At 65.1% G+C, this 225731-nt stretch carries 213 protein-coding genes, 4 tRNA genes, 1 other RNA gene and 4 pseudogenes (2 of these 222 only partly in view); 102 read left to right on the top strand and 120 right to left on the bottom strand.

The window, feature by feature from the left end:
• A protein-coding gene (gene rpsB / locus F7D01_RS12135; protein ID WP_215227790.1) for a 30S ribosomal protein S2 crosses the window boundary here: on the bottom strand, nt 1–217 show its beginning. 524 nt of this gene lie to the left of the window's left edge; only the first 217 of its 741 coding nucleotides appear in the window; its start codon is at nt 215–217; the stop codon falls past the left edge of the window.
• A gap of 248 nt (nt 218–465) precedes the next feature.
• On the opposite strand from rpsB, the gene F7D01_RS12130 reads away from it, so the two are divergent.
• The gene (locus F7D01_RS12130; RefSeq protein ID WP_215227789.1) at nt 466–810 is read left to right on the top strand and encodes a hypothetical protein; all 345 of its coding nucleotides are present in this window, start codon (nt 466–468) and stop codon (nt 808–810) included.
• Here F7D01_RS12130 and F7D01_RS12125 read toward each other — a convergent pair.
• The 3 genes from F7D01_RS12125 to F7D01_RS12115 are packed head-to-tail and all read right to left on the bottom strand — an operon-like array spanning nt 743 to nt 3564.
• Nucleotides 743–1597 carry a phosphatidylcholine/phosphatidylserine synthase gene (locus F7D01_RS12125; protein ID WP_215227788.1) on the bottom strand — a complete coding sequence of 285 codons (855 nt, stop codon included), beginning with the start codon at nt 1595–1597 and terminating at the stop codon, nt 743–745. The two genes, F7D01_RS12130 and F7D01_RS12125, sit on opposite strands and share 68 nt — an antisense overlap.
• Complete coding sequence (locus F7D01_RS12120; RefSeq protein ID WP_215227787.1) at nt 1594–2343, bottom strand: phosphatidylserine decarboxylase; 750 nt, start codon at nt 2341–2343, stop codon at nt 1594–1596. Before F7D01_RS12120 ends, F7D01_RS12125 begins: the two co-directional genes overlap by 4 nt.
• Nucleotides 2344–2403: 60 nt before the next feature.
• The gene (locus F7D01_RS12115; RefSeq protein WP_215227786.1) at nt 2404–3564 is read right to left on the bottom strand and encodes a beta-ketoacyl-ACP synthase III; all 1161 of its coding nucleotides are present in this window, start codon (nt 3562–3564) and stop codon (nt 2404–2406) included.
• A 235-nt stretch (nt 3565–3799) separates the two neighbouring features.
• Between F7D01_RS12115 and F7D01_RS12110 the strand changes: the two genes are divergently transcribed.
• From F7D01_RS12110 to F7D01_RS12080, 7 genes are all read left to right on the top strand, one after another.
• The gene (locus F7D01_RS12110) at nt 3800–6631 is read left to right on the top strand and encodes a TonB-dependent receptor (RefSeq protein ID WP_215227785.1); all 2832 of its coding nucleotides are present in this window, start codon (nt 3800–3802) and stop codon (nt 6629–6631) included.
• Between the two features lie 213 nt (nt 6632–6844).
• A complete protein-coding gene (locus F7D01_RS12105; protein ID WP_215227784.1) occupies nt 6845–10321 on the top strand; it encodes a CHASE domain-containing protein in 3477 nt (1158 codons plus the stop codon).
• A gap of 60 nt (nt 10322–10381) precedes the next feature.
• On the top strand, nt 10382–10753 hold the full coding sequence (locus tag F7D01_RS12100) for a response regulator transcription factor (protein WP_215227783.1): 372 nt from the start codon (nt 10382–10384) through the stop codon (nt 10751–10753).
• 112 nt (nt 10754–10865) lie between these two features.
• Nucleotides 10866–12311, top strand: a complete 1446-nt coding sequence (locus F7D01_RS12095) for an efflux transporter outer membrane subunit (RefSeq protein ID WP_371819604.1) — start codon at nt 10866–10868, stop codon at nt 12309–12311.
• Nucleotides 12308–13621 carry an efflux RND transporter periplasmic adaptor subunit gene (locus F7D01_RS12090; RefSeq protein ID WP_251566808.1) on the top strand — a complete coding sequence of 438 codons (1314 nt, stop codon included), beginning with the start codon at nt 12308–12310 and terminating at the stop codon, nt 13619–13621. Before F7D01_RS12095 ends, F7D01_RS12090 begins: the two co-directional genes overlap by 4 nt.
• Entirely contained in the window at nt 13618–14352 is a 735-nt protein-coding gene (locus F7D01_RS12085) for an ABC transporter ATP-binding protein (RefSeq protein WP_215227782.1), read from the top strand. The genes F7D01_RS12090 and F7D01_RS12085 overlap by 4 nt, the downstream gene beginning before the upstream one ends.
• A gap of 8 nt (nt 14353–14360) precedes the next feature.
• On the top strand, nt 14361–15560 hold the full coding sequence (locus tag F7D01_RS12080; protein ID WP_215229799.1) for an ABC transporter permease: 1200 nt from the start codon (nt 14361–14363) through the stop codon (nt 15558–15560).
• A gap of 77 nt (nt 15561–15637) precedes the next feature.
• Here the strand turns inward: F7D01_RS12080 and F7D01_RS12075 are convergent, their stop codons facing one another.
• The 12 genes from F7D01_RS12075 to F7D01_RS12020 all read right to left on the bottom strand — a co-directional run bounded on the left by F7D01_RS12075 (nt 15638) and on the right by F7D01_RS12020 (nt 27440).
• Entirely contained in the window at nt 15638–17077 is a 1440-nt protein-coding gene (locus F7D01_RS12075) for a carboxylesterase/lipase family protein (protein ID WP_215227781.1), read from the bottom strand.
• 105 nt (nt 17078–17182) lie between these two features.
• Nucleotides 17183–18496: an oxygen-independent coproporphyrinogen III oxidase gene (gene hemN, locus F7D01_RS12070; RefSeq protein WP_215229798.1), complete on the bottom strand. Its 1314-nt coding sequence runs from the start codon at nt 18494–18496 to the stop codon at nt 17183–17185.
• 31 nt (nt 18497–18527) lie between these two features.
• A complete protein-coding gene (locus F7D01_RS12065; protein WP_215227780.1) occupies nt 18528–18749 on the bottom strand; it encodes a hypothetical protein in 222 nt (73 codons plus the stop codon).
• The gene (gene ccoS, locus F7D01_RS12060; RefSeq protein ID WP_215227779.1) at nt 18746–18916 is read right to left on the bottom strand and encodes a cbb3-type cytochrome oxidase assembly protein CcoS; all 171 of its coding nucleotides are present in this window, start codon (nt 18914–18916) and stop codon (nt 18746–18748) included. Before ccoS ends, F7D01_RS12065 begins: the two co-directional genes overlap by 4 nt.
• Nucleotides 18913–21060, bottom strand: a complete 2148-nt coding sequence (locus tag F7D01_RS12055; protein ID WP_215227778.1) for a heavy metal translocating P-type ATPase — start codon at nt 21058–21060, stop codon at nt 18913–18915. Before F7D01_RS12055 ends, ccoS begins: the two co-directional genes overlap by 4 nt.
• Nucleotides 21057–21515, bottom strand: coding sequence for a FixH family protein (locus F7D01_RS12050; protein WP_215227777.1), 459 nt, complete (start codon nt 21513–21515; stop codon nt 21057–21059). Before F7D01_RS12050 ends, F7D01_RS12055 begins: the two co-directional genes overlap by 4 nt.
• On the bottom strand, nt 21512–23098 hold the full coding sequence (gene ccoG, locus F7D01_RS12045) for a cytochrome c oxidase accessory protein CcoG (protein WP_215227776.1): 1587 nt from the start codon (nt 23096–23098) through the stop codon (nt 21512–21514). The genes F7D01_RS12050 and ccoG overlap by 4 nt, the downstream gene beginning before the upstream one ends.
• The gene (ccoP, locus tag F7D01_RS12040) at nt 23085–23996 is read right to left on the bottom strand and encodes a cytochrome-c oxidase, cbb3-type subunit III (RefSeq protein WP_215227775.1); all 912 of its coding nucleotides are present in this window, start codon (nt 23994–23996) and stop codon (nt 23085–23087) included. The genes ccoG and ccoP overlap by 14 nt, the downstream gene beginning before the upstream one ends.
• On the bottom strand, nt 23986–24150 hold the full coding sequence (locus tag F7D01_RS12035; protein ID WP_215227774.1) for a cbb3-type cytochrome c oxidase subunit 3: 165 nt from the start codon (nt 24148–24150) through the stop codon (nt 23986–23988). The genes ccoP and F7D01_RS12035 overlap by 11 nt, the downstream gene beginning before the upstream one ends.
• Complete coding sequence (gene ccoO, locus F7D01_RS12030) at nt 24147–24917, bottom strand: cytochrome-c oxidase, cbb3-type subunit II (RefSeq protein WP_215227773.1); 771 nt, start codon at nt 24915–24917, stop codon at nt 24147–24149. The genes F7D01_RS12035 and ccoO overlap by 4 nt, the downstream gene beginning before the upstream one ends.
• Nucleotides 24918–24929: 12 nt before the next feature.
• Nucleotides 24930–26429, bottom strand: coding sequence for a cytochrome-c oxidase, cbb3-type subunit I (gene ccoN, locus F7D01_RS12025; RefSeq protein WP_371819724.1), 1500 nt, complete (start codon nt 26427–26429; stop codon nt 24930–24932).
• A gap of 273 nt (nt 26430–26702) precedes the next feature.
• Nucleotides 26703–27440, bottom strand: a complete 738-nt coding sequence (locus F7D01_RS12020) for a helix-turn-helix domain-containing protein (RefSeq protein WP_215227772.1) — start codon at nt 27438–27440, stop codon at nt 26703–26705.
• A gap of 137 nt (nt 27441–27577) precedes the next feature.
• On the opposite strand from F7D01_RS12020, the gene F7D01_RS12015 reads away from it, so the two are divergent.
• Nucleotides 27578–28252 (top strand): OmpW family protein, encoded by a 675-nt coding sequence (locus F7D01_RS12015; RefSeq protein WP_215227771.1) that lies wholly within the window; start codon nt 27578–27580, stop codon nt 28250–28252.
• A 101-nt stretch (nt 28253–28353) separates the two neighbouring features.
• On the opposite strand, the gene F7D01_RS12010 is transcribed toward F7D01_RS12015, so the two are convergent.
• Together F7D01_RS12010 and F7D01_RS12005 are read right to left on the bottom strand one after the other, a co-directional pair.
• Nucleotides 28354–28971 (bottom strand): CHAP domain-containing protein, encoded by a 618-nt coding sequence (locus F7D01_RS12010; RefSeq protein ID WP_215227770.1) that lies wholly within the window; start codon nt 28969–28971, stop codon nt 28354–28356.
• 201 nt (nt 28972–29172) lie between these two features.
• Nucleotides 29173–31221 (bottom strand): S46 family peptidase, encoded by a 2049-nt coding sequence (locus F7D01_RS12005; protein ID WP_215227769.1) that lies wholly within the window; start codon nt 31219–31221, stop codon nt 29173–29175.
• Nucleotides 31222–31516: 295 nt separating this feature from the next.
• Between F7D01_RS12005 and F7D01_RS12000 the strand changes: the two genes are divergently transcribed.
• Entirely contained in the window at nt 31517–34081 is a 2565-nt protein-coding gene (locus F7D01_RS12000; RefSeq protein ID WP_251566806.1) for an EAL domain-containing protein, read from the top strand.
• Between the two features lie 99 nt (nt 34082–34180).
• Here the strand turns inward: F7D01_RS12000 and F7D01_RS11995 are convergent, their stop codons facing one another.
• The 5 genes from F7D01_RS11995 to F7D01_RS11975 all read right to left on the bottom strand — a co-directional run bounded on the left by F7D01_RS11995 (nt 34181) and on the right by F7D01_RS11975 (nt 42659).
• Nucleotides 34181–35311, bottom strand: a complete 1131-nt coding sequence (locus F7D01_RS11995; RefSeq protein WP_215227767.1) for a hybrid sensor histidine kinase/response regulator — start codon at nt 35309–35311, stop codon at nt 34181–34183.
• Complete coding sequence (locus F7D01_RS11990) at nt 35308–35874, bottom strand: chemotaxis protein CheB (RefSeq protein WP_215227766.1); 567 nt, start codon at nt 35872–35874, stop codon at nt 35308–35310. The genes F7D01_RS11995 and F7D01_RS11990 overlap by 4 nt, the downstream gene beginning before the upstream one ends.
• A complete protein-coding gene (locus tag F7D01_RS11985) occupies nt 35871–36710 on the bottom strand; it encodes a protein-glutamate O-methyltransferase CheR (protein WP_215227765.1) in 840 nt (279 codons plus the stop codon). Before F7D01_RS11985 ends, F7D01_RS11990 begins: the two co-directional genes overlap by 4 nt.
• Nucleotides 36695–40021 (bottom strand): response regulator, encoded by a 3327-nt coding sequence (locus tag F7D01_RS11980; protein ID WP_215229797.1) that lies wholly within the window; start codon nt 40019–40021, stop codon nt 36695–36697. Before F7D01_RS11980 ends, F7D01_RS11985 begins: the two co-directional genes overlap by 16 nt.
• Nucleotides 40022–40451: 430 nt before the next feature.
• The gene (locus F7D01_RS11975; protein ID WP_215227764.1) at nt 40452–42659 is read right to left on the bottom strand and encodes an alpha-galactosidase; all 2208 of its coding nucleotides are present in this window, start codon (nt 42657–42659) and stop codon (nt 40452–40454) included.
• Nucleotides 42660–42845: 186 nt separating this feature from the next.
• Here F7D01_RS11975 and F7D01_RS11970 point away from each other — a divergent pair, with 186 nt between their 5' ends.
• The 4 genes from F7D01_RS11970 (at nt 42846) to F7D01_RS11955 (ending at nt 47637) form a co-directional block, all read left to right on the top strand.
• Nucleotides 42846–45659, top strand: a complete 2814-nt coding sequence (locus F7D01_RS11970) for a TonB-dependent receptor (protein ID WP_215227763.1) — start codon at nt 42846–42848, stop codon at nt 45657–45659.
• 69 nt (nt 45660–45728) lie between these two features.
• Complete coding sequence (locus F7D01_RS15590; protein ID WP_371819603.1) at nt 45729–46058, top strand: hypothetical protein; 330 nt, start codon at nt 45729–45731, stop codon at nt 46056–46058.
• Nucleotides 46059–46087: 29 nt separating this feature from the next.
• Nucleotides 46088–46848, top strand: a protein-coding gene (locus tag F7D01_RS11960; protein WP_215227761.1) for an IS5 family transposase whose coding sequence is annotated in 2 segments (ribosomal slippage) — nt 46088–46421 and nt 46421–46848 — 762 coding nt in all. Because the reading frame shifts where the segments join, the coding sequence is not laid out codon by codon here.
• 15 nt (nt 46849–46863) lie between these two features.
• Entirely contained in the window at nt 46864–47637 is a 774-nt protein-coding gene (locus F7D01_RS11955; protein ID WP_215227760.1) for an aldose epimerase family protein, read from the top strand.
• On the opposite strand, the gene F7D01_RS11950 is transcribed toward F7D01_RS11955, so the two are convergent.
• The 5 genes from F7D01_RS11950 to F7D01_RS11930 are packed head-to-tail and all read right to left on the bottom strand — an operon-like array spanning nt 47613 to nt 52981.
• Nucleotides 47613–48338, bottom strand: coding sequence for an SDR family NAD(P)-dependent oxidoreductase (locus F7D01_RS11950; RefSeq protein ID WP_215227759.1), 726 nt, complete (start codon nt 48336–48338; stop codon nt 47613–47615). The two genes, F7D01_RS11955 and F7D01_RS11950, sit on opposite strands and share 25 nt — an antisense overlap.
• Nucleotides 48332–49477: a galactonate dehydratase gene (dgoD, locus tag F7D01_RS11945; RefSeq protein WP_215229796.1), complete on the bottom strand. Its 1146-nt coding sequence runs from the start codon at nt 49475–49477 to the stop codon at nt 48332–48334. Before dgoD ends, F7D01_RS11950 begins: the two co-directional genes overlap by 7 nt.
• Nucleotides 49477–50466, bottom strand: coding sequence for an L-arabinose ABC transporter permease AraH (araH, locus tag F7D01_RS11940; protein WP_215227758.1), 990 nt, complete (start codon nt 50464–50466; stop codon nt 49477–49479). Before araH ends, dgoD begins: the two co-directional genes overlap by 1 nt.
• Nucleotides 50463–51995, bottom strand: a complete 1533-nt coding sequence (araG, locus tag F7D01_RS11935; protein WP_215227757.1) for an L-arabinose ABC transporter ATP-binding protein AraG — start codon at nt 51993–51995, stop codon at nt 50463–50465. Before araG ends, araH begins: the two co-directional genes overlap by 4 nt.
• A complete protein-coding gene (locus F7D01_RS11930) occupies nt 51992–52981 on the bottom strand; it encodes a substrate-binding domain-containing protein (protein WP_215227756.1) in 990 nt (329 codons plus the stop codon). Before F7D01_RS11930 ends, araG begins: the two co-directional genes overlap by 4 nt.
• Nucleotides 52982–53084: 103 nt before the next feature.
• Between F7D01_RS11930 and F7D01_RS11925 the strand changes: the two genes are divergently transcribed.
• Nucleotides 53085–53945: an SMP-30/gluconolactonase/LRE family protein gene (locus F7D01_RS11925; RefSeq protein WP_215229795.1), complete on the top strand. Its 861-nt coding sequence runs from the start codon at nt 53085–53087 to the stop codon at nt 53943–53945.
• A gap of 52 nt (nt 53946–53997) precedes the next feature.
• Nucleotides 53998–54771, top strand: a complete 774-nt coding sequence (locus F7D01_RS11920; protein ID WP_241554173.1) for a FadR/GntR family transcriptional regulator — start codon at nt 53998–54000, stop codon at nt 54769–54771.
• Nucleotides 54772–54808: 37 nt separating this feature from the next.
• Here F7D01_RS11920 and F7D01_RS11915 read toward each other — a convergent pair whose 3' ends face one another.
• Nucleotides 54809–57070: a penicillin acylase family protein gene (locus F7D01_RS11915; RefSeq protein WP_215229794.1), complete on the bottom strand. Its 2262-nt coding sequence runs from the start codon at nt 57068–57070 to the stop codon at nt 54809–54811.
• A 100-nt stretch (nt 57071–57170) separates the two neighbouring features.
• Here F7D01_RS11915 and F7D01_RS11910 point away from each other — a divergent pair, with 100 nt between their 5' ends.
• A complete protein-coding gene (locus F7D01_RS11910; protein WP_215227754.1) occupies nt 57171–58535 on the top strand; it encodes a hypothetical protein in 1365 nt (454 codons plus the stop codon).
• Nucleotides 58536–58708: 173 nt separating this feature from the next.
• Here F7D01_RS11910 and F7D01_RS11905 read toward each other — a convergent pair whose 3' ends face one another.
• A complete protein-coding gene (locus tag F7D01_RS11905; protein WP_215227753.1) occupies nt 58709–59251 on the bottom strand; it encodes a helix-turn-helix domain-containing protein in 543 nt (180 codons plus the stop codon).
• Complete coding sequence (locus F7D01_RS15585; RefSeq protein ID WP_371819723.1) at nt 59197–59385, bottom strand: AraC family ligand binding domain-containing protein; 189 nt, start codon at nt 59383–59385, stop codon at nt 59197–59199. The genes F7D01_RS11905 and F7D01_RS15585 overlap by 55 nt, the downstream gene beginning before the upstream one ends.
• On the opposite strand from F7D01_RS15585, the gene F7D01_RS11895 reads away from it, so the two are divergent.
• The 3 genes from F7D01_RS11895 to F7D01_RS11885 are packed head-to-tail and all read left to right on the top strand — an operon-like array spanning nt 59368 to nt 61197.
• Nucleotides 59368–59616 carry a hypothetical protein gene (locus F7D01_RS11895; protein WP_215229852.1) on the top strand — a complete coding sequence of 83 codons (249 nt, stop codon included), beginning with the start codon at nt 59368–59370 and terminating at the stop codon, nt 59614–59616. The genes F7D01_RS15585 and F7D01_RS11895 overlap by 18 nt on opposite strands.
• Nucleotides 59617–59645: 29 nt before the next feature.
• A complete protein-coding gene (locus tag F7D01_RS11890) occupies nt 59646–60620 on the top strand; it encodes an alpha/beta hydrolase fold domain-containing protein (RefSeq protein ID WP_215227751.1) in 975 nt (324 codons plus the stop codon).
• Complete coding sequence (locus tag F7D01_RS11885; RefSeq protein ID WP_215227750.1) at nt 60604–61197, top strand: FMN-binding negative transcriptional regulator; 594 nt, start codon at nt 60604–60606, stop codon at nt 61195–61197. The genes F7D01_RS11890 and F7D01_RS11885 overlap by 17 nt, the downstream gene beginning before the upstream one ends.
• Before the next feature lie 48 nt (nt 61198–61245).
• On the opposite strand, the gene F7D01_RS11880 is transcribed toward F7D01_RS11885, so the two are convergent.
• Complete coding sequence (locus F7D01_RS11880) at nt 61246–63480, bottom strand: TonB-dependent receptor (protein WP_215227749.1); 2235 nt, start codon at nt 63478–63480, stop codon at nt 61246–61248.
• A 240-nt stretch (nt 63481–63720) separates the two neighbouring features.
• Here F7D01_RS11880 and F7D01_RS11875 point away from each other — a divergent pair, with 240 nt between their 5' ends.
• Nucleotides 63721–65907 carry a S9 family peptidase gene (locus F7D01_RS11875; protein WP_215227748.1) on the top strand — a complete coding sequence of 729 codons (2187 nt, stop codon included), beginning with the start codon at nt 63721–63723 and terminating at the stop codon, nt 65905–65907.
• A gap of 118 nt (nt 65908–66025) precedes the next feature.
• Here the strand turns inward: F7D01_RS11875 and F7D01_RS11870 are convergent, their stop codons facing one another.
• The 7 genes from F7D01_RS11870 to F7D01_RS11840 all read right to left on the bottom strand — a co-directional run bounded on the left by F7D01_RS11870 (nt 66026) and on the right by F7D01_RS11840 (nt 70210).
• Nucleotides 66026–66226, bottom strand: a complete 201-nt coding sequence (locus F7D01_RS11870; protein ID WP_251566800.1) for a DUF1289 domain-containing protein — start codon at nt 66224–66226, stop codon at nt 66026–66028.
• Complete coding sequence (locus F7D01_RS11865) at nt 66223–67251, bottom strand: FAD:protein FMN transferase (protein ID WP_215227747.1); 1029 nt, start codon at nt 67249–67251, stop codon at nt 66223–66225. Before F7D01_RS11865 ends, F7D01_RS11870 begins: the two co-directional genes overlap by 4 nt.
• A gap of 5 nt (nt 67252–67256) precedes the next feature.
• Nucleotides 67257–68123, bottom strand: a complete 867-nt coding sequence (locus F7D01_RS11860) for a DUF4198 domain-containing protein (protein WP_215227746.1) — start codon at nt 68121–68123, stop codon at nt 67257–67259.
• A gap of 21 nt (nt 68124–68144) precedes the next feature.
• Entirely contained in the window at nt 68145–68666 is a 522-nt protein-coding gene (locus tag F7D01_RS11855) for a DUF2271 domain-containing protein (RefSeq protein ID WP_215227745.1), read from the bottom strand.
• A gap of 18 nt (nt 68667–68684) precedes the next feature.
• Complete coding sequence (locus F7D01_RS11850; protein ID WP_215227744.1) at nt 68685–69350, bottom strand: PepSY-associated TM helix domain-containing protein; 666 nt, start codon at nt 69348–69350, stop codon at nt 68685–68687.
• Nucleotides 69351–69812: 462 nt separating this feature from the next.
• A complete protein-coding gene (locus F7D01_RS11845; protein WP_215227743.1) occupies nt 69813–70007 on the bottom strand; it encodes a helix-turn-helix domain-containing protein in 195 nt (64 codons plus the stop codon).
• Entirely contained in the window at nt 70004–70210 is a 207-nt protein-coding gene (locus F7D01_RS11840) for an AlpA family transcriptional regulator (RefSeq protein WP_067673162.1), read from the bottom strand. The genes F7D01_RS11845 and F7D01_RS11840 overlap by 4 nt, the downstream gene beginning before the upstream one ends.
• Nucleotides 70211–70595: 385 nt before the next feature.
• Between F7D01_RS11840 and F7D01_RS11835 the strand changes: the two genes are divergently transcribed.
• Nucleotides 70596–71843, top strand: a complete 1248-nt coding sequence (locus tag F7D01_RS11835; protein ID WP_215227742.1) for a type II toxin-antitoxin system RelB/DinJ family antitoxin — start codon at nt 70596–70598, stop codon at nt 71841–71843.
• Nucleotides 71840–72676 carry a hypothetical protein gene (locus tag F7D01_RS11830; protein WP_215227741.1) on the top strand — a complete coding sequence of 279 codons (837 nt, stop codon included), beginning with the start codon at nt 71840–71842 and terminating at the stop codon, nt 72674–72676. Before F7D01_RS11835 ends, F7D01_RS11830 begins: the two co-directional genes overlap by 4 nt.
• Here F7D01_RS11830 and F7D01_RS11825 read toward each other — a convergent pair.
• The 3 genes from F7D01_RS11825 to F7D01_RS11815 form a co-directional block, all read right to left on the bottom strand.
• Nucleotides 72673–73917 carry a phospholipase D family protein gene (locus F7D01_RS11825; protein WP_215227740.1) on the bottom strand — a complete coding sequence of 415 codons (1245 nt, stop codon included), beginning with the start codon at nt 73915–73917 and terminating at the stop codon, nt 72673–72675. The genes F7D01_RS11830 and F7D01_RS11825 overlap by 4 nt on opposite strands.
• A gap of 87 nt (nt 73918–74004) precedes the next feature.
• Nucleotides 74005–74229: a conjugal transfer protein TraD gene (locus F7D01_RS11820; protein ID WP_215227739.1), complete on the bottom strand. Its 225-nt coding sequence runs from the start codon at nt 74227–74229 to the stop codon at nt 74005–74007.
• 22 nt (nt 74230–74251) lie between these two features.
• Nucleotides 74252–74557: a conjugal transfer protein TraD gene (locus F7D01_RS11815; RefSeq protein ID WP_215227738.1), complete on the bottom strand. Its 306-nt coding sequence runs from the start codon at nt 74555–74557 to the stop codon at nt 74252–74254.
• A 173-nt stretch (nt 74558–74730) separates the two neighbouring features.
• Between F7D01_RS11815 and traA the strand changes: the two genes are divergently transcribed.
• From traA to F7D01_RS11800, 3 genes are all read left to right on the top strand, one after another.
• The gene (gene traA, locus F7D01_RS11810; RefSeq protein WP_215227737.1) at nt 74731–77616 is read left to right on the top strand and encodes a Ti-type conjugative transfer relaxase TraA; all 2886 of its coding nucleotides are present in this window, start codon (nt 74731–74733) and stop codon (nt 77614–77616) included.
• Nucleotides 77617–77626: 10 nt separating this feature from the next.
• The gene (locus F7D01_RS11805) at nt 77627–78391 is read left to right on the top strand and encodes a DUF6118 family protein (RefSeq protein ID WP_215227736.1); all 765 of its coding nucleotides are present in this window, start codon (nt 77627–77629) and stop codon (nt 78389–78391) included.
• 75 nt (nt 78392–78466) lie between these two features.
• Entirely contained in the window at nt 78467–79693 is a 1227-nt protein-coding gene (locus tag F7D01_RS11800; protein WP_215227735.1) for a hypothetical protein, read from the top strand.
• A gap of 57 nt (nt 79694–79750) precedes the next feature.
• Here F7D01_RS11800 and F7D01_RS11795 read toward each other — a convergent pair whose 3' ends face one another.
• A complete protein-coding gene (locus tag F7D01_RS11795) occupies nt 79751–80938 on the bottom strand; it encodes a site-specific integrase (RefSeq protein ID WP_215227734.1) in 1188 nt (395 codons plus the stop codon).
• Nucleotides 80939–81145: 207 nt separating this feature from the next.
• Nucleotides 81146–81231, bottom strand: a tRNA-Tyr gene (locus F7D01_RS11790).
• A gap of 140 nt (nt 81232–81371) precedes the next feature.
• On the opposite strand from F7D01_RS11790, the gene rlmB reads away from it, so the two are divergent.
• Complete coding sequence (gene rlmB, locus F7D01_RS11785; RefSeq protein ID WP_215229792.1) at nt 81372–82172, top strand: 23S rRNA (guanosine(2251)-2'-O)-methyltransferase RlmB; 801 nt, start codon at nt 81372–81374, stop codon at nt 82170–82172.
• 106 nt (nt 82173–82278) lie between these two features.
• Here the strand turns inward: rlmB and F7D01_RS11780 are convergent, their stop codons facing one another.
• The 9 genes from F7D01_RS11780 to F7D01_RS11740 form a co-directional block, all read right to left on the bottom strand.
• The gene (locus F7D01_RS11780) at nt 82279–82551 is read right to left on the bottom strand and encodes an HU family DNA-binding protein (RefSeq protein WP_215227733.1); all 273 of its coding nucleotides are present in this window, start codon (nt 82549–82551) and stop codon (nt 82279–82281) included.
• 170 nt (nt 82552–82721) lie between these two features.
• Nucleotides 82722–85115 carry an endopeptidase La gene (lon, locus tag F7D01_RS11775; RefSeq protein ID WP_215227732.1) on the bottom strand — a complete coding sequence of 798 codons (2394 nt, stop codon included), beginning with the start codon at nt 85113–85115 and terminating at the stop codon, nt 82722–82724.
• Nucleotides 85116–85220: 105 nt separating this feature from the next.
• A complete protein-coding gene (locus tag F7D01_RS11770) occupies nt 85221–85604 on the bottom strand; it encodes a VOC family protein (RefSeq protein WP_215227731.1) in 384 nt (127 codons plus the stop codon).
• 33 nt (nt 85605–85637) lie between these two features.
• Entirely contained in the window at nt 85638–85979 is a 342-nt protein-coding gene (locus F7D01_RS11765; protein WP_215227730.1) for a YbaB/EbfC family nucleoid-associated protein, read from the bottom strand.
• The gene (locus F7D01_RS11760; protein WP_215227729.1) at nt 85976–87796 is read right to left on the bottom strand and encodes a DNA polymerase III subunit gamma/tau; all 1821 of its coding nucleotides are present in this window, start codon (nt 87794–87796) and stop codon (nt 85976–85978) included. Before F7D01_RS11760 ends, F7D01_RS11765 begins: the two co-directional genes overlap by 4 nt.
• Nucleotides 87797–87894: 98 nt before the next feature.
• Nucleotides 87895–87989, bottom strand: an RNA gene (ffs, locus tag F7D01_RS11755) — signal recognition particle sRNA small type.
• A gap of 94 nt (nt 87990–88083) precedes the next feature.
• The gene (locus F7D01_RS11750) at nt 88084–88362 is read right to left on the bottom strand and encodes an ETC complex I subunit (RefSeq protein WP_215227728.1); all 279 of its coding nucleotides are present in this window, start codon (nt 88360–88362) and stop codon (nt 88084–88086) included.
• A gap of 117 nt (nt 88363–88479) precedes the next feature.
• Nucleotides 88480–90900, bottom strand: a complete 2421-nt coding sequence (gene hrpB, locus F7D01_RS11745; protein ID WP_215227727.1) for an ATP-dependent helicase HrpB — start codon at nt 90898–90900, stop codon at nt 88480–88482.
• 28 nt (nt 90901–90928) lie between these two features.
• Complete coding sequence (locus F7D01_RS11740) at nt 90929–91951, bottom strand: polyprenyl synthetase family protein (protein WP_215227726.1); 1023 nt, start codon at nt 91949–91951, stop codon at nt 90929–90931.
• 67 nt (nt 91952–92018) lie between these two features.
• Between F7D01_RS11740 and F7D01_RS11735 the strand changes: the two genes are divergently transcribed.
• Nucleotides 92019–92354: a chorismate mutase gene (locus tag F7D01_RS11735; protein ID WP_215227725.1), complete on the top strand. Its 336-nt coding sequence runs from the start codon at nt 92019–92021 to the stop codon at nt 92352–92354.
• Nucleotides 92355–92404: 50 nt separating this feature from the next.
• Here the strand turns inward: F7D01_RS11735 and F7D01_RS11730 are convergent, their stop codons facing one another.
• On the bottom strand, nt 92405–92800 hold the full coding sequence (locus F7D01_RS11730) for a hypothetical protein (RefSeq protein WP_251566799.1): 396 nt from the start codon (nt 92798–92800) through the stop codon (nt 92405–92407).
• 158 nt (nt 92801–92958) lie between these two features.
• On the opposite strand from F7D01_RS11730, the gene F7D01_RS11725 reads away from it, so the two are divergent.
• Nucleotides 92959–93327 (top strand): PilZ domain-containing protein, encoded by a 369-nt coding sequence (locus tag F7D01_RS11725; RefSeq protein ID WP_215227724.1) that lies wholly within the window; start codon nt 92959–92961, stop codon nt 93325–93327.
• Nucleotides 93328–93331: 4 nt separating this feature from the next.
• Here the strand turns inward: F7D01_RS11725 and F7D01_RS11720 are convergent, their stop codons facing one another.
• The 4 genes from F7D01_RS11720 to F7D01_RS11705 form a co-directional block, all read right to left on the bottom strand.
• The gene (locus F7D01_RS11720) at nt 93332–94792 is read right to left on the bottom strand and encodes a sensor histidine kinase (RefSeq protein WP_371819602.1); all 1461 of its coding nucleotides are present in this window, start codon (nt 94790–94792) and stop codon (nt 93332–93334) included.
• Nucleotides 94743–95420 carry a response regulator transcription factor gene (locus F7D01_RS11715; RefSeq protein WP_215227722.1) on the bottom strand — a complete coding sequence of 226 codons (678 nt, stop codon included), beginning with the start codon at nt 95418–95420 and terminating at the stop codon, nt 94743–94745. Before F7D01_RS11715 ends, F7D01_RS11720 begins: the two co-directional genes overlap by 50 nt.
• Nucleotides 95421–95495: 75 nt before the next feature.
• On the bottom strand, nt 95496–95840 hold the full coding sequence (locus F7D01_RS11710) for a PepSY domain-containing protein (RefSeq protein ID WP_215227721.1): 345 nt from the start codon (nt 95838–95840) through the stop codon (nt 95496–95498).
• A gap of 82 nt (nt 95841–95922) precedes the next feature.
• Nucleotides 95923–96648 carry an SIMPL domain-containing protein gene (locus tag F7D01_RS11705; protein WP_215227720.1) on the bottom strand — a complete coding sequence of 242 codons (726 nt, stop codon included), beginning with the start codon at nt 96646–96648 and terminating at the stop codon, nt 95923–95925.
• Nucleotides 96649–96757: 109 nt separating this feature from the next.
• Here F7D01_RS11705 and F7D01_RS11700 point away from each other — a divergent pair, with 109 nt between their 5' ends.
• From F7D01_RS11700 to F7D01_RS11690, 3 genes are all read left to right on the top strand, one after another.
• Nucleotides 96758–98569, top strand: a complete 1812-nt coding sequence (locus F7D01_RS11700; RefSeq protein ID WP_215227719.1) for an ABC-F family ATP-binding cassette domain-containing protein — start codon at nt 96758–96760, stop codon at nt 98567–98569.
• The gene (locus tag F7D01_RS11695; RefSeq protein ID WP_251566798.1) at nt 98566–99162 is read left to right on the top strand and encodes a uracil-DNA glycosylase family protein; all 597 of its coding nucleotides are present in this window, start codon (nt 98566–98568) and stop codon (nt 99160–99162) included. Before F7D01_RS11700 ends, F7D01_RS11695 begins: the two co-directional genes overlap by 4 nt.
• Nucleotides 99163–99224: 62 nt before the next feature.
• Nucleotides 99225–99926 carry a CDP-alcohol phosphatidyltransferase family protein gene (locus tag F7D01_RS11690; protein ID WP_215227718.1) on the top strand — a complete coding sequence of 234 codons (702 nt, stop codon included), beginning with the start codon at nt 99225–99227 and terminating at the stop codon, nt 99924–99926.
• On the opposite strand, the gene F7D01_RS11685 is transcribed toward F7D01_RS11690, so the two are convergent.
• Nucleotides 99916–100392, bottom strand: a complete 477-nt coding sequence (locus F7D01_RS11685) for a DUF6456 domain-containing protein (RefSeq protein WP_215227717.1) — start codon at nt 100390–100392, stop codon at nt 99916–99918. The two genes, F7D01_RS11690 and F7D01_RS11685, sit on opposite strands and share 11 nt — an antisense overlap.
• Before the next feature lie 98 nt (nt 100393–100490).
• On the opposite strand from F7D01_RS11685, the gene F7D01_RS11680 reads away from it, so the two are divergent.
• On the top strand, nt 100491–101063 hold the full coding sequence (locus F7D01_RS11680) for a helix-turn-helix domain-containing protein (protein WP_215227716.1): 573 nt from the start codon (nt 100491–100493) through the stop codon (nt 101061–101063).
• A gap of 383 nt (nt 101064–101446) precedes the next feature.
• Here the strand turns inward: F7D01_RS11680 and secF are convergent, their stop codons facing one another.
• The 3 genes from secF to yajC are packed head-to-tail and all read right to left on the bottom strand — an operon-like array spanning nt 101447 to nt 104373.
• Complete coding sequence (secF, locus tag F7D01_RS11675) at nt 101447–102427, bottom strand: protein translocase subunit SecF (RefSeq protein ID WP_215227715.1); 981 nt, start codon at nt 102425–102427, stop codon at nt 101447–101449.
• A 16-nt stretch (nt 102428–102443) separates the two neighbouring features.
• Nucleotides 102444–104042, bottom strand: a complete 1599-nt coding sequence (gene secD, locus F7D01_RS11670) for a protein translocase subunit SecD (protein WP_215227714.1) — start codon at nt 104040–104042, stop codon at nt 102444–102446.
• Between the two features lie 16 nt (nt 104043–104058).
• Nucleotides 104059–104373 carry a preprotein translocase subunit YajC gene (gene yajC, locus F7D01_RS11665; protein WP_215227713.1) on the bottom strand — a complete coding sequence of 105 codons (315 nt, stop codon included), beginning with the start codon at nt 104371–104373 and terminating at the stop codon, nt 104059–104061.
• 242 nt (nt 104374–104615) lie between these two features.
• Between yajC and F7D01_RS11660 the strand changes: the two genes are divergently transcribed.
• From F7D01_RS11660 to F7D01_RS11635, 6 genes are all read left to right on the top strand, one after another.
• A tRNA-Pro gene (locus tag F7D01_RS11660) sits at nt 104616–104692 on the top strand.
• Nucleotides 104693–104855: 163 nt separating this feature from the next.
• Nucleotides 104856–105269, top strand: coding sequence for a holin family protein (locus tag F7D01_RS11655; RefSeq protein ID WP_215227712.1), 414 nt, complete (start codon nt 104856–104858; stop codon nt 105267–105269).
• A 108-nt stretch (nt 105270–105377) separates the two neighbouring features.
• A complete protein-coding gene (locus F7D01_RS11650; RefSeq protein ID WP_215227711.1) occupies nt 105378–105809 on the top strand; it encodes a type II 3-dehydroquinate dehydratase in 432 nt (143 codons plus the stop codon).
• A 65-nt stretch (nt 105810–105874) separates the two neighbouring features.
• Entirely contained in the window at nt 105875–106378 is a 504-nt protein-coding gene (accB, locus tag F7D01_RS11645) for an acetyl-CoA carboxylase biotin carboxyl carrier protein (RefSeq protein ID WP_251566796.1), read from the top strand.
• A gap of 13 nt (nt 106379–106391) precedes the next feature.
• Nucleotides 106392–107735, top strand: a complete 1344-nt coding sequence (gene accC / locus F7D01_RS11640) for an acetyl-CoA carboxylase biotin carboxylase subunit (protein ID WP_215227710.1) — start codon at nt 106392–106394, stop codon at nt 107733–107735.
• A gap of 57 nt (nt 107736–107792) precedes the next feature.
• Entirely contained in the window at nt 107793–108869 is a 1077-nt protein-coding gene (locus F7D01_RS11635; protein WP_215227709.1) for a TonB family protein, read from the top strand.
• A gap of 46 nt (nt 108870–108915) precedes the next feature.
• Here the strand turns inward: F7D01_RS11635 and F7D01_RS11630 are convergent, their stop codons facing one another.
• A complete protein-coding gene (locus tag F7D01_RS11630; protein WP_215227708.1) occupies nt 108916–109377 on the bottom strand; it encodes an Lrp/AsnC family transcriptional regulator in 462 nt (153 codons plus the stop codon).
• 229 nt (nt 109378–109606) lie between these two features.
• Between F7D01_RS11630 and F7D01_RS11625 the strand changes: the two genes are divergently transcribed.
• The 7 genes from F7D01_RS11625 (at nt 109607) to F7D01_RS11595 (ending at nt 118819) form a co-directional block, all read left to right on the top strand.
• Nucleotides 109607–111319, top strand: a complete 1713-nt coding sequence (locus tag F7D01_RS11625) for a HAMP domain-containing sensor histidine kinase (RefSeq protein ID WP_215227707.1) — start codon at nt 109607–109609, stop codon at nt 111317–111319.
• A gap of 241 nt (nt 111320–111560) precedes the next feature.
• Nucleotides 111561–111636: transfer RNA gene (locus tag F7D01_RS11620), tRNA-Ile, on the top strand.
• Nucleotides 111637–112067: 431 nt separating this feature from the next.
• Nucleotides 112068–112144: transfer RNA gene (locus F7D01_RS11615), tRNA-Pro, on the top strand.
• Nucleotides 112145–112292: 148 nt separating this feature from the next.
• Nucleotides 112293–113789 carry a permease gene (locus F7D01_RS11610; protein WP_251567290.1) on the top strand — a complete coding sequence of 499 codons (1497 nt, stop codon included), beginning with the start codon at nt 112293–112295 and terminating at the stop codon, nt 113787–113789.
• A complete protein-coding gene (locus tag F7D01_RS11605) occupies nt 113786–114799 on the top strand; it encodes a serine hydrolase (RefSeq protein ID WP_215227706.1) in 1014 nt (337 codons plus the stop codon). The genes F7D01_RS11610 and F7D01_RS11605 overlap by 4 nt, the downstream gene beginning before the upstream one ends.
• A 109-nt stretch (nt 114800–114908) precedes the next feature.
• Nucleotides 114909–116966, top strand: a complete 2058-nt coding sequence (locus F7D01_RS11600; RefSeq protein ID WP_251566794.1) for a prolyl oligopeptidase family serine peptidase — start codon at nt 114909–114911, stop codon at nt 116964–116966.
• On the top strand, nt 116963–118819 hold the full coding sequence (locus F7D01_RS11595; protein ID WP_215227704.1) for an amidohydrolase family protein: 1857 nt from the start codon (nt 116963–116965) through the stop codon (nt 118817–118819). The genes F7D01_RS11600 and F7D01_RS11595 overlap by 4 nt, the downstream gene beginning before the upstream one ends.
• Nucleotides 118820–118823: 4 nt before the next feature.
• Here the strand turns inward: F7D01_RS11595 and F7D01_RS11590 are convergent, their stop codons facing one another.
• Nucleotides 118824–119705, bottom strand: a complete 882-nt coding sequence (locus F7D01_RS11590) for an N-acetylmuramic acid 6-phosphate etherase (RefSeq protein ID WP_215227703.1) — start codon at nt 119703–119705, stop codon at nt 118824–118826.
• A 92-nt stretch (nt 119706–119797) separates the two neighbouring features.
• Between F7D01_RS11590 and F7D01_RS11585 the strand changes: the two genes are divergently transcribed.
• Nucleotides 119798–120817, top strand: a complete 1020-nt coding sequence (locus tag F7D01_RS11585; RefSeq protein WP_251566792.1) for an SIS domain-containing protein — start codon at nt 119798–119800, stop codon at nt 120815–120817.
• Nucleotides 120814–121962, top strand: coding sequence for an N-acetylglucosamine-6-phosphate deacetylase (nagA, locus tag F7D01_RS11580; RefSeq protein ID WP_215227702.1), 1149 nt, complete (start codon nt 120814–120816; stop codon nt 121960–121962). The genes F7D01_RS11585 and nagA overlap by 4 nt, the downstream gene beginning before the upstream one ends.
• On the opposite strand, the gene F7D01_RS11575 is transcribed toward nagA, so the two are convergent.
• Complete coding sequence (locus tag F7D01_RS11575) at nt 121947–122813, bottom strand: BadF/BadG/BcrA/BcrD ATPase family protein (RefSeq protein WP_215227701.1); 867 nt, start codon at nt 122811–122813, stop codon at nt 121947–121949. The two genes, nagA and F7D01_RS11575, sit on opposite strands and share 16 nt — an antisense overlap.
• A gap of 161 nt (nt 122814–122974) precedes the next feature.
• Between F7D01_RS11575 and F7D01_RS11570 the strand changes: the two genes are divergently transcribed.
• Complete coding sequence (locus tag F7D01_RS11570) at nt 122975–124468, top strand: D-alanyl-D-alanine carboxypeptidase/D-alanyl-D-alanine-endopeptidase (protein WP_215227700.1); 1494 nt, start codon at nt 122975–122977, stop codon at nt 124466–124468.
• Nucleotides 124469–124470: 2 nt separating this feature from the next.
• Here the strand turns inward: F7D01_RS11570 and F7D01_RS15580 are convergent, their stop codons facing one another.
• Together F7D01_RS15580 and F7D01_RS11565 are read right to left on the bottom strand one after the other, a co-directional pair.
• The gene (locus F7D01_RS15580; protein ID WP_371819600.1) at nt 124471–124710 is read right to left on the bottom strand and encodes a penicillin acylase family protein; all 240 of its coding nucleotides are present in this window, start codon (nt 124708–124710) and stop codon (nt 124471–124473) included.
• Nucleotides 124711–124835: 125 nt separating this feature from the next.
• A pseudogene (locus F7D01_RS11565) lies at nt 124836–126857 on the bottom strand (penicillin acylase family protein); the annotation flags it as partial.
• Between the two features lie 555 nt (nt 126858–127412).
• On the opposite strand from F7D01_RS11565, the gene F7D01_RS11560 reads away from it, so the two are divergent.
• On the top strand, nt 127413–130244 hold the full coding sequence (locus tag F7D01_RS11560) for a TonB-dependent siderophore receptor (protein WP_251566790.1): 2832 nt from the start codon (nt 127413–127415) through the stop codon (nt 130242–130244).
• A gap of 63 nt (nt 130245–130307) precedes the next feature.
• Here the strand turns inward: F7D01_RS11560 and F7D01_RS11555 are convergent, their stop codons facing one another.
• Nucleotides 130308–131915 (bottom strand): amidohydrolase family protein, encoded by a 1608-nt coding sequence (locus F7D01_RS11555; protein WP_251566788.1) that lies wholly within the window; start codon nt 131913–131915, stop codon nt 130308–130310.
• A 173-nt stretch (nt 131916–132088) separates the two neighbouring features.
• Between F7D01_RS11555 and F7D01_RS11550 the strand changes: the two genes are divergently transcribed.
• The 4 genes from F7D01_RS11550 to F7D01_RS11535 all read left to right on the top strand — a co-directional run bounded on the left by F7D01_RS11550 (nt 132089) and on the right by F7D01_RS11535 (nt 136343).
• A complete protein-coding gene (locus F7D01_RS11550) occupies nt 132089–132973 on the top strand; it encodes a LysR family transcriptional regulator (RefSeq protein ID WP_215227698.1) in 885 nt (294 codons plus the stop codon).
• A gap of 90 nt (nt 132974–133063) precedes the next feature.
• On the top strand, nt 133064–134086 hold the full coding sequence (gene dgcN / locus F7D01_RS11545) for an N-acetyltransferase DgcN (protein WP_215227697.1): 1023 nt from the start codon (nt 133064–133066) through the stop codon (nt 134084–134086).
• The gene (dgcA, locus tag F7D01_RS11540; protein ID WP_215227696.1) at nt 134086–135090 is read left to right on the top strand and encodes an N-acetyl-D-Glu racemase DgcA; all 1005 of its coding nucleotides are present in this window, start codon (nt 134086–134088) and stop codon (nt 135088–135090) included. The genes dgcN and dgcA overlap by 1 nt, the downstream gene beginning before the upstream one ends.
• An 11-nt stretch (nt 135091–135101) precedes the next feature.
• A complete protein-coding gene (locus F7D01_RS11535; protein ID WP_371819599.1) occupies nt 135102–136343 on the top strand; it encodes a dicarboxylate/amino acid:cation symporter in 1242 nt (413 codons plus the stop codon).
• A 27-nt stretch (nt 136344–136370) separates the two neighbouring features.
• On the opposite strand, the gene F7D01_RS11530 is transcribed toward F7D01_RS11535, so the two are convergent.
• The 3 genes from F7D01_RS11530 to F7D01_RS11520 all read right to left on the bottom strand — a co-directional run bounded on the left by F7D01_RS11530 (nt 136371) and on the right by F7D01_RS11520 (nt 138716).
• Nucleotides 136371–137114, bottom strand: a complete 744-nt coding sequence (locus F7D01_RS11530) for a Crp/Fnr family transcriptional regulator (RefSeq protein WP_215227694.1) — start codon at nt 137112–137114, stop codon at nt 136371–136373.
• 63 nt (nt 137115–137177) lie between these two features.
• Nucleotides 137178–138020, bottom strand: a complete 843-nt coding sequence (locus F7D01_RS11525; RefSeq protein ID WP_215227693.1) for a sulfotransferase — start codon at nt 138018–138020, stop codon at nt 137178–137180.
• 6 nt (nt 138021–138026) lie between these two features.
• Nucleotides 138027–138716 (bottom strand): Crp/Fnr family transcriptional regulator, encoded by a 690-nt coding sequence (locus tag F7D01_RS11520; RefSeq protein WP_251566786.1) that lies wholly within the window; start codon nt 138714–138716, stop codon nt 138027–138029.
• A 191-nt stretch (nt 138717–138907) separates the two neighbouring features.
• Between F7D01_RS11520 and F7D01_RS11515 the strand changes: the two genes are divergently transcribed.
• Nucleotides 138908–140029 carry a glycosyltransferase gene (locus tag F7D01_RS11515; RefSeq protein WP_215227691.1) on the top strand — a complete coding sequence of 374 codons (1122 nt, stop codon included), beginning with the start codon at nt 138908–138910 and terminating at the stop codon, nt 140027–140029.
• Here the strand turns inward: F7D01_RS11515 and F7D01_RS11510 are convergent.
• Genes F7D01_RS11510 through F7D01_RS11500 form a run of 3 tightly spaced genes read right to left on the bottom strand, consistent with a single transcriptional unit; the run spans nt 139936 to nt 144088 of the window.
• Nucleotides 139936–140877 (bottom strand): glycosyltransferase family 2 protein, encoded by a 942-nt coding sequence (locus F7D01_RS11510; RefSeq protein ID WP_251566784.1) that lies wholly within the window; start codon nt 140875–140877, stop codon nt 139936–139938. The genes F7D01_RS11515 and F7D01_RS11510 overlap by 94 nt on opposite strands.
• Nucleotides 140874–142013: a hypothetical protein gene (locus F7D01_RS11505; RefSeq protein WP_215227689.1), complete on the bottom strand. Its 1140-nt coding sequence runs from the start codon at nt 142011–142013 to the stop codon at nt 140874–140876. The genes F7D01_RS11510 and F7D01_RS11505 overlap by 4 nt, the downstream gene beginning before the upstream one ends.
• On the bottom strand, nt 142010–144088 hold the full coding sequence (locus F7D01_RS11500; RefSeq protein ID WP_215227688.1) for an HAD-IIB family hydrolase: 2079 nt from the start codon (nt 144086–144088) through the stop codon (nt 142010–142012). The genes F7D01_RS11505 and F7D01_RS11500 overlap by 4 nt, the downstream gene beginning before the upstream one ends.
• Before the next feature lie 101 nt (nt 144089–144189).
• Here F7D01_RS11500 and F7D01_RS11495 point away from each other — a divergent pair, with 101 nt between their 5' ends.
• Entirely contained in the window at nt 144190–145521 is a 1332-nt protein-coding gene (locus tag F7D01_RS11495) for an MATE family efflux transporter (RefSeq protein ID WP_215227687.1), read from the top strand.
• Here the strand turns inward: F7D01_RS11495 and F7D01_RS11490 are convergent.
• Together F7D01_RS11490 and F7D01_RS11485 are read right to left on the bottom strand one after the other, a co-directional pair.
• Complete coding sequence (locus tag F7D01_RS11490) at nt 145518–146024, bottom strand: DUF421 domain-containing protein (protein ID WP_251566781.1); 507 nt, start codon at nt 146022–146024, stop codon at nt 145518–145520. The two genes, F7D01_RS11495 and F7D01_RS11490, sit on opposite strands and share 4 nt — an antisense overlap.
• Nucleotides 146025–146219: 195 nt before the next feature.
• Nucleotides 146220–146825 carry a DUF4142 domain-containing protein gene (locus F7D01_RS11485; RefSeq protein ID WP_215227686.1) on the bottom strand — a complete coding sequence of 202 codons (606 nt, stop codon included), beginning with the start codon at nt 146823–146825 and terminating at the stop codon, nt 146220–146222.
• A gap of 171 nt (nt 146826–146996) precedes the next feature.
• Between F7D01_RS11485 and ettA the strand changes: the two genes are divergently transcribed.
• From ettA to F7D01_RS11470, 3 genes are all read left to right on the top strand, one after another.
• Nucleotides 146997–148676, top strand: a complete 1680-nt coding sequence (ettA, locus tag F7D01_RS11480) for an energy-dependent translational throttle protein EttA (RefSeq protein WP_215227685.1) — start codon at nt 146997–146999, stop codon at nt 148674–148676.
• Nucleotides 148677–148953: 277 nt separating this feature from the next.
• Entirely contained in the window at nt 148954–149421 is a 468-nt protein-coding gene (locus F7D01_RS11475) for a hypothetical protein (protein WP_251566779.1), read from the top strand.
• The gene (locus tag F7D01_RS11470) at nt 149418–149684 is read left to right on the top strand and encodes an acylphosphatase (protein WP_215227683.1); all 267 of its coding nucleotides are present in this window, start codon (nt 149418–149420) and stop codon (nt 149682–149684) included. Before F7D01_RS11475 ends, F7D01_RS11470 begins: the two co-directional genes overlap by 4 nt.
• A 196-nt stretch (nt 149685–149880) precedes the next feature.
• Here F7D01_RS11470 and F7D01_RS11465 read toward each other — a convergent pair whose 3' ends face one another.
• Nucleotides 149881–151194, bottom strand: coding sequence for a chloride channel protein (locus F7D01_RS11465; RefSeq protein ID WP_215227682.1), 1314 nt, complete (start codon nt 151192–151194; stop codon nt 149881–149883).
• Between the two features lie 257 nt (nt 151195–151451).
• Between F7D01_RS11465 and F7D01_RS11460 the strand changes: the two genes are divergently transcribed.
• Nucleotides 151452–152468, top strand: a complete 1017-nt coding sequence (locus tag F7D01_RS11460) for an RcnB family protein (protein ID WP_251566775.1) — start codon at nt 151452–151454, stop codon at nt 152466–152468.
• Between the two features lie 63 nt (nt 152469–152531).
• Here F7D01_RS11460 and F7D01_RS11455 read toward each other — a convergent pair whose 3' ends face one another.
• A complete protein-coding gene (locus F7D01_RS11455; RefSeq protein ID WP_215227681.1) occupies nt 152532–153083 on the bottom strand; it encodes a cytochrome b in 552 nt (183 codons plus the stop codon).
• Nucleotides 153084–153154: 71 nt separating this feature from the next.
• Here F7D01_RS11455 and F7D01_RS11450 point away from each other — a divergent pair, with 71 nt between their 5' ends.
• Nucleotides 153155–153826 (top strand): 2OG-Fe(II) oxygenase, encoded by a 672-nt coding sequence (locus tag F7D01_RS11450; protein ID WP_215227680.1) that lies wholly within the window; start codon nt 153155–153157, stop codon nt 153824–153826.
• Here the strand turns inward: F7D01_RS11450 and F7D01_RS11445 are convergent, their stop codons facing one another.
• From F7D01_RS11445 to ubiA, 5 genes and pseudogenes are all read right to left on the bottom strand, one after another.
• Nucleotides 153827–154372, bottom strand: a complete 546-nt coding sequence (locus F7D01_RS11445; RefSeq protein WP_215227679.1) for a DUF1003 domain-containing protein — start codon at nt 154370–154372, stop codon at nt 153827–153829.
• Nucleotides 154369–155994, bottom strand: a complete 1626-nt coding sequence (locus F7D01_RS11440) for a lysine--tRNA ligase (protein WP_215227678.1) — start codon at nt 155992–155994, stop codon at nt 154369–154371. Before F7D01_RS11440 ends, F7D01_RS11445 begins: the two co-directional genes overlap by 4 nt.
• Nucleotides 155995–156240: 246 nt before the next feature.
• A complete protein-coding gene (locus F7D01_RS11435; RefSeq protein WP_215227677.1) occupies nt 156241–156768 on the bottom strand; it encodes a histidine phosphatase family protein in 528 nt (175 codons plus the stop codon).
• A pseudogene (locus F7D01_RS11430) lies at nt 156765–159523 on the bottom strand (ATP-dependent DNA helicase). The gene F7D01_RS11435 and the pseudogene F7D01_RS11430 overlap by 4 nt, the downstream one beginning before the upstream one ends.
• A 51-nt stretch (nt 159524–159574) precedes the next feature.
• A complete protein-coding gene (gene ubiA, locus F7D01_RS11425; RefSeq protein ID WP_215227676.1) occupies nt 159575–160510 on the bottom strand; it encodes a 4-hydroxybenzoate octaprenyltransferase in 936 nt (311 codons plus the stop codon).
• A 40-nt stretch (nt 160511–160550) separates the two neighbouring features.
• Between ubiA and F7D01_RS11420 the strand changes: the two genes are divergently transcribed.
• Together F7D01_RS11420 and F7D01_RS11415 are read left to right on the top strand one after the other, a co-directional pair.
• Entirely contained in the window at nt 160551–161300 is a 750-nt protein-coding gene (locus F7D01_RS11420; protein ID WP_215227675.1) for a 16S rRNA (uracil(1498)-N(3))-methyltransferase, read from the top strand.
• A gap of 39 nt (nt 161301–161339) precedes the next feature.
• On the top strand, nt 161340–162710 hold the full coding sequence (locus F7D01_RS11415) for a glutamate--cysteine ligase (RefSeq protein WP_215227674.1): 1371 nt from the start codon (nt 161340–161342) through the stop codon (nt 162708–162710).
• 130 nt (nt 162711–162840) lie between these two features.
• Here the strand turns inward: F7D01_RS11415 and F7D01_RS11410 are convergent, their stop codons facing one another.
• The 4 genes from F7D01_RS11410 to F7D01_RS11395 all read right to left on the bottom strand — a co-directional run bounded on the left by F7D01_RS11410 (nt 162841) and on the right by F7D01_RS11395 (nt 167106).
• On the bottom strand, nt 162841–164178 hold the full coding sequence (locus tag F7D01_RS11410) for a PQQ-binding-like beta-propeller repeat protein (protein WP_251566773.1): 1338 nt from the start codon (nt 164176–164178) through the stop codon (nt 162841–162843).
• Between the two features lie 11 nt (nt 164179–164189).
• The gene (locus F7D01_RS11405; RefSeq protein ID WP_215227672.1) at nt 164190–164993 is read right to left on the bottom strand and encodes a tetratricopeptide repeat protein; all 804 of its coding nucleotides are present in this window, start codon (nt 164991–164993) and stop codon (nt 164190–164192) included.
• Between the two features lie 101 nt (nt 164994–165094).
• Nucleotides 165095–166243 carry a glycosyltransferase family 4 protein gene (locus tag F7D01_RS11400; RefSeq protein ID WP_215227671.1) on the bottom strand — a complete coding sequence of 383 codons (1149 nt, stop codon included), beginning with the start codon at nt 166241–166243 and terminating at the stop codon, nt 165095–165097.
• Nucleotides 166240–167106: an alpha/beta fold hydrolase gene (locus tag F7D01_RS11395; RefSeq protein ID WP_215227670.1), complete on the bottom strand. Its 867-nt coding sequence runs from the start codon at nt 167104–167106 to the stop codon at nt 166240–166242. The genes F7D01_RS11400 and F7D01_RS11395 overlap by 4 nt, the downstream gene beginning before the upstream one ends.
• A 71-nt stretch (nt 167107–167177) precedes the next feature.
• On the opposite strand from F7D01_RS11395, the gene F7D01_RS11390 reads away from it, so the two are divergent.
• Nucleotides 167178–168590 (top strand): protein adenylyltransferase SelO family protein, encoded by a 1413-nt coding sequence (locus F7D01_RS11390; protein WP_215227669.1) that lies wholly within the window; start codon nt 167178–167180, stop codon nt 168588–168590.
• 110 nt (nt 168591–168700) lie between these two features.
• Nucleotides 168701–170116 (top strand): succinylglutamate-semialdehyde dehydrogenase, encoded by a 1416-nt coding sequence (astD, locus tag F7D01_RS11385; RefSeq protein WP_215227668.1) that lies wholly within the window; start codon nt 168701–168703, stop codon nt 170114–170116.
• Here astD and F7D01_RS11380 read toward each other — a convergent pair.
• A complete protein-coding gene (locus F7D01_RS11380) occupies nt 170113–170274 on the bottom strand; it encodes a hypothetical protein (protein ID WP_215227667.1) in 162 nt (53 codons plus the stop codon). The two genes, astD and F7D01_RS11380, sit on opposite strands and share 4 nt — an antisense overlap.
• A 280-nt stretch (nt 170275–170554) precedes the next feature.
• On the opposite strand from F7D01_RS11380, the gene rarD reads away from it, so the two are divergent.
• On the top strand, nt 170555–171469 hold the full coding sequence (gene rarD, locus F7D01_RS11375; RefSeq protein ID WP_215227666.1) for an EamA family transporter RarD: 915 nt from the start codon (nt 170555–170557) through the stop codon (nt 171467–171469).
• Here the strand turns inward: rarD and pyrC are convergent.
• Nucleotides 171444–172484: a dihydroorotase gene (pyrC, locus tag F7D01_RS11370; protein ID WP_215227665.1), complete on the bottom strand. Its 1041-nt coding sequence runs from the start codon at nt 172482–172484 to the stop codon at nt 171444–171446. The two genes, rarD and pyrC, sit on opposite strands and share 26 nt — an antisense overlap.
• Nucleotides 172485–172695: 211 nt before the next feature.
• On the opposite strand from pyrC, the gene F7D01_RS11365 reads away from it, so the two are divergent.
• On the top strand, nt 172696–173433 hold the full coding sequence (locus F7D01_RS11365; RefSeq protein ID WP_215227664.1) for a folate-binding protein YgfZ: 738 nt from the start codon (nt 172696–172698) through the stop codon (nt 173431–173433).
• Here the strand turns inward: F7D01_RS11365 and F7D01_RS11360 are convergent.
• The gene (locus F7D01_RS11360) at nt 173430–174032 is read right to left on the bottom strand and encodes a TetR/AcrR family transcriptional regulator (protein ID WP_215227663.1); all 603 of its coding nucleotides are present in this window, start codon (nt 174030–174032) and stop codon (nt 173430–173432) included. The two genes, F7D01_RS11365 and F7D01_RS11360, sit on opposite strands and share 4 nt — an antisense overlap.
• A gap of 126 nt (nt 174033–174158) precedes the next feature.
• On the opposite strand from F7D01_RS11360, the gene F7D01_RS11355 reads away from it, so the two are divergent.
• Nucleotides 174159–175010, top strand: coding sequence for a metal-dependent hydrolase (locus F7D01_RS11355; RefSeq protein WP_215227662.1), 852 nt, complete (start codon nt 174159–174161; stop codon nt 175008–175010).
• A 19-nt stretch (nt 175011–175029) separates the two neighbouring features.
• Here the strand turns inward: F7D01_RS11355 and F7D01_RS11350 are convergent, their stop codons facing one another.
• The 3 genes from F7D01_RS11350 to rplU all read right to left on the bottom strand — a co-directional run bounded on the left by F7D01_RS11350 (nt 175030) and on the right by rplU (nt 176591).
• Entirely contained in the window at nt 175030–175590 is a 561-nt protein-coding gene (locus F7D01_RS11350; protein WP_215227661.1) for a GNAT family N-acetyltransferase, read from the bottom strand.
• A 200-nt stretch (nt 175591–175790) separates the two neighbouring features.
• Nucleotides 175791–176060, bottom strand: coding sequence for a 50S ribosomal protein L27 (gene rpmA / locus F7D01_RS11345; RefSeq protein WP_215227660.1), 270 nt, complete (start codon nt 176058–176060; stop codon nt 175791–175793).
• A 12-nt stretch (nt 176061–176072) separates the two neighbouring features.
• Nucleotides 176073–176591, bottom strand: coding sequence for a 50S ribosomal protein L21 (gene rplU / locus F7D01_RS11340; RefSeq protein WP_215227659.1), 519 nt, complete (start codon nt 176589–176591; stop codon nt 176073–176075).
• A 216-nt stretch (nt 176592–176807) separates the two neighbouring features.
• Between rplU and F7D01_RS11335 the strand changes: the two genes are divergently transcribed.
• Both F7D01_RS11335 and F7D01_RS11330 read left to right on the top strand, forming a co-directional pair.
• A complete protein-coding gene (locus tag F7D01_RS11335; RefSeq protein WP_215227658.1) occupies nt 176808–177311 on the top strand; it encodes a hypothetical protein in 504 nt (167 codons plus the stop codon).
• Nucleotides 177311–177997, top strand: coding sequence for a Crp/Fnr family transcriptional regulator (locus F7D01_RS11330; protein ID WP_215227657.1), 687 nt, complete (start codon nt 177311–177313; stop codon nt 177995–177997). Before F7D01_RS11335 ends, F7D01_RS11330 begins: the two co-directional genes overlap by 1 nt.
• On the opposite strand, the gene F7D01_RS11325 is transcribed toward F7D01_RS11330, so the two are convergent.
• The 16 genes from F7D01_RS11325 to coxB all read right to left on the bottom strand — a co-directional run bounded on the left by F7D01_RS11325 (nt 177994) and on the right by coxB (nt 189950).
• A complete protein-coding gene (locus tag F7D01_RS11325) occupies nt 177994–178419 on the bottom strand; it encodes a hypothetical protein (RefSeq protein WP_215227656.1) in 426 nt (141 codons plus the stop codon). The genes F7D01_RS11330 and F7D01_RS11325 overlap by 4 nt on opposite strands.
• 74 nt (nt 178420–178493) lie before the next feature.
• Nucleotides 178494–178979: a molybdenum cofactor biosynthesis protein MoaE gene (locus tag F7D01_RS11320; RefSeq protein WP_215227655.1), complete on the bottom strand. Its 486-nt coding sequence runs from the start codon at nt 178977–178979 to the stop codon at nt 178494–178496.
• Complete coding sequence (locus F7D01_RS11315) at nt 178972–179214, bottom strand: MoaD/ThiS family protein (RefSeq protein WP_215227654.1); 243 nt, start codon at nt 179212–179214, stop codon at nt 178972–178974. Before F7D01_RS11315 ends, F7D01_RS11320 begins: the two co-directional genes overlap by 8 nt.
• 1 nt (nt 179215) lies before the next feature.
• The gene (gene moaA / locus F7D01_RS11310; protein WP_215227653.1) at nt 179216–180217 is read right to left on the bottom strand and encodes a GTP 3',8-cyclase MoaA; all 1002 of its coding nucleotides are present in this window, start codon (nt 180215–180217) and stop codon (nt 179216–179218) included.
• Nucleotides 180210–180563, bottom strand: coding sequence for a Rossmann fold domain-containing protein (locus F7D01_RS11305; RefSeq protein WP_215227652.1), 354 nt, complete (start codon nt 180561–180563; stop codon nt 180210–180212). The genes moaA and F7D01_RS11305 overlap by 8 nt, the downstream gene beginning before the upstream one ends.
• Before the next feature lies 1 nt (nt 180564).
• On the bottom strand, nt 180565–180936 hold the full coding sequence (locus F7D01_RS11300) for a dihydroneopterin aldolase (protein ID WP_215227651.1): 372 nt from the start codon (nt 180934–180936) through the stop codon (nt 180565–180567).
• 9 nt (nt 180937–180945) lie between these two features.
• Nucleotides 180946–181836, bottom strand: a complete 891-nt coding sequence (locus F7D01_RS11295) for a class I SAM-dependent methyltransferase (RefSeq protein WP_215227650.1) — start codon at nt 181834–181836, stop codon at nt 180946–180948.
• Nucleotides 181836–183236, bottom strand: a complete 1401-nt coding sequence (gene thrC, locus F7D01_RS11290; RefSeq protein ID WP_215227649.1) for a threonine synthase — start codon at nt 183234–183236, stop codon at nt 181836–181838. The genes F7D01_RS11295 and thrC overlap by 1 nt, the downstream gene beginning before the upstream one ends.
• A gap of 43 nt (nt 183237–183279) precedes the next feature.
• The gene (locus tag F7D01_RS11285) at nt 183280–183891 is read right to left on the bottom strand and encodes an SURF1 family protein (protein ID WP_215227648.1); all 612 of its coding nucleotides are present in this window, start codon (nt 183889–183891) and stop codon (nt 183280–183282) included.
• An 8-nt stretch (nt 183892–183899) separates the two neighbouring features.
• The gene (locus tag F7D01_RS11280) at nt 183900–184247 is read right to left on the bottom strand and encodes a DUF983 domain-containing protein (RefSeq protein WP_251566771.1); all 348 of its coding nucleotides are present in this window, start codon (nt 184245–184247) and stop codon (nt 183900–183902) included.
• A 53-nt stretch (nt 184248–184300) separates the two neighbouring features.
• Nucleotides 184301–185134, bottom strand: a complete 834-nt coding sequence (locus F7D01_RS11275; protein ID WP_215227646.1) for a cytochrome c oxidase subunit 3 — start codon at nt 185132–185134, stop codon at nt 184301–184303.
• 108 nt (nt 185135–185242) lie between these two features.
• Entirely contained in the window at nt 185243–185818 is a 576-nt protein-coding gene (locus tag F7D01_RS11270) for a cytochrome c oxidase assembly protein (protein WP_215227645.1), read from the bottom strand.
• A 2-nt stretch (nt 185819–185820) separates the two neighbouring features.
• On the bottom strand, nt 185821–185946 hold the full coding sequence (locus F7D01_RS15395; protein ID WP_255750256.1) for a hypothetical protein: 126 nt from the start codon (nt 185944–185946) through the stop codon (nt 185821–185823).
• A gap of 7 nt (nt 185947–185953) precedes the next feature.
• On the bottom strand, nt 185954–186868 hold the full coding sequence (locus tag F7D01_RS11265; protein WP_215227644.1) for a heme o synthase: 915 nt from the start codon (nt 186866–186868) through the stop codon (nt 185954–185956).
• Nucleotides 186869–186987: 119 nt separating this feature from the next.
• Nucleotides 186988–188697, bottom strand: coding sequence for a cytochrome c oxidase subunit I (gene ctaD, locus F7D01_RS11260; RefSeq protein ID WP_215227643.1), 1710 nt, complete (start codon nt 188695–188697; stop codon nt 186988–186990).
• Between the two features lie 47 nt (nt 188698–188744).
• Entirely contained in the window at nt 188745–189950 is a 1206-nt protein-coding gene (gene coxB / locus F7D01_RS11255; protein ID WP_215227642.1) for a cytochrome c oxidase subunit II, read from the bottom strand.
• Between the two features lie 191 nt (nt 189951–190141).
• Here coxB and pyrE point away from each other — a divergent pair.
• The 9 genes and pseudogenes from pyrE to F7D01_RS11210 all read left to right on the top strand — a co-directional run bounded on the left by pyrE (nt 190142) and on the right by F7D01_RS11210 (nt 196681).
• Nucleotides 190142–190719, top strand: a pseudogene (pyrE, locus tag F7D01_RS11250) (orotate phosphoribosyltransferase).
• Nucleotides 190719–191474, top strand: a complete 756-nt coding sequence (locus F7D01_RS11245) for a pyridoxine 5'-phosphate synthase (RefSeq protein ID WP_215227641.1) — start codon at nt 190719–190721, stop codon at nt 191472–191474. Before pyrE ends, F7D01_RS11245 begins: the two are co-directional and overlap by 1 nt.
• 121 nt (nt 191475–191595) lie before the next feature.
• On the top strand, nt 191596–191997 hold the full coding sequence (acpS, locus tag F7D01_RS11240; RefSeq protein WP_215227640.1) for a holo-ACP synthase: 402 nt from the start codon (nt 191596–191598) through the stop codon (nt 191995–191997).
• Nucleotides 191994–192878 (top strand): signal peptidase I, encoded by an 885-nt coding sequence (lepB, locus tag F7D01_RS11235; RefSeq protein WP_215227639.1) that lies wholly within the window; start codon nt 191994–191996, stop codon nt 192876–192878. Before acpS ends, lepB begins: the two co-directional genes overlap by 4 nt.
• The gene (locus F7D01_RS11230) at nt 192875–194017 is read left to right on the top strand and encodes an AI-2E family transporter (protein WP_215227638.1); all 1143 of its coding nucleotides are present in this window, start codon (nt 192875–192877) and stop codon (nt 194015–194017) included. Before lepB ends, F7D01_RS11230 begins: the two co-directional genes overlap by 4 nt.
• Nucleotides 194007–195263, top strand: coding sequence for a DUF3089 domain-containing protein (locus tag F7D01_RS11225; protein ID WP_215227637.1), 1257 nt, complete (start codon nt 194007–194009; stop codon nt 195261–195263). Before F7D01_RS11230 ends, F7D01_RS11225 begins: the two co-directional genes overlap by 11 nt.
• Nucleotides 195239–195733 (top strand): Holliday junction resolvase RuvX, encoded by a 495-nt coding sequence (gene ruvX, locus F7D01_RS11220; protein WP_215227636.1) that lies wholly within the window; start codon nt 195239–195241, stop codon nt 195731–195733. Before F7D01_RS11225 ends, ruvX begins: the two co-directional genes overlap by 25 nt.
• An 80-nt stretch (nt 195734–195813) precedes the next feature.
• Entirely contained in the window at nt 195814–196278 is a 465-nt protein-coding gene (locus F7D01_RS11215; RefSeq protein ID WP_215227635.1) for a PaaI family thioesterase, read from the top strand.
• Nucleotides 196271–196681, top strand: coding sequence for a PaaI family thioesterase (locus F7D01_RS11210; protein WP_215227634.1), 411 nt, complete (start codon nt 196271–196273; stop codon nt 196679–196681). The genes F7D01_RS11215 and F7D01_RS11210 overlap by 8 nt, the downstream gene beginning before the upstream one ends.
• Here F7D01_RS11210 and F7D01_RS11205 read toward each other — a convergent pair.
• Together F7D01_RS11205 and cobS are read right to left on the bottom strand one after the other, a co-directional pair.
• Complete coding sequence (locus F7D01_RS11205; protein WP_215227633.1) at nt 196678–198939, bottom strand: transglycosylase domain-containing protein; 2262 nt, start codon at nt 198937–198939, stop codon at nt 196678–196680. The genes F7D01_RS11210 and F7D01_RS11205 overlap by 4 nt on opposite strands.
• Before the next feature lie 53 nt (nt 198940–198992).
• Nucleotides 198993–199988, bottom strand: a complete 996-nt coding sequence (gene cobS / locus F7D01_RS11200; protein WP_215227632.1) for a cobaltochelatase subunit CobS — start codon at nt 199986–199988, stop codon at nt 198993–198995.
• Between the two features lie 91 nt (nt 199989–200079).
• Between cobS and F7D01_RS11195 the strand changes: the two genes are divergently transcribed.
• Entirely contained in the window at nt 200080–200928 is an 849-nt protein-coding gene (locus F7D01_RS11195) for an oxygenase MpaB family protein (RefSeq protein WP_215227631.1), read from the top strand.
• Here F7D01_RS11195 and F7D01_RS11190 read toward each other — a convergent pair.
• Nucleotides 200925–201620, bottom strand: coding sequence for a helix-turn-helix domain-containing protein (locus F7D01_RS11190; RefSeq protein WP_251566769.1), 696 nt, complete (start codon nt 201618–201620; stop codon nt 200925–200927). The two genes, F7D01_RS11195 and F7D01_RS11190, sit on opposite strands and share 4 nt — an antisense overlap.
• A 60-nt stretch (nt 201621–201680) precedes the next feature.
• Between F7D01_RS11190 and F7D01_RS11185 the strand changes: the two genes are divergently transcribed.
• From F7D01_RS11185 to F7D01_RS11155, 7 genes are all read left to right on the top strand, one after another.
• The gene (locus tag F7D01_RS11185; protein WP_215227630.1) at nt 201681–202034 is read left to right on the top strand and encodes a DUF1428 domain-containing protein; all 354 of its coding nucleotides are present in this window, start codon (nt 201681–201683) and stop codon (nt 202032–202034) included.
• A 3-nt stretch (nt 202035–202037) separates the two neighbouring features.
• On the top strand, nt 202038–202841 hold the full coding sequence (locus F7D01_RS11180) for a VOC family protein (protein WP_215227629.1): 804 nt from the start codon (nt 202038–202040) through the stop codon (nt 202839–202841).
• A 2-nt stretch (nt 202842–202843) separates the two neighbouring features.
• Nucleotides 202844–203467, top strand: coding sequence for a glutathione S-transferase family protein (locus F7D01_RS11175; protein ID WP_215227628.1), 624 nt, complete (start codon nt 202844–202846; stop codon nt 203465–203467).
• Nucleotides 203464–203946, top strand: coding sequence for a VOC family protein (locus F7D01_RS11170; RefSeq protein WP_215227627.1), 483 nt, complete (start codon nt 203464–203466; stop codon nt 203944–203946). The genes F7D01_RS11175 and F7D01_RS11170 overlap by 4 nt, the downstream gene beginning before the upstream one ends.
• A gap of 4 nt (nt 203947–203950) precedes the next feature.
• Nucleotides 203951–204625, top strand: a complete 675-nt coding sequence (locus tag F7D01_RS11165) for a dihydrofolate reductase family protein (protein WP_215227626.1) — start codon at nt 203951–203953, stop codon at nt 204623–204625.
• Nucleotides 204626–204929: 304 nt separating this feature from the next.
• On the top strand, nt 204930–205457 hold the full coding sequence (locus F7D01_RS11160; protein WP_215227625.1) for an AAA family ATPase: 528 nt from the start codon (nt 204930–204932) through the stop codon (nt 205455–205457).
• 240 nt (nt 205458–205697) lie between these two features.
• Nucleotides 205698–206174, top strand: coding sequence for a GNAT family N-acetyltransferase (locus F7D01_RS11155; RefSeq protein ID WP_251566767.1), 477 nt, complete (start codon nt 205698–205700; stop codon nt 206172–206174).
• Between the two features lie 113 nt (nt 206175–206287).
• Here F7D01_RS11155 and F7D01_RS11150 read toward each other — a convergent pair whose 3' ends face one another.
• Nucleotides 206288–206881, bottom strand: coding sequence for a DnaJ domain-containing protein (locus F7D01_RS11150; protein WP_215227624.1), 594 nt, complete (start codon nt 206879–206881; stop codon nt 206288–206290).
• A gap of 50 nt (nt 206882–206931) precedes the next feature.
• Between F7D01_RS11150 and F7D01_RS11145 the strand changes: the two genes are divergently transcribed.
• The 5 genes and pseudogenes from F7D01_RS11145 to F7D01_RS11125 all read left to right on the top strand — a co-directional run bounded on the left by F7D01_RS11145 (nt 206932) and on the right by F7D01_RS11125 (nt 210560).
• Nucleotides 206932–207204 (top strand): BolA family transcriptional regulator, encoded by a 273-nt coding sequence (locus F7D01_RS11145; protein WP_215227623.1) that lies wholly within the window; start codon nt 206932–206934, stop codon nt 207202–207204.
• Nucleotides 207201–207938, top strand: coding sequence for a glutathione S-transferase (locus F7D01_RS11140; protein ID WP_215227622.1), 738 nt, complete (start codon nt 207201–207203; stop codon nt 207936–207938). Before F7D01_RS11145 ends, F7D01_RS11140 begins: the two co-directional genes overlap by 4 nt.
• Nucleotides 207935–208820 (top strand): annotated as a pseudogene (locus F7D01_RS11135) (pirin family protein). The gene F7D01_RS11140 and the pseudogene F7D01_RS11135 overlap by 4 nt, the downstream one beginning before the upstream one ends.
• Before the next feature lie 22 nt (nt 208821–208842).
• Nucleotides 208843–209658: an SDR family NAD(P)-dependent oxidoreductase gene (locus F7D01_RS11130; RefSeq protein WP_215227621.1), complete on the top strand. Its 816-nt coding sequence runs from the start codon at nt 208843–208845 to the stop codon at nt 209656–209658.
• Between the two features lie 2 nt (nt 209659–209660).
• Complete coding sequence (locus tag F7D01_RS11125; RefSeq protein WP_215227620.1) at nt 209661–210560, top strand: alpha/beta fold hydrolase; 900 nt, start codon at nt 209661–209663, stop codon at nt 210558–210560.
• On the opposite strand, the gene F7D01_RS11120 is transcribed toward F7D01_RS11125, so the two are convergent.
• Nucleotides 210557–211024: a hypothetical protein gene (locus F7D01_RS11120; RefSeq protein WP_215227619.1), complete on the bottom strand. Its 468-nt coding sequence runs from the start codon at nt 211022–211024 to the stop codon at nt 210557–210559. The genes F7D01_RS11125 and F7D01_RS11120 overlap by 4 nt on opposite strands.
• The gene (locus F7D01_RS11115; protein WP_215227618.1) at nt 211021–212088 is read right to left on the bottom strand and encodes a DUF2332 domain-containing protein; all 1068 of its coding nucleotides are present in this window, start codon (nt 212086–212088) and stop codon (nt 211021–211023) included. The genes F7D01_RS11120 and F7D01_RS11115 overlap by 4 nt, the downstream gene beginning before the upstream one ends.
• 43 nt (nt 212089–212131) lie before the next feature.
• Here F7D01_RS11115 and hisG point away from each other — a divergent pair, with 43 nt between their 5' ends.
• The 4 genes from hisG to thiL are packed head-to-tail and all read left to right on the top strand — an operon-like array spanning nt 212132 to nt 215425.
• A complete protein-coding gene (gene hisG / locus F7D01_RS11110; protein ID WP_215227617.1) occupies nt 212132–212788 on the top strand; it encodes an ATP phosphoribosyltransferase in 657 nt (218 codons plus the stop codon).
• On the top strand, nt 212788–214077 hold the full coding sequence (gene hisD / locus F7D01_RS11105; RefSeq protein ID WP_215227616.1) for a histidinol dehydrogenase: 1290 nt from the start codon (nt 212788–212790) through the stop codon (nt 214075–214077). Before hisG ends, hisD begins: the two co-directional genes overlap by 1 nt.
• On the top strand, nt 214074–214532 hold the full coding sequence (gene nusB / locus F7D01_RS11100; RefSeq protein ID WP_215227615.1) for a transcription antitermination factor NusB: 459 nt from the start codon (nt 214074–214076) through the stop codon (nt 214530–214532). Before hisD ends, nusB begins: the two co-directional genes overlap by 4 nt.
• Entirely contained in the window at nt 214529–215425 is an 897-nt protein-coding gene (thiL, locus tag F7D01_RS11095) for a thiamine-phosphate kinase (RefSeq protein ID WP_215229781.1), read from the top strand. Before nusB ends, thiL begins: the two co-directional genes overlap by 4 nt.
• Here thiL and F7D01_RS11090 read toward each other — a convergent pair.
• Together F7D01_RS11090 and F7D01_RS11085 are read right to left on the bottom strand one after the other, a co-directional pair.
• Entirely contained in the window at nt 215422–216399 is a 978-nt protein-coding gene (locus F7D01_RS11090; RefSeq protein ID WP_215227614.1) for a fatty acid desaturase, read from the bottom strand. The two genes, thiL and F7D01_RS11090, sit on opposite strands and share 4 nt — an antisense overlap.
• Nucleotides 216396–216590, bottom strand: coding sequence for a hypothetical protein (locus F7D01_RS11085; protein ID WP_215227613.1), 195 nt, complete (start codon nt 216588–216590; stop codon nt 216396–216398). The genes F7D01_RS11090 and F7D01_RS11085 overlap by 4 nt, the downstream gene beginning before the upstream one ends.
• 217 nt (nt 216591–216807) lie before the next feature.
• Here F7D01_RS11085 and F7D01_RS11080 point away from each other — a divergent pair, with 217 nt between their 5' ends.
• The 4 genes from F7D01_RS11080 to F7D01_RS11065 all read left to right on the top strand — a co-directional run bounded on the left by F7D01_RS11080 (nt 216808) and on the right by F7D01_RS11065 (nt 221962).
• The gene (locus F7D01_RS11080; protein ID WP_215227612.1) at nt 216808–218997 is read left to right on the top strand and encodes a sodium-translocating pyrophosphatase; all 2190 of its coding nucleotides are present in this window, start codon (nt 216808–216810) and stop codon (nt 218995–218997) included.
• A gap of 196 nt (nt 218998–219193) precedes the next feature.
• Entirely contained in the window at nt 219194–219340 is a 147-nt protein-coding gene (locus F7D01_RS11075) for a hypothetical protein (RefSeq protein WP_215227611.1), read from the top strand.
• Between the two features lie 33 nt (nt 219341–219373).
• The gene (locus F7D01_RS11070; protein ID WP_215227610.1) at nt 219374–220279 is read left to right on the top strand and encodes an acyl-CoA thioesterase II; all 906 of its coding nucleotides are present in this window, start codon (nt 219374–219376) and stop codon (nt 220277–220279) included.
• Between the two features lie 63 nt (nt 220280–220342).
• Complete coding sequence (locus tag F7D01_RS11065; protein WP_215227609.1) at nt 220343–221962, top strand: serine hydrolase; 1620 nt, start codon at nt 220343–220345, stop codon at nt 221960–221962.
• 6 nt (nt 221963–221968) lie between these two features.
• Here F7D01_RS11065 and F7D01_RS11060 read toward each other — a convergent pair whose 3' ends face one another.
• Both F7D01_RS11060 and F7D01_RS11055 read right to left on the bottom strand, forming a co-directional pair.
• Nucleotides 221969–222970, bottom strand: a complete 1002-nt coding sequence (locus F7D01_RS11060) for a sensor domain-containing diguanylate cyclase (RefSeq protein ID WP_215227608.1) — start codon at nt 222968–222970, stop codon at nt 221969–221971.
• Nucleotides 222971–222983: 13 nt separating this feature from the next.
• A complete protein-coding gene (locus tag F7D01_RS11055) occupies nt 222984–223202 on the bottom strand; it encodes a hypothetical protein (protein ID WP_215227607.1) in 219 nt (72 codons plus the stop codon).
• A 609-nt stretch (nt 223203–223811) separates the two neighbouring features.
• Between F7D01_RS11055 and F7D01_RS11050 the strand changes: the two genes are divergently transcribed.
• Together F7D01_RS11050 and F7D01_RS11045 are read left to right on the top strand one after the other, a co-directional pair.
• Nucleotides 223812–224111: a GIY-YIG nuclease family protein gene (locus F7D01_RS11050; protein ID WP_215227606.1), complete on the top strand. Its 300-nt coding sequence runs from the start codon at nt 223812–223814 to the stop codon at nt 224109–224111.
• A gap of 192 nt (nt 224112–224303) precedes the next feature.
• Nucleotides 224304–224807: a hypothetical protein gene (locus F7D01_RS11045; protein WP_215227605.1), complete on the top strand. Its 504-nt coding sequence runs from the start codon at nt 224304–224306 to the stop codon at nt 224805–224807.
• A 40-nt stretch (nt 224808–224847) separates the two neighbouring features.
• Here the strand turns inward: F7D01_RS11045 and uvrC are convergent, their stop codons facing one another.
• Nucleotides 224848–225731, bottom strand: partial view of an excinuclease ABC subunit UvrC gene (gene uvrC, locus F7D01_RS11040; protein ID WP_215227604.1) — the 3' portion only. The gene runs 1153 nt beyond the window's last position; only the last 884 of its 2037 coding nucleotides appear in the window; its start codon lies beyond the right edge, outside the window; its stop codon occupies nt 224848–224850.

Genomic DNA, 225731 nt, shown 5'->3' with positions numbered 1-225731 from the left:
CGACGAACAGCACCTTGCCGCCCGCCCGCGCGGTCGCATCCACGAAATCGAGCGCACGCGCCATCAGGGGCACGGTCTGCGACAGGTCGATGATGTGAACGCCGTTGCGGTTGCCGAAGATGTAAGGCTTCATCCGCGGGTTCCAGCGGTGGGTCTGGTGGCCGAAATGCGCGCCGGCCTCGATCAATTGCTGCATGGTGACGGTAGGAGCCGCCATAATCATATTCCTTTCCGGTTTGACCTCTGGAAGGCAGGAACCGCGTTGCGGATCGCCCGCGCGCGGCACCGGTATGTCAGCGCCTTCCATGTGGATTTTGCCGTGCGATACCCGACCGGTGTGGCCGAATCCCGCGCGACGCGAGGGCAATTAGCGACGATCGCCGGAGAAATCCAGCCCCCATTCGCCGCACCCGTATATCGGCCCGGCGCTAAAAGCACTTGACCTGTGAGAACAAATGGAGAACATTGCCTATCGATCCGGAACAGGAGTGCTCCATCGAGGTTGTCCACCTGTTCTCCACAACTTGTCAACAGACGGACATTTGCGGGTCAAGAACGGAAGGTGGTCTCATGGTTGGTTTTGCCCTTTTCACCCTGTTTGCCGTTGTCGCGGTAATATCGCTCGCAACTATTGCCGACGCGGCGGTGCGTGCCCGCGGGGCCTTTCTGGCCCTGCGCGCCGAACTCGAGCAGGAAAAGAAAAAGATTCGCTATCCGCAGCCTTTGCCACGGTCGCGGCGTATTATTGCAGCGGATCGTCGGCTTCGAGCGGGCGAGCCGCTTGCCGTGCTTCCGCGCGCTGCCGCCTGATACGTGCATACCGGACGATTCCCAGCGGCATCAACACCAGGTAGCCGCCGGCAATGGCCGCCAACGACCACCAGGGCTCGATCAATAGCGCGGCGAAGATGAGACCGGCGAAGAAAATGAGCTCCAGCCTGACGTTTCGACGGGGTCTGATCGAGGTCCAGCTGAGCGTGGCGATGTTCGAAATCATTAGGAACGCAATCAGCGCCATCCACGGCCCGACGAGCCACGCGTTGCGGAATTCTTCCCACCCCGTCGCAAGCCAGAGATAGACCGGCAGAAACGCCAGCCCCGCGCCCACCGGGGCGGGAACGCCGGTAAGAAAGCCCGCACTCTTGTGCGGCTGTTCGTCCATGTCGATCTGCGCGTTGAAACGCGCCAGGCGCAGCGCGCAGGCGATCGCGAATGCCAGCGCCGCGATCCATCCCAGCCGGGGCAGCGCCTGCAACGACCACAGATAGAGCACGATGGCCGGCGCCATGCCGAACGATAGCGAGTCGGCGAGACTATCGAGTTCGGCCCCGAACCGGCTCTGCGCCTTCAGCAGGCGTGCGATGCGCCCGTCGATCCCGTCGAGCAGCCCCGCGAGGATGATCGCGAGCACGCTTTCGCGCCAGTCGCCCGAGATCGCGAAGCGGATTCCGGTCAGGCCGGAGCACATCGCCGCCGCGGTGATGGCGTTGGGCAGAACGGCGCGAAGCGAGAGGCCCTGCCCTGATCCGCGCACCACCTCGGGCGACGTTTCGTCTTCAGCGGCCTTGGGTCCAAGCCGCGACCCCCGCACCTTCACTGCAACAGCCCCTCTATTTCGGGAGCGTGACCGATTTCGGCGAGAACCGTCTCCCCGGCGATGACCTTCTGACCCAGGATCACCTTCGGCGCGGTACCGGCCGGAAGGTACACGTCCACGCGGCTGCCGAAGCGGATCAGGCCGACCCGTTGCCCCGCCGCGACCATATCGCCCGTCTGCACGAAGGGCACGATCCGGCGCGCCACTAGCCCGGCAATCTGGGTGAAGCCGATCTGCACCCCATCCGGGCGCGTGACCAAGATATGCTGGCGCTCGTTCTCCTCGCTCGCCTTGTCCAGATCGGCGTTGAGGAACTTGCCGGGAATGTAGGCGAGGCGGCTGATCGTGCCGCCCACCGGCGCGCGATTGATGTGGACATCGAACACGCTCATGAAAATCGACACGCGGATGACCTCGCCGGGGGGCAAGCCCTCCTGCCCGTTCTGGTCAGCCCCTTGCAACTGCGCCGGGGGAACCACAGTGCTAATCAGCGAAACCAAGCCATCGGCCGGCGCGACGATGCATTTATCGCCCTGCGGCACCACCCGCTCCGGATCGCGGAAGAAGGCCAGCACGCCGAGGGACAGGAAGCCGAGCGGCCAAGCGATGGTTTCCCACGCGAACAGCGCGGCGACCAGCGCGAGACCCGCGACGATCAATCCGAACTTACGCCCTTCGGGATGTATCGCGGGCCAGTTCCAGCCCGCTTCGCCCCGTCCCCGATTGTCCAACAATTCTCCTGCCATGGGTTCAACCTAGGGGCTGGTCCCCGCCCTCACAAGCAAAACCGGCGAGTGGCACCGCAGTCAGGCGCCGACCTTGCGCAGAAACACCGCGCCTACCGAATAGCCCGCGCCGAAGCTGCAGACGAGGCCGGTATCCCCGTGGGCGAGATCGGCGCGATGCCGGTGGAAGGCGATGATCGAGCCCGCACTGGAGGTATTACCGTAGCTGTCGAGCACGGTTGGGCTCTCGTCCTCGCTCGCCTCGTGCCCCAGCACGCGCTGCGCGATCAGCCGGTTCATGCCGGCATTGGCCTGATGCAACCACAACCGCCGCAAACCGGCGGCGTTGATATCCAGTCGCTCCGCTTCCGACAGGATCATCTCGGCGACCATCGGCACGACTTCCTTGAAGACCTTGCGCCCTTCCTGGACGAACAGCTTGTCCGCCGCGCCCACCGTTTCGGGATGGGCGCGATTGAGGAAGCCGAAATTGTTGCGGATATTGTTTGAAAACACGGTCTTCAGCCTGGTGCCGAGAATGTCCCAATGCTCCGCCGGGGCCATTTCCGCGCGTTCGACCAGCACGGCGGTCGCGACATCGCCGAAGATGAAATGGCTGTCCCGGTCGCGCCAGTTGAGATGTCCGCTGGTAATTTCGGGACTGACCACCAGCACGCTGCGTGCATGGCCCGCGCGGACATAATCCGCCGCGGTCTGGATACCGAAGGTGGCCGAAGAGCAGGCGACGTTCATGTCGAAGGCGAACCCGTCGATACCCAGCGCCTGCTGGATCTCGATCGCCATCGCGGGATAGGGCCGCTGCATGTTGGAGGCGGCGCACAGCACCGCATCGACATCCTCGGGATCGCGACCGGCCATCGCCAGCGCTTCGCGGCAGGCCGCCACGCCGATCTCCGCCATCAGCGACAATTCGTCATTGCCGCGCTCGCGGTAACGCGGGGCCATGGTCGCGGGATCGAGGATCGCTTCCTTGTCCAGCACATGCCGCGCCTTGATACCGCTCGCCTTCTCGATGAAGCCGACCGAGCTCGGTTGCAGCGCCTCCGTTTCGCCAGCTTCGATCGCGCCCGCGTTCGCAGCGTTTTCACGCTCTACGAACGCGTTGAAGCTTTCGACGAGCTCCTCGTTGGTGATGACATCGGTCGGAGTGTACAGGCCGGTGGCGGAAATGACCGGGCGAATGTGCGTGTCCGCATTCGCGGACGAAGATTGGCTGACCATGATCGCCGTTGCCTAGGCGCAACAGGTGGGATCGACAAGCGCAGACGAAACCCGCCATGCCGTACCGTCAACCACTTTACCCGAACGTCAAGCCTGCCACAGGAACGCCGGAAAACCGCGCATTCGAACCGTTATGAGCTTGACAAAACGCTATATTTCGATGCCTTTATGCCGCAGCGAATGCCGCCGTTCGGCGTACAAATTTGCAACAAGAATACACATGGGAGAGATATTCATGCGCACTGTGTGCCAATCGTCGTCGCGTCGCAGAGCGACCCTGTCCCTCGGTGCCTCGCTGGTCGCCCTGGCAATTCCCGGTATCGCCCACGCGCAAACCGCCCCTGCCCAGCAGACCGAGACCGAGCGCGCGAGCGTGGAGGACGATACGGCCGTTGATGAGGGCAATACCGTCATCATCGTGACCGCGCAGGGCCGCCAGCAATCCCTGGCCGATGTGCCGGTCGCCGTCTCCGCCGTCTCCGGCGAACTGCTCGAGAAAACGGGTGCCAGCGATATCCGCGAACTGAACGCGGTGGCACCTTCCCTGCTCGTCAGTTCGACGGGCAACGAAGCGAACGGTTCTGCCCGCATTCGCGGCATCGGCACGGTCGGCGACAATCCCGGCCTGGAAAGCTCCGTCGCAGTGTTCGTGGACGGCGTCTATCGCTCGCGGTCCGGCAATGCGTTGAGCGAACTCGGCCCCATCGACCGGATCGAAATTCTGCGCGGACCGCAGGGTACGCTGGGCGGACGCAATTCCTCCGCCGGCCTCATCAGCATCTACACCGCACCGCCCGAGTTCAATTTCTCGGGCTATGGCAACTTCACCTACGGCAATTACGACACCTATCGTATCGAGGGCGGCGTCAACGCGCCCCTGAGCCAGACGCTCGCCGCGCGCGTGGACGGCGTCTATATGAAGCGCGACGGTTTCTACCACGACGTGCTGAACGATACCGACGTGAACAATCGCGACCGCTACCTCGTGCGCGGCCAGTTGCTGTTCGAGCCCAACTCCGACCTCTCGGTCCGGATCGTCGGGGATTACTCGAAGAAGAACGAAGCGTGCTGCGCCGCGACCTTCGTACAGCCCGATTTCGCGCCACTTGCGCGCACCAGCCCCGGCTTCGATCAGTTCAATCGGCCGACCGCCGCCGGGACCGCCCTGACCGGCAGAGGGAACCCGATCATCCCCGTCATCCTCGCGCTGGGCCAGGACCCGCGCGCGCTGACGCAGGACACGTTCGATCGGGATATCTATGTCACTCCGGGTCGCAGCTTCGAAGGCGAAACGAAGGATTACGGCGTTTCGGCAGAGATCAATTACGACCTCGGCAGCGTCTCGCTGACTTCGATCACGGCTTATCGTGAGTATTCGAACTTCCAGGGGTCGGATACCGACTATACCTCGCTCGATCTGCTGTATCGTGCATCCGGACCCGACGCTCTTGCGCGGGAATTCAAGACTTTCAGCCAGGAACTGCGCTTGCAAGGCTCGCTGTTCGAGGACCGGCTGGACTGGCTCGTCGGCGGATACTTCGCCAACGAAGACCTGACGGTGCGCGACAATCTGCGGTTCGGCGATGATTATGGCCGCTTTGCCACCTGCCGCGTGGTCGGCACCTCGCTCGCGCCGCTGGTTGCCGGCACGCCGCTGGCGAACATTTTCTCGCCGGGTTCGACCGGGTGTATCAATCCGGCGCTGGCGCCGATCCTTCAGGCACCCGCCTTCTCGCCCTTCAACGACCCCACCGTTCCCGCCCGGAACGAAGGCGCGCTGATCGTGGCCGGGTTCAACCGCCTCGACACGGTCAACGACGTGGGCGGGGTGCAGGACGTCTACAACCAGAACAGCAAGAATTTCGCGATCTTCACGCACAACATCTTCCATGTGACCGATACCGTCGATCTGACTCTTGGCGCGCGCTATACGCACGAGAAGAAGCAGTTCGACGCGAGGTTCCAGAACGACAACACGATCTGCCCGACGCAGCGCGCCGAGCTTCTGCCCCTCACTCAGAGCGCGAACCGCCTTACGAGAGAACTCGCAGCGGGCCTCATCACGCTGGCGTGCCAGGGCAATTCCACAGCGGAGTTGAACGGTCTAAACCCCAACGACACCCGCAAGGAGAACGAGGTCACCGGTACCGCCATCCTCAGCTGGAAGCCGACCGACGACCTGCTGGTCTACGGCAGCTATTCCCGCGGCTACAAGGCAGGGGGCTTCAACCTCGACCGTTCGGCGCTAACCGGCACTTCCGCCACCGGCATCGTGCTAGGCCCGCTCCTTGCCGGCAGTGTCGACAATCTCCAGTTCGACCAGGAGACGGTCGACGCGTTCGAAGTGGGCATGAAGTACGCGACCAGAAGCTTCAGCCTCAGCCTCGCGGGCTTCTATCAGGAGTTCTCCAACTTCCAGCTCAACACCTTCAACGGTTCGGTCTTCCTGGTCCAGAACATCAACGGGTGCGACGCCGATCTGGGCGCGGCCGACAGCGATGCTGACGCGGCCACAGGCACCTGCTCGACCGACGATGTCGCACCGGGCGTGGTCGCCAAGGGTTTCGAACTGGAAGCGTCGCTGAACCCGATCCGGGACGTCGGTCTGAACATGGGTCTGACCTATTCCGACACCCGCTATAAGGACGATCTGATCGGCAGCGATACCGGAGTCCCGCTCGACCCGGCGCTTCGCCTGCTGCCGGGCGACCAGCTTTCCAACGCTCCCCTGATCACCGCCACGTCCTCGTTCAGCTGGACTCCGCCGATCGGAACCAGCGGGATGCGTGGCCTGGTCTTCGTGAATGCCCGCATGGTCGGCGACTACAACACCGGTTCAGACCTTCTCTACGGCAAGGAGCAGGACGGTTACGCCGTGGTGAACGCGCGCGTCGGCCTGACCGACATCGCCGATCGGTTCTCAGTCGAGCTGTGGGCCCAGAACCTGTTCGATACGGACTACACGCAGGTGGCCTTCAACACGCCGTTCATCGCGCCGCAGCAGACCTACCCCGCCTATCTGGCGGAGCCGCGGACCTACGGTGTGACTCTCCGCGGGAAATTCTGACGCGGGGACGCGCACGCTTGCAGTGCTCGAAAGGGGTCGTCGTCCACGCGGACGGCGGCCCCTTTCCTTTGGACGACGTTTGGTGCCGTCTGGTCTGCGCGCCGAGACCGGTTTTAACCCTCGTTAACCGAGTTCGCGTACCCCTGCTCACGGAGAACGAGGACCCGGGGCCGAGGCATGCGCAATCCCGACAGGGCACAATTCGACGCGGCGATGAAGGCGCCCCAGGTTCGAGCGACCTCGGCGCTTCTCTGGCTGCGCGATGTCACGGCGCTGGCCGCCTGCTATTTCTTCGCGGGGTATGTCGGACTGCAACTGGCTGTGCCCCCGGGATACGCGACCATCATATGGCCCGCGTCCGGTGTCGCTCTGAGCGCATTGATGCTTCGAAACAGGGCCATCTGGCCTGGAATCTGGCTCGGCTCCGCATCGATCAACCTCATGAACGGGCTGGAAGGCAGCGCCGATCCGGACCAGCTCTGGGGGGCAGTCGGCATTGCCGCAGTCATCGCCACGGGCGCAGTAATGCAGGCACTGGCGGGTCTGCTCACAACCCGATGGTTCCAGACCGGCATTGATGTAACCCGTCCGCGCGAACTGCCGTGTTTCGCGCTGATGGTAGTAGTGCTTCCCTGCTTCATCGCACCGACAATCGGGGTGGGAACCTTGCTCTTCACGGGGGCCGCCCAGCCCGAAATGGTACTGGAAAACTGGCTGACCTGGGCCGGGGGCGATGTACTGGGCGTCGCCTTCGTGCTGCCGATCCTCCTTTTGTCGCGATTTTCGCCGATCCCCGTTCTGTGGCGCGGCAAGGTGGTGCGCGGCACCAGTTCCACCATCGCGATCTGCCTGTCGCTGACGTTGCTTCTGACCTTCTATGCCTGGCGCTACGCCGCCGAGCGGGAATATGAGCAGTCGACCGCCAGTTTCCTGGCCCTGGCCACCGATACGGAGCAGGCGCTGCAATATCGCCTTCAGACATACAATCGCGCGCTCGATGGCGGGGCCGCCTTTGCGGCCATCGAAGGCGGAATCTCCCCCGCCAGGTGGAAGGGCTATGTCGATCGGCTAGACCTCGATCGCGCTTATCCGGGCATGCGCGGGCTGGGCATCTTCCGGGAAGTAAGCGGCGCGGAATTGCCCGCCTATCGCCGCGAATTCTATCGCGAATACGGGGACCGCTTCGCAGTCCATCCCGACGTGCCGGGGAACAAGCATTTCATCATCGACCGGATCGAACCTCTCCAGGACAATCTCGTGGCGCTCGGCCTCGATCTCGCATTCGAGGAGGGCCGCCGGGAGGCGGTCGAGCGCTCCGCGCGCACGGGTCGCATCGCGATGACCCAACCACTCTCGCTGGTGCAAAACGGTGGTGGCGGTTTCCTCCTCATGGAACCCATAGTGGAAACAGTCGATACGGGCGCGCGCCGGTGGATCTACGCTCCGCTAGTCGCGGCGGAATTCTTGGCCAGGCTGACCCCGCGACAGGGCCAGGACTTTTCACTGGAGGTCTATAGCGGGCGCGACATCGACCCCGATCGCCTGATGTTCGCGAACTCGGCTTCTCCATCGCGCGAGGCACACTTCGAGCTTACCAGGACCATCCAACTGGCCGGCCAGCCGATGACCTTGCGCTGGCGGAGCCTGCCCCCGTTCGATCGCCGGGTCGCGTCGGAAGAGCCGCTGCTGGTCCTGCTCAGCGGGCTCATCGTCACCGTCATGCTCGGAATCCTGCTCATCGCGTTTTCCCGCCGCGAGGCGCTGGTCGTGAGAAAGGTGGACGAAGCGACCGCTGAACTGGAAGAGCGCAACCGCATGCTGAACCTGTCGGAGGCGACCGCCCATGTCGGCCACTGGCATCTCGATCTGGCGGAGCAGGAGATACAGTGGTCCGACGAGGTCTTCCGGCTGCATGGTCTTTCGCCGGGCCAACCCCCACCGCTCGAGGAAGCGATCGACTTCTATCACCCCGAGGACCGGCAGATCGTGACCGGCTCCCTGGACGAGGCGATCGCGACGGGCGAATCCTATCGCTTCACCGCGCGCCTGGTTCATCGCGACGGCCAGCTGCGCCATGTCGAGGTCATCGGGCATGTCGACCGAAATGAAGACGAGGTGGCGACGGCCGTGTTCGGCGTGATCATCGATCGCACCGAGGATGTGACGATGCGCGAATATCTCACCCAAGCCCGCGACGAAGCGCGCGCCGCGGACAAGGCAAAGAGCAGTTTCCTGGCCAATATGAGCCACGAAATCCGCACGCCGATGAACGGGGTGATCGGCTTCACCGATCTCGCCCTCAGCGAAGAGGACGATCCCGATCAGCGACGCCGGCTGCAGATGATCGCTGAATCGAGTAACGCCATGTTGCGCCTCCTCAACGATCTGCTCGACTTCGCGAAGATCGAGGCCAGCCAGATGACGGTTTCGAACGAGCCGACCGATTTGCGACACACGCTGCGCAGCTGCGTGCGGCTGATGGAGCCGGTGGCGCAGCGCAATGGCGTGGCGTTGAAGCTGGAGATCGACGAAACGCTGCCGCCGCGCGTATCGGTCGACAAGATGCGGTTGCGCCAGATCGTGCTCAACCTGCTCGGCAATGCGCTCAAATTCACCGAGAAAGGTAGCGTCGGGCTGCAGCTGACGATCGATCGAGGCAAGTCCGATGCGGCCCCGCGCATGGCGATCGCGGTGAAGGATACCGGCATCGGGATACCCGAGGATCGGCTCGGCCAGATATTCGAGAAGTTCACCCAGGCCGACGAAACGACCGCCCGCAAGTTCGGCGGCACGGGCCTTGGCCTGCCGATCAGCGCGCAGCTGGCCGAACTGATGGGCGGCAAGTTGCGAGTGGAAAGCGAAGAGGGCGTAGGCTCCTGCTTCACCCTCACCCTGCCACTGCGAGAATGCGCGGCCCCAACCACCGATGCCGAGGCGGAGGAGCCCGTCGAACGCAACGAGGGCACACCCGCATCCGGTCTGCGCATCCTGGTGGCGGAGGACAATCCGGTGAACCAGGAGCTCACACAGGGTATGGTGGCGCAGGCCGGCCATCAATGCGACCTCGCACGCGACGGGCGCCAGGCCGTGGACATGGCGGTAGCGGCCGCTCGAGACGGCACGCCCTACGACATGGTTCTGATGGACGTGCAGATGCCGGTGCTGGATGGCCTGGGCGCGTCGATCGCCATTCGCGAGGCGGGTCTCAGCGCAGCAACCCTGCCGATCATCGCGGTAACGGCAAACGCCTATGCCGACGACATCCGGCAATGCCGCGCGGCGGGGATGCAGGCGCATCTGGCGAAGCCGCTGCGGGTGAAGGATTTGCGCCAGACCATTTGCCGCTGGTCGCCCCGCTCGCCCGACCGCCCTGCCCCTGCGGAACCGGCTATCGAGGAAGAGACCAACCCACGCCTGCAGCGCATGTTCGCCGATCGAAAAGCAGCGACGATCGCGGCAATCGAGGCCGCTTTGAAAAGCGGCGAGGTCGAAGACGAAGCGAAAACCGAAATCGCCGGGCTGCTCCACCAGATCGCAGGCGTCGCGGGATATTTCGGCCAGAGCGATCTGGGCGAGCGATGCCGCACGTTCGAGCGTGAGCTTCTGGCGAGTTCGGACCCCTCGGCAACGCGCGAACTGCTTGCCGCGATCGGCGAACAACTGGGCCGGGAACCGGTCGAACCATCCTGATCGTCTTCAACAGATATTAAACCTATTCGCCCAATTCTAAAGCCAAATTTGGAGCGAACAATGGCTAGAATCCTCATTGCCGACGACGACCCCATCCTGGTCGAGTTGGTGCGGTTCCGCCTCGAAGGGGGCGGACACAAGGTCATCGTCGCCGAGAACGGCGAAGAGGCGCTGGAGAAGATCACAGCGGAAATGCCGGACCTGGTGGTGCTGGATTCGATGATGCCGATCGTCTCCGGACCGGAAGTGCTGAGCACGATGAAGGCCGATCCCGAAACGCGTGGCATCCCCGTCCTGATGCTCACCGCCCGACGGGGGGAAAGCGATATCGTTGCCGCGATCAAGTCGGGTGCCGCCGAATATCTGACCAAGCCGTTCATCCCGCAGGAACTGCTTGTTCGCGTCGAAATGATTCTCGGCCCTAACGCCTAACGTCCGCCAGCCAGCGAACTCTCCCTATCGCGGGAATTGACAGGGAAACCTTGGCCCCGCCTTCGGATGGTAAATATCTTCTTGCAAAGTCGCGCACCTTGGTCAGTATCGCGTGACGGCAGAGGTGGGGGTCGGGTTGTTTCATTTTAAAGGGTTAGGGACAGGCGCCCTGGCGCTTGCGCTCGCGGCGTGCAGCACGTCCGGCCAGCTTGCCACCCCGGACGCCGGTATCGCTGTGCCCGAACGGTGGAGCGATCCTGCGCCTTCGGTCGCTCTCGACCCGGTATCCTACTGGACGGCGCTGGACGATCCGCTGCTCGACCGCTTCGTCGCCCTGGCGCTGGAGAACAATCGCGACCTTGCGCAGGCCGCGTCGCGCGTCGCGATCGCGCGCGCCGGAGTGCGGGCGAGCCGCGCCAGCTACTTGCCCCAGATCAGCGGCACGGCAGGAGTGCAGCGAAATTTCGGCTCTTTCGTCGATACCGATCCCCGGTTCTCGGTCGGCGCCGACGCCCAATGGGAGATCGACCTGTTCGGGCGCATTTCCAACGACGTGGCCGCCTCGCGGGCGGAACTGGCCGCGGCGGGATACGGATTGGCCGACCTGCAACGCCTGATCGTGGGCCAGGTCGCGCAGACCACGATATCGGCACGCACGCTGGCGACGCAATTGGCGATCGCGCGCGAGACTTTGGCGATTCAGGACGACAACCTGCAGATCGCGCAATGGCGGCTTCAGGCGGGGCTGGTTTCCAGTCTCGATGTCGAACAGGCGCGCGCGCAACGGGCACAGACGGCGGCGTCAATCCCGGCGCTGGAACGCGATCTCGCCCAGGCCGCGAACACGATCTCGACGCTGCTCGGCGAAGCGCCTGGCCCGGTGCGGGCAGAGCTCGAGGAAGCCACCCCTACCATACCGCAACCGCCGGGCTCGGTCGGCCTGGCCCTACCCGCCGAAGTCTTGCGCCAGCGCCCGGACGTGCGGCAAGCGGAGGCGTTCCTGCTTGCCGACACCGCGCGCATCGACATCGCGCGCGCGCAATTGCTCCCCCTCGTTCGCCTGAGCGGGAATGTGGGTTCCGGTTCCTTCGGCCTTTCCGCCCTGTTCGATACCATCACCGGCAGCCTGTTTGCGGGTGTAAGCCAGCTGATTTTCGACGGCGGCCGGACCAGGGCGCAGATCGACAGTGCGCGCGCCGTCGCGGCGGGATCGCTCGCCGCTTGGCAGCAAACCATCCTGCAGGCCCTGACCGATGTCGAGAACGCCAATATCGCGCTCTCCAAGGCGCGCCAGCGGGTCGCTGAGCTTGCCATCGCGCGCGACGCGGCGAGCAATGCCGCCCTCCTGGCGCGTAGCCAGTACCAGGCCGGGCTGATCGACTTCCAGACCTTGCTGACGGCGGAAAGCCAGCTGTTGAGCGCGCGCAATGCGCTCGCCGCCGCCGAGGCGGAGCGGGCCAATGCGTTCGTCGCGCTCGAACAGGCAGCGGGCGGCGGCTGGGACCCGACGCGACCGATCGGACAGACTACTTCTATAGGCGAGGACACACAGCCGTGAGCGAGGCCACCACCGACCGCAGCGCCGGTTCGATCGACGATTTCCTGGGCACCAAGCCGCGGCCACGCTGGCGGCGCTGGATGAAATTCTGGCTGCCGGGCGTGATCGTGCTGGCGCTCGTCCTCGCCGTCGCGACCTGCTCGCGCGGGAGCGACACGCCGAACTACATTACCGAACCGGTGGTCGACCGATCGCTCGACCTGACGGTGACCGCGACGGGCAATTTGCGTCCAACCAACCAGGTGGAAGTAGGATCGGAAGTGTCGGGTCGGATCGACCGGATCTTCGTTGACGTCAATGATCGGGTCGCACGCGGCCAGGTGCTGGCGCAGATCAACACCGACGTGATCGACGATCAGATCGCGCAGGCCCGTGCCAACCTCAACGCCGCGACCGCGCAAGTGACGCAGGCCCGGGCGACGCTGAATGTCGACACCGCCCAACTTGCGCGGTTGCAGAACGTCTACAAGATTTCGGGTGGCAAGGTTCCGTCGAAGGTCGAGCTCGAGCAGGCGGAAGCGTCGGTCGCGCGCGATCGCGCCGCCGTTGCCGCGGCGACGGCCAATGTGCAGGCGACGCAGGCGCAGCTCTCTACCGCTCAGACCAACCGCGGCCGGGCGGTCATTCGCTCCCCCGTCTCCGGCGTCGTCCTGGCGCGACAGGTCGAGCCGGGACAGACCGTCGCGGCCAGTTTCAGCACGCCGACGCTTTTCATCATCGCCGAGGACCTTTCCGCCATGCAGCTGCGCGTCAATATCGACGAGGCCGATGTCGGGCAGGTGCGCGAAGGGCAGAAAGCCACGTTCACCGTCGACGCCTATCCCGGCCGACGCTTTCCCGCCCGTGTGGAGCGCGTGGATCAGGCCTCGACCAATACCGCAGCCACCGCCAGCCAGCAGGCGAGTGCCGCGGGTGCGACGTCCTCGGTGGTCGATTACGAGGCGCGCTTGTCGGTCGACAACCCGAACGGGCTGCTGCGCCCCGGCATGACCGCGACCGCCACCATCGCCACCCAGAGCACCGGCAAGCGGATGCTCGTGCCCAACGCGGCCCTGCGGTTCCAGCCGGATGCTCAGGAGAAGCAGGGCGGCGGCGTTCTCAACCCGGAAATCGGCCTGACCGAGGCAGATCAGCAGGCCTCGATCGGGATCGGAAGCCGCCAGCGCGTCTACGTGGCGCAAGCGGACGGTACGTTAAAGCCGATCGAAGTCGTTACCGGCCAGAGCGATGGCAGACTGACAGTGGTGACTTCGAAGGAACTGAAGCCCGGAATGAAGGTCGTGACGGGGAAGAAGGCCGAAGGTCAGTGAGCGACAGCCCTACCCCGGAAGACCAGGCGCTGATCGAGCTGCAAGGCATTACGAAGACCTTCGGAACCGGTGAAGCCGCATTCCAGGCGTTGAAGGGCATCGACCTGTCGATCGACCGCGGCGACTTCGTCGCGGTCATGGGCCCCTCGGGGTCGGGCAAGTCCACGACCATGAACATCCTCGGTTGCCTCGACATACCGACCAGCGGCGTTTTCCGCTTCCGCGGGGTCGAGGTCCAGGCGCTCACCCGCGACCAGCGCAGCCTGCTGCGGCGGCGCTATCTCGGTTTCGTCTTCCAGGGGTTCAACCTTCTGGCCCGGACTACGGCGATCGAAAATGTGGAGCTTCCGCTGCTCTATCGCGGGGAAAAGCGTGCGGTTCGCCGGGAAGCTGCGCTGCATGCCCTGGATCAGGTCGGCCTCGTTCCATGGGCGGACCACACTCCGGCCGAGCTTTCGGGCGGACAGCAACAGCGGGTGGCGATCGCCCGGGCGCTGGTGACCGAACCCGATGTGCTGCTTGCGGACGAGCCGACCGGAAACCTCGATACCGAGCGTTCGATCGAAATCATGGAACTGCTCACCCGCCTCAACGCCGCGGGGATCACCATCCTGTTGGTCACGCACGAACCCGAAATGGCGGAATATGCGCGGACCATCGTCCATTTCCGCGATGGCCTGGTCGAGCGGATCGACCGCAATCACCGCCCGCAACCCATGGAGCACGCCTGATGCTCGGCATGTTCGGCGCCACTCTGCTCCTCGCCTTCCGCGAGATCCGCCGCCATCTTCTGCGCTCGTTTTTGACGACGCTTGGGATCATCATCGGCGTGGCGGCGGTCATCACCATGGTCACCCTGGGCAAGGGAGTAACGGCATCGGTCCAGGACCAGATTTCCTCGCTCGGCTCCAACGTATTCATCGTATTTCCCACGAAGGGCGACCGGGATGCGCCACGGCCTTTCAAGCAGCAGGATGTCGACGCGGTCGCCCGCCAGATCGGCGGCGTTCGCGAGGCGGCGGGCAGCGTGTCGACCAATGCCACCGCTATCCACAACGGGCAGGACTGGGCCACCACCGTGCAGGGCGTGGACAATGATTTCCTGCGGGCGCAATCCATCGACGTCACCGAGGGGCGCATGTTCACGAACGAGGAGATGGCGTCCGGCAAGGACGTGTGCCTCATCGGCGCGAAGGTTCTCGGCGCGATCTTCGTCGCGGGCACCAGCCCTCTGGGGGAGGAGATGCGGGTCAACCAGATCTCGTGCACGGTCGTCGGTGTGCTCAAGGAACGCGGTGAAGGCGGCGGTCCCAACCAGGATCAGGACAATACGGTCATGATGCCGCTGAAAACGGTGCAGCGACGCTTCACCGGTAGCAACGACCTGCACTATTTCGTCGTGAAGTACGACGCGGCCTATTCCAGTTTCTCGATCCAGGATTCGCTGATCGCGCTGTTGCGGGAACGCCGCCTGCTGCAGGAAGGCGCGAACAACGATTTCAACATTATCGACACCGCTCAGGTCAATGAAGCTGTCGGCAGCGCCACCGGCGCGCTGACCGCGATGGTGGCCGTGATCGCTGGGATCAGCCTGCTGGTGGGCGGGATCGGCATCATGAACATCATGCTGGTGTCGGTGACCGAGCGGACCCGCGAGATCGGCATCCGGCTCGCCATCGGCGCTCTCTCGCGCGAGGTGCGGATGCAGTTTCTGACCGAGGCGGTGGTGCTCTGCTGTTTCGGCGGGCTCGTCGGGATCGGCCTAGCACTTCTGCTATCGTGGAGTCTTTCCGGCGTGATCGACGTACCGTTCGTCTTCGATCCGGTTATCAATGTCGCAAGCTTTCTCTTCTCGGCCTTCATGGGGATCGCATTCGGATACTACCCCGCCGCGCGAGCATCCAAACTCGATCCGATCGATGCCCTGCGGCATGAGTGACGCATCACGTAACCCTAGCTGACGGCAGAAGCGGCTCAGAACCTCCGCCGGCCCACGCCGAACCGCCAGGACGTACGTTAGCTACCGTGGGTGGCGTCGAGCTGGTCCCCGAGCGGATCGACCTGCGGTTCGGCCTTGCCCGCCTCCGAGAAGTCCATGATCATGTCCGACCCGCTGTCATAGCGGGGCCATTGCGGCAGGTCGTAGCCGTTCGGGTTGCCGGTCTTGGCGAAATCCACGACATAGCTGCTCATCACGTCGGCAATCGCCAGATCGCGATCAATGGTCTGTGCGCCGTACTTGATCCCCGCCGTGTCGAAGAAGTACGGGATATCGCTCGCGTGCTGCGCGCCCTCGGAGCCGACCGATTGCGCGACATAGGAGAAGCGATACTGCCATACCGGCACATCCTGGGCTGCTAGCTCGCCCGCGATGCGATGCGCGCCCGCGACCATGGTGCCGGTGGGGCCGCCTATGTCCGCACTGGTCGCCCCGATCATCACCGGGACATGCGCGAAGTTTCCGCTGCGATAGGCGGCGGCGGGATCGACCGCCAACTTGCCATCGACGAAGGGGCTGGCGAATGTGCGCGCGTTGCCCGACCGCGCCTCGAACATGGTGGCGAGGTTCAGCCCGTCGGTGACCTGCTCCGCCGAAAGCCCCCGCAGCTTCGCCAGCGCATCGGGATCTTCGGGTGCAATCCCCTTCCCCTGAGCGAAGCGCAATCCGATCGCTTCGGTGGTCGCGAGGTCGCTTTCGCCCATCCCGTGCCCGTCGCCACCCGACATGACGATTGCCTTGTCGAACAGACCCTGCGCCATCGGGGAGGTCACGAGAGTATGAACCGACATGCCACCCGCCGATTCGCCCATGATCGTGACGTTTTCGGGATCGCCCCCGAACGCAGCGATATTGCGCCGGACCCAGCGCAAGGCGGCAAGCTGGTCCATATAACCGTAATTGCCCAGCAGACCGTCGTCCGCATCGGCCATGGTCAGCGCAGGATGTGCGAAGGTGCCGAACCGGCCGACGCGGTAATTGAAGCTGACCACCACCGCGCCTTTCGCCGCGAGCGGCGCGCCGGAATAGGTGGGCGGCGAAGATCCGCCATTCACGAAACCGCCACCATAGATCCACACGATCACCGGCAGTTTCACAGGCGCGGCCGTCGGGCGCCATATGTTGGCGTAGAGGCAATCCTCGGCCGGCTGCGTTCCCAGCGGAGCCGCATCGCTCGAAAACGGCTTCTGCATGCAGTCGCTGGCGTAGCGCGTGGCATCGCGCACATCGTCCCACGGATCGGTGGGCTGCGGGGCGCGCCACCGCAGCGGCCCGACCGGAGGCGCGGCGAAGGGGATGCCTTTCCAGCTGACGATACCGTCCTCGACCATGCCCCGAACCGCGCCCGTATCGGTGCGCACCACAGCGACATCGTCCCCATCCTCCGGGGGCGCAGCGGTAGCGGACGTTGCCGAAAATGCGATGGCCAGAGCGGACAGGCTCGTGAGTATGCGCATGGTCGATCTCCGTTTCGCCGCAGCAATGCCGGTCGACCATTGCAGGATTACGCCCTTCGCACCATCCTTACCGCACCCGTTTCGGCCGTATCGAGCATCTGGCCCTCAGACAGCCGAGCTGAAACGACGCTGCGAATCCTGTCGATAGGGATCGAACAACGCGGCGATAGTACGGGCATAGGGCAGGCCGTCCGGCAGGATGGTGAGCCATCCCTCGTCCACACTGGCGAGGCCGCGTTCGATGAAGGGGGCGAGGCGCGGATGAACCTCCGCCAGCAAGCACGCGCCGATCCGGGCGTGACCGTGGCACAGCAGCCGTTCGATGACTGCGCCGCGATAGCGATCCTGAGCGGTGCGCCTGACCCCGTTCGCGGTCGCCAGAGCCCCCTGCGAAGCACGCATGCGGTAGCGCCCGGCGTTCTTCTCGTTCTGCACATGAAGATCGGGAAAGGAACTGATCGCTGACGCGCCCAGCCCGATCAGGTTGGGTGCATCGTCGTCGGTGAAACCTTGGAAATTGCGGTGCAGCCCGCCCCCGAGCGCTGCATGGGCCAGCGGGTCCCCTCCGGGCTTCGCGAAATGGTCGAAGCCGACCGGCGTGTAGCCATGCGTACACAGGTAGGCATAGCCTAGCGAGGCCATCGCGAACCGCTCTTCCTGATCGGGCAGGCGTTCGCCGTCGATCACCTTCTGGCGCGGGACTAGGTGTGGAACATGCGCATAGCCGAACAGCGACACCCGATCGGCCCCCAACACCCGCGTGCGGTGCAGCGTGTCGGTCAGGTCGTCGCGCGTCTGATCGGGCAGGCCGTACATGAGGTCGAAATTGAGCGAGGTAACGCCCGCATCGCGCAGCTGGTCGACCGTGCGCAGGATCAGATCCTCTCCCTGCACCCGGCCGATCGCCTGCTGGCAATGCGCGGCGAAGGTCTGCACGCCGAGGCTGGCCCGCTCAATCCCGACGGCCTGGATCACCGCGGCCCATTCGTCCGACATGCTGCGCGGATCGAGTTCGATGGAGAAGATGGGATTGGTAAGGGCAAACCGGGCGGTCAGCTTATCGACGAGGCGGGTGAATTCTGCCGGTGCCAGCGCATTCGGGCTGCCACCTCCGAAAGACAGGCGTCTGACCTTGGTGCCGGACGGCAGCAAGCCCGCCACGGTCTCTATCTCACGATGCAGCGCATCGAGATAGGACTGGAGCCGCGCCTGGCGACCGGCTGCACCTGTGTTGCACCCGCAGTAGAAACAGATCTTCTCGCAGAAGGGGATATGGACGTAGAGCGAGACATCGCCCGACACGGCCTCGATCGCCTTGCGATGATCGGCGGGCTGAAGCGCGCCGAACTCGGCGGCGGTAGGAAAGCTGGTGTACCGCGGAACGGGTGCCGCCAGCAGGTCTGGATGATAATGCCACATGCGGACGCTTTCGGCCGATCCGACCGCGCCGTCATTGCGTTGGATCAAATTCCTTGCGGTTGCAGCCAGCGTGGCACGCCTTGGCCGCACAATGGCCGGGTATTGTCGGCGGCTTACCCGGGATCGGGACTTCGAGGGTCCGGCTCTCGGTTCCCGAACAGATGGTCACGGACATCGTGTCTCCACTGGCGGGGCTGGTGCCGAGCGCGAGGGGCAGCAAGGCTGTCAGCGCGAGAAGCAAATTGCCGTTCATTCGTCTCGCTCCTGCCGGTCATCATCGTCGTCGTCGTCGATCAGGATGCGGTTGGCCGCGCCGTCCAGATCCTCGAACTGGCCATCGCGCATCGCCCAGAAGAACGTGGCGAGGCCGCCCCCGCCCATCAGCAGCGCGATAGGGATGAGATAGGCCAGCACACTCATACGATGGGCTTCCGCGCAGCGCGGGCCAGCCGCAGCGAGTTTCCGACCACCACCAGCGAGCTTGCCGACATGGCGACTGCCGCGATCAGCGGAGTCACGAGCCCAGCGAGCGCGAGCGGGATGGCGAGCGTGTTGTAACCGATCGCGAACCCGAAGTTCTGCCTCACGATCCGCATCGTCGCCCGCGCGACACGCACCGCGAGCGCGACCGGCATCAGATTCTCGCCCACGAACACCGCATCCGCCGCCTGCTGGCTCGCATCGCTCGCGGTGCCCGGCGCGATGGATGCATGTGCGGCGGCCAGCGCGGGACCGTCATTCAGTCCGTCGCCCACCATCAGCGGATTACGTCCGGCGCGCTTCAGTGCCTCCAGTGCGGCGAGCTTGCCCGCCGGATCGACCCCGCCCTTCCCCGCAATGCCAAGTTGCGCGCTTGCGCGCGCTACTGCCGCCGGTCCGTCCCCTGACAGGACCGACGCTTCCAGCCCGAGCGTCGCAAACGCGGCGACAGTCACTTTCGCGTCGGGCCGCAGCCGGTCTGCGAAGGCGATCAGGCGGCTGCGATCGCCGATCCGCAAGGAGACACTGGGCGTTTCACCGTTTGCGCGATCCGTTTCGGATGGCCGTTCGAGAGCGACCGGCAGGCCCTCGCAATGGCCGGTGATGCCCACGCCCCCGGCCTCCGCGACGTCGTCGATCCGGGCAGGGACGACCCCATGCGCAGCAAGCGACCTCGCCAATCCTACGCTGAGGGGATGTCGACTCTCCTGCGCCAGGCCCAGCGCGACGGCGCGTTCGCGCGGATCGAGATTGGCGATATCGGCGCGCAATTCGCCCAGGGTCAGCGTGCCGGTCTTGTCGAAAATGACGGTGTCGACCTCGGCCAGCCGTTCCAGCGCGCTGCCGTCTTTCACCAGCAGCCCTTTGCGGATCAAAGCGCCGGAGGCGACCACCTGGGCCGCGGGGACTGCCAGCCCCATCGCGCACGGACAGGTGATGATGAGGACGGCGATCGCAATGACTAGTGACTGGTGCCAGCCCGCTCCCGCGATCGTCCAGCCGACGAAGGCAAGCGCCGCCAGCGAATGGACGGCGGGCGCATAGAGACGCGCGGCGCGATCTGCGATACGGACATAGCGGCTGCGAGACTGGCCCGCTTCGTCCATCAGCCGGGCGATTTCCGCAATGGCCGTGTCGCTTCCGGTCGCCGAGATGCGCACCCGGATCGGATCGAGCAGATTGATGGCACCGGCATGGACCAGATCGCCGCGCCCGATCCGTTCGGGATTGCTTTCGCCGGTGAGCATGGAGTTGTCGATCGAGCCCCTGCCGTCTTCCAGCACGCCGTCCGCCGCCAGCGCCTCCCCCGCCGCGACGACCATCAGCATCCCGGGCGCAAGCTGGTCCGCAGCGACGCGCACGATTGATCCGTCGGCCTGTACCACCCCGGCTTCGCGCCCCATCCGCCCCAGCAGCGCCCCTATCCCGGCGCGCGTGCGGTTGCGCATCGTGGCGTCGAGCGCGCGGCCCGCCAGCAGGAAGAACAGCAGCATTACTGCGCTGTCGAAATAGGCGTGTTGCCCACCGGACAATGTCTCGTACAGGCTCAGACCTGTCGCCAGCAGGACGCCGATGGAGATCGGAACGTCCATATTGGTCCGCCGATGGCGTAGCGCCATCGCCGCCGATGCGAAGAACGGTCGGCCCGCATACGCGATGACCGGAAGGGCGATCAGCGCCGAGAGCCAGTGGAACAGTTCGCGCGTCGCCCCGCCCGCGCCGGACCAGACGCTGACCGACAGCAGCATGATGTTCATCATGCCGAAACCGGCGACGGCCAGCGCTCGCAGGAGCGCCCTGCCCTCGGCATCGTCCTGCGCCAGCGGGTTGGCCTCCACCGGCTGCGCGTCGAAGCCCAGGCGGCGCAGTTCGCCAACGAGCGCGCCCCGCGTCACGGATGGCACATGGTGCACCGCCACGCGCTTGGCAGAGAAGTTGACTCGCGCGGCTTCCACCCCCTCGAACGCGGACAGGCCACGCTCGATCTTGCCGATGCATCCGGCACACTTGATGCCCGGTACAGTCAGGCGCGTGTCGAGCATGCGCTCGCCCAAGGCGGGTTCAATGGCGACCGCCGCGTTCATTCGACGTGTTGCTCGCCGACCCAGCGATTGCTGCCCGAAACGATCGTGACGCGGGCGATCCAGCGTCCCGCCGGCATAGGCTGGTCGGAGCGGTAGCGGTCCTTCCCGCTAGCCTGGAAGGTCAGATCGACCTCGTCCTTCTGCCCCAACGGATGCCGCAGATGGGCAGACACATCGGCGGCTTGCGGCGCGCCAACGGTTTCGATCATCAGTCTCCCGTCTTTGGCTCGGTGTATATCGACCGACCAGCCAAGCTGCTCCTGCGCGCGTTCGGCGTCCAACCAGCCGTTGAAGTTCTGGCTCGCAACGTAGGAGTTCTCGACCACCACGCCGCCGAAGCCGCGCGTGGCAAGGGCGGCCATGGTGAAATTAACCGCGAAGACCACGGCGAAGCCGCCAACAAGGATCATCGCCATGTCGCGCCCGCTGAATTTGCGTCTGGTACGGCGGGTCATGGGGCGTCCTCTGGTGCGGACAGGCGGGTTTTCACGCTGTCGCTTTCGCCCTCCTCGTCCTGCGCGGTGATGCGGAAGGTGAAATCCTGCGCCGGCGTGCCCGGCGGCACGGCAATATAGGCGCGCACGCTGCGCGTCTGGTCGGCGGGGACCGTCACGACCTGCGTGGGCGCGGCATCGGCGCGACCGACCGTGCTAGACCACATCGTGGCATCCCGCAGACCTTCCACCGCGATCTCCATCTGGCGCGGGCGGCTCTGCATGTTGCGCAGGTTGAGCGTGAACGCATTGCGCACCGACCCGTCGCTCATCAGCATGTAGGGCGGGTTGCGATCGGGCGAGACCGTCAGTTCGGTGCGGCTGCGCGTGCCTAGCGCGAACAGCAGCGCGACCCCGATCCCACCCCAGACGAGGAAATAGACGATCGTTCGCGGGCGAAAGAGGGTGCGCCAGGGCGACCGGGGCGTTTCGCCCTTCGCTTCGCGTTCGCAATCCTCCAGCGTGGCATAATCGATCAGGCCGCGGGGACGGCCGACCTCGGCCATTACCTTGTCGCAGGCATCGATGCACAGCGCGCAGGTGATGCAGCCGATCTGCGGCCCCTCGCGAATGTCGATCCCGGTGGGGCAGACCTGCACGCATTGCATGCAGTCGATACAGTCGCCGAAATGCTCCGGATCGCGGCGCGCCTTCTTCACGCTGCCGCGCGGTTCGCCGCGCCAGTCCTTGTAGGTGACCATCAACGATTTCTCGTCGAGCATCGCGCTCTGGATACGCGGCCACGGGCACATGTAGATGCACACCTGCTCACGCATGAAGCCGCCCAGCGTCACCGTTGTCAGGGTCAGGATCGCGACGGTGATATAGGCGACCGGGGCCGCCTCCCCGGCGAAGAACTCCCGAAACAGCGTCGGCGCATCGGCGAAATAGAGGATCCATGCACCGCCCGTGACGAATCCGATCGCGGCGTAGATCGTCCATTTGAAGGCGCGCCGGAGCACCTTGCTCCAGCGCCAGGGCGCGGCGTCCAGGCGCGCGCGAGCATTGCGGTCGCCATCGATAAACCGGTCGATGTGCTGGAACAGGTCGGTCCATACCGTCTGCGGACAGGCATAACCGCACCAGGCCCGGCCGACCGCGCTGGTGACCAGGAACAGCCCCACCCCGGCCATGATCAACAGACCGGCGACGAAGTAGAATTCGTGCGGCCATATCTCGATCGAGAACATGTAGAAGCGGCGGTGGGCGACATCGACCAGCACCGCCTGGTCGGGTGCGTACGGCCCGCGGTCCCAGCGCAGCCAGGGAGTGACGTAGTAGATGCCGAGCGTCACCAGCATGACGAACCACTTGAAGCGCCTGAACGGCCCGTCGATCCTCTTGTTGTGGACCTGCTTGCGCGGTTCGTAGAGCTTTTCGCGCAGGTGGGCGCGATCGGGCTCGCCCGGTTCGTGCCGCTTCGTGGCCGCGCCCGGCGCCGCGACGGCGCTGCTTACCGGCCGGTTTGTTTTCGCCACGCCCCGCTCGATGACCGCCGATCGCGCTCGGCCATCATGTGGATGCGGTTCTTCAGGGTTGCTCATCGACCTCTACCTCGGGGTCCTTGGCGACCTCTACGAAGTCTTCGCCTCCCCCGAGCGAGTGGACATAGGCTGCCAGCATCTTGATCGTCACCGGATCGAGCCGATCGCCCCAGGCGGGCATCGCACCCATGCGCGGCTGAAGGACCTGCCTGCGAATGTCCTCCGGGGTGCCCCCACGCAGCCAGATCGCATCGTTGAGGCGCGGCGCACCGACTTCCCGATTGCCCTGGCCTTGGTTGCCGTGACACGCCGCGCAATTGTCGGCGAAGGTCTGCGCACCCAGGTTGGTCGAGCGCCCCTTGCCGCTGAGCGAGAGCACGTGGGACACGAGCGCTTCCAGCTGCTGCGGTTCGAAGGCACCCTCGAACGCGGGCATGACGCTGCTTCTCGTATCGGGATGGCCAGGCTGCCTGATACCGTTGAAGATCGTGTATTCGATTGCCTTCAGGTCGCCACCCCACAGCCAGTCGTCGTCGTTCAGATTGGGATAGCCGAGCCGTTGGCTGCCTGCCGCGCCTGAGCCGTGGCATTGGCTGCAGTTGACGGCGAAGGCAGCGCGTCCCCCGGCCACGGCCTGCGCCATCAGCGCGCTGTCATCCGGCAAGCGTTCGATCGGGGTGCGGGCCAGTGTGTCGCGCATGCCCTGCTGTGCCACTTGGGCGAGGTCGACCTGCTCGGCCAGCTGCCCCCGGCTCGACCAGCCGAGCAGGCCGGAAGTCGCCCGGTCCAGCATCGGCCACGCGGGAAAGGCGATGACGTAGCCGATCGCGAAGATGATGGTGAGATAGAACGTCCACAGCCACCAGCGCGGCAGCGGGGTATCGAGCTCTTCGATACCGTCCCACTCATGCCCGACGGTCGGAGTGCCGGTCGGCTCGTCAATGCGCTTATTCGCCATCGTTCTCATCCTCGAAAATGGATTTCGCGGCCGCGCGGTTGTGCTTGCCGGCGCCGGGGCGGAACGGCCAGGCACACAGGATCAGGAACACCACCACGATCGCGACGAGAGCGTGGCTGTCGGCCAGATGCCGCAGCTGGTCGTACAAGCTCACCGGCCCTTCTCCTGCGCCAGTTCCTCATGCGCCGCTGCGCTCTCGAAATCGACGAGCGTGCCTAGCATCTGCAGATAGGCGACCAGCGCATCCATCTCCGTCAGGCGCGTTGGATCACCATCGAAATCGCGCGCCTGCGCCTTGGGATAGCGGGCGAGAAAATCGGCCATGTCGCCTTCCGCCTCGGGATCGGCTTGCAACATCATGTCGGCCAACGCCTGGCCGATATCGCGATCGGAATAAGGCACGCCGACGCGCCGCAGCGCGGTCAGCATCGCGGCCGGATCGGCGACGTGCAGGTCGGTCTCCGCGAGGAAGCCGTATTGCGGCATCACGCTTTCGGGCACCACGCTTTGCGGCTCGCGCAGGTGCTGGACATGCCATTCGTCGGAATAGCGCCCGCCCACGCGCGCCAGGTCAGGCCCGGTGCGTTTGGAGCCCCACTGGAACGGGTGATCGTACATGCTTTCCGCGGCGAGGCTGTAATGCCCGTAGCGTTCCACCTCGTCGCGGAACGGACGGATCATCTGGCTGTGGCAGCTGTAGCAGCCTTCGCGGATATAGATGTCCCGACCCGCCTGCTCGAGCGGGGTATAGGGCCGCACGCCCTCCACCTTCTCGATCGTGTTGTCGATCCAGAACAGCGGGGCGATTTCCACGATACCGCCGATGGCGACGGTGAAGAACGTGGCGATAGCCAGCAGCGTGATATTGCGTTCCAGGCGCTTGTGGCCCTTCACGGTTTCCTTGACGGCGAGATCGGTCATGCCTGGATGATCCTATTCGGCGGGAACGGCGGCACCGGACGCCGGGCGCGCGGAAAGTGACGGGACGATCGGGCGATCGGCCTGCGGATCGTATGATGCATCGGTCAGGGGCGCTTCGTCGCGCAGGCGACCGGCCAGCGTCATCCAGATGTTGAATGCCATCACCACCGCGCCGGTCAGGTACATCGCCCCGCCGAAAGCGCGCATCACGTACATCGGATGCACCGCCGCGACGGTGTCGGCGAAGCTGTTCACCAGATAGCCGTCGGGCCCGTATTCGCGCCACATCAGCCCCTGGGTGATGCCTGCCACCCACATGCTGGCGGCGTAGAAGACGATCCCCAGCGTCGCGAGCCAGAAGTGCCAGTTGACCATGCGCAGGCTGTACAGCCGCTCCCGTCCCCACAGACGCGGAACCATGAAATAGACGCAGGCGAAGGTGATGAGCCCGTTCCACCCCAGCGCGCCCGAATGCACGTGGCCAATGGTCCAGTCGGTATAGTGCGACAGGCTGTTGACGCTCTTGATAGAGAGCATCGGACCCTCGAACGTGCTCATGCCGTAGAACGCGAGCGCCATCACCATCATCCGGATGATCGGATCGGTGCGGACCTTGTCCCACGCGCCGTTGAGCGTCATCAGCCCGTTGATCATCCCGCCCCAGCTGGGCATCCACAGCATGATCGAAAACACCATGCCCAGGGTCTGCGCCCAGTCGGGCAGCGCGGTGTAATGCAGGTGATGCGGGCCCGCCCAGATGTAGAGGAAGATCAGCGACCAGAAGTGGATGATCGAGAGGCGGTAGCTGTAGACCGGCCGTTCCGCCTGCTTCGGCACGAAGTAGTACATCATGCCCAGGAAGCCTGCAGTCAGGAAGAAACCGACCGCGTTATGGCCGTACCACCATTGGGTCAGCGCGTCCTGCACGCCCGAGAACGCGCTGTAGCTGCGTGATCCCAGGAAGCTGACCGGCACGGCCAGATTGTTGACCACATGGAGCATCGCCACGGTCACGATGAAGGCGAGGTAGAACCAGTTGGCGACGTAGATATGCGGTTCGCTGCGCTTCAGCAGCGTGCCCACGAATACCGCGAGATAGGCCAGCCAGACGACGGTGAGCCACAGGTCGACATACCATTCCGGCTCGGCATATTCTTTGGACTGGGTAACGCCCATCAGATAGCCCGTCGCCGCGAGCACGATGAACATCTGGTAGCCCCAGAAGACGAAGCGGGCGAGCGCGGGAAAGGCCAGCTGCGTGCGGCAGGTGCGCTGAACCACGTAGAAGCTGGTCGCGAGGAGCGCGTTGCCGCCGAAGGCGAAGATCACCGCGCTGGTATGCAGCGGACGCACGCGACCGAAATTGAGATAGGGTTGGAAATTGAGCTGGGGGAAGGAGAGCTGGAGCGCGATGAAGACGCCTACCAGCAGCCCGACGAGGCCCCAGAACATGGTCGCCAGCGTCGCCCAGCGGACCGGATCGTCGTCATAGCGGGAAGGACCCACGGGCATCTTGAAGAAGCCCTGCGCCCGGCCCAGCGGATCGAAGCGCGCCGCGTTATCCACATCAGCACGAAAGCGACGAGCCCGACGATCGTCGCGTGGACGGCGAAACCGCCGTCCGCCGCCGTCGCCGCGACGACCAGCGACAGCAGCATGATCCCGAACCACAGGCCTGCCCGGCCCAGCGCAGCTTCCGCTTGCATTAGAGTCTCCGTCCGTTTCGCGGGGCGTTAGGGTGCGTGTCGGCAAGCTTCATTGATCCAGCTCAAATTACGGAAAAATTCAGGCGGCCGCGGGCAGATGCCCGGCGCGTTCGTCGAGCCCCGGCAGATCGAGCAGGCGCACGATCGAGCGCCCGGACGTCTCGATCAGACCGACATCGCGCAATTCGCCGAGCTGGCGGCTGATGGTCTCGATCGTCAGGCCCAGACTGTCGGCGATATCGCGGCGCGACATGGGAAGGTCGAGAATGCAGGCGCTGTCGTGCGGCGATCCGCCCCTCTTGCCTGTCCGTTCGGCCATCACGACCAGGAAGCTCGCGACCCGCTCCTGCGCAGTCTTTCGTCCGAGCGTGATCGCCTTCTCGCGGGAACGGGCCAGAGCTGTCATTGCCCGGCCCAGCACAGCGTCCATCACAGCCGCTTCCCCGCGTGCGAGGCTCAGGAATGCGTCGAGCGGGAAGGTCACGAATTCGGACGGCACCAGAGCACACAGCATGTAGGCGTGGGCGGCCCGCGCAGGGACGGACACGAGGTCGCCCGAGAAATGAAACGCGACCACCTGCTCCCGCCCCTGGGAAGCATGCGCCACGAGCTTCGTCGCTCCGGAAGCGAGGAACACCATCTGGGCCACATCGTCGTCGGCAATGGCCGCCTCCCCGGCCGCAGCCGTCGTGTAGCGCGCTAAGGCCTGGAACCGGCGACGCAGCGCGTCCGGCAGGTTCGGCGGCAGAATGGCGGTCGCGAAGCGATCAAACGGATCGACCTCAGAAAAGGCTTCGCATTGGAGAAGGCGTTGCATGGCCCGCTGATGCCCCGTTCGCGCGAGCCCATCATTGATCTGCGTCAATGCACGTCGGAGCAGCCTTCCCCATCGGGATGCGAGCGATGCAATAGCCTGGGCCGCACGAGGTGGCCGCTGCATCGCGGAGAAGTAAGATGAAACTGTCAGTCCTGATGGGCGCGATCGCGCTCGGAACCCTCGTCGTACCGGCAACCGCGATGGCGCAGGAACGCGCCGGGTCGGTCCAGATCAAGGGTTTCGTGACCGCGGTTCTGCCCGACGGCAAAATCACCGACGTCGAAACCGATATCGTGGGCCTGCCCGCGAACACGCAGACGAAGGCGAACGACAATGTCGTTCCGACCATCGCCATCGAATATTTCGTGTCCGACAACGTCTCGATCGAGACGATCTGCTGCCTGACCCAGCATGATGTCGACGGCACAGCCGGGCTGCCGGGGGCCGAGTTCGTGTCCGACGCGAAGCTGATCCCGGCGACCGTCACCGCGAAGTATCATTTCGATCTGGGTGGGGCGAAACCCTATGTCGGGGCGGGTCCCGCCTATTTCATCTTCATCGACGAGAAGCCCGGATCGGCGACGATCCCGCTGGGGGTGACGGATTTCGACCTGTCGAACGAATTCGGACTGGCGCTTCAGGTTGGCGTCGACATCCCGCTGAACGATCGCGGACTGGGGCTGAGCGTCGACGCCAAGCGCTATTTCATCGATACGACGGCCCGCTGGTTCGCGGGCGATACGCTGGCGATACAGACGGAGCACAAGCTCGATCCGTGGGTGATCGGTGCCGGCCTCTCCTACCGCTTCTAGAGGGAGTGGTTACGCCGCGAACTGGCTCGTAATGGCAATCTCAACGACTCTGAACCGATCTGCGACCCGGTGTGGATAGGCTGCCGATCATGGCATTCGTTTCACCCACCTGTCGCTGGATTTCCCGCCTCGGTTGAATCGATCCCGATCCGCGGCAGGTAAAGAGCCAGCTCTTCTCCCCCGCCTGATGCCGACAATTGTACGAAAACGGGATCCGGCTCTGGCGCCGCCTTGTAGATGAAGCCGAAGGTCGGATTGCTGCGCGAGCCGAGCGCGTCGATCGGATCGTACCACACGCGCACCGAGCTCCAATCGCCTTCCTCCGACACGTCGACCGCGAGCACCCCGCTGTCGATCACGCTCGGGCCGGACCAGTTCGCATGGTCGAGCAGGATGCGCCGATCATCGAGGATGGCGGAGACGACCGCCACATGGCCCAGCGGCATCGCGCCGGTCGGACGAAATGCGAGGACCGCGCCGACCTGCGGGTCGCCGCCGCGCGGGAAGTGTCCCTCCGCCTGCCCCCACCACGTGAGGGCATTGCCGTGGATCTGGATGCCGGAGACCTGGCGCGCATAGGGCACGCACTGCAGATGGCTGGCCTGGGCCGCGACCGGGCCGATGGTCAGTGCGATGATACAGGAAGCGGCAAAAATCGCTCGCGTTTTACGATAGATACGCTCCGCACGGCAGCGGAAGCGCGATAACGCGCCCGTCATCGAGACCCTCCAGATTTTCCGTCCGAGGGCGATGTTACAAGGTCTCGGGAAAGGTGCCAGATGGCACCCGGTCCACTGGCCGCGTTCGGATAACGACTGGTCGCTAAGTCCGAATGGCGCAGCGGGCGCCAGCGTCAGGACGCGCCCTCTGGGCCTCCGACCGCAGCATGCGCGGCCGAAGGCTTCGGGTAACTTGCGCCGTCAGCGCGCTTTCAATTCCTTCACCAGCGCGGGTGCCGGGTAGATCGTCTCGAGCGCTTCCTGCACTGCGGCGGTCGACACCACGACCGTGCGATTGAGCGTCGGATCGTAGCCGTAATTTCCGCCCAGCGAATGGATGTTCCCGTCGAACGCCGCGCCGATCACGGTGCCCGCCTTGTCGATGACCGGCGAACCCGAATTGCCCCCGATGATGTCGTTGGTGGTCACGAAATCGTAGGTCGTGTCCATGTCGATCTTCGCCTTGTTGGCGGCGAAGGCGGGTGCGACGTCGAAGGGCGGGCTGCCCGTAGCCCGCTCGAAGGTCCCGCCCAGCGTGGTCGCGATCGGCACCTCGTTGCCGCGCTCGACCCAGCCCTTCACCTGGCCGTAGCTGATGCGTAGCGTGAAGGTGGCGTCAGGGTAGAGCGTGTCGCCATAGGCGGCGAAACGCGCATCGGCGAGCTTACCACCCGCGACCGTCAGCGGGCCGACATAGGCCTCGTCCACCTGCTGCTTCAGCTCGCGCTGGCGCGGGTTGAGCCGTAGCGCATACTGGATCATCGGATCATCCGAAGCTTCAATCGCGGCCATGCCGCCGTCCCACAGTTGCTGGCGATAGGCTGGGTCAGCCAGCTTGCTGCCCTCGACCAACCGCGTGGCGAGCGCTTCGGGGCTTTCCTTGCCCAGCAGCAGCTTGGAATCGGGATCGTCGACGCCGAGATATTCGCGCGCCTTCGACAGGCTCCATTCCAGCGACAGCTGGTCGAGCCAGTTGTAGACGGGCTTCTCGTCGAGGATCTGTTTGCGGGTCAGCGGCAGCGCGCTGTCGGTAAAGCCGGGCAGACGCTCGGCGTTGGGCTTCGTCCGCTCCTGCGCCGCCATGACCAGCGCCTGAGCATAGCTGTATAGATCGCTCGACGGCGAAATGAACCGATAGGGGAGGTATAGCGAGCGATAGGCGGTCACCGCGTCATCGACGTCCGCCCACGGATCGCCGATCTCGGCATTACCCGCGCTCTTCGCCTTGAGCTGGTCCTCCTTCGCCGCGAGCGTCGCGGTGAATGCCGGGTCGTTCAGCGCCTTCTGCCGGCCGATATAAACCTTCAGGCTGTTCTCGATGCCGTTGAGCATGTCGAGGCCTTCACGCGCATGATCGGGGCTCTCTTCCATCCCGCGGATCAGGCGGCCGCGCAGTTCGGACATCGTGGTGACCGTGATCGGCAGACGCACTTCGCGCTCGAAAGCGAGCTGGCTTTGCGTGTAGAGACGACTGGTCGAACCAGGATTGCCGACGACGAAGGTCAGTTCGCCTTCCTCCGGCGCGGTCGGATTCCACTGCAGGTGCTGCGGCGTGCTGACCGGCTTGCCGTTCTCGTAGGCGCGCAGGAAGCTCGCATCGAGAGAATAGCGCGGAAAATTGAAGTTGTCGGGATCGCCGCCGAATGTCGCGGCGCGATCCTCGGGCGACCAGACCAGCCGGACGTCGGAATATTTGCGATAGGTGTAGAGCTTGTACTGCCCGCCGCCGCACAGCGTCACGACCTGGCAACGAGTCGTATCGGTATCGGGGCACCCCGCCTTCTCGATCGCGGCGATCTTCGCATCGCGCGCCTTGGTCAGCGCCTCGCCAGTCAGCGATCCGATCGCGCCGGTGATGTCGCCGGTGACGTCGGTGATCTTCGTAACCACTTCCGCCTGCTGGCCCGGACATTTGAGTTCGAGATCGCGTCGGTCGGCGATGTAGCCATCGTTGAGATAGTCACTGCCCTGCTTCGAATTGTCGAACAGGCAACTCGCCACGCAGTGGTGGTTGGTCAGAATCAGGCCCGAACCTGAAACGAAGCTGGCCGAGCAGCCCCCGGTGAGGCGCACCGCCGCGGCTTGCACCTTGTCGAGCCACTGTTGGTTCGGCGCCCAGCCGTAGGCTCCCCTGACTTGCTCGGTCGGGAAATTGTCGAAGGTCCACATCCCCTCGTCGGCCTGCACCGGTTGGGCAGCGAGCGCGAAGGTGGAGGCGGCGACGAGAAACGTCGTGTTGGTAAGCTTCATCGGGGACATCCTTTCCAATATAGGCGTCGATCGCACAGGACGCGTCGGTCGTCATGCCATCCGCAAGGTTCTCTCGCTCACGCTTATGGCGAAGAGAGGGTTGCGCAAGGGTGCGCGAGCATCTTTCTCTCATGAGATAGTATCTCCTGTATTGCAACTCATGAGTGCGTTTTCGCGGGCTCGCTCTCTCAACGGATCGCTTGAACGAGCGGGCAGCAAGGCAGGCTCGCGCGGCCGGGCACCGGGAAAATCTTCGGTAAATCGATTCATAAGACTTGCTCGTTATTCGCGGCGCGTGGACGCATCTGCACATCCTACCGCGCTGGAGGAAAGCGCTCGACTGGCGGCTCTGGCTGATCTTGCGATCCTCGATACCGAGTCCGAGCGTGAATTCGATGCGGTCACCAGGGTCGCGGCGTCGGTCCTCGGCGTGTCCAGTGCAGCGGTCAGCCTGATCGACCGGGACCGGCAGTGGTTCAAGTCCCGCCATGGGATCGATTTCACCCAAACGCCCCGTGACATCGCCTTTTGCGATCAGGTCGTCGCGCGCCGTGATCCGCTGGTGGTTCCCGACGCCCTCGAAGACGAGGCATTTTGTAACAATCCGCTCGTCGTTGCGGAGCCTCGGATCCGCTTTTACGCCGGTGTCCCGCTTTTCCTGAAATCCGGCCATTGTATCGGCAGCCTTTGCGTCCTCGACGATCGGCCCCATCACAATTTCGGCGATGCCGAACTCCAGTTTCTCTGGGAACTCGGATCGATCGTCGAGGAACTGATCGAGGCGCGCAAGGCACGCTCGCGGGCCGACATCGCGGCGGAGGTGGTCGCATCTACACCCGACGCTGTTGTTGCCACCAATCGCGCGGCCCAAATCGTCTTCTGGAATGAAGCTGCCGAACGCATGTTCGGCTGGCCTTTGGATCAGGCGCTGGGCCAGGACATCACTCTGATCATTCCGGATTGGTTTCGGGACGACCTTAGCGACAGGGTCGAAGCCGCCGTCGCCAATGGTCCTACCCATTGGGCGAGCAAGTTCGTGGAACTCGAGGCGTGGACGAAGGGCGGCACGAACTTTCCGATCGAGCTTTCGCCTGCAGCCTGGGGCGACGACGACCACGGCGGATATGCAGCGGTGGTGCGGGATATCACCAAGAGGAGAGCCCTTCAGGCCGATCGTGACGCCAGCAAGAAGTTCCTGGACGCGGTAGTGACGAACCTCCCCTCGATGCTCTTCGTCAAGGATTCGCAGACACATCGATACCTTCTGCTAAACAAGAAGGCGGAAGAACTCGTCGGACGATCGGCGGAAAGCATGATCGGCCGGCACGACGCCGAGCTCTTCCCTTCCCGCGGTGCAGCCTTCAAGCAGAACGATGCCAGGGCCGTTGCCAGCGGCAAGCCGGAGCAGGCGGAGTCCACGTTCGAGCGGGACGATGGCTCCATGGTCGACATCAGGACCACGCGCGTCCTAGTCGACGGTCCGGATCGGCCGGGCCAATATCTTCTCGGACTGTCGGAGGATGTAACCGAAATCCGGCTGTCCGAATCGGAACGCCTAAAGCTTGCACGGTACGATACGCTGACGGGTTTGTTGAACCGGGCCAGCTTCCTCGAACAGGTCGACAAGCTGATTGCGGACGGAGTTCGCTTCGCCATCCTCAATGTCGATCTCGACCGGTTCAAATCGGTCAACGACCAGTTCGGCCACGTCGTTGGCGACGAGGTATTGAAACTCGTGGGCCAGCGGATCGGCATGCTCGCGGACGAAGAGACGCATGTTTCACGGATAGGGGGCGACGAGTTCGTATGCGTCCTCACCGGACAGGCCTTGCGGAAACGTGCCCGTTGCATCTCCGAAAGCTTGATGGCCGGGGTCAGTGCGCCAATCACCGTCGGCGGGATCACCGCCCATATCGGAGCATCGATCGGGGTCGTCGTCTATCCGGATGACGGCGACTCTCTCGAAACGCTCCGCCAGCATGCAGATCTCGCAATGTATCGGTCGAAGCAGGATGGCAGAGGCGAACCATGCTTTTTCGACGATGCGATGGATGCGGCGGAGCGGGATCGGCGCAAGCTCGAAACCAATCTGCGCACGGCCATAGAGGAAGATACCATCGATGTCGCTTTCCAGCCGATCGTCGATGCCTCTACCGGTGAGGTGATCGGGTGCGAAGCGCTCGCGCGCTGGACCGAAGCCGATCGGGGCCCGGTGCCGCCGGACGTGTTCATATCGCTGGCGGAAAACTGCGGCCTTATCGAGATGCTGGGAGAACAGGTATTGCGGCGCGCCTGTCGCGAAGCGCAAAGCTGGCCCGAACATATCAAGATCGCGGTGAATCTTTCCCCGCGCCAGTTCTTCTCGGGACGCTTGGTCGATACCGTCCTTGCCGTGCTGGCGGACACGGGCCTGGCGGCTGATCGACTGCAGCTGGAAGTGACCGAGAACCTCGTCATTCAGAACGCCGAGGAGGCCTTCTCGCAGCTCGCACTACTTAAGCAGAACGGTATTCAAATTTCGATCGACGATTTCGGGATCGGCTATTCTTCGCTAAGTTATTTTCAGACGTTTCCCTTCGACAAGGTCAAGATCGATAAGTCGTTTATCGGGGAAGTCGAGGATTCACGCGCTGCCAAGGCGATCGTCACCGCCGTGGTCGGCCTGGGCGAGCAGCTTTCGATGAACGTTGTCGCCGAAGGTGTGGAGACTATTGCTCAGCAGAAGTTGCTGCGCAAGCTGGGCGTCACCCATCTCCAAGGCTATCTCTATAGCGAACCGTTAACCAGCGAACAGGTTACGAGCTACCTATCGCAACAAGTCGCGTCGCCGGTCGCCCGAGGCCTATTCGAACTCGTATAAGCGGTGACAATACGAACGTTGATGAGTGGGCCGAACTAGAACCCACCGCTTCGTTTGCGTTTGAAAATCTCTCTCCCCAAGAGTAGATTTCCCGGTGTATCAGCGCGCAATGGGCAGGCGTATTTCGAAGGTACTTCCCGCACCCGGGGCACTTCTCAGCAGTTGGATCGTGCCATCATGCAGTTCGACGAGCTGCTTGACCAGGGCCAGCCCGATCCCAAGTCCGTCGCCCCCGATGCCCATTCCTGCATCCGATTGCTCGAACATGTCGAAGATCCGCGACTGCTGATCGGCCGGGATGCCAACCCCATTGTCGGATATGGCTATGCTCACGCTAGTCGCGTTACCGGTGACCGTGACCTCGATCCGCCCGCCTTTCGGTGTGTACCTCGCCGCGTTGCCGACGACGTTCCCGACGATCTGGATGAACCGAGCTGGATCGACGTCCAGCTCGATCGGGTCCGTGGGTAGCACCACGTCGAGCGCGTGATGTCCCGCCTCGATCGCCGGCCCCGCAACCTCCAGCGCCGCCGGCATGATTTCGCTCACCAGCACCTTTTCCCGCCGCAACGAAATTTTGCCGCGTTCGATACGATTGATATCGAGAAGGTCGTCGACGAGCCGGATCATGTGACTGAGGTTCTGCCGCATCGATTTCCGCACGGTATCCGTAGCAGCGCCGTCGGACTTCCGTTCGAGGATGTTGAGCCCGGCCGTGAGGACCGCCAAGGGGTTGCGCAGTTCGTGGGCGAGCACCGCCAGGAAGCGGTTCTTTTGGTGATCGGCCGCCTGCAGTGCTGCGGTAAGCCCCTCCAGTTCGTCGCGCTGGGCCGTGATTTGCCGCCGCTGGACGAACAGGTCGTAGAACACCCTCGATTTCGAACGCAGGATGTCGGCTTCGATCGGCTTTTGGATGAAATCGACCGCTCCCGCCTCGTACCCGCGGAAGCGACGCGTGGCATCCCCGCTACCCGCCGTCAGGAAGATGATCGGGATATGCCGGGACCTTTCGTTCGCGCGCATGAATTCCGCCAGCTCGAACCCGTCCATGCCCGGCATCTGCACGTCGAGCAGCGCCAGCGCATATTCGTTCGCCAGCATCAGTTCGAGCGCATCTTCACCGCTGCGGGCCTTGTGCAGTTCGAGCCCGTCGCGCGCGAGCAAGGCGTCGAGCGCGAGGAGGTTTTCCTCCAGATCGTCGACAAGCAGGAATTTGACAGGATCGGTCATCGCGCGATCATCGCCTCCAGAACAGGTCCCATGTCCTCAAGGAGCATCGTTCGCGAGCCTGGGCACGCGGCACGGGCAGCCATCGGCATAGTCGCAACTTCCGCCGTTTCCGGGTCCTGAACGATGCCGAGACCGGCTGCCGCGCATACCGCCCGCAGACCTTGGGCGCCATCGCTGTTCGCTCCTGTCATGACTATCCCGGCCAGCCCCGCCCCGAAGGCATCGGCCGCGCTTTCGAACAGCACGTCGATCGCCGGGCGCGAATGGTTGACCGGTTCATCGGACGAAAGGGCGATGGTCCCGTCGGTTTCGACGAGCAGGTGATAATCCGGCGGCGCGAAATAGATCGTGCCGGGCGCGAGCGGCTCCTTGTCCTCCGCTTCCTTTACCCGGAGCCGGCACTTTCCTGCAAACAGATCGACCAGTGCATTTTCACGCCGTGGCGGAATATGGACGACGACGAGAACGGGGGCGGGAAAGTCCTTCGGCAATGCAGGCAGCACTTGCGACAACGCCTGAACGCCCCCTGCGGACGCGCCGATGACCACGGCCTCCAGGCTCATCGCGCGTTCCTCCGGTATATTTTCTCCGTCCGCACGAATTCGGAAAACATATCGGAATGGGTGGAAAAGCGCAGGCTCTCCTTCGATCCGAGACCCAGAAAGCCACCGCGAGCGAGCGATTCACCGAAAAGGCCGACGACCCGGTCCTGCAGTTCGCGGTCGAAATAGATGAGAACATTGCGGCAGGAAATCAGGTGCATCTCGCCGAACGCCGCGTCCGTTACCAGGCTATGGTCGGAAAACACCGCCCTCTCCCGCAACGACTTGTCGAAGACGGCCCTGTCGTAGTCAGCGGTGTAATGGTCGGAGAGGGAGGAGTGCCCACCCGCCAGGCGATGGTTCTCCGTAAACAGGCGGATTCGGTCGAGCGGATAGACCCCGGCCTGCGCAGCACGCAGTGCCACCGGATTTATGTCGGTGGCGTAGAAGATGGTGCGATCCGCCAATCCCTCTTCCGCGAACAGGATCGCCAGCGAATAAAGCTCCTCGCCGTGGCTGCACCCGGCGATCCATACCTTCAGCGAAGGATAGGTGCGCAGATGCGGCACCACCTTTTCGCGCAGCGCCCTGAAATAGGAGGGATCGCGGAACATCTCGCTGACCTGCACGGTAAGGAAATTCAGCAGCTTCGGCAGAATGGTCTCATCGTGCAGGACCGCCGACTGGATGTCGGAGATGCTGTCGTAGCCCCACTGGCTACGCGCCTGTAGCAGCCGCCGCTTGATCGATGCCCGGGCGTAGTGCCGGAAGTCGTAGTGGTAGTGGCGATAGACCGCATCGAGCAGCAGCTGGATCTCGATGTCCTCGATGCTCTCGCCTGTCACCGCGGCATCCATACTCTGACCAGCGACAGCAGCCTGTCGACGTTGATCGGCTTCGCCATGTAATCGTTCGCACCTGCATCGATGCACTTGCGCTGATCGTCCGGCATCGCCTTGGCCGTCAGCATGACGATCGGCAGTTTCTTCCAGCGACTGTCGGCGCGGATCGCGCGCGCGGCGGTCAATCCGTCCATCACGGGCATCATCACATCCATCAGGACGAGGTCGATCGCCTTGTCGGGATCGCCGGCCGCCTCTTCCAGCGCATCGAGCGCCTCCTGCCCGTTGCGCGCGATCCGTGTCAGCGCCCCGCGCGGCTCCAGCACGCTGGTGAGAGAATAGACGTTGCGCACATCGTCTTCCACGATCAGGATCCGACGCCCCTCCAGGGCCGCATCGCGGTGGCGCGCCTTCTCGATCATCTGCCGCTGCTCCGGCGGCAGATCGGATACGACCTGGTGCAGGAACAGGGAAACCTCGTCCAGCAGCCGCTCGGGCGATTTGGCACCCTTGATGATGATGGAGCTGGAATAGCGGCGCAGGCGCTGCTCTTCGTCGGCCGACAGGTCCCGACCGGTATAGACGATGACCGGCGGAAGCGGTCCCTCGCCCTCCTCGCTCAGCGTCTCCAGCAGAGAAAAGCCGGAGGCATCGGGTAGCGCGAGGTCGAGCACCATGCAGTCGTACTGCCCGTCGCGCAGTTCCTCCAGGCACTCGGTAGCGGTTCCGACGCCGACGGTTTCGACGTCCTGCGTTCCCAGCAGTCGGCCCACCGCCTCGCGCTGGACCTCGTCGTCCTCCACGATCAATACGCGCCGCACGCGTGTCGCCAGCTTGTTCTGCAGCGATGCGAGCACTTCGGCCAGCTGTTCGCGCGGCGCGGGCTTTTCCAGGAAACCGATCGCGCCGAGCGCCAGTGCGGTCTGCGCCTGGTCCGATCCGGAAATGACATGGATGGGGATATGCCGCGTGCCGTCTTCGTGCTTCAGCCGGTCGAGCACGGTCAGGCCGGACTGGTCCGGCAGGCCGATGTCGAGCACGATCGCGCTCGGCCGGTATTCGCGGGCCAGATCGATCGCCTCCTGCGCCGTGCCCGCGACGATGCACTGGAACCCCATCTCGCGCGAAAGATCGCACACTATGCCCGCGAACGTCCGGTCGTCTTCGATGACGAGCAGCAGGCGCTTGCCTTCGGACAGGGCCTCCCGGTCGTCGTCGATCGGCGCGGAACTCCCCGAAGCGGGGGCCGGTGGTGCAGAAGTGGACGATGGCGATGCGGTTGGCGCGGGCGACGGAACATTGTTTTCCGAGACAGCCACCGGAACCTGGCGCGGTGCGACCGTGGCGGGGTCGTACACCGCCGGCAGCGTTACGACGAAGGTGCTCCCCTTCCCTTCCTCGCTCTCCAGCCGGATGCTGCCGCCCAGCAGACGCACCAGCTCGCGCGAGATCGAGAGGCCGAGCCCGGTGCCGCCGAACTTGCGGCTGATGGTGCCGTCGGCCTGGCGAAACGCATCGAAGATGGCCTCGCGCTGTGCCGGGGCGATGCCGATGCCGGTGTCCACCACCGCGAAATCGACCGTTCCCGCTTTCCCTGCGGAGATGGACAGTGTCACGCTGCCCTGCTCCGTGAACTTGATCGCATTCGCCAACAGGTTCTTCAGCACCTGTTCCAGCCGCATGCGGTCGGTTTCGATCGATCGCGGCGCATCGGGTTGGAGCGCGATCTCGAACTGCAGGCCGCGCTGCTGCGCCAGCGGCTCGAATACCTTGCGCAGGTCCGCGGCCAGCCGCTCGGTCGCCATCGGGGCGGCCTCGATCTCGACGTGACCCGCTTCGATCTTCGACAGGTCGAGGATGTCGTTGATGAGGGTCAGCAGGTCGTTGCCCGAGGACTCGATGGTCCGCGCGAACTTGACCTGATCGGCGGTCAGGTTCCCATCGGCATTGTCGCCCAGCAGCTTGGACAGGATCAGCAGCGAATTGAGCGGCGTGCGCAATTCGTGGCTCATATTGGCGAGGAAGTCCGACTTGTACTGGCTGGCCTGTTCCAGTTCGCGCGCCTTCAGCTGCAGCGACGCCGCCGCGCGAGCCAGTTCGTCGCGTTGCCCTTCCAGCGTCTGCGCCTGCTCCTCCAACTGGGTGTTGGTCTGTTCCAGCTCCACCTGCTGAAGTTCCAGCCGGGCCTGCGATTCTTTGAGCGCGTTGCCCTGTTCCTCCAGTTCCTCGTTCGAGACCCGGAGTTCCTCGCTCTGGGCTTGGAGTTCCCCGGCCTGCCGCTGTGTTTCTTCAAGCGCATCCTGCAGCCGCTCGCGGAAACGCGCCGAGCGCAGCGCAACGCCGACCGATCCGGCCACCGCATCGAGCAGTTCGCGCACGCGATCGTCCACATCGTCGAAATAGCCGAGTTCGACCACGGCATTCACCGATCCTTCGTTGAAGGCCGGTGCCACCACGAGATGGCGCGGCGTGGCGCTGCCCAGCGCGGAGCCGATCTTGAGATATCCGTCCGGAATGTCCGACACGACGGTCGCCTGCGAGTCCGCCGCGACCTTGCCAAGCAGCCCTTCGTTGAGCGCGAACGCCTCCGGCACCGCAGCGCTGTCGGGAACGCCGAGCATCGCGACGCGGTTGAAGTGGCCGCCCTCGCCCTTGAACAGCGCACCGGCCTGCGCGCCGGTTCGTTCGGCGAGGAAAGACAGCACTGCCTCGCCCAATTGCGATACGGTTTTCTCGCCCCGCATCGCCTCGCTCAGATCGACCCGCGCGGTCTGGAGCCAGCCCTGCCGCTCGCGAGTGCGGTTGTTTCGCAAAACGAGGATGAAGATCGCGATTACCAACCCGATCCCGATCAGGCTGGTAATGACGGCGCTGAGAATCGCGGCGCGCGAGGCAGCGGCGAGTTCAGCAATCCGTTGTTCTCGTTCGCCCGTTTCCTCGCGGGTCATCTGCGCCATTTGCTGACGGATGGCATCCATGGCGATTTTGCCACGGTCGCTGTCGGTCAGCGCGATCGCCGCCTCGATACCGCCTTCGCGACGCGTCCGGATGGCAAGTTCGGAAAAGCGGAACTTGGTGGCGACGGTGTTTCGAAGCCTGTCGAGATTATCGCGTTGGACGGCGCTGTTTCGTGTGAGAGCCGCGAGTGCGGACAACTCCTCCCGCGCAGCGGCAACCCCTGCGTGGTAGGGTTCGAGGTACTGATCGTGCCCGGTCAGAACATAACCGCGCTGGCCGGTTTCTATGTCGAGCATGGCGATCATGAGGTCGTCTAGCGTCGTCAGAACCTCGTGCGTGTTGCGGATCCGCGTCTCGTTATCCCGCATGTCGAGCACGTTGGAATACGAGGCGATCGCGCTGATGACGAAGAAGCCGATTCCTAACAGGAGGCCGACGACGGACCATCCGGTCGATGCATCGCGGATTTCCCGCTTCAAGAAAGTTTCTGGCAAGGGTCTCGAACCTTAAGGGCGGGGTCCCGCCATACGAAAGCGGCGCAAGGGCAGGCAACCCTTTTCGGTCAGGATCAATCGATCGCGGCGCCTCACCGAGGCAAAGCCAGGAGTATGCTTCGGCCTTTTGGGTGACCGCCGGTCCGGATGCAGCATGTCGGCGGCGTAGGTATACGATTTGCCCCTTCCCATGCAGCGTTCGCCCCGCATTGGATGAGAACCCCGAAACATCGGAAACGGTAACCCAATGCGCGCCTGCGACTTTGCTCCTCAGTCGTCGACGATTAGAAAAATCCGGTTCCGATTATTGACGGGTAAAGATCAAGCCGACTCCCTGAAAATCCCCGCGGAGCGGGACATCGATTCCGTGATGCATCCAGTAGGCACCGCTCGCCTCCGTTGGTGTCGCAGATGCCATAGGTTCGCCATCCATGCGCTCCACTGTATATCGGGCATCTTCATCCAGGCCTTGAAGATAGATGGAGCGGCGCGGATCAAGCCGGTGAGTTCCCTGGACGAGGGCGAAGAGTGCGGCCTGACTTCGATCTGGCGCCACATAAAGTGTGGTCGACCTTACGTCGCCTTCTTCAGGCCGGTCGATCCGGTAGAGATCTCCTCGCTGCACCGTCGCGCGGATCCGCTTATAAGCGGCGACGTAGCGCTTCGCCGTAGCGAAGTCTTCCTGCTTCCATTCGGTCAGATCGTTCCCGATTCCAAGTCCGCCCTGCATGGCGGATAGAAAGCGAAAGGATAGCGGGGTCGACCGCCGGTTGACCCAATTCGGACTGTCGGTGACCCACGCCATCATCACCCCCGGGTCGTAGGCCTGAGTGTATCCGTCCTGGATCAGAAGCCGGTCGACTGGGTCGGTGTTATCCGACGTCCAGACCTGGTCGGTTCGCTGCATGATGCCAAGATCGATCCGGCCGCCGCCTCCCGAACAGCTTTCGATCTCCACCCCCGGATGGCGTCGCCGCAACTCGTCGAGAATATAATAGAGATTGCGCACATAGCGTACGTAAATCTCCTGCTGCTCATCCACGGGCACACTCGGCCAACCGGGTTCCGACCAGTTGCGGTTATAATCCCACTTGAGGAAGCGGATGTCGTTCTTCGACAAAAGGTCGTCGAGTACTCCGAGAAGATGATCACGTACATCCTGCCTCGCGAGGTTTAGAACGAGCTGATTACGTCCTTCGGTGCGCGGCCTGCCTTCGAAGTTGATCACCCAGTCAGGATGGGCGCGATAGAGCTCACTGTCCGGATTGACCATTTCTGGTTCGACCCACAATCCGAATTCCATTCCCCGCGCCTGAACATGATCGATCAGGGGCTTGAGTCCATTTGGAAATTTCTCCGGATTGACCTGCCAATCGCCCAGCCCGGCATGATCGCTATTGCGTTCACCGAACCATCCATCGTCCATCACGAAGCGCTCTACGCCGATTTGCGCCGCCAGGTCGGCCAAGCGCATTTGACCGGCCTCGTCGACCGCAAATTCGGTGGCTTCCCAGCTGTTGTAGAGGACCGGGCGGAGCGGTAAGCGACCTTCATGCCGAGGCAGGATCGACTGGCGTTGGAAGCGATGAAATACGCGCGAGGCTGCGCCCATCCCCCCATCGGAGTAACCCGCGTAGAAAACCGGGGTCTCTAGGGTTTCCCTCGGCGCAAGCGAGTAGGCGAAATCGAACGGATTGAAGCCACCTGTAATCCGCGTACGCCCAGCGACGTCTCGCGCCACGCCAATCCGCCAGGACCCGCTCCAGGCGAGCGCTCCGATCCAGGCAGGGCCCGACTGCTCCGTTGTTTCGCCATCGACCGTTATCATGAACCACGGGTTGTTCTCGCTACCGGTCGATCCGCGGCGGCTCTCGAGCACGGTCCCGGCGGCCGAAACCGGCGCGTCGCCCCGTTGCCATTCGGCAGCCCATCGTCCGGTCGTATAATGAAGCCGATAGCGTTCATCGACTGGAAGCGTATATCCGGCAGCGGCGGCGCGATCGATCCGAACGCTCATGTCCCCATCGTTGCGGATTGATGCCGAGCGACCGATCACTCCGGTATCGGGATCGATCGTATAATGAAGGATCACCGTAAGCGGGCGCTGAATATCCTGCAGTTCGACCGTGACTGCATCGCGCTCGATCTTATGCGAGCGATAATGCAGCACCAGATCGCGATTGCCGTCCGGCCATGCCACTTTGAGCGCGGGATCGGCGAAGAGTCCCCCACCCCACCCGGCATATTCCTGCGGAACGACGTTGGCAGTAACATCGAAACCCGACAGCCCGCCAATTTCGGGGCCGTCGATCGGATCTTCCGCCTCGAGCCGTTCGCCCCAATAAACGCTCTGCAACAGATCGTCCCGACTCACTTTGAAGGCGTATGTTACGTCACCTCCGTCGAGACGAAATACACGCCGTTCGGCGTCGTAGCTCGCCTCGGCCTGGGCCCCTTCCACGGGCAGCGTGAGAATCATTGCGAACCCGATTGCGGACAGCGCGAAACGCATTCTTCCCTCCCTCAAATCATACAATTGCGGCGTGCGGTCCGTCTGTGGGTGGCGACGGGCATACGGATTATATATCCACCAGCGGTTGTGGACCGAAGAAAAGCCCTCGACAAGCCCTTCATTATATCATATTTAATTTGGTGTCGAACCACATGGGGGAGGATAACAATGCACGCTAGAAAACTTTTGCTGGCCAGCCTGCTATCAGGCGTGGCGCTGAACATCGTGGCTCCGGCATCCGCTGCCGCGATGTCACCCGATGATCAGCCGCCGGCAGGAACCACTACCACCGATGATGCCGAAGAAACCGGAAGCACGACGCAGCCGACCGGAGAGCAAATTCCCGCTGGCGAGGCGGATGATAACGTCATTGTTGTAACAGGCATCCGGGCGTCTCTCGGCAATGCGCTTGATCTGAAGCGCGAGACCATCGGCGTCGTCGACGCGATCTCGGCAGAAGACATCGGCAACTTTCCCGACGCCAACATCGCGGAGTCGCTCCAGCGTATAACCGGGGTCGCGGTCGACCGGGTAAACGGCGAAGGCAGCGGCGTAACGGTTCGCGGATTGGGACCGGAATTCAACACCGTGCTGCTCAACAACCGTCTGCTCTCGACAACTGGCGGCGGCAGGTCGTTCTCGTTCAATATCCTTCCCTCCGAACTCATCTCAGGCGCAGAGGTCTACAAATCGTCCGAAGCACGCCTCCAGGAAGGCGGAATCGGATCTACGATCATCCTTCGAACCGCTCGTCCTACGGATCGTGCAGGATTTCACTTTGCTGGAAGCATTGCTGGCCAGCATGACAGCACGGCAGACAAGATAACCCCGTTCGCCTCTGGATTCATCAGCCAGTCCAACGACGACCAGACGTTCGGCATCCTTGCCAGCTTTGTCTACGACAAACGCATCTCGACCCTATCCAACATCTCCACCGATGGCTGGATCATCAATCAGAACATCGACAGCGATGGAGACGGGGTGAACGATACCGCCTCGGGCCCGGGGACCGGGGTCGCCTTGCCGCGAACGCTCAACTTCACCTCTACCCATAACGACCGCGAACGCATCGGCGGGACGTTTGCGCTCGACTACGCGCCTTCGGACACACTGCGGCTGGAACTCGACGCCCTTTACACCCAGCAAAAGACGTCCAGCGTGACCAATCAGCTCGGCTACTATGTCGATCCGGGACGTATCACGAGCGCGACGATCAATCAGAACAACACCGCGACGCAGTTTACGGTGCTGCCCGCAACCCCAACCGCGGGCCTCGCGTCTGACAATATCCTGGCAACCAATCCGGAGGATGCGCGCACCTATCAGATTGCGGCCAACGCGCAGTGGAATCCGGCCGACGATCTCGAAATCGTATTCGATGCGGCGCATTCAAACACCCGAAGCGGGGCGGACCAGCTTTTCTATGTGGTGGGGACGCGCCAAATCGGCGTTACGCCAACCTTCGTCCTAGATGGGCCGGATGGGTTGCCCACGATGACCAACGTGCTTGCCCCGAACGACAAATCGGCGCCCCGACTCCACTGCTGCTCGGAACGCGGCGGGCGAAATTCGGACACCATCAATCAAGGGACTATTGATGCCACCTGGGATCTCAGCGGCTTTCTCGACCGGATCCAGGGCGGGCTTTTGTTCACAAATCGCAAGAAAACCACGATCTCGCGTGAATCTCCCGAACCTCTCGGTTGCTTCTACTGCGGGTACCAGGCAGTTGCGCCTTCCAACCTGTTCAGCGATTTCAGTGCCAATGTGCTGGGACGTGATCTGACGTGGCTGACCTACGATCGCGACGCGCTCGTACAGTTTTACGGCTCCGCCGCGGCGGTGAATCAAGTAGGCGGCAACTCCCCCGAGGCGATTGCGGCCCGCGAGCGTTTTCTCGCAGTCTACCAGGGCAATAATAACAGCCTCGACCCGATCGACCGCGACCGCGGGTCGGGTACCGTGCGCGAAAACACCTTCGCGGCTTATCTCCAGGGTTCCGCGGAAGGCAATTTGGGCCAAATGCCCTACACCCTTCTCGCGGGCGGCCGCTTGGTTCATACCGATGTCCATGTGACCGGCTATTCTGTTACATTGCTCGATGTGATCCAGAACCCGGCCGATCCGACGGCGGCGGTTCCCGTCTATAGCCCGACGATCCCGGTCGATGCCGACAACAAGTATACCTACCTGCTTCCGTCGCTCAATTTTCGCCTGAACCTGACCGACGACCTGGTATTCCGTCTCGCCGGTTCACGCACGCTCACGCGTCCTACGCTCAGCCGGCTTGGACTGTCGCAGAGCTTCGTTTTCCGTCCGCCGAACTCCAATACCGTCAGCGGCGGGAACCCCAACCTTAAGCCGTTCCTCGCTTGGAACGCCGATGCGGCAATCGATTATTATCTCAGCCGCACGAGCTATGTGAGCCTGACCGGTTTCTACAAGAAACTGCAGAATTTCATCATCTCTGGACAGCAGTTCGAGAACTATTTCGGCCTGACCTTTACGGCGAACCGGCCCTACAACGCACAGGACGGCGAGGTGTACGGTCTGGAAGCAGCAGTTCAGACGACCTTCGATTTCCTGCCGGCGCCGTTCAACAATATGGGCGTAACCGCCAACTACACGAAGGTCGAAAGCTCCATCCGGTTCGATCCATCGCTCAGCAACCAGACTTTCAATGTCGAAGGGCTGTCCGATACCGCCAACCTGATCCTGTTCTACGAGGATGATACCTTCCAGATCAGGGGCGCATACAACTGGCGCGCGCCGTTTCTTCGTCAGACGTTCGGACCGCAGAGCCAGCCGGAGAATATCTTCGGTTACGACCAGATCGACCTAAGCGGCTCGATCAAGTTCAACGATCGTGTGTCGCTGTTCGCAGAGGTCTTGAACCTGACGAACGAGGATTTCCGCAGCTATTCCCGGTACGAGGAGCGACTGATCACGGTTTCCGACCAGGGCCGTCGCATAACCGTCGGCCTGCGCGCAAATTTCTGACACTGACAGGGCTGCGGTCTCCGAATAGGGATCGCAGCCCGTTCTTCACCAAAACAAGCCCCGAGGCCATTGGACAACAGTACACTTCACCATCTTCCGGATGGCCGTATCGCGCGGAAATTCGTTCTCGCCGCCGGCAGTTTCCGCGTGATCATATCCGATCTCGGCGCGACCATCTTGGGGATCGAAACACCTGATCGCGACGGCATTATCGCCAATGTCTTGCTCGGTTATCCCGATCCTGCACATTACCCGTCTGCGGGGGCACCTGGGTCCGATCACTATCTCGGCGCGACCTGCGGCCGTTTCGCCAATCGCGTAGGCCACGCGCAATATCGCAGGGACGGTGTCCTAGGCCGTAAACTCATAAACCGCCTTGAGGTTTGGCGGCTTGCGTGATTCAGGCTCTCCATTGCGATGGAGGCTCGATGGCGCGGCGTCGATACGAACTGACGGATGAGGAATGGTCGATCATCGAGCCGCTGCTGCCGAACAAGCCGCGCGGCGTTCCTCGCGTTGACGATCGGCGGGTGCTGAACGGCATCCTCTGGCGGTTCCGCACTGGCTCACCGTGGGCGGAGATGCCTGAGCGCTACGGCCCCTCTACGACCTGCTACAACCGGTTCGTCCGCTGGCGCAAAGCCGGGGTGTGGGACCGGCTGCTTGCTGCGGTTTCCGCCGCTTTCGAAGGCGAGATTGTGATGATCGACTCCACCTGCGTCCGCGTCCACCAGCACGGTGCGACGGGTAAAAAGGGGGATCCAATGATCGCGGCATGGGACGTTCCCGAGGCGGCCTCACGAGCAAGATCCATGCCCTCGTTGACGCTGATGGCCGTCCCGTCGCGCTGCGCCTAACTGGTGGTCAGGTCCACGACAGCCAGGAAGCCGAAGCTCTGCTCGATGCCATGCCCGAGGGCGCTACGCTGCTGGCCGACAAGGGCTACGACAGTAACGCCATCCGCGAAGCCGCTGCCAGCAAGAATGTCTGGGCCAACATACCGTCGCGCTCCAACCGCAAGCAGCGCTTTGCCTTCTCGGGTTGGCTCTACCGGCAGCGTAACCTCGTCGAGCGCTTCTTCAACCGAATCAAGCACTTCCGAGGCATCGCCACCCGCTACGATAAGTGCCCCGAAAACTACCTCGCCGCCGTCAAACTCATCTGCGCCCGCCTTTGGTGCCACGCGTAATGAGTCTACGCCCTAGTGCGGTTAGAAGCAAACGAAGGCCCTCACCAGCTGCATGGGGGGCCGGTGGGCTTCAGCCATCGGATCTGGAAGGCCAAAGCCGCTTCCTCGACGTACCTCCGCCTCGAGCTCATTAGCCCCACTGGCGAAGGCGGTTGGCCGGGCACCCTGCGAGCTCGCGCGGAGTTCGAAGTCGCGAAGTCCGGTTCGCTGTCGATAGATTACAGCGCCGTTACCGATGCTCCGACAGCCGTCAATCTCGTTGCGCATCCTTACTTCAACCTATCGGGCACCAGCGCGCAGACAATCGACGACCACGTGCTGAAGATTGCTGCCGATACGTTTCTTCCGATCGATGGCGACCAGCTTCCTCAAGGCGAAATACGTGGCGTTGCACAAGGACCCTTCGACTTTCGCGAGGAACGACGCATCGGCGAGGCGATCGCCATGCCGGACAGCCAGCTACGAGCGGGCGACGGCTATAATCATGCTTTCATACTGCGGCGCGAAAGGGTCGGCCCAGCCGCAGTGCTCTTCCACCCGAACTCTGGTCGGCGGCTCGCAATCGAGACCGATCAGCCTGCCCTGCAATTCTATTCAGGAAACGGCCTGTCCGGACACTTTGGCAGGCGGCAGGGCCTTTGCCTCGAAACCCAGCAGTTTCCGGACAGCGTCAACCATGCCCATTTCCCACCCTCATGGCTGCTGCCCGGTGAAACCTATCGGTCCCATACGCGGCTCGGCTTCAGCGCGATCCCAAGCCCGGATCAGAGCCGTCCCATCCGACCGTGATCTGCGACAATGTCCTCGCCGGTGATAAAACAGGCACGGGGAGAAGCCAAATATAAGGCCAGCTGCGCAATATCATCGGGCTGGCCAATGTCCGCGGGATCGAGGCTCTCCTCACCGGAACGGATGGCTGGGCTCTGTTGCAGCAGGGGTGTGTCGATCGCCCCGGGAAGGATGGCATTGCAGCGAATACCGCGTTCACGCCCTTCGATCGCCGTGCTTCTGGTGAGGCTGACCAGCGCAGCCTTCGACGCGGCGTAGGATGCCACGAGGGGAGATGTGCGCCGGGCATGCACGGAAGCAATGTTGATAATCGAACTGCCGGGCGCCCCATGCCGAAGTACCAAGCCGCTGAGAAGCGCGGGCGCGATCAGATTGATCGCCAGAAGCTGGTGCCAGTCTTGCTCGGACTGTTCCTCCAGCGGCTTGAATATCATGATGCCGGCTATGTTCACCAGGATGTCGACCCGGCCGAAGCGATCGAGAGTTCTCTCGAACGCCATGCTTACCGCTTTCCCATCACTCAGATCACAGCCGATACGCTCGACCGTTCCCTGCTCTGCGTTCCTTTCGGAGCCGAGCGCCTTATCGACGAGCGCGAGATGGGCACCGGCACGCGCGAAGACGGCCGCGGTTGCCAGACCGATCCCGCCGGACGCGCCCGTAACCAGTGCGACCTTTCCTTCCAGTTCGGCGCTTACCATTCCCGCAGCGATCCGTCAGGTCCACGCCAAACCGGGTTACGCCAGCGATGAGGTTGGCGCGCAGCGTGGCGAACGCGTTCCTCGTCGATCTCTACTCCTAGCCCTGCACCCTCGAGCACCGCGACGGATCCGTCGCTCACGTCGAGTACTTCGGGGTTTTGGAGGTAGGTAAGAAGGTCTGCGTCAGCCTGGTTGTAATGAATTCCCAGCGACATCTCCTGGATCACGAAGTTGGGACACGTTGCAGCGAGTTGCAGGCAAGACGCCAAAGCCAAGGGTCCAAGGGGACAATGAGGTGCCAGCGCCACGTCGTAGGTTTCCGCCATTGCGGCAATTCGGCGTCCTTCCGAAATGCCACCTGCATGACTGAGATCGGGTTGGGCAATATCGATCGCAGCTGACTGGAAGAACGGCTTGAAATCCCAGCGGCTGAAGAGGCGCTCTCCCAACGCCAGTGGAACCGCAGTTTGGGCAACGACTTGCGCGATCGCCTCGGGATTTTCGCTCAGCAGCACCTCTTCGATGAAGAGCGGTCCGAGCGGCTCTAGCGCGCGAACCACTTGCCGCGCCATCGGACGATGGACGCGCCCATGCAGATCGACCCCGACGTCCAGTCCGGTCTCGCGAACCTGAGCCAACCGTTCGACCGCATCGTTGACCGCTGACGGGCCAGCTAGCCAGGCCATTTCCTCCGTCCCGTTCATCTTTACTGCGTCGAAGCCCTGTTCCCGCCGCATAGCCGCAGCTTCGGCAACGTCACCTGGTCGGTCTCCCCCGATCCAAGCATAAACCCTGATCCGGTCGCGCACGCGCCCGCCTAACAGATCGGATACTGGAGCATTCAGCACCCGGCCCCTGCGGTCCCATAGCGCCTGATCGATACCTGACAGAGCAGACATCAGAACAGGCCCGCCGCGATAGAACCCCAACCGATAGATCATCTGCCAGGCGTCTTCGATCCGATCAGCATCGTGGCCGATCAAGCGATCACGTGCTGCGTCGAGCGCGCCGGCTACAGCCTCCCCATGCCCTTCCAAACTGGCCTCACCCCACCCGACGGCTCCATCGTCTGTTTCGATACGCACGAAGAGCCAGCGTGGCGGAACAAGAAAATGCTCCATTGAGACGATTTTAGACATCATCGGGTCCGATCGAGAGCGGTGCGAGCGGCCAATGGCCACAGGCGAAGTTCGGAGAGACGCCCGCTCTGACGCAGACGATCGGCTATTACGGCCAGCAGTAGGATGCCGCCGCGCACGACATATTGGTAAAAGGTCGGGACATTGAGCAGGTTGAGGGCATTCTGCGCTGTCCCCATGATGAGTACGCCGATGATCACTCCGGCCATCGTGCCAACTCCGCCGGAGAGCGATACACCGCCCAGGACGCAGGCAGAGATCACAGCCAATTCCAGGCCTGCACTGGTATTGGGCTGCCCGCTGGTAATGCGCGCGGCCAGGATAATCCCGGCCAGTCCGGCAATGAGCCCCTGCAGGGCGAAGACGGTAATACGAATGCGAGTAATCGGCACCCCGGCCAATCGCGCGGCCTCAGGGTTTCCGCCGATCGCCAATACGTTGCGTCCAAATACGGTGCGCCTGAGCAGTAGCCCGAAAATTGCGAAGCTCGCGATCATCGCCCAGATCGGCCAATTGATACCCAGGAAGCCCCCGGATCCCAGCGCGTAGAAGGACTGCACCGGTATCGCGACGCTTTCGCCTCCCGACACGAGGAACGCGAGCCCGCGAACGACTTCCATCGTGGCTAGAGTAACAATGAGCGAATTGACTTTCAGGCCGGCGACCACCGCGCCATTGAACAGACCAACCGCTGCGCCTCCAGCCAGACCCGACAGGACGCCCAGCAGCACGCTGCCTGTGGCGTTGATCGCGACGGCGGTAAGAACCCCGGAAAACGCTACGATAGAGCCAACGGAAAGGTCGACCTCGCGCATCGCGAGGACCAGCATCATGGTAGCAGCGATCGTCCCGACGAGGGTCACGGAAAGCAAAAGTCCGCGCAGGTTACGAATGCCGAGGAAGTCGGGCACTGCCAGCGAGAGCACTGCAAGCAGGACCAGCAGGACGATCACGGGCCACGCTTGGCGCATCAGATGTAGACGGGTCATGCGGGCACAGTTTCCTTCTCGCCATTGTCGGCCATGGGTGGGCTTGCTTCGGGCAGAGCGAGGCGCAGCAACCGGTCTGATGTCGCGTCGGCACGTGCGACCACACCCGACACGCTTCCTTCGCGCATCACCACGATGCGGTCGGCGACCCCTAAAACCTCCGGCATGTCGGACGAGGCAAACAATACCGTCCCACCTCCTTCCGCGAACTTGTAGATGAGGTCGTAGATCTCGCTGCGCGCCCCGACGTCGATGCCGCGCGTGGGTTCGTCGAGAAGCAGGATTCGCGCATCGGCCATCAGCCAGCGCGCTATGACAGCCTTTTGCTGATTACCGCCCGACAGCGTTTCAATCGCCGTCTCCGCGCTCGCGGTCTTGATTCGCAGCGCGTCGATTTGCTCGTCCGCCAATGCCGCTTCGCGTGAGGGCCGCAGCAAGGGTGTTGCGGTGCGCAAATTTCGCCAAGCCAAAGCCAGGTTCTCCCGGACAGGCGCTAGCGGAACGATACCTTCGCGTTTCCGATCTTCCGGGCAAAATGCCAGACCAGCCGCAATAGCGGCGCGCGGATTTTCGGGAGGTAGATCGCGTCCCTCTATCGCGACCGTACCTGCCGTGCGTCGCTCGGCTCCGAAGATCAGGCGGAAGAGCTCCGAACGTCCGGCACCGACCAGGCCGAAAAGACCGACGATCTCGCCCCGCGAGGCGGACAGGTCGACCGGCTGGCGCAAACCGCGACCTTCCACGCCACGCAGAGCAATGGATTGACCGCCCAGAGGACGCGCGCGGAAGCCATAGATATCTTCAATCTTGCGCCCCGCCATCGCCCCGACGAGGCGGTCGGCATCGGCAGGGCCGACAGGCGCGGCATTCAGAACATGGGCGCCGTCGCGAAGGACAGTCGCAGTGTCCGCTAGTCGGTAGACCTCCTCCATTCGATGGCTGACGTAGAGGATTGCCTTCCCCTCCCCACGCAGATCGCCGATGATCTCCATCAGGCGTTCGACCTCGCGCGTGCTGAGCGAACTGGTCGGCTCGTCGAAGGCTATGATCCGCGCATCGCGCAAAAGCGCACGCCCGATCTCGACCATCTGGCGTCGGCCGATCGACAAATCCCCCAGCCTGGTATCGGGATCGATTTGCTCGCCCAGGCGAAGGAGTACCTCGGTCGCGCGGGCCCGCAGTTCGTGGCGATCGACGAACCCACCCCGCGCCGGGAACGCGCCGAGCATCAGGTTTTCCGCCACCGATAGTTCCGGCGCAAGCTGCAATTCCTGATGGATGATCGCGATACCTGCATCCTGGCTCTCGCGCGGCGACGTGAAATGGCGCGGCTGCCCGTCGACCAGCAAATCTCCGCTATCGGGCTGATACTGACCTGACAGGATTTTCAGGAGGGTGGATTTTCCCGCGCCGTTCTCCCCGATAAGTGCGCGCACCTCGCCGCTCTCGACCGCGAAGCTGACCCCGTCGAGCGCTACCACTCCCGGGAATACCTTGCCGATGCCGCGATATTCCAGAAGCGCGCTCATGCGATCGCCTCGCGCGCCAGGATCTGCCTGAAGTTGCCCCGGTTCATGAGAGTGCCGCTGGTCAGGGTAACCGCCGGTGGACGAACACCATCCTTTATCCACCGGTACATCGCCGCGGCGGTGTCGTATCCATGACGGCGGGCGCTCAGAAGGACCGTTGCGAAGAAGCCGGTCGGGGTAGGCTTTGCCAGTTCCGACACAGCAGCCTCGGATCCGCCGATACCGACGCCGATGATATCGCCCGAGGTCATCGACAGCCCCTCGGCCGCGCGTACCCCCCCGATCACGCTCTCATCGTTCAGTCCGACAATGATCCACTGGTCTATTGCCGGGTTTGCAGTGATCACCGGGGCCGCTGCGGTAAAAGCTCCCTCCGTGTCACTGGTGCGTTGCGGAGCATCGAACACCTGTGAGAAACCCTCGCTGGCAAGCGCGTCGATCGCGCCAGAAGTGCGTTCTTGCGCAGTCTCCAGACTGTCGAAGGCCAGCCGCAGAACTCCGGTAGACGCCAGGGCCCAGTGGCGCCGTCGCGCTTCCGTTGCTGCCGCTTCCCCGGCCAGCTTTCCGATCGCGGTAGCTGAGATACCGACATAGGGCATGTGCGCGATGGGTGTGCCGTCGGGAGCGCTTAGCCGGTCGTCCACGGCGAGAGCTTTCATTCCCGTCCGTTCGGCATATTCCGCAATCGCCGGACCGAGCCGGGGGTCGGGCGCACAGATTATGAAGCCTTGGGCATATCGCGCGTACAGCGTCCACAAGGCCGACAGGACCCGGTCGCCATCCTCGGCGCCGATTTCTATAAGAGTGAACCCGAAATCACGGGCCGCTGCCTTCGCGAAACGCCATTCGTCCTGGAACCACTGTTCCTGGGGCATTTTGACAACGAACCCGATGCGAATATCCGCGGGGGCACGCGTACAGCCCGAAAGCAGAGCGGCACTGCCCACCAAGCCAGTGCCAACCACGCTTCGCCGCGATAGCGCCATCGTTTCTGCCCCTCCCTGTTCCGCCGCGTTCGCTGATCAAACGCGCTGGATGAATCGTTGCGGGTGCTATATATCATATTTATATTCAAGGAAAGGCCTGTTGATGGACGATTATAGCGTAGTACCAAGAGCGCGGGTTGATCAGCTCGGCGAGGGACCGATGTGGTCGGCCCGCGACGGGTTGCTCTACTGGGTCGATATCCTGGGCGCGCATCTACATGCGCTCGAGCCGGACACGAACGTGGTGCGGAGCCACGCGATGCCCGACATGGTGTGCTGGGCGGTCGAACGGCGCGATCATGCCGATCTCCTTGTCGGCCTGCGCAAAAGCATCGCGCGCTTCGATCCACAAACAAGCCGGACCGAGCTGGTCTGTCCGGTCGAACCGGATCGCCCGCACAACCGCCTGAACGATGCGAAAGTCGACGCCGAAGGCAATCTATGGTTCGGCTCCAAGGACGATCGCGATCTGGAGGCGAGCGGTGCGCTATACCGCATGACGGAAGACGGGTCGGTCGCGATGGTCGACGATGGATATAAGGTCACCAATGGTCCGGCATTCAGCCCTGACGGTCGCTGGCTCTACCATAACGACAGCGGTCGCGGCGTTGTATACCGCTTCGAGCGCTTGGAAGACGAAGGCATAGGCGAGCGCGAGGAATGGATCCGCTTCGCGACTGAGGACGGATACCCCGACGGGATGACGGTGGACTGCGAAGGTGGGCTGTGGATCGCGCACTGGGCAGGTGGCCGGGTCAGCCGTTTCGATCCAGCTGGCAAACTCATGCGCAGCGTGCAGCTCCCCGCCAGCAATATCACCAGCTGTGCCTTCGCCGGCCCGAACCTCGATCGGATGTTCGTGACGTCGGCGGAATTTGGCTCCCCAGGGTCACCCGACGATGGCGCATTGTTCGAAATCGAGCCAGGAGTGCGCGGGCTTCCTACCCCTGCCTATGCCGGCTAAGCTGCTGCCTGGCTTGGCGAATGGCAGTCGAGGGGATAATAGACATCCTATCGTGACAATCGAAAACGCTGCACCACTCCGCAAACCGGCTCCCAGTTCTGCCACGTCGCGCGGAGCAGAGGACGGACGCAACCTGACCGAGAGCATCGTTGACGATCTGGGGCTCGCAATCGTTACCGAGCACTACAGTTCGACCCGCAGCTTTCCGACCGAAGCGGAACTCTCGCAACGCTATGGCGCCAGTCGGCCGGTGCTTCGCGAGGCCGTGAAAATGTTGACCGCCAAAGGTCTCCTGCTGCCACGCAAGCGCGCAGGTACCGTGGTCCAGCCCGAGAGTAGCTGGAATCTCCTCGATCCCGATGTTCTGCGATGGATGCTCGAACGCAAATTCTCGATCGATCTGCTCATCGACTTCACCGAGATCCGGATGTCGATCGAACCCCGCGCGGCGAGCCTCGCGGCCCATACCGCGACCGGTCCTCAGCGCCGCGCGATCATGGATGCGATCGATCGAATGCTCGCAGCCGACGGCGGCGAGGGTGATGCGCTGGAAGCCGACATCGCTTTTCACATTGCAGTTCTGGAGGCGAGCAACAATCGTTTCATGCGCCAGTTCACCGGCCTGACCGAAACCACGTTGCGGTTCTCCATCCGGCGGACAAACGAGTATAAAGGTGTGCCCAGAGCCAGCGCCAAGGATCACAAGCGCGTCGCCGACGCGCTTATAAAGGGTGATGCTTTGCAAGCCTCCGAGCGCATGAGCGAGCTCATTCGGGGCGCACTCGACCTTTTGCTGACTGCCGGAAACCACCCTGGCCGCCCGTAGCGGTTCGGATACGCGCTCCCTGTCGCTTTGCCCCTTGTTATCCCGCCGGATTCAGTTGCCCGCAAGGACTGCTACCGGGGACCGGCTGCGGCGACTTGACCTCGGCGTGTACCTCGCCTGGATGATACCGCGGACCTGTCAGCGCTTGCAAATCCGCGTCAGCGAAGGGGACCGGTCGCAGGGCGCCTGTAGCGTAGCGAACAATCTGGTCATTGAAATGCGGCGATTGCGGATCGCCACTCTCTCCACCCGCCGATACCGCCCAGGCGTGTGGGCCCTCCGGTGAGAACTCGACCACAGCGACAAAACTGTTGCCGCTGGTGCCATATAAGCATCGGTCGCCTGATTGCCGGACCACACCGAACGCAGCCAGCGAGCCGAAATTGCCCGAAGTGAAGCCAACGGGGAAACTCGGCGCTTTGTCCTGGAAGTCCTGTTCGATTGCGCCATCGATGCGCTGGAACCGATTGATGCGACCCCAGGCGATACGCCAGTCCCCCTGCTCGCGAACCATCTTGTCGACCGCAGTGTCGAGCGCGGATAGGCGATCCGCGTCGGTCGTCTGCGTTCGGAAATAGGTGAAAAGGGGCACATTTGCAGCGTAGGCTTTCGGACCCTCAGCAGACCATAAGGCTTCACCCCAATAAACAGCGAGCGCCGTGGGCACGGACGTGACACTCCAGCGCCGATCCCACCCGTCCAGCATCGCGACGGGCGCGGTGAGCTTCTCCTTTCTCGGATCGCCATCCGGCAGCGCAAGCAAACCCCTTTTCAACCCGGGTATCTGATCGTCAAACAGGGGCAGAAAGCTATCGAAGGCGGCGCTCGTCAGGTCTTTTGCGTCGAACATGTGCTGACCCGACAGCAGGGCGACAGCGTGGCGGCCGCGAGGGTTTTCACCGAACTGGTCCATGTAACGCGGAAAATCCACTTGCTCGGGGCTGTCGTCACCCGCCGCGCTCCAGGGGTGATTGTTGGTATTGACGGCCCAACCGCCTTTTGGCCGGATGACCTGGGGAAGCTGATCGAGATCGTGGAGGCCTTGCCAATCGGTTGCTGGATCGCTTCCATCGACTGGTCGGGTATAGTCGAAGCGATCGTTACGGCGAGGAACGAACTGAGGATGAAGATAGGCGATCGTGCCGTCGTCGGCAGCAAAGATCGTGTTGTTGGAACTGTTCGCCATCCTGCTAGACGCCTCGAGATATCCGTCCAGTGAATGCGCTTTGGTCCGGAGGTAGCTTTGCTCGAGCGCCGCGCGCGGGTTGTTCAGCATGGCCACCGCGATCCAGCGGCCGTTCTCTTCCCGGATGACCGGCCCGTGGTGGGTCGAAAGCAGGGTGAAGCGACGAAGCTTGCTGGTGCCATCCGACTGGCGAACTTTGAGCGATACGGTTCGGCTGCGAAAGGGGCGCCAGTCAGTCCCGTAGCGATATTGCAGGCGACCGCCCTTACGCCTGACTTCTACCGCGAATTCGTCGATGTTGTCGACGCCGCTCGAGGTATGCATCCAGCCGATATGCCGGTTGAAGCCCTGATAGATGAAAAACTGGCCCCACGTGGCTGCGCCATAGGCATCGAGGCCCGCATCGCTCGACACTTGCTGTTCCGCGCGAAAGAAAAAGCTCGTGTGGGGGTTGATCCATAGAAGTGGACTGCCGCTTTTGCTGCGTGACGGCCCGATCGCAATACCGTTCGACCCCTTGGGCTCCACCATCTCGCCAGCTTCGCTGGTCAACAGAGCGACAAGGTCGGGGCGCGCCTGGCGATCGGGCCCGTCGTAGAATGCCTGCAAGGCGCGAAGATCAACGCCGCGCTCGATGTCGCCGCCGATACTGCTCTCGGAAAAGGCGAGCGCCATCCAAGGTTCGAACCGGGTCAGAACTTTGGGATGGGTGTCGGGATGGGTGGCAAGATAGTAGTTCAGGCCCGACGCCCACGCATCCATCAGATCGCGCAGCCAGTCGGGAGAGGTCCGGTAGTCCGCCTTCAGTTTATCAAGGTCGAGAAACAGGCGCTGGCGCACGTCGGACCACACCGCACTTTCACCTTCCGCTTCGGCGAGCCGTCCAAGCGCGGTTAGATAATTGCGCTCTATTCTTGGAAAGTCGTCTTCCGCCTGAGCATAGATCATGCCGAAAACGGCATCCGCGTCGCTACGACCATGAATATGCGCAATGCCGTAACCGTCGCGCACGATGGTGACCCGCTCCGACCGCGGTGCGTCCTTCGCACTCGAAGGAGAAAGGCCGAGCGCAAAGACGCTCACCGCTAAACCTGCAAACCACTTTCCCCCCATCGTCACTTCCCTCCGCACCAAGCTCTTGCTCTCACTATAAATCATATATAATTGAGCAAGCCAAGTCCCGTCGGCGGGATTTGAATTACAGGAGATCACCTTGTCCATTTCGCTGCGCCATGTCGCCATCCCGGATTTTGGCCCGATCGGTGCGCCTGCGCCCATCTCTGCGGAGCGTTACGCCGAACGCTGCGACACCGCGCTACAGACGGCAGGCACCGACTGGCTCTACGTCTATGCCGACCGGGAGCACTTCGCCAATGTGATGTACCTTTCGGGTTTCGAGCCGAGGTTCGAAGAAGCCCTGCTCCTGCTGGGTTCCGGAGGAAGGCGGATCATCGTTACCGGGAACGAGTGCGTATCGTACACCTCGGTTTCTCCTCTACCCGGCCTCGAAGTCTTTCTTTCGCAGACGATGAGCCTACCCGGTCAGGATCGAACGACTGCCCCCCGGCTCGATCACGTCTTGAGCGAAATCGGGTTGAAGAGAGGCGACAGCGTGGGAGTGATCGGCTGGAAGTACCTCGAAGCTGCTGAATGGCCCGAAGAACCTCGCCCCCCATTCCTCCCCGCTCCTTACCTAGCCGCGCTCCAGCGGACGGTCGGCGCAGACAGCGTAGTCGATCGCACCGAGGTCCTGCTACATCCGCAGGACGGGCAGCGATCTATCATCAGCGCTGATCAGATCGCTGTGTTCGAGGGGGCTGCGGCGCGAACCTCGCAAATGGTCTGGAACGTCATCGGCAGGATACGGCCCGGCGACACGGAGCGTGATGCCGCCTTGCGCATGAACTATCGCGGCGAGCCCGTAACAGCCCACCCGATGCTGGCTTCGGGCAACGCTGCGGGTGGACCGGTGATCGGCCTGAAAAGCCCAGGCTGGCGACGGATCAACAAGGGAGACGGCGTTTCCACCGCGGTGGGTCTCTGGGGCGGTCTGACAGCCCGGGGCGGATTGGTCGAAGACCACGACGATGCATTCGTAGAGGTCGCCGCCGCTTACTTCGCTGGACTGGTACGTTGGTACGCCACGGCCGATATCGATGTGGAAGGGGGCCTCATTCATGACGAGGTTACGGGCGTTCTATCGGACGGTGGGCTTCGTTCGCTTCTCAACCCCGGGCATCTGACCGGGCATGAGGAATGGTCGCACACACCCATCCGTCCTGGGTCCTCCGATCGTATCCGCTCAGGCATGCATATGCAGGTGGACATCATTCCCGCGCCTATGCGCGACGGCTGGGCTCTCAATTGCGAAGACAGCGTAGTATTCGCGGATCGCAGTTTGCGGGACGATCTGGCGCAACAATATCCCGATGTCTGGAAACGCATTTCGGCGCGACGGAAGTTCATGACCGACACATTGGGTGCAGCGATAGCAGATTCCGTGCTGCCCCTGTCGGATACTCCGCTCTGCCTTCCGCCCCTATGGCTGCGATCCGACCATATCCTCGTTATGGACTAGCATGCGGATTGTCTTCTAAAGAATGCGCTTTGCGGCCGCTGCTACTGTATCATTTGATCGAGCCTCTTCCTGCTGGACCGGAGCATTGCTTTGTTACCACTGCGGCAGTCCCGTAAGCGCATCCTCTTTGCAAGCGCCCTAAGAATAGAGTTACCCATCAGCCGCTCGATGCCTCACCAGTCACGGTGGCTCGGCGCGTAGCCGAAGGCTCGGCGGAACATCGCCGTGAATCCGCTGGGACTGTCGTAGCCGATTTCATAAGCTGCGCGCGTGATCGACATGCCGGTGGCCATCAGGGCGATCGCTTCCATCAGCCGCACCTGCTGACGCCAGACCGCCAGCCCCATGCCGGTCTCGGCCTTGAAATTGCGAGTCAGGGTGCGTCGACCCATGCCGGCAAGCCGGGCCCAATCGTCCAGATCGCGTGGATCGGAAGGGTCGGCGAGCAGCGCCTCGCACACGCGCAGCAGTCGGGGGTCGGACGGCATCGAGACGCGATAGGGGGTTTCCGGCATCCGCCCGATCTCCTCCAGCAGCAGGGCGATGATCCGGCCCTCACGGCCTTCCTGATCGTACTCGGGATCCAGACGCGACGTTTCCAGGATCAGTGCACGCAGGAATTCAGACACCTCGAACACCCGGCATTCGCCGGTCTCGCGCGTCAGCGCATCCTTGGACGTAAGATACAGCGTGCGCAGCGAACATCGCCGCGGCACGAAACCTCGTGTTCCACATCCGCGGGGATCCACACCGCCCGTTGTGGCGGCACGACGAAGCTGGAACCGCGCGTGCGCACGCTCATCACCCCGGCCGATGCGTAAAGAACCTGCACGTGATTGTGGCGATGCATCGGATCGACGAACCCGGCTGGATATTCGTCGACGAGCGCGACCACCGGCCGGTCAAGTGCCAAGACGTCGTGACTATGCTTCAACCCCACTCTCCCACATGGTGGACGAGCCCCTCCGGATCAGGTGGCGCTATCAAATATTTCGTGTCGATGACAGTGCGCGGCCTGATCATGGGGGTGATTGGCCTCTTCTTCGTGGAGGCGGATCGGACAAGACACTACATCGCTTGAACGACTTAGCGGCGGAAGGAGAGCGGCCGATGGAAACGATTGACACCCGGCGGGCCGCGCCGCTCGATCCCGATATCGCACGGTTCTTGGAGCAGATGGCGCAAGACAACGCGGCCCGGGGGGCGAGCGATACCCTGCCCATGGTGGAACGCCGCGCCATTGCGGAGGATGTGCGCGAACGCTGGCGGCTGGGCGGTCCGCAGATGGCCCAAACGCGCGAGCTCGACGCCGACGGGGTGCGACTGCGACTGTACCGCCCCGTCGACAAGCCGGGCCTGCCGGTGCTGTTCTATATCCACGGCGGCGGATGGCAGCTGTTCAGCATCGAAACGCACGACCGGCTAATGCGCGAATACGCGGCGCGCGCGCAGATTGCGGTGGTCGGCGTCGATTACTCCCTGGCGCCTGAGCACCGGTTTCCCGTGGCACTGGAGGAGATCGCGACCGCGCTTGCCTGGCTGGAGCGGGAGGGTGAGGCATTGGGCCTCGATACTGGCCGCATCGCAATCGGCGGCGACAGCGCGGGCGCGAACCTTTCGGTATCATCCTGCCTTCTGCGTCGCGCGAAGGGTAACGCGCCCCTGGCCGCAATGCTGCTGAATTACGGGGCCTACGATCCACAACCGACGGGAAGCTACGCGCGCTATGGCGAGCCGCCCTATCCGCTGGAGATTGCGGAAATGGATGCCTATTGGCGCGGCTATGTGGCCGATGCGGATGATCTGACCAATCCGCTGGTCGCGCCCGCTCTGGCCGATCTTCGCGATCTGCCCCCTGCCTTCTTCGCCATCGCCGAATGCGACATCCTGGCGGACAGCAATTACGCGTTGGCCGCGCGCATGGCGGCGGCCGGAGGCGAGGTTACCGAGCGAACCTATCGCGGCGCGACCCATAGCTTCCTGGAAGCGATGTCGATCGCCGCGATCGCGAACACTGCGCTGGACGAGGCCTCGGCCTGGTTGCGTGAACGGTTGGATCGGGCCAACGTTGGCCGCGACGCCTGAGGCCTTCCACTGGCAGGCCGCGAGCCGGCTGATCGACGAATATCCGCTGGCCTGGGTGATTTCGCGCGCGTTCAGCGCCAGCCCGCTGCCCTTGCTGGCGGAGCGCGACGAAGACGGCATGGTGGTATCCCTCCTCGGCCATTGCAGCCGCCGCAATTCACTCGTGAAGGATTTCGCGTCCGATCCCGCCGGGCTGATCCTGTTCAATGGGCCGGACGGCTTCGTTTCGAACGATCTGGTGTCGGAGCGCAACTGGGGTGCCACCTGGAACTACGCCGCCGCCCGGTTCGAAGTCGAAATCGAACTGGTCGAGGACGAGACGGAAGAAGCTATCAACCGTCTGCTGGAACACATGCAGGGGCTGGGCGAAGACCGATGGACCACCGCCGAGCTCGCGGAGCGCTATCAAGGAATGCTGCGCGCAATCGTGGCGTTTCGCGCGCATATCCGCCGCTTCGTACCCGCGTTCAAACTGGGCCAGGGCGAACAGGCGGATGCGTTCGAGGAGATCGTGAACGGCCATCCCAACCGCGATCTGGCGCAGTGGATGCGCGCCTTCCACGAAGCAGGCGGCTAAGCCGTAACGCGCGGAGCGGACCTACGCCGCCCCGCGCACGGCGACCGGTCAGTTCAGGTCGAACCGCAAAGTGGCACCGATCGTACGGGGCCGAGTGACCGAACCGGCAAAGGAGAACGGGGCGTTCAGAATAGCGTATTCGTCGAACAGGTTCTTCACGAACACGCCCAGCTCCAACCCGTCGGCCACCTCGATCGAGGCATTGAGATCGACGATGTGGTAATCGCCCTTCTGCAGGGCGGCACCGAACGCCACGGGCGCATCGGAGAGATAGCGATGCGCGATGCCCAGCCGCGGATTGCGTGGAGAATCGGGCAGGCTGAATTCGAGCTGGTTGGCGATGGTCCATTCCGCTGCACCCGGCAGGCGCGATCCGGCCGCATAGCCGCCCCCGGGGGCGAAGCTGTCGGGCAGAAGCTCGGACAGACGTGCGTCGTTGTAGCTGACGCTGCTCGTCAGCGACATGAACCGCGCGGGTTGGAAAGCGAGCTGGAACTCGACGCCGTCTATATGCGCCCCACCGCCATTGGTGGTGTAGGCGTTGAAATCGGGTGGAGCGAACAGGCGGACCTGAATGTCGTCCCAGTCGATGTGATATGCGGTGATGTCGAACGACATGCCCTCCACGGGTCGGAAACGGGTGCCGATCTCGAAATTCCTGGTCGAATCACTGTCGAAATTGAGCGGCGCACCGGAGGCGACCGAATAAACGTTGATTCCGCCGAGCCGGAAACCCTCCGAGTAGAGGCCGTATACCATGAACCGGTCGCTCGGTTTCCAGCGCAATGACGCCTTCGGGATGAAGCCGCTCTCCTTCTGTTCGCCGGGCTGGTAATCGAATGCCGGGATTAGGTTCGCATTGGGCAGGAACTGCAAGCGCGGATCGGACCGGTACTCGAACGCCCTGCCCCCCAACGTCAGCGTCAGCGTGTCGAGAAAGGTGTAGGACGCCTCGCCGAACAGCGCGATCTCGCGCACGTCGCTGGTCGACTGCGTGCGCTGGACGAAATCACCGGGCGCGATTGTGCTCGCGGGTTGGTTGTCGAACTCCCCCGGATTGGCGTCGATATAGTCTCCGATCCCCTCGATGAACACGCGGTCGGTCGAGTCGGCGTTCAGCTTGGTATAGTTGGCCCCGATGAGCCAGGTGAAAGGCCCGGTGCCGGAAGAAGCCAGGCGCAGTTCCCCGTAATAAGTTTCCGATTTGCCGACGGAGGCCGAAAGCTGGGGGGTGCCGGTGCGCGCATCAATGCCGACGAAAATCGAATCGTCGAAGGCGAGATCGTTTTCCTTGCGGATATAGCTGCCGATCGCGGTCAGGTCGGCGAAACCGCCCAGTTCCTGTTCCAGGCGCAGGCTGTGCAGCTGGAACTGCGTGTCCTGGTATTCGGGCACGTTGGTGTTGCGCGTGTAAGTCGGCTCATTGGGATCGGCACCGAACTCGACATATGTCTGGTCGTCCAGATTGTATTCCTGAAACATGCTGAGTTCGGTGATTTTGGTGGTTTCGGTCGGCGTGAACACGATTGAACCCCGCACGCCGCGCACGCGCAGATCGTTGCTGCCGTCGACCCCGGTGCCGGTGTTGTCGAGATACCCGGCATCGAAGCGCTGGAGGGCAACCAGGCGCACGGCCAGCTTGTCCTTTACGACGGGTATGTTGACCATGCCCTTCACCGCGTAATTCGCCTCGCCCGCGCGACGGGTCGAACCGATCAACCCTTCGAAGCCGGCGTCGATCGCATCGGCCTTCGCCTCGTTGGTCACGTAGTTGACCGCGCCGCCGAGCGAGGACGAGCCGAACAACGTACCCTGTGGGCCACGCAGCACCTCGACCTGTGACAGATCGAAGGTGTCGACATCGGGGATCGCAATCGGAAAGCCGGGCTCGACCAGCGGAATCTGGTTGAGATAGTACCCGGTCGTCGCCTGGTTCGCCTCGTGATAGGTGGTCGAGGCGATCCCGCGGATGACGACTTCTGACACGCCGGGCTGATAGTCGTTGAAGACCACCCCAGGAATGCGCGTGATATAGTCCGACAGGCTTTGCGCGTTGAGGTCCTGCAATTCCTCGCTGGTCACAGCGCTGACGGAGGCGGGGATATCGGCGAGCGGCTCGGTCCGCTTGGTGGCGGTGACGACGATCACGTTCGTCGCCTGCTCGTTGCTATCGGGACCCGCCCCGGCCTGCGCCAGCACCGGCGCTGCACCGACGATGCCGCAAAGTGACGCGCCCAGGGCGGTGGTACGGGCCAGCGTGGCGACTGTGTGACGGATACTCATGAGCGATCTCCTCCGGGATATGCGTTCAAGCCTGAGCTATCAGCGCGTGACCGGCACGAAGAAACGGCGCGGGTCATTATCTTGCTAGAATGGGCCACGATGCGCATGATCCGCGTAGTGTTGCGTCCAAGCCGCAATCCGATCGCGTCTTCCGGCCCGATCGCATGGATGCCCGGCCCTAATCAGACGGACCGAGCGGGAAGCGTTGCATAGTCTCCGGTCCGAAGCGAGGAACCGATCATGAGCATCACTACCACTATGGCGACGCGGCGCACCGTGCTGATGGGTACTACCGCCATCGGGCTGAGCGCGGTTGCGAGCGGCGCGCGTACCGCCTTGGCGCAGGCGTCCGCCACCGGCGGGCAATGCTGGCCGGACATCACCGCACCCGCGCCGCCGCGCATCGAGCATCGCATCGAACAGCTCGGTCGGGTTCGCGACGATCCGTATTCGTGGATGAAGTTTGTGCCCGAAACCGGCACTCGCACGCTCGAAACCGTGCCCCCGATCGTGCGCGACAATCTGAAGGCGGAGCTGGCCTATGCCGACGCTGTGCTCGCCCCACTGGCGGACCGGCGCGAACATTTCTTTGCCGCGATGATGGCTCGCCGCGCGCAAGGATCGCCGCCACCGCTGCCACACCGCGAATGGCGCTACGAAAGCGAAGTGCCCGACGGAAAGCAACGCCCGGTGCATTACCGCATCACGCCCGCGAGCAAGCGCGAGATGCTGGTGGACGAAAACGCGCGCGCCGACGGCCACGCCTACTACCGCGCGACCGCATTCCAGCCGAGCCCCGACAATCGCTATTATGCCTGGGCGGAAGATATCGTGGGCAACGACCGGCACCAGATCGCGATCCTTGACACCCGGACCGGTCGGACCCGGATCGTGGTGCCGGACGATGCCTATGGGTACGGCGGCCTCGTCTTCGGCGCGCAATCACGCAACCTGTTCTGGATCAAGCGCGACGCACGCAACCGCCCGACACAGCTGCTCCGCGTGCCTGCTGCGGGCGGGACCAGCGAGCTGGTATACGAGGAACACGATCCCGCTATCTTCATGCAGGTCTCGCGCACGGCAGACGACCGCTTCGTCGTGCTCGATCTCTCCGGACCCGATACCAGCGAAGTCCGGCTGATCGCAGCGGGGGCAGAAACCGAACCGCCCCGGATAGTGGCGCCACGTCAGGAGGGGCTGCGCTACACCGTCCACGGGTGGGACGGTGGGCTGGTCGCGCTGACCAATGCGGACGGAGCGACGGACAACAAGCTGGTCGCTCTCGATCTCGAGACTCTCGAACCCGATCGCACGCTGGTGCCGCATGTGCCCGGTCGCCTGATCGAAACGCTCCTGCCCTTTGCAGGCGGGCTGGTGATGATGGAGCGCGCGGACGGCCTTCAGCATGTCTCGATCCTGCACGCGGACGGCGCGCGGATCGCGGTGCCGTTCGACGCCCCCGCCTATGCGCTCACCATCGCCGAGGGTCAGGATTACGAGTCTCAGAGCGTGCGCATCGTGTACGAGACCCCCGCCCAACCGCCGCTGTTCTTCGATGTCGCCCTGGCCGACGGTGCGCGCACCCTAGCGGGTGAAACGCGCTACACGGGCTATGACCCCGACGATTATCTCGTGGAGCGGCTGGAGGCCCGCGCATCCGACGGGGCGATGGTCCCGCTCACCGTCCTGTCGCGCCGCGATGCGCCGCGCGATGGGTCGGCCCCTCTGTTGCTATATGGCTACGGAGCCTACGGCGTATCGAGCGACCCGGTCTTTTCCGTTCCCGCTACCGCCTGGGTCGATGCCGGGGGGCGTTACGCCATCGCTCACGTGCGTGGCGGGTCGGAAAAGGGGCGAGGCTGGTTCCTGGACGGGCGCCGGTTCCACAAGCGCAATTCCATGACCGATTTCATCGCGTGCGCACTCCATTTGGTTCGGGGGCGCTACGCCGCGGCTGGCCGCATCGCCGCCTTCGGGCTGTCCGCAGGCGGGCTGCTGGTGGCCGGGGCGATGAACCTCATGCCCGATCTGTGGGGCGCGGTGGTGGCGAAGGTGCCGTTCGTGGACATGCTCAACACGATGAGCGATGCCGACCACCCGCTGGTGCCGCTGTTCCGCCCCGATTGGGGCGATCCGCTGGCCGATCCCGAGGCCTACGACTACATCGCCTCGATCTCTCCTTACGAAAACGTCGCCCAAGCCGCCTATCCGCCGCTGCTGACGACTGCGGGATTGAAGGACGATCGCGTATCGTACTGGGAGCCGTGGAAGCTGGTCGCCGAGGTGCGCCGGCAAACCACCAGCGGCGCGCCAGCCGTTCTCTCGCTCGATCTGGAGGCGGGCCATCAAACCAGTGCCGACCTAGGTGCCGAATACGAACAAATGGCGCTGTTCTGGGCCTTTGCGGAACGGGGCATTTCCTGCTGACACGCTGTTTCGGTGCTAAAGGCCCGGGTACGAGGGGGATATTTCAATGCATCCGCCAGCCAGCCAGCATGACGTTCAGCAGTCTCGTTTAGTTGGGCGATGGCAGCGCTCGCAGCACTTATCCGGCTTCGAGCCGCGCAAGACGGCGGGCCGCCGCATCGTTCACCAGCCGACGTTCGTTCGGCGACAAGGACGACCATTGCGCGATCTCCTGCAACGTTCGACCGCATCCGATGCAGATCCGCCGGTCTTCGGACATCTGACAGACCTTGCGGCACGGCGACGCAGTTTCGTCGTTATCGTCCTTTGTCATCATCATCCTGACCGTGGTTCCTCCCCCCGCCATACCCTCCACGCCGCGCTTTCGATAACCCTATCGGACGTAACGAGGCGGGCGGGCACCCGGTGCCGGTCGGCGAATACCACCCCCGCCTCCTCGCCCAGCACGATTATCGCCGTTGCCAGCGCATCCGCTTGCATGCAGCCGGGATGAAGCACGGTCGCCGACAAGATCATGTCCGTGACCGGAGCCGCGGTTCGCGGATCGATCGAGTGCGACCACGACGATCCCCCCGCCGAACGCCGGCGATGCCAATGGCCGGACGTGGCAACTGCCCAATCGACCAAGCCTATACGTGTCTTGGGCGCTTTGCTCCCCGGCGGCACCTCCAGATCGACCCACCATGGCAGTGCGCCACGCTGGAGACCGATCCCTCGGAGCTCTCCGCCGATTTCGAGCAGAGCCTGCGCGATGCCCATGCGCCGCAGAGCCGCGATGCCCAGATCCACCGCGAATCCCTTCGCAATGCCGCTGAAATCGAGTTCGATTACGCCCGGCTGGATCAGCGGCTCGCCATCCTCCGGTAACCGAAGCGCGCTACTATCCCCAGGCTCGCCGTTCCCAGGCCTTACCCCGGAAAAGGTCTCGGCGCCGAAACCCCAGTGTCGCGCCGCCGTGCCGATCGCGGGGTCGAACGCGCCCTCGCTTGCATCGCGAATCGCCAGCGCGGCCGCCAGCACCTGCCGGAACTGCGCGCCGATCCGGTGGGCGCTCCCCGCAGCTCCCGTGTTGAACCGGCTGAGCTGGGAGTCGCTTCGCCATTGGCTCATCTGCGAAATGACCAGTTCGAACGCGCCCTCCAGCGTTGCTCGGACATGCGATGGCTCGATACTGGTCGGGGCGAACAGCTCGACCGACCAGACCGTCCCCATGGTTTCTCCCGACAGTTTCAGCTGCCGCGCGTCGCTGGCCGGGCCGCTCGGACGCGCCGTTCCGAGAGGAAGCGCCGGCGGCAGGAGGAGATCGCCCTCCTCCGCGCGCGCGGTGCCCATCCCGTCCTTCATATCGGTCAGAGCGGCAGGAACTCCAGCACCGCGGTGTAGGACATCCGCCGATTGCCGGCTTCGCCCGCGCGCGGCTCGTTCCCTTCGGCGGGAGCAGCCCCCTCGCCGCCTGGGCCGCCCTGCCCCTGGGTCAAGTCGGCTTCGAGATAATACATCCCGGGTTCGTCGGCATGCAGCGTCACCATACCGTTCGCGTCGGTAGTCAGCTTCCGGATACCGGGATCGTCGCGATAGCGCGTCCCGCCCTCGACGAATTCGAGCTCCAGACCGACGGCAGGTTTGCCATCAGCCAGGAACTGCATCTGCGCAGGCTCCCCGGCATATAGATCGTTGGGATGGGTGACCGGTATCATCTCCAGCCCGACGCCGGTGGTTGCCAGGGCCGTTTCGTTGGGAGCACCCAGCGTCACGAAGGTTTCGGTCCGTCCCGAGTTCTCGCTCACCCGGACATCGGTTGCTTTGGCAGGGATGCCGGTGGCCATCTCGGCCTTGGTCCCCCGCCAGCGGTGCCTTTCCCCGTCGAGCTGGTAGAACCCCATCATACCGTCGAAGACGACCGCGATCCGGTAGGTGCCCTGCTGCTTCAGCGGCACATCGAACACGCTGCGATACGCGCCGGTGCCGATGATCGCGGGATCGACCGGCTGGCCGTCCGGACCGACGATCGTCAAATCGTCCAGTCCCATCGGGCGATGCTCGAAAACGAATAGACCGTTGGATGCGGCGGCATCCACGCTGACGGTTTCCTCGTCGCCCGCCAGCACGGTGGCGGAGGGCAGCAGCCAGCGGCGATGCGCCTCCGCGGGGGTCGCCGCGACAGCGGACAGACCGACCGCGCAGGCCGCGGCAAACAAACATTTTCTGGCAAACATCGGTCTTCCTCCGGTCATCGATCAGGGCTTGATGGTGAAGCGCAGCGTGCCCAGTTCCTGGGAGCCGGTCGCGGTGCCGGAACGCACGTTGCGCGGTGGCCACTGAAACGGAATGCTCAGCATCTCTCGCCCCCCGACCTCGCGCGCCGCCTCGACCCGCAGTGTGTAGGACCCAGCGGCCAGACGCGGTAACGGGCGCGTGCCTTCGTTGAAGCGCAGATTGTAGCGGCCAGGTGCCTGCGTCGGTCCGCTGATACCGTTGGCCGGCATCGTCATGCTGCGGCCTGCGCGGCGCCACCAGGTGCGCATGTCGGAAAGCCACTTGCGACCGTCCTCACCCTTCTGATCCGTATCGTACCAGACATCGAGCGTGGCGACCGCCTTGCCCGCGTCGTTCTCGATCCAGATCGCCACGTAGGGCTTGTGATATTCCGCTACCCGCAGGCGCGGTATTTCGAGCGAGATTTCCATCTCCCCCGCCAGTGCGGGGCTGGCGGAAAGCAGCGGAACGGTAGGGAGAGCGAAGAGCACAATTTTGCGCATCGGCCGGTTCTCTTTCTTTCAGTGCATCAGGAAGACGAGCAGCAGAATCGGGATCACGACCCCCGCCGCGACGATCGGCCAGGTCGAGGGGCGCCGCCGGGCATGAAGCTGCAACAACAAAAATCCGGTCGCGCAGAACACAATGCAGGCGACCGCGAAGATATCGATGAACCAGGCCCAGGCAGGCCCGGTATCCCGTCCCTTGTGCAGATCGTTCAGCCACGCGATCGTGCCGCGGTCGGTATCCTCGTGGATGACGAGCCCGGTTTCCAGATCGACCGATACCCAGCCGTCGCCGCCCGGTCGCGGCAGGGCGATGTAGAGCTCGTCCGCGCTCCACTCAGGGGCGCGGCCCGCCAGGTCCACATCGAATTCGTCGTCGAGCCACTGCATCGCGGCCGGCGGGACGCTCTCATTCGAACGCTGCCGCAAGGTCTTGAGCACAGAAGCCGGCATGGTCGCTTCGCGCGATGCGACCTGCGGAGAGGCTTCGATATCGCCGGCATGGTTGAGCGTAATGCCCGTGATCGCAAACAGCAGCATCACGACCAGGCAGATAGCGCTGCTCATCCAGTGCCAGGTGTGGAATTGCCGGGTCCAGAAGGCGGAGAAGCCGCGTCGCTTACGCCCAGCGGTCGCGCTTCCCCCGCCCGCGAAGGCCGCCCTGTCCGGTTCCGATCCCATATTGCCGCTGTTGCCGATGCTGCGAATGAATGTCAATAGCACGACTTGGGAGGTGCGCCATAGCCGGTTCGCCAACTTCTACGAGTGGATAGCAGCAGGCATGCGAAGCCGATTATGGCGCGCAATAAGACCGCGAAAAAGCTCGCTGCTCATTGCGTGACCCACCAGCGGATCACGCTAATCCACGATTTCGGGGGCTTAAGTAGAAAGAGATATACAGCTGCGGAAAGCCGGTGGTGGCAGGGCTTGAATCGAACCGTTAAAGTAACGCTTTGATATCAATTCTGTTCTTGGAACAAGGACAGACATTTCCCCACACTCTCCCCCACACTTTCGTTCATTTAACGGTGGTTCGGTTCAGCGTTTTAGTCGAAAAGCTGAATAAACGGGCGGTTCGAGGAGCGACTAGTGGCAACATAATGGCACGTTCTGACACTGTCCAATTGCGAGTTAGCGGCCCGGTCAATCCGACGCCCGACACTGCTCAACCAGCTTATGCAAACTGGCTGTCGTAATGCGCGTTGCCTTGCCGATCTTGACCGTTTCGAGTTCGCCGCTGGAGATCAATTCATAGAGCTTTGTACGCCCGACACCGATCATGCGAGCAGCGTCATTGACCCGGACGCAGATGGGCTCGACGGATTGTTGGCCGCTCATTCCGCCGGTTCCTCTTCACGGTAGTGAGCGGGATCGGCGATCCAGCGGTTGATGGCTGATTCATGCCATCCTGCGCCATGTACGCTGATCTTTACCTGTGACGGGAATGTGCCCTCGGCGATCTTGCGGTAGATGGTGGAGCGGGAAAGACCGGTGCGGTCGAGCACGGTCTTCAGACGGATAATGCGTTCGGTATTGGACATTGGGCGTTCTCACTTTGACATTGACAGGCCCTCTACGGAACATAATGAGAACTTTTTGAGCTTAACTCAAGGGCAAGCGTGGGGTATTGGCGGGCGAAACCATCACCGATTTGCGCCATTTGACGCGTCTATGGACTACTTGAGACCAACGTGGACAATTTTGCAGACCCGCTTTCATTTCTGAAAGTTTTTTCGTTCCGCTCGATTTGCAGAGGGCGCGCTCGAATTTGCGCCTCCAAGAGCCGGAATACGCGCCAGATGTGCCAAAATTTGAGCACGATTCGAGCGCGATTGCGGGAAAATTTGATCGGAAGCGCCCCGTATCAATGTGCTACATTGTATTTCACATTGGCCTGGGCTACATCAATCCACGATAGGGGAGCTCATGTCGACTAAACCAACCACGACGATACGCATTGACCAAGAAGTAAAGAGGCGCGCGAACGAGGTCTTTGACGAGATCGGCATCAGTATGTCAGCCGGAATCAACACCTTCCTGAAAGCCGTGGTTCGTGAGGGCACCATGCCGTTCGAGATAAGAACCGAACGTTCAACACCACAAAAAAAATGCCGGAATGCGACACTCAATCACGCGTTCATTGTCAAAAAAGACGAATTCTACACGCAGTACGAAGATGTTGCCAAAGAAATCGTCAAGCACGGTGATAAGCTAAGGGGCAAGACCGTGCTCTGTAACTGCGATGACCCATTTGAGTCCGCATTCTTCCGGTATTTCGCGCTTCATTTCAACAAGATTGGATTGGCCAAGCTTATATCAACCTCTTACGCAGGCTCGCCATTGGCCGGTAAAGAATATCCGCTGGAGGAAGACACTAGCGCCTATGAGGCGGTTGTGACCGAGGTGCCTGACGAACCCCTCGTACGGCCAGACAGTTCACTAGACTTGGAAGCTCTGTTCGCCTTGCCAGGCAACTCTCTAGTGCACCTTGATGGTGATGGAGATTTCCGCTCACGGGAATGCGTGGCATTGCTTGAGCAAGCTGACGTGGTAGCCACAAACCCACCCTTCAGTCTCTTCCGCGAGTATATTGGGCAACTGGTGCAGCACGAGAAAGATTTCATAATCTTAGGAAACATGAACGCGGCGACGTGCAGAGAGGTATTCCCCCTCTTTAGTGAGAACAGGGTCTGGTACGGAGAATCCATTCGCTCTGGCGACCGGAAATTTTATGTGCCCGACAGCTACCCGCTAAATGCCGCCAACTGCGGTGTTGACGAAAAGGGCAGACGCTTCATCAGGGTCAAGGGCGTCCGTTGGTTCACGAACTTGGATAACAATCGCCGGCACGAGCCGATAGAGCTTACTCGCCACTACGATCCAAGTGAGTATCCGCGATACGAAAACTATGATGCCATCGAAGTTGCGCGCACTCAGAACATACCTCTGGATTATGAGGGCTTGATGGGTGTGCCAATCACATTCCTCGACAAATACAGTCCGGACCAATTCGAAATTGTCATGCTGGCAAACGGCAATGCGCGCACCAATGTGCCGTCGGCGACTCTTGAAGCGGTGGGCTATCAGCCGCACCCTGAAGACCGAGGGGGCGTCGGCATCATTAATGGCAAGAGGGTCTATGCGCGAATCCTGATCCGCAAAAGATCATCATGATTGGCCAGTTGCGGGTACCCTGCGCATATCAGGGTGGCAAACAGCGCGTCGCAGCTCAGATCGTGGACCTTCTTCTTGAAGCCAATCCCGGTCCGAACACACGCTTCTACGATCTATGTTGTGGGTCGGCTGCGGTTTCAATCGAACTTGTTAAGAGGGGTATTGAGTCCTCTCGAATTTGTATGCTCGATATCAGTTCTTGGGGTGTCTTCTGGACTGCCATTTGCTCGGGCACATTCGACATGGACGTGTTCGATCAGTTTCTGTCCGAATTGCCGGGCGATAAGCGCGAACTCAAGGCTCACATGTTGGAGCTGGCCGCACTTCCAATAGGCGAGCATGAAGCTGAACTGTATCCGGTGCTTCAGGCATGCTCATTTGGCGGCAAGCAAATTTGGCGAAACGGTAACCGCTGGGCAAATGCTTGCTTTAGGGATTTCTGGCAGCCGACAGCAACTAGTATACGCCGAAGTCCTGCCAATCCGATGCAGCCCTCTTCAATTGAATTGCGCCGACGGGTTGGCATCCTAGCACAGCACATGAGGGGCGCCGCGTGCCTTAACATGGATATTATGGCGATACTCAGCAATCCAATTCCGAATGACTCAGTCGTGTATGTAGATCCGCCATACCAGGACACGACTGGCTATGCCTTTGGCTTCGATGTTAACGCATTCATACGGAAGTTCCGCGAGGTCAGTGAGGCTCCCTTATTTGTTTCGGAGGGGGCACCATTGAACAGCGATGCAGTTTTGCTCAATTTCGGCGGAGCGAAAGGAGGCATCAGCGGAATTCGGAAAGGCAAGCATCAGGAATGGATCAACCGATTCTAGATGATACCTAGCTGCCTTGCATTTGTTGTCGCTCCATTTCGTGCCAAAATTTGCGACGCGGCCTCGAAATTCGGAAGGTCAGCCTCCGGGAACACCGACATGAAAAAATAGCCCGGATCAATCTCGGTAAAGGTGATAATCTTTTTGACCAAGTAGAAGTCTTCACCCTTCGCTCTGAAGGCGTCAGTGATCTTAACTTGCGATGGACTGACCCCCTTTATCTGAAGTCGCCAAGTGCCATTCGCGTTGTTACCTGTCGGAAAAAGGATCGTATTCCCAACATAATCAACGCCATCGAAATTGAGCGTAATATCTTTTGTCTGATTGGTATTCGCTGGATTAAGACCAAAAAACTCGACACCGCCGCGCATAAATGTCGGATCACCCAGATCGAATGAAGTGCCGCTAGGGTCCCCGCGCGTCACAAGCGACTTCATCGACAAATCTAAAATATTCCTTGAGCCGCCGGTCATGCTTCTTGTTTCGAACCAGATGGTTCTACCTATGGCTTCATCAGGAACCAAAGCCGATGTCGTAGGGGTCGGGGTAAGGGTAGGGGCCGGAGAAGGTGTTGTGGCCCCCTGGCCTATCGGCTTAGGCAAATGAGGAAGTTTGGCGTTAACCCCATAGCCAAATAGCCTCTTTTGGACTCCAGCTTTCTTTGCTGCTTTTGACTGCCGGACTTGTTCGGCAACTTCCTTGATCACGTAGCCATTTTGGAGAAGGCTTTCGACATCCTTTTGCGCTCCAATGGGCATGATGGACTCGCCAAGCGAGTTCAGTCGAGCGAAGAAATCATCCATCGAGCCTTGAAGTTGCGCAACGCTGGCATTCGATCCTTCCAAAGGGATCAATGTCGAGCTTTCGAAATTCGTCCATAAACCACCGCCTGTCAGATTGTGCGAACCTACAACTAGCAGCCCCTTCGAATTTCCCAAAAAATGATAAATTTTCGGATGAAAGGTTTGGCCTTTTTCTGAATGCACGACATTCAAAGTGTCTGTATACAGAAGCAAAGCTGTTAGAGCTTCGTAGGACGTTCCGCCAAGGTCCACTCCTACGTAGACATTTACCACTCCCCCGCTCTTCCTGAAATTTTCGAGCGCATTCTTCACCCTAAGCACACCGCTATTTTTGGCGAAGGCGACGGCGATATTCAGTGTGTGAAACTCGCCCGATTCCAAGAATTCGATCAGACGGTCGCCAAGCTGACCCGAGAATGGCTGGTTCATCAATTCCATCTAATCCCCCTGAATGCCCTGCAAATTGGTGCGGCCACGTAATTTCTAACTCTCGCATATCGCCGGTGAAATCTACGAAAACAATAATCAGTCTGCTTCCGCCTCGAACGCCCGCTTGCCCTTGCGCCGGAACAGCACCAGCGCCTGCGCCCCATCAGGCCCGCGCAGCTTGGCGGCGACGGTGAGGAATGCGCCGTAGAGCGCGGCGCGATCATCGTCGGTCAACTCGACCAGATCGGCCTTGGCGACTAAGCCGCCGAGCTCGATCAGTTGCCGCGTTCGTTCCCGGCGTTTCACTTGCCATTCGCGCATGTCGGTTCGTGCCTTCGCTGCCTCAAGCCGATGCCGCGCCGCCGTCGAGCGGGAGAGTGCCTTCCGGCTGCGGGCGAGGTCCGCTCGAAGTGTCGCGTGAATTGCCTTGAAAGAAGGCCGCACCGCGTTTGCGCCAGCCCTCCCCGATGGCCTTGTCGGTGTTGGCCGCTGCATCGAGCAGCGCGCCTGCGAGGGTCTCGGCATCGAGCGCATCGGCTCCTGTTGCCGTGACCAGCGCACCGAGGTCGCGCACGCGGCGCTCCTTTAATTGCTTTGCCTTGTCAGCGAGTGCCTTGAGTTCCGAATCGAAATCGCGAGGTTTGCGCATTTGTCGTCTCCATCGTTGGTGTGATGGAGCCATGATAATCGTGCTTGTAATCCAATGCAGTAAGGTAGCCGGGACAGTGTGATACCGCCTAGTCCCGATCAGGATTTTATCATGAGAGGGCGCGCTTATACGTCGTGCCGACGTTGCGTTTGGAGTGTAACTGGATTGCCGTCATGGCAATCTTTCACTTCAGCGCAAAGGTCATCGGAAGGTCGAGCGGACGAAGTGCCGTGGCGGCGGCAGCCTATCGTGCGGGCGAGCGACTGCACGACGGACGCATCGACAGAACCCACGATTTCACCAACAAGGCAGGCGTTCTTCATTCCGAAGTGATGCTGCCCAAGGGCGCGCCCGAAGCCTTCGCCGACCGCGCCACCCTGTGGAACGCGGTCGAGGCCGCCGAGAAGCGCCAGGACGCCCAGCTCGCCCGCGAGGTCGAGTTCGCTTTGCCCCGCGAGCTATCGAAGAAAGACAACGTCAAGCTGGCACGCGAGTTCGTGAAAGCGGAGTTCGTCGAGAAGGGCATGATCGCCGATCTCAATGTCCATTGGGATATTGGCGAGGACGGCAAGGCCAAGCCGCACGCGCATGTCATGCTGACCATGCGTGAGGTCACGAAAGACGGTTTTGGTGCAAAGGTTCGTGACTGGAACAAGACTGCGCTGATCGAACAATGGCGCGAGCGCTGGGCCAACCACGTCAATCGCGCGCTAGCGGAACGCGACATTGACGCGCGGATCGATCATCGCAGCCTAGAAGCGCAAGGCATTGCGCTGGAACCGCAGGACAAGATCGGTCCCGCAGCTTCGCGCATTGGCGGTCGCGGGCTTGAAGCAGAGCGGATCGAGGAACACCGCGCGATCGCACAGCGCAATGGCGAACGGATCATCGCCGATCCCGCGTTGGCCTTGGATGCCGTCACGCACCAGCAAGCGACATTTACCAGGCGCGACATTGCGGCCTTCGTTCATCGGCACAGCGACGGCAAGGATCAGTTCGACGCGGCCTACAAGGCGGTGCGCGCATCACCCGACTTGATCGTCTTGGGTAAGGACGGACGCGGGCAGGATCGGTTCACGTCGCGCGCAATGATCGAGACCGAACAGCGCCTACATCGCGCCGCAGTTTCGATGGCCGCGCGCACTAAGCATGGCGTCAGTGACGTGCAGCGCAACGCTGCGTTCGTCAGTGCGGCGAAGCGCGGTCTGGTGCTCTCGGGCGAGCAGAAATCCGCGTTCGAGCATGTGACGAAGAAAGGCGGTCTTGCCGTGGTCGTTGGCTATGCCGGAACCGGCAAAAGCGCCATGCTGGGCGTGGCGCGTGAGGCATGGGAAAGCGCAGGCTACACTGTGCGCGGCGCAGCCCTTTCCGGCATTGCCGCCGAGGGTCTGGAGAACGGCTCCGGCATTGCATCGCGCACCATCGCCAGCCTTGAGCATCAATGGGGCAAGGGGCGCGAGCAGCTCACTGCCAAGGATGTCTTCGTCATCGACGAAGCGGGCATGGTCGGCACGCGCCAGATGGAGCGCGTGCTTTCCCATGCCGCCAAGGCCGGTGCGAAAGTTGTCCTGGTTGGCGACCAGCAGCAGCTTCAGGCCATTGAAGCAGGCGCAGCCTTCCGGGCGATCCACGAACGCCACGGCGGGGTCGAAATCAGCGAGGTCCGCCGTCAGCTTTCCGCGTGGCAGCAGGATACCACCAGGCAGCTTGCTACGGGTCGCACCGGCGAAGCAATCCGCACTTACGAAGAACGCGGCATGGTCCATGCCGCCGACACGCGCGAGGGCGCGCGGACAGAGCTAATCGAACGCTGGGATCAGGGACGGCAGGACAGCCCCGGCGACAGCCGGATCATCCTTACCCACACCAATGACGAGGTCCGCGAGCTGAATACAATGGCGCGCGAGAAGATGCGCGAGGCTGGCGCACTGGGAGCCGACGCAACGATCAAGGCAGCGCGCGGCGTGCGCCAGTTTGCGTCACGCGACCGCATCATCTTCTTGCGCAACGAGCGTGGGCTTGGGGTCAAGAACGGCACGCTGGGCACAGCCGCAATGGCCAGCGCTCAACGCATGGCGGTGCGCACCGACGATGGCCGCGAAGTCGCGTTCGAGACCAAGGATTATGCCCACATCGATCATGGCTACGCGGCCACGATACACAAGGCGCAGGGCATGACGGTGGACCGCACCCATGTGCTCGCCACTCCGGGCATGGACAGCCATTCGGCCTATGTCGCTATGTCGCGCCATCGCGACGGTCTGGCTCTACACTATGGACGCGATGACTTTGCCGACCAGTCCAAGCTTGTCCGCGCTCTCGGCCGTGAGCGCGGGAAGGATATGGCGAGCGACTACGAGCCCGAGCAGGCCTTCGCCGAACTGCGCGGCATCAGCTTCCGCGAGCGGATTGTGGAGCTGGTTCGGCTGGTGCCGGAGAAGGCGAAATCCATCTTCGGGAACTTTCGTCCGCAGGCCCACCAGCTTGAACCGCTTCCAACACAGGCAAACACGCAGAACGACCAGCGCCGTACGGTCGAACGCTATGCCCGTGCGCTTGGCGATATCGGCACGATGCAGGCCCGGGGCTTGCCCGTGCTCCCGCACCAGAGGGACGCGCTTGAGAAGGCAGGTAGAGCACTCGAAGCGATCCGGCCCCATGCCGCCACCGATCTTGCCAAGGCGCTGGATCGAAGCCCTGAGCTGATTGCAGAGGCTGCTGGTGGGCGCAGCCAGGATGCCATGCGCGCCATGAGCAAAGAGGCCGCAGTGCGCACCGATCCGGCGCTGCGATCCGAGCGCTTTGTCAGCGATTGGCAAGGACTGAGCGCCGCACGCAAGCAGCTTGAGCAGCAAGGCGATCTGGCAGGCGCAGCCCGCGTGTCGGCAAAACTGACCGAGCTGGCGAAGGCGCTTGAACGCGATCCGCAGGTCGAAGGCCTGCTGCGTGGCAAAACCCGCGAACTCGGCATCGATCCGAAGCCCGAACGCAACATCGCAAACGAACTCACCGCAACTCTGACCCGCGAGCGCACCCGTGCTTTCGACATGGGCATTTAGGAGAAACGACATGGAAGACAACCACATCGAAGAAGTGCAACTGGACCTCGAAGTCGAGGAACCGCCCGCACCGCAGCCGAAACCGGAACTGGACGCAGCGGAAGAGCCCGATCCCGCGACGGAAGCCTTCTCTCGCCTTGAAGGCGAGCTGGCGATGGTGCGCCATACGGTTCAGAACATGGCCAGAGAGCGAGCCGACATCGTGATCCCGGACTACACGGCTACGCTCGGCCAAATGGCCGAGCAGCTGGCGCAGGTCTCCAAGACGTTGACCGCAATCGGAAGCAAACCTGCCATCGAACTGACCCCGGAAGACATTGCAGTTCAGATCAAGCGCGCCTCTCACGACATGCAGCGTGATACCAGCGACCTGTTCCGGCAGGGCCGCAGGGACTTTGACAGCGCCGCCACGCAGCTCAGCGCTATGGTCGGGCGTGTCCGCGCCGAGCACGAACAGAAGCGCCAAACATGGCGCTTTGCAGCAATGGGGTTGGCTGCCGGTATGTTGCTATGGTCGATCCTGCCCGGCACCATCGCGCGCGCCATGCCTGAAAGCTGGCGTTGGCCCGAACGAATGGCTCGCAAAGCGGTTGGCGAACCGAGCATTGTGGAAGCAGGCATCCGATTGATCCGGTCGCAGAATCCCGAAGGATGGGAGGAGTTGGCGAAAGCGCAGCGTATCCTTACTGAGAATCGCGAGGCCTTGGACCGTTGCAGTGAGCAGGCGCGGAAATCAGAAGAGCCAGTCAGCTGTTCAATTCGAGTTGCTCCTTGATTCATCCCCGAAGCTTTATCGAGAAATAGCCTCGGGATTTCTTGCACAGCACCTCTGGGACCCTATCAATAAGCCATGACCCGATTCCCTCTTGAGAGCACTGTAGACCGGATTCTTCGCGAACAACGTGAGCGTGATCGGCTATTCAAAGATGCGCTCGGGCCAAGTGACAGGTTGTCCAAATTGGCTGCGGGCCGCGACTCAGTCGCCAACCTCATTTCTGCCGCTGGTGGTGTGGAGTCCATAATTGAGCGTGGCAACGTCGCTCGATCGCTTGTCGAACAAGCGGGCGGAGCCTCAGCTATCATGCAAAGGGCAGAGGAAGCCATTTCGGCCAGGATGGCTCTCGAAAAAGCGTGGGAGCCAATCGGACAAGACTATGCTCACTCGCTCCGCGCAATCTCCGAACATGGCGAGCGAATGCAGCGCGGTTTGTCGGAGCCACTATCCGCAATAGCGGCCTATCAGCGAGCCGAAGTAGACAAGATTTCGAAAGCGATGAACGAGGCATTCGGCTCCCTTCATCAACAGGCAACTTCGATCTCAGCTGCTATCAGTCGCATACAATCTCCGCTCATACGGATTGAAGCCGAGTCCGCATCAGCCTCCGCTCTTGCCAGACTGGCTGAGATCGGGACTGCACTTAACAAGATCAGTCCATTTGACGAGAGCCTAGCGTCTTCGCTTAGGGCTTCATTTGGGGATTGGCGCGATCTCACACTGCCTGATGAGCAACTACTCGCTGATCCAATCGTCCGTCAGACCTTTTACCGCGATACGGGATACGACGCCGCGCTAGTCGACTTTCCCGCGGAGGGCTTCGAGGAAGTCCTTGAGGTCACCGATATCTGCCCGGTGGACGAGAGCGAAGAATCAGAGGAGATTGCTGTCGAGATCTTCCGCGCCCTTCGCCGGATCGAGCGTGAACTTCGCAATTTGATCGTTGATGTGCTCGTAGCCCTTGAGGGTGAAAATTGGGAGCGGACTGCGCTTCCCAACAACATGCGCGACGAGTGGGTCGCAAAAAGAGAGAAGGCACTTGCGAATGGAGAGTCGGACGCGCCGCTAATCCACTTCGCTGACTTCACGGATTATGTAAGGATCATCCGAAAAAAGAATCTCTGGAAACAGGGCTTCCAAACGATTTTCTCTCGGGAAAGCGACATCCAAGAGTCATTGTTGCGGCTTGGAGCGATAAGAATCCCTGATGCACATGCTCGCATTGTCACCCAAGACGACCTTCTCCTTGTCCGCGTCGAGGGTAAACGAATTCTGCGCGCAACACGACGGAGTTCGCAGTAAGCCAACACATCGGGTACCGCTTGCAGACCTCCCGGTACGTGAATGCTCCGTAGATAGCTATTGAGTGGTATTGCCCGCGCAATAGTTTCCCCAAGCCTCCATGAGTTTCACACGCGCGCCGGGATTGTCCGATGTGCCGAGATAGGTCGTGCGGCGATAGGCGGCCTGCACCGCGTCTGGTGTCTTGTGCGCCAGCGCGGCCTCGACAACCGCATTGGGGAAGCCTTCGTTCGCCGCCCAGTCGGTAAAGCTGGAGCGGAAACCGTGGACGTGGAAGGGCTCCTGCATATCCCGCATAACCTTGAGTAGCGTCATGTTGGACATCGCCTTTCCCGTCATGCCGGGGAATACCACTTCGGCTCCCTCAAGCCGCATTGCGTCCGCCTTCACAAGAACCGCCATCGCCGCTTCTGAAAGCGGCACGATGTGCGCCCTGCTGCGTTTCATGTGCTCTGCGGGTATCGTCCACAGTCGCTGGTCCAGATCGAATTCGTTCCATTTCGCGAGCCGCACTTCCTGCGAGCGCACGCCAGTCAGAATGAGGAGGTCGAGCGCGAGACGCGAATAGGATGGCTTGCGCCGTAGTGCGGTCAGGAATGAAGGAACCGCCACGTATGGCATAGCCTTACGGTTTGCCGGTTTCTTGACCTGCCGGGGCAGCCCTCGCCCCGCTTTCAGGCTGCTGTTGCCCGATGGAGCTTCCGTAGAGCGCCAACCCTTGGCGTGGGAGTAGTCGAGGACGGCGCAAATCCGGTTGCGGACCTGGCGGGCTGTTTCCGGGATTTCCTGCCAGATCGGCGTGAGCACCCCGATGATGTCGGCAGCGGTGATCCCACCGGTCGTCATATCGCCCAGTTTCGGGAACGCGTAGTTTTCCAGACTGGCCAGCCACTGGCGACCATAGACATCACTTTTCCAGCCTGCCTCGTTCTCGGAATGATACTGGGTGGCAGCTTCACGGAAGGTAACCTTGGCAGCTTCCTCGTCCTTGCGCTCGGTCAGCACGTCGCGTTTCTCGACCTTCACCGCCTTGCGGAGTTCGGCGGCCTTCGCGCGCGCTTCAGCCAATGTCACCAGCTTCGCACTACCCAGACCAATGTCTTGTCGCTTGCCATCTCGCTGGAGTCGCAAAAGCCAGGAAGCCGCGCCAGTTTTTCCGACTTTCAGAAAAAGACCCTCGCCGTCCTGATAGGTGCCCGGATTCGCCAAGGCAGCCTTGACCGCCACTGCTGTAAGTTTACCCATTCTTGTTCCCCACATTTCTGGAGGCCAATTGAGAGAGCCATAGTGTGGGGAAGCCCACCTCCTTCCCCACACCTTCCCCACACCTTCCCGACACTCACTGCCGGTTGCAGGCAAATAGCAGCGAACAGGGGCGGCCACCGGAAAGCAGAATACCCTTGGTTTTCTGCGATTTCTAGGGCTTTTCGGGGATGTTCTGAGAAAGGCCGGTGGTGGACAGGGCTGGATTCGAACCAGCGTACGCTTGCGCGGGCAGATTTACAGTCTGCTGCCTTTAACCACTCGGCCACCTGTCCACTGCACGGTTTCCGCGGGAATTGCGGCATGCCCGGGGGCGGCCGCTTGCCGAGAGGCGCCCCTTTGGCGAAGGCTCGCTTGCCTGTCAATGGTTGCGCTGGCAGGGCGTGCCGCATGATACGACATGGTGGACACGAACATGGCCAAAGGTGAGCGCAAGCGGGCGCTGCGCGGACGCGCGGGGCGCAATCAGAACGGGCGCGGCAGCGGGCGGGCTGGCGGCGGCAATGTCCGGCTATGGGGCCGACACGCGGTCGAGGCGGCGCTGAAGAATCCGGACCGGGTCCATCGCAAGCTGTGGGCCACCCGCGAAGGAATCGAATCGCTCGATGGCGAACTGCCGCCCGATTTCCCGGTCGAACATGCCGACGTCCAGGATCTGGCACGTCTGGTTGCCCGCGACGCGCCGCATCAGGGTCTGGTGCTGGAATGCGAGCCCTTGCCCGACCTCCACCTCTCGGACGCCCTCGAAGAGCGCGAAGGACCGGTGGTGGTGCTCGACCAGGTCACCGACCCGCACAATGTCGGCGCGATCCTGCGCTCGGCGGCGGCGTTCGGCGCAGCGGCGCTGGTAACGCAGGACCGGCACGCGCCACCGGAATCCGGCGTGGTCGGAAAGTCGGCGTCGGGCGCTCTGGAGCTGGTCCCCTGGGTGCGCGTGGTCAATCTTGCACGCGCGCTCGACGAACTGGCGGACGCAGGATACTGGCGCGTGGGACTGGCCGGCGAGGCGGAAATGACGCTGGCGGAGGCGCTTCCCACCGGTAACCGTGTGGCATTGGTGCTGGGTGCCGAGGGCGAAGGCATGCGGCACAATATCGGCGAACATTGCGACGCGCTCGCCCGGCTGCCGATCGCCGAAGCGATGGAAAGCCTGAACGTGTCCAACGCGGCGGCAGTCGCTCTTTACGCCATAAGCGCGCGCCAACCGACCGAATAGCGCAGAAAAAGAAAAGGCCCCGCCCGCAAATCTGCGGACGAGGCCGAAATTCCTTTTCGCATCCGGCCGGTCCCACCTGCCGGCATGCGGATACGAACGCGCTGTCTTAGTTGACCGCGTCCTTCAGACCCTTGCCGGCCTTGAACTTCGGCTGGTTGGAAGCCTTGATCGTCATCGGCTCGCCAGTGCGCGGGTTGCGTCCGGTGGAAGCCTTGCGCTTCGCCACGGAGAACGTACCGAAGCCGACCAGGCGAACTTCGTCACCCTTCGACAGGGCACCCTGGATCGTGTCGAACACGCTCTCGACAGCGCTGGATGCGTCGTTCTTGGACAGACCGCTGGAGTCGGCGACGGCGCCGATGAGTTCATTCTTGTTCATTCGGAAAACCCCCTCTTTCGTATGGTGTGCATCTTTTGAATCACGGGAATCGCTTGCGCGAAGACCGCGGATTGGAGACCCTTTGCCCTACGCTGTCAAAGCAAAACCCGCTGGAACGGCCAAAAAGTGCGGCGGACGCCCGAACGGATGCAGCATCGGGCGTCGCACCATCAATGCGCGGTCGGAGAGAGTTCGCCCACGCCGCCGCCCGCCGCGGGCTGACTCGCCAGATCGTCCGCCTCGGTCCATTCGATCGGCACCGGTTGCGCGGTCAGCGCCAGCTCCAGCACCTGGTCCACATGCGAAACCGGTCGGATTTCGAGACCTTCCTTCACGTTCTCGGGTATCTCGGCGAGATCCTTCACGTTCTCCTCCGGGATCAGCACCAGCTTGATCCCGCCGCGTAGCGCCGCGAGCAGTTTCTCCTTGAGCCCCCCGATAGCGAGCACACGGCCGCGCAGGGTTACCTCGCCCGTCATCGCGACATCGGGGCGCACCGCTATTCCGGTGAGAGTCGATACGATCGAGGTGACCATGCCCACGCCCGCGCTCGGCCCGTCCTTCGGCACCGCGCCTTCGGGCAGGTGGATATGGATGTTCTTGCGTTGGAAGATGCTCGGCTTGATCCCGTAATGGGGGGCCCGGGCCTTCACGAAGCTGAAGGCGGCGGCGACGCTTTCGTTCATCACCTCGCCCAGCTTGCCGGTGGTCTTGATCTCGCCCTTGCCCGGCGTCGTGACGCTCTCGATGGTGAGCAACTCGCCGCCGACTTCGGTCCAGGCGAGGCCGGTCACGGCGCCGATCTGCGCTTCCTCCTCGCCCATGCCGTGCTTGAACTTGCGCACCCCTGCGAACTCGGAGAGGTTGTCGGGCGTGATCGTGACGCTGGTCGCGTCGCTTTCGAGGATACGGCGCAGGGACTTGCGGCACAGGCGCGCGATCTCGCGCTCCAGCGTACGGACGCCCGCCTCGCGGGTATAATAGCGGATGAGATCCCGCAGACCGGCTTCGGTCAGCTCGAACTCCTCGGGCTTCAACCCGTGGTCCTCCACCTGCTTCGCCAGCAGGTGACGCTGCGCGATCTCGACCTTCTCGTCTTCCGTATATCCTTCCAGCCGGATGATTTCCATCCGGTCGAGCAGCGGCTGGGGCAGGTTGAGGCTGTTGGCGGTGCACACGAACATGACGTTCGACAGATCGATGTCGAGCTCCAGATAATGATCCTGGAACTTCGCGTTCTGTTCCGGATCGAGCACTTCCAGCAGCGCGCTGGCCGGGTCGCCGCGGAAATCCTGGCCCAGCTTGTCGATCTCGTCGAGCAGGAACAGGGGGTTCGACTTACCCGCCTTGGTGAGGTTCTTGACGATCTTGCCCGGCAGGCTGCCGATATAGGTGCGCCGGTGGCCGCGGATCTCCGCCTCATCGCGCACGCCGCCTAGCGACTGGCGCACGAACTCGCGGCCTGTCGCGCGGGCGATCGACTTGCCCAGGCTGGTCTTGCCCACGCCGGGAGGGCCGACGAGGCACAGGATCGGCCCCTTCAACTTGTTGGTCCGCGCCTGGACCGCAAGATATTCGACGATCCGGTCCTTCACCTTGTCGAGCGCGTAGTGATCCTCATCAAGGACCTTCTGCGCGGTCGCGATGTCCTTCTTCAGCTTGCTCTTCTTGCCCCACGGCAGGCCGAGCAGGACGTCGAGATAGTTGCGGATGACGGTCGCCTCGGCGCTCATCGGCTGCATAGCCTTCAACTTCTTGAGCTCGGCGTTGGCCTTCTCGCGCGCTTCCTTGGACAGTTTGGTCTGTTCGATCTTCTCGGTCAGCTCGGCCAGTTCGTCGCCCTCGCCGTCGCCGCCGCCCAGCTCGTTCTGGATCGCCTTCATCTGCTCGTTGAGGTAATACTCGCGCTGCGTCTTCTCCATCTGCCGCTTCACGCGGCCGCGGATCTTGCGCTCCACCTGCAGCACGGACAGCTCGCCCTCCATGAAGGAGAGGACCATTTCCAGCCGCTTGCGCGGATCGGGCTCGGTCAGCAGCGCCTGCTTGTCGGCAACCTTGCCGTTGACCGCCGCGGACACCGCATCGGCAAGCTGGCCCGCATCGTCGATCTCCGCCAGTTCCTCGCTCGCCTCGTCGCCCAGCTTCTTGTTGAGCTTCGCGTAATCGGCGAACTGCTCGGTCACCGTGCGCATCAGCGCGGTCACTTCGCTTCCCGAAACGGTTTCGCTGTCGACCGTGGCGACGTCGGCGACGACCATGTCGCCTTCGATATGGAAAGCTTCAATACGCGCGCGCTCGCGCCCTTCGACGAGGACGCGCACGGTGCCGTCGGGCAGCTTCAGCAATTGCAGGACATGCGCGATCACGCCCATGTCGTACAGGTCGTCGCGGGCGGGATCGTCGCAGCCCGGATCGAGCTGCGAGAGCAGGAAAATGTCCTTGTCGCCTTCCATCGCCGCCTCGAGCGCGGCCACCGATTTGTCGCGGCCCACGAAGAGCGGCACGACCATGCCGGGAAACACCACGATGTCGCGCAGGGGAAGGAGGGGGAAAAGCTGGTTCATGTTCGTCATATCCGTCCATGGCTGCCGCTCTCCGGCGGCGCCTTTCACAGGATATGGGGAGAGCCGCCGCAGCCCGCAACAGCTACCCGGCGCATAGCTGTGGAGCTAGCTTGCCGGCGGCTGCCACAGTTCGATCGGGTTGCCTTCGGGATCGTGGATGCGGGCGAAGCGCCCGGTTTCCAGCTGATCCCATTCGGCGCGCGTCTCAACCGCGATGCCAGCATCCTGGAGGCTCGCGATCATTCCGGCGATGTCGTCGACACGAAAATTGAGCATCACCTGCTTGTCCGCCGCGAAGTAATCCGTGTCGGCCGCGAACGGAGCGAAGACCACCGGGCCGCCCTGCGCCTGCCACATCCACTCGTCCGCCGCGGCCTCCGCGTCAGCCGAGCACCCCGGCCCTACTCCAAGGTGTTTGCGATACCATTCCGACAGCGCCTCCGGATTATGCGCCCGGAAAAACACCCCGCCGATTCCCAGAACAGCCATCGAAACTCTCCTCCGACGAACGGTAAGCGAAGATTACCCCATGCCAGGAAGATTGAATCCCGGCGGCAGACCGATACCGCTCTGGATCTTCTGCATTTCCTCGTTCGAGACCCGGTCCGCCTTGCCCCGTGCGTCGTTGAAGGCGGCGGTGACCAAATCTTCCAGCATCTGTTTTTCTTCGGGCTTCATCAGGCTGTCGTCGATGTTCACCCCAAGGATACGGCCCTTCGCGGTGCAGCGGATCTTTACGAGGCCGCCACCTGCGGTGCCTTCCACCTCGATCGCGTCGAGCTTGGCCTGCGCTTCGCCCATCTGGCTCTGGATCGTTTCCGCCGCCTGCTGCGCAGCCTGGATCATTTCTTCCATCGATTTCATGCGTTTGCACTCCATTGCGCGCGCCCGTTCGAGGGTGCGTCATCCTGTTCCGTAATGAGTTCCGCGCCGGGGAAAGCGGATTTGACCGCCTGCACCAGGGTATTGCGCTCGATCTCGTCCTTGAGAGAACGAGCCTCGGCTTCCTCGCGTTCCACCATGCTCGGTGGAGCGTCCACCCCTCTGCGCTCCTCGACCTGCCACCGCTGCCCGGTCGCGGCATAGAGCGCGGCCCGCAATTGCGGGGCGATATCGTCGGTGAAATGTTCCGCGCGCGAAAAGACCAACTGGCCGGGCACGCATTCGATCACCCGCAACTGCAGGCGCATGAAACTGGCGACCAGCTGATCGCCCGCGTCCTCGACCTGGCGAACGAGCTGCGGGAAGTCGATCGCGGCGGGCGCGATCGGGACGGCCTCCGCCGAAGCACTTCCTTCCCCACCCGAAGCGGGATTTGCCCGAGCCTGAGCCGCGCCGCTAGCGATCGTCTCCAACCGGCGCGCCAGCTCGCCCGGATCAGGTATCTCCTGCGCATGAAGCAGGCGCAACAGCGCCATCTGCGCGCTGACGAGAGGATCGGGCGCGAGGCGTACCTCTTCGTATCCCTTCAGCAGCATCTGCCACATCCGGTGGAGCTGACCGGCGGAAAGACGCCCCGCCCAAGCGACCAGATCGGCCCGCTCCTCCTCGCTGGTGGCATCGGGCAAATCCTCGCCCAGTTGAGCGACGGTGATGCGATGCACCACCTCCATCAGCGCGCGCATCAGCGCGAGTGGCTCCACCCCCAGCGCATACTGGTCGGCCACCGCCGCCAACAGCGCGCGCGGCTCGCCGTTCAGGATCGTACCCAGCAGCCGCCGCTGCGCTCCCTTGTCGGCCAGGCCCAGCATGTCGCGCACCCGTGCCGCCGTCACCTTGCCATCGGCGTCGAGATCGGCATGGGCGATCGCTTGATCGAGGATGGATAGCCCATCGCGCACCGAACCTTCCGCCGCGGCGGCAACCATGGCCAGCGCCTCGTCCTCTGCCTCGACCCCTTCCTGCTCGCAGATCCAGCCGAAATGCTCCTGCAACGTTGACGTAGGGATACGGCGCAGGTCGAAACGCTGGGTCCGGCTGAGGACCGTCACGGGCAGCTTCTCGACCTCGGTCGTCGCGAACAGGAACTTCACGTGCGGCGGCGGTTCCTCCAGCGTCTTCAGCAGCCCGTTGAAGGCCGCCTTCGACAGCATGTGAACCTCGTCGATGATGTAAATCTTGTAGCGGGCGGAGACGGCGGCATAGCGCACCGCCTCGATAATTTCGCGCACGTCGTCGATGCCGGTATGGCTCGCGGCGTCCATCTCCTGCACGTCGATATGGCGCCCCTCCGCGATGGCGACGCAGGGCTCGCACACGCCGCACGGGTCGATCGTCGGGCCGCCGTTCCCGTCCGGTCCGATGCAATTGAGCGCCTTCGCGATCAGCCGTGCGGTCGAGGTCTTGCCCACCCCGCGCACGCCGGTCATCAGGAAGGCATGGGCCAGCCGATCCCGCTCGATCGCGTTGGCGAGCGTGCGGACCATTGCATCCTGACCGATCAGCTGGCTGAAGGTCTGCGGGCGATATTTGCGCGCCAGCACGCGATAGGGCTGCGCGGGCGTTCCCGCCGGCGCCTCCGGCTTCGGATCGACCGGTGGCGGCGGCACATCGTCGGCCGGTGCATCGCCGAACATGGCGGACTGCCCCGCAGCCTCCAGCTCCTCGGCACTCGGACCCTCGTCCTGCGCTTCGTCCGCCTCCCACGGCGGCGCGCCCGTATCGTCCGGTGAATCACCCATGCATCAAGAGTTAGGCGCTCCCCGCCCGCTTGTCATGCATGGGCGCACGGTTCGCCACGGAATTCGATTCCGCGCTGCATGTCATCCGATACTGCCATGAAAAAGGAGCCGAGCGACCCGCCGCAATCCACCTGGGCTGCTTCCTTCCGGACCTGACCCGGTGAGTGAACGCAAACGTCCACCCGACTCCCGGGCGGGCATATGGCGGAGCGCGAGAGGCTTTTCAAGCCGGGATGGTGCCCCTCTACCGCTCCTTCGCTTAGGGCAGCGAGGGCGAGCTCTGGACCCTACCTGAAATTATCGGCGTAAGCCTGCAGCTTCAGTCGCTTGGGAGGGGTCGCCATCACGCGCGCGGGGATGCCGTATTGCGCGGCGTAGGCCTGCGCCTCCTCCTTGCTCGGAAAGGTCAGTTGCACCTGCGCCTGCGTGTCGCCGCTGCCGGTCCAGCCCATCAGGGGGTCGGGGCGCCGCGCCTCCGACTGCTCGAATTCGAGCACCCATTCGCTGATCCGGGCCTTGCCCGACTGCATCGCGCTTTTCGGTCGCTGGAAGATACGTGCTGACATTCGTCTAATGACCCTCAATCGCCGGGCGCGGGCCATCCGGCCCACTGGCTGCGCAGCAGTGGCCGCGCCGCGCGGTCGCGCTGGCGGGTCCCCTGCGGTGACCCGTCTTCCGGTAAGTCATTCGCTGGTTTTTGAAAAGGCGTTCTTCGTTTTCAAGCTCGGCTTCTCGGCCCAGGGTTCGTCCGGCCAGCGATGTTTGGGATAGCGCCCCTTCATGTCCTTGCGCACATCGGCCCAGCTTCCCCGCCAGAAGCCGGGCAGGTCGCGGGTCGCCTGAATCGGTCGGCCTGCCGGACTGGTCAGCTTGAGCAATAGCGGCGTGTCGCCGATCTTGGGATGTCGCTCCAGCCCGAACAACGCCTGTACCCGAACCTCCACCGAAGGCGCGTCTTCGCCGGTATAATCGATGCTGTGGCTGGTCCCGGCGGGGGACGAAAACGCGCGCGGCGCCAGCCGATCGAGCCTTTGGCGCTTATCCCAGTCGAGCAGACCGAGCGCGGCCTCGGCGTATCGCCCCGCACCCACCTTCAACTCCCGCCGACCATGCAGCAGCGGAGCGAGCCAGAGATCCGCGTGTTCTGCGAGAGCCTGATCGGACAAGGCGTCCACACCGGCAAACTTCGCGCGGGCGAGCAGATCGGGAGGCAACAGCGTCCCCAGCCGTTCCACTGCCTTTTCCACAAGCATATCCACCATGGCCTGCGGATCGGGCGCCTCGTCGGGACCGCTTGCGATCACGATGGCGCCCAACCGCCTCTCGACCCTTGCTTCGATCCGCCCTTCCTTTTCATTCCAGCGCAGGATGCGGCGAGTTTCGATCCGATCGGCCAGTCCCTGCTCGACATCGACGGGTTCCAGCGCGAGCGCTGCGGTAATCCGCGCCCCCTTCGCCTGACCTTGCGCGTCGCATACCACGAGCCATTCGGCGCGCGCTAGCGGCGATGCAGGGTCGAGCACGTAGCCGCGCCCGCCCGCGCTCAGCCAATGTTCGCCGGATGGATCTCGCCGCTTCGCGACCCTGTCCGCCAGTCCATGGGCCAAGGCCAGCGCCGGGGTTCCAGCCTGCGACGGTTCGACCAGCCGCTTCGCCAGCGCCGCCCAGCGCGCCGCCAGCTTGCGGCTCGCCTCCGCCCGCCCGGCTGGCTCGCCGTTCCAGCGAGCCAGCCGGGCGCCCAGGTCCTCGCCGCGTCCGCCCAGCCCGCGTTCCTGAGCCAGCAGAGCGAGCCGCGCGACAGCCTCGGCGCAACCCATCTCGGCACCATACAACACCGCTGCGGCCATCGGCGGGTCGAGCGGCAATTGCGCGATGCGTTCGCCCAGCGGCGTGATCCGCCCCACGGCGTCGAGCGCGCCCAGCCCCGCCAGCTGCTTGCGCGCGGCTTCCAGCGCGGCGGGAGGCGGCGGATCGAGCCATTGCAGCGCCGCCGCATCCGCCGAGCCCCAGCGCGCCAGATCGAGCAGCATCGGCGCCAGGTCGGAGATCTCGATTTCCGGCGCGTCGAAGCGTGGGCGCCCCGCATGTCCGGCCTCTTCCCACAGACGGTAGGCGATGCCGGGGCCCTGACGCGCCGCCCGCCCAGCCCGCTGCGCCGCCGCGGCCTGGCTTGCGCGCACCGTTTCCAGATGCGTCGTTCCCGCCGCGCGATCAAACATCGCCCGGCGCGCGAGACCACTGTCGACCACGACCGAGACACCATCGAGCGTGAGCGAAGTCTCGGCAATGGCGGTTGCGAGCACGATCCGCCGCCGTCCGTCGGGATCGCGCCGAATCGCCGCCCGCTGCGCCGCAGGCTCCACCTGCCCGTGCAGGGGCAGGACAAGGGCATCCTTCAGCCGCATCTCCACTCGCTCGCGCACCCGTTCGATTTCGCGAACGCCTGGAAGAAATGCGAGAATGTCGCCCTCCTCCGCGCGCCAGGCTAGCGCAATCGCACCCCCCATTGCGTCCTCGATCCGCTGCGAAGGACCCGAGCCAAGCCATTCGATCCGCAGGGGAAAGCTACGCCCCTCGCTCTCGATCACCGGTGCATCGCCGAGCAGGCTTGCAAAGCGTGCGCCGTCGATGGTGGCGGACATCACCAGCAGGCGCAGGTCGGGCCGCAGCACGGCCTGGCTTTCGAGCGCAAGGGCAAGACCAAGATCGCTGTCGAGATGTCGTTCGTGCGCCTCGTCGAACAGAACGGCCGAGACGTCCGGCAGTTCGGGGTCGTCGACGATCCGGTTCACGAAGATCGCTTCTGTCATCACGGTCACGCGCGTTTTCGCGGACCGCTTCGTGTCGAGCCGGGTCGCGTAGCCGATCGTCTCGCCCGCTCGCTCGCCGAGCAGTTCGGCCATCCGCTCCGCCGCCGCGCGCGCCGCGACCCGGCGGGGACTCAGGAGCAGGATTTCGCCATCGCACCACGGCTCCCCTAGCAGCGCGGGTGCCACCGCGGTGGTCTTGCCCGCCCCCGGTGGCGCGACCAGCACGGCGTTCGGACCATCGCGCAAGGCAGCGAGCAGTTCGGGCAGTACGGTGTGGATCGGGAGTTCGCTCATACGCGAATCGCCGGCGTGGGAGGCGGCCTCAATAGCCCCGCGAGAACGCGAACTGGACCGCCTCGATCATCGCGCGACGGGCCTGCCCGTCGGGGAAAATCGCCAGCGCATCGGCCGCCCTCTGCGCGAAATGCCGGGCCCGCTCGCGCGTGTCGATCAGGCAATCGTGCTTCGCGATCAAGGACACGGCATGGTCGAGATCGCTATCCGAGCTGCGATGACCCAGAATCGCGCCGCGCCAGAATTCGCGCTCTTCCTCGTTGCCGCGCGAATAGGCCAGAATGACCGGCAGGGTCATCTTGCCCTCCCTGAAATCGTCTCCGCGATCCTTGCCCATTTTCGCCGCGTCGGAATCGTAGTCGATCGCGTCGTCGACCAGCTGGAACGCAATGCCCAGATTGCGCCCGTAATCGTCCAGCGCCCGCTCCTCCGCATCGTCGCATTCCGCGACTACGGCAGCGATCCGGCTGGCGGCGGCGAACAGCGCAGCCGTCTTCGCGCCGATAATGTGAAGGTAGCGCTCCTCGCTCGTCTCGATCCGGCGCTGGGCGGACAGCTGCGCCACCTCGCCCTCGGCGATGACCGCACTTGCACCGGAAAGGATTTTGAGAACCTTCAAGCTGCCATCTTCCGTCATCAGCTCGAAGCTACGGCTGAAGAGAAAGTCGCCGACCAGAACGGTGGCGGGATTGCCGAAGATGATGTTGGCTGCCGCCTTGCCCCGGCGCATCTCGCTGCCGTCGACCACATCGTCGTGCAGCAGGGTCGCCGTGTGAATGAACTCGACCGCGGCGGCCAGCTTGTGATGCCGGTTCCCCTGATAACCGACCAGTTCGGCGGCAGCGAGCGTCAGCATCGGGCGCAACCGTTTGCCTCCACCCGCGATCAGATGTCCCGCAAGCCGCGGAATCAGCGGAATTTCGCTCTGCATCCGATCGAGAATGACGGCGTTGACGGCGTTCATGCCGCTCGCGGTCAGCGCCAGCATCGGATCGAGTGTCGGCGCGCTCTCGCCATCGGGCTGGCGCAGGGGAATTATCTCGGCACTCATTGCAGCGCGGCAATGGGCTGCGCGTGGCCGCTTGGCAAGGTGCGATTGCTGCTAGCAAGGGGGCGACATGGCCAGAAACCCGACCGACACCGCTGCGCTGCAAGCGCCCGCCGCCGAGCCCGATCCGGTCCTGGCGGGGTATCGCCGGTCGATCGACAATATCGACGCAGCGCTGATCCACATGCTCGCCGAACGTTTCCGGATCACGCAGGCGGTCGGGGAGTACAAGGCAGGCGCCGCATTGCCGCCAGCCGATCCAGGCCGCGAACGGGATCAGATCGCCCGCTTGCGTCGATTGGCCGAAGAGTCTCATCTCGATCCGGAATTTTCGGAAAAATTTCTGCGTTTCATCATCGAGGAAGTCATCCGCCACCACGAACGGGCACGCGACCGGAACGTCTGAAGCGCGGCTTTCGCACCCCCCTGCGACCGTTGGTATCGCTGCCGGGAAACTCAGTCGCTATATGTACGGTTGCGGTGATCGTACCGGCGATCACGGTCGGACCGCTGCCCGCGATAGTCGCTCCAGTTCTCCCGATATCGGTAGTCTCCACGAGGGCGGCGGGACATCCAGTAATCCCGCTGGCGATCGTTCCACCGGTATCGGCGTCCGCGATTGTCGTACACGTGATCTCCGGCGCCGGGATAGTAATAGCCGCTGTAGTATCCGTAATACGGGGTCTTAGCATAACGATCGTCATAGCCCCGACGGTCGTCATATCCGTCCCGGCCATAATAGCCGTCAGAGTAGTATCCGCCCTGATAGCCATAGCGATCGTATGTCGAACAGGCGCCCAGCGATAGTGCAGCGGCGGCGGCCAGCGTAGCCGTGATGATCGGACGGGTCATAGGTTTCTTCTCGCTTCCGGGCCGCTTGCACGACTTCAATGAGATTTTAACAAATAACACCTTACAAAGTTGAGCGTTCCCTAACGGCCACCCCCGACATCCCCCGGAGGTGGAGTGGCACAATTCGAAAGCGGCTTATTCCCCACAGCAGAGCTGTCATGACCTCTTCCTCAGAAACGCTCCTATCCGTCGAGGCGCGCCGATCGGTCCGGGTATCGCTGGACTATGCCGCGCAGTTGGTGACCCGCACCGGAACGGTCCTGTGCCGTATCGACAACATGTCGGCCAAAGGGGCCCTGCTTACCCCACAGAAAGAGCTCGAACTGGGCGAATACGCGCTGTTGCAATGCGATATTCTGGACATGCTGGTCGAGGTGATCCGCCACGAGGAGGATGCCGTTGCCGTGCGCTTCCTGGAGGACCTGGACGGCCGAGACCTGGGTGACGATCCGGCAGCGCAGGCGCGCGCCAGTACCAACCGCCGCTTCTTCCGGCTGACCGTAGCCAGCGCAAAACATAAGGGCTGAGCGTTCAGGCCCGCGGCAAGCTGAGACGGACCAGCAGCCCGCCTAGATCTTCGCTTTCCCCAAGCGCCACGGAACCGCCGTAGATTTCGGCCACGTCGCGCACGATGGCAAGCCCGAGGCCGGTGCCCGGCTTCCCAGTATCGAGCCGCGCGCCGCGATCGAAGATGCCCTCGCGCCCGGCTTCCGGGATGCCCGTTCCATCGTCCTCGACCCATACCACGCAGGGACCGCCCGGCCCTTCCGCATCGAGAGTAACGAACACGCTGCCGCCACCATACTTGGCCGCGTTCTCGACCAGATTGCCGATGATCTCGTCCAGATCCTGCCGCTCGATCGCCACGCGCGCGGTCTTGTTCCCGGCCAGATCGAAACGGACATCGGGGTATAGCCGTTCGACCGCGCGACACACCGCCTGGGCGCTTTCGCAAACCGGGGTCTGCGCATGCCCCACCGCCCGCCGACCGACGGCGCGCGCGCGAGCGAGATGATGGTCGACATGGCGGCGCATCGTGCGCGATTCGCGCACGACGGTCTGCGCCAGATCGGGTGCCTGCGCGGTCGCGGCGTTGTTGATCACGGTCAGTGGCGTCTTCAGCGCATGGGCGAGATTGCCCGCATGGGTGCGTGCCTCTTCCGCCTGCCGCTCCGAATGGGCGAGCAACGCGTTCAGCTCGTCGACCAGGGGCTGCACCTCCAGCGGCAGCGGTTCGGTGACACGGTTGCTGCCGGTGGACCGTATCTTGGCGATCGCGGCGCGAACCCGGCGCAGCGGCCTCAATCCGTAATAGCTCTGCAGCACGGCCATGACGAACAGGCCGAGGCCGAGTACCGCGAAGCTCCACACCAGGATCGAACGGATGCGGCGAATCTGCGCGTCCAGATCGTTGCGCGCCGAAGCGACCGCGAAGGTCCACACCGTATCGCTGTCGGGCAGCACCACCTGACGTTCCACCACGCGCAGCGGTTCGTTGGGAAACTGATCGCTGTTGTAGAAGACCGGATCGTCGCCCGGCTGCCCGCCGCGAACCTCCAGATTGCGATCCCACAGGCTGCGGCTGGGGTAGCTTTCCTTGCCAGGCCCGGAAATCTGCCAGTACCGCCCGCTATCGGGCTCCAGGAACGTCTGGTCGCCCAACGTGCGGTAGAACCGGACATCGCCGTATGGATCGATTTCCGCCGAGGCGATCAGCGCGGTCTGAACATATTCCAACTGCTCGTCGAAATTGGATTGGACCTGGCTGGTCAGCGTGCGCTCCAGCGCGATACCGCCGCCGAGCAGCAGGACCACGATCCACGCAGCGGAGATCAGCATCATGCGCCGGGCAAGGCTGCCCGTATTAGCCGCGTCTCGCGGCCCCGACGATGTTATCGTCCCGTTATCGCCTCCTGCAGCCAAAGCGCGGGACCACCCTCGGTCAGGCGCGCGGACTGTCTTGGGGATCGTCGAGGCTGTAACCCAGCCCACGGATGGTCGTGATCACCTCCGCACCCAGCTTCTTGCGGATGCGCGTCACGAACACCTCGATCGTATTGGAATCGCGATCGAAATCCTGGTCGTAGATATGCTCGATCAGCTCGGTGCGGCTGACGACCTTGCCCTTGTGATGCATCAGGTAGCTGAGCAGCTTGTATTCCTGCGCCGTCAGCTTCACCGGTTCGCCCTTCAGCGTGACCCGGCCCGACCGCGTGTCGAGACGCACGTCGCCTGCGATCAGTTCGCTGGAGGTGTTGCCGGAGGCGCGGCGGATCAGCGCCCGAAGTCGCGCGATCAGCTCCTCGGTCTGGAACGGCTTGGCGAGGTAATCGTCCGCCCCGGCGTCCAGCCCGGCGACCTTGTCGGACCAGCTGTCGCGCGCGGTCAGCACCAGCACCGGGAAGGTTCGCCCTTCCTTGCGCCACATGCCCAGCACGGTAAGCCCGTCGATCTCCGGCAGGCCGAGATCGAGGATCACGGCATCGTAATCCTCGGTCGAGCCGAGGAAATGCCCATCCTCGCCATCGGTGGACAGGTCCACCGCGTAGCCGGTCTGCTCCAGCGTGCTCTTGAGCTGCTGACCCAGCGTCGGTTCGTCTTCGACGATCAGAATGCGCATATGCGGATAGGTCCCCCGTTACGATGACGCGCCCTTTGGCGCTTTTTCGGACAACGCGTCAATCGCGGGCCGGTTTCAGCGCGATCGGCGCAATACCCGGCCTGTGCGCGCGTCGACATCCACGAAGATGACATGACCGTCCTGAATGAATTTGAAGCGATAGGCCATGGCGCTGGAATCGTAATCGCCCGCCAGATACTCCACGCAATTGTCGGCCTTGCTCTCGTCCCGCCGCCGGCAGATCGGTTTGCCGATGGCGGCGAAGGCGGCGTTTTCGAGCGTGCGGCGTGGCAGGATATTGCCCGCGCGCATTTCCTTGCGCGCCTCGTCCTGCGCACTCGGCGGCTCGGCACCGAACGACGGGGCCACGGACGTGAGGGCGAGCGCGGCCACCAGCGAGAGGGGGAGGACAATCTTCATCGTTCTGCCGCGCTAGCTTACACGCATTGAATACGTTGTGAATGGGCGCAAGTGGTAGCGTTCACACTTGCGCCCGATCCACTCACTTCACCATTTCGTAGGTCAGGCTGACATTCACCCCCGTACCGACGACGCCGGGCTGAACAGGAGCTTTTTCCGCGCTCGCCATCCGGGCCTGCGCCATTACCGGACGCGGCGGCTGCGGTCCGTTGCCGGTAATGGATTCGCTCACCTGCAGCAGGCGGACGTTGGAATAGCCGGCGAAGCGGGCGTATTCGAGCGCCTGGCGCTGCGCCCGTTCGAGCGCGCTTTTCCGCGCCGCGGCCTTCGCCGCCGTGTCGTCATCAACCGAGAAATCGGGTCCGGAAAGGTCGGTCGCCCCTGCCGCGACCAGCGCGTCCAGCACTTCGCCCGCGCGCTGGATTTGGCGCAGCTTCACACTGACGCGGTTCGACGCCTGATAGCCGCGAAACACCTGCCGCTGGTTCTGCTGATCGTAATCGTATTGCGCATTCAGATTGATGCCGGTCGTCTGGATGTCGCGCTGGGCCACGCCCAGTCCCTTGATCCGGTCGATGACCTTCTTCATGTCCGCCGAATTCTGTCGCAGGGCGGCGACCGCCGTCGGAGCCATCGTGGAGACTCCAGCACCGATGGTGACGATATCGGGCTCGACCTCGACCTGCTCGTATACCGACAGCTCTATCACCGGGTTCGTCGTCTGGATGGTGACGTCCGCGGCGGCGGCGGGTTGAGCGACGGCGGCAACCGTCATCGCGGCGGCGGCGAGGGGCAGAACATAGCGCATATCGGGTCGTCTCCTTGGAAAACTGATGCGACCAGAAGAGCCGCGCGGCGATTACGCGCGGCTGAACCGGCTTGTTCCGCGAAGGCAGCGCGCCTACCTCGCGCCACCTATGGCACAGCCTCCCATTCTCTCGCTCGAAGAAATCGGCCTGCAGCAGGGCGGTCGCTGGCTGTTCGGCGGGCCGAGCCAGGAGCAGTTGTCGCTCCATGTCGGTCCGCGCGACCGGCTCGCGCTGATCGGGCGCAACGGAGCGGGGAAGACCACGCTGTTCCGCCTGATCAACGACCGGATCGAGCCCGATCGGGGGATCCGCAAGGTGAAGCCAGGTACGCGCATCGTGCTGCTGGAGCAGGACCCGGACGTCGCCCGTTTCGACACCCTGATGGATTTCGCGCTGGATGGCGAACATGCCCCGGCCGAGCACGAGGTGGAGGCAATCGCCGGCCAGCTCGGCATCGACATGAGCCGCAAGGCAGCCGGTGCAAGCGGCGGGGAGCGGCGGCGCGCGGCGATCGCGAAGGCACTGGCGCAGGAGCCCGACCTGCTGTTGATGGACGAGCCGACGAACCATCTCGACCTCGCGGCGATCGACTGGCTGGAAAGCTGGCTGGACCGCTACAAGGGCGCGTTCGTCGTCATCAGCCACGACCGCACGTTCCTGAAGCGCCTGACCCGCGCTACGCTGTGGATGGACCGCGGCACCATGCGGCGCAAGGAGGTCGGTTTCGGCGGCTACGAGGCATGGGAGGAGCAGGTCTATGCCGAGGAAGCGCGCGCGGCTGAGAAGCTCGACGCGAAGCTGAAGATCGAGGCGCACTGGCTCGAACGCGGGGTCACCGCGCGGCGCAAGCGCAACCAGGGCCGGCTGGAGGCGCTGCACAAGATGCGCGCGGCACGGGCCGCGATGATCTCCGATGCAGGGGCGGCGAAGCTCAAGCTGGCGGTGGAGGAGGACTTCAAGTCGAAATCCGTCATCGTCGCGGAGAATATCACCAAGTCGTATGGCGATCGCACGATCATCAAACCGTTCAACCTGCGCATCCAGCGCGGCGACCGGATCGGTGTCGTCGGATCGAACGGCGCGGGCAAGACCACACTGCTCAAACTGTTGACCGGCGAACTCGCGCCCGACGGCGGAACGGTCGAAATCTCCAATAAACTCAGCGGGGTGATGATCGACCAACAGCGCAGCGTGATGGAGCCCGACCGCACCGTGCGCCAGGTTCTGGCCGAGGGCAGCGACTGGATAGATGTGCGAGGAAATCGCAAACATGTCCAAGGATATCTCAAGGAATTCCTGTTCGACCCCGGCATCGTCGATACCAAGGTCGGCATCCTGTCGGGCGGGGAGAAGAGCCGCCTGCTGCTGGCCCGCGAATTCGCCCGGAAATCCAATCTGCTGGTGCTGGACGAGCCGACCAACGATCTCGATCTCGAGACGCTCGACCTGCTGCAGGAGGTGATTGCAGATTACGAGGGCACGGTGCTGATCGTCAGCCACGACCGCGACTTCCTCGACCGGACGGTCACGCTGACGCTGGGCCTCGACGGCAGCGGCAAGGTCGATGTCGTCGCGGGCGGCTACGAGGACTGGGAGCGCAAGCGACAGGAGCGCGTTACCGCCAACAGGAAAACGGCACCGTCGACCTCCGGGAACAGCGCCCCGCCCCCACCACCGGCTCCGGTCACCAACAAGCTCTCCTACAAGGACCAGCGCGACTACGAAATCCTGCCCGCGCGGATCGAGGAGCTGGAAGCTGCGATCGCCAAGGGTGAGACGATCCTGTCCGACCCCGATCTCTACACCAGCGATCCGCAGCGCTTCGCCAATATTTCCAAGGGCGTGGAGAACGCCCGGCAGGAGAAGGACGCGGCCGAGGAACGCTGGCTGATGCTGGCGGAGCAGGTCGAGAAGGCGTGAGCGGGGACACGGCCGAACAGCTGAAGGGCGAAATCCGCGCCTGCACCCTGTGCGCCCCGCATTTGCCGCTGGGGCCAAAGCCGATCGTGCAGTTTTCCGCCACCAGCCGGATCGCGGTGATCGGGCAGGCCCCGGGGCGGATCACGCACGAAACGGGCCTCGCCTTCGACGACAAGTCCGGCGTTCGGCTCGCCGAATGGCTCGGCGTCTCGTTCGAGACGCTGCACGATCCGGAGCTGTTCGCGATCGTATCGATGGGTTTCTGCTACCCCGGCAAGGCCAGCGGCGGGGACAAGCCGCCCCGCCCGGAATGCGCGCCGACCTGGCATGAGCGCGTGTGGCGTACCCTCGAAAACATCGAACTGACCGTGCTTGCCGGCGCCCACGCGCAGGCGGCGTATCTCCCCGAAACGAGGCGCTGGCGCATGGCGGACCGGGTGGAGCGGTTCCGCGAATTCCTGCCCCGCTACATTCCCCTGCCCCACCCCGCATGGCGCAGCACACTGTTCATGCGCCAGCATCCCTGGTTCGAGGGCGAAGTGCTCCCCGCACTACGGAAACGGGTCGCCGAGTGTCTCCAAACGGCCACCTGACCGCCCCGCTTTCGTCACAAACCCCTTGCCCCCACCGCCCGCAGCGCCGATGTAGCGACCGCATGAAACGGCATACAACCGAAAGCGGGGGTGTCACGCGCATCCAGCAATCCGTCCTGACCCGGTCGGAACGCGCGGTGCTGAACTGGCTCTGCCCCCGCCTGCCGCAATGGGTAACGCCTGACGTGCTGACCTGGCTAGCGCTCTTTTCCGCGCTGGTGATCGGCGTGTCCTATGCGCTTAGCACCTTCGACCCGGCCTGGCTGTGGGTCGCGGTCGGCGGGTATTTCGTCCACTGGTTCGGCGATTCCCTGGATGGGAGCGTCGCGCGATGGCGCGGGATCGAACGGCCCCGCTACGGCTATTTCATCGACCACAGTTGCGATTGCCTGGGCTCGCTGCTGATGGTCGGCGGGCTGGGCCTGAGCCCCTACATAACGATGAACTACGCACTGCTGGGGGTGATCGGTTACCTGCTGCTCGCCGCCTACACCTTCCTGTTGGCGAAGGCGGGGGGCGAGTTCGAGCTTACGCATGGCGGGGTCGGGCCGACGGAGATCCGCGTGTTCCTGGTCGCGCTGACGATCAGCATGTATTTCGCCGGACCGATGGCCAACGTCCTGGGGCCCCTCAGCCTGTTCGACCTTGTCGCCATCGGCGTGGCGGGATTGATGATGGCGGTGTTCCTCGTCCAGCTCGCGGTGACCGCGCGCAAGCTTGCGCGCCGCGATCACCGCGAGCGCGTGGGCGCTATTACCCGCTGATCCGGTAGAAGTCCGCGACGCGTTCCAGCGCGAGCCGCAGAACCAGTTTCCCGCTGCGCGCCGGCCATGTGAGCGCCCGTTCGGCATCGGGCAGGCTCTCGCAGGCGCATACCACCCGCCACAGGATATCCTCCAAACCGCTGCCCGCTCGCGCGATCGCACCGTCGAACCGCATCTTTGCCGCCAGCTGGCGCTCGCTCGGCGAGAGGCCCGCGTTGGAGCCCCCCCGGATGCGGACCGGGCCCCAGCGCATCGTTACCGAGGGCGAAAGCTGGGCGCGCTCGTAATCGGCGCGCAGCCGCTCGCCCGCTTCGAACAGCCGATCGTCGAGGTGACCGCGCGCGTGCAGCCAGGCGAGCGGCGATTCCGCCGCGTTGACCGCGACGCTGCGCCGACCGGCGCGGGCCGCTCCGCCGCGTCGCGGCCCCTCTGGCGTGAGTTCTCGTTCGACGATGTGGCGTTTCATGGCGCAGCGTTCTCCTGTGGGGTCTAGCCGGCGCGCCCTTGCCAAACCCATCCTCGTGTAGGAAAGCGATTTTACCAAAACGGTTAGGAGACAGCGCTATGATCAACCGTATTCGCGCCATTCGCAAGGACAAGGGCTGGACGCTCGCCGAACTGGCGGCGGCGTGCAACCCGCCGACGACGGCGCAGACGATCGGTCGGCTGGAGACCGGCACCAGGAACATTTCCCTCGTCTGGATGGAACGGATCGCGCGGGCGCTGGGAGTCGATCCCGAAACCCTCGTCCGGTCGGAGGGAAGCGTCGCGCCGATGATCGTGGCCGAGCTCGGCCCGCGCGGGCCAGAGGCGCTGGCCCAGCCGAGGGAGGCCGTGCAGGCGGGAACGCTCGGTGGCGAGGGCCCGCTCACCGTCCTGGCGGTCCACGCGGCAGTCGGACCCTATCTGCCCGGCGACCAGATCTGGCTGCGCCAGCTGGCGCCGGAGGACGCGAGCCGCGCGATCAACCGCGACGTGCTGGTCCCGCGCAAGGGCGGCCGCTTCGCTTTCGGGCGGCTGATCGACCGGCAGGGCGGACTGGTCGGCCTGCTGCCCCCGGGGGCGGGGGAGAAGCAGGAAGTCGTCAACGATCCGCCGTGGATCGCCGTGGCGGAGACGCTGGTTCGCAAACTGTGAAGCGGGTCCTGTCGCTCTGCGCGCTCGATCCCAGAAGTTCGCGACCGCGCTTCGCCCCCTTCGTCGCCCGCTCGCTCTAAGCGCTGACGGCGCGCGGCGACTGGGAGGTCCCGGTGGTCAGACCGCTGGCGGCGCCATCGGTGCTGTTCGGCAAGGTTCGCGGGCTGGCACGCGGCGCGACCGATGGCGTACAGCGCGGTGTGGAATCCATCGCCCCAGTTTCGCACCCTGCCCGGCATCGGCGGGCGCTGGAACCCGGTGCTGATGGCCCTCGCGGTCCTCTGCCGCTCGTCCGTCGCATCGCTGCGCCGGCCCTTCCACACGCCGCCTATTACGAACGGATCATCAGGGGATAGCTATCCCCCGCAACCCACTATCGAAGATCAGGCGCCGCGTTCGCGGGCAAGCCGCTCCTGCTTGTCCGCCGTCCCCTCCTGCGGAACGAAACTGTTGCTGTTCACGCCCAGCCAGATGAGGATCGGCGCGGCCATGTAGATCGAGCTGTAGGTACCCACGAAGATACCCAGCGTGATCGCGGCGGTCAGGCCGAACAGGCTGGCGGGGCCGAAGATCAGCAGCGGGATCAGTGCGACCAGCAGCGTCAGCGAGGTCATCACCGTGCGGGCCAGCGTCTCGTTGACCGACAGGTCGAGCAGCTCGGGCAGCGGCATCTTGCGGTATTTCTTCAGGTTCTCGCGGATACGGTCGTAGACGACGATCGTGTCGTTCAGCGAATAGCCGATGATGGCCAGGATCGCGGCGATGATCTGCAGGCTGAATTCCAGCTGGAACAGCGCGAACATGCCCAGCGTCAGCGACACGTCGTGCGCCAGCGCGAACAGGCCGCCCACGCCGAACTGCCATTCGAACCGCACCCAGATGTAGAGCGCGATCGCCAGCATCGCGGCAAGCAGCGCATAGACCGCCTTCTCGCGAAACTCGCCCGCGACCTTGCCCGACACGGTGTCGTTGCCGTCGCGGCGCACACCGGGATAGGTCTTGCCGATCGCAGCAATCACCTGCTCACCCACCGCGTTCGCGCCGCCCGGGGTGTTTTCCACCGATTCGGGCAGGCGGATGCGGATCGACACCTGGTTAGGTTCGCCGAAGCGCTGGATCACCGGATCGCCGTAGCCGAGCCCGCCGACCAGATCGCGCAGCTCGCCGATCGGGGCCTGCTGGCGCTGCTCGAAGGTCAGCGTCACTTCCTGACCGCCCGCGAAGTCGACGCCGTAATTGAGGCCCTTGGTCAGCACCAGCGCCCAGCTAGCCGCCATCAGGATCAGGCTGATGACGTAGAACGGCACGCGCCATTTCAGGAAATGGATGTTGGTGTTGTCGGGGACGAGTTTCAGCAGTTTCATCGGTTCTCTCCCGCCCTCAGACGTACAGCTCGGTCGGGCGACGCTTGCGGATGTAGCCGGCGACCCACATGCGCGTCATCGTGACGGCGGTGAAGACGCTGGTGAACAGGCCGATGATCAGCACCACGGCGAAACCACGCACCGGACCGGAGCCGAAGATGAACAGCAGCACGCCGGCGATGAAGTTGGTGATGTTCGCATCGTAGATCGCGCGGCTCGCTTCCTTGTAGCCGTTCTCGACCGCGGCGACGACGCGCCGCCCCCGCTTTCGCTCTTCCCGGATGCGTTCGTTGATCAGCACGTTGGCGTCCACCGCCGCGCCGATGGTCAGCACGAAACCGGCGATGCCGGGCAGGGTCAGCGTGGTGTTGAGCACCGCCATGATGCCCAGGATCATCACGACGTTCAGGACCAGCGCCGCCGTCGCATAGACGCCGAAGCGGCCATAGGTCACGATCATCAGCGCGACGACCAGGAACGAGCCGATGCCCATCGCGACCAGCCCTTGGCGGATCGAGTCCGCGCCCAGATCGGGGCCGACCGTGCGCTCTTCCACCACTGTCAGGTCGACCGGCAGCGCGCCGGACCGCAGCGAAATGGCCAGCGCCGCCGCGCTTTCGACCGAGAAGCTGCCGGAAATGCGCGCCGAACCGCCGAGGATCGGTTCGTTGATGTTCGGCGCGGACAGAACCTGCCCGTCGAGGATGATGGCGAAGGGCTTGCCCACATTCTGCTGCGTCAGCTGGGCGAAGCGCGCCCCGCCCTGCTGGTCGAACTGGATGTTGACGACCGGTTCGTTGGTCTGCGGGTCGAAGGTCTGCTGCGCGTTGATCAGGTTGTCGCCGCGAATGCCGCCCAGGCGCCGCACCGCGAGCGATTGCCCCTCCTGCGCGCTACCGGCGGCGAAGGGCACGATCTGGCTGCCTGCCGGGGCGATGCCCTGCTGGATGTCGGACGGTTTCGCGTTCTGGTCGACCAGCTTGAATTCGAGCCGCGCGGTCTGGCCGAGCAGCGCCTTGAGCTGCGCCGGGTCCTGCAGGCCCGGCACCTGCACCACGATGCGGGTATCGCCCTGCCGGATGATCGTCGGCTCGCGCGTGCCCAGTTCGTCGATACGCTTACGCACCACCTCGGTCGCGCTGTCCATCGCCTGGCTGACCGCGTTGTCGAGGCCCGATTCCGTGGGGGTCAGGACGACGCGGCTGGTGTCGACCACGCTCAGGTCCCATTCGCGGGTCATGCCCTGCCCGTTCATCAGCGGGGTCAGGACTTCGCGCGCGCGATCAATATCGGCGCTGTTCTCCAGCATGAAGCTGAGCCGGCCGCCCTGGGTCGAGACGTCGCCGATGCCGATCGCGGGCTCCGCATCGCGCATCGCGGTGCGCACCGCCTCTTCCATGTTCTGGAGCCGCTGGCGGGCGACCTGCTTCGCATCCGCTTCCAGCAGGATGTGGCTACCGCCCGCGAGGTCGAGGCCCAGATTGACGGTCGGGTCGGGCAGCGAGGCGGGCCAGCGCGTGCCGGTGAGCGACGCGAGCGAGGGCACCGCGGCGAGCATCACCAGGATGGTGATCGCCCATAGCCAGATCTTCTTCCAGCGCGGAAATTCGAGCATTGGCGTGGTCCGTCCGTCAGTCGTTCGCGGGCTTGCCGCCCGGCTGGATCACATCGCCGATGGTCGCGCGCACGGCCTTGACCCGCACGCCCTGCGCCAGTTCGACTTCGACATAGTCGTCGTCGACTTTCACGATCCGGCCCAGCAGCCCGCCCGCGGTCACGACCTGGTCCCCCTTCTTCAGCCCCTGAACCTTCGCCTGATGCTCCTTCTGCCGCTTCATCTGCGGACGGATGATCAGGAACCAGAAGATGAGGCCCATCGCGACGAGGGGGAGAAACTGCATCCACCCCGGCGGGGCGCCTGCTGCGGCAGTGAGAAGAAAGGACATTCGCGTGTTCAGCCTGTGACGATATGCAAAACGGCGCGAGCCCCGCACGCCGTTATCTCGGATGCGGGCCCCGCGCTGGCCCTCGCGTGATACGAAAGCCGTTCGACGCCGCGCGCCTAGCAACATTGCCGCACGGTAGCAATCTGTCCGTGCGTGGGGGGCGTGAAGGGGGGACCGCGCGCCAATGCGAGGCAGCGCTTGCCATGCTGCGAACCCGCCCCTATAGGCGCGCCTCCACTGCTCGGGACGTAGCGCAGCCTGGTAGCGCATCACACTGGGGGTGTGGGGGTCGCTGGTTCGAATCCAGTCGTCCCGACCAGTGGATTTCCCCTTACGATACCACGAGAGCCACCCACCGCACGGCGGGATGGCCGAACTTCGTGCGCGCGGCGAACCTGCCCGTCGTTTCCCACCCCGTTTTCCTACACCAACCTATTTGGTTATTCCGGTGACCCCTTGGAAACCAGAGAAAGGTTGAAACAATGCCGATCATCGAATCGCTCATCGGTCCGGTCGCCTCGATCATCGATCGCATCATCCCCGACAAGGACGCGCGCGAACGCGCCAAGCTTGAACTCCTCCAGCTGCAGGGCACGCAGGAGTTGCGCGTGTTCGAGGCGCAGCTGTCGGCAATCGTCGCGGAAGCCAACTCGCGCGATCCGTGGACCAGCCGGGCGCGGCCGAGTTTCCTCTATGTCATGTACGCGCTCCTGCTCTTCGCCATGCCGATGGGGATACTCGCGGCGTTTACGCCCGGCACCGCGCGGGCCATTGCGGATGGCATGAACGCCTATCTCAACGGCCTGCCGGAACCGCTCTACGCCCTCTTCGGCACCGGCTATCTCGGCTACACCGCCATGCGCCAGTGGGGTAAGGTGAAGGGGGTCGAGAAATAGCCCCAGAACACTGTTCCATGTGTTCCATCGTGTAGGATTCGCTGCCAATCTGCGGTGGCCTCCCGGTCCGGCGCTTGCACCCCGCGCCGGACCGGGTAAGCCCCCACCATGGACACCGTCTTCATCCTCAACGGCCCCAATCTCAACCTGCTCGGCACGCGCGAGCCCGATATCTACGGGCATGAGACGCTCACCGATCTGGAGGCGCGGTGTCACGAGGCAGGCGAGCGGCTCGGCCTCGCCGTGGACTTTCGCCAGACCAATCACGAAGGCGTGCTGGTCGACTGGCTGCACGAGGCGCGCGCGGCGAAGGCACGGGCCGTAATCCTCAACGCCGCAGCCTATACCCACACCTCGATCGCCCTCCTCGATGCAATCAAGGCCATCGGCGTCCCGGTGATCGAGGTTCACCTTTCCGACCCCCGCCAGCGCGAGGAATTCCGCCATCTGTCCTATGTGGGCATGGGGGCCGTGCAAACCATTCAGGGGCGCGGGGGCGATGGCTATATCGAGGCGCTGGAACATGCCGCAACGCTCTGACCCCCCTTGCAAGCGAGAGCGGTGCCGCGCATACGCGGGCGCTTCCAAGTAATCGAAGGACGTACATGGCTGATACCAAGCGCTCTTCCGGCCGCAAGCCCGGCATGGATGTGGATGTTGACCTGGTGCGCGAACTGGCCGAGCTGCTCGCCGAAACCGGGCTGAGCGAGATCGAGGTCGAGGACGGCGATCGCAAACTGCGGGTCGCGCGCGGCGGCAGCGTACAGAGCTACGCGCCTCCTGCGCCGATGGCACCCGCGCCGCAGGCCGCTCCGGCGGCTTCCGCGCCTCCTCAGGCTGCCGAAAGTGGAGCCGACGCTGCGGCGGCGGACATCGCCGGCGCGGTCAAGTCGCCCATGGTCGGGACCGTCTATCTCGCCGCCGAACCGGGTGCGGCCGACTTCATCTCGGTCGGTCAGTCGGTGAAGGAAGGGGACACGCTCGTCATCGTCGAGGCGATGAAGGTGATGAACCCGATCACCGCCGACCGCTCCGGCACGGTGAAGCAGATCCTCGTCGCGAACGCCCAGCCGGTCGAATTCGACCAGCCGCTGGTCGTGATCGGCTGACGCGGGAAGACCCATGGCCATTTCCCGCATCCTGATTGCCAATCGCGGCGAGATCGCGCTGCGCATCCATCGCGCGGCGAAGGAGATGGGCATCGAGACGGTGGCGGTGCATTCCACCGCCGATGCCGACGCGATGCATGTCCGGCTGGCCGACCATGCCGTGTGCATCGGCCCGCCGCCCGCGACCGACAGCTATCTCAACATCGCCAATATCATCTCGGCCGCCGAGATCGCGCATGCCGACGCGATCCACCCCGGCTACGGCTTCCTGTCGGAAAACGCGAAGTTCGCGGAGATCGTGGAGGCGCACGACATCACCTGGATCGGGCCGAAGCCCGAGCATATCCGGACCATGGGCGACAAGGTCGAGGCGAAGCGCACCGCCGGCAAGCTGGGCCTGCCGCTGGTGCCCGGCAGCGACGGCGCCGTGTCCGAGGTCGAGGAAGCGCGCGCCATCGCGGCCGAGATCGGCTATCCCGTCATCATCAAGGCGGCGAGCGGCGGCGGCGGTCGCGGAATGAAGGTGTGCGAGAGCGAGGACACGCTCGAAACCCTGATGAAACAGGCGGGCAGCGAAGCGAAGGCCGCCTTCGGCGATGCGACCGTCTATATCGAAAAATATCTCGGCAATCCGCGCCACATCGAATTCCAGGTGTTCGGCGACGGACGCGGCGGCGCGGTGCATCTGGGGGAGCGCGACTGCTCGCTCCAGCGCCGCCACCAGAAGGTGCTGGAGGAGGCGCCCTCGCCCGTCATCTCCGCCGAGGAACGGGCGCGCATGGGCGAGGTCTGCGCCAGCGCGATGCGCGACATGGGCTATCGCGGTGCGGGCACGATCGAGTTCCTGTGGGAAAACGGCGAGTTCTACTTCATCGAAATGAACACGCGCCTGCAGGTCGAACATCCGGTGACCGAGATGATCACCGGCATGGACCTGGTGCGCGAACAGATCCGCATCGCCGATGGCAAGGAGCTGTCCTGCAAGCAGGAAGACATCCGCTTCGAGGGCCACGCCATCGAATGCCGGATCAACGCCGAGGACCCGTTCACCTTCGCGCCGAGCCCGGGGAAGGTCAGCGCCTATCACGCCGCGGGCGGCATGCATGTGCGCGTCGATAGCGGGCTTTATGCCGGCTATTCGATCCCGCCCTATTACGACAGCATGATCGCCAAGCTGATCGTCTATGGCCGCACCCGCGAACGCTGCATCATGCGGCTGAAGCGCGCGCTGGAGGAAATGGTGGTCGAGGGGGTGAAGACCAGCATCCCCCTGCACGAGGAACTGCTGCGCCAGCCTGACGTGCTCGACGGAGCGTACTCGATCAAATGGCTGGAGGAATGGCTGAAGGAGCGCTAATCTTCTTGACCGGCGCGCCGGTCACCTGACCCGCGCCGGCACGACAGGAGGATTGCCATGCTGCTTCCCCTATTTGCGGCCCTGCTGGGATCCGTTCCGCCTCCGCCCCCGGTGGCTGTCGCCCGCGAAGGGGTCGATACCCGCGGACTGATCAATTTCGAATTCGAAGGCTACACTTGCGCTGGCACTGCGGTGAACCCGGTTCGGCAGGCCGCGATCCTGCCGCTCGCGATGAGTGCGGAAGCTTGGCTAGAGAGGGACAGCCAGGTCCAGACCGTCGGCTTCGCCATCGATGCGCAGGGTCGCACGATTTCGATCCGTCTGCCGGATGGCACCTATGGCGACGACATCGCTCCCGCCCTTGCCGCCACTCGGTTCGCTGCCGGGACGTCCCGACAGGCGTGCACGGCCCGGATCGTTGCCCGGTACTATCCCCACGATCAGATTCCGCGCGCGCTCGCCGCTCGGTACTGGGCGATACCGACCCGCGATCGCCCTCGCCTCGAAACGCATGCTCTGATCGCGAACCCGGGCGGCAATTGCGAGGCAGGACCGCCGAGATGGCTGGTTCGCGCACAACCCGATTTCGATCGGGTGCCGGTAGAGCCGGGTGCGCTGGACTTTGTCGCCATGACCTATTGGGTCGATTCAGCTGGGCGCCCACGCAATATCGAAGCGCCCTTCACCAGCGGCAATGCGGCTTTCACGCAAGTGGGCAAGCGCGTCATGGCGCAATGGCGCTTCCAACCGGGGGAGGCGCGCACGGGATGTGCCTATGGCTACTGGAGCGCGCCGCGGAACCCCCTCCCGCCCCCACCGCTCGATCCTGACTCACCGAAAAACGATTGCCCGGACGTGCGTTTCGCCTACATGCCGGAACTCAAGCCGTATTTTCCCCGCACGTTCTCCCAGCGCTCGATCGAAGGCATCGTGCGACTGCGCTTCTCGGCCGCGCCGTGGGGCGAGATCGGCGATATCGAAGTCGTGGAGAGCCAGCCCGCCGAAGCGTTCGGCGAAGCGGCCATGCGCTTCCTGCCGCGAGCACGGCTCGACCGGTCCGACGCGCCGCGCGTCGGCTGCACGGTCGATGTCAAGTTCGCGCTACCGGAGCGTTCTCGCGACACGAAAAGGTGACGTCGGCTGGGCCGTACCGCGCTGCCGACCGCCGCCCCTGCCCGGCCTAGAGCGGAACGCCGGGTTCGTGCTTGCTGGTCCGGATGGTGAGCGAGGTCTTCACGCTGCCCACATTCGGCGCTGGGGTGAGCTTGCTGGTGAGGAATTCCTGGAAGCTTTGCAGGTCGCGGCTGACGATCTTGAGGATGAAATCGATCTCGCCGTTGAGCATGTGGCACTCGCGCACCTCTGGCAATTCGCGCATATGCTCCTCGAATTCCCGCAGCGCGCTTTCGGCCTGACTCTTCAGGCTGACCATAGCGAACACCGTGATCGCGAAACCCAGCTTGGACGGCTCCAGTTCGGCATGATAGCCGCGGATGACCCCCTGCTCCTCCAGGGCCCGCACCCGCCGCAGGCACGGCGGTGCGGTCAGCCCGACGCGCTGTGCGAGTTCCACATTCGTGATGCGCCCTTCCGACTGGAGCTCGTCCAGCAAACGGCGATCGATATCGTCGAGCGTTGCCATGCCCAGCGCCCCTCCCCTGTTGATATCTTGCTTTCCACACTGGGAAATGATCCCAATCGATCTCAACATCCCAGCATAATATAATTATACATGCAAGCAATTGTCCCGCTTTGCAACGCGGCGAGTTTACGCGCTGCCATAGCGGAACGTTGGTTGGTAAAGAGAGCTTCAATCTTGACCGGACGAGGCCAGCGCGCTTCGCCATCGCCGCAGGACCCGCGCCCCCGTTATGCAATTCGACGACCGTCTCGCCACCGTACTGCGCCAGAGCGCAGGGGCCGGGGCAGTCGCGCGCACCCAGTTTCGCCAGCTTGTCGACCTGCTGTCGCGCCCGCACGCCGCGCCGGAACCGTCGCAGCTGGACGCGGCCTGGGTCCGGCTCGACCAGCTGGCCGAATCGATCCCTGCCGAGGAGCGCGCCGCGATTCTGCGCGAGCCGGGGACCCGGCTGGCCCATCCCCGCATCGTTTGCCACATGGCGGGGCACGAGCCGGCGGTCGCATCCGCCGCGCTAGAGGCAGCGGCGCTCGATTCGTCCGGGTGGGAGGCTTTGATCCCCCGCCTGCCGGTGCGCGCGCGTGGATTCCTGCGTCTGCGGCGCGGCTTGCCGGAACGGGCGATGATCCTGCTCGATCGGCTCGGCATCCACGACCGCGCGCTGCCCCAGCCCCCGCTTCCCGAACCTGCGGCGGCCAGCGCGGAACCCGACCTTCGCGAACCGGCTGCGGGATTGGGGATTAAGCCGATCGCCGCCAACGACGCCGATCCGCCGCTGCGCGATGCGAGCGAGATAGGTGCCCTGCGGCAACGGATCGAAACGTTCCGCCAATCGCGCGCCGCGCGCAATGTCGCAGGCGATAACGAAAGAGCGGACACTCCTCGGCTTCCTCTGGGCGAAAACAACGAGGGGCGCGAGACCGCTGCGCTGCCCGGCTTCGCCTTTACCACCGATGCGCAGTTGGCGATCGACTGGGCCGAGGATCGCGCCGCGCCGATGATTCAGTACGCCACTCTCGATCGCCTGCTACCCATAGCGGCCCGGGATCTGGCGCGCCGGCGGCGAGCCTTGGAAACGATCGAACTGGAGCTGCCGGGAGCTCCGGCCTTGGCCGGAAAATGGATTCTGGACGCCCGACCGCGCTTCTCCCCGGACGACGGCAGCTTCGAAGGATATGCGGGGCGTTTCCGTCGCCCCATTCACAGCGTGTCGCCAGTGACGGAGAGCGACAGCAGGAGCGATCGACTGCGTCAGCTGCTTCACGAACTTCGCACGCCCGTAAACGCGATTCAAGGCTTTGCCGAGATACTCCAGCAGCAGATGTTCGGCACGGTCCCGCACGAATACCGCGCGCATGCGGCGAGCATCGCCGGGGATGGCGCGCGCATTCTGGCCGGGTTCGACGAACTCGACCGACTGGCGAAGCTCGAGGGCGGAGAGCAGGCCCTGGAAAGCGGTGAAGCCGACCTTTCGTCCATCGTGGAGGGGCAGGGCCGCCAGCTGGACACGATCCTGGCGCGGCGCGATGCGGGGCTCGATATCACCATAGCCCCCGACATCTCCGTCGCCATCGGGCGCGAGGAAGCCGAGGCGATGGTGTGGAGGATTCTGGCGACCCTGGCGGGATCGCTGGCACCGGGGCAACGCGCGCGGGTTTCGCTACAGCGCAAGAAGCATATGGCCCGACTGAAATGCTCGCTTCCCGGACGGAAGAATGCGGCGGAAACGATATTCGAGGCCAAGGCGAAAACCGCCGGCGGCCCTGTCAGCGCGGGCATTTTTGGGGCTGGTTTCACGCTGCGGCTGGCACGCGCGGAAGCCGAGGCGGCGAGCGGCGCATTGCGCGCGGCCGGGTCCAAGCTGGTGCTCGAACTGCCGCTATCGACCCGGTCCCAGGGCGAACCTGGGGTGGACCCGATGCGAGAGGGCGTCGCGAGAGCGTGACCTTCCGCCGGGGCGAAAGGGGGGCGCGGCACCAAAATGCGATCGATGCGCGAACCGCCGCCAGGCGAAGCCTGCGTCCGCTCTCCTGCCGGTTCGAAGCCGCGCGCCCTTCTGACGGTCGATACCGAAGAGGAATCTTGACGGTCGCGGAACTCGCCGCGAAAATGGACCGATAATTCCGCCACGCTTGCCCTTCCCTACCCGGCAAGCTACCTGCGCGCGGCACGCGCGTGCCGGGCATGGGCCTGTAGCTCAGCGGTTAGAGCTGGCCGCTCATAACGGCTAGGTCGCGGGTTCGAATCCTGCCGGGCCCACCACGGCGCTGCGCGTGCATTCCCCTTCGATCGCAAACGGTGCCGCCCGCCGCAAAGCTGCAGAACGGCAGGGGTTCAGGCTACCACTGCTCGTCGGCGCGGCAATTCGAGCATGGGTCTTCCATGCTGCAAGAAGGTTCGAAATCCGGGCACCGATGGCCCGCGCTCGCACGCCCCCGCTGGGCAAGACCGCCGGCAGAGGCAGCAGCCTTGGTGAGAAATCTCTCGATACGGCCGATCGCCGTCGATCCCGACAGGAGTTCCATGGGGCGTGCATGCCTTCACCATCCCCTGTCGTCTTTACGGGATTCCCCGCAGATCCTGTTGAGAAACAACTCCCTGTCGTGCGGCCCGTTCGCTGGACAAATGCGGTCCGCAGCCGACAGGTTCGGCCTTGCCTCCAACCCTACGAGAACCTAAGGCGAGCGCCCGGTCGGGGAGTAGCGCAGCCCGGTAGCGCGCCTGCTTTGGGAGCAGGATGTCGCAGGTTCGAATCCTGTCTCCCCGACCAATTCAGCGTTACGCCAACGATCGAGCCTGCAAGGCTCCTATAACTTCGGTCTATCGCTCCCCCCTCCCCATCGATCGCCGCAATCGATAAGCGTGTGCCGGGTAAGGGCCAGCAGCGATATCGAGCCTGGGGAGCAAATCGTTTGGACGTGACCACCGATTACGATGGCGGGCGGAAGCTTCGCACCCGCATCCTGCCGCTCTATCTCCTGCTCGGTTTTTCGGCCGGCCTGCCCTTCTTCATGTTCAATGCGGTGCTGCTGCTGAGGCTGGCGCGGCACGACATCGACATCGTGACCATCGGCTATTTCGCGTGGGTGGCGCTGCTGCCGACCTTCAAGTTCCTCTGGTCGCCGCTGCTCGACCGGTTCTCGGTGCCCGGGTTCTCGCGGTTCTGGGGCAAGCGGCGCGGATGGATCATGCTATCACAGCTCGGCATCTTCGCCGCGATGGTGGGCATGGCCTTCACCAGCGACGACACCGATCTCGCCCTGGTCGCGCTGTTCGCAATCCTGCTCGCCTTCTGGACCACCACGCTGGAGGTCGCGGCGGACGGCTGGCGTATCGAACTGGCCCCGACCCAGGAGGCGCAGGCCCCGATCGTGGCGGCCAATCTCTGGGGCTATCGCAGCGCGATGGTCGCGGCGGGCAGCGGCGCGGTGCTGATCGCGGCGCGCGCGGACTGGACGATCGCCTATCTCGCGATCGCGCTGGCCGCGTTTGCTCCCTTTCCGGTGCTGGCGCTGACCGGTCGCGAGCCCGGCACCGACGGTGCGCGCTGGCATGCGCTCGGGACGGGCGTGGCGATCGGGGCGGTGATCCTCGCCGCGTCCTGCGCGATCGTCGCCGTGGTCGGCTGGCTCGCCTTGCGCATGCTGGCGGGCGCGGGGATCGATCCGGAGACCAATCTGACCCCTGCCGTGATCGCGATCGCTCTCGCGCCCTTCGCGCTGCTCGCGGCGGCCCTGCCGCGGATCAAGCGCCTGCCGAGCGATGCGCCGCTGCTAAGCTCGACGACCCTTGGGCCCTTCGTCGACATCTTCTGGCGCTACGGCTTCGCCACGCTGGTCGTGCTAGGATTCGTTTCGCTCTACCGCGTCGGCGACGTGCTGGCGCTGACGCTATCGCATCCGATGTGGGACGCGCGCGGCTATTCGCTGGACCAGATCGGCATCGCCGATGGCGCAATCGCTTTGCCGGCGAGCATGATCGGTGTCGCTCTGGGCAGTTGGATGGCCGCGAGATGGCGCTTGTCCTGGGCTCTCGCGGCAGGCGCGCTGGTCGCGGCGCTGGGCAATTGGGTCTATGTCTGGTTGTGGTGGCAACCGCCCGAAGGTTGGGTGCTGTACGCCAGCGTCGCCGTCGACCAGCTCGGCAACGGGCTCGCGGGGGCGGTTTTCGTGGTCTATCTCTCGATGCTGGTGAACCCGCGCTTCCCGGCGGCGCAATACGCCTTCCTGTCGGGCTTCGCCTTCCTGCTCGCGCGGCTGCTGGCAGGAACTTCGGGCGAAATGCAGCAGGTGATCGGCTATGACGGGTTCTTCGCTCTGACGGGCGCGGCGAGTATTGCCGCTATCGTCTTCCTTCCCTTCCTCGCGCGAATTCGCTCGCGCGGGCCGAGCGCCGGGCCGGTGGAGGCCGCATGATGGATATAGAACACGCTTTCGCCCCCGCCCGCCGCATGGTCGAGGAAGGGCGGATGCCCTGCGCCGCATTGGGGGTCATCGGTGCGGACGGCACGAGCGCGGTCGCGTTCGCCGGTAATGCCGCGACTACGCCCGAACCCGAGCCCCTCACGCGTGGCCACTGGTTCGATCTGGCCTCGGTTTCCAAGACCATCGCCACCACCACGATGGTGTTGACCCTAGCCGAACAAGGCCGCCTCGATCTCGACGCGCCGCTGACGAGCGCAATCCCCGACCTGCGGCAATACGATGTCGAACATGCGCCGGAACGGCGGATCACCTTTCGCCAATGTCTCGCGCATCAGACCTTCCTGCCCGCCGTTTTCCCGATCTACACCTATGGCGACGACCCCTTGCGCATGCGCGCCTTCGTCCTGCAACGCGCGTGGGAGCATGGCTCGCCGGTCTATTCCGACATCAATTTCATCCTGCTCGGGATCGCGGTGGAACGGATCACGGGCGCACCGCTGTCGGACTGGCCGCTCGGCGACGGGTTGTCCTACGGGCCGCCTCCGGGGCCGGCAGTCGCGACGGAATTCTGCACCTGGCGCAACCGCATCCTGAAGGGCGAGGTGCATGACGAGAACGCGGCGGCCCTGGGCGGCGCGCCCGGCCATGCGGGACTGTTCGGTACGGTGGACGGCGTCCTGGAATTCGCGCGCGCGCTGATGGCGGGCGAGGTGCTGTCGCCTGAATCGCTACGCCTCATCCGCACCTCGCAATTCCACCACCGCACGCATGGATGGGAATTGCCCTATGGCGGCTGGTCGGGCGGGGAAGCGTGCTCGCGCACGACGATCGGGCATACCGGCTTCACCGGCACCGGCCTGTGGATCGATTTCGAGCGGGAGATGACCTGGACGCTGCTGACCAATCGCGTTCATCCCACCCGCCATCGCGACCGAGCCATCCACGAATTGCGACCGGCGGTAGGGCGCGCGGTGGTGGAAGCATGGGATGGCCGGAAATAACCGGGCTTCGGGCGTTCCATGCGCCCTTTGCCCCCGCCTATAACCCGTTGGCATGCGGCGGGATCGCTGCGCTTGTCACGAACCTATGGAGCGCCCTAGGCAAGCCGTCATGCGATCGCTTTTCCTTGTCCTGACGGCGCTACTCCTGTCGCCCGGCCCTGCACTGGCGCAGGTCGATGTGCCGGATCGAGCAGCGAACGCCCAGAGCGCCGATCTGCTGGCGGAACGACTTGCCATACCCTTCGCCTCGGGGCTCGTCGGCGCGGAGCTGGCACCGGTCTTCGCGTGGGTGGAAAATACGCGCGGCGTGCGCAACGTGATGGTCGCGCGCGCAGGGGAAGCGCCGCGCCAGGTGACCGATTATCGCGAAGACGACGGGATCGAGATTTACGGCCTGGCATTGTCGCCGGACGGAACGCGGCTCGCTTTCGTGCGCGGCGGCGATGCATCCTTTCCCGACGACGGCCTGCCCAACACCGCCCAACGCGTCGAGGCACCGAACCAGACCGTGTTCTTCGCGGACCTCTCTTCCGTTTCACCGCCGAGCCCGATGGGGCAGGGTCACGATCCGGTATTTTCCCCCGATGGGCGCAAGTTGCTGTTCACCCGCGCCGGGTCGATCATGGTCCGGGCGGGCGAGGAAGACGCGCGGCGGATCGCCGATCTGCGCGGCAACGCAGGCGATTTCAGCTGGTCGCCCGACGGATCGAAGGTCCTGTTCCTCGAATCGCGCTCCGGCCACAGCGTCGTCGGCGTGATCGACGTGGCGCAAAGCAACCTGCGCTATCTGGGCGCGACGCTCGGCTATTCGAGCGACCCGGTATTTTCGCCCGACGGTGGTTCGGTCGCCTTCATCCAGTTCCGCGATCCGCCCGCCCGCTTCGCCGACAGCCGCAAATCCTTCTGGTCGGTGCGCGTCGCCGACATCGCGACCGGAGCGGTTCGCATTGCATGGTCCGCGCCCGAAGGCGACGGCGGTCAATATTACGGCACACGCGGGCGCAACCTGTTCTGGACCGCGTCCGGCCATCTCCTGTTTCCGTACGAAGGCAGCGGCTGGCTCCATGTCTTGGCGGTGCCCGCGGCGGGCGGCCCAGCGCGCGACCTGACGCCGGATGCAAACGAGGTCGAGAATTTCGTGCCCACCCCGGATGGGCACGGCGTGATCTATTCCGCGAACCCCGGCAATCTCGACAGCCGCACCCTGTGGCAAGCCGATATCGCGAGCGGACAGACAAAGCGCCTTACCGGCGACGGGCAGTACGCCTTCTTCCCCACCTATGGTGGCGAGCGGCTGGCCGCGACGGTGACCGACGCCCGGTCCCCTGCGCACATGGTTCTCGTCGAGGGAATGGAGCCGCTCGGCCGCAAGCCGACGATCGCGGGCTATCCCGCACCGGAAAACGTCACCTTCACGGCGGAGGACGGTACGGTTGTGCATGGCCAATATTTCCGGGGCGTGGGTAACGGAGCGCGACCGGCCCTGATCTTCGCCCACGGGGGCCCGCGGCGGCAAATGGTCGCCGCCTTCCACCCGTATTTCTATTACCACAATACCTATATCCGGAATCAGGAATTCGCAGCGGCGGGCTACGATGTCCTGTCGGTCAATTACCGCAGTGGCACCAATTACGGACGCGCCTTCCGCGAAGCGCCCGGCACCGGGCGCGATGGAGCGTCGGAATATCGCGACATCGTGGCAGGCGCGCGGTGGCTCGCGGCGCGGCCCGGCGTCGATCCAGCGCGGATCGGCATCTGGGGCGGAAGCTGGGGCGGCTATCTCACCGCCCTCGCCCTCGCGCGCGACAGCGACCTGTTCGCCGCGGGCGTCGACCTGCACGGGGTGCATGCCATGGTGCGCTCGGTCCCCGACTCCTATGCGCCGGACGAGGTGCTCGCCATTCAACGCCTGCAATGGGACAGCTCGCCGATGGGCGCGATCGATGAATGGCGTTCCCCCGTCCTGATCGTCCATGGAGACGACGATCGCAATGTCGACTATCGCCAGTCGCTGCTGCTGGCGCGCGAACTCACCGCGCGCGGCGTCCCTTTCGAGGAACTGGCGCTGCCGAACGAACGCCACGATTTCTTCCGTTACGCCAGCTGGCTGACCGCGCTCGAAGCGTCGGGCGATTTCTTCGAGCGCAAGCTAGAACCGTCCCGATGATCCGCGCCCTGTTCGCCCTGATCGCGGCGCTGGTAATCGGCGTCACCGTGTTGCCCGCCGACGCGCGGCAGGACGACGTGACGCTGATCCGCGACGCGCGTATCTTCGATGCCACGGGCACACCCGCGTTTCGCGGCGACGTCCTGATCCGCGGCGGCACGATCGCGCAGGTCGCCCCGCACATTCGGCGTCCGCGCGGCGCGCGTGTGGTCGATGCGAAGGGCCGGACGCTGATACCCGGCCTGCACGATCTCCACACCCATCTACGCTCGCCCGCCTATTCCGCGCCGGAGGACATGGCGAAGGCCTGGGCGGCCTACCTCGTCAACGGCGTCACCACGGTGAACGATTATTCGCTGTCCGCCGAAATGCTCGAGCCGATCCGCGCGATGACGAGCGGACCGGACGCGATCTGGGCACCGCATCTCAACCTTGCGGTCCGCGCGGGCGTGCCGGGCGGACACGGCACCGAATACGGCTGGGGCGACTTCTTCACGATGAAGGCTGCAAGCCCACGCGCCGCGCATTTGATCATGGATCGCGCCCTGCCCTATCGGCCCGACGTGGTGAAGGTTTTCGCCGATGGCTGGCGCTACAATCGCGGGCCCGACCTCAATTCCATGAACACCGAAACCCTCGCCGCGATCGTTTCCGATGCCCATGCGCGCGGCACGCCGGTGGTGACGCATACGGTGACGCTGGAGGGCGCGAAGGTTGCCGCTGCGGCGGGCGTCGACGCGGTCGTGCACGGGATCGGGGATAGGCCGGCCGACCGGGAAGTGATCGACCTGATGCGCAAACAGGGCACGGCCTATGTTTCGACGCTGGTCGTCTACGAGCCAAGCGATGTCCGCACCATTTCGGACGCGGAAGAAGCGGTGCTCTCCTCTCCGGAACGCGCGCGCGAAGCGGCGCGGGCCGCGCGCGGCAATCGCGTCGTCGATGCCGAAGTGTCCAGCCGATGGGGCGTTCTGAAAGCCAATCTGCGGACGATGCACGACGCCGGCATTCCGATAGGCGTCGGAACCGATGCGGGGATCAGCGGCGTCTATCACGGCAGTTCCACGATCCGTGAGATCGGCTGGCTGGTCCAGCTCGGCTTCACCCCCGCCGAGGCGCTGATCGCGGCCACCCGCACCAGCGCGCAGATCATGGGACAGGGTGACGATCACGGCACAATCGAGGTCGGCAAGCGCGCCGATCTCGTGCTGGTCGACGGGCGACCGGACGAGGACATCACCGACCTCTGGAAAGTGGCGCGGGTGTGGAAAGCGGGCCGCGAAGTGCCGTTGGTGCAGCTGCGCGCCCGGCGCGACGATCCGGCGATGACGCCGCTGCCGACGGTCCGCATGCCCGGCCCGATCCTCACCGGCGCGCGCGCGGACGGGCGAACCGATCTCGACACCCTGCCGGTCGATTCGACCGATGCGGGCAACGACCACAGCGATATCGCGTTCGTCCATCGCCACGGCCCCACGGGCGACCATCCGATCTTCAGCCTGGCGACGTTCGGTGCCAGCGCGAAGCCTTTTGCACAGCTCGTTCTGCCTCTGACGAAGGGCGCGGTTCTGCCCGCCGATGCCAGCCGGTTCACGGGCATAGAGTTCACCGCGCGGGGTGCCGGGACCTACCGCCTGCGCCTCGAAAGCTATGGCCTGAACGGGCGGGACTGGTTCCGGACCGATTTCACTGCGGGGGCCGAGGAGCAGACAATCCACCTGCCCTTCGCTGCGTTCGCCACGAGCGGCGAGGCGCAACTCGATCTCGAACGCCTGCGGGCGCTCCGCTTCGAATTGACCGGCGAGCCTGGCGGGCGTGCCTGGCTGGAGCTGAGCGATGTGCGGTTCTACTGAGCGGCTAGCCGCGCAGCCGCTCGACCATGGCGTCGAACGGTTCGCCCGTTTCCAGCGAGCGCCGGGCCGCTTCGCGATCGTGTCCGAGCGCCACCAGCACGGCGACGCGAATATCGCCCTCGGCGATCGCCAGGGCATGCTTCGCGCGATCCGCATCGACGCCCGCGACCCGTTCGATCATCGCGATCGCCCGGCCTTCCAGCTTGGCGTTGCTGATGCGCATGTTCACCATCAGTCCGCGATACACCAGGCCGAGCTTCAGCATGATCGCGGTAGAGAGCGCGTTCAGCGCCGCTTTCTGAGCGGTGCCCGCACCCAACCGGGTCGATCCCGCGACCGCTTCCGCTCCGGTATCGAGCAGGATCGCGTGCTCGCCTGCCTGCAGCAGGGCGCTGCCGGGATTGTTTGCGACGGCGATGGTCAGCGCTCCGCGCTCGCGCGCTTCCCGCACGGCACCGATCGTGAAGGGAGTGCGTCCGCTCGCCGCCAGGCCGATCAGGACGTCCGCCACGCCCAATCCGGCCTCACTTACCGCGGTACGTCCCGCACCCTCGTCGTCTTCAGCCCCTTCCACCGCGCGCATCATCGCATCGGGTCCACCGGCGAGGAAGAAGGCGAGCCGATCCTCCGGCCAGCCGAATGTGGGCCTCAGCTCCACCCCGTCCTGCACGCCGATCCGGCCCGATGTGCCCGCGCCCGCATAGGCGATCCGGCCGCTCGCCCCCAGTCTCGCCGCCGCAGCCGATGCAGCATCTGCGATCGCCCCGTCCACCCGCGCGACGGCGGCCACGGCCCTGCCCTGCCCGGCAAGGATCGCGGCAACCGCGCGCTCCAGCGGCCAGCGGTCGATTTCCTGCAGTTCGGGATCGATGCTCTCTGTGCTCATCCCGGCGGCGTATCGCGTACCGTTGCGCATTGCCAAGCTGTATCGACACCGCTGCCCTATAGGACGCGGCTATGACCCTGAGGGATTTTTCAATGTCGCAAATGCTTATCGAAGCGGCGGAAGCGCCCGAACGGATCGCGCTCCAGCGAGACAAAAACCGGGACGTACGGCGGGCGGCGGCACAGCGCATTCGCACGCTCGATCCGCCATTCGCAATCACGATCGCACGGGGATCCTCGGACCATGCCGCCAGCTTCGCCAAATATCTGTTCGAAACGCGTCTGCGCATACCGGTGCTCAGCCAGGCCCCTTCGCTCGCAACGCTTTTCGAGGCGACTTCGCCAAAACTGAACGGCACGCTAGCGATCGCGATCTCGCAATCCGGACGGAGCCCCGATCTGATCGAGACCGCTGCCGCCGCCAGCGCAGCAGGCGCTCTCGTGGTCGCGCTCGTAAACGACGAGACTTCGCCTCTGGCACAGCAGGCCGATATCCTCCTGCCCCTGCATGCGGGCGAGGAGAAGAGCGTTGCGGCGACGAAGAGCTACATCGCCTCGCTGGTCGCGATCGCCGACCTCGTCGCCGAATTGCAGTCCGACGATCGGCTTGAGCGGGCGCTCGACGAGCTTGCTCCGGTCCTGCAACGCGCCTGGGACGCGGATTGGAGCGCCGCGCTGGAACCGCTGGCCCGGATCGAGCGCCTGCTGGTCCTCGGGCGCGGGTCGACCCTGCCGATCGCGGCCGAGGCGGCGCTCAAATTCAAGGAGGTCGCGCAAATCCAGGGCGAGGCATTCAGCAGTGCGGAAGTCGCCCACGGGCCGATGGCGCTGGTACGCGACGGCGACCCCGTTTTCGCCTTCGCGCCGAGCGATGCGGCTCGGGAAGGCTTTGCCGATCGGCTTGCCGCTCTGAAGGATCGAGGCGCGACCATCCTGTGCACCGGGAGCGAGGAGAGCGCGGTGCCCCTGCCGGTCGCCCGGTCTGGCGATCCGGCGGTGGATGCGATCGCGATGATCCAGAGCTTCTATCGTTTCGTGGAAGCGCTTGCCCGCACGCGCGGGCTCGATCCAGACAACCCCCCGCATCTTTCCAAAGTGACCCGCACGCGATGAGCGGAACCCGCCTTTCCGGTGCCCGAATCGTCGCGTCGGACCGCGTGCACGAAAACGCGGTCCTGACGATCGACGGTGGCTTCATCCACGAAATCTCTACCGATGGCGCGGGCTCCTTGGGCTCGCTGGATCTCGAAGGCGGCTATCTCTTGCCCGGCTTCATCGACACGCAGGTCAACGGCGGCGGTGGCGTGCTGTTCAACGACGCACCCACTGTCGAAACCATCGCCGCCATCGCCGATGCGCATCGCCGTTTCGGGACCACCGGCCTGCTGCCGACATTGATCAGCGACGATCTGGCGAAGATGCAGTGCGCGATCGGAGCGGTGGATGCGGCGATCGCAGCGGGTGTGCCGGGCATTCTGGGCATCCATATCGAAGGGCCGTTCATCCATTCCGAACGCCGCGGCATCCACGCCGAACGCTTCGTGCGTGCGCCAACCGACGACGAGCTCGAACTTCTAACGCGAAAGTCGAACGCCGTCCGGCTCGTCACGCTGGCCCCGGAAATGGTGCCCGCAAGAACCATCGCGCGGCTGCACGAGGCCGGGCTGCTGGTCGCGGCGGGCCACTCGACCGCCGATTACGCCGCGACGCGCCGTGCGCTGGAAGAAGGGCTCGACGGGTTCACGCATCTGTTCAACGCTATGACCCCGTTCGGATCGCGCGAGCCGGGCATGGTCGGGGCGGCGCTGGAAGACCGGACGAGCCGGTTCGGGATCATCGTGGACGGGCATCACGTCCATCCCGCCAGCCTGCGCGTCGCGCTCGCCGCGCGCGGCCTGGAAGGGGCCATGCTGGTAACAGACGCGATGCCGCCTGCGGGAACCGACATGTCGCGGTTCGATCTTCAGGGGCGTGCGATCGCGGTCGACAAAGGTAGCTTGCGCGGTGCCGACGGGACGCTAGCGGGCAGCGCGCTGACCATGGATGTGGCGTTTCGAAACGCCATCGACATGCTCGGCCTGTCGCTGTCCGACGCATCCCGCCTCGCCAGCGCCAATCCCGCAGGCTTCCTGCGGATGGACGCCCTGCGCGGTACGATAGCGCCCGGCATGGCCGCCGACCTCGTCCATCTCGACGACACGCTACGGGTTCGCCGCGTCTGGATCGGCGGGCGGCTGTTCGACTACAGCCGGCGATAGCCCGCCAGATACAGGGCGCCGTCGACCGGATCGCCTTCGGCCGGAACCAGCCGCGCCACGGTTCGCGCCTTCAGCCACGGCTGGATGCGCGGCGCGAGGCCGCCCGCCAGCGAGCAGCGCGGCGCACCGCGTTCGAAAATCGTTTCGATGAAGCGTTCGATATGCTGCGCGGCATCTTCGACGATCGAGCAGGCGATCTCGTCCCCTGCCTCCGCAAAGTCCATCACCAAGGGCGCGAAGCTGGCGTAGTCCGCGGGCTGCGCCGCATCCATCCAGGCGATGGCGCGGGGCGTCTCGTGCCCGAAGCGCTTCGTCACCGCGCTGCTGAGCGGCGTGGGCTTGGTCCGCCCGTCGAGCGCGCGCAGGGCATGCCGCATCGCGCTGAGGCCCAGCGCGGCGCCGCTGCCTTCGTCGGATATCGGAAACCCGTACCCGCCGATCGTGAAGCTCTTGCCGTCATGGAGGAGATGGGCCGAACTGCCGGTGCCGATGATCAGGATCGCCCCATCGGCTCCACCATGCGCGCCGAGATTGGCGATCACCCCGTCGGAGGCGAACGCGGTGGTCGCGTAGGGAAATTCCATCGCCTCGAGCGCGGCGCGCGCACCGGTGCGCGAAAACCCGGCGATTCCTGCGCCCATCGCCACATGGCCGATCTCGTCCGCGTCGAGCCCGGCCGTGGCGATTGCTTCCTGTCCCGCTTCGTCGAGCACGCCGCGAACGCTGTCGAGACCCATCCGCGTATTGCCCGGCCCGGCGGCACCCGAGCCGAGCACCGTTCCATCCGTGTCGATCAAGCGGGCGCGGGTGCGGCTGCCGCCGACATCGAAGCCGAGATAATATCGCACCATCGCCTGCCCTCCAGTTCGCATCGCAGTTACCCTCCCCTAGCCGCATGACCATGACGATGCGCGGAATGACGATAGGGCGGCCATTACCACAGGTTATGGACTAGCGCGCAAGGCCGCAGGAAGATGCTGTTGCGGCGGCGTTCACGCGCTAAGCATCGCTGATGCGTTTCATCCTCGCCTGCACGCTCGCCCTGTCCCTGCCCATGCCGGCCATGGCGCAGCAGACCTCGCCCTCGCCCCCAGCCACTGCGTCGACTGCGGTACCCGACTCGCTTGCGGGTTCGATACAGGCGATCCTGTCCGAAGCGCCCGCGGGGACACGCTATGGCCTGGTTGTCCAACGGCCCGATGGAACCGAGATCCTGGCCATCGCGCCGGATGCGCGGTTCATGCCCGCGTCCAATACCAAGATCTACACCACTCTCGCCGCCTACCGGAACCTGCTTGCCCTGCAACAAGCGGCGGAGGGAACCGGCGTGCGTCTCGAACCCGCGAAGCGCGGAAGCTTCGATATCGTACTGGAAGGGCGCGGCGAGGCGACCCTGTCGAGCGCACCCGATTGCCAGGTCCAGTGCCTCGCCACGCTCGCCGACGCGGTGGCAGCGCGCACGCGGCGGGTCCACGACGTCATCGGCGATGCGACCTGGTATCCCGACGAGCGCTGGAGCGCGGGGATGAGCTGGAACAACATTCCGTTTCGCTATGGCACCGCCACCGCCGCGCTGCTGGTGGACGATAACGAATTCGCTCTCTCGGTAATGCCCGGCAGTGTCGGCGCTCCGGCCAGGATCGAGAGCGATGGCTATTACCGCATCGACAACCGGACGCGGACGGTCGCGGGGTCGGATAACGCGCTCGATATCCGCCGCCTGCCCGGCAGCGACACGCTGGTGGTGGACGGAACGCTCGGCCAGGATGCAGAACCCGAACAGTACCGCCTCGGCGTGGACGATCCCGCGCGCCGCGCCGCCTGGCGGTTCGCTCGCCTGCTGGAAGCACGCGGCGTCGTTGTTTCGGGAGAAATCGCCGGGCGCTATCGCCCGCTATCGCCGGACGACGATCCCGAAAACCGCGGGGGAATGCCCGCTACCCACGCACCGCCCGAAACGATGTTCTCGCAATTGCCGCCCGAGGCGCTGGCTGCGGACATGGTCACGATCAACAAGCAGAGTCAGAACCTGCATGCCGAATTGATGCTGCGCCGGGTCGCGAAGCTGCAGGGCAGCGGGTCGATCGCGGACGCCCAGCTGGCGCTGGCGGATATGATGACCGCCGCGGGCCAGCCTCGCGATGGCTTCGTGCTGGCCGACGGGTCGGGCATGTCCAGCTACAACCGGGTCAGCCCGCGCGTCACCGCACGCCTGCTCGCCTGGGCGGCTGGCGAGGATTGGGGGAAGAACTGGCGCGCGACGCTTCCTGTCGGCGGCGTGGACGGGACTCTTGCACGGCGCTTCGCCGGAACCCCGCTCGACGGGCGCATCTTCGCCAAGACCGGCTCGCTCAACGCATCGCGCGCGCTTTCGGGATATATGGTGGCGGCAAGCGGCGAATTACTGGTCTTCTCCGCCTTTGCCAACGACATCCCGCCCGGCGGCGAAGGCGCGGCCATAGGCGCCATGGATGCCGCGCTTCTGGCGGTCGCCGCCGCGAACTGATCTCAGTGCGGTGAAAGCGTGAAGCGCTTCACCGCCGCCTCGTCCACCGCGGCGCGGCTGAAGGACCATTCGACCATCTCGCCCGCGAGCCAGGGCGCATAGAAATCGCGGTAATGGGGCGAGGCGGGATCGGCCGATTGGCCGGGCAGCAGCAGGAAGCGCGTCCGGTCCCAATTCCCGACATCGGCGGCGAAGAGGAAGCTGGCGCCGTGCCGCACGGAATAGCCCCCGCCCGCACGCATCCCGCGCGCCATGACCGTGGTGCCGTCTCCGCCCGAACGACCACTTCGATCGGCGGGAAGTCCGAAGCGATGGCGGCGATGTCCGACAAGGGATGCGCGATGTTCACACGATGCAGATCACCCCAGCACCATTGCGAGGGATCGGGCCCGACCAGTTCGACCGCCTTTGCCCACCCATCGACCAGCGCGCCCTCGATCAGCGTTCTTCTCGTTTCGGCCGGATCGCTGCCCAGTCGCGGATCGAGCGTGGTGAGTGCGGTCAGCATCGCGTCCAGATTGACGCGCGAGATCAGATCCTGCGCCTCGGGAGGAATGATCGCTGCGTGGAACCGCTCCGACAGCGCCGCGATCACCATTTCGTAAAGCAGGGCCGCCCCGCTGTCCGCGCCGAGATGGCCGTCCCACCCCGAGAGCATCGCCGCCGCTTCGCGTGCTTCCGGCGAAGGATTTTCCGGCAGGAGGGCGATCAGCTCGGTGGCGGGAATGGCGAGCGTGTCGTGGAGCAGCGCCTCGCTGTCGTCGAGCGAATGGATGTCCTGTTCGCCCAGCACCTGATAGATCCGGTCCTGCCGGAACGGGTCGGACCAGGTGAAGCTCAAGATCCGTTCGGCGAAAGGATAATCCGCCGGCAGGTTCATGGCATTGGCGGATGCGATCAGGCCGGATGCCGGATTGAACAGGCTGGGCATGTCGTCCACGCTCAGTATCCCGGTCCAGTCGAAGGATCCGTCGCCGGGCGCGGGAAACAGACCGTCATGGCGCTGCCGCACCGGCGCGAACCCGATCGCGTGCCAGCCGGTATTTCCCTCGATATCGGCGTAATGCAGATTGGTGGGGGATACGTGCAGGCGGAACGCCTCGCGCAGACCGTCCCACCCCTTCGCCAGATTGATTGCCACGATGGCGAAGCGCATATTGGCGCCGGGCAGCATGCTCGTCGTGGCGAAGGCGATCGCGCGGTTCCGCTCCCGGTCCTGCGCGATCACGGGGCGACCATCGGCATAACGCAGAGTGACCTGCTCTGCCGCCTGGCCCTCGACCTCGACCGTGTTCTCGACCACGTCGAAGGGCGTCCATTCGCCGTTATGGCGATAAAGGTCCGGATCGTCGGGATGGGTTTCCAGCACGAACAGGTCGGTCTGGTCGATGTGGAAGTTCGTGCGCCCGAAGGCGAACCGGTCGGTATGGCCCTGCATGATGCCGGGCAGGCCCGGATAGCCCGCGCCGATGATGTCGAGGCCCGGCGCGGTCAGGTGGACGATATGGCGGGGACTGAAGCCGCCGATCGCCAGATGGGGATCGTTGGCCAGGATCGGGCGTCCGGTGGGCGTGTGCGATCCCGAGACGGTCCACGCATTGCTGCCCTGCGCGGCGAGGTCGATCCGCCGCCCTTCGCGATCGAGCGCGCTGTCGATCCGGGCGACAAGCGCCGGTTCGATGGCGGGCGGGCGATCGTGATCGCCCAGGATGCCCAGATCGTCGCGGCTCACCGCCGCGCAGTCGAGGCCTTCGGGAACGGTAAAATCCCAGTCGAAGCGCAGCGGTTCGCGCCAGTGTTCCAAATCGATCAGTCCGCGCGCGGCCAGCATGGCGCGGCGAATTTCCTCGTCGGCATCGTCGCTGCCCGCACCGCGGCGCAGCACGCAGTCGGCTAGCGACCAGCGCAGCGGCGCGATGCCGAGGATCGCGTATTCGCGCGGCGCCAGTTCGGGCCGCGCCGCGATCTCGTCGATCCGCGCATTGATCCCGGCGCAATACCCGCGCACGCAATCCACCACATCAGGCGGGATGGAGGCCAGTTCGGCATCGAGGTCGCCGCGAAAATGGAAGAGGCGCGCGGCGCGATCGGCGGGCACGAAGGATGGGCCAAACGCCTCCGCCATCCGCCCCATGTCCCGCCGCAGGTCGAGATCGAGCTGGAACAGGCGATCGCGTGCCACCAGATAGCCCTGCGCCCAATAGGCATCGTGGATCGAATTCGCGCGGACGTGCGGGATGCCGAAGCGATCTTCGAGAATCTCGATCCCGTCCCGCAGCCCCTTGCCCGGACGCCGGGAACCCGGTTTGAACTTCGCTGCAACCGCACCCGGCAGGTTCGTGAAAATGCCGAGGGCCGCAGAGGCGAGGAGGATCGCCCGCCGCGTCACTCGGGAAGACGCAAGTGAATTGTCAATCGAGCTGCTCCGCCTGCAAAAGGACTAGGCCCGATCCTAGAAGGGGAGCGGGACGACATGCATATCGTTGTGCCCGCCTGCCATAACCTGGGGCTATCTCGCACCGGGTGGCTCGCCCTGGCTCCTTCCAGCCTATACCCTGCGTTTATACACTACTACACAGGTCAATCACGTCATCATATTGACGCGAACGCGGCTGCCGGTAGTTTCGATCCTGCGGGGAAAGGCACAAACCAAAAATAATTAGCCGTTTTCACGCAAGAGGCGCGCAAGTTCATAACACGGACGGAGATCGATCCGCCGATTATGAACGATCGTGAAACCAGGTCCGGGCGAACCGGCCTTGGCATTCGAGGGAAGAGGGCCGGTCCTGCTTCGTAGCGTCGCAACCCTAACGGTTGGTCCACGCGGCAGCATCGATCGGCCCGATGAATTATGAGGGCTTTACCGATGAACTCTTCTTTGCGGACTCGTACGCTTTCCGCCTTTTCGCGCTCCTGTTTCGCGCGGCGCAACGCGCTCGCCAGTGTGGCGGCGATCGGCCTTCTGGCATCTCCGGCTGCGGCACAGACCGTCGCTACCGATGACGACGAGGACCCGGTCACGCGTACCGTCGATTCGGTCGAGCGGCCTTCGACAGAGATCATCGTCACCGGGTCGCGCGTCGCGCGCCTCGGCTTCGACAGCCCGACGCCGCTGACGGTCATCAGCACCGAACAGATCCAGTCGGAAGCGCCGACCAACAATCTGTTCGACCTCGTGAACCAGCTTCCCTCGGTCGCGGGCAGTTCGCAGCTGTCGAACTCGCGCTTGAACATCAGCTCGGGCATTTCGGGCATCAACACGATCAACCTGCGCAACTTGGGGCTGGAGCGTACGCTCGTCCTGCTCGACGGGCGGCGCACGGTGCCCTCGACCGTACAGGGGTACGTCGACGTCAACACCTTCCCCCAGCAGCTGATAAGCCGGGTCGAGGTCGTGACCGGCGGTGCCTCGGCCGCCTACGGCTCCGATGCGGATGCGGGCGTGGTCAACTTCATCCTCGACAAGCGCTACCAGGGCCTGAAACTGAGCGCCAACACCGGCATCACCGACGAGGGCGACGGCTTCACCTGGCAGGTCAGCGCTGCGGGCGGCACCTCCTTCGCCGAAGGACGCGGACACCTGCTCCTCAGCGGACAGCTGTCGCACCAGGACGGCATCTTCTCGGTCGACCGCGACTGGAACTTCGGCGTGCCGCAGATCATCGGCAACCCCGATTACACCGCGACGAACGGCCAGCCGCAGTTCCTCGTGGTCGGCCCCGGCAACCGCAACAATTCGGCACCGGGCGGCATCATCAACGCCTCGCGCGGCGGCACGCCCAACAGCCTGAGAGGGATCTATTTCGGTCCGGGCGGGTCGATCAATCGCTACGACTACGGCACCTATCCCAACGCCGGCACCATCACGATCGGCGGCGATTACCTGGTGGACGACACCAACCGCCGCATCGGCCTGGGCGCGGAGGAAGACCGCCGCAACGTCTTCGGTCGCCTCAGCTTCGATGTGACGCCATGGGCGACCGCTTTCGTAGAGGCGTCGTACAACTGGCAGGAAACCCTCTTCAACGCGGGTCCGCAGTTTTTCACGAGCACGTCGTCGGGGCCGCTGGCGAACATTCCGCGGGACAACGCGTATCTGCAGCAGGCGCTCGGCTCGCTTCTGCCTGCCGACGTGACCTCGGTCGCCATCGGCACAACGCTGTCCGACGTACCCTTCCGCAAGCTCAACAACACGCGCGACGTGCAGCGCTATGTCGGCGGGTTCGAGGGTTCGTTCGACATCGCCGGCAAGCCCGCGATCTGGGACGCCTACGTTCAGTACGGCGAGACGAACTCGCACGAACAGCTGCGCGACATCATCAAGAATACCGAGTTCGCCAATGCGGTGGATGCGGTGTTCGCGCCCGCCGGTAACGCGGCGGGCGTGGCCGCGGGTACGATCGTCTGCCGCAGCACGCTGACCAACCCCGGCAACGGATGCATTCCGCTCAACGTGTTCGGCCAGGGCGTCGCGAACCCCGCTTCGTTCGACTACTTCCTCGGCGATCCCTATCGCGACCAGAAGCTCCAGCAGACGGTGGCGGGCGTGAACCTATCGTTCACCCCGTTCACCCTGTGGGCGGGCGACGTCAGCCTCGCGGTCGGCGGCGAGTACCGCAAGGAGGAAGTGTCCGGCTCCGTCCCCGAAGAATTCCAGGGCGGGTTCCAGGTCGGCAACTATGTGCCCACCTTCGGCGACTACAACGTCAAGGAAGCCTATCTCGAAACGGTCGTACCGCTGGGTCTCGGCATTACCTTCAACGGTGCCGTACGCGCGACCGATTACTCGACGTCCGGCTATGTCACGACCTACAAGGTCGGCGCGACGTGGCAGCCGATCGACGACATCAGGCTGCGCGGCACCTATTCGCGCGACATCCGTGCGCCCAACCTCAACGAGCTGTTCCAGGCGGGCAGCTCCAACACCAGCACGTTGGAGAACGGCCAAAGCTACCGCGCTGTGCTGTCGGGCAACCTCGATCTGGAGCCGGAAATCAGCAAGTCGCTGACCGGCGGCGTGGTGCTCACCCCGCGGTTCATCCCCGGGCTGATGGCGTCGATCGACTATTACAAGGTCAAGATCGACGGCGCGATCGGGGCCTACGGCGCGCAGGCGGTCTTCGACCGCTGTCAGGAAGGGGTGCAGCAGTTCTGCAACGCCTACGGCCCGGATCCCGATGGGGTGCGCGACCTGTTCTTCCGCGCCAGCTTCTTCAACTTCAACGTCGTGAAGAACGAAGGCATCGATTTCGACGTGTCGTACCGCGTGCCGCTGTACGATCTGCTGAGCATGCCGGACAGCTCGCTGTCGTTCCGCGCGGTCGCGACGCACTATCTCGAAAGCATCACCGACGACGGGATCAGCGAACCGATCAGCTCGCTCGGCACCCTGTCGGGCAGCGGGCCGCCCGACTGGCTCTACCGTGGCTCGATCTCGCTGCAGACACCGGATTTCGGCCTGACCGCGGTCGGTCGGGGCGTGAGCAGCGGGCGCTATTCGGCCACCCGCTTCGGATGCACCGCTTCGTGCCCGGCAACGACCCCGACGGCGCGCACCACCAGCGACAACAGCATCGACGGGGTGTTCTACGTGGACCTCAACGCCACGGCCAAGATCGCGGAAACGATGGGCGGGGATGCGGAGGTGTTCATCCACATCACCAACCTGTTCGATGCCGATCCGATCATCCTGCCCGAAACCGGGCTGGCTGCGAACAGCACGTATAGCGACCTGCTGGGCCGCTCGTTCCGTGTCGGCGTCCGGCTCGAATTCTAAGGTCGGCGTAAAGGGTGAAGAAAAGGCTCGCTCGCGGTTCGCGCCGCGGGCGAGCCTTTTGCTTTAGGGGCAGTTTTCCGGTTGGGGCCGCAGCAGCACCCGTCCCGCCGCCTCGCCGGTAATTTGGCTGTGCTCTACCGCCGACCGGCCGTTCACGAACAGCGCCTCGACCCCGACGCTCAGCTCGCGCGGATCGAGATAGGTCGCACGCGGCGCGAACTTCGCGGGATCGAACACCAGGACATCGGCGAAATACCCCTGCTTCAGATAGCCCCGCTCCGCGATGCGGTAGATATCCGCGACCTGGCCGGTCGACTGGCGGATGAACCGCGCGAGGTCGATCGTCCCCCGCTCGCGCACATAGGTCCGGTATTTCTCCGGATAGGTGGCGAACATGCGCGGGTGGCCGAGCGACCCGTCGGACGATGTGACGACCCAGGGTTGCTGCATCAGCAGCTCGACATCCTCCGGTGCCATGTTGAACGATGCGACCTCGGTCCCACTGCCCCCCTCGCGCACGACCTGCGCGATGATCGCCAGCGCGGTGTCGACCGGGTCGGAGCCCTGCACCGCCGCGTATTGGGCCAGGGTGCGACCGGTCCAGGGGCGCGCGGGCGCGGTCAGCAACAGGGATTTCGCCCCGCCCCTGCGCCGCAGGTTCTCCTCCATTTCGTTGCGGATCCGTGCCGCCGTCTCCGGCTCGGCGAGTCGCGCCAGAAGCGCGCTGCCGCCGCCATCGACCGCCCAGCGCGGCAGGAGCGACGCATCGAGACTCGATCCCGAAGCGAGCCAGGGATACTGGTCGGCGGTCACGTCGACGCCGCGCGCGCGCGCGGCGTCGATCAGCGCGATCAGCTCCGGCGCCTTGCCCTGCACATCCACGCCCAGCGCCTTGATATGCGCGAAATGGACCGGCGCGCCTGCTTCCTCGCCGATCCGGATCGCCTCGCGGCTCGAGTCCATCAATCCGATCGTGTACGAGGATTCGTCGCGCTGGTGCGTGTCGTAGAGCCCGCCGCGGCTCCCCGCCTCGCGCGCAAGGGCAATCACCTCTTCCGTGCTCGCGAAACTTTGCGGGGCGTAGAACAGGCCGGTCGAGAATCCCGTCGCGCCCGCGCACATCGCGCCTACCACCATGTCCTTCATCCGGGCGAGTTCGGCCTCGTCCGGCGCGCGCGCGGCATCGCCCAATACGCGGCTGCGCACGGCACCGAACCCGACGAAGGGCACGACGTTGGTGCCTATCCCCGAGGCGGCGAGCTTGCGCGCGTCCTCGGCGACATCGGGCGTGCCGCCGCCATCGACGCCGATCACGACCGTGCTCGCCCCCTGGGCCAGCCACGCCGCGTTCACGCGCTCGGCCGGATCGTCGGAGCGCAGAAAGATGTCCGCATGGGTGTGGGGATCGATGAAGCCGGGCGCGACGATCATGCCGCCCGCTTCGATCACCCGTGTCGCCGCGAAGGACCTAGGCGGCCCCACATAGGCAATCCGATCGCCCGCGATCGCGACGTCGCCGGTGAAGGGCGCATCCTCGCTACCGTCGTAAACCGTGCCGCCCTTGATCACGACATCGACCGGTGGAGGAGCGGTGGTGGCACAGGCCCCCAGCGCCAGCGAACATGCGAGCGCCATGAGCGAAGTCAGGCTCCGGTTGTTGGGTGGGGACATGGGCAAAGCTCCTCCTCGCGCGCGGCATGCGGCCCGCATCGGAATGATACGGGGTATCCGCGCACGACAGGCATTTACGATCGCCGCCGATCCGTCCACCCCTTTGCCATCCCGCGCCTGCCGGGCGTATAACCCCGGCGAATGCGTGTCCGCCCAAGGAGGTCGTCCAGCCGATGAATCTGCGCCAGATCGAAGTCTTCCACGCCGTGTTTCTTCACGGCACGGTCAGCGCCGCGGCGCGCGCGCTCAACGTCTCGCAGCCCAGCGTAACCAAGGTGCTGCGGCACGCGGAAAAGTCGCTCGGGCTGGACCTGTTCGAGCGCACCAAGGGCCGGTTGATCCCCACCGAGGATGCCCGCACCCTGTTCGGCGAGGTATCGGATATCCAGGACCGCGTGCGCTCGCTGCGCCAGGCCTGCCAGAACCTGCGCCAGGGCGAAGGCAGCCTGCTGCGCATTTCCGCCCTACCCTCGCTCGGCCTCGGCGCGCTGCCCGAAGCGGTAGCGCAGTTCACGGCGAAGCGCGGCGAAATCCGCTTCGACCTCCAGACGCTCCATCACGACGAGATCGTGCGCAAACTCTACGAGCGCGAGACCGATATCGCGATCAGTTTCGAGGTTCCCCCGGCCGCCCCGGTCGCCCACCAGGTGATTGGGGAGGGCGAGCTGGTGGTGCTGTTCCGGCCCGAGGACCTGCCCGATGCCCCATCGCGCCTGCACCTCGCCGATCTGGTGGGCCGGGATTTCATCAGCCCGATCCAGAACGGCCCGATCGGGGAATCGCTACGCAGCGAGCTCGAACGGCTCGACGTGACCCTGACCGAGAGTGCCTCCTCCCGGACCTATTACATCGCGGCGGCGCTGGTGCGGGCGGGCCTCGGCATGGCGATCGTGGACAATTTCACGGCTGAATCGTCGCTCGCAGCGGGGCTTGCCAGCCGCCCCCTGCAACCCGCGCTCACCTTCAACATCAATGCGGTCTATCTGCAAACCCGACCTCCGTCGCGCGCGGGCGCGGACTTCCTCGATCTGCTCGCGGACGTGATCGACGCGGTATAGCCGGACGCTATGCCTGCGGTGTCATGCACAAGCTGGGTAAGCCGCCTCCGGACGGTTAGGATCACGTTCCCTTAGGCTTTCGAGCAACTTATGATCGCGACACCCTATCTTCTGTATCTCGGCAATGCGACCGATCCCTACGCCATCAAGACCGCGCGCGGCCTGGCGATCTTCCGACCGGAAAGCTGCGTCGGCGAATTCCGTACCGATCGCTGCACGTTGACGCTCGACCTGCCGCGCATGGGCTTCGCAGAAGCCGCAGCGGCCGGTGCGCGGACCATGGTGCTTGGCATGGTCAATGCGGGGGGCACGCTCGACCGGGATATAGTCGAGGATGCGATCGCGGCGATGGAGGCCGGCCTCGACATCGCATCCGGCCTGCACCGGCGATTGAAGGACGAGCCGCGACTGGTGGAGGCGGCGGAGCGCACCGGACGCCAGCTCCACGACGTGCGCCACCCGCCTGCGGACCTCGTGGTGGGATCGGGCGAGCCGAGGGTGGGCAACCGGCTGCTGACGGTCGGCACCGATTGCTCGTCCGGCAAGATGTACACGACCCTGGCGCTGCAACGCGGGATGGAGGCGCGCGGCGTCGCCTGCGATTTTCGTGCGACCGGGCAGACGGGTATACTGGTGGCGGGCGCGGGCGTCCCGCTGGACGCCGTGGTGGCGGACTTCATCTCGGGCGCGATCGAACAACTTGCACCTGCCCGGCACGACGATGGCTGGGATCTGATCGAGGGCCAGGGATCGCTGTTCCATCCTTCCTTCGCAGGGGTTTCGACGGGGTTGCTGCACGGTGCCCAACCGGCCGCATTGGTGATGTGCCACGATCCCACGCGGCGGGTGATGCGCGGGCTGACCCGCCGCGCCCCGCCCGCTCTCGGCGAATGTATCGCGGCCAACCTGGCGACCGCGCGGCTGACCAGCCCCGACGTGCGAATGATCGGCATCGCGCTCAACACCTCCAGCCTCGATGCCAACGAAGCGCTGGCGCTGTGCCTGCGCTTGCAGGACGAACACGACCTGCCGTGCATCGATCCGCATCGCATGGGCGTGGAGCCGATCCTCGACGCGCTGCTCGGGCCGATGGAAGGGGCCGAGCGGGCCTGATGGCGACACCGCCGCGCACCCTTTCCGCTCGCCACGAGAGCCTCCCGCTCGCCCGGCCATTCCGCATCTCGCGCGGGGTCAAAACCGCGGCGGACGTGGTGACGGTCGCCATCGCGCAGGACGGTGCCGTGGGGCGCGGCGAGGGCGTGCCCTATCCGCGTTACGGCGAAAGCGTGGCGAGCGCGCTCGCGGCGATCGAAGCGCAGCGTTCTGCGATCGAGGCCGGGGTCGGTCGGGAGGAGCTGCTGGACCTCATGCCCGCCGGCGCCGCGCGCAATTCGGTGGACTGCGCGCTCTGGGATCTCGAAGCGCAGTTGGCGGGAAAGAGCGTTTTCGCGGAGCTCGGCCTCGCCGAACCGCTCCCACCGATCCCCACCGCCCTCACGGTCGGCCTCGACACGCCCGACGCGATGGGCGCGGCAGCGCGCGATCTGGCCGATGCGGTGCTGATAAAGGTCAAGGTCGATGCCAGCGATCCCGCCGCACAATTGCGCGCCGTGCGCGAAGCGGCCCCGCATCCGCGCCTGATCGTCGATCCCAACGAAAGCTGGTCGATGCGGGAGATGGAGAAATTGCAGGACCTGATGGTCGAATTGCGTGTCGACCTGCTCGAACAACCGCTTCCTGCGGGAGAGGACAGGGGTCTCGATGGTTTCCGCTCGCGCATTCCGATCGCCGCCGACGAATCAATCCACACCGCTGCCGATCTCGACGGTTTGCCGAGCGGGTACGCCGTCGCCAATGTGAAGCTCGACAAGTCGGGCGGGCTCACCGCGGCGCTGGAGCTGGCGCACGGAGCGCGCGAACGCGGGCTCGGCCTCATGACCGGGTGCATGGTCAGCTCGTCGCTCTCGATCGCCCCTGCCCTGGCGCTGGCTGCGGATAGCGCGTTCGTCGATCTGGACGGCCCGCTCTGGCTGGCCGAAGATCGCCCGGACGGTGTCTCGCTGGCAGACGGCATGCTGCGTGCGCCTCGTGCCGGATTCTGGGGCGCGTCAGGGTAGGAGGGATGAGCATGGGGGGATGGTTGCGGCGATGGCAGGCGATGGCGCTGTGGCGCCGCGTGCTGGTCGGCCTGATCGCCGGGATCGCCTTCGGCCTGCTCGCTCCCTCGGCGACCGCCTATACCGCCTTTCTCGGCGATCTGTTCGTGCGGCTGATCCGCATGCTGGTGGTGCCGATCGTCTTCATCAGCATCGCGTCGGGCGTCACCGCGCTCGCCGATCCGCGCAGACTGGGCGCGGTCGGCGGCCGCACGGTCGCCCTGTTCGCCTTCACCACCGCCTGCGCGGTCATGATCGGGATGGCCATGGGCCTGCTGATCGAGCCGGGCGCGGGCGCAGCGATCGGTAATGGCGAGGCATACCAATTGGGCGAACCCGTGCCGGTTTACGACCAGCTGATGGGGATCGTGCCGGTCAACGTGGTCGAGGCGCTGGTCTCTGGCGACATGCTCGCGATCATCTTCTTCTCCATCGCCTTCGGTTTCGCCACCGTGCTGGCGGGCGAGGAAGGACGGCCGGTCGCCGTGCTGCTGCAATCGGCCGCACGAATCCTGTTCCGCCTCGTCGCGCTGGTGATGGAATTCACGCCGTACGGGGTCTTCTCCCTGATCGCGGTGGCGGTGGCGCAGAACGGCGTGGCGGTGTTTGCCAATATCGGCTGGCTGGCCCTGTGCGTGGTCATCGGCGTGATCGCGCAGATGGCGCTCGTTCACATGCCCTTGCTCGCCTTGGTCGCCAGGCGGCATATGGGCCGGTTCTACCGCGCCGCGGTGGACGCGCTCGCCGTGGCCTTCGCCACCGCATCCTCAGCGGCGACCTTGCCCGTCGCCCTGCGGATCGCGATCGACAAGATGCACATCGATCGCGGCGTCGCTTCGACCGTGCTTCCGATCGGTGCGAGCATCGGCAAGGACGGGACGGCGATGTATGTCGGGCTGCTCAGCGTCTTCAGCCTTCAGGCGCTGGGCGTGACACCCGATCTCCCCATGCTGGGCATCGTGCTGCTGACCGGATCGCTCGCCGCTTTCGGGACGGCCCCGATACCCTCGGCCTCGCTTTTCATGCTGGCGGCGGTGCTTGCCTCGGTCGGCGTCTCGACCGCACAGACCGCGCTCGTGATCGGCTTCGTCCTGCCGTTCGACCGCCTGCTCGACATGACGCGCACGGTAGCCAGCGCAAGCGCCAACCTGACCGTGACGGCGTCGGTCGCAAGATGGGACAGGGGCGGAACGCCAAAGACCGAAGAGGGTTAGCGCAGCGGCCGCAGCCTGCCGCCTGCGTCAGCTCCAGTCCTCTTTCACCTTCAGCGGACCTTCGCCGTACAGGTAATCGGGATCGAACTTGGCATAGGCCTTCAGCCGGTCCCAGTCGTCGGTATAGAGATCGCCGCGCCGGATTTCCCCGATGCCCAGTTCCCGCAATTTGCCCACCGCGCGATTGGCATGGATCGCGCTGACCCCGCACATGTCGGCCATGTCGAATTGCGTGAACGGGGTCCTCAGCGCGCGCGTCACCGGGCGGCCGATCAGCGCGAGGCGCGCCTGAAGCTCCGCATAGAGATGCGCGATCCGCTGCGGCGCGTCGAGCTGTTCCAGCACCTGGATCCATTTACGATGGATCGCCGCGTCGAGCAGCGTCGCGAACCACATGGCGCGCGCCACACCGGGCCGGTCCCGCATGACGGTGCGCAAACTGTCGTGGCTGACGCAGCCTACCCTTACCGGGCCGGCTGTCACCACGTTGTGATCCAGTCGCTTTAGCGCGAAGCCATGCAGATCGACGAAATCGCCCGGGACATGCAGCCCGACGATGAAGCGACCGTCCTCGCTGTCGATCGATCGGAAGATATAGCCGTCGATCAGGATGGTGCTGCGTTCGGTCGGCGCACCGCGTTCCAGGATACGGGCCCCGTCCCCATGCTGTTCGACCGTCTCGACCAAATCCTCGATATAGCGAAGGTCGTCGAGGCTAAGATTGTCGCGAAGACGCCCCTTGAGAAAATCGCCCGTTCGCGGAAATTCCATATCTGGCCTGTTACCGCTCACTAACTCCATGCGGGCGCGATAAGCGGGAGGAGCAATTTCGGTCTATAGACGGATGTTAGCTTTCTGTTCTTTTCCGGTTTCCGCCGGATTGTCGTCCCTCGCTTCGTCCGGCTTCTCCAGAACGGCGAAGACCTCCTCGCGCACCTGCCGCAGCGGATGGGCGATGTGGGGGAGGAAGTTCTCGACCCCTCCTCCGGCGCGGTAACCCCAGCGGCGCATCCTGTGGTCGAGGTCCGCATCGAGCGCGACCGGCACCGCGTAATCGCGGTTGCCGTCCCTGACATCCAGCCGATCCGATTTGCCCGGCAGCGACAGAAAGGCGAGGAAAGCGCGCATCCACCGGTCGGGGCTACGAACGAAATCCTCGTACCGCAGGACGAGCGCGGAATGGAGGAAGGGCAGATCGTCGTACAGCCGTTCGTATGCCTCCACCCCGTAGCGCACGAGTTCATCGGTCGGCGTATCGGTCCATTTGGCCAGCGCCGCCGCCATGACCTGCGGATGACGCAGGACGATCACGAACTGGCAGGTGGGAAAGAGCTGCTGATACAGCCGCATCCGGGTGAGGTTGACCGGCGATTTTTCCAGCCACCACGGCTTCGCCGGATCGAACCACGGCGCCCAGTCCGCGAGCAGGCGCTCACGCGTCTCGAGCCGGTCGTAGCGCGAGCCCTCCACGTGCCGCTCCCGGGGATCGGTGGCGAAGCGACCGGGAATGCCATCCAAGGCCGTGTGCGGGATCGCACCCTGCAGATAGCAGCCTTCGTTTTCTGGAGCGGGCGAACCCTCTATCGCACTGACCTGCGGATGGGATGCGATCGCCCGCGCGATCAGGCTCGTTCCCGTGCGATGAAGCCCGGCGACGAAGACGAAGCGCGAGCGCACCCGGTCCTACATCCCGTCCCTGAGAGACAGCTCGCCTTCGCCGTAGAGGTAGTCTGGCGTGAAGCGCGCATATTCCTCCAGCCGCGCGCGATCCGGAATACGCACCTCGCCCCGCTGGAAATTCGCCAGCTCGTGCTTGCGCAATTCCGAAATCGCGCGATTGGTATGGATCGGCGTGGCGCCGCACATGTCGGCGAGGTCCGTCTGGCGCAGGGGCGTGCTGAAGCCGTCCGCCAGCCCCAACCCCACCATCTCCAGCCTGCGCCAGACCTCCGCAAAGACATGCGCGATCCGTTTGGGCGCGGTGAGCTGTTCCAGCTTCATGATCCATTCGCGATGCATCGCCGCATCGAGAAGGGTGGAAAACCAGAATAGCCGCGCCAGATGCGCGTTTTCCTGCATCACCTGCGTAATCTTCTCATGCGGCACCCGCCCGATCTTGGCCGGCCCGATGCAGTCGATGTTATGATCGAGCCGCTTCAGCGCGAAGCAATGCAAATCCACGAAATCGCCGGGCACATGGAAGCTGACCGCATAGCGACGCCCCTCGGTTTCGAGCGTGCGCAGCATGAAGCCTTCTATCAGGATCGTAGAGTGTTCGCACTGGCCGCCGCGCGCGATGATCCGTTCGCCATCTTCCGCCTGCCGCGTATCGCCGACGAGGCTTTCCAGCTGCTGCTTTTCCTCCTCGGACATATCGTGGCGCAATCGGCCGGCAAGAAACCGCCCGGTATTGGGGTATCGCGCCAATTCCCCCTGCAAATCCATCTCGCGCTTCTCCTGCAAACCCGCGCCCATGCCTATCGCGGAACATGAATGTTAGCTTGGTCGCCGGCCAGCGTCACCGCCCGTTCCATACATATGCAGTTCGATAACCATGGCTACCCGTGAAGATCGCCGTCCTAGCTCATATTCGTAATGCCATCGCCGAGCCGTTCAATGGGGGGATGGAGGCGCATTGTCACCTGCTGTGTCGCGGCCTGCGCGATGCAGGCCACGAGGTTGTGCTGTTCGGCGCGCGCGGATCGCAGGACGAGGGGCTGTTCGAGATCTGCGCCGCTCCCTACGACCGGGTCCTCCCCTGGGCACGCTATCGCGGAACGAGCGAGCTGGCCGCGTATCAGCGCACCGCGTTCGAGCGTGCGCTGCTCGCCATCATGGCGGGCGAGTTCGACGTGGTGCACAACAACTCGCTGTTTCCCGACATCATGACCTGGTGCACCAATGCCGGGATCGCCTGCGTCACGTCGCAGCATGTCCCCCCCTTCGGCGCGATGTTCGATACCGTGCAGAAAGTGGTGCGCTACCCCAATACCCGGATCACCGTAACGTCCGATCACCAGCGCGCCCTGTGGGAATCGCGCGGGTGTGCGGGCCTGCACGTCGTCTCGAACGGGGTGGACGTCGACCACTGGCAGCCCGGCCCGGCGCGCGAGGATCACTTTATCTGGGTGGGACGCATCGTGCCCAACAAGGGGCTTGCGGAAGCGGTGGCGGCGGCGCGGATCGCCGGGGCGAAGCTGCGCATCTTCGGCCCGATCGAGGATGCCGGTTATTTCGCCGACCGGGTCCAGCCGTTCCTGTCCGACGGAATCGAATATCACGGACACGGTTCGATGCAGGACCTGCGAGCCGAGGTCGGTCGCGCGCAGGGGGCGCTCGTCACCCCGCTCTGGGATGAACCGTTCGGCCTGGTCGCGGCGGAGGCGCTGGCATGCGGCACACCGGTCGCCGGGTTCGACCGGGGTGCGCTGGGCGAGGTAGTGGGGGATTGCGGCGTGCTGGTTGCCAGTGGCGACACAGCAGCATTGGCCCATGCCATGACGCAACTGCAGTCGATCGACCGCGACGCGTGTCGGCAACGGGTGCTCGAGCGATTTTCCATCGCCGCGATGATCGCCGGCTACGAAGAGTGTTACACCGCCGCCATCGAGGGGGCGCGGCGCGTATCGCTGCCCCGGCTGGCCTGGTCCTCCAACTGGCCGAGGACCAACGCGCTGCTCGCATAGGGTTGATCCTCCTGCTGCCGGGTGAGCGCCAGATGATGCGCGCTCGGCTCGCGCAGCTTGACCCAGCCGCCCCGCCCATCCGGCTCGATCAGGCCCATCAAGCGAAATGCGCGCAGCCAGTGCTGCATCGTCGGTTCGCCCCATTTGTCCGCAAAGACCGCCGCATTGGCGAGCACGCTGTCGAGATGGTGAACCGGCGGCATGTGATGGGGGTGATACTGGTGATAGGCCTTGGCCCCGCGCGCCCACCATATCGGTATCCCGCGCGACGATAGCGTGCGCCCGAAATCGGTGTCCTCCCCCCCGTACCCGACATAGCGCGGATCGAACCCTCCCTCTTGCGCAAACGTAGCGGCGCACAGCGCGAAATTAAGCGACCAGAAACAGCGGTAATCCCGGCATTCGCCCAGCTGAGCGATCGGCGGGCCGGCCCTTTCGGAATGCTTCACCGCCACCCGCTGGAACCGCTCGAAGTCGATCCCGCCGTCGGTGGCACCCTTGGGCAGATAGCCGACTTCCCCCATCAGCACGCCCTCGCGCAGTTCCGCCGCCGCGGCATAGTCCGCCACCAGTTCGGGATCGGGGATGCAATCCACATCGAGGAAGACGAGCAATTCGCCCCGTGCCTCTCGCGCCGCCGCATTGCGCGCTTCGGCCAGGCAGATGCCGCCTTCGCCCAGCATGATCTGCCGCACCGGAAAATCGGTCGGCGGGAGGTCGTAGGCTTGGCCCTGCATGACCGCGACGACCAGTTCGCACGGCGCGCGCCGCGACCGCGAAAGCCCCTGCACGAGATTGCGCAGATGCGCCGCCCGTCCATGGGCCAGGGTACAAACCGATATCGTCACGCCACCACCTCCAGCGGCGGATGCGGTGGCGCGCCGCGCCACAGGCGCTGCGCCGTCTCGTCGAGCCATGCGGCTGCGTCGGCCGCCGGATCGTCGGCGATGACCGCGCGCTGGCGCTCGGGATCGATCAGGCGGGCCGCCGCCCACAGTTTCTCCCACCCCGCCGCGTGCGCGGGCCAATGGCGCGCGACCGCCGCCAAGCCTTCTCGGTCGAGCACTTCAGCCTTGCAGACCTGTTCGTCGAAATAGCGCCATTCGGGCACGGCGATCCAGGGCTTGCCTGCGGCCAGGATCATGTGAACGGTGGTATTGCCGCAGGACGAAACCACACGGTCGGCAGCGGCGATCCAGTCGCGCGGATTGTCGACCCAGCCGCGATGGTCGAGATTGCCCGGCGGCGTCTCGTGCCATTCGCTCCGCACCTGGCCGATCGTCACCCACAGCGTATCGGGTTCGGCCCGTGCACCCAGCGTCAACGGCGCGGTCGGCGTGCCTTCCCCACCACCGCCGGCGACGACCAGAACCAACTCCCGGTCCGGGTCGATACCCAGCCGCTGGCGCGCGTCCTCACGGGTCGGGAAGGGTCGGCAATCGACCCCCACACCGGACGCATAATGGCTCTTGTCGCGCAGCCGCTGGGGGCGATCCCGCTGCTCCAGGCTGGCGGCATAGGGGGCCAGCAGACCGACCGCGCTTTCATATGCCGCCATGTGGCCCGGATCGCCACGCTCGCCATGCTGCAGCACCGCGACATGGGGCACGGAGCACAGCCGGGCGAAGTGCCCCAGCTCGGCGGACACGTCCGTCACGAACAGGGCAGGCCGTTCTTCTGCAAACCACCGGGCGATATGCGCGAAGGCTTGCGTGATGTTCGGCCAACCGACCGGCGCGCAATGCACCGTTTCGGGCATCGGTAGCGAGGCCATCGCGGGCGCTTCGCGGCCCGATGGTTCGAACAGCGAAGGAATGCGCTCTATCCGGATACCGCTCTTCAATTCGGGGAAGATGTCGTCGCGGGCACAGAACAGGGTGACGGGACGCAGGTCGATAAGCCGGTTGGCGATCGCCGCCGCCCGCTCCGCATGGCCGCGCCCTTGGTGGTGGACGAAATAGCCAACCGGCCGTGCACCCTTCATGCCACTTCCCTCGCGCTTTCGCGTTCGCGCTCGCCACGCCTTCTCGCGCGATATTGCATCAGCACGCCTTCCAGTGCGCCACCACCATGCCGACGGCGTGCGAGATAGACATTGGCCCGGTCCGCCAGCTCGGCGATTTCGGGGGCGTAATTGCCGACCAGGATCGCGTTCGCGCAAGCCGTCAGCATGTCGGCGTCGTTGCCGCTATCCCCGGCTGCGAAGACCTGCAGCGGGTCGATGGAAAGGCGATTGGCGACATGGTGCATCGCCGCCGCCTTTCCAGCGCGCGCGGGCAATATATCCAGCAGCCGCTCGTGGCTGAAGACCACACGGGCCGATAGGCCGACCTCGTCGAGCCGGGCGCGAACCTTCTGCACCAGGTCCGCACCCGCGGCGTAATAGCTGCGCTTGAAATCGCGTTGTTCGTGCATGGCCTGGGGGGCAAGACCCTCGATATCCCGCAGCGCGGAGCTGATCGCCGCCGGTTCCCAGCCCGCCTCTATCTCGCGCGAGAAGCTTTCGTCGCGCACGAGATCGCCGTCGGCTCGCTCGAAATATATCTCGGTCCCGACCGAGGTAATCCACGCGTCCGGGCGGGGAAGCGCCCAGTCCCGCACCAGTCGCCGCGCTTCGACGATCGACCGCCCGGTCGCGACGACGAAACCGAAATCGCTGCGCCGATGGAGAAAGCGTGAGAAGCGCCCCGCCCCCTCGCCGCAGCCCGTCAGCGTATTGTCGAGATCGCTCACCACCAGCCGTGTCCGCACCCGCGATCTGCGCGGTTCACCCCGGCGCAGGACGTCACGGGCGAGGTCCACGAACCGCGCGGCATAAGCATCCCAGTTCATCGCCAGCGAATTGGTGCGACCGTTGTGCGAATAACGCGCCCACAGCGCGTGGTCCGAAACCAGTCGCTCGATCGCGGCACCGATGTCCTCCGTCGAGCGCGGATCGACCAGAATGCCGTGATCGAGTTCGGCGAGTATGTCCTGCGGTCCGCCGTTCCGCGTCGCCACCACAGGCAGGCCGTGCGACGCCGCCTCGACCAGCGTCAGGCCGTAAGGCTCGGTCAGGGCAGGATTGACGAACACGCCCCCGGTCCGGGCGGCGAGCCGGTACAATTGCTCCACCTGCTGGCGGGTATGCGTTTTCGGGTAGGCTACGCTGCCGTAAAGGTCGTGCGCGTCGACCGCGTTGACGATGTCGCCCAGCACGCCTGCCTGTTCCGGTTCGCCACAGCGCAAGTGCGACCTGAGCCCGGCCAGGATCACGAGGTTGCAATTCTCGCGCAGATACGGCGACCGCCCGAAAGCCTCCACCAGCCGGACCAGGTTCTTCTTGCGCACCGGCCGGGCGATCGCCAGCACCATCGGTTTGGCCAAATCGCGCAATTGCCGGGATACGAGATCGAGCGCGGCGGATACCTCATCGCTCGGGCTCGGTCGATCGATGCCGGGGATCAGCCGGTGAATCCGGCCCACGCGCGCACCGGGATAGACCGTCAGCTGCCGCTCGCATTCGTCGCACGACGATCCGATGACCGCCCTCGCCGCCGCGATCGCGCGGTCCTCCTCCACGATCCGGCCCTGCAGGGCGGACGACGGCTCACCGGTGGCCTTGAGCTTGTCCATGCCGAGCGAGTGCGCCGTATAGACGAAGGGGATGCCCAGTTCCTTCTCCACCTGTATCGCGACATCGGCGGCGTCGGCGAAATGGGCGTGGATCAGATCGGGCAGCCGCTCGCGCCCGCGCAGGTCGGCTATGAAAGCGCGGGTAAAGGCGGCCCGATCCGCGCCCAGCGCTTCCTTCGCGAGATAGCGCGGGTTGCCGCTGTCGATCCGCCGGACGACCAGATTGGGCCCCAGCCATTCCTCGCCGCTCGCATGTATGCCGCCGAGTTCGGGTGCATCGAACCTTCGCGTGACGATCTCGGCCAAATCCACGTCCGCGCGGCGGGCAAGAGCCGACATCTCGCCCAGAATATAGGTGATATGGCCCCCGGTATCTTCGGTAATTCCGTAACGAACCGGCTCCCCTTTGAGGCAACCGCCCAATGCCAGCGATACGATGTGCAAACGGTGTCCCCCGGTAAAATGCCGGTTAGAAACGGGTGGCCCCGGCGATCTCTCCCGAACAAATATTTGTTTAGCCTCGCGGATGATCATATTGGCCGGCGATGACCGGCGCATCCTCCCCCTCGTTTCGAGCCGGCACCATCTGGGCGATCACGCTGCCCGCGATGGTCACCAATGTGGCCACCGCGCTGATCGGCGTGGGCGACATGTGGATCGTCGGGCGGTTGGGCGATGCACCGACGCAAGGGGCGGTCGACATCGGCGCGCGGCTGTTCGCGATGCTGTTCACGGTGATGAATTTCCTGAAGACCGGGACCACCGGTCTGGTCGCGCAGGCCGGAACGCGGGTCGGCGAGCGCGAGCAGGCCGCCGTCCTGTTGCGCGGGCTGACCATCGGCCTCATCATCGCGTTGCTGCTGCTGCTGGCGAAACCGATGCTGCTGCCCGCACTACTCGACGTGCTCGGCGCTCGGGGAGAGGTGCTTGTCGCGGCGCGCAGCTATTCGTCGATCCGATACTGGGCGGCACCCGGCGTCATGCTGAACCTCGCGCTGGTCGGCTTTCTCGTCGGTCGGCGGCGGATGACCGCAGTCCTGCTGTTCGAAGTCGGCTACAATCTCGTCAACGTGGCGCTGGGCCTGTGGTTCGTGCTCTCGCTCGGCTGGGGGATCGAAGGGATCGCTTGGTCCAGCCTGATTGCCGAATATGTAAAGCTGGTGGCGGTCGGCGGGTTCGTCTTCGCGCGGATGGGCGGCCCGGTACTGGTGGCGCAGGCGCGCGACAGGTCGGTCTTGCAATGGGACGCGATGCGCCGGTTCCTCTCGGTCAATCGCGATCTGTTCCTGCGCACGGTGGTGTTGATGGTGGCGCTTGCCGCCCTCACCCGGCTGTCCGCGGAGCGCGGCGTGGTGACGCTCGCCGCGAACGGCATCATGTACCAGCTCTTCGTGGTGACCGCGCTGCTGCTCGACGGGTTCGAGAACGCGGCGCAGGTGCTGAACGGAGAGCGGGCGGGCGACGACGACCGGGATGGGTTCGCCGCCGCGCTGCGGGCGATCCTGATCCGCGGTTTCGGCACGGCGGCACTGGTCGCGCTCGGCTTTGTTATTCTCGCCGACCCGATCCTGGCCAGCTTCGCCGCCACAGATGAGGTCACCGTAGCCGCGCAGGCCCTCGCACCGTGGCTGATCGTCATCCCCTTCGCCGGGGTCGCCAGCTTCGTATTCGACGGGGCGTTCGTCGGCGCGAGCTGGACCCGCGCGTTGCTCCTGTCGATGGTCGGTGCCACTGCCGGATACGCGCTGGCGCTATGGCTGAGCTGGCCGCTGGGTAATAACGGACTGTGGCTGAGCTTCTGCCTGTTCCTGGCGCTGCGGGCGGCGCTGCAGGCAGCGCTGCTTCCCCGACTGCTGCGCCGGGGGTTCGCGCGCTAGCCGCGATCGACGCGGGTCACGTTCTCGATCAGCGTCTCGTCCAGCGTATCGCCGTGCAGGACCGACACATCGCCGGTCGTTTCCAGCACGACCGCACGCACCTTGCCGAAATCGAGCACATTCGCCTCGCGCAATTTCGCAATCAGATCGCTTTCCGCCATGCGAGTCTTCGCCAGTGCGTCGTGGAGAATCTTGCCGTCCCGCATCACAAGCGTGGGGGCGTTCTGCATCAGGCTTTCGACCTTCTCGTGCGACCGCCGCAGATATGCCGCGGTGGCCTGCGTTATGAACAGCCCGACCATCGCCAGGCATGCCTGGGCGAAGCCCTTCCACTCGGTCGCCTGCGCCGCGCCCGCCAGCAGCGAGCCGAGGGCGACCGTCATCACGAAATCGAAATTCGTCATCTTCGACAGCGAACGCAGCCCGTTCAGCCGGACCAGCACCACGACCCAGACCAGCGCGACGGATGCAAGCACCAGAGAGCGCAGGATCAGGTCCCACATTGTATCGGATACGAAGATATTGTTTCTCCCTGTCTTTCCCGGGGATCAATCCGCATCGTCGGGAATGGGTCCCAGCCAGACGGCGAGAATGCAGATCACCTGCGGCCACACCGCCACGTTCGGCAGGCCAGCGGCGGGCGGGAGGGTATCGGCAAGCGCGCGGTGCGGTAATCCACCGCGCGCCTTGCCAAGTTCCTAGCTGCTCTTCTGCAGCTTCTCAGCCGTATCGAGGTGCTTCTGCAGCGTCGGCACCGTCTGCTCGGCCAGGCCGGTCACCGGGGCGGGATCGCTGCTCTTCGCCTCTTCCTGATAGGCGGCAATGTCCTTTTTGTGATCCTTCACCATGGCATCGACGAACGCCTTGTCGAACTCCGCGCCGGACAGGCCCTGCAGGCGCTTGTACACCTCGTCTGCCTCGGCCTTCGTTTCCTGCGTCACGGGCACGTTCATCGATTTCGCCAGCGTCGCCACCTTGTCCATGTGCGCGCCGTGATCGTTGACCAGCATCGTGCCGAAATCCTTCACGCCCTGCGTCGCGCCCTTTTCGGCGGCCAGCTTGCCGACGCGGACTTCCGAATTGTCGCCTTTCATCGCGTCGGTCAGGAACTGGGTCGTGTGCGCATCGGCCGTCATGCCGGCGGTTTCGGCAGTGGTGGCGGGCGCGGCCGCATTATCCATCATCGCACCGGTGGTCGCCGTCGTATCCGCAACGGGCGTATCCGTGGCCGCGTTATCGCCGCAGGCGGCAAGGGAAAGCGCCGCAGCGCCGGTCATCAGATAGAGTGCAAGTGACTGTTTCATCGCGAGGTCTCCGGTTCCTCCGCCCCGGAATCCGCAATGAGCATCATCGCGCTTCGTTCCGCACCGTCGCATTCTCCCTGGCAGTGCACGCATGCTTGCCCCCGCGCCTCTCGCCCCCTATCTGGCGCGGCAAACCTCTCCAGCGACAAACCAATCCGAAGGACCCCTGCGATGGCCGCGCAATACGCCTATGTCATGAAGGACATGACCAAGACCTTCCCCGGTGCCCCCAAGCCGGTGCTGGCGAACATCAACCTGCAATTCTACCAGGGCGCGAAGATCGGCATCGTCGGGCCCAACGGCGCGGGTAAATCGACGCTGATGAAGATCATGGCCGGGATCGACACCGATTTCGCGGGTGAGGCATGGCCGGGCGAAAACATCACCGTCGGCTATCTGCCGCAGGAGCCAGAGCTCGACGAGAGCAAGACCGTGCTCGAAAACGTGAAGGACGGCGCGCGCGACGTCGCCGACATGGTCGACCGCTTCAACGCGATCAGCGCGGAGATGGGCGACCCGCAGGACGACACCGATTTCGATGCCCTGATGGAAGAGATGGGCACGCTGCAGGAGAAGATCGACGCGGTCGACGGCTGGACGCTCGACAACCAGCTCGAAATCGCCATGGAGGCGCTGCGCTGCCCGCCCGGCGACTGGCCGGTGAACGACCTGTCGGGCGGTGAGAAGCGCCGCGTGGCCCTGACCCGCCTGCTGATCCAGAAGCCGTCGATCCTGTTGCTGGACGAACCGACCAACCACCTCGACGCCGAAAGCGTCCAGTGGCTCGAAACGCACCTCGCCGAATATGCCGGCGCCGTGCTGATGATCACCCACGATCGCTACTTCCTGGACAATGTCGTGGGCTGGATTCTGGAGCTCGATCGCGGCTCTTACTATCCCTATGAAGGCAATTATTCGACCTATCTGGAGAAGAAAGCGAAGCGGCTGGAGCAGGAAAGCCGCGAGGAAAGCGGGCGGCAGAAGTCGCTCGCGCGCGAGCTGGAATGGATCCGGCAGACGCCCAGCGCCCGCCAGACGAAGTCCAAGGCGCGTATCCGGAAGTTCGAACAGTTGCAGGACAGTGCCAACGATCGCAAGCCGGGCAAGGCGCAGATCGTGATCCAGGTGCCCGAACGGCTTGGCGGCAAGGTGATCGAGGCGAAGAACATCACCAAGGCCTATGGCGACAAGCTATTGTTCGAGGACCTGTCCTTCATGCTGCCGCCGGGCGGCATCGTGGGCGTGATCGGTCCCAACGGCGCGGGCAAGTCCACCCTGTTCCGCATCATCACCGGGCAGGAGGAGCCGGACAGCGGCAAGCTGGAAATCGGCGACACCGTGCATCTGGGCTATGTCGACCAGAGCCGCGACGATCTGACCGCGTCGAACAACGTGTGGGAGGAGGTCTCCGACGGTCTCGACTACATGAAGGTCAACGGCCACGACGTGTCGACCAGGGCCTATGTCGGTGCGTTCAACTTCAAGGGGCAGGACCAGCAGAAGAACGTCGGCAAGCTGTCGGGCGGCGAGCGCAACCGCGTGCACATGGCCAAGATGCTGAAGAACGGCGGCAACGTCCTGCTGCTGGACGAGCCGACCAACGACCTCGACGTGGAAACGCTGGGCGCGCTGGAGGAAGCGATCGAAAACTTCGCCGGCTGCGCCGTGGTCATAAGCCACGACCGCTTCTTCCTCGACCGCCTCGCCACCCACATCCTCGCCTTCGAAGGCGACAGCCATGTCGAGTGGTTCGAGGGCAATTTCGAAGCCTACGAAGAAGACAAGCGCCGCCGCCTGGGCGACGCGGCGGATCGCCCGACGCGGTTGCAGTACAAGAAGCTGACGCGGTAAGGCTCGACGGGCGCGTGCCCGGCGCGCGCCCCATTACTGTCGAGAGAAATCCGGGTTAACTTGTTTCCCTCCCGTCACCCCGGACTTGATCCGGGTCCAGCTTCTTCCTCCCGATGCCGGAAGCGAACCTCATCCCGGCTCGTTGGCCGGGATCACGAAGGGGAGAGGTTGTCCCTCCAGCTCGACCCAACGGAAGTTAGCCTCGGAACCATCCCCCTCTCCGCCGCCTCTCTCGGGCATGGGGCATTTCTTCTCAAAGTATCGCATCTGGCCGATCGTGGCCTTTCTGTTCATCTGCGGCCTTGGCTTCGGGGCGCGCCAGGCTATCGGCACCGTCTATGGCGGAGCCGACGCGGCGCAGCTGTTGGAGGCGCTGTCGCGTGCCGGGCTCTATCTCGGCTCAGCGGTGGCGACGGCTTCTGCCACCACGCTGGCGCTGATGCTGACGCTGGTCGGGATGATCCGGCGGGCGGAGACCGAGTTCGATACCGAGGCCTACACCCGCGTCATCCTGATCGCGCGCATGTCCACGATCACGCTGATGAGCAGCTTGATCATGCTGCTCGCCTTCGTCTTCCCCGTTGGCGAGTTCGATGCCCTCCCCACCGACTGGTACGGCCTTCTGTACGAGGGGCTGTTCGCCGCCACCGTGCTGACCGTGGCGCTGCTCGCGGCGACCGTGCTGGTGGTCTACATGACGCTTGAGCACGTGATCCGCGGCGTAACACCGGGTGACAATCTGTGACCGCGCGGCGCGTGATTCTGCATGGCAGGGTGCAAGGGGTGTTCTACCGCGACTGGACGGTGGAGACGGCGCGCGGGCTGGACCTCGTGGGTTGGGTCCGCAACCGCTCAGACGGGACGGTCGAGGCGCATCTGGAGGGCGAGCGCGACGCGATCCGTCGGATGATCGAGGCGATGCATGCCGGCCCGCCCCGCGCGAACGTCGACCGGATAGAGGAGAGCGCGGCAGACGAGGAGGGGCTGGCGACGTTCGAACGACGCTAAGCCCGATCTCCGCACGTTTTCCTACTACGCCGCCACGGGCTAGTCTCACCGGATGGCCCCGTTACCCTTCAGCCTAGCGGAATTTTCGAGCGCGTCCCGAACCCTATTGGAAGGCGCGCATCCGAGGGCTGTTTTCCCGCCCCAGGACACTGTTCCAAGTGTTCCATCCTGTAGGGTTTGGCGGGATGGCGAGCGCTTATCGCGCGGGCGCGGAAACCGGCGCGAATCCCTTCGCCAGCGCGTGGTACAGGCGTTCGCGGCAGACCATGCCGCCCGCCCAGTCGCCGATCAGGGCGGTGGCGAACAGCGGCAGGATGGCGGAGCTGGTCCCCGTCGCCTCGCTGAGAATGATGACCGCGGTCAGTGGCGCGCGCACGACGCCGGTGAAGTACCCGCCCATGCCGATCAGCACGATGATCCCGGCCTTGTCGGCCGGGAACAACGGCGTCAGCAGCTCTCCGAAGCCCGCCCCCACCGCCAACGAGGGGGCGAAGATGCCGCCCGGAATGCCGCTGGCGCTGGTCGCGAGTGCCGCGATGAACTTCGCCGGACCGAACCAGTATTCGCCCGCGCCGCCTTCCAGCAGCATGCGCGTCGGTTCGTACCCCGTGCCCGACGTGACGCCGTCGGTAACGAAACCCAGCACGCCCACGATCACGCCGCAGACCAGTGCGGTGGTCAGCGGCTTCTTGCCGAACCGCGCGGTGAAGCGCCCGCCCGGCCCGCGCAGGGCAAGCAGCGAACGCGAGAACGCCCCGCCCAGCATCCCGCCGATCACCCCGGCCACCGGCGCCGCTATCAGCACCGATGTGAGCGGCAGCCCGCCGGTGATCTGCCCGAAATATACGTAATTGCCCGCCAGCCCCTGGCTCGTCAGGCCCGAGATCATGACCGCACCCATGACCAGGATCGCCACGCGTTGCTCGTAAGCCACCGCCAGTTCCTCGATCGCGAAGGCGATTCCCGCCAGCGGCGTGTTGAACGCGGCGGCGACGCCCGCCGCGCCGCCCGCGATATAGACGCCGGAGGTGGAAGGAACGCGGAAGAAGCGATGCACCTGCACCATGATCGCCGCCCCCAGCTGCACCGTGGGGCCTTCGCGCCCGACCGAGCCGCCAGCCAGCAGCGCGCCCAAAGTCAGCACCACCTTGGCCAGTGCGGTGCGCAGGGAGACCAGCCGGCGGGAGGTGCGGCGCAGCGGCTTGCGACTGGCGGCGATCACCTGCGGGATGCCCGATCCCCGCGCCTGCGGGGCGTAGCGGAAGGTCAGCGCCGCGATCCCCACGAACATCGCCGGGGTCAGCACCAGATGGACCCAGCGCGAATGGTTTGTAACCTCGGTGAACAGGCGATTGGCCCAGTCGCCCGCCCATGCGAAGCCCATCGCGACCAGTGCGATCAGCACCGCGCTGACGAGCGTGGCGGCCCTACGGCTCCAGTCTTCGGGCCGGATCAGCTCGCTCGGCACCTTCGCGTTGAATTCGGTATCGAAGGGCCGGGGGAGTTTCATGCGCGCCCCCCTTATGCCCCGGCAGGGCGGTCGTCCACCCGTGAGAACCGTTCCATATCGCCCGCGATCGAATGGACGGTACGGTCGGTTCGGAAACATCAAGCAAACGGGGACGAAACTGCACAAGCGTTCATCTTTTGCCATCTAAACCTGAACGATGCCCTTTGAGACGGTTCAGTTTCGGGTCACTTGGTTATCCATAGTTTGATAACCATCGAAGACGGCGCAGGGTGGGCTGGCAGAGCGAAGGGATACGTATGATGAGCCTGAAATTCCTGACCAATACCGTGGGCGCATCGGCCCTCGCCCTTGCCGTGTCCCTGACCGGGCTGGCCTCGACGGCCCATGCCGCGGACCGGCCCGATCGCCCGAGCGAACGCCTGGAACAGAGAGTGGAGCGCCGGGCTGCGCCGGACCGGCCGCAGGCCCGTCCGGATCGTTCGGCACGGTCGAGCTCACGGGCTTCGCAGGCGCCCGAGCGCCCCACCTTCCGCACCCCTTCGCGCTCGACCGTCGATCGCGTGGACGTACGGCGCAGCAGTGCGGCCGATCGCGGTCGCCCCGTGGGTGTCGACCCCCGCCGCAACGGCTCCGTAGATTACAACCCGGTCCGGCAGGTCCAGGCTCGCCGTGACGCTTACGACGCCCGCCGCGATCGGGAAGAAGCGGCGCGCCAGCGCCAGGTCACGCCCGCCGAGCAGCGTTTCCGCGAGCAGCGCACCGCCCGATACGGCAATCGCGAGGACCGGCGCGACAACCGGTACGATCGACGTAACGACCGCCGGGACGACCGGGCGGACCGCCGCGACAATCGCCGGGACGGACGCTATGACCGTCGTGACGATCGCCGGGATGGCCGCTACGACCGGCGCGACGATCGGCGGGACTGGCGTAACGACCGGCGCGACAATCGCCATGACTGGCGCAACGATCGGCGCGACGGACGTTACGATCGCGACCATCGCAGCTGGAACCGGGGCTGGCGCTCCGACCGGCGGTACAATTGGCAGTATTATCGCAACGCCCATCGCAACCAGTATCGGCTCGGCCGGTATTACGCGCCCTATCGCGGCTATTCCTATCGCCGGTTGAACATCGGGTTCCGGCTCGGCAGCCTGTTTTTCGGCAGCCGCTACTGGATCAACGATCCGGCCTATTACCGCCTGCCGCCCGTTTACGGCCCCTATCGCTGGGTGCGGTATTACGACGACGCCCTGCTGGTAAACACCTACACCGGCCAGGTGGTGGACGTGATCTACTCGTTCTTCTGGTAGGACGCAGCCGACAAGGCACCCGAGACCCCGCCGGTTCGCGCCGGCGGGGTTCTTCGTCTCCGCTCAGACCCGGCCGAAGGGCAGCATGCGGAAAATCCCGCCGTCCCGGTCGAAGAAGGTGTGCTTCAGCGCGCCCAGCACATGCAGGATCACCAGGATCATCAGGAAACTGCCGCCGGTGGCGTGAAGCTCGAAGATCTGGCCGCCCAGTTCCTTGTTCGCTCCCACGGGAAGCGCGGGAATGGTGAACAGGCCGAACATGTCGATCGCCTTGCCGCCCAGAGAATTCGCGATCCACGCGCCCAGCGGCAACGCGATCAGGAGGATGTAGAAGACCACATGGGTGGTTCGGGCGAGGATGCGCTCCCAGCTCGCATAGTTCTGCGGCAGGCGCGGAAGCGGCGTGGTTAGCCGCAGCGCGAGGCGGGCGAGCGTGAGCGCCAGGATCGAGATGCCGATCGCCTTGTGATATCCGAACAGCTCGCCCGCCGCCGCCCCGCCGACATCGTGCGCGCGTTCGGCGAGATACCAGTTCGCGATCACCAGCGCGGCGATCAGCCAGTGGAAAAACATCGCCCCTGCCGAATAACGCTTCTTCACGCTCGATACTTCCATGTGCGTGATCCTCTCCTGTTGTCGTCCGCTGGGGTCTAGCAGCGTGTGGACACCGCTGCTACCGTCGCGCCATGTCTGACACGAAGACCATGGTTCCGGACAAGGATGCACTCGCCCGCGTGGGTCGGGAGGTGCGCAAGCGGCTGAAGGCGGATCGGCGGGTGCACAAGATCCCGACCGACGATGCGGAGATATTCGCGCTGGGCGAATTTGCGACGCCGAACGAATGCCAGCGCCTGATGCACATGATTGACGTCGTGGCGGTGCCAAGCACGCTGTACGCGGGCACGGAGCAGGAAGGGTTCCGCACCTCCTATTCCGGCAATTTCGATTCGCGCGACCCGTTCGTCGCGGCGATCTCGCGGCGGATGGACGATACGCTCGGTCTCAAATCGGCGCTGGGCGAGACCATCCAGGGGCAGCGCTACCTGCCCGGCCAGCAGTTCAAGCCGCACCACGATTTCTTCTTCCCCGGCCAGTCCTACTGGGAAGACGAGCGGCGCCGCGGCGGGCAGCGCAGCTGGACGGCTATGCTGTTCCTGAACGATGTGCCGGCGGGCGGCGAAACCGAATTTCCCAAGCTCGAGCTCGCCATCACGCCTAAGGAAGGCGTGCTGCTGATGTGGAACAATGCGGGGCCGGACGGGGTGCCGAACCTCAGCACGCTGCACGCCGGGACGCCGGTGATCGACGGCGCGAAATACGTCATCACCAAGTGGTACCGCACCCGCAAATGGGGGTGATCAGCGCGTAGGGTTCTCCGCCCCGCCGACCGTCCGCTCGATCGCCTCCAGCCGGTCGAGGAGCGCATGGCCCATCCGGTCGACCCGGCGCGACAGGCGCAGAATCTCCAGCTGGGTGCGCAGATTGACCTCGTAGTCGTGTTGCGCGGCGACGCGATCCTTCGACGCCTGCCGGTTCTGGCTCATCATGATGACCGGCGCCTGGATCGCCGCCAGCATCGACAGCATCAGGTTGAGGAAGATGTACGGATAGGCGTCGAACGGCTTGATGCCGAGATCGACCAGCACCTCGCTGTTGATCAGCATCCAGCCGAACAGGACGATGCCGAAGAAGATGATGAAGCCCCAGCTGCCGCCGACCGCCGCGACCCGGTCGGCCAGCCGGTCGCCGAAGGTCATGCGCATCTGCGCCGCCTCGTCGGCATCCGGCCCGATATAGGTCCCGCCCGCGACGCGGCCCAGCACCGCCTGCTCTTCGGGTCCCAGCTCGGTCAGCTTGCGGCCGAGCAGCTCCTGCGCCAGCTCCTCCGCCGTGCGCGCGTTCATCGCGCCAGCGCCTCCGCGATCAGCTGACGGGTGTTGGCGATCCCGTAGAGCGCGATGAAGCTGCCCATGCGCGGCCCCTGCTCGCTGCCGAGCAGCGTTTCGTAGAGCGCGCGGAACCAGTCGCGCAGCGAAGCGAAACCGTACTCCTCGCGCTTCCCGATCTCGTACACCTGCGTCTGCAGATCTTCCGCCGACATGTCCGCCGGGGCATCCGCCAGCACGCCATCGAGCTCGCGCAGCGCCGCGGCCTCGGTCTCGGTCGGCGCCCGCTTGGCGAGATGCGGGGCCACGAAATCGCGATTGTAGGCGACCGCGGTGCCGATCAGTTCGCGCAACTTGGGGTCCGTCACCGGCTCCCCGGTATAGCTTGCCAGATAGTCGGCGACCGATTCCGGCGTCGCTTCCGCGCCCAGCACGCTCGTGAGGTTGAGCAGCAGGCTGTAGGGCACCGCCAGGCTCTCCCCCGCGCCCGGCGCCTCCGCCCCTTCGAAGCCGCCATTGGCGCGCGCGAGGTGCCACACCGGATTGCCCAGCTGCTTGTCGAGGTCCTGCTCGGCCAGCCGCTCGCGGAACTGCCAGTAATCGTCGACCGCGCGCGGGATCACCCCGGCATGGAGCTGCTTGGCGCTCTTCGGATTGGGGAAGATGTAGAAGCCCAGGCTCTCTTCGCTGCCATAGGTCAGCCATTCCTCGATCGTCAGGCCGTTGCCCTTCGACTTGGAAATCTTCTCGCCATTGGCGTCGAGGAACAGCTCGTAGATCAGCCCTTCCGGCTTCCTGCCGCCCAGCACCTTCACGATGCGGCCCGACTGGACGCCGCTGTCGGTCAGATCCTTGCCGTACATCTCGTAATCGACGCCCAGCGCGTACCAGCGCATGGCCCAGTCGACCTTCCATTGCAGCTTGGCCATGCCGCCCAGCGCGGACTGTTCGATCGTCGAGCCATCCTCGTCCGTGAAGCGCACAGTGCCCGCATCGGCATCGACCACCTCGACCGGCACCTGCAGCACGCGCCCGCTGCTGGGCGAAACCGGCAGGATCGGCGAATAGGTCTGCCGCCGCTCCTCGCGCAGCGTGGGCAGCATGATGTCGAGGATGTCCTGGTTCTTGCGCAGCACCTGCCGCAGCGCGTCGTCGAACGCGCCGGCATTGTAGCGATCGCTGGCCGCGACGAATTCGTAGTCGAAGCCGAACCGGTCGAGGAAGGCGCGCAGCTTCGCATTGTTGTGTGCGGCGAAACTCTCGTACCCCGCCTCGAACGGATCCGGGATGCGGCTGAGCGGCTTGCCCAGATGCTGCGCCACCAGATCGCGATTGGGGATGTTGTCGGGCACCTTGCGCAGGCCATCCATGTCGTCGCTGAAGGCGACCAGCCGCGTCCTGCCGTCCTCCGGCTTCGCACCGATCAGCGCCTCGAACGCGCGGCGGACCAGCGTGGTGCGCAGCACCTCCTGGAACGTGCCGATATGCGGCAGGCCGCTAGGGCCGTAGCCGGTTTCGAACAGCAGCGGCGAGCCGTCCGGTTTCGCCCCGTCGGGATAGCGCTTGAGCAGGCGCTGCGCCTCCTGAAACGGCCAGGCCTTCGATGTGCGCGCGGCGGCGATCAGTTCGTCCATGCTCATGGCGCTCGCCTTCGCGCGAAGACGCCGATGTTGCAAGAGCGCAAGGCGCTTCGGGACGGCGTAGAAATCCTACAGGATGGAACACATGGAACAGTGTCCTGGCGCGGGAAAAAGGCCCCGTACGCGGGCGTATTCGACCGTGGTTGCGACAGGCTGGCGGCAGGAAACATGCGCGTTGGAATAGCCCCGGCGGGCCGCGCAGGACAGCGGCTCTACACTCAGCGCTGCAACACCTCTTCGACTGGACTAGTCCACCGGGCCCAGTTCCGGATCGAGATCGCGCGGGCGGCGGAAGTCCGCGATCGCGCCGTCCTGCCCGCCGAGCGCGCCCCAGTCGTCGATCGGCAGATCGAGCAACGCGAACGAGGCGGTCGGATATTTCACCACCGCCTCGTCGAAATGCGCATTCTCGCGATCCGGCGCGACGAGCGAAAGCAGCACGTCCTGCAAACCCGGATTGTGGGCGGCGACCAGCACCGCGTCCGCATCGCCCGCCTTTTCCGATACGACATCGACTATCGTCTCGGCGCTGGCGAGGTAGAGCCGCTGGTCGAATACCGGCTCCAGCCCCAGCTGCGCGGCGGCCAGCGTCGCCTTCACCCGTTCCGCCGGGCTGGCGAGAAGCAAGTCGAACTCCGGCCCGTTTTCGCGGATATAGCGGCCCATCAGCCGCCCGCCGCGCCGCCCCCTGTCGTTGAGGCCGCGATCGAAGTCGCGCTTGTCCGAATCGTCCCAGTCGGACTTCGCGTGGCGCAGCAGGCCAAGTTTCTTCATGGCGGGGATAGGTGTCCGTTGAGGGTGCCGGTTTCCGTAGCGTCTTGCACGCCCGGCGGCCCGGCTGCAACCCGCGCCAGCGCCTCGTCCAGCGTTACCCGCGTAATCGGCGTGCCGGGCGGGAAAGCGGTCAGCAAGCGGCTGGGGAAAGCGGCGGAAAGGACGACGAAATGGCCCGCGTCCTCGCGCGTGCGGATGAGCCGTCCGAACGCCTGCGCGATGCGCGCACGGATCAGCCGGTCGTCATAGGCACCGCCGCCATTCGCGGCGCGGCGCGCGCGGTGGAGGATGGTCGGGCGCGGCCACGGTACCGATTCCATGACGACGCAGCGCAGGCTTTCCCCCGGCACGTCGACCCCGTCGCGCAGCGCGTCGGTGCCGAGCAGGCTGGCCGAGCGGTCGTCGCGGAAGATATCGGTCAGCGTTCCGGTGTCGATCGGGTCGACATGCTGGGCGTAGAGCGGCAGCCCGGCCCGCGCCAGCCGATCGGCGATGCGCCCATAGACCGCGCGCAGGCGGCGGATCGCGGTGAACAGGCCCAGCGTGCCCCCGCCCGCCGCCTCTATCAACCGGGCATAGGCACCCGCCAGCGCGGGCAGATCGCCGCGCTTTATATCGGTCACGATAAGCACCTCGGCCCGTGCGGCATAGTCGAACGGGCTCGCATGGCTGCCGGTCTTGGGCTGGAGCGCGATATGCGGCGCGCCGCTGGCCGCGATGGCCCCTTCCCAATCCTCGCCCGCTTGCCGCGATCGGTCAGCGTGGCACTGGTCAGCATGACACCGTGCGCGGGTTCCAGCACCACCTTGGCGAAAGGCTGCATCGGGTCGAGCCAGCGGCGGTGCACGCCGATGTCGAATTCGCGCGAATCGTTGCGGTCGACCGCGAACCAGTCGACGAAATCGGGATCGGTCGGCCCGCCCAGTCGGCCCAGCAGCGCTTCCCATGCGGCGACCAGATCGACGCGCCAGGCGAGCGAGTGGCGCGCGCCCTCGATCCGGGCCCGGCCCTGCCCGTCGAGCCAGTCGGGCGGGTCTTCCAAGATGGCGGAAAGGCGCACGCCGAGCGTGAGCAGCGGCTTGCGGATCGCGGCCAGTGCCTGCTGCGCGCTCTGCGCCGCTTCGATCAACGGACCGGGAAGCTGCGCGATCTCGGTCTCTATGCCGTAGCCTGCCTCCTGCCCGCCGCTTTCGTCGCGGGCATAGGTGAGCGCGCGGACCTGGCCGAGCAGCTCCTCGACCGGCCCCTGCGGCATCCCCTCGGCCAGCCGCCCGAGCCAGCCTTCGGACGGCAACACCCCCGCCGCATCGACCGCAGCCTCCACCGCCTCGCCGCCCGCCTCGTCGTAGGAAGCAACGTCGGCGAGCCGCGCGGCGAGCCCGCGCCTGCGCCCGCGCGTATTGCGTTCCGGCCCGACGATCCAGCGGCGCAGCTCGATCGCCTCCTGCCCGGTCAGCGCGGCGGCAAAGGTGGTGTCGGCGGCGTCGAAGACGTGGTGCCCTTCGTCGAACACGATCCGGGTCGGCGCGGGGCCGTGGTGGCGCCCGCGCGCGGCGTTGATCATCACCAGCGCGTGGTTGGCGATCACCAGATCGGCCTGCGCGCTGGCCCGCGCGGCGCGTTCGATGAAGCACTTCCGGTAATGCGGGCACCCGGCATAGATGCACTCGCCGCGCTGGTCGGTCAGGGCCGCGATGCCGCGCTTGCGGAACAGGGTGCCGAGCCAGCCGGGCAGGTCGCCGCCGATCATGTCGCCATCGCGGCTGTAGGCGGCCCAGCGCGCGACCAGTTGCGCCAGGATCGCGGGGCGGCCCGCGAACCCGCCCTGCAACGCATCCTCCAGATTGAGGAGGCAGAGGTAGTTTTCGCGCCCCTTCCTCACCACCACCGGCGGGGTGCCGTCGGCGCGCCGTTCGGGCCAGGCGCGCGCGCTTTCGCGGCGCAGTTGGCGTTGCAGGTTCTTGGTATAGGTGGAGACCCAGACGGTGCCGTGCGCCTTTTGCGCCCACAGCGCGGCGGGGGCGAGATAGCCCAGCGTCTTGCCGATCCCGGTGCCCGCCTGCGCCAGCAGCAGATGGGGGCGGCCACGGTTTTCGCGTGGGGCGAACACGCCACTGGCGCTGCGGGTATAGGCGCGCTGCCCCTCGCGCCGCTCCGCCCCCTCGCCCGTCAGGCGGGCGAGATGCGCCTCGGCCTCGTTCTCCTCGATCAGGACCTGCGCGGGCTGCGGGCGCTCGGGCGCGTCCTCCCATTCCGGCAGGCGCGAGAAGAGCCATTTCTCCGGCCTCTCGGGCTTGCGCACATGCGGGCTGAGCACCTGGGCCCAGGGCCAACGCAGCCGCATGAGCGATTGCAGCGTGCTCCACGCGCCCTCCCGCTCGGCCCAGGCGTCGCTCTCGCAATGCGCGATCAGCGCGCCCGCCGCCGCTTGCAGGAAAGCGGGAATCGCCGCATCGCCATCGGGCTCGGCCAGGTCGAGCGCATGGGCGAGCCCGCGCGCGGTCGGCACGCAGAAGCGCGCCGGGTGGACGAAGGCGAACAGCTCCAGCAGGTCGAGGCCGGAAAGATCGGGGTAGCCCAGCCGGGTCGCGACCAGCGGGGCGTTGATCATCAGCACCGGCGTGTCGGCGGCGGCGTTGATCGCCTCCCCCTTGGAGCAGCCGCGCGTGTCGCGCCCGTCCGTATCGCTATTGGGCTCCGCCAGCCAGCAGCCCGCGTGGCTGGCATGGAGGGCCGGAAGGGGGATCGCCGCCATGACGCTCAGCGATGATGAATGCGGAACGAAAAGTAAACAGGCGCCGCGGCGCTAGACCCCGGCATTGCCCACCACGAAGCATGCCGCGGCCATCAGAAACCCCGCCATGCGGTTCGACCGGAAGCGGTGGAGCGGGTTGCCAGGGTCCGCGCCATCGACGGTCAGCACCTGCCAGGCGAGATGCAGCGCGACCGGCACCAGCGCGACGATCGCCACCCAGTCTTCGCGCAGCAGCCAGAAGGCGAGCGCCCACAGCGCCACCGCCCCGGCGTAGAACAGCGCGACGCCCGCCCGGACATGTTCGCCCATGCGCAGCGCGCTGGAGCGGATGCCGACCAGTGCGTCGTCCTCCCGGTCCTGCAGCGCGTAGATCGTGTCGTAGCCGATGCACCAGCAGATCGCCCCGGCATAGAGCGCGGCGAGCACGTCCAGCCGATCTCCCCGCAACGCGACCCAGCCGACCAGCAAGCCCCAGGTAAAGACGAGGCCGAGCCACGCCTGCGGCCACCACGTGATCCGCTTCATGAAGGGATAGGCCGCGACCAGCACCAGGCTGCCCAGCGCGACCAGCTGTGCCTGCCACCTGAGTTGCAGCAGGACCACGAGCCCGACCGCGGCGAGCACCGCCAGCCACGCCCACGCGGCCCTTTTCGACACGCGCCCGCTTGCGACCGGGCGGCTGGCGGTGCGCGCCACCTTCCGGTCGAGATCGGCGTCGACGATGTCGTTATAGACGCACCCCGCCCCGCGCATCGCGATGGCGCCCAGCAGCATCCATGCGAGCAGACCGATCTGCCACCCCGCGCCCGCCAGCCACACGCCCCAGGCGCAGGGCCAGAACAGCAACCACCAGCCGATCGGCCGGTCGAACCGCGCCAGCTGCGCGAGGTCGCGCGGAAATTGCGGCAGGCGCGCGACGATCCCGCCCGAAAGGCTCCTGCGCTCGCTATCGGGGACGACGGTGTCGGAAACTGAGGTATCGCTCATCGCCTTGCGCCCTACCGCGCGCCGTGCCACCTGCCTACCCATGCCCGCTACCCCCGCCTGGCCCCCGAAGAGCGCGCCGCGCCTGTTCGTGCCCGACGAAATCCGCGCGTTCGAGCCGGTCGCCATCGGCGAGACGGGCGCGCATTATCTCTCGCGCGTGATGCGGGTGAAGCCGGGCGACGTCGTGATATTGTGCGACGACATCAGCGGCGAATGGGCGACCAGCGTCGTCGTGGCGGAGAAGCGCAGCGTCACGCTGGAGCCGGTATCGAAGCTGCGCGGGCGCGAGGCGGTGCCGGACTTCTGGCTGTGCCCGGCGCTGCTCAAGAAGGACCGGTTCGATCTGGTGCTGGAAAAGGCGACCGAGCTCGGCGTCGCGGCGATCCGACCGGTCGTGACCCGGCGTTGCGTGGCGGACAAGCTGAACCTCGATCGCGCCCGCACGGTCACCACCGAAGCGGCGGAGCAGTGCGCTCGCACCGCGCTGCCGGCGCTGGAGGAGCCGGCGAAGCTCGAAGCGCTGCTGGCGGACTGGCCCGCCGATCGCACGCTGTTCTTTGCGGACGAGGAAGGCGGCAAGCCCGCCGCCCGGGCCTTCGCCGCCTCGTCCGGCCCCGCGGCCCTGCTCACCGGGCCCGAAGGTGGCTTCGACGCTGCGGAGCGTGAGGCGGTCCGGGCGCTGGCGCAGGCGGTGCCGATCTCGCTCGGCCCGCGAATCCTGCGGGGCGAAACCGCCACGCTCGCCGCGACGGCGCTCTGGATGGCGGTCGCGGGCGACTGGCGCGATTAATCCTTTTCAGCAACCCACCGGCGGCGTAACGCGCGGCGAATGAGCACGCGCGAGGACAGCAAAGCCGACGATCCCGTGATCGAATCCCGCGACCAGTTGGTCGCGCCGATGGCCAATGGCGAAAAGCCGCGCGAGCGATGGCGCATCGGCACCGAGCACGAAAAGCTGGTCTACAAGCGCGACGACTTCCACGCACCGAGCTACGACGAACCCGGCGGTATCCGCGATATCCTGTTGTCTATGCAGGATTTCGGCTGGCAGCCGGTCGAGGAAGGCGGGAAGATCATCGCACTGAAGGGCGAGGACGGGGCGATCAGCCTGGAGCCTGCGGGCCAGCTCGAACTCTCCGGCGCACCGCTCGAAAACCTGCACCAGACCTGCAACGAGACGGGTCGCCATCTGGCGCAGGTGAAGGAAATCGGCGAGCGCTGCGGAGTCGGCTTCCTCGGCTTGGGCATGTGGCCCGACAAGACCCGGGCCGAGCTGCCAATGATGCCCAAGGGGCGCTACGACATCATGGCCCGGCACATGCCGCGCGTCGGCGATCTCGGCCTCGACATGATGCTGCGCACCTGCACCATCCAGGTCAATCTCGACTATGCGAGCGAGGCCGACATGGTGAAGAAGTTCCGCGTCGGGCTGGCGCTGCAACCGCTCGCCACCGCGCTGTTCGCGAACTCTCCCTTCACCGAGGGCAAGCCGAACGGCTACCTGTCCTATCGCAGCCATATCTGGTCGGACACCGATCCCCACCGCACCGGGATGCTGCCCTTCGTGTTCGAGGACGGCTTCGGGTACGAACGGTGGGTCGACTACATGCTCGACGTGCCGATGTATTTCGTCTTCCGCGACGGGAAATATATCGACGCGGCGGGCCTGAGCTTCCGAGATTTCCTCGACGGCAAGCTATCCGTCCTGCCCGGCGAGAAGCCACGCGAGAGCGACTGGTGGGATCACCTCTCCACCGCCTTCCCCGAGGTGCGGTTGAAGAGCTTCCTGGAAATGCGCGGCGCCGATGGTGGTCCGTGGAGCCGTATCTGCGCCCTTCCCGCCTTGTGGGTCGGCCTCCTCTACGACCAGACTGCGCTCGATGCGGCGTGGGACCTGGTCAAGGATTGGTCGATGGAAGAGCGCGAGGCACTGCGCGACGCGGTGCCGAAGCTGGCTCTGGATGCGAAGATTCCCGGGGGCGGCCGGTTGCAGGATCTGGCGAAGGACGCGCTCAAGATCGCGCGGTCGGGTCTGTCTGCGCGCGCGCGCCTCGGCGAAGGCGGCGACAACGAGACCGGGTTCCTCTCCACGCTCGACGAGATCGTCGAAAGCGGGAAGGTTCCGGCGCAGCGCCTGCTCGACAAGTTCCACGGCGAGTGGAACGGCGACATCGAGCGGGTCTACAAATACAGCTTCTGAGCTTTTCCGGTGGCTGGCCGATCGCCGGGCCGGGCCGTTTCCATAGACCACCACCGAGCCCGGAAGGGTTAAGCGAGCGGTAGCGCGTGCGCGCCGCGCTCTTGCCGCCCCCTTACCGGCCCGTTTCCCTTTACCGGAACGCGGTGATGCGGCCGTTGTCGTCGAGGATGTAAAGCGTGCGGTTGGCTACGACCGGGGGCAGGCTGACCCGCGCTTTCAGGTTGGTCACCATCTGCGCCGCGCCTTCACCGGCGCTGGCGCGCCACAACTCGCCCTCGGAACTGACGACATAGAGCGCGTTGTTGGCGAGCACCGGACCCATCCAGAAGATCGGATCCTTCTTCTTTTCCTCGTTGCGATAGCGCGCCAGCTGCGTGATCCAGCGGATCCGGCCGGTCGAACGCTGGATCGCCAGCAGACGCGCGTCGCTGGTCAGGGTGAAGATCCATTCGCCCGCGATCGCCGGCGTGGAAATGCCCGCGAGGTTGAGTTCCCACACGCGCTGACCGGTCACCAACTCGTAAGCCGCCATGCGCCCGCCCTGGCCCAGCGCATAGACGCGGCCATCGTCGATGATGGGATCGGCGTCGATATCGGTCAGCGATCCCACCTCGGTAGAGATCGAGGTGCGCGCCAAAGCATCGGACCACAGGACGCGCCCGTTCTCGTAACGATACGCGATCAGTTCACCCGAGCTGTAGCCGGCGATGACGGTGCCCTGCCCGGCGGCCGGGCTGGCGACGCCGAAGACGCCCGCCTGGGTGGTGGCGCCCGATTCCTGCCACGTTACCTCGCCGGTGTTCGCGTCCAGCGCGAAGATCTGGTTGTCCTGCGTCATCACGAAGACGAGGTTGAAGGCGACCGTCGGGGAATCGCGCAGCGGCCCCGCCGGCTTCGCGCGCCACAATTGCTCGCCCGTGTCCGCGTTCAGCGCCACGACCTCGCCCACGCCGCTGGTGGCGTACACCTTCCCGTTGGAGAAACTGACACCGCCGCCGAACGCGGATTTGCGCTGATCGGAGGGGACGTCCATCCGGTGCGACCAGACCTGCCCGCCGCTGTGCGTGTCGAAGGCAGTAACCGTGCCGGTCGTATCGACCACGAACAGCTTGCCGTTGCCAATTACCGGTGCCGCGCCCAGGCGCGCCTTGTTGCTGCTGCCCGCGACCGATGCGGTCCAGGCCACCGATGGCGCGTCGGCCAGTTCGAGGTGGCCCTCGTTCTTGTCCGCGCTGCCGCCCGCCTGGCTCCAGTCGGGGTTCAGATGCGGCGGCGGCAGGACGACCGAGACGCCTTGCAGCGCGGGATCTACCTTCGCCCCCGCTTCGATCCGCGACAGCACCGGCACACGCTCGCCCAGAGTCGGCGTGCCCGCCTTGTCCCCTCCCTTAAACAGGGAACATCCGGCGAGCACCGCGCCAAGGGCGATGGGGAGCGCCAGCCGCGCGACGGGCCTGATCGATTTCATGCGATTCATCCTTACTGTTGCGGTGCCGCCGCGCCGGGGCCGCCCGGGCCGCGGGGGGCCATGACGCCGGATTGCGCGATCGCCTCGTCCACGTCCTCGATCGCGTCGACGCCCAGCACGCCGGCCATCTGGCGGGAGCGCGAGCGTAGCGAATCGGGCACCTCCTTGTCCTTCGAAATGCGCGCGAACAGCTTGCCCGCCTCGGCGCGGTTGCCCTGTTGGAGATAGGCCATCGCGAGCATCTCGCCCGCGCTGCCGAAGAAGGCGTTGCCGGGCACCGCCAGCGGCTTCAGCCGCGCGATCACGGTTCCGGGTTGCAGCGTGTCGAACTGCACCGCGACGCTGCGGATAGTTGCGAGATCGCGCATCGCCTGCGGCGCGTCGGCATTGTCGGCGATATGGTCGAACAGCTTCGCCGCCTTCGCCGGATCGTTCTGCTCCGCCGCGATGCCTGCCTGCAACATCCGCCCGACCGATGCCGGGCCTGCCCACTCATCGGTGACGAGCGGGTCGAGATTCTTCGCGGCGGTATCAAGATTGCCCGCCTGCAACTGGTCCAGCGCCAGCGTCATCTGTTCGGAATTGTGTTCCCGGTCCACCGATTGCCGGTGCTGCCAGAACAGATAGCCCCCGAAGGCGACCAGGCCGATGACGATCGCCGCGATCAGCGGTATGCCATACCGCTTACCGAAATTGGCATACTGGTCCTGCCGCACGGCGTCGTCGACCTCGCGCATCAGCGCGTCGCCCTGCGCCGCCTGCGCTTGCGCCCGCTTGTCGGCGTCGGTCTTGTTGCGATCGGGTCTGAGAGCCACTCGCTGTCCGTCTTTCTTCGGTTTGGGGGAATGCGCGGCGTCTTTAAAGCATGGTGGCGGCAATTCAATAGACCGCGCGGTGAACGCCGGGTGAAGGAAGGTTAGAGCTCCACCCCCATCGCGCTGCCGTAAAGGCGGCGATAGGCGTCGATCATCATCTTCTCGTCGAATTGCTTCTGAGCGCGCTCGCGATTGGCGGCACCGATCGACTTGCGCAGCGCAGGGTCCCGCGCCAGCGCCGACAGGGCGGAGACCAGCGCGGGCTCGTCCCCGGCAGGTGCGATGTAGGGTGCATTCGCATCGGCCACCATCACGGGAATATCCCCCACCGCCGGGGCCGCGACCGGCACGCCCGCCGCCATCGCCTCGACCACGGACAGCGGAAACTGCTCGGTGTCCGATGACAGCGCGAAGATGTCGAACAGGCCGACATACTTCTCCGCCTCCGGGACGAAGCCGGGCATGTGCAGGCGATGGCCGATGTCGAGCCGCTCCGCCTCGGCGCGGATCGCGTTCTTTTCCGGCCCGTCCCCGACGATCACCAACTGCCAGGTGTCGGGCAGCGCGGCGAAGGCCCGCACCAGCAGCGGCAGATTTTTGACCGGGTGCAGCCCCGCCATGGTGCCGACCCAGAATTCGCCATCGCGTTTGATCACGCCGGGCAAGGCATCGGCGCGCGGGCGCTTCGCGAAGGCACGGGCCGGCACGCCATTGGGGATATGCTTCACCCGCCCCATCGGCTGGTCCCACCGCTCCAGCGCGATCCCTTCTAGCACTTCGGACGCAACCACCAGTCCGCTGGTCTTCCCCAGAGCCAGCTTGCGATAAATGTTGCGCCGCGTTTTCAGGCGCTTGCGCTCGTCTTCGTCGAAACCGTCTTCATGATGGATCAGCGGGGGCAGATCCAGCCGGTCGTGAAACAGCGTGTGGGCCATCGGCCCGTCCATCGCGCCCCAGTTGTAGGTCAGCACGAGGTCGAAGGATTTCATCTCCTCCGCAATCGCCCACAGTCGCCCGGGCATTGGCGCGCCTTGCAACGAAGGGAAATCGTCCGGAAAATCGACCTTGATCTCGCGCGCGATATGCCCGGCAGCGCCCAGTTCGCCAGGCACCCCGGATACGATGGTGTGCCGCAGCTTCGGGCCGAAGGCGTTGATCAGGCGGACGCTGCGCAGCTCCTTCCCCCCGGCAGCGAAGGAGGAATGAAGATGCAACACGCGCGGCAGGCTGGGCACGGAGGGCGGCCTCATTTAACCTGCGCAACCCACCGGTCGATTGCGCCGCGCGCCTCCGCCTCGTCGAGCAGCGGCGCATGCCCCACATCGGGCACCGTCACTACGTCCAGCCGGGGGTTGCGCCGGGCCATCGCCGCCGCGGTATCGGCGGAAAGCAGGTTCGAGAGCCCGCCGCGCACCAACAAAAGCGGGATATCGCCCAGTGCGTCGAACACCGGCCACAGGTCAGGCTGGTCACCCTCTGCCTCGTTCGTATCGCGAAACGGCTCGGCGATCGCCATGTCGTAATCGTAGCTGATGCGGCCGTTCTGCAGCAGGACCATGGTACGCTTGGCCATCGCCAGCCAGTCCTCGGTCTCGAACGTCGGATGCGATCCGCCGTGCAGCTCGCGCAGCGCACGCGCCGCGTGCATCCAGGTGGGAAAGCTGCGCCCCTGCCCGACATAGCCCCGGATCGCGTCCAGCCCCGCAGGCTCCAGCTCGGGCCCGATATCGTTCAGCAGCGCGCCCGCCACCAGGCCCGGATTACGCTGGGCCAGGAACATGGTGACGAGACCGCCGAGTGACGTGCCGATAGCGGCGACGCGGTCGATTCCCTGCGCTTCCAGCAATTGCTCCACATCCTTCGTGTAGCGCAGCGGCTGGTAGCTCCCCGCATCTTCGGCATAGGCGCTGGTCCCGCGCCCCCGGAAATCCGGCACGATGACCCGGCGTCCCCCGGCCAGATGGTCGGCCAGCCCAGCGAAATCGCGCGCGTTGCGGGTGAGCCCATGCAGGCACAGGACGGGAACCTTGCCTTCGTCCCCCGGATAATCGCGATAATGCAGCTTCAGCCCGTCGTCGCTCGTCCAGAAGCGATCGGCATAGGGGTGGTCCATCGAGTTGTCGTGCCCTTCGCTTGCGCGGATCGTCGCTTGCGCCGATGGGCGCCCGTCCCCACTATCGCGCGATGCGCTTCGATCCGCAACCCGCGAGCTATCGGCCCGATCCTGCCATCCTTCCCTTGGCCCCGTGGCTGGCCGATCCGGTTGAGGCTGCGACCTTCCCGCGTCACGATCTGCGGTTTCGCAACGATCGCTGGGCAACGGCGGTCGGGCTGGCGGAGCTGTCCGACGCGGCATGGGTAACCCATTTCGGGCGGTTCGCGCCGCTGTCCGACAACCTCCCCCAGCCGCTGGCCCTGCGCTATCACGGCCATCAGTTCCGCGTGTACAACCCGGAAATCGGGGATGGCCGCGGCTTCCTGTTCGCGCAGCTGCGCGACGGAGACGACCGCCTGCTCGACCTGGGCACCAAAGGTTCGGGCCGCACGCCGTGGAGCCGCACCGCCGACGGTAGGTTGACGTTGAAAGGCGCGGTCCGCGAAATCCTGGCGACCGAAATGCTGGAGGCGCTGGGCGTATATACCTCCAAGACGTTCAGCGTGGTCGAGACGGGCGAGGAACTGGTGCGCGGCGACGAACCGTCGCCCACCCGCTCCGCCGTAATGACCCGCCTCAGCCATGGCCATATCCGCATCGGCACCTTCCAGCGCCTGCTGGTGCTGGAAGAACGCGATCACACCCAGCGGCTGGTGGATTACTGCCTCGAGCATTTTCCCGGCCCTCCCCCGCCCCAAGACGCGCCCGATCGCGACAATCCCGCCGTGCGGCTGCTGCACCAAGTGGTGGAGCGGCTCGCCGATCTGGCCGCCTCGTGGATGGTCGCCGGCTTCGTCCACGGTGTGCTCAACACCGACAACATGAATGTCTCAGGCGAGAGTTTCGACTACGGGCCGTGGCGCTTCCTCCCGAAATGGGAGCCTGGCTTCACCGCCGCCTATTTCGACCATCAGGGGCTGTACGCCTTCGCCCGCCAGCCGGAGGCGGTGCAGTGGAACCTCGGCCAGCTCGCCATCGCGCTGCGCCCGCTTTGCGAAGCGAAGCCGTTGGTCGCGGCGCTGGATCGATTCGGTCCGCTCTACACCGCCGCCTTGGCGAAGCGGTGGTGCTGGCGACTGGGCGTGGCACCGCGCGGCGAGGATTTGGACGCGCGTCTCGTTTCCGCGTGCGAGCGCGCCATGCGCGAGGATGGATCGCAGCCCGACGCCTTCTTCCATCGCCATCGCGGCGGGCGCAACGCCAACGATGAACTGGCGGAAGCTTTGCAAGGCTACGCCGCAGTCGAGGACGAGGCCGAATACTGGTCCGACGACCGGCCAGAGACGATGGTGATCGATGAAGTCGAACGGATCTGGGCAGCCATCGACCGCGACGACGACTGGACCGCGCTGACCCGCAAGATCGCCGCGATCCGGCGGATGGGCGCGGGACATGGCGAGCCGCCGGTGCCAGCCGGTCACTTCAGGCGGGATCGCACATGACCACTCTGCCGTTGGGCTATTTTGACGCGGGTGAAGTTCCCGCTAGAAGCACCATCTCGGTCGGTCGGACCGGGCAAATCGGCAGGATGTGAGAGAAGGGCGGACCGCGAGTGTCGGACAACACGATCGTTTCCTTTAACCCGGCGACCGGAGAGGAATTGTGGCGAAGCGCCCCTGGGGACGTCGAAGGCGCGGTGGCGAGCGCGCGCGCGGCATGGCCCGGCTGGGCGTCCAAGCCGCTGGCCAACCGGATCGAGTTCATGCGCCGCTTCGTCAACGAAGTCCGCGCCGCGGGCGACGATTTCGCGAAGCTGATCGCCCGCGAGACGGGCAAGCCGTTGTGGGAAGCGCGTACGGAGGTGGACGCGGTGATGGGCAAGGTCGAAGTGTCGATCTCGGCCTATGCCGATCGCACTTCGCAGCGCAAATTCGACTCCGCGCTCAACGGAACCGCCGCCGTGCGGCACAAACCGCATGGCGTGATGGCGGTGCTGGGCCCTTACAACTTCCCTGCGCACCTGCCCAACGGCCATATCGTGCCCGCACTGATCGCGGGCAATTGCGTGATCTTCAAGCCGAGCGAGAAGACCCCGGCGGTCGGCGAGATGCTGGTCCAGCTGATGCACCGCGCGGGCGTACCGGAAGACGTCGTGCAGGTGTTGCATGGCGGCCCGGCAGAGGGGCAGGCGCTGGTCGCGCATGACGATGTGGACGGCATCCTGTTCACCGGCAGCGCGCAGGCGGGCATCGCGATCAATCGCAAGCTGGCGACCAATCCGGGCAAGATCGTCGCCTTGGAGATGGGCGGCAACAATCCCATCGTCGTCACCGACACCCCGCTGGTGCCGGATGCGGTGGCGCTGATAATCAAGTCCGCCTTCACCACCGCCGGGCAGCGCTGCACCGCGGCACGGCGGCTGATCGTCGTCGACAGCATGTACGACAAGCTGATCGAGGCGTTGCAGGCGGCGACCGACCGGCTGATCGTGAGCGAACCCTTCGCCGAACCGCAGCCGTTCATGGGCTGCGTGATCGACAACCGGGTGGCGGACCAGCTGGTCGAGAGCTTCCTTTTCCTTCTCTCCAATGGCGGTCGGGCGATCCGGCACATGGTCCGGCCCGACGATTCGCTGCCGTTTCTGAAGCCGGCGATCATCGACACCACGGCGGTGGAGAACCGCCCCGATGTGGAGCTGTTCGGCCCGCTGCTGCAAGTCATCCGCGTGCCCGATCTCGATGCGGCAATCGCGGAAGCCAACAACACTCGCTTCGGGCTCTCGGCCTCCCTGGTGGGCGGCAGTCCGGAGGATTACAACCGCTTCTGGGCCAGTATCCGCGCCGGCATCGTCAACTGGAACCAGCCGACCAACGGCGCGTCATCCAAGGCACCGTTCGGCGGTATCGGCCTGTCCGGCAATCACCGCCCGGCGGCCTATTACGCGGCGGATTACTGCGCCTATCCGGTCGCGAGCAGCGAGATGGAGCAGCCGCGCGCCTCGCTCGGCGTGGGTTTTCGCGACAGCTAGTCGCGGAGCGGTGCCGGGGCGCTATCGAACCTGCCGACGATCAGCTCGCCGCGGATAATGCCCCCCGAATCGGTCCACGCGAACAGGGCAGCGATGCGATTCGCTTTCCGGCCGAGCAGGACCATTAATGCTGCGAACAGGAGCGGGGCGAAGCGCATCGGCCCGCCAGTACCCGCCGAGAGGGAAGATTTCGATGCCACCCAAAGGTTTGGAGGTGCCCCCGTTCCCGAAGGATACGAGGACACCTCCCGCGGCTTGGTGGGGTACCGCGCCACGTCCCCGCCGAGACGGGACCGCAGATCGGGGACAGGCGAATCGCACAAGCGACCGCCCGCCGTTGGTGTTCATGTATATGGGCGCCTTCCTTAACGAAGTTCGATTAACCCGTTCATATTTCATTCGCTTGCGCGGACAATTGCGCTTGCCTAGGGCGCGGCGATGAACGGCGAGGAAAACACCCCCACTCCCTCCGGCCTTCCGGCCGCCTTGGGGGCCTATATCATATGGGGTTTCCTGCCGCTCTACCTGATCCTGGTGAAGAGCGTCCCGCCGTTCGAATTCGTCGCCTGGCGGATCGTGTGGACCCTCCCGATCTGCCTCGCCATCGTCGCGTTCCGTCGCCAGGGTCCGGACGTGCGCGCCGCGATGGGCGACGGCCGGGTCATCCGCATGTTGCTCGCAAGCGCGACGCTGATCGCGATCAACTGGGGCACCTATGTCTGGGCGATCCAGATCGGGCATGTCTATGCCGCCAGCCTTGGCTATTACATCAATCCGCTGGTCAACGTCCTGCTGGGCACGCTGCTGCTGAAGGAACGGCTCAGTCGCCTGCAATGGATCGCGGTCGCCATCGCCGGATGCGGCGTCGCCATCCTCGCGGCGGGGGCGATCACCACGCTGTGGGTCAGCCTGACGCTCGCCTTCAGCTTCGGCACCTACGGCCTGATCCGCAAGCGGGTGGAGGTCGGCTCCCTGCCCGGCCTGACCATAGAGAGCGCGCTGCTGCTGATCCCCGCCATCGGCGTGACGCTGTTCTACGGCCTCGGGCCGGAAGGATCGAGCTTCCTGCGCACGCCCGCGCTCAGCCTGTCGATCATTCTCGGCGGGTTCCTGACCGCGATCCCGCTGCTGATGTTCGCGATCGCGGCGCGGCGGATGAGCTATTCGACGCTCGGCTTCATCCAGTTCCTGGCCCCGACAATCGTCTTCATCCTGGGCCTCACCGTCTTTCACGAGGAGCTGCACCCGGCGCAGGCCGCCAGCTTCGGCCTGATCTGGGTCGCGCTGGCCCTGTTCGTGTGGGACATGTGGGCGCGCGGACGCCGGGCTAGGCCAGCCGCCACCCGAGCGTAGCGCCCGCGTGGAAGGGGACGAGAGCCTCCCCGCCCGCCTCGATCGTGTCGGGTACGGTGGTTGCCACCCGCTCCAGCGTGACCGTGCCTTCGTTCAGCGGAAGGCCGTAGAAGCGCGGGCCGTGCTCGCTGGCGAAGCCTTCCAGCCGGTCAAGCGCGCCCTCCTCCTCGAACACGGTGGCGTAGCTTTCGAGCGCGAAGGGCGCGTTGAAGATGCCCGCACAGCCGCAGGCGCTTTCCTTCGCATGGCGGGCATGCGGCGCGCTGTCGGTGCCGAGGAACATCTTCGGAGAGCCCGAGATCGCCGCCTTGCGCAGCGCCAGCCGATGCGTCTCCCGCTTCGCTACCGGCAGGCAGTAATTGTGCGGCTGGATGCCGCCTACCAGCATCGCGTTACGATTGATGTGGAGATGCTGCGGCGTGATCGTTGCCGCGACGGCTTCCCCCGCGCCCATCACGAAATCGACCGCGTCCGACGTGGTTATGTGTTCGAACACGATCTTCAATTCGGGCAGCCGCGCGTGGAGCGGCGCGAGGACCCGCTCGATGAACACCGCCTCTCGGTCGAACACATCGATCTCGCCATCGGTCACCTCGCCGTGAACGCACAACACCATGCCGATCGCAGCCATCCGCTCGAACACCGGTTCCAGATTCGCGACATCGGTCACCCCGTGGGCGGAGTTTGTCGTAGCGTTGGCGGGATAGAGCTTCGCCGCGGTGAAGACGCCATCGGCATGGCCCGCTGCCAGTTCACCCGCATCGGTCGCGTCGGTGAGGTAGCACGTCATCAGCGGCGTGAAGTCGCTGTCGGGGGGCAGGACGGCCATGATCCGGTCGCGATAGGCGGCTGCCTGCGCCGCAGTGGTGATCGGCGGGGCGAGATTGGGCATCACGATCGCCCGGGCGAACTGGCGCGCGGTGTATTCGGCCACGCCGCGCAGCATGTCGCCGTCGCGCAAATGGACGTGCCAGTCGTCGGGGCGGCGGATCGTCAGGCTGTTCGAATCGGACATGCTAATCCTACACGATGGAACACATGGAACAGTGTCCTGGGGCGAGAAAACAGGGCACGCGCGCGCCGGTCCGATCGCACGGAAACGGTGTCGTCTGCTGAGCTGGACCGGCGCGAAACATGGCCGCCCCCATGGCACAAACGGCGCGGGTAGGACAGGCGGCGCGCGGTCCGGGCTTGATTTGCGACGCGGATACGCCAGCTTGATCATCATGCCTGCCAGCCATCTGTCGCATCGCACCGTGGTCCGCCTTTCCCCGCAGGAGGATGGCGAGGACGTCGTCGGCTTCCTCCAGGGCCTGCTGACCAACGATCTGTCAGGCGCGTTGCCCGTATATGCCGGGCTACTGAGCGCGCAGGGCAAGACGATGTTCGACATGATCGTGTGGCCGGGAAAGCCGGGCGAACTGCTGCTCGATTGCGAGGCGGACCAGGCGGACGAGCTGGTCAAACGCCTGTCGCTCTATCGCCTGCGCCGCAAGATCGCGATCGCGCGCGACGACGGCGTGGGGGTCCACTGGCAGAAGCAGCTCGGCGATGGCGGCGCGCCCGACCCGCGACTGGGCGATCTGGGCGAACGCTGGCTGTCCCCCATCACCGGCGAGGAGCAGGCGGCGGACGAGGAATGGCGCGCGCATCGCCTGTCGCTGGGCGTGCCGGAGGGGCAAGCCGAACTCGGCGACATCCTGTGGCTGGAGACGAATGCGGTCGAACTGCACGGCGTCAGTTTCGCGAAGGGCTGCTATATCGGGCAGGAAAATACCGCGCGCATGAACTGGCGGCAGAAGGTCAATCGGCGGCTGGTCGTGGTGCCGTCGGGCTCGGTCGAGGAGAAGCGGATCAAGGCCGACTATCCGGACCTGCAGCTGGCCGTCGCCCATCTGCGCGTGGACGACATCCCGCGCGAGCACGTACCCCCCTGGATGACGCTCGAAGCGCCCGAAAGTTAGCCGCCGGTTTCCAGCTTCGCCTGCTCCAGCGAGGCGGTGACGAAGCTCTCGGCCAGATCGCGCGCGGTACCCTCTGGCAGCTTGAGCGAGCGGGCAAGCGGTTCGCCCAGCAGCGAATGGCCCAGCGACAGCAGCACCACCGCAAGCGTCGCGGAATGGGCGGCCTGCCACCCCTCGTGCCCACTCTCGGTCGGCTCCAACCGGTCGACCAGCGCGTGGATCGTCTCGACGAAGGGCTCGATCGCATCCTCGTGCCCGGTCGCGAGCATCCAGCTGACCAGCGCGCCGCCACCCTCCCGATCGAAAGCGTCGAAAGCTAGGTCGACGATTTCGCGCGGGGAGCCGATGCCCGCCCGGCTGGCATGTACCGCCTCTGCGATACTCTCGCACACGGTCGCGGCGAGATGTTGCGCCAGCGCCCGCTGCAGACCCGCCGCCGAGCCGAAATGGTGCAGCAGGTTCGCATGCGTGCGCCCGACCCGCGCGCCCACCGCCTTCAATGTGACAGCTTGCGGCCCCGCCTCGATCAATAGGCTGCGCGCCGCCTCCAGCGCGGTCGCGCGCGATTCCTCGGGCGTCAGGCGTTTGCGGTTTCTCATGGGGCGCGGTGGTAGTGCGACGAACGAACGCTCGCAAGCGGCGCGCCGTGCAGATGCCGCTGCACCCTATTGACATTAATGTAAGTAAGGGTTAGCTACATGGAAACGGAAAAGGGTTTTCGAACCATGAACGCACAGACACACGATTTTGCCCCAGACCATACGATCACCGTTCGCGACGAGCGGTTCAATCGCGAAAGCAAGCCTTCGCGCTGGTGGGCCGGCGAACCGTTCGGCACCACCTGGCACAACGCGCTGTCGGGCACTTTCCCGCGCGGCGAGGCCTTCTTCATCGAATCGGTGAAGGCGTTTCGCGAAGGGGCCGGTCCCCAGCTGGCAGCCGAAATCCGCGCTTTCGTGAAGCAGGAAATAAACCACACGCGCGAACACGTCGCCTTCAACCGCCTCGCGGCCGATTCCGGTTACGACATGGCGCGCATCGATCAACGAACGGGCGAACTGCTAGCCCTGACCAAGGGTCGCCCCGCCATCGCCAACCTCGCCGTCACCATGGCGCTGGAACACTACACGGCGATGATGGCGCACGAATTCCTCGCCAACCCGCAGCATTTCGCCGACTCCGACGAAGAGGTGCGCGCCATGTGGCAATGGCACGCGGTCGAGGAAATCGAACACAAGGGCGTGGCGTTCGATACCTGGAACCACGCGACACGCGACTGGAGCGGCTGGCGCCGCTGGCGCGTCCGGTCGCTGGTGATGCTGATGGTCACCGTCCGCTTTTTCAAGAACCGCTGGATCGACACGATGGACCTGCTGGCGCAGGACGGCATCACCGGATGGCGGGCCAAGAGCGGCCTGCTCAAATACCTGCTGGTCAAGCCGGGCGTAATCCGGCGGATCTTCCCCGCGTGGCTCGCTTATTTCAAACCAGGGTTCCACCCGTGGGATCACGACGATCGCGCGCTGATCGGGAAGTACGAAGGCGACTACGAAGCCGCGTTGATGCCGGCGGAGTGACACCCCGCCGGCTTTCGTCTCAGGCGGCGGCCCGCATCTGGACGGTCGGGTCGCCGTCTTCATCCGCGCCGATCGGCGAAAGCTCGATGGCGTAGCGCCGCGTCGGCACCCTGCGCCCCCGCGCGAGGCAGGCGGTATTGCCGAGCTCGCCCGTACGCCGGAAGCCGGCTTTCTCCAGCACCCGTCCCGAGGCGGGGTTATCCAGGAAATGCGCCGCAACGATGCGCCGGTGGCCGAGCATCTGCGCCACCTGAAGCACGCCGCGCGCCGCTTCCGGGGCGTAACCCTTCCCCCAGTGCCGCCGCGCGATCCAGTAGCCCAGTTGCACCTCGCCCGTATCGGGTTCGATGCCGAGGCCGCACCCGCCGATCAGCCCTTCGCCCGGCAATTGGACGACGAACCCGGGTACGCGCGCGTCCTGCCCGCGCATGGCGAAGCGGCGCGCATCCTCCTCGCGATAGGGCCACGGCGCAGTCGACAGATTGCGAACGATGGATTCGTCCGCGATCGCCGCGTGAAGCGCCTGCCAGTCTTCGGGAAATGTCGGCCGCAGGAACAGCCTGCTCGTCCGGTGGAACATCGCTCGTACTCCCTCGTGCGCGCACCGGGCTCCTATTCCGGCGGCGTTACCTCGTGATGGCTTGCGTGTTGCAAGCCGGTGAAACAGAGGGAGAAACGACAAGAGGGAGACGGGTCGGCCCCATCTCCCTCTTCGTCTGCCGGTGCGTCAGCCCGGCTGGGACCGTCCCGTCTGGACGATCCCGTTAGCGAACCGTCCGGTTATTCCGCGGCTTCCGCCTGCATGTCGACCGATACGAATTTGCGGCCGAGCTTGCCCGAATGGAATCGGACAATGCCGTCGGTCAGCGCGAACAGCGTGTGGTCCTTGCCCATCCCGACATTGCTGCCCGGATAGAACTTCGTCCCGCGCTGGCGCACGATAATGTTGCCGGCAACCACGTCCTGGCTGCCGAACTTCTTCACGCCGAGGCGACGGCCGGCTGAGTCGCGGCCGTTGCGGGAGGAGCCGCCTGCTTTTTTATGTGCCATGGTTGCTGCTCCTTACTTTTCGTCGGCGGCCGGTTTGGCGGCCTTCTTCGGCGCGGCCTTCTTGGCAGGCGCCTTGTCGTCTGCGGCCTTGGCCGGGGCGGCGTCCTTCTTGGGCGCGGCCTTCGTCGCCTTGGGCGCGGCCTTCTCTTCCGAAGTGTCCTTCGTCGGAGCGGCCTTGGTCTCGGCCTTCGGAGCCGCGTCCTGCTTCGCCGCGGCCTTCTTCTCCGCCTTCGAATCGCCGACCGCGGTGATGCGCAGCAGCGTCATCTGTTGGCGGTGGCCGTTCTTGCGGCGATAGTTGTGGCGACGCCGCTTCTTGAAGACGATGACCTTCTCGGACTTCGCCTGCGCGATGATTTCGGCGGACACGGTCACCTTGCCGGCTTCCGACATCTGCTCGCCGTCGCCGGCCAGCAGGACATCGCCCAGCGTAACGGTGTCGCCGGCTTCACCAGCGAGCTTCTCGACCGCGATCTTGTCTCCGGCGGCAACCCGGTATTGCTTGCCGCCTGTGCGCACTACTGCGAACATGGGTTTCAACTTCCAATCGTATTGCTGTGCCGATCCCGCTCTTCGGAAACGGCGCGGCCGGGGGCCAGCCATAGGCAGGCACCCCGAAAGATGGGTGCCGTTAAGGGAAGCATCGGCCGAAGTCAACGCCTGCGGCGCGCCTCGCGGACAAAAATCCGCCACTGTCCGCCGCTCGCGGCTGGCACCCGCGCGCCTGCATGATATGGGGGAGGCACGATGATCCGCAAGTTCGCTACCTCCCTGAGCCTCGCCCTCATGCTGTCCGCCTGCGCCTCCAGCGGCGATTTCCCATCGCTGGCGATCCGCGATGCGGAGCGGGCGGAGGGGCAATTCGCGGCGCCCGAACCCGCGCCACCGCCGCCGCTGCCCGCACCTCTCAGCGCCGACATGACGCAACGGCTAACGCAGATCGTCGATCAGGCGCAGGCGGCGCATTCCGATTTCACGAAAGCCCTTCCCGCGGCCAAGCGACGCGTCGCAGCGGGGCTGCGCGCCGCCGACGGCACCGATGCGCGCGGTGACGCGCTGGTCGCGCTCGCCGACCTCGAATCGATTCGCACCCGCACCGCGGTGCCGCTGGCCGATATCGACATCCTCTACACCGACGAGGCCGTGCGCGGCGATTTGCGCGATGCGGTGGTCGAGGCGCGCGCGACCGTCACCGACCTGATCGCGCAGGAAGATGCGGCGCTGGCGAAGCTTTCGGGCGGGGGCGCCTGATGCCCGATTGCATACACTGCCCCGTCCGCGAAAGCGCCGCCTGCGCGGTGCTGGAAGAGGACGAACGCGAGGCCCTGGCGCGCAGCGGCCGCAACCTGACCGCGCAGCGCGGCGAGACGGTCTTCGCCGCCGGGGACGAGAACACCGCCTGTGCCACGCTGGTGTCAGGCGCGCTGAAGGTTCGCTCCGTCGATCCCGAAGGGCGCGAACGAATCCTCGCGCTGATCCACCCCGCGGGGTTCGTGGGCGAGATGTTCGCGCCCTTCGCCAGCCACGACATCGTCGCACTGACCGAAAGCAGGCTTTGCGTGTTCGGGCGCGGCGCGATGGAGCGCGCGATCGAAGACCACCCCGCCCTCGCCCGCGCATTGCTGCGCCGCTCGCAAGCCGCGCTGCACGAAAGCCGCAGCCTGCTGGAAATGACGGCCCAGGGCCGGGCCGAGGCCCGTCTGGCCGCGCTGCTGCTGGATTTCGCCGCCGCAGCAAGTCATTCGCCCTGTCACGGGACGGAGCGGTTCGACCTGCCGCTGTCGCGCGGGGACATCGCCAACCTCCTCGGTCTGACGATCGAGACGGTCAGCCGCAAGATCGGCGCGTTCGAAAGCGAGGGGTCGATCCGGCGCGAAGGGCGGCGCGGGATCGAACTGCTCGACCCCGCGCATCTTGCCGAGATAGCCGGGCGCTAGACCAGCGCGGCGATCGTCACCACGGTCAGCCCCCAGGCCGCGATCAGCACCGGCAGGATCAGCATCTGGATCGTCGCGTCGCGTGCCTTCAGCCGCCCCGTGGCGGTCATGATCCCGCGATCGCCGAACTGGCGCCAGCGCAGGGCCGGCGTGCGGCTGCCGTCCGGCGCGAGGCGGGTCCAGATGGTCGGAACCGCGAACCCGGCGACGATAAACAGGGCGAAGATCGCCATCGGGATCGCCAGTTGCGGGCTCGCGAAACCGGTCGCCATCACGCCGAGGAACCCGAGATAGAGCCCCACCGTCGCCATGTAGAGGCGGCGCGGCAGTTCGAAGCTGCGATCGACCACCGTCGGCGCGTGCGGCGGCGCGACGATTTGCGCGTTACCCTGCAGAAGCTGCTGTTCGATCCGTTTCGACATGACCTGTTCTCCTTTGTCCGGAGACGGTTATGCCGCGCCTGTCCCGCGCCGTGTTTGATCCCGATCAAATCCGTTCAGGAATTATCCCAGCGGGCGCGATCGGCATGGTCGGCATCGCGCGGTTCGATCCAGTGCCAGCCGCCCTCCTCGCCCGAGCCCCGGCGCTCGCGTTTCCAGAACCACGCCGCGCTTTTGAGATGGTCCATCGCGAAATCGACCGCATCGAACGCATCGCGGCGATGACGCGCGGCAGCGGCGACCAGCACGATCGCCTCGCCCGGCCGCATCATGCCGACGCGGTGCCAGGCCAGTAGGCCGTCGAGCGAGAACCGCTCCAGCGCCTGCGCGGCGAGATCCTGCATGCCTGCCAATGTCAGCGGCTCGTAATGCGTGAGCTCAAGTGCCTTCACATCCTCGCCGGGTCGCACCTTGCCGACGAAGCTGGCGACGCCGCCTGCGTCCGGGTGCGCGGCGGTGAAGCCCGCCAGCGCTTCCCCGACCGACAGCCCCTTCTCCAGCACGCGCACATCGGCGGGGGTGACGATAGATAGCCTAGCCACCGGAGACCGGCGGCAGCAGCGCGACCTCGTCGCCGTCCTGCGCGTTCAGCTGCATCTTGTCGGAAAGTACGCGCCCGGCGCAGGCGACGTTGACGCGGTCGTCGCGCAATTGCCCGGCGATCTCTGGACCGACCATCGCGAGCAGCCGCTCCCAGTCTAGCGGCGCGTCGACCTGCCGTTCGGGCTCCCTTGCCAGGTCGCGCAAGGGACCGAGGAACACCACAGTCACCGCCATCTCAGCCGCCGGTCACCGACATGTGGCGATCTAGCGTAGGCGCTTCGCCTTCGCCGATACGGAAATCGTGCCGCTCCGGCTTGATCGCCATCGCGGTGTCGAGCGCATCGGCCAGCCGCGTCTGCGGATCGTCGGAGCGCAGCGCCGCGCGCAGATCGACTCGCTCTCCGCCGCCGAGGCAGGGGAACAGCTGCCCGGTCGCGGTCACGCGGATGCGGTTGCATCCGGCGCAGAAATTGTTCGACAGCGGGGTGATGAGCCCGATCCGCCCGCCGGTCTCCGCCACCTCGAAATAGCGCGAGGGTCCGCCGGTGGTGTGACTGGACGGCGTCAGGCTGAACCGCTCCGCCAGCCGATCCTCCACCGCAGCGAGCGGCAGGTAATGGTCGACCCGGTTCTCATCAACCTCGCCGAGCGGCATGGTCTCGATCAGGGTGACGTCGTGCCCCTCCCCGTGTGCCCAGGCTACGATGTCGGGAATTTCCGCGTCGTTCACGCCCTTCATGGCGACGGTGTTGAGTTTCACTTTCAGGCCCGCCGCCTTCGCCGCGGCGATCCCGCCCAGCACCTGCGCCAGCGCGTCGCGGCGCGACAGCCGCTGGAACGTGGCGCGGTTCAGCGTGTCGAGCGAGATGTTGATTCGTTGCACACCGCTGTCGGCCAGGAGCTGGGCCTTGTCGGCCAGTTGGGTCGCGTTGGTGGTGAGCGTAACCTCGTCCAGCTCCGCCCCGACATGGCGGCCCAGCGCGCGCACGAGATCGGTCACGTCGCGCCGCACCAGCGGCTCGCCACCGGTCAGGCGGATCTTGCGCACGCCGCGATCCATGAAACCGCGCGCCAGATCGTAGCATTCCTCCAGGCTCAGGATGTCCTTGCGCGGCAGGAACTGCATGCGTTCGGGCATGCAATAGGTGCAGCGCAAATCGCACCGGTCGGTCACCGACAGCCGCAGATAGGTGATGCGGCGGCCGAAGGTGTCGATCAGGGGTGCGGGTTCAGCCATTCTGTCCAGATGGGTTGCCCGCCCCGAAACCGTCAAGCTCGAGATACTGCCCGGTGATGCCCGGCGCGTCGGCGAGGAAGGCACAGGCGGCATCGATCGCGGCGGGATCGTCGCCCGCGACGATGTTCACCCGCGTATCGGGATAAGCGCGGGCGAGATCGCGTGCGGCGGCACGGCGCCAGTCGGCATGATCGAAGGGAGCGGGAGCGAGCACTATGGTGAGAGCGCCCGCCCCGCCGCTTAGTTCCGCGCGAGCCTTCGCGGCCCATTCGCCATGGAACCGGGCCGCGGCATCGAGCGCGTGTTCGCCCAGCATGCCGACCTGCATGACCACGGCGTCCGCCATATCAGCGCCGCTCGCGCGTCAGGGTAATGCCGATCTTCTCGTTCGCGGTGGCGATGGCGAGTTTGACGATTTTCACCGTAACTGCCTTCACCCGCTGGTCCTGCAGCAGCAGCGTCTCGCATATATGATCCGCCACCGCTTCGATCAGCTTGAAATGCACCCCCTCAGGCAGTGCCCCGGTCGCGGCGAATTTCAGATCCATGTAGTTCTTGCTGTCCGCCAGCGGCGTGTCGGGATCGTAGCGATCCGCCACCTTGTAATCGACCGCGATGGAAATGCGCAGCGGCTGCGGCTTTCCCGTCTCCTCCGAATAGATCCCGGTCAGGACATCGGTTTCGATATCATCGAATTGCAGGGTCAGCGAATCGGCCATCGGTGGCTTCTAGCCTTCATTGCGCCAGCGCGCGAAGATCGCCGTGGGCAGCAGCCGCGCACCCTCGCCCTGCTCCTGCACCGCCAGTTCGCCGTGCTCGACCACACCGGGCAGATCGGCGAACAGTTCGGCCAGCAATCCTCCGAGCGCAAGGCTGCTCATCCGCACAGCATAGACGGTCAGGAACAGGAAGCGGCTGTCGGGATCCAGCAGGCGACGGCAATCGGCGACCAGCGGGCCAAGCCCCTCCTCGATCCGCCATGTCTCGTTCTTTGGCCCGCGCCCGAATTTCGGCGGGTCGAGGATGATTCCGTCATAGCGGTTGCCGCGGCGGACCTCGCGCGCGGCGAACTTGGCCGCATCGTCCACCAGCCAGCGGATCGGGCGATCCTCCATGCCGGAGGCGAGCGCGTTCTCGCGCGCCTGGGCGACGGATTTTTTGCTCGCATCGACATGGGTAACGGGGCCGCATTCGCTCAGCGCCAGCGTGCCGACGCCGGTATAGCCGAACAGGTTCATCGTCTGCGCATCGGGCTTGCCCTTCAGCGTTCCGCGCATCCAGTCCCACACCGGGGCCATGTCGGGGAAGAAGCCGAGATGGCGGAAGGGGGTGCATTGCGCGGTGAAGCGCGCCTCGCGCCAGGCCAATGGCCAGCCCTGCTCCGGCACCGCGCGCGACAACTGCCAGCGCCCGCCGCCGTCCTCGTCCGCGCCGGGCACGAACTCACCGTCGGCCTGCCAATCCGCGACGCGCGGCGTCCACAGCGCCTGCGGTTCGGGCCGCACGAAGCTATGGGGGCCGAAGCTTTCCCATTTTCGGCCGTGCCCGCTGTCGAGCAGGCGGTAATCGTCCCACCCCTCGCCAGCCATCAGCACCGGCTCGCGGCGAAACTCGGCCATCAGGCGCTGGGGGCCGCGGTGTCGAGGATATAGGCCGTCAGCGCATCGTAATCGGCAGACAGCTCCACGAAGCGCTCCTCGCGCGCGAACAGGTCGCCGATCCGGCTGGGCAGCGCGGGGCGCACGCCGGTCGCCCGCTCCACCGCATCGCGGAACTTGGCCGGATGCGCGGTCGCGAGCGTCACGACCGGCACGCCGGCAGGCAGCTCGACCTCGTGCGCGGCGTGGAGGGCGATGGCGGTATGAGGATCGATGATCTGGGCGGCGTGCTCGCACGCCCGCCGCATCGCCTGCGCCATCGCGTCCGGATCGGTGCGAACGCTGGTGAACAGCGCCGCCGCCCCGCCGCGCTGCGCATCGCTGAGTCGCATGGCCCGGCTGCCTTCGAACCCGTGCATCTGCGCCGCCAGCGCCGCGCCGTCGCGCCCGCCGCAATCGAACAGCAACCGCTCGAAATTGGAGCTGACCTGGATGTCCATGCTCGGCGCGGCGGTGGGCGTCACTTCGCCCGCGGAATAATCGCCGGCGGACAGCGCGCGGTGCAGGATGTCGTTCACATTGGTCGCTACGATCAGCCGCTCGATCGGCAGCCCCATCCGCGCCGCGACATAGCCCGCGAAGACATCGCCGAAATTGCCGGTGGGTACGCTGAAGGCGACCGGGCGGTCGGGCGAGCCAAGCTGCAATCCGGCGGCGAAGTAATACACCACCTGCGCCATCAGCCGTGCCCAGTTGATGGAATTGACCGCGCCCAGCCGCAGCGTGCCGGTCAGTGCGCTGTCGCCGAACATCCGCTTCACCGCAGCCTGCCCGTCGTCGAAGCTGCCGGTGATCGCGATGTTGTGCACGTTGGGGGCCAGCACCGTGGTCATCTGGCAGCGCTGCACGTCGCTGATCCGCCCCGCCGGATGGAGCATGAATATCTCCACCCCGTCGCGCCCCGCCACCGCGTCGATCGCCGCGCTGCCGGTGTCGCCGCTGGTGGCGCCGACCAGCGTCAGCCGCTCGCCCCGCCGCGCCAGGAACGTCTCGAACAATTGCCCCAGCAATTGCAGCGCGACGTCCTTGAACGCGAGCGTGGGGCCATGGAACAGTTCCAGCAGCCAGTGCCGCTCGTCTACTTGGGCCAGCGGCACCACGGCGCTGTGGGCAAAGCGCGCATAGGCGGTGCGGGTCAGTTCATGCAGTTCCTCGAAACCCAGGCTCTCGCCGACGAAGGGGTGCATGACCCGGGCGGCAAGCTCCGCATAGGGCAGGCCCCGCCAGGACGCGATCTCGGGGGGCGAGAATTGCGGCCATTCTTCGGGCACGTAGAGGCCGCCATCGGCCGCGAGGCCGGTCAGCGTGACCTGCTCGAAATCGAGCACGGGGGCGGAACCGCGGGTAGAAATGTAGCGCATGGTGGCGCGGGTTTAGCGGCGCGAATCGGGGCGCACAAGAAAGCTAGTCTTGCGGCGGCGCGAGATCGGCCTCCCACTCATCTTCTTCTTCCCGGCGCTGCGGGCGAGCGCCGCGGCGGCCCAGCGCGAGCGCGTAGATCACCAGCGCAGTAGCAGCGAAAATGAACCACTGCCAGGCGTAGGCGAGGTGGTTGTTCGGGATTTCGCTCGGGTCCGGGCGCTGGAGCGGAGAAAGCCCGGCAACCGGTGGATCGGCGACCAGCCGCGGCCCTGGGGCCACGATCCCCGACACCGTGCCGCCCGCCCAGCTCGGCCCGTCGGGTGCGCGGGTCCAGCCCAGCAGCACCAGCGCCTCGCCCCCATCCGGCAACGCACAGCGCGCGGTCTGCGCCCAGCCCGGCGTACCATTGGCGGAGGTCCCTGCCCGGGCACTGCTTTCGATTACTCGCGAACATCGCAGGGTGGCACGGCGATAGAGCGCCTGCTTCGCCGCCGCATCGCTCTCCGGCCACGAGACCGGCTCCCTGATCGTCACAGCGTCGCGATAGGTGGCGAGCAGCGCCTCCTTCTCGTCCAAGCGGCCCAGCTGCCAGAAGCCGAGGCCGATCATCGTCGCGACGGCGGCCAGCACCACGATCGTCGGGATCAGGGGCATGCGCCCCCTCACGGCTCGCGCCGCCCCGCCTCACCCGCGCTGTGACGATATTCGTTACGGATGAGCGCGCCCTTCGCCAGGCGCAGCCCGGCGAGCGTCAGCACGATGCTGAGCGGCAGCCACAGGATCACATGGACCCACCACGGGGGCGAGACCGCGACCTCCAGCCATGCGGCCAGCCCCACGACCAGCGAGCCCACGATCAGGATGAGGAACGCGGCCGGACCATCGCCGACGTTAAACTGCGAAAAATCTAGCCCGCACGCGCGGCAACGCGGGGCGAAACGCACGATCCCGTCGAACAGCGTGCGCGCCCCGCAGCGCGGGCAGAGACCGAAAAGGGCAGCCTCGCGCATGGCGGGCTGCCCCCCTTGGTGATCGGTTGCCTTTTGGTCGGGCTCGCCCGGGGTCATCCGTGGATTTCGGCGCCCCAGCCACCCCAGACATAGACGACGACGAACAGGAACAGCCACACGACGTCGACGAAGTGCCAGTACCAGGCAGCGGCTTCGAAGCCGAAATGCTGGCGCGGGGTGAAGTGGCCCAGATAGGTGCGACGCAGGCAGACGATCAGGAAGATCGTGCCGACGATGACGTGGAACCCGTGGAAGCCGGTCGCCATGTAGAAGGCGCTGGAATAGGTGTTCCCACCGAAGGCGAACGGCGCGTGCATGTATTCGTAAGCCTGGATGCAGCTGAAGATCACGCCCAGGATGATCGTGGCCCACAGGCCCATCTTAAGACCTTCGCGGTCACCGTTGATCAGCGAGTGGTGAGCCCAGGTCACGGTGGTGCCCGAACAAAGCAGGATCAGGGTGTTGAGCAGCGGCAAATCGAACGGGTTCATCACCGCTTCGATGGCCTTGGGCGGCCAGACGCCGCCGACCACCTCGGAAATCTGGCTGGGGAAGAGCGCGAAGTCGAACCAGCTCCAGAACCAGCCGACGAAGAACATGACCTCCGACGCGATGAACAGGATCATGCCGTAACGCATGTGCAGCTGCACCACCGGCGTGTGATCGCCCCGCTGCGCTTCCTTCACGATATTGGAGAACCAGCTGAAGAAGGTCGCGATCAGACCGGCGACGCCGAGGCCGAGCACGATGTACCACGCACTGCCGAACGTATCGGGGTGCATGAACAGCACCAGCCCGCTGGTGAAGGTAACCGCCGATACCGAGCCGATGAACGGCCAGATGTCGGGTGCGAGAATATGATAATCGTGGTTCTTGGCGCCGGCCATGAAGTCTGTCCTGTCAGCGTGGCGGATAAGGTCTGGCGTCTGCCCTTAGTGCGCCTTTGCCGAACGGTCCAGACCCCCGATAACAGGGAATCGGCGACCGCGCCCCGGTCAGGACGGCTGATCCTTCGCCTCGTGGAAGGTGTAGCTCAGCGTAATCTGCTCCACGCCCTTCATATTGGGGTCGTCGAGCGCCTTGGGATCGACGTAGAACAGCACCGGCATGCGCACTTCCTGACCCGGCTGCAGGGTCTGCTCGGTAAAGCAGAAACACTGGATCTTGTTGAAATAGGGTCCGGCCTGCTCGGGCTCCACGTTGTAGGTCGCGGCACCCGTGATCGCGTGATCCGAAGTATTGCGGGCGTAGAAGAACGCCATGTCGCGCTGACCAATCTGGACCGTGTCGGTGGTCTGTTCGGGGCCGAACTCCCACGGCATGCCGCGTGCCACACTGCCGTCGAAACGGATGGATATCTGCGGAAGGCCAGCGCTTTTCGCCATCTGTTCGGCGAGGACGGCATCGTTGTCGGTCGCGACCTGGGTGGTGCCGGCGAAGCCGGTAACGCGGCAAAACAGGTTGTAGAGCGGCACGGCCGCGAATCCCAGGCCCAGCATTGCGGCGGCCATCGCGAACATCATGATCCCGACCCGCTTGTTGCGGTTCTGCGTCGTGGCCGCGCCCGCCATGCTCAGTCCCCCAGCCGCACGATCGTGATCGCGTAGAACAAGACCACGAAGAACAGCAGCACGCCGCCCAGGGCGTAGTTGCGGCTGCGCTGGCGGCGACGGATCTCGGCTTCTTCCTCGGGGGTCATGTCGGCCTCAAAGATAAGGCGCTGCGACGCGGTCGACAACCAGCGCGGCGAACAGCGCGAACAGATAGACGATGCTGAAGGCGAACAGCCGCTTCTCCGGCTTCATCGCGTCCGGGACCGGCGGATCGCGGAACGCGACCGGGATCGACAGCAGCGCGAAGGCCAGCGTCAGCACCAGCGCAACGACGCCGTAGATCGCACCCGCTCCGCCGATATACCACGGTGCCAGTGCGAAGGGCACCAGCAGGATCGAATAGATCAGGATCTGGCGCCGGGTGCTGCGCGCCCCGCGCACGACCGGCATCATCGGAATGCCCGCCTTGGCGTAATCGCTCTGCACGAACAGGGCGAGGGCCCAGAAATGCGGCGGCGTCCACATGAAGATGATCGCGAACAGGATCAGCGGCATCGCCGTGATATGACCCGTCACCGCGACCCAGCCGATCAGCGGCGGGAAAGCGCCAGCTCCACCGCCGATGACGATGTTCTGCGGCGTGCGCGGCTTCAGCCAGATGGTGTAGACGATCGTGTAATAAAGGATCGACAGCGCCAGCAGACCGGCGGCGAGCCAGTGCACCGCCAGGCCCATCACCATGACCGAGCCGACACACAGCAGCATGCCGAAGCCCAGCGCGTCGCCCTTGACCAGTCGCCCGGCCGGCAGGGGGCGGCCCGCCGTCCGCTTCATCCCCGCATCGATTTCGGCTTCCCACCACATATTCAGGGCACCCGCCCCGCCCGCGCCCAGCGCGATGCACAGGATCGCGGTGAAGCCGATGATCGGATGGATGGTACCCGGCGCGGCGAGGAGGCCGCACAGGCCCGTGAAGATCACCAGCCGCATGACGCGTGGCTTCGTCAGCGCGAAGAAATCCCGCCAGTCGGCAGGCATCGGGGTGGAGGAAGGAGAGGCTGTGGTCATGCGTCTCGGTCGGCTTGCGCGGCGGCCCCGTCAATAGAGCGACGGCCCGGAGCGGTCAGCCCGGGCCGTCACTGGTGTCTCGTGCGGCCACTCGCCGGGGGCGAAGGACCGGGTTCGAATCAGGCGACCGTAGAACGATGGTCCTGACGGGGCGCGTCGGCGTCGATCACCGGCAGCGTCTCGAACTGGTGGAACGGCGGCGGGCTCGACAGCGTCCATTCAAGCGTGGTCGCACCCTCGCCCCAATAGTTCGGCGCCGCGCGCTTGCCGGCCACGAAGGCATAGACGAGGTTCACGAAGAACACGCCCATCGAAATCGCCATGATGATGTAGCCGACGCTGGCGACATGGTTCCAGTGCGCGAACGCTTCCGCATAGTCGGGGTAGCGGCGCGGCATGCCGTTCATGCCCAGGAAGTGCATGGGGAAGAAGATCACGTTCACGCCGATGAAGAAAAGCCAGAAGTGGATGTGCGCGAGCACTTCCGAATGCCAGCGGCCGCTCATCTTCGGGAACCAGTAGTAGAAGCCCGCGAAGAGCGAGAACACCGCACCCATCGACAGCACGTAGTGGAAGTGCGCCACCACATAGTAGGTGTCGTGCAGGTTGTCGTCGATGCCGCCATTGGCGAGCACGACGCCGGTCACGCCGCCCACGGTGAACAGGAAGATGAAGCCCAGCGCCCACACCATCGGCGATTTGAACTCGATCGAACCGCCCCACATGGTGGCGATCCAGCTGAAGATCTTCACGCCGGTCGGGACCGCGATCACCATGGTAGCCGCAGTGAAATACATCTTCGTGTTCACGTCTAGGCCGGTCGTATACATGTGGTGCGCCCACACGATGAAGCCGACGACGCCGATCGCGACCATGGCGTAGGCCATGCCGAGATAGCCGAACACCGGCTTGCGGCTGAAGGTCGCCACGATCTGGCTGATCATGCCGAAGCCCGGCAGGATCATGATGTAGACCTCGGGGTGGCCGAAGAACCAGAACAGGTGCTGGTACAGGATCGGATCGCCACCACCGGCTGCGTCAAAGAAGGTCGTGCCGAAGTTGCGATCGGTGATCAGCATGGTGATCGCGGCGGCGAGTACCGGCAGCGCGAGCAGCAGCAGGAAGGCGGTGACCAGCACCGACCACACGAACAGCGGCATGCGGTGCAGCGTCATACCCGGCGCGCGCATGTTGAAGATGGTGGTGATGAAATTGGTCGCACCCAGGATCGAGCCCGCACCCGCAAGGTGGAGCGAGAAGATCGCGAAATCCACGGCGGGCCCGGTCGAACCGCTGGTCGACAGCGGGGCGTAGACAGTCCAGCCGGTCCCGGCACCGAGGCCGGTCGCGTCACCTGGCACGAACATGGAGAACATCAGCGAGCAGAAGCCAGCGACGGTCAGCCAGAACGACACATTGTTCATGCGCGGGAAGGCCATGTCCGGCGCGCCAATCATGATCGGCACGAACCAGTTGCCGAAACCGCCGATCATCGCGGGCATGACCATGAAGAACACCATGATCAGGCCGTGGGCGGTGATCAGCACGTTCCACATATGCAGATTGGCCTCGATATTGGCCGTTCCGCCCACCGCGTTTACCCAGAAGCCGAGATACTGGATGCCCGGCTCCGCCAGCTCGGCGCGCATGACGCCCGAGATGCCACCGCCGATGATGCCCGCGCAGATCGCGAAGATCAGGTACAGCGTGCCGATATCCTTGTGGTTCGTCGACATGAACCAGCGGGCGAAGAAGGACGGCTTATGATCGGCGTGCGAGTGATCGTGATCCTCGGTATGTGCCTGGAAGCCTTCAGCGGTGGTAGCCATGATGCTCTTTCGTTTGGGTATCTGTCAGCGCTATTCGTTCGGTCGGGTCAGACCGCGGGCGATGCGATGGGCTGGTTTTCCAGCGGCTTTTCTTCATTGTTGGCGGGCGGCTCGACCCCGGTACCGCTCGGCGGATTGCGAGTCTGCGCGTCTTCGAATTCGCCCGCCTCGCCCTGCGCGGCTCCGCCAGCCGGCTCTTCCTTCTGGAAGCTGCCGCCCTTGGTCAGCACCCATTGGCGCCAGCGCGCCATCGGAACCGCCTCGATCGCGATCGGCATGTAGCCGTGCTTCGCGCCGCACAGTTCCGAACACTGGCCGTAATAGATGCCCGGCTCCTTGATCGTCAGCAGGCGCTCGTTGATGCGACCCGGAACCGCGTCGAGCTTGAACCACAGGCTCGGCACGGCGAAGGAGTGGATCACGTCGGCACCGGTGGTCTGGATGCGCAGCGGCACGCCCACGGGCACGACCATGCGGTTGTCCACTTCGAGATGGGTCGGACCGTCCCACGGTTCCGTGCCGTTCATGCGGGTCGTCGGGTTCACCTTCGGCTCGCCTGGCGTGTTCAGCATGTAGGAGATCACTTCGAACCCACCCTGGTCCGGATAGGTATAGCCCCAGTACCACTGGTAGCCGGTCGCCTTGATCGTGATCGCGTCCTTCGGCGGGCTCTTGTACTGGCGCGCCAGCAGCGAGATCGACGGCACCGCGATCACCACCAGGACCAGCACCGGAACGAGCGTCCAGATCACTTCGATCAGCGTATTGTGCGTGGTGCGCGAAGGCGCGCGGTTCTCGCGGCGGCGATATTTCGCGACCACGAACAGCAGCAGGAACAGCACGAACAGGCTGATCACCACAATCACCGGCAGCAGGATCGCATCGTGCATCCACAGCGCGAACTCGCCATCGTCGCTGTACTGCTTCTGGAAATGCATGCTCGCGAGCGGGCTTTCCTCGTAGGAGGTCGGCTGCCCCTTGATCATGTCTGGGCCCATCGGAACGTAGGAACCGGCCTCAGCTGCCTCGCCCGTGTCGGCGGCGACCTGGTCCGCTGCGGCGGAGTCGCTCGCCTGCGGTGCCGCGGTGGCTTCGCCAACGGGCTGCGCCGCCGGGGCCTGAACCGAGGCCTGCGGAGGGGCCGCGTAAGCACCCTGCGCCGTGAAGGCGAGCAGGATCGCGGCGCACAGCATGGCCAGGATCCGGCCGGCCGTAAGGCGGTTGTTGTCGCGAAGCCAGGAGGCGGAAATCATCGGTCAGCGAGTCCCATTATCTTGTCTCGAAAGCCGCGCGCACGGCGGCATCAACCATCCCGCCCAGGCGGAGGTTCGTGCGGGCCTATACGCATGCTTGCCCCCTGTCTCAAGCGCTTCTAGGGAGTTTTTTGCGCGCAGCACGCGCGTTTGCACCCCTGCCGCAGCGTAAGGCCCGCCAGAAAAATCCCATGACAGACGACGAAGTCCTCGCCGAATTCCGCAGTTGCGACGCCCTGCTGGAGGGTCACTTCAAGCTTTCGTCGGGCCGCCACAGCGCATTCTATCTACAATGCGGGCGCCTGTTGATGAATGCCGACCGGCCGGGCGGCTGGCGGTCGCATTGTGCCAGAAAATCCCGCGCGACATCCGCAGCCGGATCGACACGGTGGTCAGCCCCGCTATGGGCGGCCTCATCATCGGACACGAGATGGGCCGCGCGCTGGGCAAGGACGCGATCTTTCTGGAGCGGCCCGAGGGCACGTTCCACCTGCGCCGCGGTTTCCGGCTCGATCCGGGGGCGAAGGTGCTGATGGTGGAAGATGTGGTCACCACCGGGCTCTCCAGCCGGGAGGCGATCGCCGCCGTGGCGCGTGAAGGTGGCGAAGTGGTCGCCGAGGCCGCACTGGTCGATCGCAGCGGCGGCACCGCCGATCTGGGCGTCCCCTTCTTCCCGCTGGTCGAGATCAATTTCCCGACCTACGCCGAGGACGAAATCCCGCCTGAACTCGCGGCGGTACCGGTGACCAAGCCGGGCAGTCGCAAATAATGGACGAGCGCCCCTCTTTGAACAAGTTGCGCCTCGGCGTGAATATCGATCACGTCGCGACCATCCGCAACGCCCGCGGGGGCGACCATCCCGATCCGGTCCGCGCGGCCGAGATCGTGGCCGAAGTCGGGGGCGACGGAATTACCGCCCATCTGCGGGAAGACCGGCGCCATATCCGCGACGGCGATTTGAAGCGCATTCAGGACGCGACCGGCCTGCCGCTCAATCTCGAAATGGCGGCGACCGAGGAAATGCTGGCGATCGCGCTTGCCCACGCGCCGCATGCGGCCTGCATCGTGCCGGAAAAGCGCGAAGAGCGCACGACCGAGGGCGGGCTGGACGCGGCGGGGCTGCACAACCAGCTTGCGCCCGTGGTCAGCCGCCTCACTGATGCGGGCATCCGCGTCTCGCTGTTCATAGAAGCCGATCCGCGTCAGCTCGAGGCGGCGATACGCCTCGGCGCGCCGGTGGTCGAATTCCACACCGGCGAATACGCGCATGCCGGGCTCGACGGCGACGGCGAGCGGGTCGCGGTTGAACTGAAGCGGATTGCCGACATGGCGGCGCTGGCGGCGAAGAACGGGATCGAACCGCACGCCGGCCACGGCCTCACCTACGAGAACGTGCAGCCGATCGCCGCCATCCCGCAGATCGCGGAACTCAATATCGGGCATTTCCTGATCGGCGAAGCGGTGTTCGTCGGGCTGGAAACGGCGGTGCGCCGCATGCGCGATCTGATGGATGAAGCGCGGTGAGGCACGGCCTTTCCGTTTCGTCGCCCCGGCCCATGAGCCGAGGCAAGGCTCCGGTTTGCACGGCGCAGCAAGAGAGCACCACCCCGGATCACGTCCGGGGTGACGGCTTGGGAGAGCCGTCATGATCATCGGCCTCGGCTCCGACCTGTGCAATATCGAGCGAATCCAGAACTCTCTGGACCGCTTCGGCGAACGCTTCGAGAATCGCGTCTTCACCGATATCGAGCGGGCCAAGGCGCGGCGCAGGCCCTTCACCATCGCCGGCACCTACGCCAAGCGGTTCGCGGCGAAGGAGGCGTTCAGCAAGGCGGTCGGCACGGGTTTCCGGCGCGGCGTCTTCATGAAGGATATCGGCGTCGTCAATGCGAAGTCCGGCGCGCCGACCCTGGAACTGGCGGGCGGCGCGGCGGAGCGGCTTGCGGAAATGGTGCCGGAAGGCCATGAAGCACGCATTCATCTGACCCTCACCGACGATCACCCATGGGCGCAGGCCTACGTGATCATCGAGGCGATCCCGCTATGACTTCGGATACCCGTACCACCGTGAGCGACACCCCCGACACCAAGCACGACGAGAAGGGCCGCGAGAAGGTCAACTGGCTCGCGGAACTGCGCGGGCTCGCCCTGATGCTGCTCGCGGTGCTCGCGTTCCATAGCCTGGTGGCGAAGCCGTTCTACATCCCCTCGCCCTCGATGATGCCCAACCTGCTGGTCGGCGACCGGCTTATCGTGAGCAAATATCCCTACGGCTACAGCTGGGCCTCGGCGAGTTTCCACCTGCTCCCGCGCGGCCACTGGCGCCTGTTCGGTCACACGCCCGAATATGGCGACATCGTGATCCCGGTCCATCCCGAGCGTGACGAGGATTACATCAAGCGCGTGGTCGCCCGCCCCGGCGATACCATCGCGGTCCGCAACGGGCAGATCGTCCTCAACGGCAAGCCGGTGCCGCAGGAGGCGGAGCCCCCGCTCGACCTGCCGCTCGATGCCAACATGAATTGCGACTACGCCGATTTCGAGCGGGTGCGGACCAAGGATGGCAAGGAAGCCTGCCGCGTGCCCGTCTATCGCGAGACCATGCCGAACGGTGCGACCTACCTCGTCATCGATTCGATTCCCGATGCGCCGCTCGACAATTACGGCCCGATCACCGTGCCGCAGGATGCGGTGTTCGTCATGGGCGACAATCGCGATCATTCGGCGGATAGCCGCGCGACCATCGCCGAAATGGGCCTGGGCGGACCGATCCCGCTGGAAAACCTGGGCGGACGGGCCGAGTTCATCACCTTCTCCTTCGACGGGACGGCGAGCTGGAACCCGCTCACATGGTGGGGCGCGCTGCGCGACGGCCGCGCATGGACGACCTTGCGCCCGGCCAAGGTCGACAAGGCCGAAACCCGATGAGCGACCAGCAGCAGGGGGACACCGGGACTGACCAGCCGATGGGGGCAAGTCCGTCGTTCATCTCCAACCCGTTGATGCGGCAGGAAGCCCAACGGGCGATGATCTGGGCCGTGGTCGCAGGGCTGGTGATCCTGGGTGTTTACGTCTCCCAATCCCTCCTCGTGATCTTCGGCGCACTGGTCTTCGCCGCGATCATCGACGGGGGCGCGCGCCTGATCGGAAAGGTGCTGCCCATAGGTCGCACGTGGCGGATCGCCCTGGTATTGATCCTGGCCGTCGCCTTCTTCGTCTGGCTCACCTATTATGCGGGGAGCCAGATCGCGCAGCAGGCAGCCGCCCTGCCCGAAATCATCCAGACCCAGACCGCGCGACTCCTCCAGTTCGCACGGGAGAACGGCCTGTCGGTCCAGGTGCAGGACCTGCAATCCTACTCCAGCCAGCTGATGAGCGGCGTCGGCACCGTCACCGCAGCGCTGACGGGGTTGGTAGGCGGGCTGACCACCATGGTGCTGATCCTGATCATCGGCATATACGTCTCGCTCGAGCCCAAGCTCTACGAGCGGGGCCTCGAATGGATGGCGCCGCGCCACCGCCGCTCCAGCCTGAGCGTGACGATGGACCGCATGGCACAAACGATGCGCCGCCTCATGGCGGGACGTCTGCTGGGCATGTTCGTGGAAGGCGTGTTCACCTACATCGCGCTGTCGCTGCTCGGCATCCCGATGGCCGCGCTACTCGGAATCCTGACCGGCCTGCTCGCCTTCATTCCCAATATCGGCGCGGTCGTGTCAGGCCTGCTGATGGCGCTGGTCGGCTTCTCCGTCGATATGCAGACCGGCATTTACGCGATCGCGGTCTATTTCTTCGTGCAGACCTTCGACGGCTATGTCGTGGTGCCGATGATCGCCAAAAAGACGGTCGACCTCGCCCCGGCCCTAGTGCTCGGCATGCAGTTGATAATGGGCATCCTGTTCGGCATTCTCGGTCTCTTCCTCGCCGATCCGCTGCTGGCGATGATCAAGGTGATGCTGGAACGCCGGGCCGAGGAGACCGATGCGGAGGAACGCGCCGCGCGCGATGCCGAGCGTCTGCTCGACCATACCCCGGCAGCGAACGAGCCCCCCGCCCATGGTGCGTAAGTTCCTGTACGCCGTGGCGATCGTCATCGCCCTCGTCATCGCGGCGGGCATCGCGCTTGTCATCTGGTCGCGGCAGGCCACCGAATACGCCTTCGTCCCGCGCGGCGCATTCACCGAACAGGCGGCGCTGGCCGAAAACGCCTACGAAGACCCATCGATGTGGTATTCGCGGCCTGGCATCGGTATCTCCGACCCATCGCGCTACCAGCCCGCCGTGGCCCAGGCCGAACCCGAGACGGGGGAGACCCCTTCGCCCGACAATCCCGCCGCCGAGCGGACCCTGCGTCAGCCCGATCTCGAATCCCGGGCCGCGCAGACCGCAACCGATGCGGGCGAACCGGCCGACCCGGCCGCCACGCCTGATTTCGCGGTCTTCTTCATCCACCCGACCAGCTACATCCCGGTCAATCTGCGCGACGAGGTGAACTGGAATGCCTCGCTGGGCGACCAAGAGGCGGAGAACCGCGCTCGCCTGTTCCTGCAAGGCATGGCTAGCGCGTTCAACCGCGCGGACGAAATCTGGGCTCCGAAATACCGCCAGGCGGCGGTCGGCGCGTTCCTGACCGACAAGCCCGAGGCGACCAAGGCTATCGACGCCGCCTATCGCGACGTGGCGCAGGCGTTCGACTATTTCGTCGCCAGCGTCGATCCCGACAAGCCGATCGTCCTCGCCGGGCATAGCCAGGGCGCGCTGCTGACGCTCTATCTGTTGCAGCGTAAGGTGAAAGGCACGCCGCTGGAGAAGCGGATCGCCGCGGTCTACGCCATCGGCTGGCCGATCTCGGTCGAACACGATCTCCCTGCCCTCGGCCTGCCTGCCTGCGCCACCGCCGGGCAGGCGCATTGCATCGTCAGCTACGAGAGCTTCGCCGACGACGGCGATCCGCAAATGCTGATGGAGCGGTATGAAGCTACGCCGGGCTTCGACGGGCAGGCGCGCGGCGACGGCCCCGTCCTGTGCGTCAATCCAATCACCGGCACGATCAATGGCGAGGCCCCCGCATCGGCCAACCTCGGCACGTTAGTGCCCAGCGCGGACTTGCGTTCGGCCAGCCTGTTGCGCGGCTCCGTCCCTGCGCGCTGCGATGCGAGCGGGTTGTTGCGCATCGGTTCGCCCCCCGAAATGGGGTCCGCCGTGTTGCCCGGCGACAACTACCACGTTTACGACATTCCGCTGTTCTGGCGGAACCTGCAGGAGGACGTGGTGCGCCGCGTGGCGGCATGGGCGAACAACCGACCCGCCTGATTACCGACAGCGCGCTGCAATTCGCCGACGCCCTGCCCGATGGCGGGGTGCTGCTGGCGCTCGACCTCGGCACCAAGACGATCGGTCTCGCGACCTGCGATGCGGGCTGGCGCTTCGCCACTGCGGGCAAGACGCTGCCGCGCGGCAAGTTCAGCCGCGACCGGCTGGCGCTGGAGAAGATCGTCGGCGATCGGGGCGTGACCGGCATCGTTATCGGCCTGCCCCGCAACATGGACGGCAGCGAGGGCCCGCGCGCCCAGGCGAGCCGGGCCTATGCCCGCAACCTGTCCGAAGCGCTGGAGCTGCCGGTGCTGCTGTGGGACGAACGCTGGTCGACGCAGAGCGCGGACATGGCGATGATCGGCCAGGGAACCAGCCGCGCAAAACGTGCCGAACGGATCGACAGCCACGCGGCCGCGGTGTTCCTGCAAGGGGCCATCGATGCCCTGTCCGGGCCCGGCTTCGACTGACATCCACGGGTGGCGAAGGTTACCGCGCACCCCAACAACCCTCTTGCCTCTTCCCCCGGTTTGCAGGCACGGGGGCCGGAATGAGCGAGACGCTGCCCCCATTCGATCCCGATACCGCCGGGCCGTTCCTGCTGAGGAGCGGGCATGTTGGATGGCTCGGCATGCGCTATGTCGGCCACGGAACCGACTGGATCGAACTCGAACTGCCCTGGCGTGAGGATCTGGTCGGCGAGAGCGAGGCGGAAGTACTGGCCAGCGGGCCGATCATCTCGATGATGGACATGGCAGGGGGCATGGCGATCTGGACCCGTCACGGCGTGTTCCAGCCGGTCGCCACGCTGGACCTGCGCGTCGATTACCAGCGCCCGGCACGCCCGCGCGGCAAGGTGATCGGGCGGGCGGAATGCTACGCCGCCACCCGCTCCGCCGCTTTCGTGCGCGGGATCGCGCACGAGGGGGACCCGTCAGACCCGGTGGCGCATGTCGCCGCGGTTTTCATGACCATCAACGGACCGAGCAATCTGGGGGCGCGGCTGAGTGCCTGACAGCGACCTCCTCACCGCATACGCCCGCTCGCTCGGCATCCGTATCCACGAACATGACGCGGAAGCGGATACCACGCCCATTCTGGTCGTCGATCCCGAACAGGCGATCGAGGGACGGCCCGGCCATTTTCACGGCGGGGCGATCAGCGGGCTGATGGAAACCGCCGGCTACGCCGCGCTGCGCAGCGCGCTGAGCGAGCGCGGGCCGGGCCTGAAGCTGAAGCCGATCAATATCACGGTACAGTTTTTGGCCGCCGCGAAGATGGACCCGCTGTTCGCGCAGGCGCGCATCACCAAGCTCGGGCGTCGCAACGCCAATGTCGCGGTCGAGTGCTGGCAGGATGACCGTTCCCGGCCACGCGCCACCGCCGTGATGAACGTCCTCGTGGCCGACCGCGGCTAACGCGCCCCGCTCTCGCGTTGCGCCTGTTCGAGCTGGCGCGCCGCCTCCTCACCCGCCCGCTCCGCCTGTCGCCGCGCCTCGTCGATCGCGTCGGAGCGGACCTGCACCTCGCCGGACCGGTCGATCCGGATGTCGACCGGCATGCCGTCCGGCCCGGTGCGGATGGTCACGCCATCTTCGTCGACATCCAGACTGGAGTTCCCGTCCTCGGCAGGATCGGGCTCGTCGAGGGGTTCCACCGCGCCTTGCGGGTTCTTGCTGGGCGCGGGAGACGGCCGTGCGTCGATCGTCAACGCCTGCCGCATGAAATCGCGCCAGATCTGCGCGGGCAGCCCGCCGCCGCTGATCTTGCGGTCGAGCGGCGAATTGTCGTCGTTTCCGATCCATACGCCGACGACCAGATCGCCCGCGAAGCCCACGAAGAGCGCGTCGCGGTGGTCCTGCGTCGTGCCGGTCTTGCCGTAGTTGGCGATCGGCAACATCGCCGCGCGCCCGGTGCCCTGGTTGACCGCCCGTCGCAGCATCGCCTTCATCCCCTCGTGCGTGCGGCGGGAGAAGCTGTCCGGCCCATTCCACAGCTTCTCGATCAGGCCCTGTTCCTGCCGCGCGAACGGCGTCGCCTCGACCGGATAGGCATTGCCTGCGATCGCGGCGTAGGCACCGGTGAGTTCGAGCACGCTCATCGTCGCGGTGCCAAGGGCGACGCTGGGATCGCCTTCCGGGATGGGCGAGGTGACGCCCAGATCGCGAGCGGTGGCGATGACCGCCTTGCTTCCCACTTCTTCGAACAGACGCACCGCGGCGACATTGCTCGAATGGGCGAAGGCATCCTGCAACGCGATGGTATCGGAATAGCGGCCCGCCGCGTTCTGGGGGCGATAGCCGCCTTGCGTGATCTGCGAGTTGTTGATCCGATCCTCGGGCGACCAGCCCTGGTTCAGGGCGGTGAGATAAACGAACAGCTTGAAGGTGGAGCCCGGCTGGCGGCGCGCCTGCGTGGCGCGGTTGAACGGCGTCGTCTCGTAATCCTTGCCACCGATCATCGCGACGACCTCGCCATTCGGCCGCATCGCGACCAGCGCCGCCTGTGCGCGCCCGAGCGGCGCGCGCGCGACCACCTGCCGCGCGATATTCTGCAGCCGCGCATCGAGCGTCGTCTCGATCGTCTGCTGCGCATAGCCGCCGCCCGCCCGTTCGCGCGCCTCGGGCAGGGCCCAATCGGCGAAATAGGTGCCGGTCGGGACGTCGGCCCGGTTACGTACGTCGAGCCGGGGCAGCGGCATGGCGCGCGCCTGCGCCTGGGTCAGATAGCCCGCATCGACCATGGCGCCCTTCACCTGCTTCATCCGCGCGAGGGCGCGGTCCCAATGGCGGGTCGGGGCATAGGCGCTGGGCGCCTGCACCAGCCCCGCCAGCATCATCGCCTGTTCGGGGCGCAGTTTCTCCGGCTGGCGATAGAAATAATGCAGGCTCGCGGCGCGCAACCCGTATGTGTTGTCGCCAAAATAGGCGTTGGAGAGATAGCGTTCGAGGATCTCGTCCTTGCTCAGCCACGCTTCCAGCCAGAATGCTATCAGAGCCTCGCGCGCCTTGCGGGTCAGCGTCTGTTCCGGCGTCAGGAAAGTGAACTTGGCAAGCTGCTGCGTGATCGTGGAGCCCCCGCCCCGCCCCGTCCACGCGGCGCGGGCGATACCGCGCGGGTCGATGCCCCAATGGTCGTAGAAGCGGCGGTCCTCGATCGCCAGAAACGGTTCGATCACCTGTGGCGGTAATTCGGAGACCTTGACCGGTGCGGCGACGTCGGCGCCCTTGCGCGCGATCGGCGTGCCGTCGGTCGCGGTCAGGGTGATCTGCGGCGGCACCACCGGCTCCAGCGATTTGGACAGCGGCGCAGTTACCGCAAGCCACGCGACCAGCAGAAAGAACACCAGCAGCATGCCGGCGACGATCCGCGCCGCCCACCAACGCTTGCGCCGGTCCCGCCAATGCGCCGGTTGCCACCACTTCGTCGGAGCGCGTTCGATAGCACCCGCATGGCCGGGCGCATCGGCGGCCCGGCGGTCGAATGCCGCCAGCCGCGCATCCCACGCCTTGTAATCGGGTTCGGCGGCGGGCCGGCCCGAACGATAGGCAACCTCGTCGTCGTCATCGTCCCAATCGGGCAGCTGCGATTCGTGCAGCGTGTAATATCCCCGGTGGCGCCGCGGCTCGTCCTCTTCGGATCGCCGCTTCGATCGACCGAGGAAAGGAATATTCATCCGGGTGTATTGCCAGCTTAAGGCAGTCCGCGCGAGCGTGAATTCATATGCGCCTATCCGGCGGAGGAAACCACGCTTTCCGGCAAGTCCTCGCCGAACACCCGCTGGTAGTATTCGGCCACCAGCATCCGCTCCGCCTCGTCGCAGCGGTTCAGGAAGCTGACGCGGAAGGCGTAGCCGATATCGCGGAAGATCGCATTGTTCTGCGCCCAGGTGATGACCGTGCGCGGGCTCATCACGGTCGAGATGTCGCCATTGATGAAACCCTGCCGCGTCAGGTCGGCGACCTTGATCATGTCCGCCAGCACCTTGGGATCGGTGTCGGGGTTCTTGGCCGCCACGATCTCCTGCTCGGTTTCGGCGGGCAGGTAATTGAGGCCGACCACGATGTTCCAGCGGTCCATCTGGCCCTGGTTGATCTGCTGCGTGCCGTGATAGAGCCCGCTGGTGTCGCCCAGGCCGACCGTGTTGGAGGTCGCGAACAGGCGGAAATTGGGATCGGGCCGGATCACGCGGTTCTGGTCGAGCAGGGTCAGCTTGCCCTGCTGTTCCAGCACGCGTTGGATCACAAACATCACGTCCGGGCGACCCGCGTCGTATTCGTCGAACACCAGCGCCACCGGGTGCTGCAGCGCCCAGGGCAGCAGCCCCTCGCGGAACTCGGTCACTTGGAGCCCGTCGCGCAGCACGATCGCGTCGCGCCCGACGAGGTCGATGCGGCTGATATGCGCATCCAGATTGATCCGCACGCACGGCCAGTTGAGGCGCGCGGCGACCTGTTCGATGTGGGTCGACTTGCCGGTGCCGTGATAGCCCTGCACCATCACGCGCCGGTTGTGCGCGAAGCCGGCCAAGATCGCGAGCGTGGTATCGGGATCGAACACGTAGCTTTCATCGACATCGGGCACGCGATCGTCGGCCTTGCTGAAGGCGGGGACGGTCCAGTCGATATCGATGCCGAAGGTCTCGCGCACGTTCACCTCGGTATCCGGGGCGGCGAGCGCGGTCTTGGCGCTGGGGTCGAAGCTCTTGTCGGTCATGTCGTTCATTTCGTTGTGCGACCTAAGGTTCCCGCCCGCAACTGGCAAGCGATAGCGGGCGCGACGTTTTCTTCGCGGCGCGGCAGCCTATATTCCCCTAATGACCAGCCGCCCCCTGCCCAGCGAGTTTCTGCGCCAGCAGCTGGTCGGGCGCGTGCGGGCGCTGTTCAACGATGTCGAGGGCGGCCAGCAGCCGGTGCCGCCCAGCGACGATGCCCTGTTCGAGCGCGATTCGCCGATCCGCATGGTTCATGCGGACATCGTGGGCATGATGGTGGGCGGAATTCGCAGCCTGCTGCTCCAGATGCTTCATCCACACGCCTTGCAGGGCGTGCTCGACCACTCGAATTTTCGCGCCGACATGCATGGCCGCCTGCGCCGCACCGCGCGGTTCATCAGCGTCACCACCTTCGGCCAGCGCGACGACGCACGGAGTGCCATCGAACGGGTCAACCGCATCCATGCTAAGGTCACCGGCACTCTGCCCGACGGCTCGCCTTACACCGCCAGCGATCCGCGCACGCTGGCCTGGGTGCATATGGCGGAAGCGACGAGCTTCCTCGCCGCCTATCTACGGCTAGTGCGCCCCGGAATGCCGGGCCACGAGCAGGACGAATATTACCGCCAGTTCGCTGTCGTCGCCCGGGCGCTGGGTGCGGATCCGGTGCCGGTCGATCGGGCCGGGGCGGAAGCGATATTCCGGGAGTTGCGCGGCGATCTCGCTACCTCGCCCGCTGCGCGTGAGGTCGCCGATCTGGTGCTGAACCAGCGCCCCGAAGGCGCGCCACCAGCGTTGCAGGCGATGCTGGGGGCGGAGGCGGTCGGGCTGCTGCCCCCCTTCGCCCGGTCGATGCTGGGGCTGGAGCGCCCCGGTCTGACCGCCCTGCCCGCCAGCGTCGCGACCCGCGCCATGGGTCGCACGCTGCGCTGGGCGTTCCGCCAGTCCTAGCCGACCTTATCCGGGAGGGTAAAAATCTCCGCGAACCGCAGCGCGAGTTCGCGCCGTCCGGAAATCTCCACCGCCCCTTGCGCCTCCAGCTCCTCGAACGGGACCCCGCCATAGAACAGCGCGGCCAGCGACGGTGCCTCGGGCGCGAAGAAGATCGCCTGCGCCTGGTCCAGCCTGTCGCGCGCAATGGAGAGCGCGCCATGCGACAGATTGGCGAGGAACTTCTCGTCGCCGATCCGAAAACCGATCCGCGCCTCGAACAGCAGCGCCAGCCGGGCATCGAACATGGTGCGCAGCGACATCATGAACGATGCGGCGGACAATGGCAGGGTCGTATCGTGCAGCGGCGAAGCAACTGCCCAGCGCCCCAGCTCCTGGATCACCGGCTCCGCGGCGTATCCCCATTTTGTTAGCTCGTAGACTTGCACCGTGGCGGTCTCCTCTACGATCCGCCTCGTCAGGACGCCATTCGCCTCAAGCGTAGTCAGCCGTTCGGTCAGAACCTTGGCGGAAATGCCCGGCACGCCGGCGCGAATGTCGGAGAAGCGCCGCGGTCCGAACATCAGTTCGCGCATGATGAGCAACGACCAGCGCTCGCCCACCAGTTCCAGCCCGAACGCGGTGCCGCAGGCATCGTCGTACCATTTACCGTGAAGCCTCGAACTCGTATCAGTTACATTTTGTAATTTCATAGTTGCCCAAGGTAACTATTGGGCGCAGAAGAAACAAGGACAGACCATGGGAGAAACAGGATGTACGTGAACGGATTCGTTCTCGCCGTGCCCGAGGGCAACAGGGCGGCCTATATCGAGATCGCCGAGAAATTCTGGTCGCTGGTCCGGGAATACGGCGCGCTGTCGCAGGTGGAATGCTGGGAAGCCGATGTGAAGGACGGCCAGACCACCGATTTCCGGCGCGCGGTGAAGGCCGAGGCGGGCGAGAAGATCGTCTTCTCGTGGGTCACCTGGCCCGACAAAGCCACCGCCGACGCAGGCGAGGCGAAGATGATGGAGGACCCGCGGATGGAGGCGTTCTCCGACATGCCCTTCGACGGCAAGCGCATGGTCTATGGCGGGTTCGAAACCATCGTGCAGAAGGAAGCCTGAGCCATGGCGGACCATCGCGGAACCTTCATCTGGTACGAACTGATGACCACCGATGCCGATGCGGCGAAGGTGTTTTACGACAACGTCGTTGGCTGGACCATCGATGCCGAGCCGAGCGGCGACAGCGAGATGGATTATCGCATGATCAGGCGCAGCGACGGCGGCTTCGCGGGCGGTGTGCTGCAACTGACGGATGAGATGGAGCAAGGCGGGGCACGCCCGGCTTGGTATGGCTATGTCCACGTCCCCGATGTCGATGCCGCGGTGAAGCGGTTCGAGGATGCGGGGGGCAAGGCATGGATGCCCGCGCAGGACATGCCGGGCGTCGGGCGGATGGCGCTGGTCTCCGACGCGCAAGGCGCACCGATCTACGTCATGACCCCGACCCCGCCCGAGAACGATCCGGACGCGACTAGCGACGTGTTCTCCGCCGATCAGGCCGAGCACGTGCGCTGGAACGAGCTTTCCACCACCGATCAGGACGGCGCGATCGCGTTCTACACCGACCTGTTCGGATGGACGCAGGAAGGGGCGATGCCGATGGGCGAGATGGGCGACTACAAGTTCCTGCATCACGGGGGCACGATGATCGGGGCCGTGATGGAAAAGCCGCCCGCCATGCCGCAGTCCAACTGGGTCTATTCGATCGGCGTGCGCGATATCGACGCCTCTGTGGCGGCCCTGCAAAGCGGCGGCGGCACGCTGGTTCACGGCCCCAGCCAGATCCCCGGCGGCGAATTCAGTGCAGTATGTGTCGACCCGCAGGGCGCGGCATTCGGGCTGGTCGGCCCACGTAAGGAGCATTAATCATGGCGGACTACACCTTCTTCTTCCACCCGATGAGCCGGGCGCAGATCGCGCGCTGGGCGCTGCACGAGGCCGGGGCCGACTACGAGCCGGTGATGGTCGACTGGGAAGCGAAGCCGCAAGCGCTGCTGGATGCGAACCCCATGGGCAAGCTGCCGACCATCGTCCACCATGTTCCCGGAGCCGATCACGTGGTGACAGAAGCGGCAGCCATCTGCCATTATCTGGCCGAACAGACCGCACCAGAACTTCTCCCTAAGGCGGTCGAGATGGCGGATTACTTTCGCTATCTGTTCTTCGCCGCCGGCCCGGTCGAGCAGGCCGTCACGGCCAGGGCGATGGGCTGGGACGTTCCCGAGGACCGGCAGGCGATGCCCGGCTTCGGGACCTACGACCGCACCGTAGATGCTCTCGATACCATGTTGAAAGGGCGCAAATTCGTGTGCGGCGATCGCTTCACCATGGCGGACGTCTATGTCGGCAGCCAGATCGACTGGGGACTGGCCTTCGGCACCCTGCCCGAACGGGAGAGTTTCGCCGCCTATCGCGAACGACTGCAGGGCCGCGCGGCCTACCGGAAGTCCAAGGCAATCGACGAGAAGTTCATCGAGGAGATGCAGAAGTGAAAGGAGACAAGCTCACCACGGTGCTGTGGTTCGATGGCGACGCGGAGGAGGCCGCGCGCTTCTATGCCGACACCTTTCCCGACAGCGCGGTGGGCGAAATCTTCCGCGCCCCGGCCGACTTTCCGAGCGGCAAGAAGGGCGATGCGCTGACGGTCGCGTTCACCGTGCTGGGTCGCAGCTTCTCCGGCCTCAATGGCGGCGACATGTTCAAGCCGAACGAGAGCGTCAGCTTCATGGTCGTGACCGAGGACCAGGCGGAAACCGACCGCTACTGGAACGCCATCGTCGCCAATGCGGGCGCGGAGAGCGCCTGCGGGTGGTGCAAGGACAGATGGGGGTTCAACTGGCAGATCACCCCGCGCACGCTGCTCGAATCGCAGCAGGCCGGAGGGGACGAGGCCAGGCGGGCGTTCGAGGCGATGATGACGATGGGCAAGATCGACGTTGCCGCTATCGATGCCGCCAGGCGGGGCGATTGAGGCCATGGCGCGCCTCATAAAAGCCAGCGCCTTTCTCTCGCTCGACGGCGTGATGCAGGCACCCGGCGGGCCGACCGAGGATCCGACGGGCGGTTTCGAGGAAGGCGGCTGGGTCTTCAAGATGTGGGACGAGGGCATCGAACCAACGCTGGGCTCGCTCTTCTCCGGCGAATACGACCTGCTGCTGGGCCGACGCACCTACGACATCTTCGCTGCCTACTGGCCCTATGTCGAGGGCGAGGAAAAGCCGATGGGCGAAGCTTTCGACAGGGCCGCGAAATATGTCCTCACGCGCGGCGATCGGCCGCTCGAATGGCAGAACAGTCATCGGCTGACCGGCATGGAAGACGTCGCGCGGCTGAAGGAAAGCGACGGACCCGATCTCGTCATCCAGGGTTCGAGCACGCTCTATCCCGGCCTCCTTGCGGCTGGGCTTGTCGATACGCTGATCCTGATGACGTACCCTGTCACGCTCGGGCGCGGCAAAAGGTTGTTCGGCGAAGGCACACCGGTCGACCGCCTTGAGATGACCGACCATTGCGTGACCGCGAAGGGCACGATGATCGCGACCTATCGCCTCGGCGGCACGCTCCCTCCCTACCCCGACGAAGCACCAAACCCCGCCACGAGCGAGCGCGAAATCGCCCGCCGGGCCGCGATGGCCGAGGGCCGCTGGTGACGCTTGCGCTGTATGTGTGACCCCTTCTCAAGCCACCCGAAAAGCTCTGGATCGCCTATCGTCCACTCCCGGTGTCATGGGATGACTGCGGAAACTCCAAGGCAGATGTTCCCAGTTTCGTTAGAAAAGCTGCCTGTCCGCTAACGACCTCAATGTCGGTCATTCGAGAGGTGAGAACGGCATCCCGGAACCGGCCATTCGGATGATTGCCGACGCTATCGCCCTTGCCACCGTCCCGCTATAGGTTCCGTTGTGGGAACCCGCCCGTAGACATATCGCGCACGGCAAGGAGGTATTCTGCGCCATGACGCTGGACGAACTGGGCACACGCATCTGCATCATGGGACCGTCGAACAGCGGCAAATCGACTCTCGCTCAGGCAATAGGGCGAGCGCGGAGCTTGGAGGTGGTCCACCTCGATCAGCTACGCCATCTTCCGCACACCGACTGGGTACCACGACCGCCCGATGAGTTTGCGGCGCGTCACGATAAGGCGATTACTGGCGACAGCTGGGTGATCGAAGGCAATTACTCCTGGCTGCTCCCGCAACGGCTAGAACGAGCGACCGGCTTCATCCTTCTCGACGTTCCGACGACAACCAGCCTGTATCGGTACGTTCGACGCTGCTGGTTCGAGGGCGACCGGCGCGGCGCTCTGGAGGGCGGTCGCGATAGCGTGAAATGGGATATGATCCGGCACATCGCCTTCGACACCAGAGCCAACCGCATGCACTACCGCGACATGATCGATGGCATGAGCTTACCCAACATGCAAATCACTACGACCGGGGCACTGGCAGCCTTCTACCGCGCCAACGGCTTGAGGCGCTAAGCCGCAGATTCTCTTTTCAGCATCCCAATCGGCACGGCAACTTACCGCAAGCTCCACCCTGAAAGCCGACCGGCTCAAAACCACCCCAATTTAAGACATTCGGGGGGCCTGAAAACGCCCTATCAGCAGACCAACCGCTTGCTGGGTCGCTACTTCAGAAACGGACGAGCGGGGAACGATCCCAATTGCGGCCATTGACGGGACTTGTAGCGTTGCTTGTCAGCGGCCATCGCACCGCAAATGGTTGAGGCTCGTTTCGTGTTCAACGTTGTGACAGACGATCTGTCGTCGGATGCAACGCGCGAACTGCTCGCGTTGCATCTGGCTGGGATGCACTCTCATTCTCCTCCGGGAAGCGTTTTTGCGCTCGATCTTTCCGGACTCCGCCTGCCTGAGGTTACAGTGTGGACCGCTTGGGCTGGAAACCGGATTGCCGCGGTCGGCGCGCTGAACATGCTGGGTGATCGAACGGCGGAGGTCAAATCGATGAGGACCCATCCTGACTTTCTGAGACGCGGTGCTGCCGCCGCAATTCTCGAAACGATCATCGATACCGCAGCGGACCGAGGTGTCGAACTGTTAAGCCTCGAAACGGGAAGCGGCGATGCATTCGAGCCGGCGCTCGAGCTCTATCGTCGGCGTGGCTTCAAGAACGGCGACGCATTCGGCGATTACCGGAAAAGCGAGTTCAACCAGTTCCTGCATCTTGAAATATGAAAGGCCGTTTCACTCGCGCGGTAGCCAGAACCCGACAGTTTCGAACCGCCCCAGTTACGGACCCAAAGATCGGTGCCCGGCGATAATTTACGCGGCCTCGAAAGATTAACACATCACCCGATCGCGCGCGATTTGCGCAGGACCTGGTAGGCTTCGACCACGCGGCTCAGGCGTTTCTCGTATTGCCGGTCGCCGCCATTGCGGTCGGGGTGATAACGGCGCACCAGTTCGGAATAGCGCCGCCGCAGCCGCCGCCGGTCGGTATCGGACCCCAGCCCCATCGTTTCCAGCGCCTGCGCCTCCTCGCGGCTGAAGCGGCCGTCCATCGCCATTTCCGCCTCGCGCCGGGCACGGCTCTTGATGCCGCTCGCCCGCGCGCCGATCGCATCCAGCGGATCGTCGAAATCGGCCCAACGCGGCATGCCGTCGATCCCTGCGGTCGGGCGGAAGGCGCGCGTTTCGCTCGCCCAGCCGGCGCCCGGCGATTGCGCGGCGTAGATTTCCTCCGCGCTCATGCCATCGAACCAGTCGTACCCGGCGTTGAATTCGCGCACGTGCTCCAGACAGAACCAGCGCCACCGGCCGGGCCCGTCGAACCTGTGCCCGCCATCCGCCGGGGCGCGGAATTCGCCCGGCTCGGTGCAGCCCGGGGCCTCGCATTGCCGTTCGCCCGCCTCGTGTCTTCCATGGAACCTTGTAGTGCGCATCGGCCTTTAGAATGGGAGCGCTTCCCACGAATTGCAAAGGCGAGAATCCCATGTCCGGCCCGGTCCAACGCGAAATCGAGACGCGCCTGAAGGAGGCGCTCGACCCCACCCATCTGGAGGTCGTCAACGACAGCGCGACGCATAGCGGCCATGCGGGCGACGACGGCAGCGGCGAATCGCACTTCACGGTCATCGTCGAAGCGAAGGCCTTCGCGGGCAAGTCGCGGCTGGAGCGGCAGCGGATGGTCAACGCCGCGCTGGGCGATCTGCCGGGCGAGCGGGTCCACGCGCTGGCGATCAAAGCATCGGAGCCTGCGGCATGAGCGCGCCCTACGACCTGTGGTACTGGCCCTCCATCCAGGGGCGAGGCGAGTTCGTACGTCTCTATCTGGCCGCGCTGGGCGTCGCGTGGCGAGACCGGGCGCGCACGGGCGACGCGCAGGATCTGGTCGAGGACATGGAGGCGCGCGAGCAGGGCGACGATTTCGCGCCCTACGCCCCGCCCTATCTGGTGGTGCGCGAGGGCGACGACGAAGGCTTCGCGATCGCGCAGGTGGCGCATATCCTGGCGTTCCTGACCGACCGGCACGACCGCGGCACGGGCGACCTCAAGACCGACCTGCACCTGATCCAGCTGCAGCTCACCATCACCGACATCGTCGCCGAGGTGCACGATGTGCATCACCCCGTGTCCGGCGGGCTCTATTACGAAGATCAGAAGGACGCGGCGAAGCGCGCGGCGGAGGCGTTCCGCGAGGAGCGGGTCACGAAGTACTTCGACCACTTCGAGACCGCTCTGGGGAAACGCGACGGGCCTTACGTGCTAGGCAACGAATGGAGCCATTTCGACACGTCTCTGTTCCAGCTGGTCGAGGGGCTGCGCTACGCTTTCCCGCAGCGGATGGCGGCGATCGAGAGCGCCTATCCGCGCATCGTCGCCTGCCGCGATGCCGTGGCGGAGATCGAGGGCGTCACGCGCTATCTGGACTCGGACGAACGGATCGCGTTCAACGAGGATGGTATCTTCCGCCATTATCCGGAGCTCGACGCAGCATGATCGAACAGGTCGTCACCCCCGTTACCCATGATCTGGGCGATTTCACCGTCCGCCGCGCGCTGCCCGCAAAGGCGCGCAGCATGGTCGGCCCGTTTCGTCTTCGTCGACGAGTTCGGCCCGGCCCAGCTCGATATCGGCGGCGGAATGGACGTGCGGCCGCACCCGCATATCAACCTGTCGACGGTGACTTGGCTGTTCCAGGGCGCGATCGACCACCGCGACAGCCTGGGTACATTCTCCACCATCCGCCCGGGTCAGGTGAACCTGATGACCGCCGGGCGCGGGATCGTGCATTCCGAGCGCAGCCCGGCAGAGGAGCGCAAAGGCGGCCCCTCGCTCTACGGGATGCAGACCTGGCTCGCCCTGCCCGATGGGCGGGAGGAGATCGACCCGGCGTTCGAGGCGATCACCGATCTGCCGGTGGTCGAGGACGGCTGTACGAAGGCGATCGTGGTCATGGGTGAGCTGTGGGGTCGCCGCGCCGCGACCACCACCCATGCTGAGACGATCTACGCCGAGATCGTGCTCGGCCCCGGTGGCTCGATCCCGATCGAGGCGGAGGCGGACGAGCGCGCGGTGATGCTGGTCGGCGGCGAGGCGCGCGTGGATGGGCAGCCGCTCGACCTATTCGCTCTCACCGTGCTCAAGCCGGGTGCCGCGATGACGCTGGCGAGCAAGGACGGCGCGCGGGTGATGCTGCTGGGCGGCGAAGCCTTCCCCACCCGGCGGCATGTCTGGTGGAACTTCGTCAGCAGCGACCGCGAGCGGATCCAGCAGGCCAAGGAGGACTGGCGCGCCGGTCGCTTCGCCAAGGTGCCGGGCGACGAGGAGGAGTTCATCCCCCTGCCCGAGGGTGCGCCGAAAACGGTCAGCTACCCCTGAATAAGCCGTAAGGGAGGAAGCCATGGAATTCGACGGAAAGACCGCCTGGATCACCGGCGCGTCGAGCGGGATCGGCGCGGCGCTGGCGCGCGATCTGTCAGGCCGGGGCGCGAGGATCGTGCTCTCCGGCAGGGACAAGGCACGCCTAGGGCAGGTTGCGGACGATTGCGCGACCGACACGCTCATCCTGCCCTTCGACGTGCGCGACGACGCCGCGATGGCGGACGCGACCGCCCGGGCGCTCGATTGGCAGGGCGGGATCGACCTCGCCGTGGCCAATGCCGGGGTGTCCCAGCGCAGCATCGCGCTGGAAACCGACATGCAGGTCTATCGCGACATCATCGCCGTCGATCTGACGCAGCAGATCGCCTTTGCGCAGGGGCTGGTGCGTCCGATGGTCGAGCGCGGGAGCGGCGCCATGGTCTTCATCTCCTCGGTCGCGGGCAAGGTCGGGGTGCCGATGCGCACCGGCTATTGCGCGGCAAAGGCCGGGCTGATCGGCTATGCCGACGCGCTGCGGGCGGAACTGACCGGGTCCGGAGTGGAGGTCCATGTGGTGGTCCCCGGCTCGATCGCGACCGATGTTTCGCGCAATGCGCTGACCGCCGACGGTTCGGCGCGCGGGCGCAGTGACAGCGCGATCGAGAAGGGCATCCCGGCACACGAGGCGGCAAAGGCGATGTTGGACGCGATCGCGCTCGGCCAGCGCGAGATCGTGGTCGCGCGCGGCATGGAGGAGGCGATGGGCGAGATGCGTCGCACGCCCGACCAGCTGCTGGACCAGGTCGCGCGGATGGTGGAAGAGGGTTACATCGACAAGATGCGGGCGGAGGACTGACCATGGAATTGCAGCGCGTGAAGCTGGCAAGCGGGATCGAACTGGACTGCGTGGACGAGGGGCCGAGAGATAGGCCCGCCCTGATCTTCCTCCACGGCTTTCCCGAGAGCCATCGTACCTGGCGCCACCAGATCGCCCATTTCTCCGACCGCTATCGCTGCATCGCGCCCGACCAGCGCGGCTATCGCGGCAGCTCGAAGCCGCAGGAGGTCGATGCCTACACCCCCGACAAGCTGATCGGCGACATCTTCCAGCTCGCCGACGCGCTAGGCGTGGGCGAATTCACCATTGTCGGCCACGATTGGGGCGGCGCGATCGCCTGGGGCATCGCGCTCGGCGGGCAAATGAACGGCCGCGTCACCCGCGCGGTGATCGCCAACGCGCCCCACCCCGGCGTCTTCCAGAAGCTGCTCTACACCAACGAGCATCAGCGCAAGTCGAGCCAGTATATCCGCGGTTTCCGCGACACCGCCAACGACGAGCTGGTGCGCGAACACGGCCTCGCCGGCGTCCTCGCCAAGGAGGTGAAATGGGAACGCCCGAGCGCGATGGAGCCGGAGGAACGCGATGCGCTTCTGTCCGACTGGCAGAACCGCGGCGCCGCCTTCGGCATGCTCAACTGGTATCGCGCGAGCCCCGTCGTGGTCCCGCCGATGGATGCGCCCTTCGAGCTGCCCGAGGGCTGGAGCCCGCCGCCGCTGCCGAACCTGACCATCCCGACGCTGGTGGTGTGGGGGATGGACGATCTCGCTTTGCCGCCGGAGAACCTCGGCGGACTGGACGCGGTGGTCGACGACCTGACCATCGCGGAAATCGAGGGTTCGGGCCACTTCGTCCCGTGGGAAGCGCCGGAAAAGGTGTGCGCGGCGATGGATGCGTTTCTGAAGCGGACGGATATCTAGGTAAGTTCGCTAAAGTTGTTCGCTGCAACATTCATCAGCCCGGCATCATCAAAATAGTGCTCGAAATTCTGACGAGGTACTGGATTGTTACCATCGTACTTCGCAGGTTGGCATCGAAAGCCTCGAATATGGGGGCGGATCTGCTGGAGCGGCATCCAAGCTATATGGTTAGGGGATCGGCTGTGTATTGTAGGGAAGTACGCCAGAGCCAGAACCATTTCCGGATGGGTTACTGACAAGCCTCCGACATATCCGTAGACATTCTTAGCAGTTTTTTCTTCAGTTGGATAAAGACCCTTGACCTGCACCGGTCTGATTAGCAGCCCGTCAGATCGCGCGAGCGTGCCGATAAGGTCAAAACCCATATCGCGGTGAGGAAAATAAATATTCCATCCAGCGTCCGCCATCACCCCAGCAACATACATCTCGGCGAAGTAGTCGCGCTTTTTATGTTTCTCGATCATTTCCCCAGCCATTCCACCCATTCGCCGTGTGGGTGCGCGTGGCCCAGCGGCACCGGCTCCTCGCCGCCGGGCCAGTAGCGCGCATAGAGTTCGTGGCGGAAGGTCTCCCGATTGGTCTCCAGCGTCAGCCAAGCCAGCGCGCGGGTTTCGCTCGCCGCCGCGCCCGCTTCGGCCATCGCGTTCTCTATCGCCTCCTGCTGGAAATCGGGCAGATATTGCCACACGATCGAGTGGAACAGCCCCCGGGTGGTGCCCTCCTCCTGCGGCTCGGCGAGCGCGCTGCGGACGAATTCCATCGCGTCCATCCGCACCACCTCCGGCGGGCTTTCCTGCGCCAGCCGCGCGGCGGCATCGACGCGGCTCATCCGACCGCGCGCCTCGGGCCAGACATAGCTCTTGAGCCGCAGCGCCTCGGCCGGATCGGCGAGGTCGATCGGTGCCGTGTCGCAGCCGCGGATCGATGCGATCTGGATGTTCGTCTCGGGCGGCGGGTCGCCCCGCCATTCGGGTGTCAGCTGCACCGGGCTGTCGGGCGGCCCGCGCAGCACCCCGCCCAGGTCGAAGCGGAAGCGATGCATCATCGTGTTGATGCCAGCGCTCGCCCCGATCTCCAGCAGTTCGAAGCGTGGCGGCACGCGCTCGCCCAGCCATAGCAGCCCGGCAAGCAGGCTGGCCGAGCGCCCCGCCTCGTTGGTCTGCGGTGGCCCATCGAGCCAGGCGAGCAGCTGGTGGTCGTATTTCTCGACCAGCGCCACGACGATGTCGTCGACCTGCCCCTGGTCGGTGGTCAGCCCGGCATAGACCGGCTCCAGCCGCTTGTCCTCGCCCGTCAGCAGCAGGTGATGCAAGCCGCCATGGATCCGCAGCGGCATCGCGTCGCGCAGTGTCAGCCCGTGCCAGTTCGCCATGCGCAGGCCCACGGTCGTGTCACCGTCCACCACCGGCAACAGGCCGCGGACCACGCGCGCGGTATTGGGCATACCCGCCTCCTCGGCATGGCGCGCCTGCCACTCGATCGCTTCGCGCACCGATGCGATCTCCATCACCGCCTGCTTTTCGGCCATACACATTGCCCTTTCGCCGCCCGCATCCTAAGTCGCGCGCGCAATGACAGGCCAGCTCACCTTCGCCGTGCCCAAGGGGCGCATCCTCGACGAGGCGCTGCCGGTGATGGCGCGCGCGGGCGTGGTGCCGGAAGAGGGCTTTCACGACAAGGCCAACCGGGCACTTGCCTTCGCCACCACGCGAGAGGACATGCGGCTGATCCGCGTGCGCGCCTTCGACGTCGCAACCTTCGTCGCCCATGGCGCGGCACAGGTCGGCATCGTCGGCTCCGACGTGATCGAGGAGTTCGATTATTCGGACCTCTACGCGCCGGTCGATCTCGATATCGGGCACTGCCACCTCGCAGTCGCCGAACCTGTCGGGGCCGAGGGCGCGACGAACGGCGCCAGCCATCTGCGCGTGGCGACCAAGTATCCGCAAATCACGCGCCGCCATTTCGAGCGGCAGGGCATCCAGGCCGAATGCGTGAAGCTGAACGGCGCGATGGAGCTGGCGCCCTCGCTCGGCCTCGCCGGGCGGATCGTAGATCTCGTCTCCACCGGGCGTACGCTGAAGGAAAACGGGCTGGTCGAGCGCGAGCGCATCCTCGACATTTCCGCCCGCCTGATCGTCAACCGCGCGGCGCTGAAGACCGACCCGCGTGTCGCCGCGCTGGTCGAGGCGTTCCGCGCCGATGCCGAGAAGCGGAAGGCGGCCTGATGCAGCGGCTCGACAGCGGGGATGCCGATTTCGAGGCGCGGTTCGACCGGCTGGTGAACGCCCGGCGCGAGAGCGCGGAGGATGTCGGGCGCGACGTTTCCGACATCATCGCCCGCGTCCGGGCGAAGGGCGACGACGCGCTGGCCGAATATACGCTTCGGTTCGACAAGCATCGACTGGCGGACGACGCGGACTGGCGGATCGCGCCAGAGGCGTGGCGCGAGGCCTACGAGATGCTCGACCCCGAGCTGCGCGAGGCGCTCGATCTCGCGGCGACCCGCATCCGTGCCTATCACGCGGAGCAACTGCCGCAGGACCGCGACTATACCGACGATGCCGGCGTGCGGCTGGGCGCGAAATGGCGCGCGGTCGACGCGGCGGGGCTCTACGTCCCGGGCGGACGGGCGGCCTATCCCAGCTCGCTGCTGATGAACGCCCTGCCCGCCAAGGTCGCGGGGGTGGAACGGCTGGTGGTCGTCACCCCGACACCCAATGGCGAGACCAATCCGCTGGTGCTCGCCGCCGCGCATATCGCGGGTGTGGACGAGATCTGGCGCGTCGGCGGGGCGCAGGCGGTGGCCGCCCTCGCCCATGGTACCGAGCGTATCGCGCCGGTCGACGTGATAACCGGCCCCGGCAATGCCTGGGTGGCGGAGGCGAAGCGCCAGCTGTTCGGCGTGGTCGGGATCGACATGGTCGCCGGGCCGAGCGAGATCCTGGTCATCGCCGACGCGAAGAACGATCCCGACTGGATCGCCGCCGACCTGCTGAGCCAGGCGGAGCACGATCCGACCGCGCAGAGCATTCTCATCACCGACGATGCGGCCTTCGCCGAACAGGTGGAGGACCGCGTCGACGTGCAATGCGCCATGCTCGCCAGCGGCAAGACCGCGCGGGCGAGCTGGGACGCGCACGGCGCGCTGGTGGTGGTGGAGCATCTCGACCACGCGATCCCGCTCGCCAACCGGCTGGCCGCCGAACATGTCGAGCTGGCGGTGGACGATCCCGAGCGTTTCATGGCCGGTATCCGCCACGCGGGCAGCATTTTCCTGGGCCGTATGGTGCCAGAGGCGATCGGCGACTATATCGCCGGGCCGAACCACGTCCTTCCCACCGGGCGCCGCGCGCGCTTCGCCTCCGGCCTCTCGGTCCTCGACTTCATGAAGCGGACCAGCTTCATCTCGACCGACCGCGCCGGGCTCGACGCCATCGGCCCTGCGGCGATCGCGCTGGCCCGGGCCGAGGGCCTCCCCGCGCACGCCGCCTCCATCGAAAAGCGTATGCAATGACCGACACCGCCGCTCCCCGTTCCAAGGCCCGCTCGGCCGCCCGCCTCGCCGCCGTGCAGGCGCTCTACCAGATCGACATGGAGCGCACCGCGGTGGCGCGCGTGCTCGACGAATTCCACCAGCACCGCCTCGGCCGCGAGATCGAAGACATCCAGTTCGCCGATGCCGAAGTCGATTTCTTCGACGATATCGTCCGGGGCGTCGACGCGCGGCGCGAGGAGATCGACCTGCGGCTGAGCGAGCGGTTGGCCGAAGGCTGGACGCTGAAGCGGCTGGACAAGTCGATGCTGCAGGTGCTGCGCTGCGGTGCCTACGAACTGATCGCCCGCGCCGACGTGCCCAAGGCTACCGCAATCAGCGAATATGTCGACGTCGCCAAGGCGTTCTTCGACGATCGAGAGGCGAAGTTCGTCAACGGCATCCTCGACGCGGTGGCGAAGGACGCGCGCGGCTGAGCGACGAACGCGCCTTTATCGAGGCGCTACGCCGGATCGCCGGCACGCCTGCCGCGCGCGGCCTGGCCGACGATTGCGCGGTGTTCGACATGGGCGAGCGCGCGCTGGTCGTGACCCACGACATGATGGTGGAGGGAGTGCACTGGCTCCCCGGCCAGGCGATGCACGATGTTGCGTGGAAGCTGGTCGCGGTGAACCTGTCCGACCTCGCGGCGAAGGGCGCGACCCCGCTCGGTATCCTGGTCGGCCATACGCTGGGCGAGGACGATGCGGGTTTCCTCGCCGGGCTGGAGGAGGCGAGCGACACCCTGGGCGCGCCCCTGTGGGGCGGCGATACGGTGAGCCATCACGGCGGCGCGCGTACGCTGGGGCTCACCGCCATCGGTCAGACGGAGCAGCAGCCCGTCCCCTCGCGTGCCGGGGCGAAGCCGGGCGACGCGGTGTGCATCACCGGCCCGGTCGGCGCTGCAATGATCGGTTTCGAGACCTTGCGCGACGATGGCGACACGCCCGACAACCGCCGCATCACGCAACCCTATCGTCGCCCTACCCCGCTGCTGTCCGAAGGGCGCGCGCTGGCCCCGCTCGCGAGCGCCATCATGGACGTATCCGACGGCTTGCTGCTCGACGCCAGCCGCATCTCGGAGGCAAGCGGCGTCACGCTGGCACTGGACCGCGCGGCCATACCGATCGCCGCGCCCGAGGATCGCCGCGACGAGGCGCTGCGCTGGGGCGACGACTACCAGTTGCTCTTTACCGTCTCGCGGGACGAAGAGCTACCGATCCCCGCCCACCGTATCGGCGAGGTGCACGAACGGAGGAAACACGCGCTGCTGCTGGATAACGAGCCGGTATCGGGCGCGCTCGGCTACGAGCACCGCCGCACGGACTAAAGGGCGGAGCAGTCCACGCCGCGCTTTTCCAGCACCGGTTTGAGCGCGAAATAGGCGGGCTTGGTGCGGTGGTGCGGGATCTTCGGATAGAGGTGGTGAATCATGTGCACCTCCATGCCCATCGCCAGGAAATTCCCGATCGGGCTCTTCATGATCCGGGCATTGCCATAGCGCGACTGGTCCTTGCGCGGATGGTGGGGGGCCCAGCTGAGCGACAGGCGGATGAACCAAAGCCCGACATGGCGCGGGATCCACCACACCATCGCCGCCTCCAGCGCGTAGCCCGACCACGCCATGGTGAACAGCGTGCCGAGATAGACCAGCTGGAAGATCGCGCCCTCGCGCAGCGCCTTGCGCGAGGCGGGCGTGTCCATCGCCTGCAAGGTCCGGCGATAGGCGGCCAACGACCCCGCCCCGCGCGGTTGCCGCCCCAGCCAGCTGCGCCAGGCGGCGTGCCAGAAATTATGGCCCCAATCCTCGTAATCGGGATCGTGTTCCGGGTGATTGGTGAAGCGGTGGTGGCGGATATGCGTCAGCTTGCCGACCGAATAGGGCAGAAGGATCGGAATGCACGAGATCGTGCCGGTAAAATCGTTGAGCCGGCGATACTTGCCGCCCTCCCTTACCATGTTGTCGTGATAGGCCTCGTGCCCCGTCACGAAACCGCCCGCAGCGATGAAGCTGGCGATCGCGCAGGCGACGAACAGGTTCAGCTGGCCCGACATGGTGAGCGGGAACAGGCTGATCCACACGACCAGCGCCGTCACCGCCCAGGCGGGGTAGAACCACAGCGGCCCGTTCTCGAACCCGCGCGCGATCTCCAGCTCTTCCTTGCGCAGATCCGCGCGGGTGTAGCTGTCCAGCGTATCGTCCGCCGCCAGCGAAATGGCGGGGGCATCGCCCGCCGCCAGGTCGCGCGGATCGAGATCGTCGGTATCGAGATCGAAATCGCGCACGGTCGCATCGTCGGTCACAGCCAGCGCCCCCTGATCTGCGCGTACAGCCCCCACGCCCCGCCGACGATCAGCCCGAACACGATCCGTTCCAGCCCGAAGGGCGCATCCCACCCGGCGGCCGCCATTACTTGCGCGACAAGCGGCGCGACGAAGCCGAAGCCGAAGATCAGCGGCATGATCGCGAACAGACGGGTCAGGGCGGCTTGCATAACGATTTGTTTACCAAGATGCCGCGGCACCGGCAAGGCGGTGAACCTGCCCCTGTTCTTCGCAGCTACGGTATTCGGCAGGACACGGGACTCCGCCACGGTCCACACAGGCTTGCGCGCAAGACGGCTCCGATATAGCCATGTCGTTGCACGGGTCGTTCGCAATAGAGCCGCCCGATGCGATAAAAACGAATAATAATAATAAGGGGAGAGGAACGTGGATCTGGTCTTGATCGCGATTGTGCTGGGACTTCTGGCCATTCTTTATGGCTTCGTCACCAGTCGGCAGGTGCTTGGCGCGGGCGCCGGCAACGAGCGAATGCAGGAAATCGCCGGTGCCATCCAGGAAGGCGCGCAGGCCTATCTCAACCGGCAATACACCACCATCGCCATCGTCGGCGTGGTCGTGGCGGTGCTGATCTTCGTCTTCCTCGACATGCCGCGCGGCGGCGCGCCGATCTCCGCCATCGGCTTCCTCATCGGCTCGATCCTGTCGGGCATCGCGGGCTATATCGGAATGAACATCTCGGTCCGGTCCAACGTGCGCACCGCCGCGGCGGCACAAAGCGGGTTGCAGCAAGGTCTGACCCTCGCCTTCCGCGCCGGGGCCATCACCGGGATGCTGGTGGCGGGGCTCGCCCTGCTGGCGATCGCGGTCTTCTTCTGGATCCTCGTCGGGGCGATGGGGTTGGCGGCAAACAGCCGCGAGGTCGTGGACGCTCTGGTCGCCCTCGCCTTCGGCGCCTCGCTGATCTCCATCTTCGCGCGGCTGGGCGGCGGTATCTTTACCAAGGCGGCCGATGTCGGCGCGGACCTCGTCGGCAAGGTCGAGGCGGGTATCCCCGAGGACGATCCGCGCAACCCCGCCGTGATCGCGGACAATGTCGGCGACAATGTCGGCGACTGCGCGGGCATGGCCGCCGACCTGTTCGAAACCTACGTCGTTACCGTGGGCGCAACCATGGTGCTGACCGCCCTGCTGATGACCGGCCTAAACGACCTGCTGCTACCGATGATGAGCCTGCCGCTGCTGATCGGCGGCGCGTGCATCGTCACCAGCATCATCGGCACCTATTTCGTCCGCTTGGGATCGAAACAGTCGATCATGGGCGCGATGTACAAGGGCTTCCTCGTCACCGCGATCCTCTCCATCCCGGCGATATGGTTCGTGATGACGCTGGCGCTGGGCGACCTGTCGGCGACGATCGGCGGGGCGATGCTGGCCGAGGCGGTCGCGGTGCCGGTGGCGGACGGGGTGGCCGTCGCGACGCAGACCACCACGGTCGGCGGCTTCACCGGCTGGGACCTGTTCGGCTGCGCGATGCTGGGCCTCGCCATCACCGGTCTCATAATCTGGATCACGGAGTATTACACCGGCACCGAATACCGCCCGGTCCGCTCGATCGCCAAGGCGTCGGAAACCGGCCACGGCACAAACGTGATCCAGGGGCTGGCCATCAGCCTCGAATCCACCGCACTGCCGACGCTCGTCATCGTGGCGGGCATCATCATCGCCTACGGCCTCGCGGGGCTGATCGGGATCGCCTACGCCGCGACCGCGATGCTGGCGCTGGCGGGGATGGTGGTGGCGCTCGACGCCTACGGCCCCGTCACCGACAATGCGGGCGGCATCGCCGAGATGGCGGGCCTGGACGACAGCGTGCGCGAGAAGACCGACGCGCTGGATGCGGTGGGCAACACCACAAAGGCGGTGACGAAGGGCTATGCCATCGGCAGCGCCGGGCTCGCCGCCCTGGTGCTGTTCGCCGCATACACCACCGACCTGACCGAGTTCTTCCCTGGACTGGCGGTGGATTTCAGCCTGAAGAACCCGTTTGTGATCGTCGGGCTGCTGCTGGGCGCGCTGCTGCCCTATCTGTTCGGCGCGATGGGCATGACCGCGGTCGGTCGCGCGGCGGGCGACGTGGTGAAGGACGTGCGCGACCAGTTCGCCGCCGATCCCGGCATCATGGCAGGCACTAGCCGGCCGAACTACGCGCGCACCGTGGACCTGGTGACGAAGGCCGCGATCAAGGAAATGATCGTCCCCTCACTGCTACCCGTCCTCGCCCCGATCGTGGTCTATTTCGTGATCGCCGCCATCGCGGGTCAGGCCAACGGCTTCGCGGCGCTGGGCGCGCTGCTCTTGGGCGTGATCGTCGGCGGGCTGTTCGTCGCGCTGTCCATGACCGCAGGCGGCGGTGCGTGGGACAATGCCAAGAAATACATCGAGGACGGCAATCACGGCGGCAAGGGCTCCGAAGCGCACAAGGCCGCGGTGACGGGCGACACGGTCGGCGATCCGTACAAGGATACCGCAGGCCCGGCGGTGAACCCCATGATCAAGATCACCAATATCGTCGCCCTGCTGCTCCTGGCGGCGCTGGCGGGCAGCGGTATCGGCTGACAGCGGCAGATCGCGCGAAAGACCCCGTCCGGAGCGATCGGGGCGGGGTTTTTCGTATCCGCGCTTCCCCGAGAAGTGGCGCATTCTACCGCTTCCCCAAAGCTTCGCCGCTTGCGCGGCGTGCGGGGAGCCCCATCCCTTCTTCCAAGGCTGCGCGACAGCCCCAACACTGGCGCAATTCGATCCCGAAAGCAGCGTGAAGATCCCCACACTGCATGCCCATGGCGAACTGCTCGTCCTCGCGGTGATCGGCGAGCAAGCGCGTGAAGTCGCTGGGATACCGCGCCTGGCGCCGCACCTTCGGCCCGGCGAAGCCCTGAGCGAGGTCGGCGCCGCGACTTGACCGGCGCGTGGCAGCCACGCAATGCGCATCTCCATGAGCGAAACCGAACCCACGCCCCAAGCCTTGGTCGAAGACCTCGTGACCCTGCTCACGGTGGAGCGGCTGGGCGCAGATCATTTCCAGGCCCCGCCGAAGAAGGACGGGGTTGGCCGCGTGTTCGGCGGACAGGTGATCGCCCAGGCGCTGCAGGCGGCGCAAGCGACGATCGAGGACGACAAGGTCGCCCATTCGCTGCACGCCTATTTCCTGCGCGGCGGGACCGAGGGCGTGCCGATCGACCTCGCCACCGATCGCCAGTTCGAAGGGCGCAGCTTCGCCAATCGCCGCGTCGTCGCCAGTCAGGACGGCAGCCCGATCCTGAACCTAGCCGCCAGTTTCCAGCGGCCCGAACAGGGCCTGGAGCACCAGGACCCGGCAATGCCCGACGTGCCCCCGCCCGAGGACCTGCCCACCGGTCAAGAGGCGCGCGAGAAGGTGATCGAGCACTATCGCGACCGGTTGAAGCCGGCGCAGGTCACCTTCTTCCTGCGCCCACGCCCGGTCGAGTTGCGCCCGGTCGGGTCGATGCACTGGACCTCCAGCGAGCCGCAGCCGCCGCGAACGCAGGTCTGGTTCCGGGCCGTCGCGCCACTGCCCGACGATCCGGCACTGCACCGCGCAGTGATCGCCTACGCCAGCGACTTCAATCTGCTGGGCACGGCGGTGATGCCGCACGGCGTTTCGTGGATGCGGGGCGAGCTCATCAGCGCCAGCCTCGACCACGCGCTGTGGTTCCACCGCCCGGCCCGCGCCGACGAGTGGCTGCTTTATTCGACCGATTCCCCGTGGAGCGGGAACGGGCGCGGCTTCAACCGGGGGCAGATATTCGATCGCAATGGCACGCTGGTCGCCAGCGTCGCGCAGGAGGGCATGATCCGCCGCGCGCGCGAGAAGCGATAGGGCGATTTGCCAGCCCTGCCAAAGCCTGCATAAGGGCGTCCGATAAACGGGAGCCCGACGACCATGACCTTCGCCAGAACCGGGGCAGCGCTGCTCCTTTCCACCGCCCTCGCCGCCTGCGCGCATACGCAGCTGGACACCCCGACGCCGCCCGTGCCGCCCACACCGCCGGCCGTCGCCACCGCCGCCGCCGCGCCCGATTACGACGCGGCGCTCCAGCGCACGATGCAGGCCTACGATTCGACCGGGATGGTGGCCGCCGTCTCGATCGACGGGAAGACCGTGTGGCAGGGCGCACGGGGGCTGGCGGAGGAAGGCACCAACCGCCCGGTGACGCAGGACATGCTGTTCCCCATCGCCAGCATTTCGAAGGCCTTCACCACCACCGCGCTCGCCATGCTGGTCGACCAGGGCAAGGTCGACTGGGACGCGCCGGTGCGAACCTACATCCCCGAATTCGCGATGTACGATCCCTGGGTCAGCGAGCATTTCACCATGCGCGACGCGCTCACCCACCGCTCCGGCCTGCCGCTGGGCGCGGGCGACCTGCTGATCTGGCCCGACGGCGATGCGAAGCCGGAGGATATCATCAAGGCGCTGCCGCTGCTGCGCCCCACAACCGGCTTTCGCGCCGAATACGCCTACGACAACCTGCTCTACGTGGTGGCGGGCGAGATTGTGCGGCGCGTTTCCGGTCAGAGCTGGTCGGATTTTGTCACCGCCAACATCCTCAAACCCGTCGGCATGGGCGAGTGCGTCGCCAGCAAGAACCTGATCCCGGCGGACGAACCCTTCGTCACCGGGCACGAGCGCGCCGCCGGGGCCGATGCGGGCGTGCCGATCGACGAGCGCCTCGCCTTCTCGGAAACCTGGAACCCGGCGGGCGGCATCTGGTGCGACACCGAGGGGATGATGAAATGGGGCCGCTTCTGGCTCGATGGCGGCGTCACCGCCGACGGCAAGCGCTTGCTGAGCGAGAAGCAGGCCGCCGAGGTGTGGAAAGGCGTCACCCCCGAAACCGTCAGCGGCAGTCTGCGCGAGGCAGGCGTCTCGCATCTGGAGCTCTACGCGCTCGGCTGGAACGTGCAGGATTTCGAAGGCCGGCTGCTGGTCAGCCACGGTGGCGGGGCGCCGGGGGTGGTCAGCAATTTCATGATCATCCCGGAAGAGAACATCGTGCTGTTCAGCGCCACCAACGACTATCGCGGCGCGCCCTCCACCTTCAACTTCGCGATGGCGGACGCGCTGCTGGGGCGGCAGGATCACGACTTCATCGGCGAATGGGGCGGCGCCTTCGCGAAGCGCGAGGCGGAGGGGACCAAGCTCCTCGCCGACACCGCCGCCAGCCCGCCCGCCGACGCGCAGCCCGCCAGCCTGCCGCTGTCGGCCTATGTCGGCACCTATCGCGACCCGTGGTATGGCGAGGTGCGCATCCGCATGACCGACACCGGCGGCCTCTTCATCGACATGGGCCGCAGCGAGATTCTCGACGGCGACCTGACCCATTACGACGGCGACCGCTTCGCCGCATTCTGGCCCGACAGCTCGCTGAAGGCGGATGCCTTCGTCGACTTCACGGTCGCGGGCGGCAAGGTCACGGGCATGACCATGAAGGCGATCAGCGACCTGACCGACTTCTCCTACGACTTCCACGACCTCGACCTGAAGCGGGTCGGGGACTGAGGGCCGTCAGGCGGCGGCGCGCTCCACCGCCTCGGCGGAAACGCAGCGATTGCGGCCCGAGCGCTTGGCCTGGTAAAGCGGCGCATCGGCGCGCGCGAGCCATTCCTCCGGCGTCGCCACGGCGTCGGAGAGCTTGGCCACGCCGAAGCTCGCGGTGACCGGCAGTTCGACGCCGCTCTGCAAGGTGAATGGCCGCTCGGCGACCGCGACACGCAGGCGTTCCACCGCGGCCATCGCCGCCTCGTCCGCCGTTTGCGGCAACAGCACCGCGAATTCCTCTCCGCCGATCCGCCCCAGCACATCGTTGGGCCGCAACTCGCCGTGAATACGGTCCGCCAGTTCGCGCAGTACCACATCGCCCGCCGGATGGCCGTGCCTGTCGTTGATCGATTTGAAGTGATCGATATCGAGCACGGCGACCGTGCCGATGCTGTCATGCCGGCGGAAGCGCTGGATTTCCTTGGTCGCCTCGGCCAAGAAGCCGCGCCGCGTCAGGGCATCGGTCAGCTGGTCGGACCGGGCAATCTGGCGCAGTTCCAGCTCGTCGACCACGAGGCTGGCGAAGCTTTTGAGCAAGTCGATCTGCTGCGGGGTGAACGTGCGCGGGCGCGTGTCGATCACGCACAGCGCCCCGACATTGTAGCCGTCGGACGTGCGTAGCGGCGCGCCGGCATAGGCACGCAGGTAAGGTTCGCCCAGGACCGATGGATTTTCCGCGAATTGCGGGTCGGCCAGCGCATCGGGCACCACCAATGGCTCGGCGCGCTCCACCGTCTGGGTGCAGAACGACGTGTTACGCGCGCTTTCGCTCGCAGCGATGCCGATCTTCGCCTTGAACCACTGGCGATGGCGATCGACCAGCGAGACGGTAACGATCGGCACCTCGAATACCGCGCGGACCAGGCCGGCGATCTTGTCGAAATGCTCCTCACGCCCGGTGTCGAGCACCTCGAGGCGATCGAGCGCAGCTTGGCGCGCGACCTCGTCGCCCAGCTTGACGTGTATCACAGCCAAGCTCCATTCATCCGGCGCAGGGCTGCCGACAATTCGCTCCGATAGCTTTCCATGAGCTGGTGAGACCCAGCTCGATGGCGTCGTCGTCCATTCCCATCGCGCGCATCTTGTCCGCAAGATCGCCGACATGGCGCCGATGGCGGACCATGCTCTCCTGCAGCTCCGCCGGCAGCGCGCCCGACTCCACGCTCGAAATGTCGAGATAGAGATCCGCCATTTGGGTCATCGATCACGGCATAGGCGCGACTGGTTAACATGGGGTATTGATCGCTTCGCCGCCGGCACACCGGATCGACAGGGCTGCGGACGGCAAACGAGGTTGCACATACCCAACAGGATGGAACGCGAAACGCGTTTTTGAAAAGTGTGACTTTCGCCAATCCTGCTGCGCCGTCACCTGCATGGTGCGGGCGGGCGAGAAGCGCGAAAAGCGCGGAATTGCTAGGTTTCTGCCGCGTCCTGGCATGGCACCCGACCTGCCGGACGACGTGCCATAGGCCGCGCTCAATGCGCCATTCGCGGGGGCCAAATGTGACTTTCCGCGAGGGCGTAGCGCCGCGCGCGGGGTCGTATCGTATGCGGAAAAAGTGCTTCATGCGAAAGAATAAGCCACGAACCGGGGCCAGTAGGAAAGCGAATTACCCACCCTCTCCGTCGCCCCGGACCCCGATCCGGGGCCGGTGCTTGACCGTGGACGGATGTCTCAACCCCGCGTCGCATCCCAATAAAGCACCACCCCAGCTCGGAGGCCGGGGCGACGACCGCGGAGGCGGAAGCCCCAACATTTCGTCACCCCGGGCTTGACCCGGGGTCGTTGCTGCTTCCAACTCCGCCGATGGATCGCGAAACACAGGGCGGCTGGGTCTACATCATGACCAACCGCTATCGCGGCGCACTCTATGTCGGCATGACAAGCGATCTCGCGCGCCGCGTCGCGCAACACCGCAACGGCACCGGCTCGGACTATTGCACCCGGCGCGGCCTCACCCGCCTCGTCTGGGCGGAGTTCGGCGAACCGATCGACGCATGTATCGCCCACGAAAAACGCCTCAAGCGCTGGCGGCGCGAATGGAAATTCGCCCTGGTCGAGAGGGCCAACCCCGACTGGAACGACCTCTACGACACGCTGACCTGACTATCCGTCGCCCCGGACACCGATCCGGGGCCGGTGCTGGACTTGCGGCGGTGTAGGCCCGACCCGGCAACGCGCCGCAAGAAGCACCGCCCCGGATCAAGTCCGGGGCGACGTTATGGCGGGAAAGCAGGTAGCGAGCGAACACAGAACAGGCTACCGCGTATCCGTAGTGAAGAGGCGGGGGCTGAGAGCTTGGAGGCGGTTAAGATTATCGGGTTCGCCACTTTGGCTGCGGTGATTTACGGTATCTTACATGATCAAGTCACCGCGCATGTGTGTGTCGAATACTTCACTATCGCTCACCCTCCAGTATTCCCAACAGAATCCCCGTTTCTGCTTGCCTTGGGCTGGGGCATTATTGCGACTTGGTGGGTCGGTCTGCCACTCGGGGTCTCACTGGCTGCGGCCGCACGTATCGGGCGAAAGGCGAAGCTGGGACTCACGCAATTGCGGCGACCGATCATGCTCCTGATGGCGCTGTCAGGCTGCGCGGCGTTGCTGTCAGGAATCGCGGGCGCGTCGCTTGTTGCGATGAAGATAATGGAACTGCCGGGCGATTGGGGTGCTATCATCCCCAGCAGCAAATGGTCCGCCTTTGCCTTCGCGCTGTGGGCGCATTCTGTCAGCTATTTCACTGGTGCTTTGGGTGGGCTGTTCTTGATAGCGACGACAATAAAGCGTCGATTGAAGGCCTAAAACTCGACGGTCCGCCACTGCGCCATTAACCCCCGTCCCCTCACCCGCCCGCGTGGTAGAAATCGTACACCTTCTGCGCCACGCCCGCGCTGATGCCCGGCGCGCGTTGCAGGTCTTCCAGAGCCGCCGCGCGGACCTTTCCCGCGGTGCCGAAATGCAGCAGCAGTGCGCGTTTGCGCGAGGGGCCGATACCGGGAATTTCGTCCAGCGGGCTGGCGGTGATCGCGCGGCTGCGCTTCGCGCGGTGGGCACCGATGACGTAGCGGTGGACCTCGTCGCGCAGGCGCTGGAGGTGGAACAGCAGCGGCGAGTTGACCGGCAGCGTCTTCTCGCGCCCGTCGGGGAAGTGGAACACCTCGCGCCCCTCGCGACCGTGATGCGGGCCCTTCGCAATGGCGATCAACGGCACATCCTCGATCCCGAGCTCCTCCAGCGTCTCGCGCACTGCGGTCATCTGGCCCTTGCCGCCGTCGATGAGGACGAGGTCGGGCCAGATCGCTTCGTGGCCGCGCCTGCCCACCCCGCTGCGGCTAGCCGCGTCTGACGGCTCGGCAAGCCTCGCTCCCCTCCCGCTTGCGGGAGGGGCCGGGGGTGGGTCTGCATCCTCGCGGTCGAGTTCCACCAGCGCCCTGAACCGCCGCCCCATCACCTCGCGCATCATGCCGAAATCGTCGTTGGTCTGCGCGGTCTTGATGTTGAACTTGCGGTACTGGCCCTTCTCGAAACCCTCCGGCCCGGCGACGACCATCGCGCCGACCGCCTTCGCGCCCTGGATATGGCTATTGTCGTAGATCTCGATCCGCTGCGGCGGTTCGTCCAGTTCGAGGAATTCGGCCAGCTCGCGGTTGAGCCGCGCCTTGGTGCCGCTTTCGGCCAGCCGCCGGTCGAGCGCCTCGGTCGCGTTACGGCTCGCCTGCTCCATCA

It is taken from the genome of Erythrobacter sp. 3-20A1M (assembly GCF_018636735.1).
Classification (GTDB): Bacteria; Pseudomonadota; Alphaproteobacteria; order Sphingomonadales; family Sphingomonadaceae; genus Alteriqipengyuania.
The sequence above is the reverse complement of the archived record's forward strand: the minus strand, read 5'-3'. Positions and strand labels throughout refer to the sequence as shown.

Bases quoted from the DNA above. Each gene is read 5' to 3' on its own strand.
- pyrC (WP_215227665.1), bottom strand. From the start codon at position 172,484: ATGTCCGATTCGAACAGCCTGACGATCCGCCGCCCCGACGACTGGCAC.
- F7D01_RS11330 (WP_215227657.1), top strand. From the start codon at position 177,311: ATGCCCGATTGCATACACTGCCCCGTCCGCGAAAGCGCCGCCTGCGCG.
- F7D01_RS11750 (WP_215227728.1), bottom strand. From the start codon at position 88,362: ATGTCAGCACGTATCTTCCAGCGACCGAAAAGCGCGATGCAGTCGGGC.
- F7D01_RS11125 (WP_215227620.1), top strand. From the start codon at position 209,661: ATGGAATTGCAGCGCGTGAAGCTGGCAAGCGGGATCGAACTGGACTGC.
- F7D01_RS11215 (WP_215227635.1), top strand. From the start codon at position 195,814: ATGAGCGAGACGCTGCCCCCATTCGATCCCGATACCGCCGGGCCGTTC.
- F7D01_RS11305 (WP_215227652.1), bottom strand. From the start codon at position 180,563: ATGGCGGACGCCGTGGTCATGCAGGTCGGCATGCTGGGCGAACACGCG.
- F7D01_RS11245 (WP_215227641.1), top strand. From the start codon at position 190,719: ATGGACGAGCGCCCCTCTTTGAACAAGTTGCGCCTCGGCGTGAATATC.
- F7D01_RS11535 (WP_371819599.1), top strand. From the start codon at position 135,102: ATGGGGGGATGGTTGCGGCGATGGCAGGCGATGGCGCTGTGGCGCCGC.
- ruvX (WP_215227636.1), top strand. From the start codon at position 195,239: ATGGGCGAACAACCGACCCGCCTGATTACCGACAGCGCGCTGCAATTC.
- rplU (WP_215227659.1), bottom strand. From the start codon at position 176,591: ATGTTCGCAGTAGTGCGCACAGGCGGCAAGCAATACCGGGTTGCCGCC.
- F7D01_RS11335 (WP_215227658.1), top strand. From the start codon at position 176,808: ATGATCCGCAAGTTCGCTACCTCCCTGAGCCTCGCCCTCATGCTGTCC.
- F7D01_RS11590 (WP_215227703.1), bottom strand. From the start codon at position 119,705: ATGAGCACAGAGAGCATCGATCCCGAACTGCAGGAAATCGACCGCTGG.
- F7D01_RS11655 (WP_215227712.1), top strand. From the start codon at position 104,856: ATGCCGATCATCGAATCGCTCATCGGTCCGGTCGCCTCGATCATCGAT.
- accC (WP_215227710.1), top strand. From the start codon at position 106,392: ATGGCCATTTCCCGCATCCTGATTGCCAATCGCGGCGAGATCGCGCTG.
- F7D01_RS11325 (WP_215227656.1), bottom strand. From the start codon at position 178,419: ATGTCGAAACGGATCGAACAGCAGCTTCTGCAGGGTAACGCGCAAATC.
- F7D01_RS11175 (WP_215227628.1), top strand. From the start codon at position 202,844: ATGGCGGACTACACCTTCTTCTTCCACCCGATGAGCCGGGCGCAGATC.
- F7D01_RS11300 (WP_215227651.1), bottom strand. From the start codon at position 180,936: ATGGCCGATTCGCTGACCCTGCAATTCGATGATATCGAAACCGATGTC.
- F7D01_RS12015 (WP_215227771.1), top strand. From the start codon at position 27,578: ATGAAACTGTCAGTCCTGATGGGCGCGATCGCGCTCGGAACCCTCGTC.
- F7D01_RS11765 (WP_215227730.1), bottom strand. From the start codon at position 85,979: ATGAAATCGATGGAAGAAATGATCCAGGCTGCGCAGCAGGCGGCGGAA.
- F7D01_RS11295 (WP_215227650.1), bottom strand. From the start codon at position 181,836: ATGGCCGAGTTTCGCCGCGAGCCGGTGCTGATGGCTGGCGAGGGGTGG.
- F7D01_RS11830 (WP_215227741.1), top strand. From the start codon at position 71,840: ATGATTGGCCAGTTGCGGGTACCCTGCGCATATCAGGGTGGCAAACAG.
- F7D01_RS12120 (WP_215227787.1), bottom strand. From the start codon at position 2,343: ATGGCAGGAGAATTGTTGGACAATCGGGGACGGGGCGAAGCGGGCTGG.
- araG (WP_215227757.1), bottom strand. From the start codon at position 51,995: ATGAGCGCGCTTCTGGAATATCGCGGCATCGGCAAGGTATTCCCGGGA.
- thrC (WP_215227649.1), bottom strand. From the start codon at position 183,236: ATGCGCTACATTTCTACCCGCGGTTCCGCCCCCGTGCTCGATTTCGAG.
- F7D01_RS11460 (WP_251566775.1), top strand. From the start codon at position 151,452: ATGATGAGCCTGAAATTCCTGACCAATACCGTGGGCGCATCGGCCCTC.
- F7D01_RS11975 (WP_215227764.1), bottom strand. From the start codon at position 42,659: ATGCGTTTCGCGCTGTCCGCAATCGGGTTCGCAATGATTCTCACGCTG.
- lepB (WP_215227639.1), top strand. From the start codon at position 191,994: ATGACTTCGGATACCCGTACCACCGTGAGCGACACCCCCGACACCAAG.
- F7D01_RS11605 (WP_215227706.1), top strand. From the start codon at position 113,786: ATGATGGATATAGAACACGCTTTCGCCCCCGCCCGCCGCATGGTCGAG.
- F7D01_RS11795 (WP_215227734.1), bottom strand. From the start codon at position 80,938: ATGGGTAAACTTACAGCAGTGGCGGTCAAGGCTGCCTTGGCGAATCCG.
- F7D01_RS12075 (WP_215227781.1), bottom strand. From the start codon at position 17,077: ATGCGCATACTCACGAGCCTGTCCGCTCTGGCCATCGCATTTTCGGCA.
- F7D01_RS15580 (WP_371819600.1), bottom strand. From the start codon at position 124,710: ATGCGTGCGGGCGGGGGCTATTCCGTGCGGCACGGCGCCAGCTTCCTC.
- F7D01_RS11355 (WP_215227662.1), top strand. From the start codon at position 174,159: ATGAACGCACAGACACACGATTTTGCCCCAGACCATACGATCACCGTT.
- F7D01_RS11990 (WP_215227766.1), bottom strand. From the start codon at position 35,874: ATGAGCCTGGAGGCCGTGGTCATCGGCGCGTCCGCAGGGGGCGTTCAG.
- F7D01_RS11700 (WP_215227719.1), top strand. From the start codon at position 96,758: ATGGCACAGCCTCCCATTCTCTCGCTCGAAGAAATCGGCCTGCAGCAG.
- F7D01_RS11550 (WP_215227698.1), top strand. From the start codon at position 132,089: ATGAATCTGCGCCAGATCGAAGTCTTCCACGCCGTGTTTCTTCACGGC.
- F7D01_RS11735 (WP_215227725.1), top strand. From the start codon at position 92,019: ATGGCCAGAAACCCGACCGACACCGCTGCGCTGCAAGCGCCCGCCGCC.
- F7D01_RS11415 (WP_215227674.1), top strand. From the start codon at position 161,340: ATGAGCACGCGCGAGGACAGCAAAGCCGACGATCCCGTGATCGAATCC.
- F7D01_RS11050 (WP_215227606.1), top strand. From the start codon at position 223,812: ATGGATCGCGAAACACAGGGCGGCTGGGTCTACATCATGACCAACCGC.
- F7D01_RS11815 (WP_215227738.1), bottom strand. From the start codon at position 74,557: ATGCGCAAACCTCGCGATTTCGATTCGGAACTCAAGGCACTCGCTGAC.
- F7D01_RS15395 (WP_255750256.1), bottom strand. From the start codon at position 185,946: ATGACCCCCGAGGAAGAAGCCGAGATCCGTCGCCGCCAGCGCAGCCGC.
- F7D01_RS11435 (WP_215227677.1), bottom strand. From the start codon at position 156,768: ATGAAGAAACTTGGCCTGCTGCGCCACGCGAAGTCCGACTGGGACGAT.
- secD (WP_215227714.1), bottom strand. From the start codon at position 104,042: ATGCTCGAATTTCCGCGCTGGAAGAAGATCTGGCTATGGGCGATCACC.
- F7D01_RS11055 (WP_215227607.1), bottom strand. From the start codon at position 223,202: ATGACCCAAATGGCGGATCTCTATCTCGACATTTCGAGCGTGGAGTCG.
- F7D01_RS11850 (WP_215227744.1), bottom strand. From the start codon at position 69,350: ATGGGATCGGAACCGGACAGGGCGGCCTTCGCGGGCGGGGGAAGCGCG.
- F7D01_RS11725 (WP_215227724.1), top strand. From the start codon at position 92,959: ATGACCTCTTCCTCAGAAACGCTCCTATCCGTCGAGGCGCGCCGATCG.
- F7D01_RS11880 (WP_215227749.1), bottom strand. From the start codon at position 63,480: ATGAGTATCCGTCACACAGTCGCCACGCTGGCCCGTACCACCGCCCTG.
- F7D01_RS11980 (WP_215229797.1), bottom strand. From the start codon at position 40,021: ATGCGGGATAACGAGACGCGGATCCGCAACACGCACGAGGTTCTGACG.
- F7D01_RS11865 (WP_215227747.1), bottom strand. From the start codon at position 67,251: ATGAAGGACGGGATGGGCACCGCGCGCGCGGAGGAGGGCGATCTCCTC.
- F7D01_RS11485 (WP_215227686.1), bottom strand. From the start codon at position 146,825: ATGAAACAGTCACTTGCACTCTATCTGATGACCGGCGCTGCGGCGCTT.
- F7D01_RS11770 (WP_215227731.1), bottom strand. From the start codon at position 85,604: ATGGCTGTTCTGGGAATCGGCGGGGTGTTTTTCCGGGCGCATAATCCG.
- F7D01_RS11315 (WP_215227654.1), bottom strand. From the start codon at position 179,214: ATGGCGGTGACTGTGGTGTTCCTCGGTCCCTTGCGCGACCTGGCAAGG.
- F7D01_RS11180 (WP_215227629.1), top strand. From the start codon at position 202,038: ATGGCGGACCATCGCGGAACCTTCATCTGGTACGAACTGATGACCACC.
- F7D01_RS11360 (WP_215227663.1), bottom strand. From the start codon at position 174,032: ATGAGAAACCGCAAACGCCTGACGCCCGAGGAATCGCGCGCGACCGCG.
- F7D01_RS11390 (WP_215227669.1), top strand. From the start codon at position 167,178: ATGCGCTTCGATCCGCAACCCGCGAGCTATCGGCCCGATCCTGCCATC.
- F7D01_RS11085 (WP_215227613.1), bottom strand. From the start codon at position 216,590: ATGCAAGCCGCCCTGACCCGTCTGTTCGCGATCATGCCGCTGATCTTC.
- F7D01_RS11680 (WP_215227716.1), top strand. From the start codon at position 100,491: ATGATCAACCGTATTCGCGCCATTCGCAAGGACAAGGGCTGGACGCTC.
- traA (WP_215227737.1), top strand. From the start codon at position 74,731: ATGGCAATCTTTCACTTCAGCGCAAAGGTCATCGGAAGGTCGAGCGGA.
- F7D01_RS11520 (WP_251566786.1), bottom strand. From the start codon at position 138,716: ATGTCCGAGGAGGAAAAGCAGCAGCTGGAAAGCCTCGTCGGCGATACG.
- yajC (WP_215227713.1), bottom strand. From the start codon at position 104,373: ATGTCCTTTCTTCTCACTGCCGCAGCAGGCGCCCCGCCGGGGTGGATG.
- F7D01_RS12115 (WP_215227786.1), bottom strand. From the start codon at position 3,564: ATGGTCAGCCAATCTTCGTCCGCGAATGCGGACACGCACATTCGCCCG.
- ccoO (WP_215227773.1), bottom strand. From the start codon at position 24,917: ATGACCGATCTCGCCGTCAAGGAAACCGTGAAGGGCCACAAGCGCCTG.
- F7D01_RS11420 (WP_215227675.1), top strand. From the start codon at position 160,551: ATGCCCGCTACCCCCGCCTGGCCCCCGAAGAGCGCGCCGCGCCTGTTC.
- dgcA (WP_215227696.1), top strand. From the start codon at position 134,086: ATGGCGACACCGCCGCGCACCCTTTCCGCTCGCCACGAGAGCCTCCCG.
- rarD (WP_215227666.1), top strand. From the start codon at position 170,555: ATGAACGGCGAGGAAAACACCCCCACTCCCTCCGGCCTTCCGGCCGCC.
- F7D01_RS11440 (WP_215227678.1), bottom strand. From the start codon at position 155,994: ATGAGCATGGACGAACTGATCGCCGCCGCGCGCACATCGAAGGCCTGG.
- F7D01_RS11685 (WP_215227717.1), bottom strand. From the start codon at position 100,392: ATGAAACGCCACATCGTCGAACGAGAACTCACGCCAGAGGGGCCGCGA.
- F7D01_RS11285 (WP_215227648.1), bottom strand. From the start codon at position 183,891: ATGCCCCTGATCCCGACGATCGTGGTGCTGGCCGCCGTCGCGACGATG.
- F7D01_RS11445 (WP_215227679.1), bottom strand. From the start codon at position 154,372: ATGAACGCGCGCACGGCGGAGGAGCTGGCGCAGGAGCTGCTCGGCCGC.
- F7D01_RS12065 (WP_215227780.1), bottom strand. From the start codon at position 18,749: ATGAACGGCAATTTGCTTCTCGCGCTGACAGCCTTGCTGCCCCTCGCG.
- F7D01_RS11120 (WP_215227619.1), bottom strand. From the start codon at position 211,024: ATGATCGAGAAACATAAAAAGCGCGACTACTTCGCCGAGATGTATGTT.
- F7D01_RS11150 (WP_215227624.1), bottom strand. From the start codon at position 206,881: ATGCGCACTACAAGGTTCCATGGAAGACACGAGGCGGGCGAACGGCAA.
- ccoN (WP_371819724.1), bottom strand. From the start codon at position 26,429: ATGCCCGTGGGTCCTTCCCGCTATGACGACGATCCGGTCCGCTGGGCG.
- ccoG (WP_215227776.1), bottom strand. From the start codon at position 23,098: ATGAGCAACCCTGAAGAACCGCATCCACATGATGGCCGAGCGCGATCG.
- F7D01_RS11155 (WP_251566767.1), top strand. From the start codon at position 205,698: ATGGTTGAGGCTCGTTTCGTGTTCAACGTTGTGACAGACGATCTGTCG.
- F7D01_RS11635 (WP_215227709.1), top strand. From the start codon at position 107,793: ATGCTGCTTCCCCTATTTGCGGCCCTGCTGGGATCCGTTCCGCCTCCG.
- F7D01_RS11690 (WP_215227718.1), top strand. From the start codon at position 99,225: ATGAAACGGCATACAACCGAAAGCGGGGGTGTCACGCGCATCCAGCAA.
- F7D01_RS11365 (WP_215227664.1), top strand. From the start codon at position 172,696: ATGCCTGCCAGCCATCTGTCGCATCGCACCGTGGTCCGCCTTTCCCCG.
- F7D01_RS11985 (WP_215227765.1), bottom strand. From the start codon at position 36,710: ATGGATGCCGCGGTGACAGGCGAGAGCATCGAGGACATCGAGATCCAG.
- F7D01_RS11070 (WP_215227610.1), top strand. From the start codon at position 219,374: ATGAGCGAAACCGAACCCACGCCCCAAGCCTTGGTCGAAGACCTCGTG.
- hrpB (WP_215227727.1), bottom strand. From the start codon at position 90,900: ATGAGCGAACTCCCGATCCACACCGTACTGCCCGAACTGCTCGCTGCC.
- F7D01_RS11145 (WP_215227623.1), top strand. From the start codon at position 206,932: ATGTCCGGCCCGGTCCAACGCGAAATCGAGACGCGCCTGAAGGAGGCG.
- F7D01_RS12080 (WP_215229799.1), top strand. From the start codon at position 14,361: ATGTTCGGCGCCACTCTGCTCCTCGCCTTCCGCGAGATCCGCCGCCAT.
- F7D01_RS11925 (WP_215229795.1), top strand. From the start codon at position 53,085: ATGGACGATTATAGCGTAGTACCAAGAGCGCGGGTTGATCAGCTCGGC.
- F7D01_RS11800 (WP_215227735.1), top strand. From the start codon at position 78,467: ATGACCCGATTCCCTCTTGAGAGCACTGTAGACCGGATTCTTCGCGAA.
- F7D01_RS11730 (WP_251566799.1), bottom strand. From the start codon at position 92,800: ATGACCCGTCCGATCATCACGGCTACGCTGGCCGCCGCCGCTGCACTA.
- F7D01_RS11595 (WP_215227704.1), top strand. From the start codon at position 116,963: ATGATCCGCGCCCTGTTCGCCCTGATCGCGGCGCTGGTAATCGGCGTC.
- F7D01_RS11275 (WP_215227646.1), bottom strand. From the start codon at position 185,134: ATGGCCGGCGCCAAGAACCACGATTATCATATTCTCGCACCCGACATC.
- rlmB (WP_215229792.1), top strand. From the start codon at position 81,372: ATGGCCAAAGGTGAGCGCAAGCGGGCGCTGCGCGGACGCGCGGGGCGC.
- F7D01_RS15585 (WP_371819723.1), bottom strand. From the start codon at position 59,385: ATGCATCGCCACAATCACGTGCAGGTTCTTTACGCATCGGCCGGGGTG.
- F7D01_RS11410 (WP_251566773.1), bottom strand. From the start codon at position 164,178: ATGAAATCGATCAGGCCCGTCGCGCGGCTGGCGCTCCCCATCGCCCTT.
- F7D01_RS11650 (WP_215227711.1), top strand. From the start codon at position 105,378: ATGGACACCGTCTTCATCCTCAACGGCCCCAATCTCAACCTGCTCGGC.
- F7D01_RS11950 (WP_215227759.1), bottom strand. From the start codon at position 48,338: ATGGTAAGCGCCGAACTGGAAGGAAAGGTCGCACTGGTTACGGGCGCG.
- F7D01_RS11870 (WP_251566800.1), bottom strand. From the start codon at position 66,226: ATGATGATGACAAAGGACGATAACGACGAAACTGCGTCGCCGTGCCGC.
- secF (WP_215227715.1), bottom strand. From the start codon at position 102,427: ATGAAACTGCTGAAACTCGTCCCCGACAACACCAACATCCATTTCCTG.
- F7D01_RS11625 (WP_215227707.1), top strand. From the start codon at position 109,607: ATGCAATTCGACGACCGTCTCGCCACCGTACTGCGCCAGAGCGCAGGG.
- F7D01_RS11190 (WP_251566769.1), bottom strand. From the start codon at position 201,620: ATGAAATTACAAAATGTAACTGATACGAGTTCGAGGCTTCACGGTAAA.
- hemN (WP_215229798.1), bottom strand. From the start codon at position 18,496: ATGTGGCATTATCATCCAGACCTGCTGGCGGCACCCGTTCCGCGGTAC.
- F7D01_RS11530 (WP_215227694.1), bottom strand. From the start codon at position 137,114: ATGGAATTTCCGCGAACGGGCGATTTTCTCAAGGGGCGTCTTCGCGAC.
- F7D01_RS11890 (WP_215227751.1), top strand. From the start codon at position 59,646: ATGGAAACGATTGACACCCGGCGGGCCGCGCCGCTCGATCCCGATATC.
- cobS (WP_215227632.1), bottom strand. From the start codon at position 199,988: ATGAACGACATGACCGACAAGAGCTTCGACCCCAGCGCCAAGACCGCG.
- F7D01_RS11930 (WP_215227756.1), bottom strand. From the start codon at position 52,981: ATGGCGCTATCGCGGCGAAGCGTGGTTGGCACTGGCTTGGTGGGCAGT.
- ccoP (WP_215227775.1), bottom strand. From the start codon at position 23,996: ATGGCGAATAAGCGCATTGACGAGCCGACCGGCACTCCGACCGTCGGG.
- F7D01_RS11065 (WP_215227609.1), top strand. From the start codon at position 220,343: ATGACCTTCGCCAGAACCGGGGCAGCGCTGCTCCTTTCCACCGCCCTC.
- F7D01_RS11995 (WP_215227767.1), bottom strand. From the start codon at position 35,311: ATGACCGATCCTGTCAAATTCCTGCTTGTCGACGATCTGGAGGAAAAC.
- F7D01_RS11805 (WP_215227736.1), top strand. From the start codon at position 77,627: ATGGAAGACAACCACATCGAAGAAGTGCAACTGGACCTCGAAGTCGAG.
- ctaD (WP_215227643.1), bottom strand. From the start codon at position 188,697: ATGGCTACCACCGCTGAAGGCTTCCAGGCACATACCGAGGATCACGAT.
- F7D01_RS11855 (WP_215227745.1), bottom strand. From the start codon at position 68,666: ATGCGCAAAATTGTGCTCTTCGCTCTCCCTACCGTTCCGCTGCTTTCC.
- F7D01_RS11630 (WP_215227708.1), bottom strand. From the start codon at position 109,377: ATGGCAACGCTCGACGATATCGATCGCCGTTTGCTGGACGAGCTCCAG.
- F7D01_RS11570 (WP_215227700.1), top strand. From the start codon at position 122,975: ATGCGTTTCATCCTCGCCTGCACGCTCGCCCTGTCCCTGCCCATGCCG.
- rpmA (WP_215227660.1), bottom strand. From the start codon at position 176,060: ATGGCACATAAAAAAGCAGGCGGCTCCTCCCGCAACGGCCGCGACTCA.
- coxB (WP_215227642.1), bottom strand. From the start codon at position 189,950: ATGATTTCCGCCTCCTGGCTTCGCGACAACAACCGCCTTACGGCCGGC.
- F7D01_RS11780 (WP_215227733.1), bottom strand. From the start codon at position 82,551: ATGAACAAGAATGAACTCATCGGCGCCGTCGCCGACTCCAGCGGTCTG.
- F7D01_RS11840 (WP_067673162.1), bottom strand. From the start codon at position 70,210: ATGTCCAATACCGAACGCATTATCCGTCTGAAGACCGTGCTCGACCGC.
- F7D01_RS11575 (WP_215227701.1), bottom strand. From the start codon at position 122,813: ATGGTGCGATATTATCTCGGCTTCGATGTCGGCGGCAGCCGCACCCGC.
- F7D01_RS11140 (WP_215227622.1), top strand. From the start codon at position 207,201: ATGAGCGCGCCCTACGACCTGTGGTACTGGCCCTCCATCCAGGGGCGA.
- araH (WP_215227758.1), bottom strand. From the start codon at position 50,466: ATGACCCGTCTACATCTGATGCGCCAAGCGTGGCCCGTGATCGTCCTG.
- F7D01_RS11450 (WP_215227680.1), top strand. From the start codon at position 153,155: ATGTCTGACACGAAGACCATGGTTCCGGACAAGGATGCACTCGCCCGC.
- F7D01_RS11495 (WP_215227687.1), top strand. From the start codon at position 144,190: ATGACCGGCGCATCCTCCCCCTCGTTTCGAGCCGGCACCATCTGGGCG.
- F7D01_RS11195 (WP_215227631.1), top strand. From the start codon at position 200,080: ATGACCAGCCGCCCCCTGCCCAGCGAGTTTCTGCGCCAGCAGCTGGTC.
- F7D01_RS11380 (WP_215227667.1), bottom strand. From the start codon at position 170,274: ATGCGCTTCGCCCCGCTCCTGTTCGCAGCATTAATGGTCCTGCTCGGC.
- F7D01_RS11185 (WP_215227630.1), top strand. From the start codon at position 201,681: ATGTACGTGAACGGATTCGTTCTCGCCGTGCCCGAGGGCAACAGGGCG.
- acpS (WP_215227640.1), top strand. From the start codon at position 191,596: ATGATCATCGGCCTCGGCTCCGACCTGTGCAATATCGAGCGAATCCAG.
- F7D01_RS11455 (WP_215227681.1), bottom strand. From the start codon at position 153,083: ATGGAAGTATCGAGCGTGAAGAAGCGTTATTCGGCAGGGGCGATGTTT.
- F7D01_RS12020 (WP_215227772.1), bottom strand. From the start codon at position 27,440: ATGCAACGCCTTCTCCAATGCGAAGCCTTTTCTGAGGTCGATCCGTTT.
- F7D01_RS12105 (WP_215227784.1), top strand. From the start codon at position 6,845: ATGAAGGCGCCCCAGGTTCGAGCGACCTCGGCGCTTCTCTGGCTGCGC.
- F7D01_RS12100 (WP_215227783.1), top strand. From the start codon at position 10,382: ATGGCTAGAATCCTCATTGCCGACGACGACCCCATCCTGGTCGAGTTG.
- F7D01_RS11835 (WP_215227742.1), top strand. From the start codon at position 70,596: ATGTCGACTAAACCAACCACGACGATACGCATTGACCAAGAAGTAAAG.
- F7D01_RS12050 (WP_215227777.1), bottom strand. From the start codon at position 21,515: ATGACCCGCCGTACCAGACGCAAATTCAGCGGGCGCGACATGGCGATG.
- nagA (WP_215227702.1), top strand. From the start codon at position 120,814: ATGAGCGGAACCCGCCTTTCCGGTGCCCGAATCGTCGCGTCGGACCGC.
- F7D01_RS12005 (WP_215227769.1), bottom strand. From the start codon at position 31,221: ATGAAGCTTACCAACACGACGTTTCTCGTCGCCGCCTCCACCTTCGCG.
- F7D01_RS11555 (WP_251566788.1), bottom strand. From the start codon at position 131,915: ATGTCCCCACCCAACAACCGGAGCCTGACTTCGCTCATGGCGCTCGCA.
- F7D01_RS11280 (WP_251566771.1), bottom strand. From the start codon at position 184,247: ATGCGCGAGGCTGCCCTTTTCGGTCTCTGCCCGCGCTGCGGGGCGCGC.
- hisD (WP_215227616.1), top strand. From the start codon at position 212,788: ATGCAGCGGCTCGACAGCGGGGATGCCGATTTCGAGGCGCGGTTCGAC.
- F7D01_RS11915 (WP_215229794.1), bottom strand. From the start codon at position 57,070: ATGGGGGGAAAGTGGTTTGCAGGTTTAGCGGTGAGCGTCTTTGCGCTC.
- F7D01_RS11115 (WP_215227618.1), bottom strand. From the start codon at position 212,088: ATGGCCGAAAAGCAGGCGGTGATGGAGATCGCATCGGTGCGCGAAGCG.
- F7D01_RS11505 (WP_215227689.1), bottom strand. From the start codon at position 142,013: ATGAAGGGTGCACGGCCGGTTGGCTATTTCGTCCACCACCAAGGGCGC.
- F7D01_RS12110 (WP_215227785.1), top strand. From the start codon at position 3,800: ATGCGCACTGTGTGCCAATCGTCGTCGCGTCGCAGAGCGACCCTGTCC.
- F7D01_RS11740 (WP_215227726.1), bottom strand. From the start codon at position 91,951: ATGAGTGCCGAGATAATTCCCCTGCGCCAGCCCGATGGCGAGAGCGCG.
- dgoD (WP_215229796.1), bottom strand. From the start codon at position 49,477: ATGTCTAAAATCGTCTCAATGGAGCATTTTCTTGTTCCGCCACGCTGG.
- F7D01_RS11225 (WP_215227637.1), top strand. From the start codon at position 194,007: ATGGTGCGTAAGTTCCTGTACGCCGTGGCGATCGTCATCGCCCTCGTC.
- dgcN (WP_215227697.1), top strand. From the start codon at position 133,064: ATGATCGCGACACCCTATCTTCTGTATCTCGGCAATGCGACCGATCCC.
- F7D01_RS12055 (WP_215227778.1), bottom strand. From the start codon at position 21,060: ATGAACGCGGCGGTCGCCATTGAACCCGCCTTGGGCGAGCGCATGCTC.
- F7D01_RS11760 (WP_215227729.1), bottom strand. From the start codon at position 87,796: ATGGGTGATTCACCGGACGATACGGGCGCGCCGCCGTGGGAGGCGGAC.
- F7D01_RS11230 (WP_215227638.1), top strand. From the start codon at position 192,875: ATGAGCGACCAGCAGCAGGGGGACACCGGGACTGACCAGCCGATGGGG.
- moaA (WP_215227653.1), bottom strand. From the start codon at position 180,217: ATGGCTGAACCCGCACCCCTGATCGACACCTTCGGCCGCCGCATCACC.
- F7D01_RS11130 (WP_215227621.1), top strand. From the start codon at position 208,843: ATGGAATTCGACGGAAAGACCGCCTGGATCACCGGCGCGTCGAGCGGG.
- F7D01_RS11350 (WP_215227661.1), bottom strand. From the start codon at position 175,590: ATGTTCCACCGGACGAGCAGGCTGTTCCTGCGGCCGACATTTCCCGAA.
- F7D01_RS11160 (WP_215227625.1), top strand. From the start codon at position 204,930: ATGACGCTGGACGAACTGGGCACACGCATCTGCATCATGGGACCGTCG.
- F7D01_RS11710 (WP_215227721.1), bottom strand. From the start codon at position 95,840: ATGAAGATTGTCCTCCCCCTCTCGCTGGTGGCCGCGCTCGCCCTCACG.
- nusB (WP_215227615.1), top strand. From the start codon at position 214,074: ATGACCGACACCGCCGCTCCCCGTTCCAAGGCCCGCTCGGCCGCCCGC.
- F7D01_RS12010 (WP_215227770.1), bottom strand. From the start codon at position 28,971: ATGACGGGCGCGTTATCGCGCTTCCGCTGCCGTGCGGAGCGTATCTAT.
- ettA (WP_215227685.1), top strand. From the start codon at position 146,997: ATGGCCGCGCAATACGCCTATGTCATGAAGGACATGACCAAGACCTTC.
- F7D01_RS11265 (WP_215227644.1), bottom strand. From the start codon at position 186,868: ATGACCACAGCCTCTCCTTCCTCCACCCCGATGCCTGCCGACTGGCGG.
- F7D01_RS11825 (WP_215227740.1), bottom strand. From the start codon at position 73,917: ATGGAATTGATGAACCAGCCATTCTCGGGTCAGCTTGGCGACCGTCTG.
- F7D01_RS11860 (WP_215227746.1), bottom strand. From the start codon at position 68,123: ATGTTTGCCAGAAAATGTTTGTTTGCCGCGGCCTGCGCGGTCGGTCTG.
- F7D01_RS11875 (WP_215227748.1), top strand. From the start codon at position 63,721: ATGAGCATCACTACCACTATGGCGACGCGGCGCACCGTGCTGATGGGT.
- F7D01_RS11490 (WP_251566781.1), bottom strand. From the start codon at position 146,024: ATGTGGGACCTGATCCTGCGCTCTCTGGTGCTTGCATCCGTCGCGCTG.
- F7D01_RS11205 (WP_215227633.1), bottom strand. From the start codon at position 198,939: ATGAATATTCCTTTCCTCGGTCGATCGAAGCGGCGATCCGAAGAGGAC.
- F7D01_RS11715 (WP_215227722.1), bottom strand. From the start codon at position 95,420: ATGCGCATTCTGATCGTCGAAGACGAACCGACGCTGGGTCAGCAGCTC.
- F7D01_RS11585 (WP_251566792.1), top strand. From the start codon at position 119,798: ATGTCGCAAATGCTTATCGAAGCGGCGGAAGCGCCCGAACGGATCGCG.
- F7D01_RS11845 (WP_215227743.1), bottom strand. From the start codon at position 70,007: ATGAGCGGCCAACAATCCGTCGAGCCCATCTGCGTCCGGGTCAATGAC.
- F7D01_RS11270 (WP_215227645.1), bottom strand. From the start codon at position 185,818: ATGGCGGGCGCGGCCACGACGCAGAACCGCAACAAGCGGGTCGGGATC.
- lon (WP_215227732.1), bottom strand. From the start codon at position 85,115: ATGAACCAGCTTTTCCCCCTCCTTCCCCTGCGCGACATCGTGGTGTTT.
- hisG (WP_215227617.1), top strand. From the start codon at position 212,132: ATGACAGGCCAGCTCACCTTCGCCGTGCCCAAGGGGCGCATCCTCGAC.
- F7D01_RS11465 (WP_215227682.1), bottom strand. From the start codon at position 151,194: ATGAAACTCCCCCGGCCCTTCGATACCGAATTCAACGCGAAGGTGCCG.
- F7D01_RS11165 (WP_215227626.1), top strand. From the start codon at position 203,951: ATGGCGCGCCTCATAAAAGCCAGCGCCTTTCTCTCGCTCGACGGCGTG.
- F7D01_RS11395 (WP_215227670.1), bottom strand. From the start codon at position 167,106: ATGGACCACCCCTATGCCGATCGCTTCTGGACGAGCGACGACGGGCTG.
- F7D01_RS11705 (WP_215227720.1), bottom strand. From the start codon at position 96,648: ATGCGCTATGTTCTGCCCCTCGCCGCCGCCGCGATGACGGTTGCCGCC.
- F7D01_RS11400 (WP_215227671.1), bottom strand. From the start codon at position 166,243: ATGAGGCCGCCCTCCGTGCCCAGCCTGCCGCGCGTGTTGCATCTTCAT.
- F7D01_RS11600 (WP_251566794.1), top strand. From the start codon at position 114,909: ATGCGATCGCTTTTCCTTGTCCTGACGGCGCTACTCCTGTCGCCCGGC.
- F7D01_RS11820 (WP_215227739.1), bottom strand. From the start codon at position 74,229: ATGCGCGAATGGCAAGTGAAACGCCGGGAACGAACGCGGCAACTGATC.
- accB (WP_251566796.1), top strand. From the start codon at position 105,875: ATGGCTGATACCAAGCGCTCTTCCGGCCGCAAGCCCGGCATGGATGTG.
- ubiA (WP_215227676.1), bottom strand. From the start codon at position 160,510: ATGAGCGATACCTCAGTTTCCGACACCGTCGTCCCCGATAGCGAGCGC.
- ccoS (WP_215227779.1), bottom strand. From the start codon at position 18,916: ATGAGTGTGCTGGCCTATCTCATCCCTATCGCGCTGCTGATGGGCGGG.